This window comes from Brevundimonas sp. GCM10030266 (genome assembly GCF_042666595.1).
Taxonomy (GTDB): domain Bacteria; phylum Pseudomonadota; class Alphaproteobacteria; order Caulobacterales; family Caulobacteraceae; genus Brevundimonas.
Genome location: NZ_JBHTCY010000005.1, coordinates 55,079 through 272,752, shown reverse-complemented (window position 1 = coordinate 272,752; position 217,674 = coordinate 55,079). Strand labels below are relative to the sequence as shown.

The window sequence follows — 217,674 nt, the reverse complement described above, 5'->3', positions numbered from 1 at the left end:
GATCTTCCGGGGCCGCCCAAGCGTCCCAAGGGACAGAAGTAGCCCGGCGTCGCCGGTTCGCTGCTGAACAACATCCTCAAGGCCATGAAGGCCGATCGGCCTTCGATGGGTCAGACCGATCAGGCGCGGTCCCGGATTCGCATTACACCGGCGCTGTTCGTCTGAACCTCGAACCGGCCGGTGGCCCGGATCAGGTCTGACAGTTTTGCGTGGCCATAGGTGCGTTGGTCAAAGTCCGGATAGGCGTTGCGCAACCGATGACCGATGCCCCCGACAGCAATCCAGCCGTCGCCATCCTCATCCATGTCGGCGATGACCGCAGCGATCAGGCGCGCCGCTTCTGCCGGCTTGCGTTTGATCTGAACATCGGCGGGTTCGGACGCATTAGCCCTGTCTCCGCCCGCCTCGGTCGGCAGGGTAAGGTTCTCTGTGTAGATGAAACGGGTGCAGGCTTGCCGGAAACTCTCCGGCGTCTTCTGCTCCCCGAAGCCGTAGACATCTATGCCTTCCTCGCGAATACGAGAGGCCAGTCGGGTAAAGTCCGCGTCAGACGAGACGAGGCAAAATCCGTCGAACCGACCCGAGTGCAGCAGGTCCATGGCGTCGATCACCAGTGCGATGTCTCCGGAGTTTTTCCCCTTGGTGTTCGCGAAATTCTGTTGAGGCTGAATGGCGAACCTCGCCAGAACCTTGGTCCAGCCAGTCATCTGCGGGCTGGCGAAGTCCCCGTAGATGCGGCGGGCGGAGGCCTCCCCGAGTGCAGCGATCTCGGTGAACAGAGCTTCGGCAATCTTCGGCGATGCATTCTCCGCATCAATCAACACCGCAAGGCGCGGCGCCTTCACGTCAGTCGGCATGCGCCACTCCCGCCTTCGGCAATGAGACCAACTCTATCGTGCGCCCCCGTCGTCTCTTGCTCGTTTGCGGAAGGGAGGATGACGGAGCGACGGATGGTGTTCCAAGACTGTCGGCCACACTGGACAGGAAGCGGAGATGACGCTGGGCCGCGTGGCGCGGATCGGCGCCATGGAGCATGGTGCGACCGTCGAAGCGGTGCGCCTCATCCCTGATCCGGCTGGCCAGAACCGCCAGATGACCAGGCCCCTTGCGAGCATCCATGAGGTCAGCATGACGCCGCACCTCCGTCAGGCGGCGCTGAAGCATGGCGTCAACATCCTGACCGAGCTCGGACTTGCGGGCCATCTGTACAAAATCGTGGGCGTACAGGCGGACGAAACTCTCTTCGATCATGTGAGGGTCTTTCCCGGACTGGAGGGCAACGCGGTCTGGTGGCCGGCTACGGGCAGCGCCTTCTTTCGGGCGGTACGCGTGCGCGGCGGAGCAGTCTTCAGCGGCGCGGTGCGTTTGGCCTGTTCCGCCTGGATCAGTGGCAGAAGGTCTGAAGCCGCCATAACCTGGGAAGGCAGCCCGAACTGCAGCAGGCGCTCCGCATTCACGCGAAGTGACGACAGGTCGGCGTCGCTCATCTTGGGAAGTTTTTCAGCCAGAGACGACATCAGCACCTCCATCCGAGCTGTCGGGGCGGCGCAGACGCCACCCCTTGAGCTGGTTCAGGGCGATCTCGGCGATGACCGGTTCGCCCAGACCGGGGATGGGCAACTGCCCACTCAGCGGAGGAAGAGCCCGGATGACGTGGCCATTCTCCAGCTTCACCTGACAAGCACCGCGCGGCAGAAGGCTATCTACAATGCCCTCGACGGCGATGGTCGCGGCCCGGCGCACCAGAACAGCGTCCTCAGGCTTCCACCGTGAGTTTGCCAGCGGACCGCTTGCCGGTTCGCGGGTCTTTCTCGACCTCGAAGCCGATCTTCTGCCCTTCATTCAAGGACGAGAAGTCGGACACCTCGACTGCAGAGGCATGGACGAACACATCCTGCCCGCCGTCGTCGGGCGCGATGAATCCAAAGCCTTTGGTGGGGTTGTACCATTTAACCGTGCCGGTAGCCATTTTGAGACCTCCGTTGGCGCTGGCCGCGGGAGAAATCCCTGATCGGCCTGTCGGGTCTGAATGGGATCGGCTTTCGGACCTCGGTGCGTGTGCAAAGGGCAGCAGCGTTACGCAAAGAGATCGACGCGACTCAGGTGGGCATCCGGCAGGCATTCCGCAACCCCGGCGTCTCCGTCTTCCCGATCAATGCTGTGCGGATCGCTGTATCTATGGTCGGCCGGACGCCGGACCTCTCGCCTCAGGACGCAGCCATGGCGAAGGTGAAGCGGGTTTCGTCAGGCGTCGATGACATGGTGAGGTCCCCCCCGTGAGCCAGCGCGATCTGACGGGCGATATACAGCCCCAATCCGAGACCTTCCCTCACCTCTGAAATCACCGTGCGATTGAAGGGCTGGAAGAGACGGGGGCGAACCACGTGCGGGATCGGATCACCTCCATTGCTGACAGTCAGCTCAAACTGCTCGGCCACAACCCGTGCACTGACCCGGACCGGCTGTTCCGCGCTTCCATGCGCCAAGGCGTTGGCCAGCAGGTTCGACAGCAACTGAGCGACGCGATCTGCATCGACAAAGACCGTTTCCGGTATGGAGAAATCGACCTCGACGATCCGCTCGGGGTTGGCCGACTTCAGCTCATCCACGACCTGACGCAGGCTAGCATCCAGACGTGAATTGATCTTGCGAGCGATTGGAAGGCCTCCCCCGAGGCGGCCCCTTGCGAAGTCCAGAACATCATTGATCAACCGGTTCATCCGCGCGGTTGACCGCGCCATATCCTTGAGAACCAGACGGCTCCGCTCGTCAGCGGAATTGCGTTTGAGCAGCATGACACCTGCCTCGACCGCAGCCAACGGATTACGCAGATCATGGCCAAGCACGGCGATAAACTGATCTCGCAGCTCCGCAGTCTCGTGTGCATCCAGCAAGGCTGCTTCAGAGACGGCGAGTCGCCTGTGGCCCTCCAGCAGGCTCGCAATCAATTTGGCGAACAGTTCGAACATCCCGACGATATCCGGGCGTGACGCTGGTGCGGGGCGCGGGTCAATCGCACAGAGCGTGCCGAAAAACGCGCCATCGGCCAGTATGATCGGCACGGCGATGTAGCTCTCCAGGCCATAGAGACGCGGGGTCGGATGACCTGTCCACTGTGGGTCCGCCGACGCGTGATCGAAAGCTATGGCCCTGCGCTGCTGCCGCACCTCGTTGCAGAGCGTCGTCTTGATCGGCAGCTCACCCCCGACGCCCAGACCGAAGCCGATCTCGTCGGACACGGCGCAGGCCACCCAGCGGCTCTCGGTGACATGGGCGATGACCACATAGCCCATCCCCGATACCCGTGCGCAAACCTGAAGAATGGACTGCACGTCGGCCATGCCGCCGATGTCGAGAAAAGCTTCCGCCTGATCGGGCGACGCAGCGTCGGGCGCTGATCCGGACGGAGAAGACAAGGTCACCCTGAAACCTATCACAGCCTCTACTGTATAACGAGGTGCGCTATTCAGGTGTGCGCGCTTTTATCTAACCGCGTTCCGGTGAGCTCAGGGTCCCGCAGAGGGCGAAGCAGCCGGAGCGGGTAGGACAAGGGACAGGTTTCGTTTGCCCCTCCCGAGACACCGGTCTGAACGTCGGGCTCTCGCTCTGGCGCCGATTTCCGCTCATGGCGCGAAACTGTCTTAGGCTCCGACCCTGACTGTTTCTGACGCTATCGAGCGGGCTCAAGACGGCGCCTGCGGCCCCTGGTTAAAACCGGGCGTATTGATCACATGGGATCAACCTAGGGAGTCGACGTCATGCTGTTGCTGACAGCCGCGCTATTCATTCAGACATCAGACGTGATCGTGCGTTCTGTCGAACCAAGACCGGCCACACCTTGGGTCGAGAGTTACACCGCCAGCTGCGGGTCCCAGAGGCTGGAGATCAAACGCCCGATGCGACCGGAGGGGGCGCCGGTCGGAGTGTTTCTGAATGATCGGGCTGTTCAGGGCGAGGTCCAGCGCCTGCAGGCGGACCTCGGAGAGGTGGGAGCGGCTTATCGGCTCTCCGTTACTTGCACACAAGACGATCAGATGCTGCTACGGTGGGTTAGCGGCTCGGCCCAGGCTAGCGGGCCGGTTCGGTACAGGGGCGGCTCGGCGGCACTGGCTGACGGCCGGGCGTTCCGTGTTACGTCAGAAAGCTCCGACAGCGACGCCTTCTGGTATCGCTGAGCAGCTGTTGGCGGATCTCCGGATCGTTTCGCACTGCTCAGGAAAGGGCCGCGGGATCCTTGGCGCTGTCGGCGTCGCGTTTTTGGATACTTCCGAGGATTAAGCCGAATCCTTGAAGCTGTCGCCGGGCTCGGAAGTGGATCGAATGCGGCCGCGAAATCGCCGCCTGTCTAAGGTCCGCTATCGGGCCGATAGGCAATGACCGCCTGTGGCGCTTCGCAGACATGCTGGTGTGAATGCTGGGGATCGGACCAAAGGCCCAGACATGATCGTGTCCGAGCCTTAACGGCGGTTCAGAATGTCTGCTTGAGGGCGGGCGCGCCTAAGGTTGCGCAGGAACGGCGTCTCCTGGCGCGGCTCGCTGTGTGCTGACACTTCGCCGCTGATCAGGGGAGGAACTCCCCCCGGCGCGGGCCGGTTGGATCATCAGTTCTCATGCAGAAAGGATGATCCATGAACCGCTTTTCCGGAAAGACCGCGATCGTAACCGGCGCCGGCTCCGGCATCGGTCGAGCAACCGCCAGGCGGTTTGCCAACGAGGGTGCGAATGTCGTTGTCGCCGATCGCGATCCCGACGGATTGCGCGGGACGGTGGCGGACCTGGACGGGGACCGGGTCCTGATCCTGGAAGTGGATGTCTCGAACCAATCCGAAGTCGAGGCCATGGTGCAGGCCGCCGTGGAACGCTTCGGCGCCCTGAACGTCTTGGTCAATAACGCCGGAGTGGGCTGCGATGGGACGGTGACCGACCTGTCGTTCGACGACTATCGGAAGGTGATGTCGATCAACGTTGACGGCGTGTTCTACGGCTGCCGAGCGGCCTATCCCGAACTCAAGAAGACCAAGGGATGCATTGTGAACACCAGCTCCATCAGCGGACTGGGTGGGGATGGCGCTATGATCGGCTACAACATGTCCAAGGGGGCGGTGTCTCAGCTGACCCGCGCGCTGGCTCGCGACAGCGGACGCGACGGGATCCGGGTCAATGCGGTGGCGCCGACCCTCGTGCACACCGGACTGACCGAGGATATGGAGGACGACAAGGCTCTGATGGAGGCCTTCGCTAAGGCCATACCGCTGGGCCGCGGGGCCCAACCGGAAGAGATCGCATCCGTGATAGCCTTCCTGGCGTCCGATGACGCCAGTTTCGTCCATGGACTGGTGATGTCTGTCGATGGCGGTCTTTTCGCTTCCACCGGTCAGCCGGACTTCAAGGACTTCTAACTGCGCGGTAGTCCAACGACGGGGGCCTCGTCCCTGAAAGACAGATACAAGGAAACCCCGGCGACAGGGGCGTCGGCACCGGGGCTTCCCATTGATGGAGGCGTTGGAAACCGTCCGCGGGGCGAACCCGGGGGATCCTGTTCGGTTCCCGTTCTTTAACTCGCCGGTAAGTCGCCGTTTCGGTACTGGTCTGGGCTATCGCGATCCCGTTACCTGTCTGCTGGCGCTGGCGCTGGCGCCGGCGCCGGCTCCGGGGCTGCGATCGCTCTGCTGCTGCTCCACACCCGGACCGGAGGGGATGGGACGCTCCCCCTGGTTTGCTGTCCGCAGGAACGCCGTGGCGCCAATGCCGACATAGATGATGGCGAACAGAGCAATGATGGAAACCATCAGGACGATGATTCCCCGCCGGCTCCGGAGCACGGAAGGTTTTGAACTGCGGATGGTCATGACCATAAAACAGTCGGTGACGGATGTGGTTTCGGTCCGGGCGCCGGCGATCAGGAAGCAGCCCGCAGGATCGATCAGGCGGAACCCGGCGCCTTGGCCGGCGCTCCAGTGAGATGAGGCACAGAGAAGACCCGTCGGGCCGGGAAAACGGCTCCGCTCTCCCGGGAGGGTTTTGATGGCCCCGCGGCTCAAGGTTTTCACCTGGTCCGACGGCTTTCATTCCCATCCGGTTGCGGTCAGCTCCCGCGCCAAGGCGCTCGCGGCGTGGGAGGTGCGGCAGGACCTTTTCGGGTCCGGCCTGGCCCAGGAGATCACGTCCGGGCCGGACTTCGAGGCCGCCATGGCGTCGCCAGGCGTGGTGCTGAAACGGGGGGAGGCGATCGATGCCGGCAAAATCGATCGCTCTAAAAAGACCCGCAGGCCGACCGGCCCCACGGCGGCGCAGAAGGCGAAGGTGCGGGATCTCGAAGCCGAGCTGGAGACGCTCGATGTTGCGTTCGAGGCGGGCGCCCAAGCCCGGGCCAAGGCGCGCGAAGCCATCGACCAGGAGGAGGCTGCCGATCGCGAGGTCTACGAGCGCGACCGGCTCTCGGTGCGTAGGAAACTGACGGCGGCGCGCAGGGCGATAAAGTCCTGAGAGGGGCGCAGCGCCACTGCGTTTCCGCGTGATGCGGGACGCCCCGCCCGATGCCCCCCCGGGCCACTGGTTGGCGGCGGACATCGGGTTCTCCTGGAGAACGAGGCCTATCAGACGGGCAGGATAGCCGTGCCGAAGGCCTTCTTCAGGTTATGAGCGGCGAACTGCTGGGCCACCGCCGCGTCGGGCACCACCAGCCCCATGCCGAAGAATTCGTGCGTCGAGCCATGAAAGGTCTTGTGGCGGATATCATTGCCCGCCGCGTCCAGCTTCTCGGCCAGCTTTTCACCCTCGGTCCGCAGCGGGTCGATCTCGGCCAGGATGATCGTCGAGGACGGCAAGCCCTGCAGGTCCGCGGCGCCCACGACATTGACCATCGGGTCCGCCGTTTCAGCCTGATCGTTGAAGGTGTGCTTCACGAACCATTCGATCATCGGCTTGTTCAGGGGCTTGGCCGTCGCGTTCTCGACGTAGCTTTCAGTGTTCAGGTCATTGCCGACCAGCGGATAGACGAGCACCTGATGCAGCGGCGCCTGCAGGCCCATGTCGCGTGCGGCGATGGAGACGTTGATCGCCAGATTGCCGCCGGCGCTTTCTCCCATGACGGCGATCCTGCTTGGGTCGCCGCCGATGGCTTGCGCATTCGCCAGCGCCCAGCGCCAGGCGGCGACGGCATCTTCGTGGGCGGCGGGGAATTTGTTCTCGGGCGCCTGACGGTAGTGGACGGACAGCACCACGCAGTCGGCGAAGCGCGACACGCCGCGCGGGCCGCCGTCGTAGACGTCCAGATCGGCGATGACGAAGCCGCCGCCGTGGAAATAGACGACCAGCGGCTTCAGGTCTTCGTTGTTGAGGTCGGGGCTGTAGATGCGCGCCTGAAGCGGACCGGCGGCCCCCTCAATGGTGATCTCACGGGTCTGGATGCCCAAGGTGGGATCCTCGTCGCGGATCGTGTCCTGCAGGATCTTCTTTACAGCGTCGGTCGGCGTCGGCTGACGGCGCGCTTCTTCCGGCGACAGGGTCTCGATCGGCTTCGGCCCCAGATCGGCATGAGCGTCCAGTACTTTCTGCATCAGCATGTCCGGCTTCGCCGGGGTGGTGCGCGGCTGGTCGTCGTTTCCGAAGATCTTGTCGATGATCGACATCTGGAGGGCGTCCTTCTGGTGGGGGAGCCTTTCAAGAAGTCGGGGGACGGTAAGGTTCCGGGGCGCGATCGTTGGCCGGACGCCTCAGGCCATCGGCGGCAAGGGCAGCACGAACATACGGCTGTAGACGTGAGGACGGTCCGGCGTGGTGAAGACAACAAAGTCTTCGCCCGAGCGCGCTGCGGCCTCCCGGACCAGCGCGTTGAAGCCATCCCCCTGGCCGGGACGGGCGACCAGCATGTAGCCGTCGCCCTCGACTTCTACGTCGTGGGCTTCGGATCGCGTCAGGAGTCGGTCCAGCAGACGTCCCATTCAACAAGAGAACCACTCCCGGGGCCTAGTGCGCAACCGCTGCAGTGTCGCGGCTTCGGGAGCTGTCGGACCGGCCGTTCGTTTGACAGCCATGTCGGCCGCACCCCTGCCTGTCCCGCCTCTGGAGACGCGTTACCTGCGCGACCTCGGTCGGGCGTTCGCGGGGGCCCTTCTGTTCAGCATACCCTTGTTGATGACCATGGAGATGTGGCGCCAGGGCGTGGCGATGGACCGGGGACGCCTGCTGCTGTTCGTGAGCGCCGGCCTGCCGCTGCTTTACGGCCTGGCGACCTATGCGGGCTTTGACCGGCGGCGCGGGGCGGTCAACGACCTGCTGGACACGGGGGCGGCCCTGCTGGTCGGCGGGCTCACTGCAGGGCTGCTCCTCACACTTTTCGGAATCCTGGACTGGCGCGCCCCGCACGACGTCGTCGGCATCCTGGCGCTTCAGTCCATCCCGGCCGCCATGGGCGCCCTGCTGGCGCGGCGTCAGCTTTCGGCGGACGGCGGCGAAGGGGGAGAAGAGACGAACGCCTACGGGGGGGAGCTCTTCCTGATGGCCGCCGGCGCCCTGTTCCTGGCCCTGAACATCGCGCCGACCGAGGAGATGAGCGTGATCAGCTACAAGACCACGACCTGGCACGCCCTGGTACTGATGCTGGTTTCGATCGCCGTGCTGCATGGACTGGTGTTCAGCGCAGGCTTCGCCGGCCAGGAGGACGCTGACCATCCGCGGCGCGCCCTGCTGGATTTCACACTGCCCGGCTATGGGATCGCCCTGCTGGTCAGCCTGTTCGTGTTGTTCGTCTTCGGCCGGATCGAGGGACATTCCCTCCCGGGCGTGCTGCACACCACGGTCATACTCGGCTTCCCGGCGTCGATCGGCGCCGCCGCCGCCCGTCTGCTGGTCTAGCCATGAGCCCACGTCGCAAATCCGCCGAACCGATCCGGCCCCGGCTCCAGTGGGTGACGGGGCTGACGGGGCTGGGCCTCGTCTGCGCTGCCGCGGGTGTGCTCGCAGTCGACGCTTTCCAGCCCGACACGCCGCCGGACCTGGTCCCGCGCAGGGTCGAGGTCAGACAATCCGGCGCGAACTATGTGCTGGCGTTTGAAGTGCGCAACCGCGGCCGCGAGACCGCAGCCTCTGTCAGGGTCGAGGGAAGGACCGCGACCTCCCGGGCCGAGGCCGTCATCGACTATGTCCCCGGGATGGGAACGGCTTACGGGGCCCTGGTCTTCAACGACGATCCCCGAGGCGCGGAAATCCGGATCAGCGGCTGGTCGGCGCCCTGACGTCGGAGCGGGAAGGCCCGGTGTCCGGCTCAATCCGAGCGAACCAGTCGGCATAGGGCGTGTTGCGGGCCAGGCGGCGATTGTAGTCCGGCGCGCCGTCCGCCCACCAGACCGGACCACGTTCACCCAAGGCGACCTTGGCGGCCTGGACGCGATCCCGGGCGTCCTTTAACGGCCCGTCGCCCATGAGCGCCGCACGGACGGCCCGTCGCGCAGACATGAGTTCGGCGACGTGTCGCGCCCTCTCGGCTTCGGTCAGTTCCGGATTGGCGCGCCGCCAGAGCTGGCCGCGTACGACGATGTAGCGGCCATCGGGCGTGGTCAGCGGAGTCCGCGAATTCCCCGGTCCCGCGCTGGCCGGATCATTCGGCGATCTGTTCATCGAGCAGGGTGCGAGCCGCATCCACGGCAGTCTTGGGGTCGTGGTGGCACCGGTCGATGACCGCGTCGATGCGGCCCTGCTGGCTCGGTGCGACGCGTGCGGCGACCATGCCCCACTGGCCGAACAGGCGATTCCGGATCGGCTCGCGGGCGACAATCTTCAGGTCGGTGTGCCGGGGGTCTGCCGTGATCCGGGCCAGGGTGCGGTCCAGATCCTGCGCTGCCCCTTCCAGAACCTGGAAGAAGCGGCCCCGACTGACCAGGAGGACGCCGGTGAGATTGTCCCGCCGGTTATTGCGATCCGACACGGACAGGATTTCGGCGAGCGTCACCAGCGCCAGATCCGGCCTTCTGGCGTGGCTGCAATAGGCGATGCGTTCAAGCTGGAGGCTCATCGGATGGATCCGGTCGTCCGGGGACGGAATGGAGGAAAGGAGGGGCGGCTGACTCAAATCAGGCCGGTCCGGACGACAGTCCCGGCAGGCCCAGCATGAGAGCGGCGTCTTGCTCAACGGCCGGGAAGCAGAGGAACCTGGCCGCCGTGGCGCCGCCGCGCAGACGGACGTCGAGCTGCACCTCCCGACCGGCCCGGGCGAGGCGCAGCGCCAGGTCGCGACCCGTACGCTCGGCGGCGCGACCGCTGGCGAACAGCATGGGGTTGTCGAAGGCATCTGCCGTGACCGCCCAGCCGCCATCAACGGGAGCTACGCTGAGAGCGACGGTCACCACCGGTCGCCCGCGGTCGACGCGTCGAACCGGGTCCCGGGGGTCATGCCGCCGCCTTGGGTCGGCGCGCCTGGCGACACAGTGTGGTGAGCGTTCTAGACATCGACGGACCGTCCAGGTGGCTGACGTCGGCGATGGTGTAGCCTTCCTTCTCCAGCGCTCGGGAAATGTCCCATCGCGCGCGATAAAGGCCGGTCCGGGCGAGCTCCAGGGCGCGCTCCACGACATGGGGGCGTTGACCCGATCGGGCGCCGGTTGCCGGGCTGGATGTCATGGCGAAGCTCCCTCTTTCGCCGCACAACTCCTCACCGGAAGCGATTGTTCCTGTGTCGGAATTCGACATGGAGAGTGAACGGCAAAAGGATCTGTGTCCGCGTCAGATGACGTCCTGAACCAATCCCTTGGCCTTCGCCTCCTGCGCCTCGATGTACCAGTTCTCGGGCGCCCGCCGCAGAACCTCTTCCATGTCGATCTCGGATCCACGGACGAGGTTCTCGAACCCCTCGTTCTGAATGGCGATGGAATGCTCCAGCTCGTGCAGGACCGCCCGCACAGAGGCGACGCAGGTGGTCAGCGGTCCGGCCACGTGGAGCATCTTGTCCATCTTCCGCTCGTGGATCATGACCCGCGTTCCCCGGGTGAGATATCGGTTGGGGATGGCGAAGAAGCTCATGAAGGTGGCCCCGGCGGAGTAGATGGCCGCCTTGCCCAGGAAGACGAAACGTCGGGCGGGGTTGAGGTCCGAATGGAACCTGATGTCTTCGCCCATCATCCGGGCCACCTCAGGATCGCCGCCAAGGGTCGAGAGCTCCACCACCACGAGGCCTGTCGCCGGCGCCTGATCCAGCTGCGCGCGGAAACGGTCGTACATGTCATAGTCGACCACGCCGGCCAGCTGGATGCGCGGAGCGTCGAATGCCTTGGGCTCGAGCGGGCCGTTCAGGGCGGTCGGCTCGGGCTCGGCCTGGGACAGGGGCGGCGTGGTCACGACTGAATCTCGTAGCCCTGGGTTTCGGCCCAGGTACGGGCCGCGTCGGCGCTGAAGAACGGACGCAGGGGATTGCGAAGAACCTGGTCGCCGTCGTGCAATTCGCACTCGAACCAGCGGATGATGCGCTGGTCGGACGTACGGCGGGCGACCGGAATGAGGATGGCGTAGCGAGACATGGGAGCGGCAAACCCGTGTCGGGGCGAAGTGTTCCGGCCTCTCAGGGGTCAGCTCTCCGGGGTCACGTCACGCACCTCCAGGACGGTGTGCTGTCGGCCCTGCTCATCCTCCAGCACGACCTTCAGCAGGCCGTCCATCCAGAACCGGTCCTCCCGGGAGGCGAGGCTCTGGGCCAGGGTTCTCAAGGCTGCGCGCCGGGCGCTGTCGAGATCGGGGAAGTCCTCCCCGTCCTCATCACGGACCGAGTCGCCGTCGAGCAAGTGGATGAAATATCTGGCCATGTCGCCGAAAACACGGGCCGCGCTCACCGGTTCCGGGGCAGGATCTGAAGGTCGCAGGCCAGGTCGTGGAGCTGTGCGTAGCAGCCGCAGGCCCGGCGAATGAGCGCAGGGCGGTCCAGGATTTCAAACCGCGACCGGGTGTGGCGAAGGATCCGGCCTTTCTTGAGATCGCCGAAAGCCTCGACCATTGATGTCCGCTGCACGCCCAGGGCCTCGGCGATCTGCTCCTGGGTCATCTCGAAGCTGGACACGCCGGTCAGGTCGCTGGTCGTCAGCAGCCAGCGCGCAGCCCGCTGCGGCACCCGATGGAGGATGTTGCAGAGCGCCAGCTGGTTCGCCTGGGCCTGATAGAAATGCGTCAGGACGAGCAGGCGATGGCGCACCCCCGGCCGGCGATCCGCGAGAGCGCGCAACTCTTCGGCCGCACCGACAAGTGCGGACCCGCCCACGGTGCAGTTCACCTGCCAGCTGCTCGGCGTGCGGGCCATGACCGGCGCCAGGCCTGACAGTCCCTCCTTGCCGATGACGGCCGTCTCAAGGTGCTCGCCGTCCGGGGTGAGGGTGACGTTGGCGAGCTGGGCGGTGACCGGGAAATGGACCAGATCGACGACGCGATCCCGCTCGATCAGCACCTCGCCCGACCGCAGACTGACGGGGCGCAGGATTCCGATCAGGGCGTCACGATCACCCGGCGCCAGGCGGTCGAGGAAGTAGTTGTCCGGCACAGTCCCTCCGTAGCTATGCTGACCCTAGCCGCGAAGGCCATCGGCGTATGTCCGGCGTCCGACTTAGTGGGGCCGATTGCGTCGGAATCCGACAGAGGAACGGGTTTTCGCGCCTCCGGTTTCGGGGGCGGAAGGAGACCCCAATGGCCGATAAAACACTCGACAACCTGTTCTACGACACGCTCCGCGACATCTATTATGCGGAACGGAAAATCCTGAAGTCGCTGCCGAAAATGGCGCGGGCGGCTCAATTGCCCGAGCTCAAGGCGGCGTTCGAGAAGCACCGGGAAGAGACCGAAGGGCAGGTCGAGCGCCTGCAGGAGGTCTTTGAAATCATCGGCAAGGCCGCTCGCGGCAAAACCTGTGATGCGATCGATGGGATTCTCGCCGAGGGCGATGAGATCGCCGAGGAGTACAAGGGAACGTCCGCCCTCGACGCCGGCCTCATCTCGGCGGCGCAAGCGGTGGAGCATTACGAAATCACCCGTTATGGCACCCTGAAGCGCTGGGCGGGTCTGTTGGGCTTCGACCGCGCCGTCGCCCTGCTGGACGAGACCCTGAAGGAAGAGTCCGCTACCGACGAGGCGCTGACGGCGCTGGCTGACAGCGTCGCGAATGCGAACGCGCAGGGCGCTGACGCCGCCTGATGCGGGACGGGTCCGGTCGTCGGCCGGCCCCGTCCTTCCGCCTACGACCCGGAAGCGAGCCGCTCACGGGGCAGCTCTCCTGAAACCCGCGCGGCCGGTCGGGCGAAGCCGATCCAGTGGTCTGCCGTGGCCAGAAGCGCGAGCCGTCGGACGGCGTCCGTCTCGGTCACGACCTCGGCGATGAGGGCGCGGACTTCTTCACGAACGGATTGAAGCAGGGGCGTTTGCGACATGGCGACCGATAGTCTTCGGGCTCGCCGAAGGTTGCTCCGCCCCGGCGAAAATTGTTCGCTCAGCGATCAAGCGTGTGGCGCTCGTCGCCTCTGAGGTCTGACAGGATCAGCCTGACGATGCCGGGATCACTGTGGAAGACTAGGGCGCTGAGCCGGATGGCGTCCGCCAGATCGACCGCAGGCAAGGGGTCAGTGACCTGTCGGCCGTCGGCGTCAGTCAGGAACAGGCGGTACACGCCCCCGACTGCCATGAACTGCGTCGGCTGTCCGTCGGCTTGCGGTCATTGAAGGTCAGGCACTGTGCGCAGAGACGGGAGACGCTGGCCTCAGGGGCGGAAGAGGATGGTTCGGGCGAATTGGATGTCCTGCGGACCCGGCGCGACGGAGGCGTCCTGCACCAGGGCGATCGCCGCTTCCCCGAACCCGGGATCCGGGTAGGTCTCGCCTGGCGCCTTGCAGTTCTCGAACCGACCGCTGGCCCGCGCGTACACTCCAGGGTCACCGTCACCCTCGACAGAATCGGCTCCTGGACCCGGCCCCGCGCGATCGGCGGTTAGGGCCGGTTGATCCGGCGGCGCACCTGTCGGGCCGGCCCGGGACCGTTCCTTCAGGGCGATGGATGGACCGCACTGCAACCCTGCCGGTGTGCTGGATGGCGGGCGCGGACGCGATCGCTTACACGGTGCCACATGGCTTATCGTCTGGCTCTCTTCGACTTCGATGGCGTCCTCGCCGACAGCGCAGGCTGGTTCAGCGCACAGCTGCCCGACCTGGCGTCGCGTCATGGCTTTGTCGCGCCGGACGCCAAGGGGCTGGAACGGCTTCGACGGCTGCCGTCACGACAGATCCTCAAGGAATTTAAGGTCTCGCCCCTGCGTCTGCCGGCGATCGCTGCCGACCTGAGGCGGAGGATGGCTGCGGACGCCGCCTCCATCCGCCTCTTCGCCGGCGTGCCCGATCTGATGTCGGACCTGCGGGACGCGGGCGTCCGGCTGGCCGTGGTGAGCTCCAACAGCGAGGCCAATGTGCGGGCCGTTCTGGGCGCGCAGGCTGGCCTGATCTCGGCCTATAGCTGTGGCGCGGCCCTGTTCGGCAAGTCCACGCGGTTCCGCCATCTGCTGGGACGCTACGAACTGGATGCGGATCAGGCCTGTGTGGTGGGGGACGAGGTGCGCGACATTGAGGCCGCTCACAAGGCCGGACTGCCGGCAGCGGCAGTGGGGTGGGGCTATGGGGCGCCAGAGGCGCTGGCCGCCGCCGTACCGGATTTTCTGGCGCGGTCCCCTGAAGAGCTGCGACAGTTCCTGACGCGGTGAGGCCAGGCGTTTTCCAAAAACGAACACGAGCTGCCGGGAGTCGGAAACCGACAGTCCGGACCGACGGACAGGCGTAAGGACCGTTCGCATCGAAGATCAGTCCACCGCTTGCGAAGCCAGGCGGGCGGCAGGCTATTCAACGGAGGGCCGGATGGCGTTTTTTGTTTTCCTGGAGACCGATATCCTGGAGCCGCCCAGAAGGGAGCCTCTGGGCGCGGAGACCCGTGAGGACGCGTTGGAAGAGGCGGCGGCCGTGCTGGCGCTGCGCCCACACGCCCTGAAGGCCCACGTCTTCGAAGACGCGACGGCGGTTGGAACGGTGCACCGTCCATAACCGCACGCATAGAGGTCGCGAACCGGGACACGCCATCGCCGGTCGAAAACCTGAACGCGCCGCGAGGATGATCTCCCGGCGGCCGGTCGGGATCAAAGCGCCCGGGGCAGCCGGACCGTGAAGGTGCTGCCCTGTCCCGGGCCGTCGCTTCGCACTGTGATGTCACCCTTGTGCAGCTGGACCAACTGACGGACCAGCGCCAGGCCGATGCCGAGCCCCTCGGCCGAGCGTCCGTCGGGTCCGGGGGCCTGGGTGTAGAGGTCGAAGATACCGGCCTGCAGTTCGAGGGGAATACCGACCCCGTTGTCCGAGACCTCAAAGACGACGGTGTCGGCCTCCAGCCGCGTGGCCAGGCGCAGGGCGCCTTCGGGCGGGGTGTATTTGGCGGCGTTGGTGAGCAGGTTGCTGAGAATCTGGGAGACGCGGGTGAAGTCGGCCATGATCCAGGCGGCTTCAGCCGGGCCCTCCACCTCCAGGCTGTGGCGACCCGCCGTCACCTTGGGTCGGCTGGTTTCGACGGCCGAGTCCAGCACGGCCTGGACCGACACCCGCTCGAGCCGCAGGTTGATCTTGCCCTGATCAATCCGGGTGACGTCCAGCAGGTCCTCGATCAGACGGGAGAGGTGATGAACCTGGGTGGTCATGCGGGCGCGGACCACCATGGCGGCATCGGCCCTGGCTTCGCGCTCCAGCAGCTGGAGCCCCGCCTGCAACGCCATCAGGGGGTTGCGCAGCTCATGCCCCAGAACAGCCAGAAACTCGTTCTTGCGTCGGTCCGCAGCGGTCAGGGCGGCGGCGTGGGCGTCCAGCGCGTCACGCTGGCGCACCACCTCGCGGCGGTAGTCGTAGAGATCGATGAAGACCTCGGCCTTGCTGCGCAGGACATCCGGCTCGATCGGCTTCTGGATGAAGTCCACGGCCCCGGCTTCGTAGCCCCGGAAGCGGCGCTGCCGGTCCGCGCTGCCCGCGGTGACGAAGATGATCGGGATATGACGGGTGCGGGTATTGCCGCGCATGAATTCGGCCAGCTGGAAGCCGTCCATCCCCGGCATCTGCACGTCGAGCAGGGCGAGGGCCACGTCGGTGTTGAGCAGGATCTCCAGCGCCTCGTCGCCTGACAGGGCCTTGAGCACCTCCACCCCTTCGCGGCGCAGCAGGGCCTCGAGGGCGAGCAGGTTCTCCTCCAGGTCGTCGACGATCAGGACGGCTGCGGGAGTCGGGGCGGGGAACGAGGCAGGGGTCATCCGGCGCTCCAGTCGGCGAGGCGGGCGGTCAGGGCGTCGAGCGAGAAGGCCTGCGCGGTCGGGCAGGCGGCCAGGGCCGCTTCCGGCATGGCTGGGGCGGCGGCCTGATCCGGGTCCTGGACCAGGGCGAGGCCGCCGGCGCGCGCCACCGCGGCCAGGCCGGCGGCGCCGTCATCATTGGCGCCGGTCAGGATCACACCGGCCAGGCCGGCGCCCCAGGCGTCGGCGGCGCTTTCGAACAGGACATCGATGGACGGGCGGGAGTAGTGGACGGCCTCGTCGGAGGACAGGGCCAGGTCGCCGCTCTGCTCGACCAGCAGGTGATAGTCGGGCGGCGCGAAATAGACCGTACCCGGCAGGGCCGGCTCCTTGTCCTCCGCCTCCTTGATGCGCAGGCCGCAGCGCGCCTGCAGCAGGGGCACCAGCATATTGTCCCGGTCGGGCGGGACATGGACCGCCACCAGGATCGGCGGGCTGTCCACGGACAGGGTCGGCAGGAGGGCGAGCAGGGCCTCGACGGCGCCGGCGGAGGCGCCGATGACGATGGCCGAGCGGGGCCGGTGGGGGGGCGGGGCAGGGGCGGGGGCGTCGGTCATGCGGCCTGCTTCCGGTAGATCTTCTCGTCGCCGACGAATTCGGTGAAGGCGCGGGCGTGGCTGGAGAAGCGCAGGCTTTCGCGCGAACCCAGACCGAGGAAGCCGTTGCGGGGCAGGGTGTCGTGGAAGAGGCCGATGGCCCGGTCCTGCAGCTCGCGATCGAAATAGATCATCACATTGCGGCAGGAGACCAGCTGCATCTCGGCGAAGACGGCGTCGGTCACCAGGCTGTGGTCGGAGAAGACCACCCGTTCGCGCAGGCTCTTGTCGAACACCGCCCGTCCGTAGTCGGCCGTGTAGTAATCCGACAACGAGGAGCGCCCGCCGGACTTCTGGTGGTTCTCGGTGAAACGCCGGATGCGGTCCATGGCGTAGACGCCCGCCTCGGCCGCGCGCAGCGCCTCGGGATTGATGTCCGTGGCGTAGAAGAGGGTGCGTTCGTACAGGCCCTCCTCCTTGAACAATATGGCGAGCGAGTAGACTTCCTCGCCATGGCTGCAGCCCGCCACCCAGACCTTCAGTGACGGCCAGGTGCGCAGGTGGGGGATGACCTTCTCCCGCAGGGCGCGGAAATAGCCCGGATCTCTGAACATCTCGCTGACCTGGACGGTCAGATAGCCGAGCATCCGCGACAGCATGCCGGGCTCGTGCAGCAGGGCGGCCTGCATGGCCGAGAAGCTGGCGAAACCCATCTGGTCGCGGGCCTGGGTCAGGCGGCGCTTGATCGACGCCCTGGCGTAATGCCGGAAGTCGAAATGATAGCGCTGATAGAGCGCTTCCAGCAGCAGCTGGATTTCCAGGTCCTCCAGGCTTTCCGGCATGGCTCAGCGAGACATCCAGACGCGGACGAGGGACAGCAGCTTGTCCACGTCCAGCGGCTTGGCCATGTAGTCGTTGGCGCCGGCCGCGAGGCAGCGCTCCTGGTCGTCCGGCATGGCCTTGGCGGTGAGCATGAGGATCGGCAGCTTGCCGAAACGGCTGTCCTCCCGGATCCGGCGCGTGGCCGTCAGGCCGTCCATCACGGGCATCATCACGTCCATCAGCACCAGGTCGATCTCTTGCGAAGGGTCGGATGCGGCCGCCTCGAGCCGGTCGAGCGCCTCCTGTCCGTTGCGCGCGATGTCCACCAAAGCGCCCTTGGGCTCCAGAACGTTCGTCAGGGAATAGACGTTGCGCACATCGTCCTCGACGATGAGAATTCTCCGACCCTCCAGAACCGCGTCGCGGTTGCGGGCCTTGCGGATCATGCTCTGCTGCTCGGGCGGCAGGTCCGAGACGACCTGGTGGAGGAAGAGTGAGACCTCGTCCAGCAGCCGCTCCGGCGACTTGGCGCCCTTGATGATGATGGAGCTGGAATAGCGGCGCAGCTGCTGCTCCAGCTCCGCCGAGAGGTCCTGCCCGGTATAGACGATGACGGGCGGATAGGCGTGCTCATGGTCCCGGCTGAGGGTCTCCAGCAGGCCTGTGCCCGAGGCATCCGGCAGGCTCAGGTCAAGGACCATGCAGTCGAAGGTCTGTTCCGCGAGGGCGGCCAGACATTCGGCGGCGGATCCGACGCCGACGGTCTCGACCTGATCGGAGGCGAGCAGGGCCTGGACCGCCTCGCGCTGGACCTGATCGTCCTCGACCACCAGGACCCGACGCACTGTGCGCTCAAGGGTCTTCTCGAGGCCCGACAGCACCTCGGAGAGGTCTTCGCGCTTGACCGGCTTGAGGGTGTAGCCGCGCGCGCCGAGCGCCAGGGCCGTCTGGCTGTGGTCTTCCGCCGAGACGATATGGATCGGGATGTGGCGGGTTTTGTCGTCGCGCTTGAGGCTGTCCAGGACGGTCAGGCCGGACTGGTCCGGCAGGCCAATGTCCAGGACGATGGCGCTGGGCGAATGGCGGCGCGCCAGGACCAGGGCATCCTCGGCGGTCCCGGCGACCAGGCACTGGAAGCCCAGTTCGCGCGACAGGTCGCGCACGATACCGGCGAACCGGTCGTCGTCCTCGATCACCAGGAGCAGCCGGCGCGAGCCGGTCAGGGCGTTGCGGTCGTCCTCGATGGCGCGCGGCATGGGGGCAGCGCGTGCGGTCGTCTTGGGGGCGCCGGCGGCCTTGGGCGTGCGGGTGGCGCGGGCCTGCGGCGCGGGAGCCGGCGCCTGGGCCGCGGGCGCATAGGTCTGCGGCAGGCTCAGGGTGAAGGTGGATCCTTCGCCGGGCGCGCTGCGCAGGGCGATTGATCCGCCAAGCAGGCGCGCCAGCTCGCGCGAGATCGACAGGCCGAGGCCCGTGCCGCCGAAGCGCCGGCTGATCCCGCCGTCGGCCTGCTGGAAGGCCTCGAACACGCCGGCCTGCTGGTCCGGCGATATGCCGATGCCGGTGTCCTCCACTGCAAATCGGACCGAGTCGCCGTCGGCCGTGATCGCCAGGCGCACGGAGCCGGCCTCGGTGAATTTGCAGGCGTTCGACAGGAGGTTCTTGAGGATCTGCTCCAGCCGCTGCCGGTCGGTCTCGAGGATGTCCGGGACATCGGCGTCGATGCTGATCGCCAGGTCGAGGCCGCGTTCCTCCGCCACCGGTCGGAAGAGCTGATCCAGGTCCGTGGCGACGCGCTGCAGGGACACGCCCTCGGGGCGCACCTGGATGTGGCCGGCCTCGATCTTCGACAGGTCGAGGATGTCATTGATCAGGGTCAGCAGGTCGTTGCCGGAGGACTGGATGGTGTTGGCGTAGCGGACCTGCTCCTCGCTGAGGTTGCCGTCGGCGTTGTCGCCCAGCAGCTTCGAGAGAATGAGAAGGGAGTTGAGCGGCGTGCGCAGCTCGTGGGACATATTGGCCAGGAAGTCCGACTTGTACTGGCTGGCCTGCTCGAGCTGGTCGGCGCGGGCATTGAGTTCGGCGCTGGCGCGTTCCAGGTCGTCCTTCTGGGTCTCCAGGGTCTGGGCCTGTTCCTCCAGCTGGCTGTTGGTCTGCTCCAGCTCGACCTGCTGCTGTTCCAGCCGGGCCTGGGACTCCTTCAGGGCGCGGCTCTGTTCCTCCAGCTCCTCGTTGGAAACGCGCAACTCCTCGCTCTGGACCTGAAGCTCTTCGGCCTGGCGCTGGGTCTCCTCCAGCGCGTTCTGCAGGTCCGACCGGTAGCGGGCGGAGCGCAGGGCCACGCCGATGGCGTCCTCCGCCTCGGTCAGCAGTTGCAGCACCAGCGCGTCGGGCTCGTGCAGGAAGCCCAGTTCGATGACGCCGTTGACCACGCCTTCCGCGCGCGTCGGGGCGATGACCAGGTGGCGGGGCGCGCCTTCGCCCAGGGCCGAGCCAATGGTCAGGAAGTCCTCCGGCACGTCATGCAGCAGGGTCGGGCGACCGTCGGCGGCGACCTGGCCGAGCAGGCCTTCGCGCAGGCGGAACTCGGTGGGGATGCGCGCGCCTGTTGGCGCGCCGAGCAGGGCGGCGCGTCGGAAATGACCGGCCTCGCCCTTGAACAGGGCTGCGGCCTGGGCGCCGACATAGCGGGACAGCCAGGCGAGGACGGCGGCGGACAGCTCTTCGATGGTGAGGTCGCCGCCCATGGCCTCGGTCAGGCCCACCTTGCCGGTCTGCAGCCAGTCCTCGCGTGTGCGGGCCCGTGCGCTGCGGCGGATCAGCAGGAAGACCGCGATCGTCAGGACGCCGCCGAACAGGGCGGAAAGGAGGCCGCTGACCAGGGCGGTGCGGTAGGCGGTCTCCATGTCGACCAGCCATTGCTGGCGCTGGCGCAGGACTTCCGCGCGGATGGCCGCGATCTGGTCGCGGATGGCGTCCATGTCCGTCTTGCCCTGATCGGTCAGGATGATGGCGCGCGCGGCGTCGAGGCCCTCGGCGCGGCGCACCGCGACGATGCGGGCCAGTTCGCCCATCTTGGAATCGAGATGGCGCTTGAGGGGATTGATGGCGCTGCGTTGACGCGGATTGTCGGCGGTCAGTGAAACCAGGGTCTCGAAGCGGTCCGTGACGAGGGGCTGGGCCCGTTCATAGGGGGCGAGATAGCGGGCGTCGCCGGTGAGGACGTAGCCGCGCTGGCCGGTCTCCGCATCCTGGACGGCGCTGAGCAGTTCGTCGGCGGTCACCATCACCGTATGGGTCTGGATGACCCGCTGGTTCGTGGTCCGCAGGTCGGAGACATTGGCGTAGGCGATGAAGCCGCTGACGACGAAGAAGAGCAGGACAGCCGCGAGGCCCGCCGCGGTCCAGAGCTCTAGGCGTGACGGGCGGACAAGGCTGCGGGTCTTGCTCGAGAACATGCGGACTCATCGTGTGGTTGAGGAGGGGACCTGCGTAGCTTCCGGGGGCGATTAAGCAAGGTCTGATTGTGTCGCGCCGTCGAGGCGCCGCCTCAGGCGCCGGGGCGGGACGACGTGTCGTTCGCGCGGGTCAACAGGAAGAAGAAGGGGGCGGGCATGTCCCGGTAGTCCATCAGGCCCAGGACCCGCATCGCGTCAACGGACCGGAAATGGTCGATCACAGGGAGGTCGTCGTAGATCATCGCCGCCGAGGATAGGCCGCCCCGGTCCACGGACCGCAGGCGCGCCCGCGGGGATCTGGTCGCCAGCAGGGGCAGGATGGCCTGGACGAGCCTCCGGACCGCCGGTCGCCGGGCGAACGCCGGCGGATGCAGGGCCAGGGCGGACGGCAAAAGACCCGGATCCACCGCGTGCAGGACACCCCGGCGTTCGAAGAGCAGCGGATCGACGCGATCAACATCGTGGAACCGCTTGCCCCACCAGCCGAGAGGGCCGAGCACGTCGTCGAACGGATGGCGGGTGGGGAGGGCCTCGCCCTTCCAGGCGCCCAGGAGATCCTGCGGCATGACCGGGGGCAGGCGGTCGAAGAGCGCCTCGGCGTCCAGGGGCGGGAGCCCGTCGCGCCGCCAGGCGGCGATCCGGGCGTCAGGGGCGTCGGTGACCATGGGCGTCGAACGTCGCGGTCGATGGATCGATCCGCCGAAGAAGACCGCGGGGTTCAGGGCAGGCCACCGGACGGGCGTCCTTCGGTGAAGGGAACCGGCTCGGGCGCGTTCGGTTGGTCCCGTATTACGGAGATGACCATGACCGACGCCAATTCACCCGATCCGACCCCGACTGATGACGACACCGCATGGCCGGACACAACCGAGCCGCGGAAGGACAATGAGCCGTCCGACGTCGACCGGATCATCGAGGAAAACACCTCGGTCAACGGGATCGACCCTGACGCCAGTTGAGCGACCGCGCCGATCGAAACCCGGCCGGGAACGGCGGACCGGTCGCGGCGTTCGTCTCGCATGAGCCGGATGAACCTGCACCCCGTCGAACGCGCCTTCGAGATCGCCAGGGCGGGCGCCTGCCGCAGCCGCAGCGAGATCGCCCGTGCGATGGAGCGCGAAGGCTACACCATGGCCGACGTCAACCAGCTCGAGGGCACGTCGCTGACCCGGCAGCTGAACGACCTGTGCAAGCAGGCGAGGGTGCAGTCGCAACACAACGTCGACGGCCCCCGTCAAGCCTTGGCGCATTGATCCAGACGGCGCGGCCGGAACACCGGCGAGACACGCCGTCAGGCGACCTCGACCGCAGGTTTCGGGGAAGCGTCTTGAGGGCGCGGCGGCGGGTCCGGGCAGGGAGCCGCTGCAATCTTTCAGAAGCGGTTGGCCAACGCGCGCCTGCGTTTTTCAAGCGCGGTGACGGCAGGGACGCCCCTTGCGGCTATGAGCGGCGGCCCAAGGGAAAGGGCCGCCGCCTTTCGTTCGGCGATGTGCAACCGCGAACAGGCTTGGCGGTTAGCCTGGCATGACCCGTCCTACCCAAAATCGGCTAGACCGCGAGACCTGGGGTATCGTCCTGCTTGCGGGCCTCGCCCTGGTCGTCGCAGCGCTTCTGATCTTCGCTGTCCTGCAGCCTGGCCGGACCGCGGCCGACGAGAAGGCGTCGGCCGAGGCGGTGCAGCAGATGGACCGCGCCCAGGCCCGTGACACGGCTGCGCGCCGGGAGGCGGAAAAGAGCCGGCGCTCCGAGTTCGACTAGGCCCGGTGCGAAGGGATCGTTCGGCAGGCGGGGCGTCCCTTGTCGGGCCTTACCCGGCCGGCCGCCGGCGGCTTCTCCGGTGAATGTGCAGCTTCAACCGGCGCTGCTGATGTTCTGGAAGCGCGGCCGCGCCCCCCGTCGCGCCGTCGCGAGTCCGGCGTTGGCGTCGACAGGGCAGCTGTTGTCACCGGCAGGGCTTGCCGCCACCATGGGCCGTCGACTTCCGCCGAGAACCGCCCATGCCCAAGATCGCGCCTGCCGATCAGACCGAACTGCTGACCGATCCCCCGAGCACCGAGCCCGCGACCCACACCGTCCTGTCGACCCTGCGGGAGCGAATTCTGACCGGGCAGATCGCGCCGGGCGCCCGGTTGCGCGCCGAGGCCCTTGCGACGGAGATGAGTGTTTCGCGCACGCCGATCCGCAGCGCCCTGGCGGTGCTTTCGGCGGAAGGGGTCGTCCAGTACAGCGTCAACCGTGGCTATATGGTCCGGTCGGTCACCATCGGCGACATTCTCGCATCGATCGAGGTGCGCGCGGCCCTGGAAGGCACCGCGGCGCGACTGTCCGTCGAGTACGGCTGGGAACCGTCACAACTGGATCTCCTGACCGAATGCATCACGAAAGGGCGCGCCATCGTGGAGCGCGGGGTCTGGTCGGCCGAGATCGAGGCCGAGTGGTATGAACTCAACTGGATCATCCATCGCGCCATCAACATCGCGGCGCGCAACCCCGTGCTGCGCAACGCCATGCGGATGACCATCCTGGCGCCCGTGACCGGGGACGTCATCCGAACCTCCCCGGTGGTGGCCGCCCAGGTCCCCCAGCGACTCCGGCAGATGCCGTCAGCGCCCCCGGAGCATATCCGGCGCTCACAGGATGATCATGAGGCGATCCTGGCGGCGATACGGGCCGATGATCCGGACGCGGCCGAGCGCCTCATGACCGCCCACGTCATGGCGACCAAGGTCAGGGTCCATGCCCTGGCGACGCTTCGCTGAACGGGTGGTTGGTCCGCGCATCCAATGTTGCGTGACTTTGCATCCAATCTGTTGACGTCTCGTATCCAGTCTGAATAACCTCCCTGAACTGACCGGTCTGACCGGCGGATAAAAACACGACCCAGGGAGGGCGACATGGACTTCAACAGCCGCAAGGCGCTGGCGACCGGTGTCGCCATGGCGGCCCTGATGGGCGCGGGCTCGGTGTGGGCGCAGACCGCGCCGCCGTCGCAGGAGGCCGGGACGGCGCTGCTTGACGAGGTCATCGTGACCGCGCAGCGGCGCAACCAGCGTCTTCAGGACGTGCCTGTCACCGTCACGGCGTTCGGCGCCGAGGAGCTGGAGCAGGCGCGCATCAAGGATGTCGACGATGTGGCGACGCGAACGCCCGGCCTGCAGTTCGACGCCTTCCCGGCCTCGCAGCCGCGCATCGCCATCCGCGGAATCGGATCGACCGACCGTGGCGCGGCGGGCGACCCCAGCGCGGCCGTCTTCCTGGACGAAATCTATCTCGGCCGTCCGGGGATGGTGGCCTTCGACGCCTTCGACATCGAGCGCATCGAGGTGCTGAAGGGCCCCCAGGGCACGCTCTATGGCCGCAACGTCGTGGGCGGCGCGATCAATGTGGTGACCCAGCGCCCGGACCTGGACGCGCTCGGCGTCTCGACCGAGACGACCGTGGGCAACTATGGCCGGCTGGAAGGCGCGGCGGTTCTGAACGCGCCCTTCGCCGACGGCCGGGCGGCCGTGCGGGCCAGCGGCAGCTGGCGCACCCACGACGGCTACACCGACAACAGCTTCACGGGCGGCGCTGTCGACGACCAGGACACGCTCAGCGGACGGCTCCAGATCGCCGCCGAACCGTCTGACACCGTGCGTCTGTCCCTGACCCTGGACGGCACCCGGGACCGGGCCGCCGGCCCCGCCAACCGGGTGCTCGACCTGGACGAGAGCGATCCGCTGTCGGCGTTCTGGACCCCCAACCGTGACCGCGACAGCTTCGCCGGGTCCACCGACGGCTACCAGAACCGCGACACCTGGGGCCTGCGGGGCGAAGCCGAAATCGACCTGTCGTTCGCCACCCTGACCTATCTCGGCGGCTACCGGAACCTGGACTACAGCACCGCCTATGATTTCGACGGCGGCAATCCGGCGACCAACTTCATCCAGATCTCCGGCGGCAATGACGAGCAGACGGACGCCTCCAGCCACGAGCTGAGGCTGTCGTCCCTGCCGGGCAGCGCGATCCAGTGGGTGGCCGGCGTCTACAACTACAACAGCGACGTTCACCGCCTCGACACCCTGATCCTCGATCTGGGCGGGGAGGGGACGGAGACCTACACCCAGGACGCCGAGCTGAGGAGCTATGCGGTGTTCGGCGATGTCACCGTGCCGATCGGTGATCGCTTCTCGCTGATCGGGGGGCTGCGCTATTCGCAGGATGAGAAGGACTACCGGATCTCCAATACCGCCGGGGACTCCGTGTTCCGGGGCGATGAGCTGTTCGACGTCTCGGCCTCGGCCAGCTTCGACGCCCTGACCTGGCGGGTCGGCGCCGACTACGAACTGGCCGACAATCATCTGCTGTATGTGATGGTGTCGCGGGGCTTCAAGAGCGGCGGCTTCCAGGACCTGCCGGGCACCGCCGAGGAGGCGGCGGATCCGTTCGAGCCCGAATACGCGACCCAGTACGAGATCGGCCAGAAGAGCGTCTTCCTGGGCGGGCGTCTGACCTGGAACAACACCCTCTACACGATCGACTACACGGACCTCCAGACCCGCCGGACCCTGCCGAACGGGGCCGTGGTCACCGATAACGCGGGCGCGGCGACGATCAACGGCTATGAGACCTATCTGAGCTGGCGGCCGTTCGGCGGCGCGCGGATCGTCGCCGGCTATGGCTATACGGACGCGACCTTCGACGACTATTTCGTTGATGACACGACCAACTATGCGGGCAACCGGATTGCGCGGGCGCCGAAGCACAAGCTGGTGCTGTCCCCGTCCTATGACTGGGACCTGGCGGACGGCGCGACGATCCGCGCGGCGGTCGACTACCGCTACGAAAGCCTGATCTACGAGGACAACTCCAACACCGGGCCCGAGCGGCGCGAGCCCACGAACATCTATGACGCCCGGGTCATCTACACGCCGGCCTCCGACCGCTGGTCCGTGTCGCTGTGGGGCAAGAACCTCTCGGACGAGGTCACCCGGTCCTTCCAGGGCGCCTTCCTGGGCGCGAATTTCGGCGCCTATGCCCCGCCGCGCACCTATGGTCTCTCCGTCAACTGGAGCCTCTGACGACGCCGGTTCCTCGTCTCTCCCGGCGAGGGCCTGATTTCCTGAGCCTCTCGGCCTGCCGGTTCGCCGGCGGGCCGCCTTTTTGAAAGCCGCGCCGTGACCCTAACCGCCCTTCAGAATCCGGCCTTGCTGGGCGCGGGGATGATCCTGACCTTCATGGTCCTGATCATGGCCCGGCGGCTTTCGGCGATCACCGCCCTGATCCTGGTTCCGGTGATCTTCGGCCTCCTGGCCGGCGCGGGGGCCGGGCTCGGCGAGATGATGGTCGGGGGGGTGACGGCGCTGACGCCCACGGCGTTGATGCTGGCCTTCGCCGTCCTGTATTTCGGGATCATGATCGACGCCGGCCTGTTCGATCCCCTGGTGCGGTTCGTGCTGCGGACGGTGGGGGACGACCCGGTGCGCGTCACCATCGGCACGGCGCTTCTGGCCACCATCGTGTCGCTGGACGGGGACGGCGCGACCACGGCCCTTGTCACCATCTCGGCCATGCTGCCGGTCTATCGCCGCCTGGGCCTCAACCCGCTGATCCTGGCGCTTCTGCTGGGGCTGGCCACCTCCGTGACCAATCTCATTCCCTGGGGCGGCCCGACGGCGCGCGCGGCGACCGCGCTCGGCATTGACCCGGCGCTGCTGTTCCTGCCGATGATGCCGACAATGCTGGCGGGCACGGCCTTCGCCGTGTTCGTCGCCTGGCGCATGGGCCTGTCCGAGCGCAAGCGGCTGGGCGCGCTGACGCTGCAGCCCCTGCCGCTGGGCCCCGCGCCCGAGACGGAGGTGATGGCCGAAGACGGCGATCCCGAGCCGCACGCGGACGTGCGTCGCCCGAAGCTGTTCTTCTTCAACCTGGCGCTCACCCTCGGCCTGATGGCGGGCCTGCTGCTCGGCCTGGCGCCCTTGCCCGTGATGATGATGAGCGCCTTCGCCATCGCCATGATCGTCAACTACCCGAGCCTGAAGTCCCAGCGGCAGCGGATCGCCGCGCATGCGGAGAATGTCGTGAACATCGTGCTGCTGATCTTCGCCGCCGGCGCCTTCACCGGCATCCTGCAGGGGACCGGCATGGTGGAGGCCATGGCGGCTGCGCTGGTTTCGGCGATCCCGCCGCAACTGGGGCCCTATTTTGCGCCGATCACCGCCCTGGTCAGCATGCCCCTGACCTTCTTCATGTCCAATGACGCCTTCTACTTCGGCATCCTGCCGGTGCTGGCCGAGACGGCCGGCCACTACGGCGTGCCGCCCGAGGCGATCGCGCGGGCGTCCCTGACCGCCTTGCCGGTGCATGCCATGAGCCCGCTGATCGCGGCCATCTACCTGGTGTGCGGCCTGCTTAAGGTCGACGTGGGCGCGGCCCAGCGCTTTTCGCTCAAATGGGCCGTCATGGCCTGCCTGGTCCTGATCGCGGCGGGGCTGGCGTCAGCCGCCTTCCCGTTCAGGGTCGGTTGATCGGCCCCGATGACGACCGAGGCGGACGCGGGGGCGCCGGCGCCCCGGCCCGGACCGCGAGCCTGGGCCGGGGTCTGGACCTGGGCGGGTCTGGTCGCGGTGTCCATGGCCCTGGTCCTGGTGCTGCAGGCGGTCCGCGCGCCGGCCGCCCTGCTGCTGGGACCGATGGCGGCCGGCGTGGCCTTCGGCCTGAAAGGCGCCGTGATCCGCCCCTCGCCGCTGGCGTTCGGCGCGGCCCAGGCCCTTGTCGGCTGCCTGATCGCCGGGTCGGCGACGGCGGGGTTCTGGAGCGGGGTTCTGGCCCACCTTCCCGTCTATGTCGCGCTCGCCGCCTCGACCCTGGCGGTCACCCTGGCCTTTGGCTGGGTGATGGCGACCCGGGGCTGGCTGCCGGGAACGACGGCGATCTGGGGACTGGCCCCCGGGGCCTCCACCGCCATGGTCCTGATGTCCGAGGCGTTCGGCGGCGACCGGCGGCTGGTCGCCATGATGCAATATCTTCGCCTGCTCCTAGTGGCGCTCCTGGCCATGGGACTGGCCCAGCTGAAGGGCGCGACGCCCGGTCATCCGCCGACGGCCTGGCTCGCACTCGGCGACCCCGCCGCCGTCGCGCTCACCCTGGCCTTCGCCGGCATCACAGGCTGGGTGGGCAAGGCGTCACGCCTGCCGGCCGGGATCTTCCTCGCGCCAATGCTGGCGGGCTCGGCTCTGCAGGCCCTGGGCGTGCTCAGTCTCGAGTTGCCGGTGCTGGTCGCGGCGTTCGCCTACGCCATGATCGGATGGAGCATCGGACTGGGCTTCACCCGCGACGCCCTGGCCTACAGCGCCCGACTACTGCCGCGGATCCTGGCGACCCTCGCGGCGCTGCTCGCCTGCTGCGGGGGACTGGCGATCGTGGTCAAGCTGGCGACCGGCGTCGACTGGCTCACCGCCTGGCTCGCCACCAGTCCGGGCGGAACCGACACCATCCTGATCATCGCCACCGCAACGCCGGTCGACCTGCCCTTCATCCTCGGCGGGCAACTCGTGCGTTTCCTGATGGTTCTCGCGATCGGCCCCCTGCTGGCGCGCAAGCTTGCGCAGCGGCTGTCCCCCGATCAAACCCGGTCGCCGGTGGCCGCTGACCTTCCCCGAAACCCGATCCGCCGAAAACGCCCATGACCGCTGAAATCGCTCCTGCCGCTCCGCTCGCCACCCTGACGGACATCCAGACGCTGGAGCGCGCCGGCTGGCCCTCCGACCTGCCGACCTCCACCTATGGCCTGCTCCAGGCCTCCGCCCTGCGTTTCGGCGACCAGCCCGCCGTCTCCTTCTTTCTGGAAGCCGCCAGCCATCGCCGGCTGACCACCCTGGGGTATCGGGATCTGTTGCGGGAGGTGACCCGGGCGGCGAACCTGTTCCACCGCGTTGGGATCGGGCCGACGGAGGTGGTGGCCCTGGTCCTGCCCAATCTGATCGAGACCCATCTCTGCCTGTGGGGCGGCGAGGCGGCCGGCGTGGTCTTTCCGATCAATCCCCTGATGGAGGCCGAGGCGATCGCTGATCTCCTGAGGGAGTCCGGGGCCGTGGCGGTCGTGACCCTGGCTCCGTTCCCGGGGGCCGACCTCTACGACAAGGTGGCCGCCGCGGTGGCGTCCGCGCCGCGTGTCAGGACCGTCGCCCTGGTGGATCTTGCGCCCCATGTGAAGGGCCCGAAACGCTGGGCCGCCCGTCTGGTCCAGGCCGGGATGAAGCGGCGATCCGCGCGCCTGCGGCCCGGGGTGGACGTCGTGGATTTCGGCCGGGCGCTCAAGCGGGCGGCGGGCGACCGCCTCGAGAGCGGGCGGACCATCGGCGCGCATGACACGGCCTCGATCTTCGGCACCGGCGGTACGACCGGCGCGCCCAAGCTGGCGCGCCGCACCCACGCCAATGAGGTCGCCAACGCCTGGATGGCGTCACGCATGATCGTCTCGGGCCTGGGGCCGGGCGCGACCTTCTTCGCCGGCCTGCCGCTGTTCCACGTCAACGGCGCCATGGTGACGGGCCTGTCCGCCTTCCTGCTCGGGACCCATGTTCTGATCGGAACCCCGCAGGGGTTCCGCGGCGCCGGCGTCATCGACCGCTTCTGGGAGATGGCCGCCCATCATGGCGTCACCGCCTTCAGCGGGGTGCCCACACTGTTCTCCGCCCTGCTGCAGAGGCCCGTGGCCGGGCACGACCTCAGCCGCCTCGCCTTCGGAATCTGCGGCGCCGCCCCGATGTCGCCGGAGCTGCTGGATCAGTTCCAGCGCACGACCGGGGTGAAGGTGCTGGAGGGTTATGGGCTGACGGAAGCGACCTGCGTGGTGTCCGTGCACGCCCTGGCCGGAATCCAGAAGATCGGCTCCGTCGGCCTTCCCCTGCCGTTCCAGGCGGTCCGGATCGGTGAATCGGACGGCGAGGGGGTGATCCGGCGGCTGGCGGACCCCGGCCAGGTCGGCGCGGTCCTGCTGCGCGGCCCCGACGTCTTCCAGGGCTATACGGATGTCCGGCATGAGCACGGCCTGTGGGTGGAGATCGGCGGCGAACGCTGGCTCGACACGGGCGATCTGGGCCTGATCGACGCGGACGGCTTCCTCTGGCTCAAGGGGCGGACGAAGGATCTGATCATCCGCGGCGGCCACAATATTGATCCCGCCATGATCGAGGACGCCTTCTACAGCCATCCCGCCGTGGAGCTCGCCGCGGCCATCGGCCGGCCCGATCCGCACGCCGGCGAGGTTCCGGTCGTCTACATTCAGCTGAAGCCGGGCGCGACCGTCGATCCGGATGAACTGGCGACCCACGCCGGCGGGCGCATCAGCGAACGGGCGGCGCGGCCGAAGGCGGTGCATCTGATCGAAACCATGCCGTTGACCGCCGTCGGCAAGGTGCACAAGCCGACCCTGCGCCGGCTTGACGAGGAAGACCTCCAGGCGGCGAATGGCCCGGTCGGCTGAGGGGCGTCCGGGCGCGCCGGGGTCAGTCGCGGAAACCCGGGTCGATCCGGTCGAGCTTGCGCAGCAGGGGGGGCCAGGCGACCCGTTCGGCGATCATCTTCGACTGGGGAGAGCGGGCCTGGGCCCTGACGGTCTCGATCGCCTCGGCGGACGGATCGTTCAGGGCGGCGCGGCCCGCCGCCAGCATCAGCACCTGGGCCTCGCAGGCGCGCTCGAGGAAATACATGCGAACGAAGGCCTCCGCGACGCTCGAGCCGACGGTCAGTGTGCCGTGGTTGCGCAGGATCAGGGCGTTCCGGTCGCCGAGATCGGCGACGATCCGCTCACGCTCGTCCAGCGCGTCGGCGATGCCCTCGTGGTCGTGATAGGCGATGTCGTGATGGGCGATCATGGCCGTCTGGGTGTGGGGCAGCAGGCCCTCCTTCATCGCCGACACGGCCTGACCGTGCGGCGTGTGCAGATGGATGACCGCCTGGGCGTCCTCGCGCGCCGCGTGGATCGCGGAGTGGATGACGAAGCCCGCCCGGTTCACGGCGCCCGGACCGTCGCCGACCTTGGCGCCGTCCAGATCGATCTTGACCAGGCTGGAGGCGGTGATCTCCTCGAACATCAGGGTGTAGTCATTGATCAGGAAGTGGTGTTCCGGCCCGGGCACGCGCGCCGACAGGTGGGTGAAGATCAGGTCGTCCCAGCCGTGAAGCGCGACCAGCCGGTAGGCCGCCGCCAGATCGACCCGCGCCGCCCACTCCTCGGGCGACACCTGGTCGCGCAGGTGGGGGGCGGTCTTCAGAAGCGCAGTCATCGTCGGTTCTCCCTGGGTCAGGCGCGCAGGGTAGCGAGGGCGGTGACCGGGATTGTCGCTGAGGCGACAATCGCCGAGGGTGCGGCGCGATGACCCCGAGCCCGCCCTGGATCGCCCTGATGCTGAAGGATCCGTGGTTCGGGGCGATCCCGGAGCCGCGCCGGGCCGCCCTGCTCGGGGCCGCGACGGTGGCGACCCGGCCGGATGGCGCGCGGGTCTATGCGACGGGCGACCCGCCGAACGGCCTGTGGGGCGTGATCGAGGGGCGGGTGCGGCTGCTGGACTATCCGGTCGCGGGGGCGGAAATCCTGGTGCAGAGCCTGGGGCCAGGCGCCTGGTTCGGGGAGTTGTCGACGCTGGACGCCGGCCCGAGGCCGCAGGACGCCGTCGCCTCCGGGCGCACGACCCTGCTGCACATCCCCGATGCGGCCTATCGGCGCCTCGCCGAGACCCTGCCCGCCCTCCATCACGATCTGGCGCTGCTCGCCTGCGCCCATCAGCGCGCCGCCCTAGCCTTCATCGGCCAACGGGTTGTGCAGGCGCTGCCGGCCCGGGTCGCGGCGGCCTTGCTGGGCGCGGCGCAGGATGTCGGGCGCGAACCCCTGGCCATTCGCCAGGCGGAACTGGCCCTGATCGTGGGGGTCAGTCGCCAGACCCTGAACCGAACGCTCAGGGCGTTCGAGCAGGCGGGCGTCATCCGAACCGGCTACGCGCGGATCGAGGTCCTGGACCCGGATCGGCTGAGGCGTCTGGCCGGCGCTGACGCCGCCTAGCGGATCGCGGCCGCGATCGCCCTGCCGCAGTCCACGGTGCCGAGCGGGCCGCCCAGATCGCGGGTTCGCAGGCTCTGGTCCGCCAGGACCTGTTCGATCGCGGCCACGATGGCGGCGGCCGCCTCGTGTTCGCCGAGATGGTCCAGCATCAGGGCGGCGGACCAGATCTGCCCGACCGGGTTGGCGACGCCCTGGCCGGCGATGTCCGGCGCCGAACCGTGCACCGGCTCGAACAGGGACGGGAAGGTCCGTTCGGGGTTGATGTTGCCCGCCGGCGCGATGCCGATGGTGCCGGTGCAGGCGGGGCCCAGGTCCGACAGGATGTCGCCGAACAGGTTGGAGGCCACCACCACGTCGAACCAGTCCGGGTGCTGCACGAAATGGGCGGTCAGGATGTCGATGTGGTATTTGTCCCAGCGCACCTCGGGGTAGGACGGCGCCATCGCCTCCACCCGCTCGTCCCAGTAGGGCATGGTGATGGAGATGCCGTTCGACTTGGTCGCCGAGGTCAGGTGCTTTTTCTCGCGCCTCCGGGCCAGGTCGAAGGCGTATCTGAGGATGCGATCAACCCCCGTCCGGGTCATCACGGTTTCCTGCATGACGATTTCGCGGTCGGTGCCGGGGAACATCTTGCCGCCGATGGACGAGTATTCGCCCTCGGTGTTCTCACGCACGACATAGAAGTCGATGTCGCCGGGCTTTCGGCCGGCCAGGGGGCTGGGGACGCCCGGCATCAGCTTGACGGGGCGCAGGTTCACATACTGGTCGAACTCGCGCCGGAACTGGATCAGCGAGCCCCACAGGCTGATGTGGTCCGGCACGCTGTCGGGCCAGCCCACGGCGCCGAAGAAGATGGCGTCATGGCCGCCGATCTGCGCCTTCCAGTCGTCCGGCATCATCTGGCCGTGGGCGAGGTAGTAGTCGCAGGAGGCGAAGCCGAACTCGTCGAAGGCCAGGGTGAAGCCGTAGCGGGCGGCGGCGGCCTCCAGCGCCCGCAGCCCCTCAGGCACGACTTCCTTGCCGATGCCGTCGCCCGGGATGACCGCGATGCGGTAGTGACGATCCTGGGTCATGTCGGCTCCGTGGGCGAGGCGGGCGGTCCCTCAATAAGGATCGCCCTGAAGTCGTTGACGTTGGTGCCTGTCGGTCCTGTGACGACCAGGCCTCCAACGCTGTCGAAGAAGCTCCAGGCGTCGGTCCGGGCCAGGGCCTGCTGCGGGGCCAGCGCCAGCGCCCGCGCCCGGTTTAGCACGTCGGGGCCGATCCGGGCCCCGGCGTTGTCCTCGGATCCATCGACGCCGTCGGTGTCGGCCGCCAGGGCGTGGACCCCGGGCTCGCCCCCGAGCGCGAGCGCCAGGGCCAGGAGGAACTGGGTGTTGCGCCCGCCGCGCCCGGCCCCCCGCACGCTGACGGTGGTCTCGCCGCCGGACAGGATCACGCACGGCGGCTGGACAGGGCCTTCCCCGGCGAGGATGCGCCGGACCAGCGTCGCGTGATCGACCGCGACCGCCTCGGCGGCGCCCTCGACGTCGCCGCCCAGCACGACGGGGGCGTAGCCATGCACCCGCGCGACCACCGCCGCGGCGGCCAGGGCCTGGTCCGCCGTCGCGATCAGCCGCAGGTCCGGCGGATGGGCCGGGTCCGGTCCGGGCGTCTCCGACCGGGGATCCGCCAGCCAGGTCTGGACGCTTTCCGGCGCGTCGAGGGCATGCCGGGCCAGGATCTCCAGCGCCTCCGCGCGGGTGGTCGCGTCGGGAAGCGTCGGGCCGGAGGCCAGAACCGAGGGATCGTCGCCGGGGACATCCGAGATGGCCAGGGTGACCAGCCGCGCGGGTCGGGCCAGTTCGGCCAGACGCCCGCCTTTGACCGCCGAGATATGTTTGCGCACGGTGTTGATCTCGGAAATCGTCGCTCCGCTGCGCAGGAGGGTGCGCGTCACCGCCTGCTTGTCCGCCAGGGTGATCCCCGGGGCCGGCGCGCACATCAGGGCGGAGCCTCCGCCGGACAGGAGGCAGATGACCAGGTCATCGGCGGTCAGGTCGTGGAGCTGTCCGACCAGCGCCCTCGTGGCCGCCACCCCGGCGGCGTCGGCCACCGGATGCGCGGCTTCCAGCACCGTGATGCGGGACGGCGAGGAATGCGGCCCATGGGGAACGATGACCAGGCCGGACAGGGGGGCCGTCCAGTGCGCCTCGAGCGCACAGGCCATTTCCGCGGCCGCCTTGCCGGCGCCCACGACCACGGTGCGGCCCGCGGGCGGGGATGGAAGGCGTGACGGCAGGACGAAGCGCGGCATGGCGGCGGCGACGGCGACATCGAACAGATGCCTGAGAAGCCCTTGCGGCGAAAGATCTGCGCCCGGATCGGGCTTCATGATCCGACCGCGCCGCGCCCATCGGCGACCACGCAGGCCGCGGGCGGGGCGCCGCCGTCCAGGACGGCGACCACGCTCATCGCCGCGACCCTGTTGGTCCGGTCGAGGCCTTCGCGGGACGAGGCCGCGGCGTGGGGCGTCGCGACGACGTTGGGCAGCGCCAGCAGCGCCTGGCTGACCGGACGAAACCCGGGATCGCCTTCGCTGATGAAGGTGTCCAAGCCGGCGCCGGCCAGCCGTCCGGCCTTCAGGGCCTCCAGCAGGGCCTGGTCATCCACCAGCCCCCCCCGGGCCGCATTGATCAGAAAGGCCGAGGGTTTCATCCGGGCGAGTGCGGCGGCGTCGATCAGGAAACGGGTGTCGGCGGTCAGCGGCGCGTGCAAGGTCACATAGTCGGAACGGGCGAGCAGGTCGTCGAGGCCAGCAGGCGTCATCCGGCCCTCGGTGTCCTCCACGTCGAAGGCGGGGCTGTGCACAAGGATCTCCGCTTCGAACCCCTGCAGGCGTTGCGCGACGCTGCGGCCGATCCGGCCCAGGCCGATGATGCCGACAGTCTTGCGATAGAGGTCGGAGCCTATGAGGATCGACCAGTCGTCGGCAAGCATCCGGTCCTGGCTTTCACGGAACCGGCGGCCGAGCGCCAGCATCATCGCGATGACATGATCCGCCACGGACGCATCATTTCCCCCGGCCGCGATACAGGCCACCCGGCCCAGATCCCGCACCGCCTGGAGGTCGATCCGCTCATAGCCGACGCCCCTGCGCGAGATCACCTGCAGGCGGGGCAGGGCGGTGAGCAGTTCCCGGGTGACGCGGGCATGGCCGACGATCCAGCCGTCGGCGCCGGCCAGCAGCGTCTCGAGCTCGGGCAGCGTCAGGTCGCCGTCGCCGCGGCCTTCGGGCAGCGTCGCGATGACGACCTCGCAACCGTTCTGCTCAAGGCAGGCGATCGAGGCGGGGTCGAAAAAGCGCTGGGTGACGACGACGCGGCGAGGGGCGGTCATTCCGGGCTCCGGAAAGGCGGCGGGGAGAGAAGGAGCCGGCGCCGGGTCCACGGACCGGGGCCCGGGTCGGGTCAGTCGAGCGCGATGTCCAGCAGGCGAACGAACTGCTGTCCGGCGTGCATGTCGCGTTCGACCTCGCCGCCCTGCGCCGAGGTGCGCGGGTAGGAGATCTTGACGACGTTAAGGTCCGGCACCGCGAACCGCTTCACCAGCGCCGGGTCCGCGCCGAACAGGCGATGGATGGTGTCGGCGCCCAGGGCCGGGGACGCGTGATAGCGCGCGAAGGCCTCCGCATCCCTGAAGAACAGGTCGAAGGTGACCCAGTAGGGCCCTGCGTTCTTGGACCGGACGTGGTGGCAGACCTCGTTGAGCGTGGGCATCAGGCCGCCTCCTCCTGGCGCAGGTCGATCCACGCCGTCCGGACCAGCTCCATCGGATCGTCGGTCTGGACGACATGGTTGAGCTTGAACTCATAGACCGGGCCGCGATCGATGTCGGCGGGCGTGAAGGCGAAGCCGTAACTCGGCAGTTCCTTGTCCATCGCGACGGGGAAGTGGAAGAAGTAGGGGTTGCAGGCCTTGGCGATCTGGGACGCCATCTCCTGGCTGTGCGCCGTCGCCACGAACAGGACGCCCAGCTCGCGCGGCCTGGGCGTATCCGCCGCCGGGCGGTCGCCGGAGACCGCATTCCAGCCGTACATGCGCAGCGAGATGTGGAAGTCTCCCGCGGCGTCGCCGATCGTGCTGCGGACGCGCTGATACAGGGCCGCCAGCATGCGATCATGGAAGGCGTCGACGTCGGCCAGGACGTCCGGGTCCTGGATGCCGATCAGCATGATGGTCTGGTAACGGCCCGCGGCGGCGCCCTCGAGCTTCATCGTGTAGGGTTGCGGCTCCCAGGCGGACCCGGTGACCCGGACGGTGCGGTCGTCGAGCGGCGCGTAGCGGGCGCCGGCCACGTCGAGGATCCCGCCCGGTTCAGTCAGGCGGAAGGGGTCGCTGTTTTCGTAGAGCATGTGGGCCGAGACGCTCTCCACGTCGCAGCGATTGGAGAGGGTGAGGGGCTCGACTTCAAAGCCGTCATCGTCGATCGAGATCAGGACGCCGGACCCGCGGTCGCGATAGACGGTGCATTGGGCGCCGCATTCCGAGACCTTGCCGGCGTGCCATGAGGCCCCCAGGGGCGCGCCATGCAGAAGCGCGAAGCTGGCGATGACGGCCGTGTCGGTGGTGCGGCCGCCGAGAATGAGGTCCGCGCCTGCGGCGAGCGCTGCCATATAGGGCTCGGGGCCCATCGCGGCGACAATGTGGTCGCAGGCATCGATGGTCTCGTCCTCAAGGGGGCCGAGCGGGGCGAGGGGATGGATGCGGCCCGCCGCGTTCCTGGCCTTGAGCTCGGCCTTGTCCTGCTCGGAGTAGAGCAGGGCGATCCTGGGGCGGATGCCCAGTTCACGCGCCACTTCCAGGGCGATGTCCCGGGTCCAGTCGACGTTCAGGTCCCCCCCGGCCTGGCCGCTCGTGCCGATGATCACGGGAATGCCGGCTTCGGCGCCGGCCTTCATGAGGATGGTCAGGTCGCGTTTGACCGAACCCCTGTTGTTCTTGGAAATGCCGAGCGCAAGATAGGCCGCCCCGCTGTCGGTCGAACCCGCGTCAGTGGCGATGGCCTGGGCGCCGCGGGAAATCCCGTAGCGGACTTCCTCTTCCAGGGCGCCGGCGCCGAGCGACCCCGTCGGCACGAGAATCCTGATGGGGCCTGTCGTCATGTCCCGGGGTCTCCATCCATGGGGGCGCGTTCCGACGGCGCCCTCCGTTCAACCCTCTATAGGGTCGATGAATGCAATGGGTCAACAGATTGGATGCAAAATGACCCATGGCGGATCTGAGCCATTCCGGGGAGGCGCGGGCCACAGTGGCAGTCGAGGCGGAGGGGCGTCGACCGGCTGTCGAACGCTCATGGCCGACTATGGCGTCGGCGTGAGCAATGCGTGGAAGACGGCCGCTGCTGGAGGCCGCCCGCCCCAGAGGGGGAGGAGGGCGAGCGGCCGGAGGAGAACATTTGGGGCAAACGTCGCCTCCGGAACAATGACGCCGCCGCAATGGCATGCTCCCAACCGGAAACGAACAAATGACCGAATTCGATACCAGAGCGTCGAGCTGGCCGGTTGGCTGACGCCTCCGATGGCGTCCGGCAACGAAGCGACCGCAAAACTGAAAACTGGAAAGGGTCGCGGTGTGCCCACGGGCCTGCCCCGCAGCCCCGTCTATGCCAGTTTTAGGCCGGTGGCGAATGTCTCCGCCTGGGTTGGCGACATAGCCCTGGCTGTCGCTGTCGTTCGAGCCGGTTCGTTCTGGTCTGGGGCAACCGTGCGCCGTGGTTGGCGACGACTGCTGCGGCGTCCCTGCGGGTGAAGGTTTGACAGGCCCCGGTCGCGAGGTGTCACACTCGCAGGCCGCCGTGGACTCAGACCCACCGGGCGGGGAGCGTTTCATGAAGAGCTTCGTCGCGGTCCTGCGTGGCCCGGATCACATCTTTGAATTCGCCAATGCGGCGCATCGCGAAAGCTTCGGCGACCGGGGCATCATTGGCCGGGCCCGGGCGGACGTGTTCGCGGAACTCAACAGCCAAGGGTTCGCCGAGGCGCCGGACCGGGCCTTCCGGACGGGACAGACGGTCTTCCTGCGGGACAAATCGGCCCGGTTCGACATCAACCCCGAGGGAAAGCCCGCCCAGCGACGCCTGGATATCTCCTATGAACCGATGCGCAACGCCGCCGGCGAGGTCACGGGCCTCTATGTGCAGGGCCGGGACGTCACGGAGATCAGCGGCCATCCGCTGGAGGCGAGGGTGGTGGTCGGGGGACTGGAGACGCTGAGCGACGGAGAACTCCTAACCCTGCTCCTCTATCATGGCACCCTCGATGCGGATTCCGAGGACCGGGCGACGCAACTGCTTCAGCGGTTTGGCAGCCTGGGCGGCGTGCTGGCGGCGTCGATCCCCAGCCTCAACCAGATCGTCCCGAGCGGGCAGTCGAGCGCCTCGCGCAGCGTCCCGTCATCGGTGGCCATCCACCTGAAGATCGCCCGGGAAATCGGGCGACGGATCCTGTTTAAGAAGGTCGCATCCCGCCCGCTGCTGTCCGACTCGCGTCTGCTCAGGACGTATCTGAAGGCCCTGCTGGGCACGGAGCCCCGCGAGCGTTTCGTGGTTCTCTTCCTGGACGCCTCACAGCGTCTGATCGCCTGTGAAACGCTGGGGGAGGGGACGCTGACCCATGCGCCGGTCTACAGCCGGGAGGTCGTCCGGCGCGCGCTGGAGCTGTCCGCCGCGTCCCTGATCCTCGTGCACAACCATCCGTCGGGGGAAACTCGCCCGTCCGACGAGGACATCGCCACAACCGCCCAGATCGAGCGGGCGGCGGCGATCCTCGACATCAGGGTTCTCGATCACCTGATCGTGGCCGGAGACACCATCGTCAGTCTTGCCGAGGAGGAGCTGCTGTTTCCGCCGCGTCGGTTCGGGGCACGGCGGCGTCACTGAGGTCGGCGTCTTCCCCGGGCGCCGGGCGGCTCAGGAAGTCGCGCATCAGGTCAACGACGAGCTTTTGTCGCTGGAGAGACAGCCGGCGCGTCAGGCCGGCGATCTCGACGGTGGCGCGGGTCGTCGGAAACCGGCCGGGCGGATCCAGCGGCGCGCCCTCGCCGTCCGTGTCCAGGCCCTCGAAGAAGTAACCAATCTCGACCTTGAAGACGGCGGCGATGGCCCAAAGGCGGGAGGCCGCGATGCGGTTGGCGCCCTTCTCGTACTTCTGGATCTGCTGGAAGGTCAGGCCCAGGGCCTGGCCGAGTTCGCCCTGACTGTATCCCAGTTCGACCCGCTTCGCCTGCACGCGCCGGCCGACGTGCCGGTCCACGGGATGCGCGTCTGCGTCCTGGTCACCTCTGGGCATCGAATTCCTTCCGGACGAAAGCCCTTTTTACCGACTCGGGCCGGGGCAGGCGCATTCCACGTTCCGGCAATGCTAGACCCGCAGTGCGGAATTAGCGACGGTCGACGGGCGCGCCGTGTGAAGGGCCCATGGCCCGGTCGCCGGGTTTGTTGGGCCGGCGGTGGGATGCGCCGCCCGCGCGGTGCGCTGCACGGGCCCGCTCCGTCGTTCTCCAGGTGCGGGGGCGATCCCGGATGGGGCGCGGTCCGTTGTCGACACAGTGCGGACGCGCGCCCCGGCGCCCACAGCGTCAGAGGCTGTCGCGAAAGAAGCGCGCGACCTCCCGATTGAACGCCCGGTGAAACGCCGCGCGATCAAACCCGGGCCGTGACTGGCACAGCAGGGGGATCGCCGCCGCCAGCGCCTCCGAGCACGGCGGCAGGAAGTCGAAATGCCCGGCGCTGGCCACCCGGTGATACTCCGGGGGGCGTCCCAGGCGATCGCGGATCGGTTCGACGTTGAAGGGGGCGGGAAGCACCTCGTCCGCATCGGCCTGCCAGAGCTGCACCGGGACGGTCACCCGGGCGAGGCTGCCGGTCGTGAAGGCCAGGCCCAGCCCGGGCGCGGCGATGACGGCGGCCTTGATGCGGGGATCGTGGCCGACGGGCGTCCAGGTCGACAGGTCGAGGGGGGATCGCCGGATCAGCCGGCAGGCGAAAACGTCCGGCTCGGCCTCGCAATGGTCCTGGATCAGGGCGGGGTCGCTGACGCCGCCGATCAGGGCCGTGACGGTGAAGCCGCCCGCCGAGAAGCCGAAGGCGCCGATGCGGGTCGGGTCGACCGCGACCGGCCCGGACCAGAGGGTCGTCATGTGGTCGATCAGGAGGCGGATGTGTCGCGGCCGGCCCGACAGCTGGGTCTGGCGGCTGTCGTCCCGCCAGTTGTCGCCGGGATGGGTGACGGCGGCGACCACGAACCCGGCCGCCGCCAGGGCCTCGGCAGTGTCGTGATGGCCCGCGGCATGGCCGCCGTTGCCATGAGAGATCACGATCAACGGACGCGGACCCGCGAAGGCGGCGGCTTCAGGAAGCCAGACGGTGGTTTCGATGTCGCCTCCGGCCGGGTCGGCGAGGCGAAAGGTCTGGTCGGCCGGCCGGGCCTGGGCGGCGTCGGGAGCAGCGGCGAGCGCCAGGGCGGCGAGCGCGGCGAGCGGGGCGGTGAGGGCGCGAAGGAGAAACATCGGATCGTCCTGGAGGGGCGGGAAGACACCGTCGTCGGGATGTCGAGCCGTCGACGCCAGCGCCGTTTCGTGAATGGGCGAACGGGTTCGCCGGCCGGCCACTGGCCCCATCGCTTTCCACGGCTGTATCGTTTCGCCGGAAGGGGATTCGATGACCGAGACGCCGGGCATGACGAGGGTGTGGGCGATCGAGCTGGCGGCCTGCCTGGCGACGGGCGTCCTGCTCGGCGCGATCGGCCCGTTCGGCAGTTTCCTGAACGACGGTCTGATCGTCCGGGTCGCCTACTGGGTGATCGTCTTCCTGTCCTGCGGCCTGGTCCTGGGACTGACGATCCGGATCCTCGCCGGGCGGGCGCGACGCGCGGGCGTGCCGGTCTGGGCGTGGGGGCCGGTCGTGGCGCTGCTGACGGCCGTGCCGCTGGGGGGCTTCACCAGGGGAGTGGCGACGGCCTTCTGGCCGGGGATCGGCGATCGGGTCGGCCCGGTCGAGTGGTATGGCCAGACCCTTGTGATCGGCATCGTCTATTTCGCGCTTCACATCGCGATCGCACGCTGGGTTCGCGGTCGCGGGGCGGCGGCCGACCGCGCCGCGCCCGGCGATCCCCCCATCCTGCGCCATCTGCCGCCGCGGCTGGGCAAGGATCTGCTGTGCCTCTCCATGGAGGATCACTACGTCCGCCTGCACACCGTCAGCGGTTCGGTCCTCGTGCTGATGCCGCTGAGCCAGGCGGTGGAAGAGCTGGGCGGGATGGAGGGCCTGCAGGTCCACCGATCCTGGTGGGTCGCGCGCCACGCCGTGACCGGCGTGGCCGAGGACGGGCGCAATCTTCGACTTCGGCTCAAGGGCGGACTGGAAGCCCCGGTGTCCCGGGCCAATGTCGCCCGCCTGCGCCAGGCGGGGTGGCTTGGGTAAACCTGATCAGAGCCTCCCTCGACGGTTCTGCGATCCGGCCCCTGAAGCTAAGTCCCGGGTTTGGCGCTGAACCCAAGGTCTCTCCCGTCGTTGGCGTCCCATGCGGATCGCCACCTTCAACATCAACGGCGTCAATACGCGTCTACACAACCTGCTGGCCTGGCTGGAGGAGGCGCGGCCCGACGTCGCCTGCCTGCAGGAGCTCAAGGCGACCGACACCCGGTTCCCGTCCGCCGCGATCCGAGAGGCCGGCTATGAGGCGGTCTGGAAGGGCGAGCATCGCTGGAACGGGGTCGCCATCCTCTCGCGGGTGGGAGAGCCCGTGGTCACCCGTCGCGCCCTGCCGGGCGGACAGCGGGACGGCCAGAGCCGCTATCTCGAGGCGGCGGTGAACGGCGTGCTGATCGCCTGCCTCTACCTGCCCAACGGGAATCCCAGGCCGGGGCCGAAGTTCGACTACAAGCTGGCGTGGTTCGAGCGGCTGATCGCCCATGCGGGCGAACTGCTGGAGACCGGCGCGCCCGTCGTTCTCGCCGGCGACTACAACGTCGTCCCGACAGAGGCGGACATCTACAACAGCCGCTCGTGGAAGACGGACGCCCTGCTGCAGCCGGAGAGCCGCGCCGCCTTCGCCCGCCTGCTGGAGCAGGGCTGGGTCGACGGGTTGCGCGAGCGCTACCCTGAAGACCCGCCGCCCTGGACCTTCTGGCAGTATTTTCGGCAGGCCTGGGCGCGGGACGCCGGCCTGCGCATCGACCATCTGTTGGTCAGTCCGTCGCTGGCCGGGCGCCTGATCGACGCCGGTGTCGATCGCGACATTCGAGGCCGTCCCGGGGCCAGCGATCACGCGCCGACCTGGATCGAACTCTCATGAGCCGCAAGATCTTCACCGTCGGCTACGAAGCCGTCACGCTCGCAAACGTCCTCGGCCGCCTCAAGGCCGCCGGCGTCAGGACGGTGGTCGATGTCCGCGCGGTGGCGGCGTCCCGGCGCGCGGGCTTTTCCAAGACGCTCCTGTCCAGCAGCCTTGAAGGCGAGGGGATCGCCTATGTCCATCTCCGGGACCTGGGGACCCCCAAGGCGGGTCGGGAGGCGGCGCGCAGGGGGCGGGTCGAAGAGATGCGGGCGATCTTCGTCGCCCATATGCAGGAGCCTGCCGCCCGTCTTCAGTTCGAACACCTCAAGGCCCTGGCCGCCGCTGCGCCCGCGGCGCTGCTCTGCTATGAGGCTGACGCCTGCGGCTGTCATCGCGCGGTTCTTGCGGAGCGGCTGGCCGCAGAAGCCGACTTCGAGGTCGTGGACCTTTAACCCGCTTCCGCCGGATCGGCGGGGCCCGCGCCGGCCTTGAGCATCAGGAGGCGGCTGCGCAGTTCGCGCGCGGTCGCGGCGTCTTCCTCGGCGGCGGCGATCGGCGCGATGGCCTCGGGGTCCAGGGGATCGACATCCGACAGGGCGACCTCCGCGGCCGGCGTCAGCGGCGGGATGTCGTGTTCGGCGCCGGGGATCGGCTGGATATCGGACATGGGGGATGCTCCTTGTCCCCTCCAACACGCGTTCCGGGCGCCCGTTCCGCCATTGAGAATGCGCAGCCTGGGGGCGGCGGGACAGCTCCGCTGTCGACCGGTCGTGTGTCCGGTCGACGCTCCAGGTGTGTCGCCTGTCGCAAGGTCGTCTGTGTCTGAAACCGGACGGAACAGGCGCGAACCGGAACGCTTCCTTCCCGACACTTCAGGAGCAGGCCCCATGAAAGCGTTGTGCTGGCACGGCAAGGAAACCATCCGCTGCGAGGAGGTCCCGGACCCGGAGATCAAGGATGGCCGCGACGCCATCATTCGCGTGACCAGCTGCGCCATCTGCGGGTCGGACCTGCACCTGTACGGCGGCTTTGTCCCCGGCATGAAGCACGGCGACGTCATGGGCCATGAAACCATGGGCGAGGTCGTCGCGGTCGGCCGGGAGAACACCAAACTCAAGGTCGGGGACCGCGTGGTGGTGCCCTTCACCATCAGCTGCGGCGAATGCGAGTTCTGCCGTCGCAGCCTGTTCAGCCTGTGCGAGGTCTCCAATCCGGCGGGCGCGGAGCAGGCGAAGATGGTGGGCTACCAGACCGCCGGCCTGTTCGGCTACACCCACACCTATGGCGGCTTCCCCGGCGGCCAGGCCGAATACCTCCGCGTGCCGTTCGCCGACGTCGGGCCGATCAAGGTTCCGGAGGGGCTGAGCGACGACCAGGTCCTGTTCCTGTCCGACATCTTTCCGACCGGATGGATGGCGGCGGAGAACGCGGACATCCAGCCGGGCCACACCGTTCTCGTGTTCGGCTGCGGGCCCGTGGGACAGTTCGCGATCCGCAGCGCCTTCATGATGGGCGCCGAGCGGGTGATCGCGGTGGATCAGGTGGCCGAGCGGCTTCAGATGGCGCGCGACGGCGGCGCCGAGACCATCGACTTCTCCGCCGTCGAGGGTGAACTTCAGGATCAGATCCTGGCCATGACCCGCGGGCGCGGGCCGGATTCGGTGATCGAGGCCGTCGGGCTGGAGAGCCACGGCTCCGGCAGCCTGATCGAGAAGGTCCAGGAGACGGTCGCCGGCAAGATGGAGCGCGCCTACGCGTTCAACCAGGCCATCATCGCCTGCCGTCCCGGCGGCACAATCAGTCTTCCCGGCGTCTTCGTCGGCGGCGTGCCGGTCATGATGGGCGCCTTCGTCGGCAAGGGGCTGACGCTCAAGACCGGCCAGACGCACGTCCAGCGCTATCTCGAGCCCCTGATGCGCAAGATCGAGAACGGCGAGATCGATCCCAGCTTCCTGATCACGCACAAGATCCGGCTCGAGGATGGACCGGACATGTACCGCACCTTCCAGGAGAAGAAGGACGGTTGCGTGAAGATCGTCATCAATCCCTGAGCTCGGCTGAGCGCCACCCGCGAAGCCGGGCGCGCGCAAGGCGGGGCGGAGCCTGGCGACCGGATGCCTGGGGCGTCCGGCCGTCCCAGTGCTGGACGCGGGTGCGTCCGCGCCGGCCCCGGTCATTGCCCGGTCCGGATTGCGGAACACCAGCAAGGGCGGGAACGCCGGGCCCCCTTTTCGCCGCCCGCAGCGGGCCTGATGCCGCACGTCCCGAAACGCTTCAGTCGGGACATGCGACTGAACAGCCGCCTGGCAGGGTGGCGACCCGCCTGACCTTCAGGCCACGATGTCGTCCGAGAGGATGTCCCGCGCCTTCACCCCGATCACGCCGCCGCCGGCCAGGAGAGTGCCCCGGATCCGATCCCGGTCCCCGCTGTCGAGATCGGTTCCATCGAGCACGTCTGCGAGACCGGGAGAGGTCGAGGCGCTCAGGGCATTGAGGGCTTTATGGGCGATCCAGCCCGACAGCTGCACCGCTCCGATATCCGCCAGGGTCGCCTCATACAGGTCGGCGGGTTTCTCGGCCGGCGGCCAGAGTGCGTCGGCGTCCGGGGGCGCCTGCCACAGGGAACCGACGTCTTCGGACTTCATTCCCACCTCTCGCAGCGAGACAAGCGCGGCAGCGGCGTCCTTGCGGTCGGTGTGGTGGTCAAACTGGAACTTCGCCAAGCCGGTCTCCTTTTCCGTTCAGGTCCTGAACGATCAAGGCCCTTGCCCGACCGTGGGGCGGATCGACGCGGCCATTTGACGACTGGGATCATACGGTCGGGTTGGGGTAGGGCTGGCCGCGCCTCAGGAAAGGATTCCACTCAAGCATGACCACCGGGTTGTTGCTGGTTCTTCTGGTCGCCCTGCCGTTCGCCGGGGCCCTCATCGCCGCCGGCCTGCCGCGGCATGCGAGAACCGCTGCGGCCGTGCTGTCCTGGACGGTGGCCTTCATCAATGTCGTCGGCCTGGCCCTGCTGTGGCCCCGATTCCAGGACGGCGAAATCCTTCGCCTCGACATTCCCTGGATCCCGTCGCTGGGGCTGGATCTGGTGCTGCGGCTCGACGGGGTGTCATGGCTGTTCAGCGCCCTGGTGATGGGCATCGGCGCGCTCGTGGTGCTGTACGCCCGCTACTACATGTCGCCCAAGGATCCGGTGCCCCGGTTCTTCTCCTTCCTGCTGGCCTTCATGGGGGCGATGCAGGGGCTGGTGCTGTCCGGCAACCTGATCCAGCTGGTCGTCTTCTGGGAGCTGACCAGCCTCTTCTCCTTCCTGCTGATCGGATACTGGAACCAGAATCCGCTGGCGCGGGAAGGGGCGCGGATGGCCCTGACCGTTACCGCGACGGGCGGCCTCGGCCTGCTGATCGGCATGGTGCTGCTGGGCCAGATCGCCGGCAGCTACGACCTGCAGGCGGTGCTCGCGGCGAAGGACGCGATCCTCGCCGATCCGCGCCACACGCTCGCGCTGGGCTTCATCCTGGTCGGGGCCATGACCAAGAGCGCCCAGTTCCCCTTCCACTTCTGGCTGCCGCGCGCGATGGCCGCGCCGACGCCGGTCAGCGCCTATCTGCACTCGGCGACCCTGGTGAAGGCCGGCGTCTTCGTCCTGATCCAGATCTGGCCGATCTTCGCCGGAACCCCGATGTGGCTGGCCCTTGTGGGCGGTGCAGGGCTGCTGACGCTGCTGATCGGCGCCTGGAGCGCCATCTTCCAGCACGACCTGAAAGGCCTGCTGGCCTATTCGACCATCAGCCATCTGGGCCTGATCGTCCTGCTGCTGGGACTGGGCACGGAGCTGGGCGCGATCGCGGCCCTGTTCCACCTCGTCAACCACGCCACCTTCAAGGCGTCGCTGTTCATGGCGGCGGGGATCATCGACCACGAAGCCGGGTCGCGCGACATGCGCAAGCTCAGCGGCCTGATCCGGTTCATGCCGGTCACGGCGGTGCTGGCCATCGTGGCCGCCGCCGCCATGGCCGGGGTGCCGCTTCTGAACGGCTTCCTGTCCAAGGAGATGTTCCTGGCCGAGGCCGTGGCCGGGGCGGGGCGCCATCCGCTGGCGGCGGCCCTGCCCATCCTCGCCACCCTCGCGAGCGCCTTCAGCGTCCTGTATTCCCTGCGCTTCATCCACGCGACCTTCTTCGGTCCGGCGCCGACAGCGCTGGACCGCGTCCCCCACGAGCCGCCGCCCTGGATGCGCCGGCCGGTCGAGATCCTCGTGATACTCTGCCTGGTGGTGGGCATACTGCCGGCCCTCACGGTCGGGCCCTTCCTGCGCAGTGCGGCGGTCTCGGTAATGGGGCCGGACCTGCCGCACTACAGCCTGAAGATCTGGCACGGCTTCAACCTGCCCCTGCTGCTCAGCGTGCTGGCGCTGGCGACCGGGGTCGGCCTCTATGTGGTCTTCGGGCGGCGGATCAATGTGAACACGACCGGCGGACCGCTGGGCGTTCGCTGGCTGAACGGCGGCTATCTTTTCGAGAAGGCCATGACCGGCGTCTTCCGCCTGGCCGAGGCGGCCCAGACGATCTTCGGCGCACGCGGCGTGCAGCAGCAGCTGCGGGCCATCATCCTGTTCGCCCTGGTCATGGCGGTCATCGCCGCGGTCGGGGGCGGCGGCTTCGCCCTGGCCAGGCCGGCCCTGGGCGCGCCCGCCCTGCCGGAGATCGCCTTCGCCCTCCTGTGGCTGGTCGGCGGCGCCTGCGCGGTGGCGGCGGCCTGGCAGGCGAAATACCATCGCCTGGCGGCGGTGGTGCTCATGGGGGGAGCGGGGCTGGCCAGCTGTCTCTCCTTCCTCTGGCTGTCCGCGCCGGACCTCGCCATCACCCAGTTGCTGGTCGAGATCGTCACCACGGTCCTGCTGCTGCTGGGCCTGCGCTGGCTGCCGAAGCGACTGGAGTCCATCCGCGTCCCGGCGCATCTGGAGCGCCGCTCTCGCCTGCGCCGCCGGGTCGACCTGATCATCGCAGCGGCCGTCGGTCTGGGCCTGTCCGTGTCGGCCTGGGCGGTGATGACCCGGCCCGCGCTCGTCGATGGCGTGTCGCAATACTACGTTGAACAGGCCTACAGCCTGGCGGGCGGCCGCAACCTCGTGAACGTCATCCTGGTAGACTTCCGGGCCTTCGACACCTTCGGCGAGATCACCGTGCTGGGCATCGTCGGCCTGACGGTCTTCGTCCTGCTGCGCCGGTTCCGGCCGCATGAGGACACCCTCCCGCAACCCGCCCAGAAGCGGGTGCAGGCCGCGGTTGATCGCCGTCGCGAGAACCGGGGAGAGGGGGACACCCTCAGGGAGACAATGCTGGTCCCCCAGGTCGTCATGCGCTGGATGTTCCCGTTCGTCATCCTGCTGGCCGTGCACCTGTTCCTGCGCGGCCATGACCTCCCGGGCGGCGGCTTCGCGGCGGGCATCGCCCTGTCGGTGGCCTTCGTGCTGCAATACATGGCCTCCGGCGCGCGCTGGGTGGAAGACCGGCTCGAGATCCGCCCGGCGGTATGGATCGGGTCGGGGCTGCTGATCGCCATCCTGGCGGGCGCCGGTGCGTGGGCGTTCGGGCGGCCCTTCCTGACCTCCGCCTTCCAGTACGCCGACCTGCCGGTGCTGGGCCGGGTCCCGATCGCCAGCGCGGTGGTCTTCGACCTCGGCGTCGTCATCCTCGTCGTCGGCGCCACGGTGATGATGCTGGTCGCCCTGGCGCACCAGTCGCTCCGCAAGGCCCGGCAGACAGGCGAGCCGAAAGTGGAGGAGCCGTCATGATCGAAATCGTCCTGTCGCTCGCCATCGGCGTCCTGGGCGCCTCCGGCGTCTGGCTGCTGCTGCGTCCCCGGACCTTCCAGGTGATCATGGGGCTCTGCCTGCTGTCCTATGCGGTCAACATCTTCATCTTCGCCATGGGTCGCCTGAGGGTGGCCGCGCCACCCGTGACCGCGTCCGGCCTGGAGACCCCCGCCCTGTACGATGATCCGACCCCGCAGGCGCTGGTGCTGACCGCCATCGTCATCAGCTTCGCCCTGACCGCCCTGTTCCTGGTGGTGGTCCTGGCCGCGCGCGGCGCGACCGGCAGCGACCATGTCGACGGCAGGGAGCCGGACGCATGACCGACTGGCTGGAGCATCTGATCATCGGGCCGATCGTTCTGCCGTTGCTGGCGGCGGCCGGCATGCTGCTGCTCGACGAGCGCCGCCGGATCGTGAAAGGGATCATCAGCCTGACCACCATGGCGGCCGTCCTCGCCATGACCGTGGTGCTGATCCACGAGAGCGCCACCGGGGCGCCCGATGGCGGGGATGTGGCGCGGGTCTACCGCCTCGGCGACTGGGCGGCGCCCTATGGCATTGTCCTGGTCGCGGACCGACTGTCGACGCTGATGCTGGCGCTGACCAGCGTGCTGGGGCTTTGCGCCCTGACCTTCTCGCTGGCGCGCTGGGACAGGGCCGGGCCGCGTTTCCACGCCCTGTTCCTGCTGCTGGTCATGGGCGTCAACGGCGCCCTGCTGACCGGCGACCTGTTCAACCTGTTCGTCTTCTTCGAGATCATGCTGGCGGCCTCGTACGGGCTGGTCCTGCACGGCTCGGGGGAGACGCGCATCCGCATCGGCCTCGGCTATATCGCGGTCAACCTGACGGCCTCTCTGCTGTTCCTGGTCGGGGTGGCGCTGATCTATGGCCTGACCGGTACGCTGAACATGGCGGACCTGGCAGTGCGTGTTCCCGACATCGCGGCCGACGATCGCGGCCTGTTCCATGTCGGCGCCGCAGTGCTGGCGGTGGCCTTCCTGACCAAGTCGGCGGCCTGGCCGCTGGGCTTCTGGCTGGCGCCCACCTATTCGGCGGCCAGCGCGCCGGCGGCGGCGATGCTCGCCATCCTGTCCAAGGTCGGGGTCTATGTGATCCTGAGGCTCAGCGCCCTCGTCTTTTCGGCCGATGCGGGGGACTCGGCGGGGTTCGGGCTCGAGGTGCTTCTCGGCGCCGGCCTGGCCACGCTGGTGTTCGGGCTCTCCGGCATGCTGGCGTCGCGGGATCTGGCGCGGGCGGCCGCCTTCGCCGTGATGGTCTCTTCCGGAACCCTGCTGGCGATTGTCGGTGGTGGCGGGGCGGCAAGCCTCGGCGCGGCCCTCTACTATCTGGTCGGCTCGACCCTGGCCTGCGCCGCCCTCTTCCTCGTGGCCGAAATCCTCGAGCGGGGACGCGATCCTGGCGGGGATGCGAACAAGGCCGTCTTCGACGACGAATATCGTGATCCCTTCGAGGACACCGAGCGCAACGAGCCCGGTCTGGTCATTCCGGCGGCGGTCGCGGCGCTGGGCGGGGCGACCATCTTCTGCGCGCTGATGATTGCGGGTCTGCCGCCTCTGGCGGGCTTCATCGGAAAGGTCGGGATGATGGCGCCCCTGGTCGCCACGGACAGCGCCGCCGGCTGGACCATCGTGGGCCTGCTCGCCGTCTCCAGCCTCGCCGCGGTGATCAGCCTGACACGACTGGGCGTCGGAGCCATCTGGACGCGCGATGAGACGGCGCCGCCGCTGGTGGTGGGGGCGGCCGAGTTCGTCGGGCTCGCCGGCCTGCTGGGGGGCTGTATCCTGCTGTCGATCTTCGCCGAGCCTGTGCTGGTCTACGCCAGCCGGACGGCGATCTGGCTGGCGGAGCCGTCCGCCTACATCGGCGCCGTGCTGACGGGGGAGGGGCGATGAAGATCCTGCTGCCGCACCCCCTGCTGTCGGCGGGGCTGTTCCTCGCCTCCCTCCTGTTGAGCGCCAGTCTCGCGCCGCCCTCCCTTGCGCTAGCGGCGGTGATGGCGCTGGCCGCTCCGCAGGTGATGCGCGCGATGCGGATTGATCCGGTGCGTGTGCGCTCGCCGCGGGCCATCGTGACCCTGGCTGGACGGGTCGTCGTCGACGTGCTGCGCTCGAACCTCGCCGTGGCCCAGATCCTGGTCGGTCGTCGCGCTGACCGCGTGTCGGGTTTCATCCATATCCCTCTGGACCTGAAGGACCGCTACGGCCTCGCCGTGCTGGCCATCGTCATCACCAGCACGCCGGGCACCCTGTGGGTCGAGTATGATCGCGCGCGTGGACGGCTCCTGATGCATGTCCTCGATCTGGTGGACGAGGAGACCTGGGTGCGGATCATCAAGGATCGCTATGAGCGGCTGCTGATGGAGATCTTCGAATGAGCGCGCGCATCCTCGACCTCGGACTGACGGCCGCGCTGATCCTGCTGGCGCTGGCGATGGCCTTCGCCGCCTATCGCATCATACGCGGTCCGCGCGCCCAGGACCGGGTTCTGGGCATGGATACCCTGTATCTGAACGGCATGCTGATCACTGTCGTCTTCGGCATTCGCACGGGCAGCGACCTGTATTTCGAGGCGGCGCTGATCATCGGCATGCTGGGCTTCGCCGCCACCGTGGCCCTGGCCAAATTCCTGATGCGCGGGGAGGTGATCGAATGATCCTGTCGGATGTCCCGGACGGGGCGGCGATCACCGTCTCCGTGCTGGTCGTTGTGGGCGCCGCGCTGTCGCTCGTGGGCGCCATGGGCCTGATCCGGCTGGGCTCCTTCTACGAACGGGTTCACGCCCCGACCCTCGGCGCGACTCTGGGCATGGCGCTGATCCTGTTGGCGTCCTGGCTGTATTTCGGATCAGCCCATGGACGGTGGCTTCCGCGTGAGTTGCTGATCGGGGTGTTCCTGACGGTGACGACCCCGGTCACGCTGATCCTGCTCGCCCGGGCCGCCCTGTTCCGCGATCGGACCGAGACGCAGGATCCCGATGAGAAGGTCGTAAACCTTGGAGCCGGCGGTCGCCCCTGATGGGCGCGGGGCTGGTTACGGCGATTTGCTGACTGGATGCGGCACGGTTCGAGGCTCGCGCTGCCGGCCGGCGCCGCTCGCTTGTGGCGTATGGCAGACATGGTGCTGTGAATACGGGGACCTGATTTAGGGGCCCCGGTCTTCTCGTTCGTCTCTCCATGCCGCCGTCCGCGGCGATCCAAGGAGAGACCATGCCTGTCACGAGTAGCGTTGCCGTTTCTACAAAGCGTCCCCGTGGGCGTCCGCCCATCCCGATCGTCGATCATCCCGAACCGCTGTGGGAGGTCGAGCACCATCCACTGGATTTCCATGGCGCTCTGGACCTTCAGATGCGCCGCCATGGGGAGCCGGCCCACCGGCTTCACAGGGCGATCAAGGCCGGTGGCGGCCTGACGGATCGCAAGACGATCTTCGACTGGCGGCGGGGTGTCAAAACACCCCAGACCCCGGCCAGCTTGAAGGTCGTCGACATGATCGAGGCGCGCTACCGCCTGCCGGCCCGCTATCTGAGGTCCCGCCTGGCCCAGCCGAAGGCGACCGCAGGCCTGGCGCCGCGGGGCGTCGAACCGGCTGAAGCGCGGCGGCTGGCCTGGCATCTGCCTGATGACTTCAAGCGACGGTCGCCGCGAGAGCGCGCGGAAATCCTGTCCTGGGTCCGGACCAACATCCTGTCCGGCGGCACGGCCTACAGCCAGTACCACTCCGAGGTCTCGAAACACCGGTTCTCCCTCCGCTTCGATGACGAGGTCCTGCCCCAGAGGAAGGGGCGAGGGCGAAAGGGTTGCGTCGAGCTTGTCGCGCCGCCTGCACTGCAGCGGGAGATGACTGCGTTGATCCGCTTCAAGTCCTCGACCCTGACAGAGATCGGCTATCAGCGCTCCGGGGTCTGGGGGGAGGAGACCGCTGCCCAGCGTGGAGAGCATCTCTCCCTGCTGTTCGGGTCACTCGCCGCGCCGGAGACGGGGGAGGTGAGGGGGCTCGGGGCGCCGATCAAGGATCTGTCTTTCGCCCATCTCGTTTTTCCGGCCGTCTGGGACTGGTACGTTCAATGGCGAGAGCGCCGGCGCGGCTTCTTCACGGGATGGGAAGCCGAGATGCTGCTGCTTGCAGCAGCGCTCACGCGGGACAAGACCGGCTGGCGTCGTCAAAGTCCTCATCTGGCGGAGCGTCTCGTTCCGATCGTGGGACTGGTCGGCTCCGCGGATATCGAGGCCGCCAGACTCGACTGGGACGAGGCTTGCGAGCGGATGAAGGAGCACGCTCTGCAGCGCGCCCGGGAGATCAGCCGCGTCGCCCGCATCCACCGCGACCCTTTCGAGCCGCTGCTGCCGATTCTGGAGGCGGCCAGCCCTGTGGGCGAGTACCGCAAGATCACCGATGAAATCCTGAAGCGCATGCCGGATGCCCGGCGATACCCTCGCGCCGCGGCCGAAAGCGTTCGCTCGTTGCTGATGATCCGCCTCGGGCTGCACCTGGGCCTGAGACAGAAGAATCTGCGTCAGATGCTCGTTTGCCCCAGGGATCAGGCGCCCCGCACCGAGCGGGAACTGGAACGGCTGAAGTGTGGTGAGCTGCGATGGAGCGAGAGGGATGGCGGTTGGGAGGTCTTCGTACCCTGCGCCGCATTCAAGAACGCTGGTTCAGCCTACTTCTCCAGGCGTCCGTTCCGGCTGGTGCTTCCGGACCTCGGCGACCTCTACCGCTGGCTGGAGGCCTATATCGAGGTCCACCGGCCAATCCTGCTGGCAGGTGCTTCGGACCCGGGGACGGTCTTCGTGAAGGCCCGGAAGAGGACGTCTACCGACGCCGCCTACAATCAGAACACCTTCTACGAGGCGTGGCGTCTGATCATCCAACGCTACGGGATACGAAATCCGTACACCGGCCGTGGAGCAATCGCGGGTCTGTTGCCCCATGGTCCGCACAGCGTCCGGGACGTGCTCGCCACTCACGTCCTGAAGACAACCGGGTCCTACGAGCAGGCGAGCTACGCCATTCAGGACACGCCAGCGACGGTCCAGGCTCATTACGGGCGCTTCCTCCCCCAGGATAAGGCGGCGCTCGCTGCGGCCGTCCTGAATAAGGTCTGGGCGTAGCGTTTCAACTTCGGGCGACGGCGGGAAGCATTCCTGCCGTCGTTGCCTGCGCTGCCGCTAATGGCTGAGATCGGGGTTTTACAATGGCTATTTAAGTCATTGTTTTTGTTGGGGCTGATTTGCCGGGTTTTACACCCTAAGTGTCGGTTTCCTCATCGGCAGTTTCAGATTTTGGTACCGTCATTCTAGGTTCGAGTCCTAGTTCCCCAGCCATCCGCCTTTCTTCCCAATATCAAAGCTTTATGGCTGCGGCCGGCGCCGGGTGCGTGGGTTCTCCGGGCATTTCGCACGGGTTTTACGTCTGCGAGGTTGCTGGAGGTCGCGATCAAGGCGTTATTCCGCCGCGACTCGGCGGGCGGCTGTGCGCCGCGGTCAGTGGCCGATCAAAGTGGGTAGCGCCTGCCAGACGATGGCGATCAGGGATACGCCTGAGCCGAGCGCTGCCATCTGGTCCGGGAACCCAGGCCCTCTGCGATTCAGGCGTCGAACGGACGCCCAGACCAGCCCGGCGGCCATCAGCGCACACAGGCCGCTGAAGGCCAGCGCGGCCATGCGCCAGGCCGGATCATCCGCTGTCGCCACGACGTCGGCGACGCTGGAGATCAGATAGACGCCGATGAAATGGACGCCCCAAACCGTCAGCCCGCCCAGCATCCAGGCCCAGGTCTTCATGGAGCACCCGGGAAGAGGCTGGTGAGAGCGGCTGAGAATGCTCCCTGACCGGCGGAATAGGTGATGAACAGGGCGATCAGCTGGAAGGTCGAGGGACGGCGCGCCTCGACGTGGCCGAACAGCAGCCGCAGCACCGCATAGAGGGCCATCAGGGCGACGATGCCCATGAAGAAGCCGTGCCAGGACAGCAGGGCGAAGACCGTCGCGCCCTGACCCGTGGCCGAGGCCTTCAGCCCGGCGTCGATCCAGCCGGTCAGATCGGTCCACCAGGCGGCGCCGAGCGCGGCGGCGGCCAGCAGCATCAGCAGGGTGGCGATCACCGGGCTGCGGCGCCTGTCCAGCGCCAGCGCCTTGCATGCCAGCCAAGCCAGACCCGCGCCGACGACATTGCCGGTCAGCGTCAGCATCAGGCCGGTCATCGGCGGAGGGGCGATCCAGTCCTGCGGGTTTCGGCTCCACAGGAAGACGTAGCTGAAGCCGGCCAGCAGGGCGATCATGCCCGCCACGATCAGGGTGATGACCATGGCCCACCAGCCATGGCTGGACGGGCCGCTCATATAGGTCGGCACCCGCACGCCGCCGCCGATATCGACCGTGTCGGCGATGCGCGGTCGATCGAGCATCCAGCACCAGTGCATGATGCACCAGACAGCGAGCACTCCACTGATGGCCGAGGCGACGTAGGCCTGCACGGTCAGCAGGAGGAACAGGCCCGCCGTGAAGATCGCCGCCCAGACATGCCAGGGCGAAGGTGACGGCATCCGCTGCAGGTACTGCGGCTCGGCGTTCAGCGTCGAGGTGACGATGGTCTCGCGCTCGCCGGTGGGGGCGTTGGGCAGGAAGTAGCGGCCCGCCTCGACGTCGCGGGCGAGGTTCTTCTGTTCCCACAGTGGATAGAGGCTTTTGACGACCGGCACCGAGCGGACCGAGTAGAGGCCGGTCGGCAGCCATTCCAGACCCGGTCCGTCGTGGATGTTGCCCGCATCACGATCGCCGAAGGGGCGGAAGTTGCGCGCCATGTCGATGATCCAGAGCAGAACGCCGAGGGCGGTGATCGCCGTGCCGATGCTGGATATCAGGTTGGGCAGCTCCAGCCCGCGTCCGGGCAGGTAGGTGAAGACCCGGCGCGGCATGGCCATCAGGCCGCTGAGGTGCATGGGCAGGAAGGTCACGTGCATGCCCGTGAACATCAGCCAGAACACCCATTTGCCCATCCGCTCGCTGAGCGGGCGGGTCGAGGACATGGGCAGCCAGTAGTAGATGGCGGCGAAGAAGGGGAAGACCATCCCGCCGATCAGCACATAGTGCAGGTGGGCGACGATGAAGTAGCTGTCGTGCGCCTGCCAGTCGAAGGGGACCATGGCCACCATCACCCCGGTCAGGCCGCCCATGACGAAGGTCACGATGGCGCCGGTGACAAACAGGCCGGAGGTGGTGAAGCGCATCTTCCCCGCCGCGATGGTGGCGATCCAGGCGAAGACCTGCACCCCCGCCGGCACCGACACCGCCATAGACGCCGCCGAGAAATAGCTGGTCGAGATCGTCGGCATGCCGGTGGTGAACATGTGGTGGGCCCACACGCCGAAGCTGATGAAGCCGGTGGCCAGCATGGCCAGGACGACGGCGTTGTGGCCGACCAGCGGGGTCCGCGCGATGGCCGGGATCATGGTCGACATGGCCCCGGCGGCGGGCAGGAAGATGATGTAGACCTCGGGGTGGCCGAAGAACCAGAACAGGTGCTGCCACAGCATCGGGTCGCCGCCCTTGAGCGGATCGAAGAAGGGCCAGCCGAAGACCCGTTCCAGCTCCATCAGGGTGGTGGCGAGGATCACCGACGGGAAGGCGATGATGATCATCCCGGCGAAGATCAGCATGGCCCAGGCGAAGATCGGCAGCTTGTCCAGCGTCATGCCCGGCGCGCGGTTTCGCAGCACGCCGACGATGATCTCGATGGCGCCGGCGATGGCGGAAATCTCGATGAAGCCGATGCCCAGCAGCCAGAAGTCGGCATTGATGCCGGGCGAGAAGGCCGTGGAGCTGAGCGGGGGGTACATGAACCAGCCGCCGTTCGGCGCCAGGCCGAAGAAGAGGGAGCAGAAGAAGGCCAGCCCGCCGATCAGATAGGCCCAGAAGGCGTAGGCGCTGAGACGGGGGAAGGGCAGGTCGCGCGCCCCCAGCATCTGGGGCAGCAACAGCACCGCCAGGGCCTCGACGGCCGGGACGGCGAACAGGAACATCATCATCGTGCCGTGCACGGTGAAGATCTGGTTGTAGGTCTCGGCCGGGAGAATGCCCGCCATGGGCACGGCCAGCTGGGTCCGCATCAGGACCGCGAGAATGCCTGCCAGCACGAAGAAGAGCATGGCTGCGCCGACGTAATAGACGCCGACGAAATTGTTGTTGATGGCGGTGATCCACTGCCAGCCCTTCGGGCGGCACCAGATGCGCTCCAGCTCTTCCAGCTCGCCGTCAGGCCGCCGTCCCGTTGTCGGGAAGCGCTCGTAAAGGGCGGTGTCGAACCCCGTTTCCTTCTCGAACTGGCGGCTCACTTCAGGCTCTCGAGCCAGCCGGAGACCTCGCGCAGTTCTTCGCCGCTCATGACCGGATAGGCGGGCATGCGGTTGCCGGGCTTGATCGACTGGCTGTCCGAAATCCAGCCCGCCATCGTGCCCTGGTTGTTGGGCAGAATGCCGGCGCCGAGGGTGCGGCGTGACCCGACGTGGCTGAGGTCCGGTCCGGCCTGACCATTGAAGGCCGTGCCCGCCACGCTGTGGCAGGCGCCGCAGCCAGCGCGGGCGAAGACCTGCGAACCGGCGGTCGGTTGCAGGGCGGCGGGGGAGGGCGCGGACTGGCGGGCTCGCCACGCCTCATAAGCCGCCGGCTCGTGGGCGACCACCACAAAGCCCATCAGGGCGTGCGGGCCGCCGCAGTATTCGGCGCACTGGCCGCCATAGGCGCCGGGTGCATCGGCCTGGATGCGGATCAGATTGCGGCGGCCGGGGATCATATCGACCTTTCCGGACAGACGCGGGACCCAGAAGCTGTGAATGACGTCGGCGGAGTCCAGCTCGATCACCACGGGGCGGCCCGTGGGGATGTGCAATTCGTTGGCGTCCTGGAAGGCCTCGCGTCCCTCGCCGTCCAGATAGGCGACGCGCCACCACCACATCTCGCCGGTGACGCGGACCCGCATCTCGCCGGGACCGGGTTCCTGGGTCAGATGGCTGGTCAAGGCCAGGCCGTAGATGAGCAGGGCGGTCAGGACGACCACGGGGAAGGCGAAGCCGCCGATCCACACCAGCTTGCGTCCGCCCAGCCGATCCCGCCAGCGCCGGGGTCCGAACAGGGCGATGGCGAGGGCGACCACCACGATCAGCAACACTGATCCGGCCATGGCGAACAGCACCCAGGACAGGGTGTTCAGCGGCTCGGCGAACGGTCCCGCCGGGTCCAGCGCAGGCGGCGGCCAGGCTGCGGTTCCGTCGGCTGCGGTTCTAGTCATGGAGCGTGTACAGGTAGGCGGCCACGTCGCGGGCCTCGGCGTCGGTCAGGGGCATGGCGGGCATGGCGGTGGCGGGCGCCATCGACGGCGCGTCCTTGAGGAAGGGGATCAGCCGGTCCGGCCGGTTCGGGAACTGTCCGGCGATCATCGGACTGTCGGCGAAGCCCTGAAGCGACGGACCCGCCAGCCCCCTGGGCCAGGCGACGCCGGGCGTGTCGTGGCAGGCGGCGCAGCCGACGCGCTCAATCACCTCGAGCCCCCGGCTGGCGTCCGCGCCCATGATGGTGCGCGGCGGGTCCGACTTGTCCGCACAGGCGCACAGCATCGCGGCCAGGGCGATCACGCCCCACCTCACGCCGGACCCTGAAAGTCGGAAATCGTCATCGCGCCCCTTCGCCGTTGCCGATCAAACCCGCCCCCATGGTCAAGGTTCCCCGGAAAGCGGAACCGTGGCGGTCGGGCGGTGTTGGCTGGATGTGCGTATCCTGCCCCTGCCCCTGCCCCTGCTTCTGCTGCTGCCGCTCGCGGCCTGCGCGCCTCCGTCGAACGAGACGGGGGCGGCGTTCACGCGGACGGGCGAGATCATCGCCATGGGCGGCGGGGAGGGCGGTCCGGCCAACGCCTGTTTCAGCTGTCACGGTCTGGACGGCGCCGGGGACGGGGTCAGCGTGCCGCGACTGGCCGGTCTGGACGCCGGCTACCTGCAGAAGCAGATGGAGGACTACGCCAAGGACGTCCGGCAGGACGTGGTGATGCGGGAAGTGGCGCGGTGGCTGGATGACGGCGACCGCCGGGCGGTGGCGCAGTTCTACGCCGACATGCCGGCGCCCCTGCCGCGCGGTCCGGCGGGAGCGGCTCCGGCGATCTATCTGCGGGGAGATCCTTCCCGCGGCGTTCCGTCCTGCGCCTCCTGCCACGGAGCTGACGGTCTGGGCGTGGGCTTCGGCAATCCGGCGATCGCGGGCCAGCCTGCGGGCTATACGATCGACCAGCTGCATCGCTGGCAGGAACGGAAGCGTCGCAACGACCCGCGCGGGGTCATGACGGACGCCGTCAAGAACCTCACCGACGCCGAGATAGCCCAAATCGCCGCCTGGCTAGAGCGCGCACCCGCTGCTCCACCGCCCGATACCGCCGTTGCCAGCGCGTCCGCCGCCGCTTCGGCTGTGGCACGACCGGAAGCATCCCGTGGAGTACGTCGTCCCGATCGATGATCTGGTGTTTGAGCGCCGCGCCGATGTGCAGGGGGATCAGCAGCAGCAGTGTGACGACCAGCCCCCAGTGCATCCACTCCGTCACGGCCTCGACCCGCCAGCGGGTGACATTGTCCAGATCCTGGAACGGCATCAGGGGCCAGGCCGTGAGGCCGAGCAGAGTGAGGCTTTGCTCGCGCTCGGTGGCCGAGACCATGGCCCAGCCGGTCAGCGGCAGGCCGAACAGGCAGGTGTAGAACAGGTAGTGGGTGACGGTGGCGGCGTTGCTTTCCCATCCCGGCTTGTCGGCGTCATTGATCGGACCGGGCGCCAGCAGCCGCCAGGCGCCCCGACCCATGGCGAGCACCAGCATCAGCACCCCGATGGCGTAATGCAGGCTGTGCGCCGCGACCTTGTCGCCGCCGACCGGAAGCTGGCCCATCCACCAGCCCCAGAACAGCTGGAAGCTGACCAGCGCGGCCATGGTCCAGTGGAAGACGATGGCGACCGGCGAGAAACGGCCTTCGTCGTGGTGCCCGGCGGCCCACTCCAGCACATTGGCGATCAGCCGGTCGATCACGCGGTCGGATCCACGCGAACGACCGGACGGTCCGGCCCGATCCAGCGGCCGAGGATGATCAGGGCCGCGGCCAGATAGAGGGCCGCCGCCGGAGCCCACATGATCAGGCCTGCCGCCTGCTGATCCTCCAGCGGGGTCAGTCCCCAGGCCATGGTCGTCAGCAGATGCGGCGCATACAGGGCGTCGTCGGCGAAGGTCAGCAGGGCGCCGAGCAGGCCCATGGCCACCATGGCGACCAGCAGATGGCCGACCGCCGAGGGCGCCGAGGCGCGCCGCACGCCGATCCAGAACCAGACAGCGGAGCCCAGCAGGCTGGCCTGCATCAGCCAGTAGACGGCGTCGCTGGACAGGGCCGCTTCGTAGGCGGCGGGGGCGTGCCAGGCCCAAAAGACCAGCGCCTGAACGGCTGTCGCCAGGGTCAGCGACCCGGCCCGCCTGATCGAAACGGTCCAGGCGAGAAGGGGGGCGGCGACCGCGACCAGAAGGACGTGGTGGACGGTGCGGGCGGAGAAGAGCGCCGAACTGATGGCGCACAGGGGCGAGACGAAGATCACGACCAGCACCGCCGTCGCGGCCAGACCGAGCATGCGCGGCGTTCCCCGCATTCGCCAGAACACCAGCGCCGCCATGCCGACGAGCCCTGCCAGCAGAAGGGGATCGAGGTTCCAGCGCCAGTCGCCGGGCGCCGGCGCCGGACCGCAGTACGGCAGCCAGGTCAGGGCGTCGGGCGTCATGCGACAGGCTCGGTCGTCAGGCGGGTGATGGCGCGTCCCCTTGGCAGCTTCACCGTGAGAAGGGATCGGCGGGCCGGGTGGTTCCCCGAATTGCGGCAACGAAACGGCGTCCGACGGGTTGGCTACGGCACAGGCTGAACAGGAAATCACGACGCATGTCCCAGACAGGACCGGCCGCGCGGCCGCTACAGACCACCCGATCCATCCTTCTCGGCTTCCCGGCGGCCCTGTTTGCCGGCGGGCTGATCAGCGACATCGCCTATCTGCGGACCGAGGTGATCCAGTGGACCAATTTCTCCGCCTGGCTGATCGCGGGCGCGGAGGTGTTCGCAGGGGTTCTGCTGGCGTGGTCGGCGATCAGCCTGATCGTGCAGTGGCGGTCGCCGGAGCGGACCTCCGCCCTGCTGCTGGTCGGCCTGCTCGCCGCCGCCTTCGTCATCGGCTTCCTGAACTCGCTTCAGCACAGCCGGGACGGCTGGAGCTCGGTGGGGACGCCGGGGCTGGTGATGTCCATCGCCTGCACCTTGCTGGCCCTCGCCGCCGCCTGGATCGGAACCGCCCAGGCCATCCGGGAGGGAGCCCGATGATGCGCCGCCTGCTCGCCACCTCCGCCCTGACGCTCGCCGTCGCCGTAACAGCCTGTGGGCGTCCCGCCGAGAACCTGAACCAGACCGGGCCGAACCCGGAACTGCCGGACCGGAACGAGACCCTGATCCCGCCGATGAAGATCGCCTCGCCGACCGGCTGGGACGGCGCGCTTCCGACCGTGCCGCAGGGCTTCCGTATCACGGCGATGGCTACGGACCTCAAGATCCCGCGCCAGATGCTCGTGCTGCCCAATGGCGACATCCTCGTCGCCGAGGGCTCCGGCGGAAATGCGCCCAAGCTGCGGCCCAAGGATGTGATCGCCGGGGTCATCAAGGCCGGCGGCAGGTCGTCGGTGAAGGGCGGCAACCGGATCACCCTGCTGCGCGACGCGAACGGCGACGGCACGCCCGAGGTGCGGACAGTCTTCATCGAGAACCTGGACGCCCCCTACGGCCTCGCCTTCGTGGACGGCAATCTCTACGTCGCCAACCAGGACGCCCTGCTGCGCTTCCCCTATCAGGAGGGGCAGACCCGGATCACCGCGCCGGGCGAAGTTCTGACCCGCCTGCCGGCCGAGGTGAACCACCACTGGACCAAGTCGCTGACCGCCAGCGCCGATGGGACCAAGCTCTATGTGGGCATCGGCTCCAACAGCAATGTCGGCGAGCGCGGCATGTCCGTGGAAGAGGAGCGGGCGGTGGTCTGGGAGATCGACCGCCTGACCGGCGCGCGCCGGACGATCGCCACCGGTATCCGCAATCCGACCGCCCTGGCCATCGAGCCGACCTCCAGCCAGCTGTGGGCCGTGGTCAATGAGCGGGACGAACTCGGACCGGAACTGGTGCCTGACTATCTGACCTCGGTGCGGGACGGCGCCTTCTACGGCTGGCCCTACAGCTATTGGGGCAAGACTGTCGATCCGCGCATCCGCCCGGCGCGTCCCGATCTGGTCGAACGCGCCATCGCGCCCGACTATGCGCTTGGCTCACACGTCGCCGCTCTGGGCCTCAGCTTCGCCACGGAGGGTGGGTTCGGCGGACGGTTCAGCCAGGGCGCCTTCATCGGCGAGCACGGCAGCTGGAACCGCCAGGACCTGTCGGGTTACAAGGTCAGCTGGGTCGCTTTCAGCAATGGCCGCCCGGTCGGCCAGCCGGTCGATTTCGTCACCGGCTTCCTCGCTGACGGCAAGGCGCGCGGCCGCCCGGTTGGGGTCACCTTCGACCCGCAACGCCGCATCCTGTTGATCGCCGACGACCTGTCCAACACCGTCTGGCGGGTCGCGCCCGCCGGCTGACGAACGTCTGGAGAGCCTACTTCTGCCGTGGGCTCTCCAGCCCTTCGAAGGTTGTCACCAGTTCCCCGGCCCGGCGCGCCTTGAGCGCCCGCGCCAGCTGCTCGGCGGCGATCCGCACCTCGGCCTGCATGTCGGTGTCGCGGTCCAGCGCCTCGTGGCTGGTCGCATAGGGCTCCCAGTAGCCGATGTAGCGGTCGATCTCCGCATCCGGCCCTGCGGGCGTGAACTTCATGAACTTCAGCCAGTCCGACACCGACCGGCGCACATTCTCCGCGCCCTCGACATCCCCGTGCACAACCACGGAGAAGACCCGGCCCTGCAGGTGGCGCGGATAGGCCCAGCCCTTCAACTCCTCGGCCTTGGCCAGCTTGGCGTCCTTGCCCTGTGTCAGGGTCGGATCAGGATTGCCGCCGTCCGCGCAGACCAGCCGGTCCATCATCAGCTTCATCGGACTGGACACCTGATACCAATTCACGGGGGTGACGACGAAGACGCCGTGCGCCTCCACCCACATGGGGTAGATGTCGTTCATCCAGTCGTGGACCTGCCCCAGCGAATAGTTGGGATAGCAACTGCACGGCCAGTGGCAGAGCGCCGCCGCCGTCGAGAAGCAGGCCTTGCAGGGATGGATGTCTCGTCCGTACTCGCTGGCCAGCCGGGACAGGTCCAGCACCCTGGTCTCGATCCCCGCCTTCTCCAGCACGCGCTGGGCGGACGACACCAGCCGGAAGCTCTTGGACATCTCCCCCTGACAGGTGTGCTCCGAGCGCGAGGACCCGTTGATCAGCAGCACCCGCAGCGGGCCTTTCCCGTCCTCGAACCGGACCTGCGCTTCGTCGATCATGGCCCTGGCGTTGATCCAGTCCTCGGACAGGTCGTAGTCCGGATCGGCGTAGCCATTGCCCGCCTTGCGGGTCACCGGCGACTTGCGGCCGTCGCGATAGGCCTCCCAGGCGATGGCGGCGAGCTTGTCCAGCGCGTCCCGCATCGGGGTGAAGGCCGGGTCCCGGAACTGGCTCAGGTAGCGCTCGGTGAAGTCCGGCTTCGTCAGCTTCGGAGACGGCATGCCCTTGCGCGGATCGGGCGCCGCGCCGGTGGTTTTCGACTTGGCCACCTCAGGCGATCCCGGCGCCGCCGGTGACCCCATAGACCTCGCCGGTGGTGAAGCTGGCGGCGGAAGAGGCGAGCAGGACATAGACGGGCGAAATCTCGATGGGCTGGCCGGGACGCCCGAAGGCGCTCTGCTCGCCGAAGTTTTTGACCTTCTCCATCGGCTGGCCGCCGGAGGGCTGCAGGACAGTCCAGAAGGGACCCGGCGCGACCGCATTGGCGCGGACGCCCTTCTCGATCAGCTGTTTGGCCAGCGCCTTGGTGTAGGCGACGATCCCTGCCTTGGTGGTGGCGTAGTCCAGCAGGATGGCCGAGGGCTCATAGGCCTGAATGGAGGCGGTGGTGATCACCGCCGCGCCCGGCTCAAGATGCGGTGTGGCCGCCTGGACGATCCAGTGCAGGGCGTAGAGGTTGGTCTTCATCGTGCGGTCGAAGTCTTCGGTGGTGACCTCGTCCACGGTTTCCCGGAACTGCTGGCTGGCGGCGTTGACCACCAGAGTGTCCAGACCGCCGAAGGCGGAGACCGTCCGCTCCACCAGTTCACGGCACCACTGCTCGTCCGTGATGTCGCCGGGCAGGGCCAGCGCCTTGCGGCCGGCCTTCTCGATCAGGGCGATCACCTCGGCGGCGTCCGCCTCCTCGGACGGCAGATAGGAAATGGCGACATCCGCCCCTTCACGCGCATAGGCGATGGCCACGGCCCGACCGATGCCGGAGTCGCCTCCGGTGATCAGGGCGCGCCGCCCCTCCAGCTTGCCCGAGCCGACATAGCTCTCCTCGCCATGGTCCGGCTTGGGCTCCATCTTCCGCACCAGACCGGGGGCGGACTGGGGCTGCTCGGGGAAGGGGGGCTTGGGGTACTGTTCGCGGGGGTCTTGCAGGGCGGGGCGGTCGGTCATGTCGTTCGCTCATGTTTGGGGGCACCGTGACAACCTGAGCCGTCCGCAGGCGTTCCGCGTCCTCACCGAAACCGCCACTTCATCACCAGCACCAGACTGGCCATGACCAGGGCGCAGCCGTTGGCGACGATCAGCGGCCACGCCTTGATCAGGACGCCGTAGGCCACCCACAGCACGAAGCAGCTGACGGTCAGGGAATAGGTCTTCAGCGACACCGCCGACGCGTCCTTCTCCCGCCAGATCTTGACCGCCTGCGGCGCAAAGCTGGAAATCGAGCAGAGGGCGGCGAGCGTCCCGATGATGTTGGCGGCGAGCGTGGCGGACATGCCGTCGAAACCGCAGCGGGAGGGCGTCGTTCCGCCGCTGGCTGGACGTCGACCGGATAAACGAAACCCCGGTTCGGGGGGGCGACCGAACCGGGGCTTCCATCAGGAGTGAGCGTAAGGGGCGCTCGCCCGACCAACCGGCGTATGCGCCGCCGGTTCCATGATGCTCAGTCGTCGTGTCGGCCCTCGGCGAACTCTTCGACCATCTTCGCGCAGAAGGCGGGCAGATCGTCCGGATTGCGCGAGGTGACCAGGCCATTGTCGACCACCACCTCCTCATCGACCCAATCGGCGCCGGCGTTGGTCAGGTCCGTCCGGAGCGAGGGCCAGGACGTCATGCGGCGCCCCTTGACCACGCCCGCGTCGATCAGGGTCCAGGGTCCATGGCAGATGGCGGCGATCGGCTTGGACGCCTTCGCGATGGCGCTGATGAAGGCGATAGCCTCATCTTCCAGACGAAGGGCGTCCGGATTGATGACCCCGCCCGGCAGAAGCAGGCCGTGATATGCGGCGGGGTCGGCCTCCGAAAGGGCGCGATCCACCGGGGTCCGGTCACCCTTGTCGTGGTGGTTGAAGCCCTGGATTTCACCGGATTTGGGCGACACGATCTCGACCGTGGCGCCGGCGGCCTTCAGGGCCTCGACGGGCTTGGTCAGTTCGACCTGTTCGTACCCGTCGGTGGCGAGCACGGCGATGGTTTTGCCTGAGAGAGATGCGGACATGGATGTCTCCTTGAAGTGGGGAGGAACCGGTTCGGACGGGTCTGGTTGACGGGCGAGTGTCGGAGCCCCGGCGAGAACGGAGGAACAGGTGATGGGCGAGAAGCAGAGCGAGGGCCGCCGGAAGAACGGGGCCATGCCGGCAGGTCGGCCGGACCAGACGACCTCCGACCGCGACGTGGAGAAGGTCGGCGAACAGTCACGCCAAGCCGCGGGACCGGATGGCCCGGACGCGACCGAAGTCGGGGAAACCTTCAAGCGACAGCCCCGCTGAAGCGACGCGCCGGAGCGATCCTGTCAGGATGGCTCCGGCGCGTCGCCCGGCTCAACGCGCCGCGTCGGCGTTGGTCTCGTCCAACTGGTCGACCATCTGGCTGTGACTGCGAACGACCGGCAGGGTCTCGGCCACCCAGGCCTTGAGCGCGTCATTGTCGCCCATACGGCCATAGTTCTCGAGCAGCATGGTGGTCTCGTTGTGGGCGGCCTCCTGCTGCTGCAGATAGACGCGGTCAAAGTCCTGGTCGCTGGCGCCGCGAAGGTTGTCGATCAGGCCCTGATGGCGTTGATCCAGCGCGGTCGGCACGGTGATGTTGGCCGCCGCCGCGATGGGCTTCAGGGCGTCGCCGGCCTTGGTGTGATCCGCGACCATGCTTTCGCCCAAGGCCTTGATGCGGGGATTGGTCGAGCGCTGGGCGGCGATCCGGCCCGCCTCGACCTCATACATGCCGCCGATGGCGGCGTTGCTGACGAAGGACGCAGCCGTCAGGGCGCCCGCTGGCCCGGCGACCGTGCCGACCGCGCCGGCTGCGGCGTCCTGGGTGGTGTTCACCGCCTGGTTCTGCTGATCCGGAGCGCCGCCGTTCTCCTGCTGACAGGCAGAGATAGTGAGGGCGAACGCGCCGGCGGAGAGAAGAAGTATGCGTTTCATCGAAACCTCCCTTGTAGGCTTTCGCAATCGGTGGGGTCGGGAGGGGTTCCTTTGCGGCGCCAGATGAACCCGGGCGACCGGGGGGCGTTTTCCGGACCCGCACCGCTGGAAATGCGAAATGTCCGATTACACCCTCTACTACTGGTCAGCGCCGTTCCGGGGCGAGTTTGTCCGGGCCGTTCTGGCCTTTGCCGGGAGAGACTGGGTCGAGGCCGGAGACGAGCGGATTTCGGCCCTGATGGAGGGGCCGGTGACGGCGATGCCCGCGCCCTTCATGGGACCGCCGGTGCTGGTCGATGAGGGCGCCGGTTTCGCGGTCTCCCAGATGCCGGCCATCCTTCTGTATCTGGGGGAAAGTCTGGACCTGCTGCCGTCCACGCCCGAGGGGAGGGCGCTGTCGATCAAGGTGGTCAATGACGCCAACGACGTCATTGATGAGCTGACGCTGGATGGCGGGCGGCAGATGTGGACGCCGAAGCGCTGGGCCGAGTTCGAGCCGCGCCTCCGCAAATGGATGTCCCTGTGGGAAGAGACCGGTCGCCGTCACGGGCTGAAGAAGGGATCCGGCCACCTGCTTGGCGGTGATCAGCCGGGCATCGCCGACATCGTCACCGCGACCCTGTGGACCACGATCAGCGATCGTTTCCCGTCCCTGGAAGCCCTGCTCCGTGATGAGGCACCGCTGACCGCCGCCCTGTCCCGGCGTGTCGCCGCCCTCCCGCCGCTCGCCGCCCAGGCCGCCAGATCGAGAGAGGCCTACGGCGAGACCTGGAGCGGGGGGCGGATCGAGGCATCCCTGCGAAGGGTGTTGGCCCAAGGGTAAGCCTGGTCTCGCGGCCAAGATCTGACCAGAACTTCTGTCGACCGGACTGCTGATGCGGTCAGACGTCAGCCCAGCGTCCGCACCTTCACCGCCCCTGCACGACGGCGCGGCGTGACAGCTGTGTGCTGTCCCATCTGCTGGAAGGTCAGGTCCACCAGACCGTCGCCGACCTGAAGACCGGTGACGTTCAGACGATCGATCCCGGCGGGCAGCACCGGGTCATCGATCTCGACCACACCTTCCAGGGCGTCGATGTTCACGCCCAGCGCGGACTGAAGCATCAGGAAAACCGAGCCCGCCGCCCAGGCCTGCGGCAGGCAAGCGACCGGATAGGCGATCGGCGGTTCGCCGGTCATCCGCTCGAAGCCGCAGAACAGCTCCGGCAGACGCATCTGGAAATGGCTGGCGGCGGCGTAGATTTCGTTCAGGAGCAGGGCGACCGCGCGGCGTTCGCCGTACTTCGCCATGCCTGCCGCCGCCATGGCGGTGTCGTGTGGCCAGACCGAGCCGTCGTGATAGCTCATCGGATTGAAGCGGGCCTGCCCGGTCGCCAGCGTCCGCACGCCCCAGCCGGATCGAAACTCCGCCGACAGCATCCGCTTCGTCACCTTCAGCGCCCGGTCTCGCGAAGGCAGGCCGGTGAACAGCAGGTGGCCCGCGTTGGAGCCGATGGCGCGGCATTGCTCGCCGTCGCCGTCCAGGGCGATCGCGTAGAAGCCCTCGTCCTCCATCCAGAAGCGATCCTCTACGAGGGCGCGGGTCGCCTCGGCGCGCGATGTCCACTCGGCCTGGCGATCATCGCCCAGCACAACCGCCAGATCGGCCATCGCCCGCCAGGCGGCGAAGGCGTAGCCCTGAACTTCCAGCAGGGCGACGGGGCCCTTGGGGAAGCGGCCGTCGGCGTGGAAGATGGAGTCCTCCGAGTCCTTCCAGCCCTGATTGGACAGGCCGGTGTCGGCGCCGCGCTGATAGCTGATCAGGCCGTCCTTCCGGATGTCGCCGTAGTCGGTCATCCAGCGGGTGGCCGCGATCAGATTGGGCCACAACTCGCGGATCAGGGCGAAGTCGCCGGTGCGTCGGGCGTAGGCGCCCGCCAGCGCCACGAACAGGCAGGTGGTGTCGACGCCGCCATAATAGAGGCCGAACGGCACCTCGCCGAGCGCGCTCATCTCGCCGCCGCGCGTCTCGTGCATGATCTTGCCGGGCGCGCTGTCCTGGAAGGCCGAGACCTCCGTCGCCTGTCGCTTGGCCAGATAGGTCAGGACGCCCCGGGCCAGCGACGGATCGAGCCACAGCATCTGCCAGGCGGTGATGATCCCGTCCCGCCCGAAGGGGGTCGAGAACCAGGGCACGCCCGCATAGGGATAGGGACCAGTCGGCAGGTCGGTGGTCAGCAGGGCCACGTCGGCCCGGCTCTGATCCAGCCAGTCGTTGAAGCGGGGGCTGCGCGGTCCCCTCAGTGAGGCGCCCCTGCGACGGCGGCGACGCATCGACAGCCGCGCCTCGATGGCGTTCAGCCGGAAGCGGGCTTCGTCCGGCTGCTCGCAGCGGTCCGGCCCGCACTCGATATAGAGGTCCACCCGCTTGCCCTTGGGCAGGCTGAACATGAAATCGGCCTTGGATCCGGTCAGCCTCGCCGGCGGCTCGGAGAAGGACAGGCAGGCATTGCGCTGGACCTCGTCCAGACCGGTGTAGCCGAAGCCGACACGGCGACCGTCGGTGGTCGGCGGGGCGATTGTTCCGTGCTTGAGACGAGGCGTCCCACGCACCTGGAAGATGTCGGCGAAGTCGGCGGCGAACTCGAACGACAGCGGCAGCAGGACGTCCTCGACGCCGTGATTGACCATCCGGACCCGCTCGAACATTCGTCGGTCGCGAATGAAGCGCCGCCGCTCGATATGCAGCACACCCGCCGGGGCGGAGCGACCGCCCATCGGGGGCAGGGGGCGGTTGGTCGTGTGGCAGATGAAGAAGACATTGTCCTGACTGACGCCGGAGCTGAGCCGCGACGGGCGGGCGCCGCCCACGGTCATGACGAAGCGCGACAGCAGCCGGGTGTCATGGTCGAACAGACCGTCGGCCCCGCCCTTCAGGTCGCCCCAGTGGTCGGCGACACAGAAGGTGTCGGCGTCCTTCAGCGCCATCAGCTGCTCGAGGCCGTCCACCTCGCCGCTGTCAGCCGCGGTCGTCTGCACCGAATAGGCGTCGTCCATGAGGCTCCTCGACGGCGGTTCAGGTCAGTCCTGAGCCTTCCTCCCGAATGCGGACGCTGATGGTCCGCTTGGTACGGTAATGGACGAACCCGGCGCGGGTTCAGGCCGTGGCCGCGAAACTGCGTTCCTCGTCCAGCGGGCGCAGCGGCGTCACTACATCGGCCAGCGGCGCCTCGGCGAACGGGCGGCGGGCCAGCAGGTCGCCGTAGACGTCGAGATAGCGCCGGGCCATGGCGGTGGCCGAGAAGCGCAGTTCGAACCGGGCGCGGATGGCGTCGCGATCCAGCAGGTGGGCGCGGCCCGCGGCGGCGACGGCCTGTTCCATGGTCTCGACAAGGAAACCGGTCTCGCCGTCCTCGATCACCTCCGGTGTCGAGCCGCAGCGGAAGGCGACCACCGGCGTGCCGCAGGCCATGGCCTCGATCATCACCAGCCCGAAAGGCTCGGGCCAGTCGATGGGGAAGAGCAGGGCCTCGGCGCCGCCCAGGAAGGCGGACTTCTGATGGTCGCCGATCTCGCCGACGAACTCGACCAGCGGATTGTGCTCGACCATGGGACGGATCACCGTCTCCCAGTAGGCCTTGTCCGCGGCGTCGACCTTGGCGGCGATCTTCAGCGGCTTGTTGAGCATCGTGGCGATCTCGATCGCCCGATCCGGCCGCTTCTCGGGCGAGATGCGACCGAGGAAGGCGAGGTAGCCTTCCGATTTCGGGCTGTACGCATAAAGGTCGGACGGCATGCCGTGATGCACCGTCGCCTTCCAGGCGGCGAAGGGCAGGGGGCGGCGCTGGTCATCCGAAATCGACACCAGCCCGAACTGCGGCCAGCGGTCGTAGACGCCGGGCAGGTCCTTCAGGTCCAGGCGCCCGTGCAGGGTGGTCAGGGTCCTGTCCGCGAACCGCTCGAAGAACGGGAAGTGGATCATGTCGGTGTGGAAATGGATGACGTCGAAGTCGTCGGCGCGCTTCAGGACCTCCGACAACATGACCATGTGGGCGGCGAGGTCGGACTTGAGCGGAGCCGGATCGAGGCGGATTGCCTGATCCCGCACGGGGATCAGCCGCGCCCGGGTCTCGGCCTCGGCCGAGGCGAACAAGGTGACGTCGTGACCCAGATCCACAAGGGCGTCGGTCAGATGCGCCACCACCCTTTCGGTGCCTCCGTACAGGCGGGGCGGAACGGCCTCATACAGAGGGGTGACCTGCGCGATCTTCATGGCGATGAGCTCCCGACGCCCGCACCCGCGTGACGTCCGAATCGCCCAACCTTCTCGCAAGTGCGAAGTTCCGTGAGTGGTGTTATTTTACCGGGGATCAAACGGTTAGGCTGAATATCATGTCGGACACCCGACTTTGAGCTGTGTGCGGGTGCGGTTTGATTTGGTTGGGATCAGCAGCCGGATTTGGCGGATCATGGCTTGGCTGGCCGTTTGAAATCGAGCGTTCTGCGGGCGGCGACCATGAATGTCGTGTTTTGGATAGGCGCCCAATGTCCGCTTCTGGCGCTTCGCGGAACAGGAAGCTGATATCGTTCTTGGAGAGACGTGCCGATCCGGGGATGTCCCAAGAAGCGCCAACCCGCCAGCTTCCCGGGGCATGTCTTACCGATGATCCCAATGGCTGAGATCGAGGTTTTACAGGGGTTGTATAACTCATTGTTTTTGTTGAGTTCGGAGCGGTCGGGCTTTACGCCCTAAGTGTCGGTTTACTCGTCGGAAATCTCAGATTTTGGTACCGTCATTCTAGGTTCGAGTCCTGGTTCCCCAGCCATCCGCTCCCACGACAACTGAACGCTTTCAGAGCCGTCCTGATCGAGCGGTCTTCCTGCTGTCGCGCGCTGTCCCCACGCTGCCGCTTTCGCCCTGCCTCCCGCATTCCGGCCTTCGACCAAAGTCGCTCTGACGTTCGGCGAGTCCCGGTGTCACCCTGCCTGCAATGATCGCCGTCTGAAGGCGTCACAACGGTCGATAACGACCCTGCTGGGAGGCAAATGCATGACTGACACCACCATCGGTACGCCAGGTCAGGGAGGGGTGGGGGAGCCGGAACACGAAGTCGATCGCAACGACAAGCTCGTGATCCTGGCGTCCTCGGTCGGCACCGTGATTGAATGGTACGACTTCTATCTGTACGGCTCCCTGGCCGCGATCATCACCGTCCAGTTCTTCTCGGGCGTGAACGAGACGACCGGCTATATCTTCGCCCTGATGGCCTTCGCCGCCGGCTTCGCCGTGCGTCCGTTCGGCGCCATCGTCTTCGGGCGTCTGGGCGATCTGTGGGGTCGCAAGAACACCTTCCTCGTCACCATGCTGCTGATGGGTCTGTCGACCTTCGTCGTCGGTTTGCTGCCGCCCTATGCGGTCATCGGCATCGCCGCGCCGATCATTCTGGTGCTGATGCGCCTGATCCAGGGCCTGGCCCTTGGCGGGGAGTACGGCGGCGCCGCCACCTACGTCGCCGAGCACGCCCCCAAGGGCAAGCGCGGCTTCTACACCTCCTTCATCCAGATCACGGCCACCGCCGGTCTGGTGCTCAGCCTGATCGTCATCCTGGGCGTGCGCTTCGCCGTCGGCGAGGAAGCCTTCGCCGAGTGGGGCTGGCGCATTCCGTTCCTGGTCTCGATCCTGCTGCTGGGCGTGTCCCTGTGGATCCGCCTGAAGCTGGCCGAGAGCCCGTCGTTCAAGCGCATGAAGGCCGAAGGCAAGGGCTCCAAGACCCCGCTGAAGGACTCGTTCGGCAAGTGGCCGAACCTGAAGCTGGTGCTGATCGCCCTGCTGGGCCTCACCGCCGGTCAGGCCGTCATCTGGTACACCGGCCAGTTCTACGCCCTGTTCTTCCTGGAGCGGGTGCTGAAGGTCGACGCCTCGCTGGTCTACATCATGCTGACCATCGCGCTGCTGGCCGCCTCGCCCTTCTTCATCTTCTGGGGCTGGCTGTCGGACAAGGTGGGTCGCAAGCCGATCATCCTGGCCGGCTGCCTGATCGCGGCGGTCACCTACTTCCCGCTGTTCAACGCCCTGACCGAGGCCGCCAACCCCCGTCTGGCCGCCGCCGCCGCCTCGGCGCCGATCACGGTCTATGCGGATCCGGCCGACTGTAACGTCCAGTTCGACCCGGTGGGCAAGACGGTGTTCAACCACTCCTGTGACCTGGCCAAATCCTATCTGGCCAAGGCCGGCGTGACCTACACCAACGTCGACGCTCCGGCCGGCACGGTGGCAGAGGTTCGCATCGGTGACCAGATCGTGGTTCCGAGCTTCCGCGGCGAGGAAATGTCGTCGGCCGAGTTCGGCGCCGCCAAGAAGACCTGGGACGCCAGCCTGGGTGAGGCTCTGACCACCGCTGGCTATCCGGCCAAGGCCGACAGCGCCCTGGTCAACAAGCCGATGGTCGTGCTGATCCTGTTCATCCTCGGCTTCTATGTGACCATGGTCTACGGCCCGATCGCCGCCGCCCTGGTCGAGATGTTCCCGACCAACATCCGCTACACCTCGATGTCGCTGCCCTATCACATCGGCAACGGCTGGTTCGGCGGCTTCCTGCCCACGACGGCCTTCGCCATCGTGGCGGCGACCGGGAATATCTACTCCGGCCTCTGGTATCCGATCATCGTCGCGCTCGGCACCGTCGTTCTGGGCTTCCTGTTGGTCAAGGAAGGCAAGGATGTCGATCTGAACGCCTGACGAAACCCTCTCCCCGAGCCGAAGGGCGGGTCGATCTCCGGATCGGCCCGCCTTTCTCTTGGCGGAAACGCCGGAAGACCGTCTAGATAACCGTGATGTACGCCCTCATCATCCTGACGCTGGTCGCCGCCTATATGGCGGTGCTGTTCGCCATCGCCTGGCGGGGCGAGCAGCGTGGACCGGCGACACCCGGACGACGGTTCGGGCCATGGGCCTACGCCCTGTCGCTGGCCATCTACTGCACATCCTGGACCTACTACGGCGCGGTCGGCACCGCCGCCCGGAACGGCTGGGAATATCTGCCCATCTATCTGGGGCCGGTGATCGGCATCGTGGTGCTGTTCCCGATCTGGAGGCGGATCACCGCCGCCGCCCGGCGTGAGAACATCGGCTCCATCGCAGACTTCATTTCCTCGCGCTATGGTAAGAGCCAGACCCTCGGCGCCCTGGTCGCCTGTGTCGCCATCGTCGGGTCGGTGCCCTACATCGCCCTGCAGCTGAAATCGCTGTCGATGGCGTGGCAACTGCTGACCGAGGGCACCGCCGTCGCGGGATCGGAGCAACTGACTGTCAGCGTGATCGCGGTGGTGCTGGCGGGCTTCACCATCCTGTTCGGCGCGCGTCGTCCCGACCTGACCGAGCACAACAGGGGGCTGATCCAGGCCATCGCCCTGGAGTCCGTCGTCAAGCTGGCGGCCCTGGTCGCGGTGGCGATCTTCGCGGCCGTGCTGCTGTTCGGTTCGCCCGATCCCGGAGCGGCCGTGGCGGCCCTGGGCGGGCTGGGCGCGCCGCCGGTGATCGACAGCCGGTTCGTCGCCATCGCCCTGCTGGCGACCCTGGCCATCTTCTGCCTGCCGCGCCAGTTCCACGTCGGCTTCGTCGAGGCCGCCGAGCCGGGTCACATCCGGCGCGCCCGCTGGGTATTTCCGATCTATCTGGTGATCACCTCCGTGGCCGTCATCCCGCTGCTGGCGGCCGGGGGGCTGTTCACGACCATCGCCGACCCGGACTTGTTCGTTCTGGCCCTGCCGTTCCAGCAGGACGCCCGCATCCTGACGGCGGTGGTGTTCGTCGGCGGCTTCTCGGCGGCGACCGCCATGGTGATCGTCGAGACCGTCGCCCTGTCGGCCATGGCGTCCAACAGCCTGATCCTGCCGCTGCTGGCCCGTGATCGCTGGCGGGCGCGCGAGGATGCGTCGGACATGGCCGGCGCCATCCTGCAGGTTCGCCGCATCGTCATCTGCGTCATCCTGTTCCTGGCCTGGCTTTATTTCCAGGCGACCGACCGCTCCAGCGGCCTGGCGTCCATCGGCCTGACCTCTTTCGCCGCCCTGGCCCAGCTGGCGCCCGCCCTGTTTGGCGCGGTGCTCTGGCGGGGCGGGCATGCCAAGGGGGCCATCGCCGGGATCACCGTCGGGTCGGCGGTCTGGCTGGTGCTGCTGGCCATGCCGCAGATCGCATCGGCGCTCGGGGCGGCGGAGACGAACCTGCTGCAGTTGCAGGATCCCCTGCCGCTGGGCGTCTTCCTGAGCCTCGGCGCCAACGTCGTCTGCTATGTGCTGGTGTCGCGCGCGGCCCAGCCCCGGCTGATTGATCGGGTGCAGGCCCGGGCCTTCGTGGACCGGATCAGCCCGGATTGGCGCGAGCGGAGCACCGCGCCATCGGGGGCGTCCGTCGGAGACCTGAAGACCCTCGTCGCCCGCTTCGTCGGGGACGCCGGGGCGGAGCGCGCCTTCGCCGCCTTCGGGCGGGAGACGGGACGATCGCTTAAGGACGCCGACCCCGCCGACGCCGGTCTGGCCCGGACCGCCGAACGGATGCTGGCCGGGGCGGTCGGCGCCTCCTCGGCCCGCCGGGTCATCTCCGCCGCTCTGGCGGGGGGAGGGCGGGCGCCCGAGGATGTGGTGCGGATGCTCGATGAGGCGTCCCAGGCGGTCCAGTTCAACCGCGAACTGCTGCAGGCCACGCTGGACAACATCGACCAGGGCGTCAGCGTGGTGGACGAGGATCTGCGCCTGATCGCCTGGAACGCCCGCTATATCGAGCTGTTCGACCTGCCCTCCGGCTTCGTCCACGTCGGTCAGCCCATCGCCGCCGTCTATCGTCTGAACGCCGAACGGGGCGAGGTCGATGAGGCGGACATGGCGACCTGGGTGGAGCGCCGGCTCGACGCCCTGCGCCGCCGCGCGCCACACGACCACGAGCGCGTCCAGCCCAATGGACGGATTCTGAAGTCGACCGGAGCGGCCATGTCCGGCGGCGGCTATGTGACCTCCTACACCGACATCACCGAACTGCGGCGGGCGGCGCAGGCGCTGGAGGAGGCCAATGAACAGCTCGAGGCCCGCGTCGCGGATCGCACCGAACGGCTGAACGAGGCGCGCCAGACGGCGGAGGACGCGGTGGCCTCCAAGACCCGGTTCCTGGCCGCGGCCAGCCATGACCTGCTGCAGCCCCTGCACGCGGCCCGCCTGTTCATCGCCGCCCTGAAGGACGAGGGCGGGGACGGCGCGGCGCGCGATCTGGCCGAGAACGCCGACCGGTCGATCGAGAGCGCCCACGGCCTGCTGAAGGCCCTGCTGAACCTGTCACGGCTTGAGACGGGCGGCGTCAGCCCCGCCGTCGGCCCGCTGTCAATCGAGGCCCTGTTCGCGGATCTGAGGCGGGAGTTCACGCCTCTGGCCGCCGCCAAGGGGCTGACATTGCGGATCGTCCCGTCGCGGCTGTGGGTCGCGTCGGATCGCGATCTGCTGCGCTCGCTGCTGCAGAACCTGATCGGCAATGCGATCCGCTATACCGACGACGGCGGGGTTCTGATCGGCGTGCGCCGGGCCGGCGACGGCCGCCTCAGGCTGGAGGTCCATGACACCGGACGCGGCATCGCGCCGGATCAGCAGGAGGCGGTCTTCGCCGAATTCACCCGCCTGCCGGGGCGGGGCGGGGATGAGGCCGGGGTCGGGCTGGGACTGGCCATCGTGCGCCGCGTCGCCAGCCTGCTGGAGCATCCGCTGACGCTGCGGTCAGAGGTCGGGCGCGGGTCGGTCTTCACGGTCTCGGCGCCGGTGGCGGCGCCCGTCGCCAGCCGCCCGGCGCCGGTTCGCCAGGCCCCGGGCGCGACGATGCCGCTGGCGGGGTTGCGGGTGCTCTGTGTGGACAATGAGCCGGCGATCCTTGAAGGCCTGGCCGCCCTGCTCAAGCGATGGGGCGCCACGCCGGTGACCGCGCCGGACGCCTCGACGGCGCTTGATCTGGCCGGAACCTCGGCTTTCGATGCGGCGCTCGTCGACCTGCACCTCGGCCATGGCCGCGACGGTCTGTCGGTCATCCAGGCGCTGCGCGGCCTGGGGCTGGAGCAGATCGCCCTGATCACCGCCGACGCCGAGGAGGATCTGCCGGACCGCGCCGCCGCGGCGGGCGCGGTGCTGCTGTCCAAGCCGGTCAAGCCCGCCGCGTTGAAGGCCTTCCTGTCGAGCCGCCGCCGTCAGGCCTGAGTTCGGTCAGGCGTCCAGCGACAGGGTCTGGGCGGCGATCACGGCCTGGGTGCGGTTGTGGACGCCCAGCTTGCGGAACACGCTGGTCAGATGGGCCTTGATGGTCGCTTCGGTCACGCCGAGGTCGAAGGCGATCTGCTTGTTCAGCCGGCCCTGCTGCAGGCCGATCAGGATCTTGAGCTGCGACGGCGTCAGGCTGGCGATGCGCGATTCCATCGGCTCCTCCTCATCCGCGTCGATGACGGGAGGCGACCAGCCGTCGCCGGCCAGGATGGCGGTCAGCGCCTCGACCATTTCATTGAGCGTCGCCGACTTGGGAATGAAGCCCGCCGCCCCGAAGGCCAGCGCTCGGCGAATGGTCGCGCCATCCTCGCTGGCCGAGACGACGGCGACCGGCACCGCGGGAAAGTCGCTGCGGATCTCCGCCAGACCGGCGAATCCCTCGCTGTCCGAGAGCTTGAGGTCCAGAAGGAGCAGATCGACGGGGCCGCCGTTCAGGGCGTCGCGGGCGCCGGACAGGCTGGCCGTTTCGTGCAGGCTGGCCTCGGGCGCCGCGCGAGTCAGGGCCGAACCAAGGGCGGCCCGGAACAAGGGGTGGTCGTCGGCGATGACGATGCGATCCAAATGACGCTCTCCCAAGGCTCGGCCGCGGTCTGACGCCACGTGTCCATGTGCCACTCTGCCACCCCTAGACTTTGGTCGAAAGTAGACCAATGGCTAATGGCCCCCAAGGGAGGGCGGCCGGAAGGTGGAGTTCAGGAGGCTCGCAAAAGATGAGCCCGGGAGGACGCCATGACCCTGAAACCCGCACTGCTCGCCGGCTGCGCGGCTCTGGCCCTGTTTTCTGCGCCCGAGCTCGCCAACGCCCAGTCCCAGGATACCGCCGCGCTGGAGGCGCGCATCGCCCAGCTGGAAGCCCAGCTCAATGAACTGAAGACCGCCGTCCAGGCCTCACGCGCCGAACAGGCGGTCCAGCAGCAGGCGGTGGCGCAGGACATCCAGCGCATTGAACAGCGTGCGGCGGCCGCGCCCCCCGCGCCGGCTCCGGCCGCCCCCTCGGACGGCTTCCGCATCGGCAATAATACGCTGCGGTTCGGCGGCTTCGTGAAGGCCGACTACATCGTGTCCGACTACAGCGGCGGCGATCCCGCCAATGGTGACGCGTTGCGCGACTTCTACCTGCCCGGATCGATCCCGGTCGGCGGCGCGGACGAAGGTCCGGCGGCGGACTTCAACGCCCGCCAGACCCGCTTCTGGCTGACGACCGAAAGTCTGATCGGCGGTCGCAAGGTCGGCGGCCGGATCGAGATGGACTTCCAGGTCCTGCCGGGAACGGGCGACCAGCGCACCACCAGCCCCTCCAACCTCGCCCTGCGCCGCGCCTTCGTCACCGTCGACAACTGGCTGTTCGGTCAGGAGTGGACGAACTTCCAGAACCTCAGCGTCCTGCCCGACACCGCCGACTATATCGGGGCCAGTGAGGGCACGGTCTTCGCCCGTCAGGTGCAGGTCCGCTACACGCGCGGTCCGTTCTCGATCTCGATCGAGAACCCCGAAACGACCGTGACGCCCTTCGCCGGCGGAGCGCGGATCATCGCCGACGACAGCAGCCTGCCAGACGTCACCGCCCGTTACACCCTGACCCGTCCGTGGGGCGAGGCCTCGGTGGCCGGGATCGTGCGGCAGCTGGCCTATGAGACGACCGGGCTTGGCGCGATCGATTCCACTGCTACAGGCTGGGGCGTCTCTGCTGCGGCCAAGATCAAGGTCGGCGAGACCAACGACCTTCGCCTGATGCTGTCGGGCGGGGAGGGGATCGGCCGCTACATCGGCCTGAACTTCTCCAACGACGCCGTGCTGACCGCCTCCGGTGATCTGGAGACCATCGGCGTGCTGGCCGGGTTCGCCAGCTATCGGCATGTCTGGTCGCCGCAGTGGCGTTCGAACCTGACGTACTCGGCGCAGAGCGTCGATAACGACACGGCCCTGACCGGCCTGCTGGCCAACCGGTCCGCGCACAGCCTCCGGGCCAACCTGATCTGGACCCCGGTCCCCGCCTTTGACGTCGGCGCCGAGTTCATGTTCGGTGAGCGTGAGCTGGAATCCGGCGCGTCAGGGGACCTCAACCGTCTTCAGGTGTTTGCGAAATATGGCTTCTAGCGTTTTGAAGGCGTCCGTCTTGACTGATCCCGACCTGTATCCCGTCCCGTCCGAATGGGCGCAGCGCGCGCGCATGACCGCGCAGGGCTATGACGCCGCCCGTGTCGCGGCGCGCGAAACGCCGGAGGCCTTCTGGGCCGAGCAGGCGCGGCGGATCGACTGGATGACGGCGCCGACCGAGATCAAGGACGTGTCGTTCGACAAGGCCGACTTCCGCATCCGCTGGTTCGCCGACGGGGTGCTGAACGTCGCCTGGAACTGCCTGGACCGGCATCTGGAGACGCGCGGCGACGAGACCGCCATCATCTGGGAAGGCGACGAGCCGACCGTCTCGGGCAAGCTGACCTATCGCGAACTGCACGCCGAGGTCTGCCGCATGGCCAATGTCCTGAAGGACATGGGCGTGGTGAAGGGCGACCGGGTGACCCTGTATCTGCCGATGATCCCGGCGGCGGCGGTGGCGATGCTGGCCTGCGCCCGCATCGGGGCGGTGCATTCGGTCGTCTTCGGCGGCTTCTCGCCCGACAGTCTGGCGGGGCGGATCGAGGACTGCGGCTCCAGGGTGGTGATCACCACGGACGAGGGCGTGCGCGGCGGCAAGCGCATTCCGCTGAAGGCCAATGTCGACGCGGCGCTGCAGAAGGCGCCTGTCGAGAAGGTGCTGGTGATCACCCACACCGGCGCCGATGTGCCGATGATCGAAGGCCGCGACGTCCGCTATGAGGAGGCGAAGGCCACCGTCAGCGCCGACTGTCCGTGCGAGCCGATGAACGCCGAGGACCCGCTGTTCATCCTCTACACATCGGGCTCGACGGGTAAGCCGAAGGGGGTGCTGCACACCACGGGCGGCTATCTGTTCTGGGCGTCATGGACGCATGAGCTGGTGTTCGACTACCGCCCCGGCGAGGTCTTCTGGTGCACCGCCGACGTGGGCTGGGTCACGGGCCACAGCTATTGTGTCTATGGCCCGCTGGCCAACGGCGCGACGACCCTGATGTTCGAGGGTGTGCCCAACTATCCGGACCACAGCCGCTTCTGGCAGGTGGTGGACAAGCATCAGGTGGAGATCTTCTACACCGCCCCGACGGCGCTTCGGGCCCTGATGCGCGAGGGCGACGGGCCGGTGAAGGCGACCAGCCGCAAGTCGCTGCGCCTGCTGGGCTCGGTCGGCGAGCCGATCAATCCGGAGGCCTGGCGCTGGTATCATGAAGTCGTCGGCGAGGGCCGCTGCCCGATCGTGGACACCTGGTGGCAGACCGAGACCGGCGGGGTGCTGGTCTCGCCCCTGCCGGGCGCGACCGACCTGAAGCCCGGTTCGGCGACAAAACCGCTCCCCGGTGTCGAGCTGCAGATCGTCGACGCCGAGGGCGGTGTGCTGGGCGGCGCGACCGAGGGCAACCTTGTGATCACCGACAGCTGGCCGGGCCAGATGCGCACCGTCTACGGCGACCACCAGCGCTTCTTCGACACCTATTTCTCGACCTATCCGGGCAAGTATTTCACGGGCGACGGCTGCCGCCGGGATGAGGACGGCTATTACTGGATCACCGGCCGGGTCGATGACGTGATCAACGTCTCGGGTCACCGGATGGGCACCGCCGAGGTGGAGAGCGCCCTGGTCCTGCACGACGATGTGGCCGAGGCCGCCGTCGTCGGCTTCCCGCACGACATCAAGGGGCAGGGCATCTACGCCTATGTGACGCTGAACAAGGGCGTGGAGCCGACCGATGCGCTGAAGACCGCCCTGGTCGCCCAGGTCCGGCACGAGATCGGCCCCATCGCCGCGCCGGACGTGATCCAGTGGGCGCCCGGCCTGCCCAAGACCCGCTCCGGCAAGATCATGCGCCGCATTCTGCGCAAGATCGCCGAGAACGAGATCGGGGCCCTTGGCGACACCTCCACCCTGGCCGACCCCTCCGTCGTCGAGGATCTGGTGAGGAACAGGGCCGGCGGGTGAGGGACGGGCTCAGGCGTTCGCGCCGCCGTCGGCGGTAAGGACCGAGCCTGTGATCACGCTCGCCGCCGGGCTGGCGAGGAAGACGACCGCATTGGCGACCTCGGCGGGGTCGCCGAAGCGGCCCAGGGCCGTCAGGCTGCGCTGAGCCTCCGCGAAGTCCCCGTTCGCCGGGTTGGCTTCCGTGTCCGTCGAGCCGGGGTGCACCAGATTGACGGTGACGCCCTGCGGACCGAGCTCGCGCGCCAGCCCGCGGGTCAGCGACAGCAACGCCGACTTGGACATGGCGTAGGCGGTTACGCCCGGGAAGGGCACACGGTCGCCCAGCCCCGAGCCGATGAAGATGATCCGCCCCCCGGACGGCAGGTGCGGGATGACGGCCTTCGACAGGAGCACGGGGGCCCGGACGTTGACGTCCATCATGGCCTGCCACGCGTCGGGGTCGATATCCGCGATCAGGCCGCTCAGGCCGACGGCGGCGCTGTTGACGACGATGTCGATCCCGCCAAGGGCGCTGACGGCCTCGGCCACCGCGCGTTCGATGGCCTTCGGATCGGCGCTGTCGGCCTGAACGGCGACCGCCTTGCGGCCCAGGGCCTCGATCTGCGACTTCACGCCTTCGGCCCGTCCGGCGGCGTTGGCGTAGGTGAAGGCGACATCGGCGCCGTTTCCGGCCAGGGCCAGGGCGATCGCCGCCCCGATCCCGCGTGAGCCGCCCGTGACGAGGGCGCGTTTTCCGTTCAGATCAATCATGGATCACCTGTTGTCCGTGGATGGGCGCCCGGGGTTGGCGGCGCCGGAGCGGATAAGGTTGTTCCGGACGCGCTCGTCGAGGTCCGGTTCGGGCGCCGCCGCGTCCCGGCTGGTGGAACGCCCGGGGCGGGGACAAGGCGGATCCGATGAGGCTAGTCTGGCTGACCGGGCCGAGCGCGGGCTCCTGCGGTCAGGGCGGCGCACGGTGCGGCCCATCCGATCCCTTCAAGCCGGAGCTGCCATGTCTGAATCCGAGATCCGCAACAATCCCGACCAGAACCGCTACGAACTGACGATCGACGGTGAGGTCGCGGTCGTGACCTACAACCTGTCGCCGCCGAACCTGATGATCACCGAGACCCTGGTGCCGCAGGCGCTGGAAGGGCGGGGGATCGCCAGCCGGCTGGCCCAGTATGTGATCGCCGATGCGAAGGCGCGGGCGCTTCTTCTGCTGCCGGTCTGCCCGTTCTTCTCGGCCTATCTGAAGAAGCATCCGGAGCATGCGGAGGCCGTGCACCCGACCTATCGGGGCATTCTCGGAATCTGATCCGCGTCAGGGTCCGTGGTCGGCGAGGGCGGCGAGCGCGTCGCGGTCGTTCCAGTATCTGATCAGCAGGTCGGTCAGGACGCGGATCTTGCGCACCGGATGCTGACCCGGCGCGCGCAGGACATAGGCCCCGGCGGCGGGCGGCGGATAGTCCGGCAGCAGGGCGACCAGACGCCCGGCGGCGATATGCTCGTCGATGAAGTCGTCGGGCAGGCGGGCCAGACCCAGACCGGCGCAGGCCGCGGACGCCAATGCCTGCCCGTTGTCGGCCTTGAACCGCCCCTGCGGGCGCACGGTCACCATCCGGTCGCCGTCCATGAACTGCCAGGGCTCATTGGCCTGCAGCAGGGCCTCGTGGCCCACGACATCCTCGGGCGTCTTCGGCGCGCCATGCAGTCGGATGTAGGCCGGACTGGCGACCAGCTTGCCGGACAGCGGTCCGATCCGGCGCGCAACCAGATTGGAGTCCGGCAGGTAGCCGATCCGGATCGCGCAGTCGTAGCCCTCGGCCACCAGATCGACGAAGCGGTCCGTGTAGCAGGCCTGGATGCTGAGCTGCGGATGCAGGCGGGCCATCTCGTTCAGGACGGGGGCGATGTGGGTCGGGCCGAAGGTCAGGGGCACGGAGATGCGAAGGCGCCCGCGCAACTCGCCTTCGGGCAGGATGGTCTCCTTGGCCACATCGACCTCGGTGGCGATCCGGAACGCGAAATCCCGGAAGGCTTCCCCGGCCTCGGTCAGGACGGCGCCGCGCGTGGAGCGGGCCAGAAGCTGGATGCCAAGTTCGGCCTCGAGCCGGAACAGGCGACGGCTGACGATGGATTTGGCGACGCCCAGCCTCCGCGCCGCAGGGGAGACGCCGCCGGCGTCCGCCACTTCCACAAAGGTCCGAAGCTCCTCGATATCCATGCTGGCGTTCCCCACTGAGCAACACGGCGTCGCAGGTCGAGGCCATACCGTATTGAAAAACGGAATGCCAATCTGACCGGCCTTCGTGCGGCCCGCCCCACAGGGTCGCGCTCCCCCCAAAGGACAGGACACCCGCCATGACACTCCGCAACGGTCTCGATTCGCTGCTTCGTCCGGAAGACTCGGTCCTGGTCCTGATCGACCACCAGCCCTACCAGCTGGCCAATCTGAACAGCCACGACCCGCAGGCTGTGGTGAACAATTCGACCGGTCTGGCGAAGCTGGCCAAGGCGTTCAAGGTGCCGACGATCCTGACCAGCGTGATCGCGGCGCGGGGCGGCAGAATCTTCCCCCAGATCACCGACGTCTTCCCCGACCAGGAGGTGATCGACCGCACCTTCATCAACACCTGGGAAGATCAGGCCGTGGTCGACGCGGTGAAGGCGACGGGCCGCAAGCAGCTGATCATCGCCGGTCTCTGGACCGAGATCTGCGTCGCCATGCCGGTGATCCACGCCCTCGGCGACGGATGGGACGTGACCGTCATTACGGACGCCTCGGGCGGGGTGTCGGTCGAGGCGCATGAGGTCGCCATCCAGCGGATGATCGCCGCCGGGGCCAATATGATGACCTGGACGGCCCTGATGGGAGAGTGGCAGCGCGACTGGGCCCGCACCGACACCGCCGCCCTGCTGTCCGAGATCGCCATGGCCCATGCGGGCGGCAGCGGCATCGCGGGCTTCTGGGAGCAGCAGTTGCTCGACACTCCCGTCGGCGCGGTGGGCGGCGGGGCGCACTGAGTTTCAGATGACGGCGGCCTCTGGCGCGGCGTCGGTCCCACGAAAGCTGGGCTTCGACGCATGACGAGGTCTGTCGGCCCCGGCCTGCGCGGACCGGGGCCGCGTTCGTTTTACAATCCTAGCGAGGATCCTATGGACATCGGCATCGACAGTTTCGCAGCCATCCTGCCTGACCCCGCGACCGGCCTGATCCCGTCGCCGACCGAGCGCATGGCCGCGCTTCTGGAAGAGATCGAGGTCGCGGACCGGGTCGGGCTGGATGTCTTCGGCATCGGCGAGCATCACCGCGCCGAGTTTCTCGATTCCGCGCCGGCGATCATCCTGGCCGCGGCGGCGGCGCGCACGGAACGCATCCGTCTGACCAGTGCGGTGACGGTGCTGAGCGCGGCCGATCCGGTCCGGGTCTTTCAGGAGTTCGCGACGCTCGACCTGATCTCGAAGGGGCGGGCGGAACTGGTGGTCGGGCGGGGCTCGTTCGGCGAAGCCTTCCCGCTATTCGGGCTCGACACCCGCGCCTATGACGATCTGTTCGCCGAAAAACTCGACCTGTTGCTGACGCTGCGGGAGACGATTAACCCGTCCTGGGAGGGGCGTCATCGTCCGGCGCTGACGGGGCAGGGGGTCTATCCGCGCCCGCACCAGGCGCGTCTGCCGGTCTGGCTGGGTGTCGGCGGCACGCCGGAGTCGTTCGGTCGGGCGGGCCTGCTGGGCCTGCCGCTGATGGTGGCGATCATCGGCGGCACGTTCGAGCGGTTTGCGCCGCTGGTGAACCTCTACCGTGAAGCGGGCCGGCTGGCGGGCCATGATCCGGCGTCGTTGAAGGTGGGCGTCCACGCCATCGGCTTCGTCGGCGAGACTGATGCGGCGGCCCGGGACGCCTTCTTCCCCGGCTGGAAGCATCTCAACGGCACGGTGGGCCGCGAACGGGGGTGGTCGCCGCCCAGCCGCGAGCAGTTCGACGCCATGGCGGACCCGGACGGCGCCTTCCTGATCGGCAGCCCTGAAGCCGTCGCCGCCAAGGTGCTGCGGGCGGACGAGGTGTTCGGCGGCCTGTCCCGCATCACCTTCCAGATGAGCACGGCCTCGCTGGAAACCGCCGCCATGAAGCGCTCGATCGAACTGCTGGGGACCGATGTCGCCCCGGTCGTCCGCGCCGCCCGCCCCTCCGCCTGACACGACAGAAGGACAAGAGCCATGATTGAAGCCATCATCGATCAGCGTCGCCGCAGCCTCGGGGGGATCCTCGAGGTCGGGCGCGTGCTGCCGGCCGCGAAACAATTGATGGTCGGTCCCTTCATCTTCTTCGACCACATCGGGCCGATCAACATTCCTGTCGGCATTGATCGCAGCGCCGACACCCGCGCCCATCCGCATATCGGCCTGTCGACCGTCACCTATCTGTTCTCCGGCGAGATGATGCACCGGGACAGCCTCGGTTATGCGCTGCCGGTCCGCCCGCAGGAGGTCAACTGGATGACCGCCGGCAGCGGCATCACCCACAGTGAGCGGCTGGAGAAGGGACGGGCGGTCGGGGATCGGCTGCATGGCATCCAGGCCTGGGTCGCCCTGCCCAACGAGTTCGAGGAAACCGCGCCGGCCTTTACCCACTACGAGAGCGAGGACATGCCGTTCTGGGATGAGGTCGGGGTGCGCGGCCATCTGATCGCCGGCAGCGCCTACGGCCTGACGTCGAAGACGCAGACCCATTCGCCGCTGTTCTACGCCCACCTTGAGGTTCAGGCCGGGGCGACGGCGGAGATTCCGGGCGGCCACGGTGAGCGGGCGATCTATGTGGCGACCGGCGCGGTCGAACTGGGCGGCCAGAGGCTCGGCGTCGGCCAGATGGCGGTCCTCAACGCCCAGGCCTCGTCGCTCAAGGCGATCGAGCCCTCGACGGTGATGGTGCTGGGCGGAGAGCCGGTCGGCGAGCGCTATCTGCTGTGGAATTTCGTGTCCTCGTCGCCGGAGCGGCTTCGGGCGGCGGCGGAAGACTGGAAGGCGGGCCGCATGAAGCTGCCCGACGCGGACGATCAGGAGTTCACGCCCTTCCCCGAGACGGCGCGCATCACCCCTCCGGTGGCGGCATGAGTGGAGATCACGATCCCGACCACGGCGTCGTCCGGGTGCACGGGAAGCCGAACCTGCTGCTGGGCAAGGCCCGCGCCCATATCGGCGAGACCCCGTATGAGGTGACGATCCGGGTCGGGAAGCACGTCATCACCGCGGACGAACCCGAGGCGCTGGGCGGCAAGGACGCGGGGCCGGCGCCCTTCGGCCTGCTGGTTGCGGCGCTGGGCGCCTGCACCTCGGCGACGCTGAAGATGTATGCCGAAAGGAAGGGGTGGCCGCTCAAGGCGCTGGACGTCGATCTGCGGTTCCTGCGGTCCCATCCCGAGGGTGTCCAGAGCATCGAGCGGATCCTGACGGTGGAGGGGCTTGATGAGGCGCAGGCGGCCAGGCTGGCGGATGTCGCCGAGCGCACGCCGGTGACCCTCGCCATCAAGGCGGGCGTCACGATCGACACCCGCCTGTCCGGGAGCGAGACCTGATGGCCGCCATCCGCGCCCATGCGACCGCCGCCGAGACCGGCGAAAGCGCCTATGCCGTCCGCCTGACGCTGGGCGCGCACGAGATCACCGGAGACGAGGCGGTCGAGGTCGGCGGCGGCGGCCTTGGCCCGGCGCCGTTCGAGATGCTGGCCGGCGCCTTGGCGGAATGCACGGCCATGACCATGCGCTGGTATGCCCGCCAACAGAATCTTCCGGTCGAAAGCATCGCCGTGTCAGTGGATTACTCGAAGAAGCTGCTGGCCGGCGCGAGCGCGCCTGTCGATGTGTTCGAAAAGACCATCGCCATCCGGGGCGCGGAGCTGACCGACGAGCAACGCACCCGCCTGCTCAACGTCGCCGCCAAATGCCCGGTGCAGCGCACGCTCGAGGGCGCGCCGACCATCACCACCCTGGTCGGACCCTTGCCGGAACAGCCGACCGTCTGATCCCGCGCGCCCGGGCCAGGATCGACCCTATCCCCTGAACTGAGAGACGAACGAATGGCGGATGCAAGCCTCGCGGAGACAATCGGCCCGGCGGTCGTGCTGATGGGGGCGGCGGTCCTGGCCGTGCCGCTGTTCCGACGACTGGGGCTCGGGTCCGTGCTGGGCTATTTCGCCGCCGGGGTGCTGGTGGGCCCCTCGGTCCTGCGGCTGTTCACCGACGCCCAGTCGATCCTGCACTTCTCCGAGCTCGGGGTGGTGATGTTCCTGTTCGTCATCGGGCTGGAGCTCAGGCCGCAGAAGCTCTGGGCCATGCGCGGCCAGATCTTCGGTCTGGGTCTGGTTCAGGTGTTCGCCGCCACCGCCGCGATCACGGCGGCGGCCATGCTGCTGTTCGGCCTGTCCGGGCCGGTGGCCTTCATCGCCGGGGCGGGCTTCGTCCTGTCGTCGACCGCCGTGATCATGTCCGTGCTGCAGGATCGGGGCGAGATCGCCTCTCCCGAAGGCCAGAAGTCCGTCGCCATCCTGTTGTTCGAAGACCTGATGATCGTTCCGCTGCTGGCGATCGTGGCCTTCATGTCGCCGCTGGCCGGCGGGCAGGGCGGGGTGATGGAGCTGCTGATCGCCGTCGGCGCGCTGGCGCTTCTTCTGGTGGTCTCCCGCTGGGGGCTGAACCCCTTCTTCAGTTTGCTGGCGAAGACGCGGACCCGGGAGGTCGGCACGGCGGGCGCCCTGCTGGTGGTGCTGGGCGCGGCCCTGCTGATGGACGCTGCGGGGCTGTCCATGGCCATGGGGGCCTTCCTGGCCGGGGTGATGCTGTCCAGCTCCAGCTATCGCCACCAGATCGAAAGCGACATCGAGCCGTTCCGTGGCCTGCTGATGGGGCTGTTCTTCCTCGCGGTCGGCATGTCGCTGGACCTCAGCGTGGTCGCGGCCGAGTGGCGACTGCTGCTGGCGCTTCTGGCGGCCTTCACCGTCGCCAAGGGGGTGGTGGTCTATGGCGTGGCCCGGCTGTTCGGGGCGGGCAATCATCAGGCCCTGCACCGGACGTCCATGTTCCTGCAGGGCGGCGAGTTCGCCTTCGTGCTCTACACGGCGGCGACGACCGGAGGGATCATTGATGCGCGAGAGAACGCGCTGTTCTCGACCGTCATCATCCTGTCGATGGCCATGACGCCGCTGCTGATGATCGCCGCGGATCGTCTGTTGCGGGCGGAGGCCTCGATGGAGGGCGTCGAGGCGGCGCGTGACCTGCGGGGCAGGGTGCTGATGATCGGCTTCGGCCGCTTCGGTCAGATCGCGTCCCAGATGCTGCTGTCGCGCGGTGTCAGCCTGTCGGTCATCGACAGCAATCCGGACCGGATCCGGGACGCCGGACGCTATGGCTTCAAGGTCTTCTTCGGGGACGGCACGCGGCTGGACATCCTCGGTCACTCGGGCGCCGGACAGGCGGATGCGATCATGGTCTGCGTGGATGATCGCAAGGCCGCGTCACAGATCGCCGAACTGGTCCGTCATGCCTTCCCGCAGGCGAAGCTGCTGGTCAGGGCCTGGGATCGGGGCCACGCCGTCGAACTGATCCGGGCCGGGGTCGACTATGAAATCCGCGAGACGGTCGAGTCCGCCTACCGGATGGGCGAGGCGGGCCTGCGCGAACTGGGCCATGCCGAGATCGATATCGAGGACGCCGTGGAGGACATCCACCGGCGCGATGCGGAGCGTCTCGCCGAACAGGTCCAGGGGGACGACATGTCCGGCATGGACCGGCTTCACGTCGAGCCCGTCCCGGAGCCGCTGACGCGACCCCGGCGTCCTGGATAAACAGAAACGCCCCCGCCTGATCAAGGCGGGGGCGTGCGGGGCTCAGGACTGGATGAAGGCCAGAAGGTCGGCGTTGACGACCTCCGGATGGGTTGCGAACAGTCCGTGGGACAGGCCTGGATAGGTCTTCAGCGTCCCGTTCGGCAGCAGCTTGATGGCTTTTCGGGCGGACGCGTCGATCGGCACGACCTGGTCGTCCTCGCCGTGCAGCAGCAGGACCGGCTGTGAAACCGCCTTCAGGTCTTCGGTAAAGTCAGTCTCCGAGAAGGCCGCGACACAGTCGTAGTGGGCCTTGGCGCCGCCCGCCATGCCCTGCCGCCACCAGTTGCGGATCAGGCCCTCGCTGATCTCGGCGCCGTCGCGGTTGAAGCCGTAGAAGGGGCCAGACGGCACATCGAGGAAGAACTGGGCGCGGTTCTTCTGCAGAGCCTCCCGGAAGCCGTCGAACACCGACATCGGCAGACCCTCGGGATTGGCGTCGGTGGCAAGCATGATCGGCGGCACCGCGCCGATCAGCACGGCCTTCGCGACCCGGCCGGGCTTGCTGCGCGCGACGTAGCGGATCACCTCGCCGCCGCCGGTCGAGTGTCCGATGTGGACGGCGTTCTTCAGGTCCAGCGCCTCGGCCAGTTCCGCGACGTCGGCGGCGTAGGTGTCCATCTCATTGCCGGTGTCGGTCTGATCCGACCGGCCGTGGCCCCGGCGGTCATGGGCCACGACGCGATACCCCTTGTCCAGGAAGAAGAGCATCTGGTTGTCCCAGTCGTCCGAACTGAGCGGCCAGCCGTGGTGGAAGACGATCGGCTGCGCATCCTTCGGTCCCCAGTCCTTGTAGAAGATCCGGGTCTCGTCCTTCAGTGTCAGATAGGCCATGCGGGGTCCTTTCAGGGGCAGGTGGCGGGGGGAAACAGGGGGGCGTCGGGTCGGTTGCTTCCGCTGGTTCAGGGTTCCAGCAGGACGATGCGCTGGCGGGGAAAGTCCCAGACGGTCTTGAACTGATGAAGCAGGCCGTAGCCGACCGTCAGGTGATCGGCCTCCGTGATCCCGATGGACCCGGACGCCGGCGAGGGCTCGATGTCGATCGGCAACGCCGGGATCGGCGGCAGGACGTGACCCCCGATGGTGAGGCCCTGAAGATCGAAGGCGCCGGGCTCCGTCGCGGACGGCGTCAGGTGGCCCTCGCGCAGCAGCCGGTCCCTGCCGGCCTCGGTCATGTGAAAGCCTCCGTACTGGCCGGTATCCCAGCTCACGAGGATGGGCAGGTCGCCGATCTGGCCCGTCATCAGAGGAACATTGGGCAGCCGCCGGGTCTCGAAGGCCAGTTCCGCCACCAGCCGTTCACCGGCGAGGTAGTCGTCGCCGTCGGCGTGGAAGGTCGCCTGAAGGGTCTTGTAGTCGACTTCCAGCGCGTGGGTTGCGAAGGCCTCGTAGCCGAACCAGCCGATGAAGTCGGGCGCGATGCCTTCCAGCAGCCGCGCATCCTGGGCGACGACGTCCGTGACCCGGGGATAGGTCAGGCCGCCGACGCGCACATCGCGAACCTCCGGCGCCAGCCGCACCTCGAAGGTCTGACCACTGCCGAAGAAGCCGGTCCCGATCTTCCGACCTTCCGGCACGGGCACGCGATGGTCGTTGATGATGAGCGCGCCCTGATAGCCGGTGTCCAGCATCAGCTTGCCGGGAACACCGGCGATGGAGCCTTCGATGAACGGGTATTCCCGGACCATCACGATTGGAAGGATCACCGTCTCGTCAGCCAGGCGAACTTCCGGCGCGCGGTCGGCGATGGGCGGGACCGGTGTGTCGGGATCAGCCAGCGCGGGCGTGGCGAGGCTGGCGAGCAACGCCAGTCCGAATGCGGCGCGGGACAGGGCGGGGAAGGCATGTCGCATGGAGAGCTCCCGGACGGGACTGTGAGCGCCCTGGCCCGGGCAGTCACCGCGAAACTGTGGAACCGAGGTGCCAATCGTTGTCCGGTCGGACTAGCTTTGCCGCGCGCAACGCCGTGTCGCCCGAAACGGAACAGGCGCGACCGGACGGTTGGGATATGGTCCTGTCCTCGCACGCACGCACGAACGGAGCCCGCATGGAAACCATTGGCCGCGATCTGGAGGAGATGCAGCGGACGCCGCTGACGGAGGCCCATGTCGAGGCCATGCGGGCCGTCGGTCGTATCGTTGACTACGGGGCAGGCGACTTCCTGGCGCAGCCGGGGGATCTGGTGGATCGCTTCGTCTATCTGCTCGATGGCGAGATCGAGGTCGTGGACCCCTTCTCCGACGCACGGGCGACGACCTCGACGCTCGGGCCGACCCAGTTCATGGGCGAGATTTCCTTCCTGTACGGCGGGACCTGGTCAATGCCGATGCGCGCCGTCGCGCCCGTTCGCGTGCTGGAGGTCCCGCGCGCGGACATGCTGCGGCTCATGTCCGAAATCCCGGAGATGTCGGACATCATCATCACCGTGCTGGCGGCCCGTCGGCGCAAGCAGCTCGAGACCCGGTTCAGCCCGCTGGTGCTGATCGGCGAGGATGAAGATCGGGATGTGCGGCGGATTGCGGCGTTCGCCGGGCGCAACCGGTTGCCTTACGCCTCCTATCCGACGGGCAGCGCCGAGGCGCTCGAGGTGGCCCAGAGCTGCTCCATCTCGGCCGGCACCCCTGCCGTGATCTTCGGCCGCGGGCAGGTGGTGCAGGACCCGACGCCCGAGAAGGTCGCTCGGCTGATGGGGGTGAACTACGATCTGGACGACGACACGCCGTTCGACGTGCTGATCGTCGGCGCCGGTCCGGCGGGGGTCGCCGCGGCGGTCTATGCGGGTGCGGAAGGGCTCGGCGCCCTGCTGGTCGAGGACACGGCGATCGGCGGTCAGGCAGGGACCTCCAGTCGGATCGAGAACTACATGGGCTTCCCGACGGGGATCTCGGGCGCCGACCTGATCTGGCGGGGCGAGGTGCAGGCGATGAAGTTCGGGGCGCGGTTCATGATGCCGCGTCGCGTGGTCTCGCTGGAGCGGATGGAGAACGGGCGCTTCTGCGCCGTGTTCGACAACGGCCATCGCATCTCGGCGGGCGCCGTCGTGGTCGCGACCGGGGTCCAGTACAAGCGTCTGCCGATCGATCGGCTGGCGGATTATGAGGGCGCGGGGGTCTATTACGCGGCGACGGAGAACGAGGCCCGCTACTGCCGGGAGACGGCGGCGATCGTCATCGGCGGCGGCAACTCGGCCGGGCAGGCGGCCATGTATCTGAGCCGGTCGGCCAGTCGGGTCCACCTGATCGTGCGGGGGCGTTCGCTGGCAGCGTCCATGTCCAGCTATCTGTCCAGCCGGCTTGAGGCCGATCCCCGCATCACCATCGAGTACGAGTCCGAGATTGTGGGGGTGGGCGGGGATGACAAGCTGTCCACCGTCACCGTCCGCAATCGCGCCGACGGGTCGGAGCGGGAGCTGGAGACCTGCGCCCTGTTCGTCATGGTGGGCGCAGAGCCCAACACCGGCTGGCTTTCCGGTCTGGTCTCGCTCGACGACAAGGGCTTCGTCCTGACCGGCGACGCCGCCTCCGCCGCCTCGCCCTATGCCACCTCGGAGCCGGGCATCTTCGCGGTGGGCGATGTCCGGGCCGGATCGGTCAAGCGCGTCGCCTCCGCGGTGGGCGAGGGCTCGGTGGTGATCTCCCGTGTGTGGAGCCACCTCAACGATTGACGGGGGCTGGCCCGTCAGTGCGCCAGCGCGGCTTCCAGCGGCAGACGGATGCGGACGCCGACACCGGCTTCCGGAGCCGTCTCGATGGTCATGGAACCGCCGAGGTGCTCGACCAGTCCCTGCACGAGGGACAGGCCTTCGCCCGGCTCGATCCCGTCCGCGCCAATCCCGGAATCGCGCACGACCAGGCTGACCCCACCCACCGCGCGAGAGAAGGCGACGGCGATGGAGCCGCGGCGGTCGCCCGGGAAGGCGTGACGGCAGGCGTTGGAGATCAGCTCATGGGTGATGATCGCCATCGGCAGCAGATGACTGTCGGGCAAAAGGGTGGCTTGGCCGCGCACATCGATCCGGACAGCGCGTCCTTCACAGGCCCGGGTCCAGAAGGCGGCGACGTCATCCAGATAACCGGCGAAATCCAGCGGTCCGTCGCCGGTCATGCGGCGGCTGATCAGCTCCATCGCGGCGGTGACGTCGCTGAGCCAGGTCAGGTGCCGCACGCTTTCGGGGTCGTTCACACTGCGCAGGCGAATCCCCACCAGCGTCTGGAGGAGTTGATATCCACCCAGCAGACGCTTCTGCAGCTCGACAATCCGGTCTTCCGCCGTCGCGGCCATCGTTCCCCCGACGATTGAAAAATGTCGGGAATTCCTACTCCACACTGAACCAAATAGCCAATGGCGCGTTTGCTTGTCCGCTGGCGGACACAACAGTGTAAATGCGTCTGGTTAGCGTTGGGGGAAGTGGCTTGTCCGAACTGCCTGACCTTCGGGTCATGATCGTCGAAGACCAGGCCTTGCTGGCCATGGAGCTGGAGCTCGTGCTGGGCGAATCCGGTTGCGATGTCGTGGGCTGCGCCATGGACAAGGCCGGCGCCTTCGCCATCGCCGAACGCGAGCGGCCGGACCTGGCCCTGATCGACGTCAACCTGCTGGACGGCATGACCGGCCCGCAGATCGCCCAGCGAATCGTCAGCGAGTACGGCACAGCCGTCGTCTTCCTGACCGCCAACCCCGAACAGATCCCCGAGGGCTTCGCCGGCGCCCTGGGCGCGGTGTCCAAGCCGTTCGACGAGCAGACCATTCGCGCCGTGGTCGGCTTCGCCCGCCAGTTCATCCTGCACCGGACTGTCGGAGATCCGCCGCGCCGGTTCCGGCTGGCGCCCTGGCTGACCACGCCGCCGGAAGACATCGCGCCGCACTGAGGATGAGCGCGGTCCTCTCCCTCCCCGGGACGGGGAGGGAGAACCGACGCCCGCTACTGCACCTTCAGCCGCATGAAGAGCATGCCGCCGTCGGGATCGCCGCCGTAGAGGGGCTCCAGCGCGCCGGGGACCTGATTGACGCTGTAGAGGGCGCCCAGGCCGAAGCGGAGGTTGTCGGACAGCCGCCAGTCATGAACCGCCCCGACCGAGGCCTTGGCCACCGTATAGAGGTCGCCATGGCCCCCGCCGACGGCGGGAACCAGCTCGTCGGTCTCGATCCGCTCGGCGCGGGCGAAGACGGTCCAGCGGTCGTCGGGGCTGATCGCGCCCTCCAGCAGCCAGCCGTCCTTGCTCTCGTCGTGGTCGTTGATCTTGCGGCCCCAGGCGAGGGTCGTGGACCACCAGCCCTCGGCGCCGAGGCGACGGGTCTGGATGGCGCTGACCGAGAGCTTGCGGTCGTTCTCGTCCGGCTCCAGCTGCTCCGGCCCCGTGACGTCGGCGTACGAGGCCTGCAGGGACCAGTTTGCGGTCGGGTTCCAGCTCGCGCGGACGGCCCAGCTGTCGAACTCGGGCGGGTCGAAGTCGTAGCGGTTCTGGTCCGGTTCGCGGCCGGTGAAGGACGAAGCTTCCAGCTTCAACCGGTCGTGGGCCCAGCCGAGGGTGGCGACGCCGAAGACGATGTGGGTCGAGTCCAGCCAGTGGTGGGTGATCGGCGCCTCGGGGCTGTCCATGGCGCTCATGCGGTGCATGAAGGCGGGCGGGCCGAAGGCGGGCTCGCCCGGATAGCCGATGTAGGCGAAGACCGTGTCCTTGTCGGTCAGGGGCTTGGCGTAGCTGGCCGACAGCTCCATCACCAGCTCGTGCGGGTGCTGGCGATCGACCAGGGGCGTGACGCCGTCGGCTGTCTCACCCGCCGCGAGCAGAAGGGGGAAGCCTTCCTTGCCCATGAAGGGGTCCGGGCTGAGCATGGCGCGCAGGTTCAGGGTCGAGCCGTCGGCGAAGTCGCGGCGGGCCGAGCCCATGATCATGCCGCTGACGAAGGTCTTGTCGTCGCCGCGCGGACCGTTCTGCCAGTCGTAGGTCAGGTTCAGCTGGGCGTGGGCCATGAAGGTCCAGTCGCCTGAACTCCAGTGGACCCCGCCATGGTTCGAGGCGTCAGGCTGCCAGCTGGTGCCGGAGGCTTCGCGGGTCATGGGCCAGGGACCGAGGGTTCCGGCCATGACGTGCGCGGAAGGGGCCATGCCGGACATGTCATGACCGGCGTGGGGGGCGGCCGCGGGCGGTTGCTGCGGCTGGGGAGCGGGGTGGTGGTCGTGCTGCTGGGCCGCCGCCGGGAGGGCGAGCGCGAGCAGGGATGCGCCGGCGAGGGGCGCGAGAATGCGGGCCATGAGTGGCTCCTTAGATGCGTGTCTGATCCAGCGCCGGGCGAACCGGCGCACGAGAGGCTCGGATCAGGCGCGTGGAGGGCCGTGCTCGGGGGCGGGGGCGTGGCCGTTCAGCACGGCGACCGGCAAGGCGCGCAGGTCAGGCCGGGCGCCGACGGCGGCGGCCTGGATCGGCGCGGGCAGGGGGGCGGTCACGCACATGACGCAGCAGGCCATGACCTTGATCGCCTTGGTCGGCGTCTGGGCCGGGGCGTCGCCATGGTGCATCTGGCCCGACATCTCATGGCAGGGCGGAGCCGCGGGGCCGGAGGCCGAGGCGGGCAGGGCGCCGAGCAGCAGCACCGCCAGGGCGCCGCACAGCATCAGCACTGTCCGCAGGATCACCATGCGGCAGACCTAGTTGCTTCAGACCATGTCCGCAACGGCGTCACAGCCGCAGGCCCTCGCTCCCGGGCGGGCGACCGTCCGGGGTCAGGTCCAGCTGCATCAGGACGACGTCGATCCAGCGTTCGAACTTCCAGCCCGTCTCGCGCCAGACCCCCGCCTCGCGGAAGCCGGTGGCCTTGTGCAGGGCGATGGAGCCGGCGTTGGCGCTGTCACCGATGACGCCGATCAGGTGGCGCAGGCCCATGGCGCGGGCGCGGGCGATCAGGGCTTCCATCAGCAGCCGGCCGATGCCCCGGCCCCTCGCCTCGGGCGCCAGATAGACGGACAGCTCGACACAGTAGCGATAGGCGGGCCGCAGGCGGAACGGCGCCAGATAGGCATAGCCGACGACGACCCCGTCCACCTCGGCGGTCAGCCAGGGCAGGTCCAGCCCCCGCACCGCCGCGACCCGCGAGGCCATTTCCGCGGCGTCTGGCGGATCGAGCTCGAAGGTCGCCGTGCCGTGCAGCACCTCGTCCGCATAGATGGCGGTGATGACGGGCAGGTCGGCGTCGACCGTCTCGCGGATGATCGGCGCCGTCATGGGATCAGGCCTGCTCCCAGCCCTTCCGGATCGACCAGATGGCGAAGGCGTAGACCACGGCGATGTCCTTCAGATAGTCGAACCGGCCCGACGAGCTGAAGTGGCCTGCGGTCATGTTGATCTTCAGCAGGACCGGCTTGCCCGAGGTGGTGGCCGGACGCAGCTTGGCGACCCACTTCTCCGGCTCCCAGTAGGTGACGCGGGGGTCGGACAGGCCGCCGGTGGCCAGCACGGCCGGATAGGCCTTGGGCTCGACCTGATCGTAGGGGCTGTAGCTCATCATGTAGTCGTAGGCGGCCGGGTCGGTGATCGGATCGCCCCACTCGGGCCACTCGCCCGGCGTCAGCGGCAGGCTGGTGTCCGACATGGTGTTGATGACGTCCACGAAGGGCACATCGCCGATGACCCCGGCCCAGAGGTCCGGACGCATGTTGTTGATCGCGCCCATCAGGAGGCCGCCGGCGGAACCGCCGTGGGTGACGATGTTGCCGGCGCGGGCGTAGTTCCGCTCGATCAGGTGCTCGGCGGCGGCGATGAAGTCGGTGAAGGTGTTCTTCTTGGTCATCCGGCGCGCGGCCAGGAACCAGCCCCAGCCCTTGTCCGAGCCGCCCCGGATGTGGGCGATGGCGTAGATGAAGCCGCGATCGACCAGCGACAGGCGATTGGTGTTGAAGCCCGCGCCCATGGGAATGCCGTAGGAGCCGTAGCCGTACAGCAGGACCGGGGCCGAGCCGTCCACCGGCGTCGACTTGCGACGCAGGATGGTGATGGGCACGAGCGCGCCGTCCGAGGCCGGGGCGTTCAGCCGCTCGACCACATAGTCGTCGATGTTGTGGCCGGACGGCACCTCCTGCGTCTTGCGCAGGGTCCGCTCGCGCGTCTCCATGTTGTAGTCGAAGGTCTGGCTGGGCGTGGACGGCGAGTTGTAGCCGTACCGGGTCATGGGGCTGTCGTACTCATAGGTGCCCTGCAGCCCCAGCACATAGGCCGGCTCGTCCACGGCGATGGCGTGTTCCTCGCCCGCGCGGGTGCGGATGACGATCCGGGTGTTGGCGTCATAGCGCTCGACCCGCGCCAGATGGCCGGCGTAGGGGACGATCGACTCGATCAGGCGGCCTTCGGTGAAGGGCACCAGATCGGTCCAGTTGGCGCGGCCCGGAGCCTCGGTCGGGGCGGTGACGATCTTGAAGTCCACAGCCCCATCGGCATCCGTGCGGATGACCCAGCGGTCCCCCCAGTGATCGGCGTCATAGCGGACGGCTTCGCGGCGCGGTTCGATGACGACCGGGGTCGCCTCGGGCTGGTCGGCGGGGACGTAGCGGGCCTCGGACTGTTCGCCGTTGGCCGAGGTGATCAGGATGAACCTGTCGTCGGCGGTGGCGCCCAGACCCATGTACATGCCGTCGTCCGGCTCCTCGTAAACGGTGGTGATATCGCCGCCGCGCACCAGGCGCTTCAGGATCTTGTCCGAGCGGCCGTTGTCGTCGCGGTTGATCCAGAAGATCCACTGGCCGTCCGCCGAGAAGACGAAGCCGCCCATGGCGCTTTCAATCGTCTCGCCGAGGAAGGCGTCGCTGGCGATGTCCTTGACGTAGATGCGGTAGACTTCCGAGCCCTGGGCGTCCTCTGCATAGGCGAACAGCGTATGGTCGCGGCTGTGTTGGGTGTCGCCGACGGAGGAGTAGGCCTTGCCCTCGGCCAGCTTGTTGGCGTCCAGCAGGACGACTTCGCCGGTGGTCTGGCCCTTGGGACGGCGGCAGTAGAGGGGGTGCTGCTGGCCGGCTTCGAAGCGGCCGTAATATTCCCACGGGCCATCGGGCAGGGGGACGGAGCTGTCGTCCTCCTTGATGCGGCCCTTCATCTCCTCGAACAGCTCGAGCTGGAGCGGCTCGGTCGAGCGCATCATGGCCTCGCGATAGGCGTTCTCGGCGTCCAGATGCTCCTTCACGTCGGCCTTGATGATCGACGGATCGCGCAGGACCTGCTGCCAGTTGTCGTCCTTCATCCACTGATAGTCGTCGGTCCGGGTGCGGCCGAGCTGCTCGATGGTGACGGGGATCTTCTTGGCGACAGGGGGAACGGGCGCGTTGGACATCGAGGCTCCGGCAGGGGTCTTGGTCTTGGCCATGGCGGGGAGGGCGGACGCCGCCAGAGCGGCGGCGGAGGTGGCGATCAGGTCGCGGCGATTCATGAGGGGCTCCCCGTTGGACGGCGGACCTTGGGCGTGGTCGCGGGGGGCGTCAACGGCTTCCCCGCCGCTATCGTCATCCCGGACAAGCGCTCGCGTAGCGGGCGCGCGATCCGGGACCCAGCGGCGCCGCGACGGCGGCGAAACACCGGTGCTCCCGACACCTTCGCGCTCACGCGCGCCGCTGGGTCCCGGGGTTCGCTTCGCGCCCCCGGGATGACGATAGCAGTGGAGATGAGGGTGAAACCGTAGCTTCACCATCGTCGGAGCCGTTCGCGGAAGGTGCGGCGGCGGTTGGTTCCCGGGGCGGCGGGCGGCGGCGCGGCGTCGCACGTATTTTCCGACCCGCCGGAAAAAATCGGGTGCGAACAGTGCGGATGGGGCCGGCACAGGCTGTCGTCGAAGACCCATTTCCCCGCCTTGCCGGCCTCGATGCGGGCGGCGAAACGCAGGGCGCGCAGGCATTTGACGATCACGCGATGGAAAGAGCGGACGCGGCGGGTGTCGCCCTGACGACGGGCGAGGGCATGCTGCGCTCGGGCGAAGCGATGCTTGTCCCGGAGGTCGGCGCACTGGCTGTGGAAGCGGGCGGCGAGGTCCATCAGGACAGGATCGCATGCCGGTGCGTCAGATTTGGACGTATGGGCGTCGATCTGTCCTCTCCATTCGCTTGAGGGCGAATGGAGAGGTGACGGGGGCGGGAACTCAGCCCACCAGCACGTCCACGCTCATCCGTTCCAGCAGCGCGCCGCCCTGACCCACCGCGGCGAGGCGGCTGGAGACGTGGCCGAGGACGTTGGCGGCGTAGACCTCATAAAGGGCCAGCTTGCCGTTGAGCCAGACGGGGTCGCCGTTTCCGGCGTCCAGTTCGGCCTTGGCCCAGAGGGCGCCCTTGGCCAGCATCCAGCCGCCGGTGACGTCGCCCAGCAGCTTCAGATAGGCGTCGGCGGCGGCCAGGACATCGGCGGCGCGGGCCGGATCGGCCTTGGCGTCCAGCAGCCAGAGGGTGGCGTCCTCGACCGCCTCGACGGCGTTGGCGAAACGCTCGACCGGCTTGCCGGCGTAGAGCCGGGGCAGGTCAGCCAGGGTCGCCTTGAAGTCGGCGATCAGGGCCTTGGCCGAGGCGCCGCCGTCCTGCGACAGCTTGCGGCCGACCAGGTCCATGGCCTGGATGCCGTTGGTGCCTTCGTAGATCGGGGCGATGCGGGCGTCGCGGTAGTACTGGGCCGCGCCGGTCTCCTCGATGAAGCCCATGCCGCCGTGGACCTGAACGCCCTGCGAGGCGACCTCGCAGCCGACATCGGTGGACCAGGCCTTGGCGATGGGGGTGAACAGGTCCTCGCGGCCCTTCCACTGGCGGCGCTCGTCCTCCGTGGCGGCGTGGCGGGCCAGGTCGGCGGCGACGCCGGTCGACAGGCAGATGGCGCGGGCGGCGGCGATCTTGGCCTTCATCACCGACAGGGTGCGGCGGACGTCCGGGTGATCGACGATCGGGCTGTTGGCCACGCCGGTCCAGACGCTGCGGCCCTGCTTGCGCTCCTGGGCGTAGGCGAGGGCGTGCTGGTAGGCGCGCTCGGCGATGCCGACGCCCTCGACGCCGACGGCGAGGCGGGCGGCGTTCATCATGACGAACATGTGGGCGAGGCCCTGATTGGGCTGGCCGACCAGTTCGGCGGTCGCGTCCTCATAGGCCATGACGCAGGTGGGCGAGCCGTGGATGCCCAGCTTGTGCTCGACGCTGACCGGATAGAAGCTGTTGCGCTCGCCCAGCGAGCCGTCGGCGTTGACGTGGTATTTCGACGCCAGGAACAGGCTGATGCCCTTGGGCCCGGCGGGGGCGTCGGGCAGGCGGGCGAGGACCAGATGGACGATGTTGTCCGTCGCGTCGTGGTCGCCCCAGGTGATGAAGATCTTCTGGCCGGTGACCTTGTAGGTCCCGTCGCCGTTCGGCACGGCGGTGGCGGTCAGGGCGCCGAGGTCCGAGCCCGCGCCCGGCTCGGTCAGGACCATGGCGCCAGTCCATTCGCCGGAGACCAGTTTGGTGAGGTAGGTCTCCTTCTGGCTGTCGGTGCCGACGGCCTCCAGCGCCTCGATGGCGGCGAGCGACAGCATGGGGCAGAGGCCGAAGGCCATGTTGGCCGCGTGGACGGTTTCATAGGCCGCCAGCTCCAGCGCCTTGGGCAGCTGCTGGCCGCCCGAGTGGGCCTGGGCCGTCAGGCCGGTCCAGCCGCCGGCGGCGAACTGGCGATAGGCGTCCGAGAAGCCGGGGGCGGGGGTGACATTGCCGTCCTTGCAGACCGAGCCCTTCTGGTCGCCGACGCGGTTCAGGGGGGCGAGCACCTCTTCCGAGAACTGGCCCGCGGCCTCCAGCACGGCGCCCATCAGGTCGGCGTCATAGTCGGGGAAGGCGCCGGTGGCGGCGACCTGATCAATGCCGGCGACGGCTTGCAGGGCGAAGGCGAGATCGCGGATCGGGGCGCGGTAGGTCATCGGAAGTCCGGGCTGGCGTACGATACGGAGGTCATGGCCCCGGCGACCGCCTCTCTGCAAGGGGCGCGACGGAACGGGGTGAGTCTGGACCTGTGCCGCGACGGAAGGGAAGAGGGCGTCGTGACGCTGCGGGGGTTGCGCACCGCGTGTCCGGAGGCGCACATGACCGGCGACTTCAGTATGAGGGCTTCAGACGCGTGGACGGGTCGGACGGCATGACGGAACGGGATCACGGCGCCGAGGAGGCCGCCGCCCGGGCGCTGGCGGACGGTCGGCTGATCCTGCTGCCGACCGAGACCGTCTATGGGCTGGGGGCGGATGCGTCGAACGCCAAGGCGGTCGCGGCCATCTTCGAGGCCAAGGGAAGGCCGCGCTTCAACCCGTTGATTTCACACGTTGCGGATGCCGCGGGCGCCGAGCGGATCGCCCTGTTCGACGACAATGCGCGCAAGCTGGCCGAGGCCTTCTGGCCCGGGCCGCTGACGATTGTCGCGCCGGTGCGGGACCGCGAGGCGGTTTGTGATCTGGCGCGGGCCGGGCTGGACAGCGTGGCCGTGCGCGTGCCGGGCCATGCGCGGGCGCGCGAGGTGCTGGACCTGTTCGGCGGGGCCGTGGTGGCGCCCTCGGCCAACCGCTCGGGCCGGCCCAGCCCGACCACCTTCCAGGACGCCATGGACGAGACCGGCTTCGCCGCCGCCGAGGGCGTGGACGGCGGGCCCTGCGCCGTCGGGGTGGAGAGCACGGTGGTCTCGGTGCTGGACGGCAAGGTCAGCCTGCTGCGCCCCGGCTCGGTTACCCGCGAGGAGCTGGAGGCCGTGGTCGGTCCGCTCGACACGGGCGGGGAGGGGCACCGATCGCCCGGCCGCCTGACCCTGCACTACGCCCCGGATGCGCCGGTGCGGATCAATGTGACGACCCTGCACCGGGGCGAACTGCTGCTGGGCTTCGGGCCGGGGGTGGGGGATCCGCGCTGGAGCCTGAGCCCGACCGGCGACCTGCGCGAGGCGGCGGCCAACCTGTTCCGCCGGCTGAGGGAAGCGGACCGCGAGAAGCCTGCGGGCATCGCCGTGTCGCCGATCCCGAAGACAGGGCTGGGCGAGGCGATCAACGACCGGCTGAGCCGGGCGGCGGGGCATATCGGTTAGAGGAACCGCGCCTTCACATCCACGCTGGACCGCTCGCCGACCGCGTTGAAACACTCCGCCAGCCACGCCTCCGCCGCTTCCCGGCCATAGCCCTTCAGCCGGTTGAGGAACGTCCACTCCGTATCGAACTTGGAGCCCAGCGACAGCGCCCCCAGCCAGCGGTCACTTTCGATGGCGTGCATGCGGATGGCCTGGACGCGGTGGCGTTCGCCGGGCTGGAGCTGGCCCTCGGCGATCAGGGACTGGAGCAGGGCGAAGGCGCGCAGTTCCGAGACCAGAGGGGCGTTGAAGACGATCTCGTTCAGGCGGTCCATGATCTCGCCGGCCGCATGGGGCGTCTCCTCGCGGACGAAGGGGTTGAGCGGCAGGATCAGGATGTCGTCGGGCGTGTCCGGATGGATCAGGGGCCACAGGGCCGGATTGGCCAGATAGCCGCCGTCCCAGTAGGGCTCGCCGTCGATCTCGACCGCCTGGAACAGGTGCGGCAGGCAGGAGGAGGCCAGCAGGACGTCCGGCGTGATCTCGGGTGTGCGGAAGACATGGGCGCGGCCCTGCTTCACCGCCGTGGCCGAGACGAAGAAGCGGATGTCAGAGCTGCGGACGGCGTCGAAGTCGACGGCGTTGTCGAGGACGCGCTTGAGCGGGTTCAGGTTGAAGGGATTGAACTGGTAGGGGCTCATCGACAGGGCGAGGTTCTCGCCCGTGCGCCACAGGCCGGTGTCCTTGAGCCAGCCGGGCGTCAGGGCCTGGCTCCAGATGGCGCTGTCGCCGAAGACGTTGCGGCCGCCGGACTGGTTCACCTCGCGCCAGAGCTTGTCGAGTTGCGCGCGGGCGGCGTCCGGGCCGCCGGCCTCCAGCCCGCTGATCAGGGCGGCGCCGTTCATGGCCCCAGCCGAGGCGGCGGTGACGGCGCGGACGTCGAGTCGGCCGTCCTCGAGCAAACGGTCGAGCACACCCCACTGGAAGGCGCCGTGGGCGCCGCCGCCCTGCAGGGCGAGGGAGATGGTCGGGCGGGAGGAGGGCTTGCGTGCGGTCAGGGGCCGGCCTCCCTTCAGGCCTATTGGGCGGTCCAGCCGCCGTCGATGGAGAAGCTGGCCCCGTTGGCCGAGGCGCCGAGGTCGCTGACCAGATAGAGGAACATCCCCGCCAGCTGGTCGGTGGTGACGAATTTCTTGGTCGGCTGGGAGCCGAGGATGACGTCCTTCAGCACCTGCTCCTTCGACATGCCGCGCGTGCGGGCCTGATCGTCGATCTGCTTGGAGACGATCGGCGTCTCGACGAAGCCGGGGCAGATGGCGTTGCAGGTGATGTTGTCCTGCGCCAGCTCCAGGGCGACGGTCTTGGTGAAGCCGATGACGCCGTGCTTGGCGGCGACATAGGCCGACTTGAACGGGCTGGCGACCAGACCGTGGGCCGAGGCGATGTTGACGATCCGGCCGCGACCCTGCGCCTTCATGATCGGGATCGCCGCCCGCGTCGCATAGAAGGTCGACGACAGGTTGATGGCGATGATCTGCTCCCACTTGTCGGCGGGGAATTTCTCGACGGCCTCGACGTGCTGGATGCCGGCGTTGTTGACCAGGATATCGACGCGGCCGAGCTCGTGTTTCGCGTAGGCCACCATGTCGGCGACTTCCTCGCCCCGGGTCATGTTGGCGGCGTGATAGCGGACGCGGACGCCGCAGCTGGCTTCCATCTCGGCGCGGGTGCGCTCGATCTCGGCCGGGTCGCCCAGACCGTTGATGACCACATCGCCGCCGCGGCTGGCCACGGCCTTCGCCAGCGCCAGCCCGATGCCCGAGGTGGAGCCGGAGATGACCGCCACCTGGCCCTTCAGGTCGCCGATATCGCGGAACGGCGCGCTCTCGCCGGAGGAGGCTTCACCGCGCTTGGGCCACTGGAACATTTCGTTTCCCCGTTGGAGGTCTTTGCGACTCTACCGCCGGTCATACGCCATGACGAGCGGTCCGCTCAAGAATTTCCCGATCTGGTGAATATCCAGTCGGTCTCGGTCGAGGCGGCGGCGTCGAAGCGGTAGCCGTCGCGGTCGAAGCCCTTGAGGTCTTCGGCCGTTTCGATCCGCTGGTCCACGGCGTAGCGGGCCATGGTCCCGCGGGCGCGCTTGGCGTGGAAGGAGATGATCCGGCGCTCGCCGTCCTTCTCCTCGTAGAAATGGGGGGTGACGACCGGCAGCTTCAGCGCCTTGGCGTCCACGGCGCCGAAATATTCCTGGCTGGCCAGGTTCACCAGCGTCTGATCCGGCTGGCCCTCGGCGTCGGCGTTCAGGCACAGGGAGATGCGGTTGCCCCAGAAGTCGTACAGGCTCGACCCGCGACGGGTCTTCAGCCGCGTGCCCATCTCCAGACGATAGGGCTGGATGCGGTCCAGCGGGCGCAGCAGGCCATAGAGGCCGGACAGGATGCGGATGTGCGACTGGGCATAGTCGAGACCCGCCACATCGAGGGTGCGGGCCTGCAGGCCCTCATAGACGTCTCCGGCGAAGGCGAAGGCGGCCTGCACCCCGTCCAGCGAGGCGGGCTGGAAGGCCTGGAACCGCTCGCGGTTCAGCCGGGCCAGATCGTCCGAAATGCTCATCAGGCTGCGCAGCTCGGCCACGGTGCGGGCGCGGGCGGTCTTGGACAGGGAGGCCGTGTCCTCGCGGAAGCGGCGCTCGGAAGCGGGCAGGGCGGGGTCGGCTTCGGTGAAGTCCAGCCGCTTGGCCGGTGAGAGGACGATCAACATGGCGCCCTGTTAGGCTCGTTCGGTGACGATTTGAACCGGACCCGGGGTCGCGGGCCGATCAACTCTTTCAGCTTCGCTGGGCGTAAAGGGTCGAAAGCACCTGCGGCAGCCGCTCGGGCAGGTCCTCGGCGATCAGGCCCGGACCGAACAGGCGGGCGGCCTCGGCGTGCATCCAGACGGCGGCGCGGGCGGCGTCGAAACTGTCCATCCGCTGGGCGATCAGGCCGCCGATCATCCCGGCCAGCACATCGCCGCTGCCCGCCGTCGCCAGCCAGGGCACGCCGTTGTCGTTGTGGGCCAGTCGGCCGTCCGGGGCGGCGATCAGGGTTTCGGCCCCCTTCAGCACCACCACGGCCCCGGCGCGGCGCGCGGCCTCCATGGCGGCGAGCTCGCGGCCCAGCTCCAGCAGGCCGGGAAAGAGGCGCTTGAACTCCCCTTCGTGCGGGGTCAGCACGTCGTCGCGGTCCAGCAGGCCGAACAGCTCCTCCGGCCAGTCCTTGAAGACGGTCAGGCCGTCGGCGTCGATGACCAGCGCCGCGCCGGTCTCGGCCAGGGCGCGGACATTGGCCGCGGTGGCGTCATTCACCCCGGCGGCGGGGCCGATGACGATGGCGTCCTTCTCCCGGGCCGCGGCGGCCAGGGCCTCGTCCGTGGTGAAGGGGGTGACCATGACGGCCTCGATGGCCGAGGCGATGACCGGGACCGCATCGGGCGGGCAGAGGATTCGCACCACGCCCGCGCCGATCCGCAGTCCGGCCCGCGCCGCCAGCCGCGCGGCGCCCGTCTGGCTGGCCTTGCCGGACACGACTCCCAGCCGTCCCCGCGCGTGCTTGTGGGTGTCCACATCGGGCCAGGGCAGGGCTTTGCGCCAGTCCTCGTGGAGGTCGGGCGGGGTCGGGGCGTTCACTTCGCGTCTTCTCCGTTCACGGATGGCGTCTGCGATCGAAAAGGGCTTGCCTTATTGTGCAATGCAATGTCCCTTTGGTGCCCGAGCGCGAGGCATTCAAGAGCCCGCCCGGGAACGTCGATGAAAAAGATTGAAGCCGTCATCAAGCCCTTCAAGCTGGATGAAGTGAAAGAGGCCCTGCAGGACGCGGGCGTCCAGGGCATGACCGTGCTCGAGGCCAAGGGCTATGGCCGCCAGAAGGGCCATTCGGAGCTGTATCGCGGCGCCGAATACGTCATCGACTTCCTGCCCAAGATCAAGATCGAGGTGGTGGTCTCCGACGACCTGGCCCCCTCGGTGATCGAGGCCATCCAGACCGCCGCCCGCACCGGCAAGATCGGCGACGGCAAGATTTTCGTGTCTGACGTCCTGGACGTCATTCGCATCCGAACCGGTGAAACGGGCGCGCAAGCGGTCTGATCACCCCAGCTACCGGTCGGCCCTTCCGGGCCGGTCGTGACGATCCTCCCTATAAGAAACAGGACTCTCGAAGAATGAGCGACGCCGGCAAGATCCTTAAGGACATCAAGGAGAAAGACGTCCGCTACGTCGATCTTCGTTTCACCGACACGCGCGGCAAGCTGCAGCACGTCACCTTCGACATCGACATGGTCGACGAGGAGTTCCTCGAGGAAGGCACGATGTTCGACGGTTCGTCGATCGCCGGCTGGAAGGCCATCAACGAGTCCGACATGCTGCTGAAGCCGGACCTGAAGACCGCCTACATCGATCCCTTCTACCAGCAGACGACCCTGTTCCTGTTCTGCGACGTGCTGAACCCGGACACCGGCGAATCCTACAACCGCGACAGCCGCTCGATGGCCAAGAAGGCCCTGGCCTATGTCCAGTCGGCCGGCGTGGGCGACACCGTCTATTTCGGCCCGGAAGCCGAGTTCTTCATCTTCGACGACGTGCGCTGGTCCACCCAGCCGCACGACACCGGCTACACCTATGACTCGACCGAACTGCCGGCCAACACGGGCGCCGAATATTCGGAAGGCAACATGGGCCACCGCCCGGGGCCGAAGGGCGGCTACTTCCCGGTGAACCCGGTCGACTCGGGCCAGGACCTGCGCGGTGAAATGCTGTCGGTCATGAAGGACCTGGGCCTCGACCCCGAGAAGCACCACCACGAGGTGGCGCCGGCGCAGCACGAGCTGGGCCTGAAATTCTCGGACCTGCTGACCATGGCCGACCGCCTGCAGCTCTACAAATACGTGATCCACAACGTCGCCGCCGCCTACGGCAAGACCGCGACCTTCATGGCCAAGCCGATGTTCGGCGACAACGGCTCGGGCATGCACGTCCACATGTCGATCTGGAAGGACGGCAAGCCCCAGTTCGCCGGCGACAAGTACGCCGGCCTGTCGCAGGAATGCCTGTGGTACATCGGCGGCATCATCAAGCACGCCAAGGCCATCAACGCCTTCTCGAACTCGACGACCAACTCCTACAAGCGTCTGGTCCCGGGCTATGAAGCGCCGGTCAAGCTGGCCTATTCGTCGCGCAACCGCTCGGCCTCGATCCGCATCCCCTTCGTCAACTCGCCGAAGGCCAAGCGCATCGAAGCCCGTTTCCCGGATCCGATGGGCAACCCCTATCTGACCTTCGTGGCCCTGCTGATGGCGGGCCTGGACGGCATCGAGAACCGGATCGACCCGGGCGCGGCCGCCGACAAGAACCTGTACGACCTGCCGCCGGAAGAGCGTGGCAACATCCCCGAAGTCTGCGGCTCGCTGAAGGAAGCCCTGGACAGCCTGGACGCCGACCGCGCCTTCCTGAAGAAGGGCGGCGTCATGGATGACGACTTCATCGACAGCTACATCGAGCTGAAGTCGGAAGAAGTCGCGCGGCTGCAACTGCACCCGCACCCGGTCGAATTCGACATGTACTACAGCTGCTGATCGACAGCGGGGGCTGACGATCGGGGCGCCGGACGGGAGACCGTCCGGCGCCCTTTTCGTTGGCCAGTGCAGGGGTCAGTGCAGGCTGAAGTTCAGGGGCTCCCAGCGGGGCGGGGGCTGGAGGGCGGCGGGGAAGGCCAGCCGCAGGTCGCAGCCGGTCGGGCCGCGGCTGACCTTCAGGGTTCCGCCCAGCTGTTCGGTCATGGCCTCGATCAGGGCCATGTCGCGGGGCGCGGGGATGCCGGCGGCGCCCGAGGCGATCAGGGACAGGACGCGGCCGTTCTCCCGGGCCTCCAGCAGGACCAGCAGGCGCGGCTGGGGCTCGCAGGCGGTGAGGGTGGTCAGATACTCCAGCAGCACCAGGCCCAGCGCCGTGGCCTGTTCGACCGGCACCGCGACCCCGGAGGCGCCGAAGACCACCCGGTCCGCGTCCAGTCCGCCACGCCGGGCCACGACGTCCGCAAGACGGCGGCCGAAGGCCTCGAACTCGACGGTTCGCGTCTCGTCGCCGGTGAAGGCGCGGTGGGTGCGGGAGATCAGCAGGGTGCGGGAGGCGGCGTTGTTCAGCACCTGGGCGGCCATCGGATCCTCTTCGCCATAGGCCCGCATCTGCAGGATGGCCGAGATCAGCTGCAGATGGTCGGTGGTGCGCTGGGCGTGTTCGCGAAACAGCTCGGCCTGACCGGTGGCGAGGGCCTCGACGCGGGCATGGCTGGCGGCCAGGTCGCTGAACCGCTCGCGGATGCTGGACAGGACATGCACCAGCAGGATCGAGGAGATCAGGAAGAAGGCCAGCGACAGCAGGGCGCGGCCGTCGTCGAGGAAGCTGAGCGGGGTCGGGCCGAAGGCGCAGACCATGGCGGCGGACAGGGCGGTGGCCAGAAGGGCCGGCCGTCCGCCCAGCCAGTAGGCCGACAGGATCACCGCCGGATAGAAGAGCAGGAAGCCGTAGCCGTTGGCGAGGATGGGGGCGAACAGCAACCTCAGCCCCAGCGAGGCCAGCACAAGCCCGACGGCGCCCCAGTAGCTGGCGCCGGGCAGGGCGCGCAGGCGGGCGAGGAGCGGGATCGCTTCAGCAGGGGCGGAGGAGCCGGGCATGGTCATTCCGGTATCACGTACGGCGACGCTCGTCCCGTCGTTCGCAAACCGGTGATCAGGCGGTCAGCCCCTCGGCGTCGTCGGCCTTCTTGCGGCGCAGCTCGATGATGCGGACGCACCAGATCGAGATTTCGTAGAGCAGCACCAGGGGCACGGCGAGCATGATCTGGCTGATGGGATCCGGCGGGGTGACGACGGCGGCGACCACCACCACGGCCACGATGGCGTAGCGACGGAACTCGGACATCATCTTCGAGGAGATGATGCCGGCCATGCCCAGCAGGGTGGTGACGACCGGCAGCTGGAAGCACAGGCCGAAGGCCAGCATCAGCGAGGTGACCAGGCTGAGGTATTCGGAAATCTTGGTGTTCAGCTCGACGGTGATGCCTTCGGCCGCGATCTGCTGGCTCAGCGAGAACCACATCACGAAGGGCAGCATGACGAAATAGACCAGCGCCGCGCCGACGAGGAACAGGACGGGCGCCACGAACAGGAAGGGCAGGAAGGCGCCCTTCTCGTTGCGATACAGGCCCGGAGCGACGAAGCGGTACATCTGGTAGGCCAGGATCGGGAAGGCCAGGGCGATCGCGCCGAAGCCGGCGACCTTCATCTTGGTGAAGAGCTGCTCAAGCGGGGCAGTCGCCTGCAGGGCCACATTGGCGGTGGCCCCCTGAGGCAGCGGATGCAGGCCGGCAGTGACGGCGATCAGTTCCAGCGGATTGGCGCCATGCGCGCCCGAGGCCTGGGCGATGGAGTGCATCGCATAGGCGGCCTGGAAAGGCTTGATCAGCCAGATCTGGATGTCGGCGGCGAAGTAGAAGCAGACGAAGAAGGCCAGGACGAAGGCGACCACGCACCAGACGAGCCGGCTGCGCAGCTCGATCAGGTGATCCATCAGGGGCGCGCGCGACGCCTCGATCTCGGCGTCGTCCTGTTCGGTCGGGCTCACAGGTCGACAGCCTTCTTGCGGGTGGTCTTCGGCTTGGTCGCGGCGGGCGCCTTGGGCGCGGCCGTCTTCGCCGGGGCGGACTTGGCGGCCGGCGTCTTCTTCGCCGGCGCCTTGCGGGGCTTCGGCGCGGGCGCGGCCTCGGGCTCGGCCTCAAGCGGCTCCATGACCGGAGCGGCGTCGGGCCATTCCTCGGGGCCGGTCAGGGCAGGGGCAGGCGAAGCGGCGGTGGGCGAGGCGGCGTTCAGCGGACGGTTCAGGTCGTCGCTGATGCTCCTGAAGGTAGCCTCGGCCTCGGCGCCGAGGGGCATCATCCGGTTCTGGCCGTTGCGCAGGGCCTCGACCTCCTTGCGCAGGTCGTCCAGCTCGGACTGGCGCGCCATCTCATCGAAGCTGTGGCGGAACTCGTTGGCCATGTTGCGCGCGCGGGCGACCAGCTTGCCCAGCTTGTTCAGCATGGCGGGCAGCCGTTCGGGCCCCACGACGAGCAGGGCCACGATGGCGATTACAACGTATTCCATGCCCCCGATGCCGGGGCCCAGGCCACCCATCCGTCAGTCTCTCCGGCGCGAAGGCGCGATTACGACTTCAGGTCTTCTTTTTCCGCGTCGGTGCGCGGCAGGGCGCCGGCGCGCTCGTCCTTCGGCTTGTTCTCGTCGGTGTCCTTCAGGCCGTCACGGAAGGCCTTCACGCCTTTCGCGGCGTCGCCCATCAGGCCCGACAGCTTGCCGCGGCCGCCGAACAGCAGAAGGACGACGAGGCCGACGATGACCCAATGCCAGATGCCCATAGCGCCCACGGGAAACTCTCCTCAGACGGATCGATGCGCGACCCGGTTCATATATTCACGCCGCATATAGGCGGTTCGGTGGCGGGACGCCAAGGGAACCTGTTACAGCGCGCGAATGAGTCACGTCATCATCCACACCGACGGCGCCTGCAAGGGCAATCCCGGCCCCGGCGGCTGGGGCGCTATCCTGCAGGCCGGCGAGGGCCGCGAGAAGGAGCTGTGGGGCGGCGAACCGCTGACCACCAACAACCGGATGGAGCTGATGGGGGCGATCATGGCGCTGGAGGCCCTGAACCGGCCCTGCCGCGTCGATCTGCACACCGACAGCAAATATGTGATGCAGGGCATCACCGAATGGATTCGCGGCTGGAAGGCGCGCGGCTGGAAGACCGCCGACAAGAAGCCGGTCAAGAACGACGACCTGTGGAAGCGGCTGGACGCGGCCCGGTCACGGCATGAGGTCAAATGGCACTGGGTCAAGGGCCACGCCGGGCATGCGCTGAACGAGCGGGCCGACGGGCTGGCGAATCGCGGCTGCGCCGAGGCCATGGGCCAGCGCTGAGATTTCAGCGCTCTTTTCTGGCGATCCGGGACGGGGCTTCCTAGGTCCGTAACTTCTGCAGTTACGGAGTTAGTCTCATGCCCTTCCAGAATCAGGTCGTTCTCATCACCGGCGCGGCCGGGGGGATCGGCATCGCGGCGGCGCGAAAGTTCGCGGCAGAGGGCGCGCGGCTGGCGCTGGTCGATTTGTCGCTGGACGCGCTGACGAAGGCGGCGGCGGACCTGCCGGGCGAGCCCCTGCTGCTGGCGGCGGATGTGTCGGATGAGGCCTCGGTCGAGAAGATGGTCGCCGATACGGTGGCCCGGTTCGGTCGGATCGACATCTTCCTGAACAACGCCGGGATCAACGGCGCCTTCGCTCCGATCACCGAACAGACGGTCGAGAACTGGACCAGGGTCCTGAACGTCAACGTCATCGGCGCCTTCCTGGGCCTGAAGCATGTGATGAAGGTGATGATCGGCCAGAAGTCGGGGGCCATCGTGAACACCGCCTCGAACGGCGGCCTGATCGGGGCGCCGGGCATGAGCGCCTATGCCTCGTCCAAGCATGCGGTGCTGGGGCTGAACAAGTCGGCGGCGCTGGAAGGCGCGGCCCATGGCATCCGCGTCAATGCGGTCGCGCCGTCGGGCGTCGATACGGCGATGGTGCATGACATCGCGAAGAACGCCTCGCCCGACGACGTCGCGGCGGCCGAGGAGAAGTTCAAGGCCAGCGTGCCGCTGAACCGCTACGCCACGGCGGACGAGATCGCGGACCTGATGCTGTTCCTGAGCTCGGACAAGGCCAGCTTCATCACCGGCGCCTACTACCGCATCGACGGCGGGCAGGGGGCGACCTCGGCCTGATCGGCCGAGGAGGTCAGGGGACGGGCCGGTAGTCGAAGCCGCCCGTCTCGACCCATTCGCCGTTGATCAGGTGCTGGCTGCGGATGCGGTAGACGCCGTCGGTCAGGGTGGTTTGCGCCCGGACCTGCTCGATGCCGTCCAGGCCGTGGACCTGCTGCTCGAAGGCGAACTGGCCGGGGCCGTGCACCGTGATGGTCCCGGTCGTGTGGAAGCCGCCGTTGGTGGCGTAGAAGCTGACCAGCCGGCCGCTGTCGCGGTCGAAGGTGATCAGGGTGTCGCCGGTGTAGGCGCCGCCGTTGACCGAATGGACGCTGCGGATGGCGCGTCCGCCGGCGGTGCGCTCGAAGGTGATCTCGTCGATGACGGCGGGGTCGGTGATCGAGGCGCCCCGCCAGGCCTTGCCCAGCAGGGGATCGAAGGCGGCCAGCGCCGAGTCGGCGGCGGCCACATGGGCCGCGGCCGGCGGCGGCTCCTGCGGCGCGACCGCCGGAGCCGTCCACACCCACAGGGCCGCCAGGGCGCCGATCATGACGCCCGGACCTTCAGAAGCGCGCCGTCGATGCTCTCGACGATGACGCTTTCACCGGCCGGGGGCGCGGCGCCCTCGATCTCGGCGGACCATTCGGCGCCCGAGACGAAGACCCGGCCGCGGCCGTCGACGAAGGCCTGGACCACCTGCGCCCGCTGACCGACCAGACGGCCCTCGCGGGCGTTGATGTCGGGGAAGTCGGACGGGTTCACCTTCTGGATCAGGCGGCGCGACAGCAGGGTGGAGGCGCCGGTCAGGACGCCGAACAGGGCCACCTCGCCCCAGAAGCCGAGCGGCAGGCCGATGGCGGTCAGCACCGCCACCACGCCGGCGGCCACGGCGGGCCACAGCAGCCATTCCGTCGAGAAGGCCGCCTCGACCGCCAGCAGGATCACGCCCAGCGCCAGCCAGATCCAGAACGGCTGGGCCCCATGGAACTCGATCAGGGCGTCCATGGATCAGGTCCTCGGAACGGAGGGGCGGGGCGGGCGCGGGGCAGCCGGAGGCGCCGGCGGACGCGGCGGGACCGGGGCGGAGGTCTGCTGATCCTGCGCCAGTCCGACCAGCTGGCCGATGCCGGCGATGGTGCCGACCAGGGCGCCCATTTCCGACGGCACGATGACCGTCTTCTGCTGCGGGCTGCGGGCCAGCTCGGCGAAGGCCTCGACGTACTTCTGGGCGACGAAATAGTTGATCGCGTTCACGTCGCCGCGGGCGATGGCCTCGGACACCATGGCGGTGGCGCGGGCCTCGGCCTCGGCTTCGCGTTCGCGGGCCTCGGCGTCGCGGAAGGCGGCTTCCTTGCGGCCCTCGGCCTCCAGGATGGCCGACTGCTTGGCGCCCTCGGCGCGGGCGATGGCGGCCTGCTTCTCGCCGTCCGCCTCGGTGATGACGGCGCGACGCTCGCGCTCGGCCTTCATCTGGCGGGCCATGGCGTTGGTGATGTCGGCCGGGGGCGACAGGTCCTTGATCTCGATGCGGTTGGCCTTGACGCCCCACGGCTCGGTGGCCGCGTCGATGACGTGCAGCAGGCGGGTGTTGATGGCGTCCCGCTGGGACAGCACCTCGTCCAGCTCCATTGAGCCGACGACGGTCCGCAGGTTGGTCATGCAGAGCTGGGCGATGGCGTAGGGCAGGTCGTCCACGCGATAGGCGGCGCGTGCGGCGTCCATGACCTGGATGAAGACGATGCCGTCCACCTTCACCATGGCGTTGTCCTTGGTGATGACCTCCTGGGTCGGGACGTCCAGCACCTGCTCCATCATGTTCATGCGGCGGCCGATGCGCTCGACGAACGGGGTCAGGATGCTGATGCCGGGGGACAGGGTGCGGGTGTATTTGCCGAAGCGTTCGACCGTGAATTCACGGCCTTGCGGCACGATCTTCACCACGCTGAACAACAGGACGAAGCCCAGGACGACCAGGGCCACGAAGAAAAGTACGGAAAAGTCCATCAAAGCCTCCCAATTCCCGTCAGGGTATCAGGCCGGGGGGCGGACGCCACCGAAACCGGACCGGCGTTAGATGACATCCCTGTAATCTTCGCCGTTCAGCGGCGTCCGGCGGCGGCCAGTGCGATGATCCGCCGCGTCTCGGACCAGTCGATCAGGGCCTCGACCTGATCCAGCGGCACGAAGCGGGCCTCCAGCGCATCGTCGCCCGCCACGGGCTTGCCGGAGACCCATTCGGCGGCGTAGTCGATCAGAACATAGTGGCGGTCGGCCTCGGGGAAGATGCCGTCCACCACATCCAGCAGGCCGGTGATCCGGGCGGTGACGCCGGTCTCCTCCATCAGTTCGCGCAAGGCCGCGTCGATGGCCTTCTCACCGGGTTCGATGCGGCCGCCCGGCAGGCTCCATTCGCCCATGCGCGGCGGCTTGCCGCGACGGATCAGCAGGACAGTCTCATCGCGGAGGCAGACGACGCCGACGGCGGGGACGGGGAGGGCGGACATGGGGGCAGGTATCCCGGATTTCCGCCCCCGGCGCCATCGGTCCGCGCCGCCGTCCTCAAGCGGGATGGCTCACCCCACCGTGAACGTTGGCGGCGGCAGGGTCAGGGTGGCGTCGGCGACCGGCTGCTCGCTGAAGAAGCGAACCAGCAGGGGCTGCACCTCCGGATGGGCCTCGAAGACGTTGTGGCCGGCGTTCTCGACCAGCACCTGTGACTTGTTCCGGAACCGCGCGATGACCTCGGCCTGTTCTTCCAGCGGGGTCCGGCCGTCGAGGGAGCCGGCCACGAGCAGGGCCGGGGTGTCGATGTCGATCGAGGCGCGGAAGTCCGGGCCCAGATCGAGGCCGGGGATGGCGCCCAGCAGATGCGGCATGGGGAAGTTGAAGGCGTCGCCCAGCACGGCGGTCTTCCGTTCTTCCTCAACCAGCGCCAGTCGTTCCGGCGAGATGCCCGAGGCGATGTCCATGGCCGAGGACATGGCGGAGATGCTGAACAGGCCGGAGGGATGCGGCATCATCGGCGCCAGCGCCTCCGTCAGGCCTGCGTCGAGCGCCAGATAGAGGCGCGGCAACATGGACAGGGAGGGCGGGTTGGCGACCATGCCGCCCGCCAGAAGCTGGAGCCCGAAGCCGCCGAGCCGGATCTCCGTCGCGCCGCCCGGGCCGGTCACGGTCATCGGGACCGGATCGGCCTCCAGCTGGTCGTGCACCCGGCGCATCAGGGCGGGCAGGTTCGGGATGGCCGCGCGGGCGACCGGGTCATTGTCCAGCAGTCGGTCCACGCGGTTCAGGAAGGCGTCGATGTGGGCGGGACGTTTCACCGTCTGGTCCTGCCCCTCCAGGCTGGCGAGGGCGACGCGGCCGATGGAATGCGGATGCCGCTTCAGGACCGAGAGGGCGAGGTGGGTGCCGTAGCTGATGCCCCACAGATTGACCTTGTCGACGCCCAGATGGCGACGCAGGTCCTCGATGTCGTCGGCGTTCTGTTCGGTGGTGTAGCCGGTCATGGCCACCCCGGCGCGGGTCCAGTCCACCCAGGCCTTCTGCATCTCGTCGCGGTACCAGCCGGTCATGCCGTCGCGGGTCAGGGCGGGCCAGGGGCCGGTCCATTCGGGGCGTTCAGGAATATGGTTCGACAAGCCGACGCCGCGCTGGTCCAGCGCGATCACGTCGGCGACCTCGCGCAGGGCCATGAAGATCGGGAAGCGGGGCCCCATGGCCGTTCGCACGCCGGAGCCGCCCGGGCCTCCCGCCAGATAGACGATGGGCGGTCCGGGGTTGGGCGAGGTCGAGGGAAAGCGGACGTAGCCGATGCGGATGCGGCGCGAGCCGGGGAGGTTGCGATCCTCCGGGACCTCGAAGAAGCCGCGCTCGGCGTCGGTCTCCTGACCGTTACCGGCGACGAAGCGGAAGGGGCCGGTCTCCGGCTGTGTTTGTGCGCGGGCGTTCCAGGGCAGGGCGAGGGCAGGGGCGGCGATACCGGCGGCGGCGAGCAGGGAACGACGGTTCAGGGCTGTGTGGGTCATGCCCCTGTTGAAGACCGGACCCGCGCCGGTTTGGAGCGCGTTTCGGCGAACGGTCGTCCTGCATCGGTGAACGGCGGCGCTTTCCGGTGAACGGCGCGCTAGGGTGCGCTTCATGTGGCGACTGCTTGTTTTCGTGATCCTTCTGACGGCCGTTCCGACCGCCCTGCGTGCGCAGGAGGGCTGGGAGTCTTGTCGCGCCGCATCGGGTGCGACGGCGACGGCGCTGACCGATTGCCGCCCGGTCGAGGGCGTGATCGATCCGCAGGGGCGGGAGCTGTGGCTGCGGTCCACAGTTCAGCGGCCGACCGGGCATGAGCCGCAGGCCCTGTACGTCGTCGGCGTGGCGTCGTCCGAGGTCTGGCTGAACGGCCGTCGACTGGGCGCCAACGGTCAGCCGGGCGCCTCGGCGTCCGAGGAGATCGCCGGACGCTATGAGGCGGCCTTTCCGATCCCCGACAGCCTGTGGCGAGAGGCGGACAACGAGGTCGTGGTTCGCATGTCCTCCTTCCATGGGCAGGTCCGGCTGGATGGGCCTGTCGCGGGGCTGCTGGTCGCGCCCTGGCCCTGGCCATCGCGCGCGCCCCTGCTGGCCCTGGCCTTCGTCGCGGCGGGAAGCCTGTTCGCCGCCGCCTTCGGGTTCGGCGTCATCCATGGTCTGCGTCGGACAAGCTCCAGCCTGATGCTGGGCGGTCTGGCCGCCGTGGCCGGGCTGCAGGCGGTTCTGGAAAGCCTGCGTGCGCTGGTTCCCTATGCCTACCCCGTCCACGGCTGGCGGCTGGTGGGGATATGGGTGCTGGCGGCGGTGTTCTCGATCCTGCTGGTCTCGTGGGCGGTGTCGCGCTTCTGGCCGCAGGCGCGGCGCCCGGTCGTCGCTGTCGCCGGAGTGGCGGTGTTGGCCACGGTTCTTGCCGAAGGCTTTGACGCCAAGACCGTGCTGGCCCTTGTGGCCGGACTGGCCATTTCGGTCGTCGTCGCGGGCGTCGCCGTCTGGCGTCAGCGTCCAGGCGCGCGGCTGACGCTGGCCTATCTGGGACTGTTTCTGGCGGTCGCGCTGGTCTTCCCGGCCTGGCTGACCGACCTGTCCTACTTCCTGTTCGCCGCCGGCTTCCTGCTGCCACTGTTGATGATCGAAGTGGTGCGGCTGGGGCGCGAGGATCAGGGGCGGGAGGCGGCGCTGACCCGGGCAGCGGCCCGCCCGAACTGCCTGACGGTGGCCTCCGCGCGCGGCGTGGAGCGGGCGCCGCTGGCGGACATCATCGCCATCGTCGGGGCGGACGATTACGTCGAACTGCGTCTGACCGGCGGGCGGCGTCTGCTGCATGCGGCGCGGCTGGATCGTCTGGAGGCGGAGCTGCCGGCGAATTTCCTGCGGGTCCACCGCTCGGTGATCGCCAATCTTGATCAGGTGCGCGGCTTTGAACGCGACGGCGCGCGCACCCGGTTGCTGATGCTGGAGGGAGACGATCTGCCCATCAGCCGGAACCGTATGGGGGCTGTGCGGGAGGCGTTGGAAGACGTTGCGCCGTCCCAGGCGCCGGAATGACGGTCCTGCGGGGCCGGTTTCAACTGGCGCTCCCCTTCAAGCCTTGCCACAACAGGCCATGACCTCCCCGTCGCCTGAAGCTCTCGCCGCCCTGAAGGCCGCCGCCGGTACTGGCGGCTGGACCGATGATCCGTCCGATATCGCGCCGTGGCTGACGGAGTGGCGGAACCGGTGGAAGGGGAATACGCCTCTGATGCTGACGCCGCGCTCGACGGAGGAGGTGGCGCGGCTTGTGACGATCTGCGCCGAGCATCGGGTGGCCATCGTGCCGCAGGGCGGGGACACCGGGCTGGTCGGCGGGCAGATCCCGTTCGGCGAGGTGTTGTTGTCGACGCGCAAGCTCAGGGCAGTGCGCGATGTGACGCCGCTGGACGACGCCATGACGGTCGAGGCGGGGGTTACCCTGCTGGAGGCGCAGCAGGCGGCGGAGGCGGCTGGGCGCCGTTTCCCGCTCAGCCTCGCGGCCGAGGGGACGGCGACCATCGGCGGCGTCATCTCGACCAATGCGGGCGGCACCCAGGTAGTGCGCTACGGCATGATGCGCGATCTGGTGCTGGGCCTCGAGGCGGTGATGCCGAACGGGGAGATCTTCCACGGGCTGAAGCGGCTGCGGAAGGACAACACCGGCTATGACCTGAAGCAACTGCTGATCGGGGCCGAGGGGACGCTGGGCGTCGTCACGGCGGCGACGCTGAAGCTGTTCCCGATCATGCGCTCGCGGGCGACGGCGGTGGTGGGGCTGGAGAGCGCCCATGCGGCCATCGAACTTCTGGCCCGGGCCAAGGCCGAGACCGGCGGGGGCGTCGAGGCGTTCGAGCTGATGAAGCGGATCGGGGTCGAGTTCGCCCTGAAGCACATCCCCGACACCCGCGAGCCGCTGGAAACGACCCCGCCCTGGTATGTGCTGATCGAACTGGCCTCGGGCGAGCCGGGCGCGGCGGATGCGGCGCTGGAACGGCTGCTGGGCGACGCCTTCGAGGGCGGGCTGATCATCGACGCCGCCATCGCCCAGAACGACGCCCAGCGCGCCGCCTTCTGGAAGGTGCGCGAGGAGCAGTCGGCGGCCCAGAAGCCCGAGGGCGGCGGCTGGAAGCATGACGTCTCCGTGCCCGTCTCGCGCATCGCCGACTTTCTCGACGAGGCCTCCGCGGCGGTCGAGAAGTTCGAGCCGGGCGCACGGATCAGCGCCTTCGGCCACGTCGGCGACGGCAACATGCACTACGACATCCTGTGCCCGCCGGGCGTGGATCACGCCGCCTTCATCGGGCGCTGGATGCAGGGCTCGGAGGTCGTTCACGACGTGGTCGCCCGCTACAACGGCTCCATCTCGGCCGAGCACGGGCTGGGGCGGCTGAAGACCGAGGAGGCGCGGCGCTACAAGACCCCGCTGGAGGTCGCGACCATGCAGGCCGTGCGTTCGGCCATCGACCCGCTGCGGATCATGAACCCGGCGGTCCTGTTCTAGGGTCGGATTGCCGCAGGGCTCCGGACCCGGACAAAACCGTCGCAAACTCCCGCTAGGTCCGGCGCTTCAGGATCGAGTCGGGGAAACTCTCATGAAGCTTTCGGTCGCCGCCCTCGCGGGCGCCCTGCTGTTCACCGCCGCGCCGTCGATGGCCCAGGTCGTCGCGCCGCCGGATCCTGAGGTCGCGCCGCCGCCGAAGCATGCGCCGAACGGTCGCTGGGCCGCGCGGGGCTGGGCCGACCGGATCGTGCTGACGCCGGGCGCCGACGCCGCGCGCGGGGCCGCCGTGGCCTGGCGCACGGACGTCCGTCAGACGACCGCCGAGGCCCAGATCGCCATCGAGATCGACGGCCCGCTGCTGGGCTTCACCGCCCGCACGGTCAGCGGGACGACCGCCTCCATCGCCAATGAGAACGGCGAGGCCCGCTATCATCAGGTCCGCTTCGAGGGGCTGAGCCCGGCGACCCGCTATGTCTATCGCGTCCGCGCCGCCGACGGCTGGAGCGAGTGGCTGCCGTTCCAGACCGCCGCCGAGGGCTTCCAGCCGTTCCGCTTCATCTATCTGGGCGACACCCAGAATGACATTCTGGAGATCGGCTCGCGGGTCATCCGCTCGGCCCTGCGCGAGGCCGGTCCGGCGGCGCTGGTCGTCCACGCGGGCGATCTTGTCGCCCAGCGCGAGACCAAGGTGCACGACGACGAGTGGGGCGAGTGGACCGAGGCGGGCGGCCGCGCCTTCGCCATGGCCCCGCAGATCCCGGCCTCGGGCAACCACGAGTACGTTGACCACATCCTGGCCGACGGCACCGAGTCGCGGGTGCTGGGCCCGCACTGGCCGCTGCAGTTCGCCCTGCCGACCAACGGCGCCCCGGGCGTCGAGCAGACCAGCTATTTCGTCGACTATCAGGGGGTCCGTTTCATCGTGCTGGACGGCACGGCGGCGCTGGATCTGGGCGGGCTGGAGAGCCAGACCCGCTGGCTGGACCAGACGCTGGCGTCCAGCACGGCGCGCTGGAACATCGCCCTGTTCCACCAGCCGCTCTACACCTGCGCCCGGCCCGAGGACACCGAGGAGCTGAAGGCGGCCTGGAAGCCGATCTTCGACGCCCGCCGGATCGATCTGGTGCTGCAGGGCCATGACCACTGCTATGGCCGGGTGTCCGATCCGGCAGGGGCGGAGGCCTCGCGCGCCAACACCGAGGCGGGCCGTCCGCAGGGGCCGGTCTATGTGGTCTCGGTCACCGGCTCGAAGATGTATGGCCTGAATGACCGCGCCGACAGCCAGCCGGTTCGCGCCGCCGAGAACACCGAGCTGTACCAGTTGATCGACGTGGAGGCTGACCGCCTGTCGTTCCGGGCCTTCACCGCCACCGGCCGCCTGTACGACGCCTTTACCCTGACGCGCGGCGCCGATGGGCTGAACCGGCTGACCGAGTCGGAAGAGACCCTGCTGGCCGCCCGCCGCTGCGACGGCGCGGCGGGACCGGACGACCGGCCCTGCACGGCCGAGATCAAGGACTGACCGGGGAGGGGCGGGGCCGCAGGGCTCCGCCCTTTTCGGATGACGCCGGTTCGATCACGGCTGTGGATATGAGAACAAAGAAAGAACATTTAACCTTGTGACTCACCAGCCGATCCGGTTAGCGTCGGGGGTCGGGAGGAATCATGGCCGAATCTCAAATGGATGTGTCGCGCGGACGGATGGTCGTGCGTTGCCTGTCGCCGGGTTGCGTGCATGTGGCCCTGCTGGACGCCCGCACCCTGTTCGGTGTGACGACCCGGGACTGGCCCGCCGCCGGGACATCGGGGCGGTTCCGATGCGTCTGCGGCGGGCGCGAGAGCCGGATCAGCTATGCGGGCGAGAGTGCGCCGGTCGAGGCCCGCGAGACCCCGGACGCCATCCACCTCTGGGGCTGAGGCCCGCTTCCGCTTGCCCCTGCGTCACGCCCGGCCTATCGCTGCGGCCTTGATTCACGGCTTCGGAGCCCATCCATGACCCTCGCCCTCCTGTTCCCCGGCCAAGGCAGCCAGTCGGTCGGCATGGGCGCGGCGCTGGCCGACGCCTTCGCCTCGGCGCGCGACGTCTTCAACGAGGTGGACGAGGCGCTGGGCCAGAAGCTGTCTGTGCTGATGCGCGAAGGCCCCGAGGACCAGCTGACCCTGACCGAGAACGCCCAGCCGGCCCTGATGGCCGTCTCGGCCGCGGCCGCCCGCGTGCTGAAGGTCGAGTTCGGCGTCGGGGTGGACCGCGCCGCCTTCGTGGCCGGTCACTCGCTGGGCGAATACTCGGCCCTGTGCGCCGCCGGTTCGATCTCGCTGGCCGACACCGCCCGCCTGCTGAAGCTGCGCGGTCAGGCCATGCAGCGCGCCGTGCCGGTGGGGCAGGGCGCCATGGCCTCGCTGATCGGCCCGAAGACCGATCTGGCGCTGGCGGAAGAGGCGGCGAAGGCCGGTTCGGAAGTCGGCGTCTGCGTGGTCGCCAATGACAACAACGCCGGCAACATCGTCATCTCGGGCGAGAAGGCCGCCGTGGACCGCGCCATCGAGAAGGCCAAGGAGCTGGGCGCGCGGGCGATCCCGCTGAACGTCTCGGCGCCCTTCCACTGTCCGCTGATGCAGCCCGCCGCCGATGAGATGGCCGCCGCCCTGGCGACCGCGACCATCGTCGCCCCGATCGTGCCGGTGGTCGCCAACGTTCTGGCCCGCCCGGAGAGCGATCCGGAAGTCATCCGCCGCCTGCTGGTCGAACAGGTCACCGGCCGCGTCCGCTGGCGCGAGTCGATGGAGTGGATGGCGACCGAAGGCGGCGTGACCCGCTTCGCCGAGATCGGTTCGGGCAAGGTGCTGACCGGCATGGCCAAGCGCATCGCGCCGGACGCCGAGAGCCTGTCGCTGAACACGCCCGAGGAGCTGGAAGCCTTCGCCAAGTCGCTGTGACGAAGGCGACCGCGCTCTTCTGGCTGACCGTCGCCGGCTGGGTCGCGCTGGCGATCCCGCCGGTGTTCTACGCCGGGGTGTCGCTGGTCCTGTCCGTGCGCGGCGGTTTCGATCTGATGGGCGGACTGACGGCGCTGGCCATGCTGGCCGCCGTCGGCGCCGGCGCCTACCGCTACTGGCGCCGCGACGCGCGCGAGGCGTGGATCCTGCTGGGGCTGTCGTGGGCGCCGCTGATGCTGACGCTGATGTGGGGCGTGTTCGGGAAGGCCTAGCCGGCCCGGGTGATCCCCAGATCGGCGTCCAGCGCCGGGCGCAGCTCGGTCAGGATGTCGACCGAGCGATAGGGCATGGCCTGGATCATCAGGGTGGCGGCGAAGCCCTTTTCCGGGTCGATCCAGCCTTGCGTGCCCGCCGCGCCGCTCCAGCCGAACTCGCCCTGACGGCGGTGGCCGGGACGGGCCAGCCAGCCGCCGAAGCCGTAGCCGCCACCCTCTGCGGTGATGTCGGCGGGCAGGATGTCGGTGTGGATCATCCGGGCGGTCTCGGGCTTCATCACCCGCACCCGGCCGGCGCGACCGTCGCTCAGCAGCATGGACAGGAAGTCCAGGTAGTCGCGGGTGGAGGAGATCAGCCCGCCGCCGCCCGAATAGAGGGTGACCGGGACGGAATAGTCCTCCGCCGACAGGCCCGGCATGACCGAGGGCGGGTTCCGACCGTCGCGCCCGAAGGCATAGACCTGCATCAGGCGCTCGGCGTCGCCGTCGCGCAGCCGCCAGACGGTGTCGCGCATGCCGACCGGATTGAGGATGCGGCGCTGGACGAAGTCGGGGAAGGCCACACCCGAGACGCGCTGGATGACCAGGCCCAGAACGTCGAGCGACAGGCTGTAGTGATAGGCGGAGCCCGGCTCGGCGATCAGGGGCAGTTCGCCCAGCTTTCGAACCAGCTCGTCGAGATCCCGGACCTGATTGCTGTCGCCCGCCGGCATGCCCGGCGTCAGGCCCGCCTCGCGATAGGCGCGCGGGATCGGGCCGTCCCCGGCGATGGAGTAGCTGAGCCCGCTGGTGTGGGTCAGCAGGTGGCGGATGGTCATGGTGTTGCGCGCCGCCCGGCCTGCCAGCCCGCGCTCGGGATTGGTGGCGACCTTCAGGCCGGCGAACTCGGGCACGATGTCGGCCACCGGGGTGTCGAGCGTCAGACGGCCGTCCTCGATCAGCAGGGCCGCGGCGGCGCCGGTGATCAGCTTGGTCATGGAGAAGATGCGGAACAGGCTGTCGGGGCCGACCCGGTTGAAGACGTTGAAGTCCAGCGTCCCGGCCTGAAGGAAGACTTTCTGCCCGTCCGGCGTGCGGACGCCCAGGGTGACGCCGGGAATGCGCCGGTCGGTGACGAAGCGGTTCAGCACCGTCTGGGACAGGGGCAGGCGGTCCAGACCGCGAATCGTCGGGGCCGATCCACCGCCGCCGAAGGGCAGTCCGACGGTCCCGCACCCGCTCAGACCAAGGGCTCCCGCGCCCAGAAGCAGGGTGCGGCGGCCGGTGGTGAGGCGGTTTCGGTCCATCGGGCGTTCCTTCTGGAGATATGACGCGGGCTCGGTTAGACCCCTCCCACGAAATGGCGGAGCTATCAAAATGTTCAACCTGACTGGCAAGACGGCCCTGGTGACCGGCGCGACCGGCGGCATCGGCGGCGCGGTGGCCCGCGCCCTGCATGCGCAAGGCGCGACGGTGGTGCTGTCCGGCACCCGCGAGGCGGTGCTGCAGGATCTGGCGAAGGAACTGGGCGAACGGGCGTTCGCCGCCGCCGCCAACCTGTCCGACGCGGACTCGGTCGACGGCCTGATCGGTCGCGCCGAGGAGGCCGCCGGTTCGCCGCTGGATATCCTGGTCGCCAACGCGGGCATCACCAAGGACGGTCTGCTGATGCGGATGAAGGACGAGGACTTCGAGCAGGTCATCAAGGTCAACCTCGAGAGCTACTTCCGCCTGTCGCGCGCCGCGATGAAGGGGATGATGAAGCGCCGCTCGGGCCGCATCATCGGCGTGACCTCGGTGGTCGGCGTCACCGGCAACCCCGGCCAGACCAACTATTCGGCGTCCAAGGCGGGCATGATCGGCTTCTCCAAGTCGCTGGCCCAGGAAGTCGGTTCGCGCGGCATCACCGTGAACTGCATCGCCCCGGGCTTCATCGCCTCGCCGATGACCGACGTGCTGAACGACGCCCAGCGCGAGACCATCCTGCGGAACATCCCGGCCGGCCGTCTGGGCACCGGCGACGAGATCGCGGCGGCGGCGGTCTATCTGTCGTCGGATGAAGCGGCTTACGTGACGGGCCAGACCCTGCACGTGAACGGCGGCATGGCGATGATCTGAGGGTGGGGAGGGTTTACCCCTCCACCATGCTTCGCATGGTCCCCCTCCCCAGCTTCGCTGGAGAGGTGAGGGGGCGGTTCACCTCTCCACGCAGTGGGGAGGTGGCGCGTCGCGTCTTCGCGACGTGACGGAGGGGTCAGCCAGCCGTTCGCGAACCACGCGGGCGATGAAGGCCAGGACGCCGTCGAGTTCGTTCTTCACGTCGTCCGCCGCGATGCGGATGACCCGGACGCCTTGAGACGCCAGCCAGCGTGTCCGCCTAAGGTCGTGCTCCGCCCGGTCAGGATCGTCATGAACGCGTCCGTCCACCTCCACCGCCATTCGGGCGGCGGCGCAGTAGAAGTCGAGGATGTAGGGGCCGAAGGGATGCTGGCGCCGGAACTTGAAGCCGTGAAGCCTGTGCGCCCGGACGCGAACCCATAGCCGCGCTTCGGGCGGTGACAGGGGGCGACGGAGCCTGCGGGCGCGCTCGTGCGTGAGGGGCGGCGTCATGCGCGGAAAAGTTCATGACCGGTTGGCGCGCGCAACCAACCAGAACGGGTGAAACCCCTCCGTCTCTCCGGCTTCGCCGTCGAGCCACCTCCCCACTGCGTGGAGAGGTGAGAACCCCTCCGTCACGCTGCGTAAACGCAGCGCGCCACCTCCCCACTGCGTGGAGAGGTGAACTGTCGCCGTCACCTCTCCACCGAAGGTGGGGAGGGGGACCATGCGAAGCCCTTTGGGCGAAGCATGGTGGAGGGGGTTACTTCAGGCTCGCCGCGAACCTTTGAATCCGCGTGCAGGCCTCTTCCAGCACGGCTTCGCTCGTCGCGTAGCTGATGCGGAAATAGGGCGACAGGCCGAAGGCCTCGCCCTGCACGACCGCCACGCCCTCCGCGTTCAGCAGCTCGGCGGCGAAGGTCGAGTCGCCGTCGATGACCACGCCCCCCTCGGTCGTCTTGCCGATCAGGCCGGCGATGGACGGATAGACGTAGAAGGCGCCTTCCGGGGTGGCGCAGGTCACGCCAGCCGTCTGGTTCAGCATCGAGACGACGAGGTCGCGGCGCTTCTCGAAGGCGACGCGGCGCTCGGCCATGAAGTCCTGCGGGCCGTTCAGGGCCTCGACGGCGGCCCACTGGCTGATGCTGGTCGGGTTGGAGGTGGTCTGGCTGGCCACCTTGCGCATCAGGTCGATCAGGGGCTTGGGGCCGCCCGCATAGCCGATGCGCCAGCCGGTCATGGCATAGGCCTTGGAGACGCCGTTCACCGTCAGGGTGCGGTCGTAGAGGTCCGGCGCGACCTGGGCGATGGTCGTGTACTCGAAATCGCCGTAGACCAGATGCTCATACATGTCGTCGGTCAGCACCCAGACCTGCGGGTGGCGACGCAGGACGTCGGCGAGGCCCTCCAGCTCGGCGCGGGTGTAGGCGGCGCCGGTCGGGTTGGACGGGCTGTTGAGGATCAGCCACCTGGTCTTCGGCGTGATGGCCGCTTCCAGCACCTCGGGGCGCAGCTTGAAGCCGTCCTTCTCCTCGCCGATCACGGTGACCGGCTCGCCGCCGGCCAGCAGGACCATGTCCGGGTAGGACACCCAGTAGGGGGCGGGCACGATGACCTCGTCGCCGGGGTTCAGGGTGGCGACGAAGGCGTTGAAGATGACCGGCTTGCCGCCCGGGGCGACGTGGATCTGGGCCGTCGAATAGTCGAGGCCGTTCTCGCGCTTGAACTTGGCCGAGATCGCGGCCTTCAGCTGCGGCATGCCGTCGGCGTCGGTGTATTTGGTCTCGCCGCGCGTGATGGCGTCGATGGCGGCCTGCTTGATGTTGTCCGGGGTGTCGAAGTCCGGCTCGCCGGCGCCCAGGCCGATCACGTCGCGACCCTCGGCTTTCAGCTGTCGGGCCTGGGCGGTCACCGCGAGGGTGGCCGACGGCTTGACGCGGGCGAGGGCGGCGGATTGCAGGCTGGACATGGCGACTCCCGGGAAGGCGGGCCTTCATTACGCAGTTGCGAAGGGGGGATCAAATGGCGTCGTGTAACGCCGCGTGACGGTCTCAGCCGACCGGCCAGATCAGCGCCACCCGCAGCCCGCCCGACGGCGCCTCGGACAGGGCCAGACGTCCGCCCGACGCCTCGATGTGATCGGCGGCGATGGCGAGGCCCAGCCCGTGCCGGTCAGCGCGTTCGTCCAGCCGAAGGCCGCGCTGGAGCACCCGCTCACGGTCGGCGACGGAGATGCCGGGCCCGTCGTCGTCGAGGGTGAGACGCAGGGCGTCCTCGTCGACGGCGCCGGTGATGTCGATCCGGTTTGTGGCGAAGCGGGCGGCGTTCTCCAGCAGGGCGCCCAGCACTTCCAGCGCGGCCTCGGCGGGCAGCGGCAGACGCAGGTCGGCGGGGACGGCGTTGCGGATGGTCAGGCGCTGACCGTCCGGCGTGCGGGCGATGACGGCGATCAGCCGGTCCAGCGTCTCCGAGGCGGGGGCGCCGGAGCCTGACGTCTCGACGCCGACGCGGGCCAGTTCGCCTTCGACCGCTCCCGAGACCAGCGACAGGCTGTGATTAAGGTCGCGCGCTGTCGCCGGATCGAGGGCGCCGATCTGCAGGCGCAGGGCGGTCAGGGGCGTCTTCAGGGCGTGGGCGAGGTCACGGGCCCGGTGACGGGCGCGGTCGATGTCGGCGGCGCGGGCGTCGGCCAGATCGTTGACCGCCTGGGTCAGGGGGCGGATTTCGGCCGGATGCCGGTCCTCGCTTAGACGGGCGTCCGGCGCACGGCGCAGCGCCTCGAGCTCCCGCCGCACCCGGTCCAGCGGCGCGAGGCCCAGGCGGACCTGCACCCACGCGGCCAGCGCCAGCACCAGCCACAGGACGGCGAGGAAGACGCCGCTTTCAAAGCCGAAGGCGGCCCGGGCGGTGCTGAGGGGCGCCTCGTCGCCCGAGACGGCGATGATGATCTGCGGGCCGCCGGGATCGAGCTGGACGTCGCGGACCACGGTCAGAACCCGGGCCTCGAAGGGCCCGACGCCCTCAATCTTGCCCCAGCCGCGCTGCGGCGGCGCGGCCTCGGGCAGGGCCCCATCCCAGAGGGAGCGGGAGGCGATGGCGCCGCCGGGGGCGGTGATCCGCCAGTAGAGGCCGCTGGCCGGGCGGTCGAAACGGGGATCGAAGGGGCGGGCGGCGAGGCCGGGCTGGCCTCCCGGCGTCAGGGACAGGGCGGCGATCAGGGACAGGCCGTGCCGCTCCAACTCGGCCTGCAACTGGCGCTCGACATGGCGTTCGAACAGCAGGCCCAGCACCGCCCAGGCCAGGACCAGCGCCCCGGCGATGGCGGCGCCGGCGAAGGCCAGCAGTCGCAGGCTGAGCGAGCGCCCGCCGATCACGCCGCGCCCGCGAGGATGTAGCCGAAGCCGCGCCGGGTCTCGATCACCCCGGGGCCGACCTTGCGGCGCAGGCGGGCGACCAGGGCCTCGATGGCGTTGGCGTCCACCGCATCGACCCCGTGCAGGGATTCGGACAGTTCGCCCGCGCTCATCGGCCGTCCGCCGCCGTGTGCGAGGGCGTGGAGCAGGCGATATTCCAGCGGCGACAGGCTCAGCGCCACGCCCTTCACCCCGGCCTGCATACGCCGGGTGTCGAGGGTCAGGGGGCCGAAGGTGAGGATCGAATCCGTATGACCGGCGCTGCGACGCAACAGGGCGCGGACGCGGGCGACCAGTTCGGCGGGCTCGAACGGCTTGGCCAGATAGTCGTCGGCCCCGGCCTCGATGCCCTCGACCTTCTCGATCCAGCTGCCGCGCGCCGACAGGATGATGACGGGAAAGGCCCGCGCCTCGGCCCGCCAGCGTTTCAGCACGCTGAGGCCGTCGAGACGGGGCAGGCCGAGGTCCAGCACCACGGCGTCATAGTCCTCGTCGCCACCGCGCGCCCAGGCGTCCTCGCCGTCACGGGCCAGATCGACCACGAAGCCGGCGCCTTCCAGCGCCCGGGTGACGCCACGGGCGATCTCGCTGTCATCCTCGACCAGAAGAACGCGCATGGCTCAGTCTTCCTCGCGTTCCAGGATCGCGCCGGTGCGGGCGTCGATCTTCAGTTCGATGGACCGTCCCTCGGGGGTCAGGACGGTGATTTCATAGGTCGGGCCGTCGTCATCATCATCGTCGTCGTCGAACTCGACATCGATGACCTCGCCGGGGGTGTCCGCCTCGGTAATCGCCAGAATCCGCGCCAACGGGAGGCGACCGCCGCCCGCAGCGATGGGGGCAGGGCGATCCGGCTCGGACCGGGGGCGCGGCGTCTGAACATGCGGGGGCGGCGGCGGGGGCGGCGGCGGAGGCGGCGGGGCCTGCAGAACGGGCGTCGTCGCCGGGATGGGCGACGGCGACGCCGGAGCGGTCGGCTCGGCGGCGCGATCGCAGGCCGTCAGGGCCACCAGCAGGCCCGGCAGTATGAGGAATCGCCTTCGCATGAACGGCCCATCATGGCGCCGCTTCGCTGACATTTCCCTGACGATCGACGTGACGGGGCCGTCAGCGAGGGGCGGGCATGGTCTGATCGTCGCCGGTTCGAGGCGGCGCTGAAAGGACATCGCCATGAAACTGTTTATTCCCGTGGGCGTCGCCGCCGTCGCCGTTCTGGCCGGTTCGGCCGTCGCCGCACCGATGCTGACCTCCGCCGCCGCCCCGGCCGCCGCCCCCGCCGCTGCCGCTGTGACCACTCCGCCGCCGGCCGCCGCCGCCCAGGACCGCTTCTGGGACCACACCCGCTGGGACGACGACGATGATGACCGTCGCCGCTACGGCCCCATGCCCCGCCCGGACCGCGGCGCCCTGCGCGCCATCGGCGTGGTCAGCGTGCATGAAGTCGAACGTGACGACGGCCGTCTCGAGATCGAAGGCCGCGACGCCCGCGGTCGCGAGGTCGATGTGCTGATGGACCGCAACGGTCGCCGGGTCATCGCCCACCGCATCGACCACGATGACGATGACCGCTGGGACGATGACGACCGCTGGGATGATCGCTGGGACGACTGATCCTGAAACAGGCCGTCCGGTTCACGCCGGGCGGCCGCATCCTGTTGGAGGGACACCTTTCCGGCTTGCGGCGTTTGAGCTGACGACCTTTGCTGTCGGAGACCCATGACCCCGATCCGGACCCTTCTGCCCGAAGCCGTGCTGCGGCCCACGCCCCAGGGGCTGTGGTGCCCGGAGGGCGGGTTCTTCATCGACCCGCCGGGGCCGGTGGATCGCGCCGTCATCACCCACGGCCACGCCGACCACGCCCGCGCCGGGCATGGGGCGGTGCTGGCTACGCCGGAGACGCTGGCCATCATGGGCGAGCGCTACGGGCAGGATTTCGCCGGATCGACACAGGCGATCGCGTATGGAGAGCGGCTGACGGTCGGCGGGGTGGAGGTGTCGCTCGCCCCGGCGGGCCATGTGCTGGGCTCGGCCCAGGCGACGGTGCGGCAGGGCGGGCTGACCATCACGGCGTCCGGCGACTACAAGCGGCGGCGCGATCCGACCTGCGCGGCCTTCGAGCCCGTGCCCAGCGACGTCTTCATCACCGAGGCGACCTTCGGCCTGCCGGTCTTCCGCCACCCGCCGGACAGCCATGAGATCGGGCGGCTGTTGAAGTCGATCGTCCAGTTCCCGGAGCGGGCGCATCTGGTTGGGGCCTATGCGCTGGGCAAGGCGCAGCGGGTCATCCGGCTGCTGCGCGAGGCGGGCTATGACGAGACGATCTACGTCCACGGCGCGCTGGAGCGGCTGAACCGGCTGTATGAGCATTTCGGGGTCGATCTGGGGTCGCTGGCGCCGGCGACGGGCTCAAAGGCGGACTTCGCCGGGCGGATCGTCGTCGCGCCGCCCTCGGCCATCGCCGACCGCTGGAGCCGCCGCTTCCCCGATCCGGTGACGGCCTTCGCCTCGGGCTGGATGAGCGTTCGGGCGCGCGCCCGGCAGCGGGGCGTGGAACTTCCGCTGGTGCTGTCGGATCATGCCGACTGGGACGAGCTGACCGCCACCCTGACCGAACTGTCGCCACAGGAGACCTGGATCACCCACGGGCGGGACGACGCGCTGCGGCGCTGGGCCGAGCTGAACGGGTTGAAGGCGCGGGCGCTGCATCTGGTCGGCTATGAGGACGAGGACGACGACTGATGCGCGCCTTCGCCGCCCTGCTGGACCGGCTGTCGCTGACGGCGTCCCGGAACGCCAAGCTGAAGCTGATCCGCGACCATCTGGCCGAGGCGCCGGACCCGGATCGCGGCTGGGCGCTGGCGGCCCTGACCGGGGCGCTGTCGTTCAATGCGGCCAAGCCGGCGATGATCCGGTCGGCGGTGGAGGCGCGGGTCGATCCGGAGCTGTTCCGCCTGTCCTATGACTATGTGGGCGATCTGGCCGAGACGGCGGCCCTGATCTGGCCTGCCCGGCATGGGGCCAATCGCGAGCCGGAGCTGTCGGAGGTGATCGACGCCCTGCGCGAGGCCAAGCGCGGGGCGGTGCAGGGGCTGCTGGAGGGCTGGTTGGACGCGCTGGACGCCGACGGGCGCTGGGCCCTGCTGAAGCTGGTGACCGGCGGCCTGCGGGTCGGGGTGTCGGCGCGGCTGGCCTGGCAGGCGGCGGCGGATTTCGGCGGGGTCGAGGTGGCCGACATCCAGGAGGTCTGGCATGCCCAGAGCCCGCCCTATGCCGATCTGCTGGCCTGGCTGGACGGGAAGGCCGAACGCCCCTCTGCCGACGCGAACGGGCGGTTCCGGCCGGTCATGCTGGCCCAGCCGATCGATGAGGCCGTCGACTTCGCAAAGCTGGACCCCGCCGCCTACGCCGCCGAATGGAAGTGGGACGGCATCCGGGTGCAGGCGGTCAGCGAGGGCGGGGTGAAGCGGCTGTACAGCCGGACCGGCGAGGACGTGTCGCCCGCCTTTCCCGATGTGCTGGCGGCGCTGGACTATGAGGGGGTGATCGACGGCGAACTGCTGGTCCTGCGCGAGGGGCGGGTGGGGGCGTTCGGCGACCTGCAGCAGCGGCTGAACCGCAAGGTTGCGGACCCGAAGCTGGTCGCCAGCCACCCGGCGGGCATTCGGGCCTATGATTTGCTGGCCGCCGATGGCGAGGACTTGCGAACATTGCCGTTTGTCGAGCGGCGGGCGCGGCTGGAGCGGTTCGTGGCGGCGGCGGGCTCGGACCGGCTGGACCTGTCACCTCTGGTGCCTTTCGACAGCTGGGAGGAACTGGCGGCCATCCGCGCCGATCCGCCGGAGGGCGACCCGATGTCGGCCGAGGGGCTGATGCTCAAGCGGCTGGACAGCGTCTATGAGGCCGGGCGTCCGAAGGGGCCATGGTTCAAGTGGAAGCGGGACCCGCACCTGATCGACGCCGTGCTGATGTACGCCCAGCGCGGGCATGGCAAACGCTCCAGCTTCTATTCCGACTTCACCTTCGGCGTCTGGACCAAGGATGCGGACGGCGTCCATGCCCTGACCCCCGTGGGCAAGGCCTATTTCGGTTTCACCGACGAGGAGCTGAAGCAGTTGGACAAGTTCGTGCGGGACAACACCGTCGAGCGGTTCGGACCGGTGCGGTCGGTCAGGGCGGGGCGGGACTTCGGTCTGGTGCTTGAGATCGCCTTCGAGGGACTGCAGCGCTCGAAGCGGCACAAGTCCGGCGTCGCCATGCGCTTTCCCCGGATCAACCGCATCCGCTGGGACAAGCCCGCCGCCGAGGCCGATGAACTGGCCACGCTGGAGCGAATGCTGGATCAGGGCGCTTGAACGGGCAGGGGGTGTCCGTGCAAATGACCTGATCTGAGCCGGAACAGACCCTTGCGCCGCATCCTCGACTTCATCCTGAACATGGAGGCCCGCCGCTGGAAGGTGGTGCTGGCGACCGTGCTGCTGCTGGGCGCGACGCTGGGCCTGCTGGCGCTGGGCAAGACCCAGTTGGGGCTGGCGACCGAGGCGAAGCTGGAGGCCTGGCTGCAGGGGTATGCGGGCAGTCCGTGGGCCTTCGCGGCGACGGTGGTGCTGTTCGTGGTCTCGGCCTTCATCGGCGCGCCGCAGTTCATCCTGATCGCCGCCTGCGTGGTCGCCTTCGGCCCGAACCTGGGCTTCGCCTACAGCTGGGCCGCGACGGTGGTGTCGGCGGGCGTGACCTACTGGCTGGGCCGGGGACCGACCGCACGACTGATCGACCGGTTCGACAGCCGGACGCTGGACCGGCTCAAGCGGTTCGTGGGGCGCAACGCCTTCTACGCCAGCTTCATGATCCGCAACGTGCCCTCGGCGCCCTTCATCGTGGTCAACATGGCCTTCGGGGCGACGCGGGCGAATTTCTGGACCTATCTGGCCGGGTGTGCGCTGGGCGTCCTGCCCAAGACCGCGCTGGTGGCCTTCTTCGGCGGGGCGGTGGTGTCGGCGGTGTCGGGCGATGGCGTGTGGACCTCGCTGATCCTGGCGGCGGTGGCGGTGGTCTGGCTGGGGCTGATGCTGGCGGTGCGCGAGTTCGTGAAACGGCGCGAGAAGGCGGCGGGCGTCGCTGACGACTGACGGCGACAGGGCGCGATTCGAGCGGCCTGCGAAGTGAGAGCGGGCAGGGGCGGAGAGGCGGGCGAACGCCGTGTCGCAACGGCCCAAAGGCTCCGACTGACAGTATCGTGAACAGCCTGTCCCCGTTCCGGGACCATGCAACGTTGACGGGGCTTGTATTCGCCTCCGCACACGGGCAAACGAGCCCTCGGTCGGTAAGGCGAAGACGATCAGGAGACGGTGCGTATGGGGATGCGCGCGGTCAGGGCGTCGCCGAAACGGATCGAGTTAAAACGCACGCCCTCAAGGCCCGAACGAACGGTATCCCAGGCCCATGTTCTCCCACGTATTCGGCGCGATCTCGAACGACATCGCCATTGATCTCGGCACCGCCAACACCCTGATCTACATGAAGGGCAAGGGCATCGTCCTGAACGAGCCTTCGGTTGTGGCGCTGCGGAATGTCGGTGGACGGAAGATCGTCCACGCCGTCGGCATCGAGGCCAAGCAGATGCTGGGCCGGACCCCCGGTCACATGGAAGCCATTCGCCCGATGCGGGACGGCGTGATCGCCGACTTCGAAGTCGCCGAAGAGATGATCAAGCACTTCATCCGCAAGGTTCATAACCGCAAGGGCTTCGTGAACCCGAAGGTGATCGTGTGCGTGCCGTCGGGCGCCACCGCGGTCGAGCGCCGCGCCATCAACGATTCCTGCCTGAACGCCTCGGCGCGCCGCGTGGGCCTGATCGACGAGCCGATGGCCGCCGCGATCGGCGCCGGCCTGCCGATCCACGAGCCGACCGGCTCGATGGTCGTCGACATCGGCGGCGGCACCACCGAGGTGGCCGTGCTGTCGCTGTCGGGCATCGTCTATTCGCGTTCGGTCCGCGTCGGCGGCGACAAGATGGACGACAGCATCATCAGCTACATGCGTCGCAACCATAACCTGCTGATCGGCGAAACGACCGCCGAGCGCATCAAGAAGGACATCGGCACCGCCCGTATCCCGGCCGACGGCGAAGGTCTGTCGATCGACGTGAAGGGCCGCGACCTGATGCAGGGCGTGCCGCGCGAAGTTCGCATCTCGGAACGTCAGGCTGCTGAAGCGCTGGCCGAACCGGTCTCGCAGATCGTCGAGGCCGTGAAGGTCGCCCTGGAAGCCACCCCGCCGGAACTGGCGGCCGATATCGCCGACAAGGGTATCATGCTGACCGGCGGCGGCGCGCTGCTGCGTGGTCTGGATGTCGAGATCCGCGACCACACCGGCCTGCCGGTGTCGGTGGCCGACGATCCCCTGTCCTGCGTCGCCATCGGCTGCGGCCGCGTGCTGGAGCACCCGCGCTGGATGAAGGGCGTCCTGGACTCGGCTCTTTAAGGGCCGGTCACGGAAATGACCTCAAATCCCTGTCATGACAGGGATAGCACCGGTTCCCATCTGGTCCGGTTTTTGCGATAGGCTCGGCAGATCGGCGGGGGCGTCCCGCCGATTCCCCATTTCTGAGGAAGGCGCGCCGTGGCGTTTCGCGACGGACCGTTCGAGAACATCAAGGTGCCGCTGGTCTGGACGGCCGCGGTCGCCACCGGCGTGTGCCTGCTGGGCGCCGTCCTGCTGATTGTCAGCGACAGCCGCGCCCAAGCCTCTCCCTATCAACCGGCCCGCGCCACAGTGGAGACCGTCTCCGGTCCGGTCGGCGGCGTCTTCGCCGCCCCGGTGCGCTGGATCGGCCATGTCAGCGACTATGTCGGCGGCTATTTCTTCGCCGTGTCCGAGAACCGGCGCCTGAAGCAGGAGCTGGCCGAGCTGGAACCCTGGCGGGACCAGGCCATCGCGCTGAAGAACATCAACGCCCGCTACGAAAGCATGCTGGGCCTGCGTCCGGAGCCGGAAGTGCCGATGCGCACGGCCCGGTCGGTCTCGGATTCGCGCGGTCCCTTCTCCAACGCCCGCCTGCTGGATATCGGCGCCGGCCGGGGCGTGAAGGTCGGGAACCCCGTCATCAACGAACATGGCCTGGTCGGGCGCGTGGTCGGAACCTCGGGCAATGTCAGCCGCATGCTGCTGCTGACTGACGTGGCCAGCCGCACCCCGGTGCTGATCGACCGCACGGACGCCCGCGCCATCCTGACCGGCGACGGCTCGGGCAATCCGCGTCTGGAGTTCGTGCGCGGGGTCGGCTCGGTGCAGCCGGGCGACCGCATCCTGACCTCGGGCGACGGCGGCGGCTTCCCGCGCGGCGTGCCGATCGGCGTGGCTGCCAAGGGCATCGACGGCTCGTGGCGGGTCAAGCTGTTCAGCGACCGCGGCGCCATCGACTATGTGAAAATCCTGCTGTTCGAGGACTTCGGCCAACTGGTCGGGGGCGAGGACCTGAACGCCGCGCCGCTGGCCGCGCTGGGCACCGTGCCCCAGCCGACGGAGGCCCAGACCGCCGCGGTCCGTGATGCGCAGGCCCGTCGCGACGCGGCCGCGGAACGCGCCCGCACTCCGGCCGCCGCTCCGCCGCCGGCCGCCCCGGCGCGGGCTCCCGCGCGCACACCGGCGCCGGCGCCCGCCCAGCCTCGTCCGACGGCCGCGCCGCCCCCGGCCCAGCCCACCGCGCCTGCACCCGGAGGGACCGAATGAGACGTCCCGTTGCGGTCCGTGTCGTGGGGCCGACGCAGTGGATTGTCATTCCGGCGCTGATCACGGTCGCCGCCACCATCCTTCTGGCGACGCCGGTCAAGCTGTTCGGCCTGACCCTGCCCGAGCCCGTCATTCCCATGGTCCTCGCCTTCGCCTGGCCGCTGATCCGCCCGTCCATCATCGCGCCCGTGGTGCTGATGGCGCTGGGGCTGTTCCTTGATGTCTTCTGGTACGGCCCGCTCGGCGTGTGGGGCCTGTCCCTGCTGGGCATCTATGCGGTCGTGCTGGGCTCGCGCTCCTTCCTCGCGGGGCAGGAGACCCTGGTGCTGTTCACCTGGTTCGCCGCCTGCTGCGGCGTGGCTTTCGTGATCGTCTATCTGATCGTCGGGCTGAAGGCGGGCAATGCGCCCTCCATTCTGGCGCTGATTGGACAGGTCGTGCCGACCCTTCTGCTGTTCCCGTTCGCCGATCGCATGATCGAGCGGTTCGAGGACGGCGACGTGAGGTTCCGATGAGCTCGGAACCGTCCATCTTCTTCTCGGACCCGAACGAGCGTCAGGGCTCCTTCCTGCGCCGCACCTTCGTGCTGGGCGGTCTGACGACGCTGGGCGGGCTGGCGCTCGGGGGGCGACTGGCCCAGCTGCAGGTGTTCCAGGCGAACCAGTACGCCACCCTGGCCAGCCAGAACCAGTTCAACTTCCGTCTGGTCCCGCCGCCGCGCGGACGGGTGCTGGACCGCAACGGCGTGGTCATCGCCGGAAACCGGCCCAGCTTCCGTGTGCTGGTCGTGCGCGACGAGACCAAGGATCTGGACCAGACGCTGGACCTGCTGGGCCGCCTGCTGCCCGACACCCTGGATCGCCGCCGTTCGATCATTCGCGAGGTCAACGCCGCGCCCCGCTTCTCGCCGGTGCCGGTCAAGAGCGACCTGACCTGGGAGGAGTTCGCCCGGGTCAACCTTTACGCCAATGAGTTGTCCGGCGTGATGGTCGACATGAACGAGGCGCGTTACTACCCGTTCGGCGGGTCGTTCGCCCACGTCGTCGGCTATGTGGCCAAGCCCAATGAGCGGGACATCACGGCGATCCGCGACGCCGGCGAGAAGGTGCCGGAGATTCTGTTCAACCCGGGCTTCCGCATCGGGCGTCAGGGGGTCGAGCGCGCCTTCGATGCCGAACTGCGCGGCGAAGCCGGGGGCAACCGGGTCGAGGTGGATGCGCGCGGCCGGGTTGTCGCCGAGGATGTGGGGGGCTCCCGCCCGCCCGTCGCCGGCAAGGATGTGGTCCTGACGCTGGACGCCGATATCCAGAACCGCGCCCTTGAAGTTTTCGGCGAGGAATCCGGTTCATGCGTGGTCATGGACATCCGCACCGGCGACATCCTGTGCATGGTGTCCGCGCCGTCGTTCGATCCGAACCTGTTCGTGGGCGGGGTTCCGTCGCGGGTCTATCGGGCCTGGGCGGACTATGAACGCCGACCGCTGACCGACAAGGCGATCACTGGTGTTTTCGCGCCGGGATCGACCTTCAAGCCTGTGGTCGGGTTGGCGGCCATGAAGCGAGGTGCGGACCCGAACCGCCGTATTGTTTGCAACGGCGGCTATTATCTTGGACGCCGCTTCGCCTGCCTGGGGCGGCATGGTGCGCTGGATATGCGCGGGGCCATCAAGAACTCCTGCAACGTCTACTTCATGACGCTGGCGGTCGAGATGGGGCCGGATGCGATTGCGGAAACGGCGCGGGCGATGGGTTTCGGCCAGACCTTCGAACTCGGCGTCGGCGGTCAGAGACCGGGGCTGGTCCCCGACCGTCAGTGGCGCCGGGAAAACCCGGTGCGGGGTGACGGCAAATGGTATCCGGGGGAAACGCCAAGTTATGCGATCGGGCAGGGCGCCCTGACCGTCAACGCCCTGCAACTGGCGGTCTACACCTCGCGCTTGGCCAATGGTCAGAAGGCGGTCATGCCGCGTCTGGTCAAATCCATTGGCGGAGTCGAGCAGTCGGCGCCGCCGTTCGCTGACCTGTCGTATGAGCCGGACATGCTCAAGGTGCTGCGTGAGGGCATGGAGGCCGTGACGGATGTTGGCGGCACCGGGTTCCGGAACAGCCAGTTGGGGCTCGGCGCCGTGCGCATGGCCGGCAAGACCGGCACCGCCCAGCCGATGAACTACGGCGCCGGGTCCAGAAAGGGCGCGGGCCGTCCGTGGGCGAGCAAGGACCACAACCTGTTCATCGCCTATGCGCCGATTGACAATCCGCGCTACGCCGTCTCCGTCATCGTCCAGCACGGCGGCATGGGCGGCGGCACGGCGGGCGCGCCACGCGCCCGTGAGGTGATGCGCGTCGCCCTGCTGAAGGATCCGGAAATCCGCCAGCGCATCGAGCAGGCGGGCTTTGAAGAGGCATCGACCTATCCCGGCGAACAGCCTGACGACGCGCCGAGCCTGGAAGCGCAGGCCGGGAATGAGCCGGCCGCTCCCGCCGAATCCCCCGCCACGCCCGTCGAAACCGCGCCCCCGCCCGGGACGCCGGAACTGCCGCAATGACCGCCTCCGCCCTGACCCGTCCCGGCGAGCGCGACCGGCTGTCGACCAAGATCGCCGAGCTGGACTGGCGACTGATCGCCCTGATCTGCGTGATCGCCGGCGTCGGCGCGGCCATGCTCTATTCGATCGCCGGCGGCAGCTGGCGGCCTTGGGCGATCAACCATCTGATCCGTTTCGGCGCCCTGCTGGCGGTGATGCTGGGGCTTGCCATGGTCCACCCCAAATGGTGGTTCCGCGCGGCCTATCCGATGTACGGGCTGGTCTTGATCCTTGTACTGATGATCGAGTTTACGCCGCTGGGCTACGAGCCCGCAGGCGCGGGCGCCAAGAACTGGCTGAACCTCGGATTCACCCGCATCCAGCCCGCCGAGTTCATGAAGATTGGTCTCGTGCTGGCCCTGGCCCGCTGGTATCACAGCCATACGGCGCAGGAGGCGCGCTGGTCGTGGAAGCTGATCTTCCCGGCGGGCATGATCGGGCTGCCCTTCATCCTGATCGCCAAACAGCCCGACCTGGGCTCGGCCATGATCCTCGGGCTGACCGGGGCGGTGGTCATGTTCCTGGCGGGATTGAGCTGGCGGGTCATCGCCGCCGGCATCGCCGCCGCCGTCGCGATCATCCCGCCGTTCGTGATGTTCGGCATGCACGACTACCAGCGCAACCGGGTGCTGACCTTCCTGAACCCGGAGGCCGATCCCACGGGCACGGGCTACAACATCATCCAGTCCAAGATCGCGCTCGGCTCGGGCGGGGTGCTGGGCAAGGGCTATGGCCTGGGCAGCCAGAGCCAGCTGGAGTTCCTGCCGGAGCGGCACACCGACTTCATCTTCTCGACCGTGTCGGAGGAGTTCGGCTTCCTGGGCTCGTTCAGCCTGGTGATCTGCTATGTGGCGGTCATCCTGATCGCCCTGCGCATCGCCTCGCTGGCGCACAGCCATTTCGGCCGCATCTCGGCCGCGGGCATGACCGCCTTCTTCGCTCTGTTCGTGCTGATCAACGGCGCGATGGTGATGGGGATGGCTCCGGTCGTGGGCGTGCCCATGCCGCTTCTGTCCTACGGCGGGTCGTCGATGATGACGGTGATGATCGGCTTCGGTCTGGTGCTGTCGACCCGCGTCCATCGCTATGCGGAACTGCCCAAGGGCCACAGCCTGATCTGATCGGGGTGGCCGGGGCGCGCTCCGGCGCCTAGATTGGGCGCATGTCCGATACGCCCGCGTCTGATGCACCCGCTGTCGCCCCGGCCTCCATGTTCTCCGACTGCGGTGACAAGCCGTGTCCGGAGCCGGTCATCTCCAACGCCCCGCCCGAACAGGCCGCCGCCCTGACCGATGGCGTGCGGATGCGCGAGAACCCCGCCGAATGGGCCTTCGTCCGTTTGTCCAAGCTGATCGAGGACTATGAGAAGGGGCTCGACAAGGACGAGGAGATCGCGGCCCGCATCGTCGGCCTGCCCGGCGACGGCGTGATGCAGATCGAGGACGTCGGCTTCTGGGGGCCGGACTTCATCATGTTCCTTGGACGGAACAATGAGGGCAAGCCGGTGCGGCTGATCCAGCACTACGCCCAGATCAATGTGCTTCTGGACGCTCGCAAGAAGCCCGCCGAGCGCGAAGCCAAGCGGATCGGCTTCCAGCTGTCGGAGCTGGTGGAGAAGACCAATCCCAAGTGAGGGGAGGGAGGCAGCAGGAGGCAGGCAGCAGGCAGCAGGATTGACTGCGCCTTTCTGACAAAAATCCTGCTGCCTGCTGCCTGCTGCCTTAGAGACCTGCCGCCCAATCCGTCGCGCGGACCAGGCTGTCGACAATGCCGGGCTCGGACGAGGCGTGGCCGGCGTCGCCGATGACGTCCAGCTTCGATTCCGGCCAGGCGCGGTGCAGAGCCCAGGCGCTGGTCATCGGCGTCACGACGTCGAAGCGGCCCTGGGCGATCCAGCACGGGATGTGGCGGATGCGGTGGACGTTCTTCAGCAGCCAGCCTTCCTCGGGGAAGAAGCCGCCATTGGTGAAATACCAGTTCTCGATCCGGGCGAAGGCCACGGCGAAGTCCGGCTCGGCGAATTTGTCCGGACGGGCCGACGGGCCCTGGACGCTGACCGTGTCGCCTTCCCAGCTGGACCAGGCGATGGCGCAGCGCTCGCGCTCGGCCTTGTCGTCGCCGATCAGCCGCTTGTAGTAGGCGCCCATCAGGTCGCCGCGCTCGGCCTCCGGGATAGGGGCGATGAACTGCTCCCAGGCGTCCGGGAACAGGTGCGAGGCGCCGTCCTGATAGAACCAGTGCAGCTCCGGCTTCGTCAGCAGGAAGATGCCGCGCAGCAGCAGGGCGGTGCAGCGCTCCGGATGGGTGATGGCGTAGGCCAGCGACAGGGTCGACCCCCAGCTGCCGCCGAAGACCGCCCATTTGTCGATGCCGAGCAGCTCCCGCAGGCGCTCGATGTCCTCGATCAGGGTCCAGGTGGTGTTGTCTTCCAGCGAGGCGTTCGGACGGCTGTTGCCGCAGCCGCGCTGGTCGAACATCACGATGCGGTACTTCTTCGGATCGAAGTAGCGACGCATGCCGGGGTTCACCGCGCCGCCGGGGCCGCCGTGCAGGACGATGACGGGCAGGCCCTGCGGGTTGCCGCTTTCCTCGTACCAGACCTCATGCACGCCCTCGGTCTTCATATAGCCGGAGGCGTAGGACTCGATCTCGGGATAGAGCTCGCGGCGCGGGGCGTCGGGCGAAGGGAAGGCCATACTGTAATCCGGTCTCTCTGAAGGCCCGCGTCAGGCTTTGCTGGTGGTCCGCAATGCGGCAACGACGATCAAAAGCCAAGCCACGATCATCAGGACGCCGCCGATGGGGGTGACCGGACCGAAGGCCCGGATGCTGAGCAGGCCCAGTCCCATGAGCGAGGCGGAGAAGATCAGGCCGCCGATCGTCGCCAGCCAGCCGGCGATGACGACCAGCCGGGGCCGCGCGGGCCAAAGGGCGCAGGCCAGGCCCAGCAGGGCGTGGGTCAGCTGGTACTGGGCGCCCGTGGTCAGCAGGCTCTTGATCTGCGGTCCCGCGCCATGGGCCGCGAAGGCGCCGAGCGCCACCGCCATCGCCCCGTTCACGGCGGCGAAGGCCACCAGATTGCGATTCACTGTCATGGCGTGACGCTAGCCGACAGAAGCGTCGCCGTCTGCTATTTCGCCGATATGAAACCGGCCGCCCGCATGGGCCTGCAATATGTGCTGCTCTTCGGCGCCAGTGGCGTGAGCCTGCCCTTCGCCGGGCTATGGTTTCGCGCCCAGGGACTGAGCGGCGCGCAGATCGGGGTGATGCTGGCGGCGCCGATGCTGGGACGGCTGGTGACCGGGCCGCTGCTGGCGGTCTGGGCGGATGGCTTCCGGACCCGGCGCGCGCCGATCGCCCTGCTGGGCCTGCTGATGGCGGCGGGTTACGGCGGCGCGGGCCTTGCGGACGACCTGATGCTGCGCGGCGTGCTGTGGTTCATCGGCGCCACGGCGGCGGCGGCGCTGATTCCGCTCAGCGACGTGCTGACGCTGCGGCTGGCGGCCCGCGACGGCTTCACCTTCGCCCTGCCGCGCGGCTGCGGCTCCGTCGCCTTCGTAGCGGTCAATGTCGGCATGGGGGCGGTGCTGCTGGGCGCGCCGGTGGATGTGATCGTGGTCTGGATCACCGCCCTCGGGCTGGCCATCGCCGCGGCGGGCGCCTTCCTGCTGCCGGCCGAGCCGGTGGGTGAGGGGGCGCCGCTGCGCAAGCGGGACCGGTTCCGGGGGCTGGGCCGGCTGGTCGCCGATCCGGTGTTCATGACCGCCATCTTCGCCGTCGGGGCCGTGCAGGCGGCGCACGCCTTCCAGTACGGCTTCTCGGCCCTGCTGTGGAAGGCGCAGGGGATCAGCGAGGCCGTCACCGGCCAGCTCTGGGCCTTCGGCGTGGTGGTCGAGGTCGCCCTGATGTGGCTGTTCGAGCCGTGGCGTCGGCGGGTCGGCGTCGGTCCCTGGCTGCTGCTGGTCGTCGGTTCCGCCGCCGCCGTGCTGCGCTGGACAGTCATGGCTTTCGCCCCGCCGCTGTGGCTGCTGTGGCCGCTGCAGGCGCTGCACGCCCTGACCTTCGCCGCGACCTTCCTGGCCGGGGTGCAGTTGGTCGAGAGGCTTGCGCCGCGCGACAGCCAGACGGCGGCGCAGACCCTGAGCTCGGTGCTGTCCGCGGGCGTCCTGATCGGGCTGGCCACGCTGGCGTCCGGTCCGCTGTACGACCGGTTCGGAGCGGGCGGTTATGGCGCGATGGCGGCCCTGTCCCTGGCCGGGCTGCTGGCGACCCTCGTGCTTCGGCGAAAGCTGGCCTGATCCGCTCAGGCCGGGCGGAAGCGGGGCAGGGGCGCGAGGTGACGCGCCATGGCCTGGGCGGCGGTCTTGACGGCCTTGTGCACCGCCGCGTCGGATTCCGCTTCCGGCGCCCGCAACAGGCCCACGACGGGGGTGTCTGCGTCATCCGGCAGTCCGGTCAGGACGCGGTAGAGCAGATAGCTGCCGGCATCCTCCTCGGCGTCCGAGGTGGCGCCCGCCGCCAGTCCGGCCTCGTTCAGGGCCCGGACCATCTCTCCGACAGGCGCGGTGGCGCGGGCGACGCTGGGCGCGACACCGTCCACACGGGCGCCGTCCACGGACCGGTTCTCAGCTCGCATCTGCAACTGGAAGCGGTCAGAGGTCCGTGACCGTCCGACCAGAAGCAGGGCCCGACAGCGACGGTCGTTCAGGTGGGTGGCGAGGGTGGAGACGAGGGTCTCGGGGTCATCGGAGGGCACAGCCACGGTCCGGGCGCCGTTCGGGCTCCAGGGTTCGCCCGACAGATCCTCGACGGGATCCCAGCCGGAACCGTCGGCCTCCCACGCGCAAATCACGATCCCGGGGCGGGTATCCGTGGTCGTCTGATCAGGTTCGGCCATGGAGATGAAATGCTTCGTGACGCTTGTGTGACGAGGAGGGACGGTGTCGCCAGCGCCCCCCTACGTCAAGTTCAAAAGACCTGCCCGGCTTCGCGGACGGCGATCAGGAGAGATCGCCGATGGCGGCGTCGAGCAGCATGAAGGCGCGCCCGCCGTCCGAGGTCAGGCGACCGAGCACCGCCGGACCGTCGCCGATCGAGGCGTGGGCGGCCAGATCCCGGCTGAAGGCGCGGACATAGGCTTCGGAATCGGCCCGCAGGTCCGGATCGGTCAGGACGCGGCGCGAGACGCTGCGCACGGCCGCCGGAGCGACGCGGCGCACGATCTGGCGCGCCCGGTCCGGATCGCGATCCGTCAGGGCGTGGGCGGCTTCCTCGACGCGCGACCGCGGCAAGAGGGCGTTGGGGTCGACCCCCATGCGTCGGATGGCGGTCACCACGCGCTGGCTGAGCGCTTCCAGATTGCCTTCGCCGACCGCGGGCGCGGGCATGACCGGGGTCTCGAGATCCAGCGGGGCCTCGTCATGGCCGTCATCGACCAGATCGGCCCAGTCGAGCGGGCGGGTCGGCGCAGCCGGCGCGCCGGGCGTCGGCTCCAGCTTCAGGCGGTTACGCAGGCCGAAGCCCTTCTCTTCCTGGCGCGTAGGGCGCGGGGGCTCGCGGTCGCGGTCGCGTTCACGCTCCGGCTCCGGCGGGGGCGCAATCTCGCGGCGGCGGCCCGCGGCGCCGTCGCCCGAGACGACACCCATCAGGCGCACGGTCTCGGTGAGCATGTCGTAGTTGCGGCGCACCCGCTCCTGGAAGCCGGCGTCCAGCGCCTCGGTGTCGGCGGCGGCCTTCTGCGAGGCGGCGGCGAGGGCGGCGAGGCCCTCCTCGACGGTGTGGCGCACTTCCTCGACCCGCTTGCGGGCCTCTTCCGGCAGTCGACCGGCGCGGTCGTCCAGATCGCCGATCGCTTCGTCGATCCGCGCCAGGGCGGCGTCCATCCGCTCCACGGTGAGTTCCAGCTTCTCCAGCGCGCGGTCGCCCGACTGTTCCAGCAGGGCGCCGGATTCCGAGACGATGCGACGGGCGCTTTCCAGGCGGGTGTCGGCGGCGGCGTCGGCCTTCTGCGCGGCCTCGAACATGGCCTCGCCCAAGCGGTCGGCGCGCAGCTGGGCCTGATCGGCGGCCTCGCTGGCGGCGATGCGGGAATCCTCGGCGGTGGCCTGAAGCGCGGCGAGGGCGCGGCGGGTCTCCTCGACCAAGGCGTCGCGCGCCTCGGCGGCGAGCGCCTCGAACCGGTCCAGCGCCACCTTGGTGGCGGCGTCGAAGCCGTCGGCCTCGCGCTGGGACATCTCGACCAGCGCCTTGAACTGATCGGTGGCGGCCTCGACCAGATCCTTGACGGTCTCGGCCGTGCGGCTGGAGGTGTCGCCCAGTTCGCCGGCGGCGCTGCGGGCGGCGGACAGCTGTTCGCTCAGCTGGGCGCGCTGGCTCTCGACCTGGGCGGAGAAGTCCTCCTGATCGGTGCGCAGGGCGTAGGCGGCGGTGACGAGGGCCGCGCGCTGCTGGCCCAGGCCTTCCTCGACAGACTGGATCTGTTCAGCGACGCCGGAGCCGGCGTTCTCGAGCCGCAGGGTCTGGCGCGACAGGTCGTCGGCGGCGACGCGGGCGGCGTCCTGGGCCTCGCCGGCGGCGGCGGCCAGATCAGCGGCGCGGGCGGCCAGGGCGGCCTCGGCCTCCCGAAGCTGCGTCTGGGCCAGGTCGGAGGCGTCCACCACCATGCGGGACTGACGTTCAACCGCGTCCAGCACCCCCGTCGCCTGCTTGTCCAGCGCGGTCCCGAGGGTCTGCATCTGGTCGCGCTCGCCGCCGAGCTGTTCGGTCAGGCGGCGGGCGGTGAGGCTGGCTGTCTCGGCGGCCTCGTTCAGGCGTGCGGTTTCCTGCGCCAGCGCCTCGCGCAGCAGCGCCATGTCGTTACGGGCGCGTTCGGCGGCCAGCGACGCCTGGTCGATATCCATGCGCAGGGTCTGCAGGACCTCGCCGGTCTGCTGGGCGGCCAGGGCGGTCGGGGCGATCAGCGCCTCCGACAGATCGCGGGCCCGCTTGGTCTCGGCGGCCAAACCGGCGCCCTGACGCACGGCATGGGCCAGCATGATGGCCAGCCCGGCGGGGGCCAGCGCGATCAGCGCATAGACGGCGATCCGCAGAGGCTCCAGATCGACCGATCCCGAACCGATCTCGAACGCGGCCCAGGCGGCGACGCCGCCGATCCACAGGGCCGCGGCGACACCGGCGACCAGATAGGCGTGACGGCCCGACGGTTGCGGCGTTTCGCGGCGACGCGAGGGCAGGGCGGGGGCGGGCGGCGGCGTATAGGCGGCCGGCGGCGCCTCGGCGCTCTCAGTGAGCGCCCGGAGTTCGACCGGAGCAGGTTTGGGCGCGGGGGCCGGTTCCGGCTGGGGCGCGGGTTCGGGACGCAGGGCGGCCTCGGCCTCGGCGGCGGCGCGTTCGGCAGACTGGCGCTGTTCCTCGGCCAGACGACGACGGCGGCGTTCCGACATGGGACGCTCGGCCCGCGGCGCGGGGGCAGCGCTCTCCTCGAACGGCGTGACGACGGGCTCGCCCTCGGGCTCCGAGGTCGGTTCGGTCAGGTTAAGCGGCGGCCGTTGGCGGGGAGGCTTCATTACGCGGCGATCTCGTCTCGAACGGCGTCAGGCGGACGCCCGCTGGGGGACAGCGGAACCCTAGCGGGTCAGGACGACAGAGCAAAGGCGAGTCCGGACGATTCCGGAGGCCTTTCAACACTCGCGTGTCTTGTCCGGCGAGGCGATCATCACGGTCGAGGACGACGGGGGCGCGCAGTCGCGGACGCGGTGGATTTCCCGGTCGGGTTTGCGCGGGGCGTCAAGATCCAGGCCGAACTGCGACAGGGCCGCAGCGGCGAGCATGGCGATCAAGCCTGCGATCAAATCGATCAGCGCCTGCATCGCCGATCTCCCCTGTCCAAATGACGGACGCTGTTATGCGCCCAAATCTTTCGCGAAACAATGCGCCAGAGATGAACAAAGCGTCACCATTGACCGTTGGTGTGGCCACATGGAACGGAAGTGCGCGGCGCGTGTCTCCCGGCAGGGGATGCACACGCTCTCGTCATGCGAATCGGTCAGGCGTAGCAGTATGGAAAAGCACGACGACAGCCTGTTTTCCCCCGGCCGGAACTGCTGGCGCGTGGAGACGGCGAGCCGGTTCGCCGTGCTGATGGAGAACGCCGCCTATTTCGCCGCCCTGCGTTCGGCGCTGGATAAGGCGGAGCGGTCGGTCGTCCTGCTGGGATGGCAGTTCGATCCGCGCACCCGACTGCATCCGGACATCGCCGACCCCGGTCCGACCGACGAGATCGGCCACCTCCTGCGCATGATGGTGAAGTCGCGTCCGGAGCTGGATGTGCGATTGCTGATCTGGAAATCGCCGCTGGTCATCGCGGCGTCGCAGGGCTTCTTCCCGCATCGGGCCCAGAACTGGTTCCGCAAGCGGATGGTCGAGTTCCGGCTGGACCCGCCGCCGGCGCCAGGCGCCTGTCATCACCAGAAGGTGGTGATCATCGACGACAAGGTGGCCTTCTGCGGCGGCGGCGATGTGTCGGTTGATCGCTGGGATTGCGACGAGCATCTGGATGGCGACCCCCGGCGGTGCATGCCCTCCGGCCTCATCGCCCCGGCGCGGCACGAGGTGATGTGCGTGGTCGATGGACCGGCCGCCCGCGCGCTGGGCGATCTGGCGCGGGACCGCTGGTATCGGGCGACGGACGAGCGGACCATTGTCGAGGATGCGCCGGGCGATCCGTGGCCGGACGGGGTCGAGCCGGATATCCTCGACGCCCCGATGGCCATCGCCCGCACCGAGCCGGAGTTCGGTCAGTGGAACGAGACCCGCGAGAACGAAGCCCTGCACCTGGACGCCATCCGACGGGCGAAGAAGCTGATCTATCTGGAGAACCAGTATTTCACCTCGCCGGTGATCGCCGCGGCCCTGGCTGAACGGCTTGCGGAGTGGGACGGACCGGAGGTGGTGCTGGTCTCGACCGCCGGAAGCCCCAGCTGGTTTGACCGACTGACCATGGACACGGCGCGCTCGGAAGTCCTGTTCCGGCTGGAGCAGGCGGACCGGAACAACCGCTTCTTCGCCTTCGCGCCGCATACGGCCCAGGGGGACCGGATCATCGTCCACGCCAAGATGTCGATCTATGACGACGAGATCCTGCGGATCGGTTCGACCAATCTGAACAACCGGTCGCTGGGTTTCGATACCGAGTGCGACGTGGCTGTCGCGCCGGCCACGGAGGCCGGGCGGGCGGCGATCCGGCGCTTCCGGCACCGGACGCTGGGGCACTGGATCGGGGTGGACGCCGACGCCTTCGCCGCCAGCGAGGAACTGACGGGCTCGGTCGGGGCGGCGGTGCAGCGGTTTGACACCGGGCGAATGCAGGTCCTCGGCGCCACGCCGCCGTCGCGGGTCGAGCAGATCATCGCCGAGTTCCAGCTGGGCGATCCGACCTCGATGCGCGACGCCTTCCGGCCGTGGAAGCGGCGGGCCCTGTCGCATCGCCGGCAGCCGGTCAGGACGGCCTGATCTCGAAGTCCACGATCAGCGGCAGGTGATCCGACGCCATCCGGGCGAGGGGTGAGAAGGGGGCGGTGACCCCGGTCACCACCACCTCGGGGCTGGTGAAGCAGTGGTCGATGCGGATCGCCGGGAAGCTGGACGGGAAGGTCTTCACCGAAGGCTTCAGGCCCAGGGTGCGCTGGCAATCCGCCAGCTTGCGGGTCAGCGTCTGATAGGGGCGAGTGATCGAGGTGGCGTTGAAGTCGCCGGTCAGCAGGGTCGGGCCGGTGCAGTCCGGATGGCCCAGCCACTGCTCGCCGACCAGCGCCGCCGCCTGCAGCCGCTGCTCGCGCGGCACCAGACCCAGATGGGTGTTGAAGACGTTCAGGGTCGCATCCCCGATCTGCACCGCCGTCCAGAGCACCCCGCGCGGCTCCAGCCCCGGCACGCCCCGCACCGTCGGCAGGCCGCCGGACTTGACCAGCCGCTCGGGCAGATGGGTCAGGATGGCGTCGCCATAGAGCTCGGCTTCCACCCGCATGGCGGGGTGGAAATGGTAGCTCATCTCCAGCCGGGCGGCGATGGTGCTGGCCTGATCGACGAAGCCGGTGCGGGCGCGGCCCACATCCAGTTCCTGCAGGCAGACGATGTCCGGTTCGTACTCGGCGATCACCGCGGCGACCCGGGCGACATCCAGTTTTCGGTCCACGCCGACGCAGCGATGGACATTGTAGGTCATAAGGCGGGGCATGACATTCCGGGCTGGCCACGCGGGCGGTCAGGGCTGTGGACCCTGATTGCGACCCCAAGGGGGCGCTGCTCGCTCAGATAATAACCAGCTTGTCCTCGATCTCGTTGCGATCCCGTGACGATGGCGGAAAATGTTCGGCCAGAACGGCGCCGCACAGGCCGACGGCGGCCTCGAAGCCGGCGACAGCGTCATCGCGCTTGAGCCCCTTCGACAGGGCTTCGACCGCGTCGGCCCAGACGGTCTGGTCGACCTTCGAATGGATGCCCCTGTCGGCGATGACCTCGACCTGGTGGTCGGCCAGAGAGGCGAACAGCAGGACGCCCGTGCGCGCCTCGGTGACGTGCAGGCCGTGGGCGAGGAACTGCTGCATGGCCGCCTTGTGCACCCGCGCCCGGCGCACATTGCGGGGCGTGACCAGGCGCTGCACCACCGGGATGCAGGTCAGCAGGAAGACGATCAGGAAGGTCGCCGCCTGAATCAGCGCATAGGCGGTGACCGCCTGACCGATGGTCGCCTCGCGCGCGGCGAGGTGGGACGCCTCCCAGCCGGAGGACAGGCCGGGCACCCAGCGGGGTTCGAAGCCCAGCGGGACCAGCCCCAGCGGCAGGATGAGGGCCGCCGCCGCCGCCCAGGCCAGCGAGACGTCGCGGTAGGACGACACCTTGCGGGCCAGCACGCAGAAGATCTCGCCGGAGGTGTTCGCCTCCGCCGCCGCGATCGCCGAGGCGATGCGGCTCTGGATGTCGGGGGTTGTCGTGATCACCATCCGCCCGAAGCGCCTCCGCCGCCAAAACTCCCGCCGCCGCCGCCGAAGCCGCCGCCACCGCTCCAGCCCCCGCCGCCGCCACGACCGCCACGGCTGCTGTTGCGCAGGGCTTCGCTGGCGGCCCAGATCAGGACGGGAGCCACGCCATTGCCGCGCCGCCGTCGTCCCCGCCCGCCGATGCTGCCGATCAGGCCCAGCGCCAGGAACAGGAAGACGACCACGATCAGGATGGCCGGACCGATCGGCGCGCCCGAGCGGGGGCGCTCGGCGGTCGCCGCGCGCGCCTGCGCCTCGGCCGGATCGAGCCGAAGCTGGGCGTCGATGGCGTCCACGCCGTCGGTGACGCCACGGTCGAAGTCGCCGTCGCGCAGGGCGGGCAGGATCTCGTCGTGGATGATCAGGGCCGAGAGGGCGTCGGTCAGCACCGGCTCAAGGCCGTAGCCGACCTCGATGCGGACGCGGCGTTCGTCACGGGCGATCAGCAGCACGACGCCGTTGTTCTTTCCCGACTGCCCGATGCCCCAGGCGCGGCCCAGCTGATAGCCGTATTCCTCGATCTCGCGGCCCTGCAGATCGGGGACGGTGGCGACGACCACCTGATCCGTCGTGGTCTGCTCCAAGGCCGCGAGCTTGCTGGTCAGCGCCGCCTCGGTCGCGGGGGACAGCAGGTCGGCCTGATCGACGACCCGGCCGGTGAGAGGTGGGAAATGGGGCGCCGACTGGGCCAGGGCCGGGGCGGTCGCGAGCCACAGGGCGGCGAACGCGACCGCGAGGATCGCGGCGAGGCGCGCCATCCGCCCGTCCTGGAGGCGCGGGATCACTGGGCCGGCGCAGCCGGCGCGGGCGAAGCGGGCGGGGCCGAGCCGGGCGCCGCGGCGGGCGGCGGCGTGGCCGGGTTCAGGGCGTCAAAGTTGACGTTCGGCGCGGTCTGGGCGGCCTCGGTGGCGGTGAAGGCCTGCATCGGCCGCGAGCCGCTATGGATCGTCCCGGCCCAGATCGCGGTCGGGAAGACGCGCAGGGTCGTATTGTAGTCGCGGACGGCCTCGTTGTAGTCGCGCCGCGCCACCGCGATGCGGTTCTCGGTGCCTTCGAGCTGGGACTGGAGGGCGAGGAAATTCTGGTTCGACTGCAGCTGCGGATAGTTCTCGGTGACCATCAGCAGACGGGACAGGGCCTGCGAGAGCTCGCCCTGCGCGGCCTGGAAACGCTGGAAGGCCTGCGGGTCGTTCAGGGTCTCGGGCGTGACCTGGACGCTGGTGGCGCGGGCGCGGGCCTCGATCACCTGCGTCAGGGTCGTGCGCTCCTGCACCGCCGCGCCCTGCACGGTGGAGACAAGGTTGGGGATCAGGTCGGCCCGGCGCTGGTACTGCGACTGGACGTCCGCCCAGCGCGCCTTTGCCGCTTCTTCCTTCGTCGGGATCGCATTGATGCCGCAGCCGGTGACGGCGGGGGCGAGAACCACCACGGCGGCGACGGCCGCAAGGCGGGGCGAAATCCGGATCATCGGCGTCTCCTCAGACAGCGTTGCAAGAGACTATTGGGCCGGACCGGCTCCGGTTCAAGCGTCCAGCGACTCGGCGTCCACACCCGCGCTGCGGCAGGCGGCGGTGTAGGTGTTGGCCAGCAGGCAGGCGATGGTCATGGGGCCTACGCCGCCGGGCACCGGAGTGATGCGACCGGCCACGGCGGCGGCCTCGTCGAAGGCGACGTCGCCGACCACGCGGGTCTTGCCCTCGGCGGCCTTGACCGGGTCTTTCGAAGGCACGCGGTTGATGCCCACGTCGATGACCGTGGCGCCCGGCTTGATCCAGTCGCCGCGGACCATCTCGGGACGGCCCACGGCGGCGACCACGATGTCGGCGGTGCGGCACAGGGCGGGCAGGTCGCGGGTGCGCGAGTGGGCGATGGTGACCGTGCAGCTCTCGGCCAGCAGTAGCTGGGCCATCGGCTTGCCGACGATGTTGGAGCGGCCCACGACCACGGCGTTCAGCCCGGTCAGGTCGCCCAGCTCGGCGCGCAGTAGCATGATGCAGCCCAGCGGGGTGCAGGGGACCATGCCCGGCAAGCCGACGGCCAGACGGCCGGCGTTGACGACGTGGAAGCCGTCGACGTCCTTGTCCGGGCTGATGGCGTCGAGGACCGTGCTGCTGTCGATATGGCCGGGCAGGGGCAGCTGGACGAGAATGCCGTGGATGCCCGCGTCGGCGTTCAGGTCGGCGATCAGGCCCAGAAGCTCGGCCTGTGTCGTGGTCTCGGGCAGCCGGTGGGTGTCGGAGCGCATTCCGGCCCGCTGCGTCGTTTCGCCCTTGTTGCGGACGTAGATCTGGCTGGCGGGGTCTTCGCCGACGATGACCACGGCCAGTCCTGGCTTCACGCCATGGGCGGATTCAAGCCGCGCTGAGGCGGCGGCGACCCGCTCCACAAGCCCGGCCGCGAAGGCCTTGCCGTCAATCAGGGTCGCGCGGGCGGGTTCGGCCGTCATGGGGGTCTCGGCTCCGGTCGTCAGGAATCGTGCGGTCCGCGCGATTTACAGAGGGGCGGGTTCGGCGTCTATGATCACCTCCGACTCCACGAGGACTCCGTATGCGCCGTAAGACCATTCTCGCCGCCGTCAGCAGTCTGGCGATCGCCGCCGCCCTTGCCGGGCCTGCCTTCGCCCAGGAGCCCACGCCGCTGGCGCCCGGCGACCAGATCGAGGGCGAGATCGCGGAGGGGGATGCGACCGCGCCGGACGACGCCTACCGCTATGACAGCTTCGCCATCACCGCCGTGGCCGGTCAGAGGTTCGAGGTCGTCATGCGGTCCGAGGCCTTCGATTCGTATCTGCAGGTGCAGAAGCAGGGCGAGGACGAGAACGGCGAGCCTCTGGCCAGCGACGATGACGGACTGGGCGAAGGCCTGAACTCCCGCCTGCGCTTCACCGCGCCGACCGACGGGGTCTATGTGGTGCGCGCCCGCCCGATCTCGGGTCTGGACGGCGGCGCCTACAGCCTGAGCCTGACCGAGCGCGGACCGGCCGAACCGGAACCGGCCCCGCAGGCGATCACCCTGGGCCAGACCGTCGAGGGCGAGATCGGGGATGACTCCCCGGAGAACGACGAAGGCGTCGCCTATCAGGCCTGGACCTTCAGCGGTCGCAGCGGCGACCGGGTGTCGATCGCGCTGGATGCCGAGGACTTCGACCCGCTGGTTCGGCTGGGCCGGACCGTGAACGGGGTCTTCTCGGAGCTGGCCTACAATGACGATGGTCCGGATTCGGGCCTGAACTCCCGTCTGGTCTTCACCCTGACGGAGACCGGAGACTACGTCATCCGCGCGACGCCGCTGAGCGCCGGCGGCAAGGGCGGCTACAGCCTGACCCTGTCGGAGGGCCCGCCGCCGGTGGAGGCGAGGGACATCCGGATCGGCCAGGAGGTCCGGGGTGAGCTGACCGAGACCGACGGGCGCAGCGCCAATGGCGGCTATGCCGACGCCTACCGGTTCAGCGGCCGCGAGGGGCAGCGGGTTCGCATCGACATGACCTCGAGCGCCTTCGACACCTATATCGAGCTGTTCGACGACGAACAGACCAGTCTGGCGACGGACGACGACGGCGGGCCGGAGGGCACCAACTCGCGACTGGTCTTCACCCTGCCCAAGACCGGCTCCTACGTCATCGAGGCCCGGGCCTTCTCTCAATCCACCGGCGCCTATCGCCTGAACCTCACCGAGGTGGAGCCGGAGAAGCCGCCGCAGTCGCTGGCCTTCGGCGCGACCCTTCAGGGCGAGATCGACGAGAACGACTCCCGCGACGACGACGATCGCGGCTTCGACGCCTTCGTATTCGAGGGTCGCGAGGGCCAGCGTATCCGGGCCATCATGCGTTCGGGCGACTTCGACACCTATCTGCAGATCGGCAATGCCGAGGGCGACTTCTCGGCGCTGGCGTCGGATGACGACGGATTGGGCGAGGGGACGGATTCGCGCCTGAGCTTCACCCTGCCGAGCGACGGCCGCTATGTGCTGCGCGCCTCGCCGCTGGGCTCGGACGGGGAGGGGCTCTACTCGCTGGAGCTTCAGGACCGTGGGCCGCAGCCCCAGCCGGGCAGCCTGCTGGTCGGCTCCACCGCGCGCGGCGTGCTGACCGAGACCGACGCCACCGCCGACGACAACAGCTTCTATGACGCCTACCGCGTCACGCTGAAGGAAGACGAGAAGCTGGTGATCAAGATGGTCTCCAACGAGGTGGACAGCTTCATCATCATCGGCCGACCGACCGAGAGCGGCGGGTTCGAGGGGCTGGGTTCGGATGACGACGGCCTGTCGGACACCCACTCCAAGCTGGAGTGGACCGCGCCGGAGGACGGCACGTTCGAAATCCGCGCCGGCACCTTCCAGCAGGGCCAGACGGGCGCCTATGCCCTGATCGTCGAGAAACAGCCCTGACGGCCGGAGCGCCGCCCATGTCCGATCTTCCCCCGTCCGACATCCTCGCCCGCAAGGACCAGCATCTGGATGTGATCCTGTCCGGCAAGGCCCGGCACGGGCGGGGGACCGGGCTGGAGGCGGTGCGCTTCGTCCACGAGGCGCTGCCGGACCTCGACTACGGCAAGATCGATCTCGGGACGGACTTCCTCGGGCGACGGCTGAAGGCGCCGCTGCTGATCAGCTCCATGACCGGCGGGCCGTCGCGGGCCGAGGCGATCAACGCCCGCCTGGCCGAGGCCGCGCAATCCCTCGGCATCGCCCTGGCTGTGGGGTCACAGCGGGCGGCGCTGGAGGCGGATGAGCCGACGCCGGGGCTGGACATGAGCCTGCGCCTGAAGGCGCCGGACACGCCGATCCTGGCCAATATCGGCGCCGCCCAGCTGACCCGCGGCGTGGGCCCGGACGAGGCGCGGCGGATCGTGGACATGATCGCCGCAGACGCCCTGATCGTGCACCTGAATCCGCTGCAGGAAGCCTGCCAGCCCGAGGGCGACCGCGACTGGTGGGGCGTGGGCGCTGCGCTGGAGGCGCTGGTGCGGGCGGCGGACTTTCCGGTGGTGGTCAAGGAGACCGGAGCCGGCCTCTCGGCCGCGACGGCGAAGCGTCTGGCCGAGATGGGCGTGGCGGCGCTGGACGTGTCCGGGGCCGGCGGCTCGAACTGGGCGCTGGTCGAGGGCGAGCGGGCCGGGACGGAGGCGGATCGGGCGCATGCCGCCGCCTTCGCCGACTGGGGCCTTCCGACGGCGCAGGCGATCGCCCAGGCGCGGGCGGCTTGTCCCCGGACGCTGATCATCGGCTCGGGCGGGATCCGCGACGGCGTCGACGCGGCCAAGGCCATCCGGCTGGGCGCCGACATGGTCGGTCAGGCGGCCGGGGTGCTGCAGGCGGCGACCGTCTCGACCGAGGCGGTGGTCGAGCATTTCCAGACGGTGATCCGGCAACTGAGGACGGTCTGCTTCTGCACCGGCTCGGCCAATCTGACAGCGCTGGCGCGGGCGCCGCTGCAGGACTGAAAAGTGCACTCGAAAAAAAATGGAGTGCACATAGTGCACAAATTCGCCTGAGGCGGGGTGTGCGGGCGGTGGTTCAACCGTGATGTCAAAGACCAGAATGCAGTCTGGCATGCCGGTGCGTCGTTTTTGGACGTAGGGGCGCCGAAGGGCCTCTTGTCATCCCGGCCGGAGCGAAGCGGAGAGCCGGGACGGCGCCGGCATTCAATGCTCCGCGCCCGGACAGCCCTTCAGGGCTGAGCCGGGCGACAGGCGGACCCAGACCCAACCCTGCTCCCGGATAAGCGCTGTGCGCTTTCCGGGAGGGATTTGAAGAGAAATGCGCCGCGTCCCGGATCTCGCTGCGCTCGTCCGGGATGACAAGGGGGGCGGCTTACGCCGAATGCTGACAGCCGACCCTTATGTATTACGCGGACGGCAGCAGGTCCGCGGCGAACACGCGATACCGACCCGCGCGGACGGTGGCGGTGGCCCGCTCGATGTCCGGAGCGAAGTACTTGTCCGAGGCGTAGGGCTCGGCGGCTTCGCGGACGATGCTCCAGACCTTCTCCAGATCGGGGGAGCTGGTCAGCGGGCGGTGGAAGTCCAACCCTTGCGCGGCGGCCAGCAGTTCGATGCCGACGACGGTGGCGGTGTTCTCGGCCATGTCGAGCAGGCGGCGGGCGCCGTGGGTGGCCATGGAGACGTGGTCTTCCTGATTGGCGCTGGTCGGCACGGTGTCGATCACGCAGGGGTGGGCGACCATGCGGTTCTCGGCCACGAGGGCGGCGGCGGTGACCTGGGCGATCATGAAGCCGGAGTTCAGGCCGCTTTCCTTGACGAGGAAGGCGGGCAGTTCGCTCATCTTCGGATCGACGAGGATGGAGGTGCGGCGCTCAGAGATGTTGCCGATCTCGCACAGGGCCATGGCGATCTGATCCGCAGCATAAGCAACGGGTTCGGCATGGAAGTTGCCGCCCGAGATGACGTCGCCGTCCTCGATGAAAACCAGCGGATTGTCGGTGACGGCGTTGGCCTCGCGCACCAGCATGGCGGCGGCGTTGCGCAGGACGTCGAGGGTGGCGCCCATCACCTGCGGCTGGCAGCGCAGGGAGTAGGGGTCCTGCACCTTGGCGCAGTCATGGCGGTGGCTGTCGCGGATGGCCGAACCGTTGATCAGGGCGCGCAGGCGGGCGGCGACGTCGATCTGGCCGGGCTGGCCGCGCAGGGCGTGGATGCGCGGATCGAACGGGGCGTCCGAGCCCTTGAGCGCATCGACCGACAGGGCGCCGGCGGCGATGCCTGCGGCGAAGACGGCCTCGGCGGCGAACAGGCCCGCCAGCGCGAGCGCGGTCGAGCACTGGGTGCCGTTGAGCAGGGCCAGGCCTTCCTTGGGACCCAGCACGACGGGCTTGAGGCCGACGCGGGCGAGGGCGGCCTCGGCGGACAGGACTTCGCCGTTCTGGCGGGCCTCGCCGACGCCGATCAGGACGCAGGACATGTGGGCCAGCGGGGCCAGATCCCCCGAGGCGCCGACCGAACCCTTGGACGGGATGGACGGCAGGATGTCGGCGTTCACCAGGGCGATCAGGGCCTCCAGCGTGCCGCGACGGACGCCCGAAGCGCCCTTGGACAGGCTGGCGATCTTCAGCACCAGCAGCAGGCGGGTGACCTCGTCGGAGAGCAGCGGGCCGACGCCGCAGGCGTGGCTGAGGACGAGGTTCTTCTGAAGAGTTTCAAGATCTTCCGGCGCGATGCTGGTGTTGGCCAGCAGGCCGAAGCCGGTGTTGATGCCATAGACGGTGCGGCCCTCGGCGAGGATGGCGGCGACGACGGCGGCGCCCTGTTCGACATCGGTCCAGGCGGCATCGGTCAGGCTGACCGTGACGGGGCCTTCGATGACGGCGCGGAGCTGCGGCAGGGTGAGCGGGGCGGAGCCGATGGTGATGTGGGTCATAAGGCTTACTTCAGGCTCGGCAGATTGAGGCCATGCTCGCGGGCGGCCTGTTTGGCGATGTCATAGCCGGCGTCGGCGTGGCGCATGACGCCGGTGGCGGGGTCGTTCCAGAGGACGCGTTCGAGGCGGGCGGCGGCTTCGGGGGTGCCGTCGGCGACGATGACGACGCCCGAGTGCTGGCTGTAGCCCATGCCGACGCCGCCGCCGTGGTGCAGGGACACCCAGCTGGCGCCCGAGGCGGTGTTGAGCAGGGCGTTGAGCAGGGGCCAGTCGGAGACGGCGTCGGAGCCGTCCTGCATGGCCTCGGTCTCGCGGTTCGGGCTGGCGACGGAGCCGGAGTCGAGGTGGTCGCGGCCGATGACGATGGGGCCGCTGAGCTCGCCCGACGCGACCATCTCATTGAACATCAGGCCCGCGCGGTGGCGGGCGCCCAGACCGATCCAGCAGATGCGGGCGGGCAGGCCCTGGAAGGCGATGCGTTCGCCCGCCATGTCGAGCCAGCGGTGCAGGCCCGCGTTGTCGGGGAAGAGCTTTTTCATCGCCGCGTCGGTCTTGCGGATGTCCTCCGGATCGCCGGTCAGGGCCGCCCAGCGGAAGGGGCCCACGCCGCGGCAGAAGAGGGGGCGGATGTAGGCCGGGACGAAGCCGGGGAAGTCGAAGGCGTTGGTCACGCCCGCGTCGAAGGCGACCTGACGGATGTTGTTGCCATAGTCGGTGACCGGGATGCCCATGGCCTCGAAATCGAGCATGGCCTGGACGTGGACGGCGCAGGATTTGCGTGCGGCGGCCTCGACGGCGGCGGGGTCGGACTGGCGCTTGGCCTCCCACTCGGCGACCGTCCAGCCCATGGGCAGGTAGCCGTTGACGAGGTCGTGGGCGCTGGTCTGGTCGGTGACCAGATCGGGGCGGACGCCGCGCTTGACCAGTTCAGGTAAAACTTCAGCCGCATTGCCCAAGAGGCCGACAGAGATCGGTTTTTTGTCGATCTTCGACTGTTCGATCAGGGCCAGCGCCTCGTCCAGCGTCTCGGCCATGACGTCGAGGTAGCGGGTGCGCAGGCGCATCTCGATCCGGCTGCGCTGGCACTCGATGGCGAGGCAGGAGGCGCCCGCCATGGTGGCCGCCAGCGTCTGGGCGCCGCCCATGCCGCCGAGGCCGGCGGTCAGGATCCACTTGCCCGACCAGTCACCGCCGTAGTGCTGGCGTCCGGCCTCCATGAAGGTCTCATAGGTGCCCTGAACGATGCCCTGGGTGCCGATGTAGATCCACGAGCCGGCGGTCATCTGGCCGTACATGGCCAGGCCCTTCTTATCGAGCTCGTTGAAGTGATCCCAGGTCGCCCATTTGGGGACGAGGTTGGAGTTGGCGATCAGGACGCGCGGGGCGTCGGCATGGGTGCGGAAGACGCCGACCGGCTTGCCCGACTGGACCAGCAGGGTCTGGTCGGCCTCGAGCGCGCGAAGCTGTTCGACGATGGTGTCGAAGGCCTGCCAGTTGCGGGCCGCCTTGCCGATGCCGCCGTAGACGACGAGGTCTTCGGGGCGTTCGGCCACCTCGGGGTCGAGGTTGTTCATCATCATGCGCAGGGCGGCTTCGGCGGCCCAGGTTTTCGCGGTCATCTCGGTGCCGCGCGGGGCGCGGACGATACGGGCGTTGGAAGTCATGGTCAGGCTCGCTGGCTGATCGCGAAGTCGCGGGCGGCGGTGAGGACGTCGCGCAGAGTGCGCGTGATCGGGGCAGCGCGGGCCGCGTCGAAAGGCGTGGGCCAGGTCGCGGCGGTCATCTCCGACGGCTCATCGACATAGCCCCGGCAGGCCAGCTCCATCTGGATGGCGTGGGTTCCCTTGGCGGGTTGGCCGTAGTGCCGGGTGGTCCAGCCGCCCTTGAAGCGGCCGTTGACGACGTGACTGTCGCCCGAGGCGATGCAGGCGGCCTCGACGGCGGCGGTCAGGGCCGGATCGCAGGTGACGCCGCCGTTGTCGCCGATGTTGAACTGCGGCAGCTGGCCGTCGAACAGGCGCGGGACGTGCGAGCGGATCGAGTGGGCGTCGTAGAGGACGACCGGGCCCTTGGCCGACAGGCGCTCGATCTGGGCGGTCAGGGCGGCGTGGTAGGGATCGAAGAACTCGGTGCGGCGGGCCTCGATCTCGACCGCGTCAGGCTCCTGACCGGGCTTGTAGAGGGGCTCGCCGTCGAAGGTCTCGGTGGGGCAGAGACCCGTGGTGGTCATGCCCGGATAGAGGGACTGGCCCGAGGGATCGCGGTTCACGTCGATGACGCTGCGCGAAATGGCGGTGCGAACCGTGGTGGCGCCCAGTTCGGTGGCGAAGGCGTAGAGGCGGTCGATCCACCAGTCGGCGTCCTTGCGGGCGCGCCAGGGGTCGACCATGCGGGCCTCGACGGCCGCCGGGATGTCCGTTCCGGTGTGGGGGAAGGCGACGATCAGGGGAGCGTCGCCGGGCGTCACCGTCAGCCAGTCGCTCATGCTCGCCTCCGTCTTGTCAGTGTCTCGATTATGTATAGACATATTCGGGTCGATGGAGAGTTGTCCAGTGCCGGAAACCGCCGCCCACAGCCTGTTCTTCCGCCGCGCCCTGCTGCCGCAGGGCTGGGCCGGGAATGTGAGGATCACTGTCGCGGACGGGGCGGTCTCGGCGGTGGAGACGGACGCCGTGCAGGCGCCGGGCGAGGCCGATCTGGGCGTGGTTCTGCCGGGGCTGTCGAACGTGCACAGCCATGCCTTCCAGCGGGCCATGGCGGGGCTGACCGAGGAGCGCGGACCGAACGAGGGCGACGACTTCTGGTCCTGGCGGGCGCTGATGTACCGCTTCCTCGACCGGGGCGGGCCGGAGGAGATCGAGGCGATCACGGCCCTGGCCTTCGCCGAGATGCTGGAGGGCGGCTTCACCCGCGTCGGCGAGTTCCACTATCTGCACAATGACCCGGACGGGCGGGCCTATGCCGACCGGGGCGAGCTGGCCGGACGGATCGCGGCGGCGGCGGACGCGACCGGAATCGCCCTGACCCTGCTGCCGGTCTTCTACGCCCACGCGGGCTTCGGCGGGACGCCGCCTGCGCACGGACAGCGGCGCTTTATCAATGACATCGACGGCTTTGCGAAGTTGATGGATGAAAGCCGCAGGATCGCCTCGGCGCTGCCGGACGCCGTGGTCGGTGTGGCCCCGCACAGCCTGCGGGCGGTGACGCCGGAGGAGATCGCGGCGGTCGTGCCGATGGCCGGCGACGGGCCGGTGCATATCCATGCGGCGGAGCAGACCAAGGAGGTCGACGACTGTCTGGCCTGGTCGGGGGCGCGGCCGGTGCAGTGGCTGCTGGACAATGTCGGGCTGGACCGGCGCTGGTGCCTGATCCACGCGACCCATCTGACGGCGGACGAGACGACGCGGATGGCGAAGAGCGGCGCGGTCGCGGGCCTGTGCCCGGTGACGGAGGCCAATCTGGGCGACGGCGTCTTCCCGGCGGTGGACTTCTTCGCGCAGGGCGGGGCGTACGGGGTCGGGACCGACTCGAACGTGCTGATCGACGCGGCGGGCGAGTTGCGGGCGCTGGAATACAGCCAGCGGCTGACGCGGCGCGGGCGGGCGGTGCTGGCGGACAAGGAAGCCTCGACCGGCGGGACCCTGTACCGGCGCGCGCTGGCGGGCGGGGCGCAGGCGACGCAGGGGACAACCGGGATCGCGGTCGGGCAGGCGGCGGACTTCGTCTCGCTGGAGACGGACGATCTGGCCTATGCGGGCCGGAGCGATGACGCCCTGCTGGACAGTCTGGTGTTCGCCGGGCCGAAGCGGGCGATCCGCACGGTCTGGCGGCGGGGCCGGGTGGTGGTCGAGAACGGCCGCCATGTGGGCCGGGACGTCCTCGAGGCGCGCTATCGCCGGGCTCTGGACGCCGTGCTGGGCGGATGAGTTCGCTGCATCGCCGGATCGGCGCGGACATCGAACGGCGCATCTTGTCGGGCGAATGGCAGCCCGGCGCGCGGGTGCCGACCGAGGCCGAGCTGCAGGCTGAGTACGGCTGTGCGCGGATGACGGTGTCCAAGGCGCTGACCGACCTGTCGGCGCGGGGGCTGATCGTGCGGCGGCGCCGGGCCGGGTCGGTGGTGGCGCGGCCGCCGGTGCATTCGGCCGTGCTGGACATTCCCGACATCGCCGCCGAGATCGCGGCGCGCGGCATGGCCTATGGCTATGAGCGGCTGGAGCGGTCCGAGCGGGCGGCGACGGACGAGGAGCGCTGGCTGGGCGAGCGGGTGGTGGCGGTGGCCTGCCTGCACCGGGCCGACGGCGCGCCCTTCGCGCTGGAGCGGCGCCTGATCGGGCTGGAGGCGACGCCGGAGGCTGGAGCCGAGAGTTTCGAGACCGTGTCACCGGGCGGCTGGCTGCTGAAACGGGCGCCGTGGACCGAGGCCGAGCACCGGATCGCGGCGGTGGCGGCGGACCGGGAGACGGCCCTGCGGCTGGATCTGGCGGCGGGCGAGGCCTGCCTGAAGCTGGAGCGCCGGACCTGGGCCGACGGCCGGGGCGTGACCTGGGCGTGGCAGACCTTCCCCGGGCAGGCCTATGATCTGGTCGCCCGCTTCTCTCCCGCGCGCCCGGAGGCCCGATGAGCACTCTTCTGCTGACCGATTGCCATGTGGCGACCATGGCCCCCGCTTTCACGGGGGTGGGCGGCGCGGCCTATGGCGCGATCGAGGACGCGGCCATCCTGATCCGCGACGGCAAGATCGACTGGGTCGGGCCGAGGGCGGAGGCGCCGGAAGCGGATGTCGTGGAAGGACTGGGCGGGCGTTGGGTCACGCCGGGGCTGATCGACTGCCATACGCATCTGGTGTTCGGCGGCGACCGGTCGGGCGAGTTCGAACAGCGGCTGGGCGGGGCGACCTATGAGGAGATCGCCCGGGCGGGGGGCGGCATCGTCTCTTCGGTGAAGGCCACGCGGGCGGCGTCGGAGGAAGAACTCTATGCGAGCGCCCTGTCGCGGCTGGAGGGGCTGAAGGCCACCGGCGTGACGACGGTGGAGATCAAGTCGGGCTATGGCCTCGACCGCGACAGCGAACTGGCCATGCTGCGCGTGGCGCGGCGGATCGGACGCGAGGCAGGGGTGCGGGTCCGCACCAGCTATCTGGGCCTGCACGCGGTGCCGCCTGAACTGAAGGCGGATCGCGGCGCCTATGTCGATCTGGCCATCGACGGGATTTTGCCAGAGGCGCATGCGCAGGGGCTGGTCGACATGGTCGACGCCTATTGCGAGCCGATCGCCTTCACGACCGAAGAAGTGTCGCGCCTCTTCGAGAAGGCGAGGACGCTGGGCCTGCCGGTCAAGCTGCATGCGGATCAGCTGTCGGACGGCGGCGGGGCCGCGCTGGCGGCGAAATACAACGCCCTGTCGGCGGACCATGTGGAGCACACGACCGAGCCGGGGGTGAAGGCCATGGCCGAGGCGGGTGTGGTCGCGGTGCTGTTGCCGGGCGCCTTCCTGATGCTGCGTGAGACGACCCTGCCGCCGGTGGCCCTGTTCCGTGAGCACGGGGTTCAGATGGCGGTGGCGACGGACTGCAATCCGGGTACCTCGCCGGTGGCGTCGATGACGGCGGCGCTGAACCTGGCCTGCGTGCAGTTCCGCCTGACGCCGGAGGAGGCGCTGGCCGGGGCGACGCGGGTGGCGGCGAAGGCGCTGGGGCTGACCGATGTGGGGACCATCGCGGTCGGCAAGGCGGCGGACCTCGCGGTCTGGGACATCAGCCGGCCAGCCGAGCTTTGCTACTGGCTGGGCAAGCCCCTGCTGCACGCGCGCTATGTGGCCGGCGAGCGCGCATAGGTAGTTTGTTAACGCGAATCCCGCAACCTTCCCGACATGAAGCGGGATGCGGTCGAGATCGGTCTGGTGGTCGCCCTGGTGGCGACGACGATCCTGTTCGGCCTGGCGACCAGCCTGCAGGCCCTGAGCGTCTTCGCCTAGAGTTTCCACTCGGTGATGGCGGCGACGTCGGGGCGCGGACGCTCCAGCGGCGCCTCGGCCAGGGTTCCGATGTGGATGAAACCCGCGATCAGCTCGCCTTCACGCACCCCGAACAGCTCAACCGCCCCGGCGTCATAGCTGTACCAATCGGTGATCCAGCTGGCCGAATAGCCCAACGCATTGGCGGCGTGCTCCAGGTTCATGCAGACCGCGCCCGCGGACAGGTGCTGCTCCCAGACCGGGACCTTCTGGCTGTCGACCGGGGAGGCGATGACGAGGATGGTCAGGGGCGGGGCGGTCAGCTTGCTGAGAACCTTGCGGGCCTTGTCGGCGCCGGGCTGGGCGTCGGCGAGCGGCAGCAGCTTTTCGGCCAGATCGGCGCGGGCCTGCGGACCCAGCACCACGAAGCGCCAGGGGAAGAGCTTGCCGTGATCGGGGGTGCGGGCGCCGAGCAGGAGGATGCGCTCGATCTCCTCACGCGACGGACCGGGGCCGGTCAGGCTCTGGGCCGGGGCCGAACGACGGCGGGCGAGACGGTCCGCGAAGTCGGCGGAGGCAACAGGGAGGGGCAGGGCGGCGCCCAGATCGGTATCGGTCATGAGGTGTAGCTAGTCGTCCGCGCGCCGGGGCGCCATACCCGGAGCATGACCGACTCCCGTGACGCCTTCGACAAGGACCGCCCGACCCCGTTGTGGGACGATGGAAGCGATCGCCCGCCGCCGTGGCAGGATGCAGGGCACAGCGTCTTCTTCGAGAGCCCATGGATGAAGCTGACCCGGCACGATGCGACGGCGCCGACGGGGCACAAGGCCGACTATATGGTCATGCGGCCGCAGAACATGTCGGTGGGCGTGCTCCCCCTGCATGCGGACGGGACGGTGACGCTGGTGGGTCAGCAGCGGTTCGCCCTGATGAACTGGTCGTGGGAGATGCCCGAAGGCGGCGCGCCCTATGGCGAAGATCCTCTGGAAGGGGCGAAGCGCGAACTGGCCGAGGAGGCCGGTCTGGCCGCGGCGCAATGGACCTTGGCCTATCGGGCCGAGATGTCGAACTCGATCACCGACGAGCGGGCCATGGCCTGGCTGGCGTGGGATTTCACCGAGGTTCCGGTCGCGCCGGACGAGACGGAGATCATCCGCGTGATCCGCGTGCCGTTCGGCGATCTGCTGCGCGAGATCGGGCGCGGGTCGATCCGCGACATGTTTACCCTCGCGACAGTGCTTCGGGCCTACCATATGGCGCGAGAGGGCGAACTGCCGCCCGAACTGGCGGAGGCCATGCTGGCCAGCGTATGATCGCCTGATGGAGCCCGTGATGCCCAAGCTGGAGGTCGTCGCCGCCGAGCCGGACGCCTGGACCCTGTTGCGGTCCGCCGCCGAGGACGCCGCGCGCGCCGAGCCGTCGCTGGCCTCGCTGGTCAATGCGGTGATCCTGTCGCATGCCGACATGGCCTCGGCCCTGAGCTTCCAGATCGCGCGCAAGATGGGCGACGCCGAGCTGGGCGCCATGTCGATCCGCGAAGTCTGCCGCGACGCCTTCGAGGCGGACCCGTCGATCGTGGCGGCCGCCGAAGCCGATCTGCAGGCGGTGTCGGAGCGCGATCCGGCGATCCGCTCGCTGCTGCAGCCCTTCCTCTATTTCAAGGGCTTCCAGGCCTTGCAGGCGCACCGCGTGGCGCACTGGCTGTGGACGCAGGGGCGCGACACCCTGGCCTTCCACCTGCAAAGCCGGATGTCCGAACTGTTCCAGATCGACATCCATCCGGCGGCCCGGATGGGCGCGGGCCTGTTCCTGGACCACGGCACCGGCATCGTCATCGGCGAGACGGCGGTGGTCGGGGATGAGGTCTCCATGCTGCACGGCGTGACCCTGGGTGGCACCGGCGCGGACCGTGGCGACCGTCACCCGAAGATCGGCAAGGGCGTGCTGCTGGGCGCGGGCGCCAAGGTGCTGGGCAACATCACCGTCGGCGATTACGCCAAGGTGGCCTCGGGTTCGGTGGTGCTGAAGCCGGTTCCGGCGGGCTGCACCGTGGCGGGCGTGCCGGCGCGGCTGGTCAACTGCCCGACCGAGGCGACCCCCGCCCGGACGATGGACCATACGCTGGCCGACATCGTGTATGACTTCGTGATCTGAGAGATTGGCGCGCGCTCTTCGTCGCCCGCGCCGCCCCCTCCGTCTCTCCGGCTTCACCGTCGAGCCACCTCCCCACTGCGTGGAGAGGTGAATAGCTGTGCTCACCTCTCCACCGAAGGTGGGGAGGGGGACCGCGCGAAGCGTGGTGGAGGGGGCGGCTCCGGCGCTCGCGAGTGAGACAGGTCTTCCCCTCCCGCGCCCCTTTCTCTAGGGTCCGCGCCAATTCACGGACACCGAGGACACCCCATGAACGCCAACGACATGAAGCGCGTCGAGACGCACCTGAAGCGCACCTTCAACACCGGCGGCATCATCGTGAAGCCGCGCGGCAAGCCGGCGGATTCGGCCGAGGTCTATGTCGGCGACGAGTTCATCGGCGTGGTCTTCGAGGACGAGGATGAGGCGGGCAGCTTCATGTTCGAAATGGCGATCCTGGCGGAAGACCTGCCGGAATAAGCCGCCGAACAGCGGACACGAAAAAGGCCCCGGAGAGCGATCTCCGGGGCCTTCTTCATTTCAGACGGCGTTTACTTGGCGCCGAAGATCGCGTCGAGCAGCTTGCCGAAGAAGCCCTTCTCGGCCGGCTTGGCGGCCGGAGCGGCGGCAGGCGCAGCCGCCGGAGCAGCAGCGGCGGCCGGAGCCGGGGTCGGCGCGGGCGCCGGGGCGGCGACCGGAGCCGGAGCAGCGGCGGGCTTGGGAGCCGCAGCAGCCTTGGGCGCAGCGGCGGCCTTAGGGGCGGCAGCCGGCTTCTTGGCGGCAGCCGCCTTCGGCGCGGCCTTCACGGTCTTGGGAGCCGCAGCAGCCTTGGGCGCAGCGGCGGGCTTGGCGGCAGCCTTGGGAGCCGCAGCCTTCGGAGCTGCCTTGGCGGCAGGCTTGGCGGCGGCCTTGGGCGCAGCGGCCTTGGCCGGAGCCGAGGTCTTCACGGCCGGCTTGGCGGCGGGTTTCTTGGCCGGAGCAGCAGCCTTGGGAGCGGCGGCCTTGGCGGCGGGCTTTGCAGCGGCCGGCTTCGCGGCGCTCGACTTTGCCGCCGGTTTCGGCTTGGAAGCGGCGGTCGCCGCCTTCGGCTTGGCGGCGGTACTCGGTTTAGACGGTGCTTTGGCCATGAATTCCCCGACCCCTCGGATGATGTTGCGTTTGCTGGCGATGGAGAGCACGCCAGCGCGTCCCTCGATTCGCAATCATAGCGGTGTTTGAGAAATGTCCGAGTCCGCTGTTCAGATTATCGCGCGCGGCCCCCGCGCTGTTGCAGAAACCGCAGCCTCGGCGCTGGACGAAAACGTCCTGCTGGAAGGCGCGACCTATTCGATCCTTGAAGAAGACGAGGACAAGGGCGTCTGGCGCATCGACGCCTTCCCGACCACCGAGGAGGAGGCCGAGGGCATCGAGCAGACCCTGTCGGCGCATGACGGCCTGACCGTTATCGTCGAGAAGCTGGCCGACGCCGACTGGCTGGCCATGTCGCTGTCGGGCCTGCCGCCGGTCGAGGCCGGGCGCTTCTTCGTCTACGGCGCCCACGATCAGGGCCGGGTGCCGCTGAACCGGGTGAACCTGAAGATCGACGCGGGCGCCGCCTTCGGCACCGGCCACCACGGAACCACGGTCGGCTGCCTCATGGCCTTTGACGAACTGCTCAAGCGCGAGCGCTTCGAGCGGGTGCTGGATGTCGGCTGCGGCACGGGCGTGCTGGCCATCGCCGCCGCCAAGACCGGATCGAAGGTCGCCGTCGGCACGGACATCGACGCGCCGTCGGTGCGGATCGCCAATGAGAACGCCCACATCAACCAGGCCAATGCCCGCTTCGTCCACGCCTCGGGCCTGAACGACCGCAAGGTGCGTAGCCAGGGGCCGTACGATCTGGTCTTCGCCAACATTCTGGCGCCGCCGCTGGTGGCCCTGTCGCAGGACATCAAGGAGGCCCTGCATATCGGCGGGGTGGCCATCCTGTCAGGCTTGCTGCGGACGCAGGAGCGCCGGGTGACGGCGGCCTACCTCTCGCGCGGCTTCGTACTGGAGCGCCGCATCCACCGCGACGCCTGGAGTGCGCTGGTGCTGAGGCGGATGGGTTAACGACGGAACGGGCGATCCCGTCTGCGTGTTTCGGTCGCATAACCGGAGGATGCAGACGTGACTCACTACGATCCGAACCTCGAACCTGTAAGGCCGGGCGACACTGTCGTTCGGGAGACTGTGGTGACGCGCGGGCCCAATGAGACGGTCGAGACCGTCGTGGTGCGCGAGTCGAACGCCGGCTGGTGGGTGGCGGGCATTCTCGGCGGGCTGGTGCTGATCGCCGTGCTGTGGATCCTGTTCGCACGTGGGCCGGCGCCGGTGACCGATGACGCCCTGCTGGAAGCGCAGGCGGAGGCTGCCGCGGCCCAGGCGGACGCCGATCGCGCCGCCATCGCCGGTCAGGTGGCCGGGGCGCAGGCCAGTGTCGACATCGCCCGGGCCGACGCCGCCCGCTCGTCGGCGGAGGCGGCGCGGGCTGATGCCGAGGCGCGGGCTGCGGAAGCGAGGGCGACCGAACCGGTGGTGATCGAACGGCCGGTTCCCTCCACGCCCGCACCGGCTGTCGTGAGCCCGACGGCGCCTCAGAACTAGAACCGGTCGCCAAGGCGGTGCTATGGCTCCGCCATGCGCCAGACCTATGACGAAACCACCGATCCGTCCTTCGGGGCGAAGCACCTTCCGCGCGTGCGGGCGAAGATGGCCGAGCAGGGCCTGGACGGAATGCTGGTCCCGCACGAGGACGAGCACCAGAACGAATACCTGCCCGCCGCCAATGATCGTCTGGCCTGGGTGAGCGGCTTCACCGGCTCCGCGGGCGCGGGCGTGGTGCTGACGGACCGGGCGGCGGTCTTCGCCGACGGTCGCTACACCGTGCAGGTGCGGGCGCAGGTGGATGCGGCGCAGTTCGAGATCCTGGACCTCGTGGAAGGCGGCGTGCCCGCCTATCTGGAGCGCGCGCCCAAGGGGGCGGTGATCGGCTATGACCCGCGGCTGCATAGCCCGGATGCGCTGGCGGTGCTGAAGAAGGCGGCGGCCAAGGCCGGGGCCGAGCTGAAGCCGGTCGAGGTCAATCCGGTCGATCAGGCCTGGGGCGACGAGCGCCCGGCCCAGCCGATGGCGCCGGTCGTGCCGCATGACGACAAATACGCCGGCGAAAGCAGCGCCTCCAAGCGCGCGCGCATCGGTCAGGCTGTGGCGAAGGCAGGTGCGGACGCCACGGTGCTGACCGCGCCGTCGTCGATCGCCTGGCTGTTCAACATTCGCGGCGGAGACGTGATCCGCACGCCGCTGCCGCTGTCGCAGGCGATTGTGAAGACGGACGGGACGGCGAAGCTGTTCATGGACCCGCGCAAGGTGACCAATGAACTGCCGGGCTGGCTGGGCGACGCGGTGACGCTGGAGGCGCCAGAGGCGCTGGACGGCGCGCTGGATGCGCTGGCGGGCCAGAAGGTGCTGGTCGATCCGGGCCAGTCGTCGGCCTGGTATTTCGACCGTCTCGAGGCGACCGGAGCGACGGTGGTGCGCGGGATGGATCCCTGCACCCTGCCGCGGGCGCAGAAGAATGCAGTCGAGATCGAGGGCTCGCGTCAGGCCCACATCCGCGACGGCGCGGCCCTGAGCCGGTTCCTGCACTGGGTCGATACGACCGCGCAGGACACCCTGCCGGACGAGCGTGAGGTGGCCGAGACGCTGGAGCGGTTCCGCGAGGAGACCGGCGCGCTGAAGGACCTGAGCTTCGACACCATCGCGGGCGCGGGGCCGAACGGGGCCCTGCCGCACTACAAGCCGGTGACGCGCACGATCCGCCGTATCGAGAAGGGCAGCCTGCTGCTGGTGGACGGTGGCGGCCAGTATCTGGACGGGACCACGGACGTGACCCGGACCATGGCCGTGGGTGAGCCGAGCGCCGACCAGCGCCGCATGTTCACCCTGGTGCTGAAGGGCCATATCGCCATGGCCGTGGTGCGTTTCCCGGCCGGGACGACAGGGCATCAGCTGGACGCGATGGCGCGCTATCCGCTGTGGATGCAGGGCTTCGACTATGACCATGGCACCGGCCACGGCGTCGGCAGCTATCTTGGCGTCCACGAGGGGCCGCAGCGGATCGCCAAGGCGGTGAACAGCCAGCCGCTGCTGACCGGAATGATCCTGTCCAACGAGCCCGGCTACTATCGCGAAGGCCACTGGGGCATCCGCATCGAGACCCTGCAGGTGGTCACGGCGCCGGAAGCCATCGCGGGCGGCGAGCGGCCGATGCACGGGTTCGAGCAGCTGACGCTGGCGCCGCTGGACCGCAAGCTGATCGATGTCGATCTGCTGACCGCCGACGAGCGCGCCTATGTGGACGCCTATCACGCCGAGGTCTGGAGCAAGGTCGGGCCGCTGCTGGACGGCGAGGCCAAGGCTTGGCTGGAGACGGCCTGCGCGGCGCTTTAGCAATATCGGCGTTTGTGGTAGAAAGCTTTCTACCATGCTGAACATCAAGAACCCTGAGACCCATCGACTGGCTCGCGAACTTGCTGCGCGGCGTGGTGAGACTCTGACGACCGCCGTCACCGTCGCCTTGCGCGAGCAATTGGCGCGTGAGCCGGCCGAGCCGCACAAGGCGACTGCCGAAGAGGTTATGGCGCTGATCCGGGAAATGCGGGCGCATCTGGAGCCCTTGGGGCCGGACGAGGACCCCACGGCCTTCCTGTACGATCCGGAAACAGGACTTCCGGCGTGATCGTCGACAGTTCCGCTCTGATCGCCATCATCTTCGGCGAGCCGGAGGGCGGAGTGTTGCTGGAGCAGCTGATGTCCGGATCGCCGCGCATGTCCGCGGCGACCTATTTCGAGAGCGGCATGGTCATTGATCGCAAGGCGAAAGACGACTTTGCGGCCAAGGCTTTCGACCGGTTGCTGAATTTGGCGAGAGTGGAAGTCGTGGCCGTGACCCGCGAGCATGCTGATATTGCGCGTGTCGCCTACAGGGAATTCGGCAAGGGCAACCATCCGGCATCGCTGAACTTCGGCGACTGCCTCGCCTACGCCCTGGCCCGGCAGACCGGCGAGCCGCTGTTGTTCAAGGGCGACGACTTTGCGCGGACGGATGTCGTCCCGGCCTTGAAATAAGGCTGAACGGCGCCCATCTCCGAAGGACCGGCGGACGTTCCCGCCGGCTTTCCTCACATTGTCGGAGACGCGCAGATGAAGACGCGCAAGCTGGGTCGTTCGGGCCCTGAGGTTTCGGCCATCGGCCTGGGCTGTATGGGCATGGCGTCCTTCTACGGGACGCCCTCGGATGAGACGCAGGCGACGGCGGTGATCCACCGCGCGCTGGATCTGGGCCTGACCTTCTTCGACACCGCCGAGATGTACGGCCCTTACACCAATGAGGTGCAGGTCGGGACGGCGCTGAAGGACCGGCGTGACAAGGCCTTCGTGGCCACCAAGTTCGGCATCGGCTGGAACGCGGACCGGACGGCGCTGGCCGTGGACGGATCGCCCGCCAATGTGCGCCGCGCCATCGAGGGCAGCCTGCAGCGGCTGGGGATGGACCACGTCGATCTGTACTACCTGCACCGGGTCGATCCGAACACGCCGATCGAGGAGACGGTGGGGGCGATGGGCGAGCTGGTGAAGGAGGGCAAGGTGCGCTTCCTCGGCCTGTCGGAAGCCTCGCCGGAGACCCTGCGTCGCGGCCACGCCGAGCATCCGATCACCGCCCTGCAGACCGAGTATTCGCTGTGGAGCCGGGAGCCCGAGGACGCCCTGTTCGCCACCTGTGAGGAGCTGGGCATCGGCTTCGTGCCCTACAGCCCGCTGGGGCGCGGCTTCCTGTCGGGCGAGATCAAGTCGATCGACGATCTGGAGCCGGGCGACTTCCGCCGCACCAATCCGCGCTTCATGGGCGAGAATTTCCAGAAGAACCTCGACCTCGTCGAGGCCGTGAAGGGCATCGCCGCCGACAAGGGTGTCACCGCCGCCCAGCTGGCCCTGGCCTGGGTACTGGCGCAGGGGGAGCATCTGGTTCCGATCCCCGGCACCCGCCGCATTCCGACGCTGGAGGACAATATCGCGGCGGCGGAGGTGTTGCTGACGCCCGAAGACCTGTCGCGGATCGAGGCGGTCTTCCCGAAGGGCGCGGCGCAGGGCCATCGCTATGCGGAAGCGGCGCGGTCGTCGCTGAACCGCTGAGACAGGCGTTAAGGCAGAACAGGGCCGGGGCGGAGCAATCCGACCCGGCCTTTTTGTTTCTATTGGATGCGCGTCCAGGTCTGGGTGCGGCACAGGGGAGCGACGACGCAGCCGCGCAGGCGAAGGGTGTTGTCGCCCTGCATGGTGATGGTGCCGCGATAGGTACGGCCGTCGGCGGGGTTGTAGACGCTGCCGCCGGTCCATTCGGTCGGGCCGCCGGTGAAGCCGCGCAGCATGGGCAGGTTGCGCAGGGTGCGGGTGCGCAGATTGCGGTCCGAATTGTGCTCGTCCAGCACGCCCGGATTGGCGCGGATGGCGTTCGAGGTCACCAGGGTGCCGCACAGGGCCTGGCCACAGCGGGCGATGCGGACCTGTCCGCCGTTGGTCGAGGTCTGCCACAGGCCGGTCGGATCACCGGCGAAGGCGGGGGCGGCGAGAGCTGCTGCGGCCGTGAAGACAGCGGCGAGGAGGGCGGGACGCATTTGGGAAACTCCAGAAGGACTTAGCTACCGATCAAGGCCAGCCATTCGTCTTCCGTCAAAATCACAACGCCGTGCTTCTGGGCGTCGGCCATCTTGGAACCCGCGCCGGGGCCGGCGACGAGGTAGTCGGTCTTCTTGGATACCGAGCCGGACACCTTGGCCCCGAGGCTTTCGGCGCGGGCCTTGGCCTCGTCGCGGGTGAAGCGTTCGAGGGCGCCGGTGAAGACCACGGTCTTGCCCGCGACAGCGGTGTCGGTCTGGGGGCGTTCGGCGTCCTCGACGGTGTCGAGTTGTTCGATCAGGGCGTCGACGACGGCGCGGTTGTGCGGCTCATGGAAGAACTGGGCCAGGGCGCGGGCGGCGACGGGACCGACGCCGCTGATGCCCGCGATCTCGCCGAGCGTCATCGACGGGCCTTCCTCGCGCGCGATGGCGGCCAGACGGACGATGGCGGGCCAGTCGGGAGCGAGCAGGGCGAGGGCGCGACGGGCGGGGGCGGCGACGCCCGGGAAGGCGAGGGACAGCTTCTGGTCCAGTGGCGCCTCGGGCCAGGGATCGTCGGCGGGCGGCGTGGCGGCGGCGAGGACGGACAGGGTGCGTTCGGAGACGCCGTGTCCTTCGGCCAGCTGGGTCCATTCAGCCGAAGGGATGCCCTGCGAGGCCTCCAGACAGGCGGTGTGGAAGGCGCTCCATGAGCCGAAGTGGCGGGCCAGCAGGATGGACGTCTGCTCGCCGATGTCGCGGATGCCCAAGGCGAAGATCAGCCGGTCCAGCGCGATGACGCGGCGGGCGTTGATGCCCTCGACCAGATTGCGGACGCTGGTCTCGCCATAGCCGTCCTCGGTGCGAAGGCCGGCAAGCTTCTCCTCGTCGCGGGCGAGGCGGAATATGTCGGCGGGCTGGTGCAGCCAGCCGCGCTCATGGAAGGCGATCAGCTGTTTCTCGCCCAGACCCTCGATGTCGAAGGCGCGGCGGCCGACGAAATGCTTGAGCCGTTCGACGAGTTGGGCGTCGCAAATCAGGCCGCCGGTGCAGCGGCGGCGCACCTCGCCCTCGGGCCGCTCGGCCTCGGAGCCGCAGACGGGGCAATGGGTCGGGAAGACGTAGGGGACGGCGTCGGCCGGGCGCTTGTCCAGCACCACGCTGACGATCTGGGGGATGACATCGCCGGCGCGTTGGAGGACGACGGTGTCGCCGATGCGCACGTCCTTGCGGGCGATCTCGTCCTCATTGTGCAGGGTGGCGTTGCGGACCACGACGCCGCCGACGGTGACGGGGTGCAGACGGGCGACGGGGGTCAGGGAGCCGGTCCGGCCGACCTGGATGTCGATGCCTTCGAGCACCGTCTGCGCCTGCTGGGCCGGGAATTTGTGGGCGATGGCCCAGCGGGGCGTGCGGGCGATGAAGCCGAGGCGTTCCTGCCAGTCCAGCCGGTCGACCTTGTAGACCACGCCGTCGATGTCATAGCCGAGGCCCGCGCGGTCGGTCTGGAGACCGTCGTAGAGGGCGATCAGCCCGGCGGCGTCCTCGACCCGGGCCGAGCGCGGATTGACCTTGAAGCCCCACGAGCGGAGCGCGTCGAGCGCGTGGCTCTGGGTGTCGGCGAAGTCGGCGGACTTCTCCCCCCAGGCGTAGGCGAAGAAGCGCAGGGGCCGTTTGGCGGTGATCGTCGGGTCCTTCTGGCGCAGGGACCCGGCGGCGAAATTGCGCGGGTTGGCGTAGGTGCGCTGGCCGGCTTCCTCGGCGGCGGTGTTGAAGGCGTCAAACTCGTCGTTGGGGGCGTAGACCTCGCCGCGCACCTCGATGACGTCGGGCCAGCCGGAGCCGCTGAGGGTCTGGGGGATGTCGGCGATGGTGCGCAGGTTGGCGGTGACGTCCTCGCCGGTCTTGCCGTCGCCGCGGGTGGCGCCGCGCACCAGCTGGCCCTTCTCATAGCGCAGGCTGGCGCTGAGGCCGTCGATCTTCGGCTCGGCGACGAAGGCGATGTGCTCGTCGGCGGGCAGTTTGAGGAAGCGCCGGATACGGGCCTCGAAGTCCGTCACCTCTTCCGCCGAGAAGGCGTTGTCCAGCGACAGCATGGGCACGCCGTGGCGGACCTCGGCGAACTGGCTGGAGACCGGGCCGCCGACGACCTGCGAGGGGGACGAGGCCGTGGTCAGGTCGGGGAAGCGGTCCTCGATGTCCAGCGCGCGACGCTTGAGGGCGTCGTAGTCGGCGTCGCTGATCTCCGGCGCGTCCTCGGCGTGATAGAGGGCGTCGTGGCGGGCCAGTTCGGCGGTCAGGCGCGCCAGCTCGGCCCCTGCGGCGGCGAGATCCAGCTGATCTACGGGGGTGTCGGTCATCGGGATTCGCTCGGCCATGAAGACGGTCTGCCCAAGTCCGTCGTCGCCCGCAACGCCCACGGGCCGTCCCGGTTCAGGCCAGATGACAGCGCTGTAATCTGACGGGGCCGCCAAGGCCTGCTAGCGTGTTGGCGAAAGAGGAGATTCCATGCGCTCGATCCGCCTGCTGGCCCTGTCGTCCGTCACCGCGAGCCTGCTGCTCGCCGCCTGCGCCACCACCTCGGAGCCCGCGGCGCCGCCGGTGGCCGTGGCTCCGGCCTTCCAGGCGCAGCTGCTGGAGGATGTGCGCATCCTGTCGTCTGACGAGATGGCCGGTCGCGATACCGGCTCGCCGGGCGGGGAGATGGCCCGCAACTATATCGTCGGCCGTCTGGAAGCGCTCGGCATCGCCGCGCCGGCCATGGGCCGCCTGCAACCGTGGGAGGCGACCGGTCGCGGTCGCGCGGGGCCGACGACCTACAATGGCGTCAACATCATCGGCATGCTGCGGGGCACGCGGGTGACGGACAAGTACATCGTGGTCACCGCCCACTACGACCACGTCGGAACCCACGAAGGCCAGATCTACAACGGCGCCGACGACAACGCCTCGGGCGTGGCGACCATGCTGGCGCTGGCGGCGGACCTGAAACGCCAGGCCCCGGAGCACAACGTGATCTTCGTCGCGCTGGACGGCGAGGAGCATGGCCTGCTGGGCGCCAAGCATTTCGTCGAGGTGCCGCCGGTGCCGCTGAGCTCGATCGCCATGAACCTGAATTTCGACATGACCGCGCGGGCCGAGACCGACGGCAAGCTGTGGGTCACCGGCACCTATCAGCATCCGAACTTCCGCCCGATCCTTGAGGCCATTCCGGCGGACGGCGCGGTCGCGCTGGCCTTTGGCAAGGACACGCCGCAGGACACCGGCGCCGACAACTGGGTCGAGGCGTCCGATCACGGCGCCTTCCATCGGGCCCAGGTGCCGTTCCTGTATTTCGGCGTGAACTACCATCCCGACTATCACCGCCCGTCGGATGATTTCGAGCGCATCACTCCCTCGGTGTTCACCAGCGCGACCGCCCTGTCGATCGCCGGGTTCCGGGCGCTGGATCAGGCCCTGAACCGCTGAGGACCGCCATGCGCAAGTGGAGCCCCCTGATCGTGGTCGCGCTCGCCGGACTGGCGGTCGCATCCTGTGACAGCGGACGCGAGCCGGCGGCGCCGGCCGCGCCGGTCTTCACCAACAGCGCCTCGGGCGACCTGTCGGGCTATTATCTGCCGATTGACGAGACCCGGGTCGGCAAATGGGCGCTGGACCATGCGTTCGTCGGTCAGGCGGCCGAGTTCCAGTCCTGGCAGGGCGGGGAGCGCGCGACGACCTTCGCGCCGCTGATGCTGCAGTTCGAGGACACGACCAGTCCGATGACCCAGACGGAGATGGGGGAGGCGCGCAGCGTCACCGCCCGTGTCCTGCCGACGCTGTATGTCGTCAATGACAGTGAGGTGAGGTTCGAGGGGCGCTCGCCGGAACTGGGGCGGGTGATGTTCAGCGGGCGTCTGGATCAGGGCGCCCTGGCCACGGCGCGCCGGAACCTCGGTGACGAGGGCGCTGTGCTGACCGGCTCGCTGAAGGTCGGGGACGCCCCGGCGCAGGTCGTCCGCATGCGCTGGTGGATGGGCGACTGAGGCGGCTCAGTCGCGGCCGTCGATCACCAGCTTGAGCCCCATGGCCTCGGCCAGGGCCTTGCCGCGACGGCGGGTCTGTTCGCCCAGCAAGACGTCCGCATAACCCTCTGACGCCGTCAGCAGCAGGGCCCCGTCCTTCACCGTCGCGCGGGCGTTGACCAGCAGTTGGGGCGAGCGGCCGGACAGGTCGCAGGCCAGCCGGATGGCCAGGCCGACCGCGCGGGCGCTTTGACGCTGTTCCTCGCTGAGCAGGCGCTCGACGGTTGAGGGCTCGGGCGTGGCGGACGGGCCGCCGTAACGGGCGTTGACGGCGCAGGCCAGCCAGGCGCGCTCGGCATGGGTCTGGCCAGGAACGGGCGCGCGCAGCACCTGATCGAAGGCCAGCTCGACCCGGTGATCCGGATGCAGCCGGGCGCCCAGGTCAGCCAGTCGGGACGCCGCGTCGGCCAGCAGCGCGTCACGCTCGGGAGTGAAGGCGGGCTTCACAGCGCTGAGCAGGGGCGCGATCCAGGCGTTCAGGGCGCCGGGCAGGGTGGGGGAGATGCCCTGACGCGCGCCCAGCGCCGAGGAGCCCGCCAGCAGGGGATCGTCGGACGCGGTCGCGGCGTCGAGCGCTTCGTAAAGCAGGCCTTCGCGTACGCCCCAGGCGGACAGGACGATGGACTTCAGGCCGAGCTTGTCAATCAGCCCCTCCAGCACGAGGGCGGCGTGGGGCAGGGTCTCGGCGCGTTTTCTGGACAGGCCGGGCCATTTCTCCAGCGAGGCCTTCGACTGGCGGGCGATGAACCGGGCCGTCTCACGCGCCTCGGCGGCGGTCAGCCGGTACTGGTGGACGATATGCAGCGGGTAACCGCTGACATCCATGTGCACCTGGGCCAGCGTCCGCCACGCGCCGCCCACGGCGTAGAGGGTGTCCGCGCTGAAGTCCGCGGCGGGCTTCAGTCGCTTGGCGATGGCGGCGCGATGCCGGTCCGCATCGAAGCCTTTCGGATCGACCAGGGCGAACGGCCCCAGCGGCAGGGTGATGCCGCGCTCGACCTTGCCGGCGCCGAGACGGATCAGCTCCAGGCTGGAGCCGCCCAGGTCGGCGGCTACGCCATGGGCGTCCGGAATGCCCGCCATGACGCCGAAGGCCGCGTAGCGGGCCTCTTCCTCGCCGGAGAGGACGCGGATCTTCAGCCCGGTCTCGGCGGCGACGGTGTCGCAGAAGGACTGGCCGTCCGTCGCCTCGCGCACGGCGGCGGTGGCGGCGACGAAGGTGTGGGCGGGCTTCACCCCGTCGATGACGGCGGCGAACCGCTTCAGGGCGGTCAGGGCCTGAGCGGCGCCTTCGACCGACAGCTTGCCAGTGGCGGCGAGATCGCGGCCCAGACCGGCCAGCACCTTTTCGTTGAAGACGGTCCAGATCGCCCGGCCTTCCAGCCGGTAGAGGACCAGACGCACCGAGTTGGAGCCGATGTCGATGGCGGCGACGTCGCGGGGTTCGCCGATGGCCGAGAACAGGGCCTCGGGCATCAGCGCTTCTTCCGCTCCGGACGGTCGTAGCTGAGGTGGGCGGGCAGGGTCTTCACCTTGCGGCCGCGGCCCGAGAGGCTGGGGTTGGTCATGAAGTATTTGTGCGCCGAGAAGGGCCGTTCGGGATCGACCGGCGAGACGCGGATATAGGAACCGTCCGGGGTCAGCGTCCAGCTCTGGGCGTCATCCTTCAGGTTGGCGACCATGATCTGGTCCAGCACCTGGTCATGGACGGTGGCGTTCAGCACCGGCGTCATCAGCTCGACCCGGCGGTCCAGATTACGCGGCATCCAGTCGGCGGACGAGATGAACAGCTTCGCCTTGTCGTTCGGCAGGTCGCGGCCGTTGGCGAAGGCGACGATGCGGCTGTGCTCCAGGAAGCGGCCGACGATCGACTTGACCCGGATATTCTCGCTGAGGCCCTCGACGCCGGGGCGCAGACAGCAGACGCCGCGGATGACCAGCTCGATCCGCACGCCCCACTGGCTGGCGCGATACAGGGCGTCGATGATCTCCGGATCGACCAGGGCGTTCATCTTGGCCCAGATGGCCGCGGGCTTGCCCATGGCCGCCGCCGACATCTCCTTGGAGATCAGGTCGATCAGCGTCTTCTTCATGTTGAGCGGAGAGACGACCAGCGCCTCCAGCTCATCCGGCTGGGCGTAGCCGGTGATGTAGTTGAACACCCGCGAGGCGTCGCGGGCCAGACGCGGGTCAGAGCTGAACAGCGACAGGTCGGTGTAAACCTTGGCCGTGACCGGGTGATAGTTGCCGGTGCCGAAGTGGCAGTAGGTCTTCAGCCCGTCGCCCTCGCGGCGGACGACGACGCTGACCTTAGCGTGGGTCTTCCACTCCACGAAGCCGAAGACGACGTGGACCCCGGCGCGCTCCATGGCGCGAGCCCATTTCAGGTTCGCCTCCTCGTCGAAGCGGGCCTTCAGCTCGATCAGGGCGGTGACGTTCTTGCCGTTCTCGGCCGCCTCGATAAGGGCGGCGACGATGGGGCTGTCCTTGGAGGTCCGATACAGGGTCTGCTTGATCGCCAGCACGTTCGGATCGCGCGCAGCCTGACGCAGGAACTGGACCACCACGTCGAAGCTCTCGAACGGGTGGTGGATCAGCATGTCCTTCTCGCGGACCGCAGCGAAGATGTCGCCGCCGTTGTCGCGGACCCGCTCGGGGTAGCGGGGCTCATAGCCCTTGAACTTGAGGTCCGGATGGCCGCCCGGGATCAGTTCGGACAACTGCGCCAGCCCCAGCATGCCGTCGACCAGCACCGTGTCCTGCGGCGCGGCGTTGAGTTCATCGGTGATGAAGGTGCGCAGGTCGTCCGGCATGTCCGCCTGGATCTTGATGCGCACGACCGAGCCGAGGCGACGCTGCTTCAGCGCCTCCTCGAACTCCATGACCAGATCCTCGGCCTCTTCCTCGATCTCGATGTCCGAGTCCCGGATCAGGCGGAAGACGCCGCGCTCGAGCACGTCGCAGCCGGGGAAGAGATGGTCGATGAAGAGCATCAGCAGGCTCTCCAGCGTCACGAAGCGCTGGCGGCCCGGGGTGGAGCGGCCGTCGGTGGCCAGCGGCCAGAACCGCTTCACCTGCGTCGGCACCGGCACCAGGGCGTAGAGGGTGCGGCGGTCGGACTGGCGGCGCAGTTTCAGCGCCAGCGAGAAGCCGAGGTTGGGCAGGAAGGGGAAGGGGTGGGCCGGGTCGATCGCCATCGGCGTCAGCACGGCGAACAGCTGGTTCAGGAACTCGGGCTCCAGGCGCTCGCGCTCGGTCTTGGTGATGCGCGAGGCATCGACGACCTCGATGCCGGCGACCGACATTTCCCGCCGCAGCTTGCGCCAGCGGCGCTGCTGCTCGGTCATCAGGACGCCGGCGGCCGCGTTGACCTGCTCCAGCGCCTCGGCGGGCGTGAGGCCGTCCGGCGAAACGACGCGCACCCGTTCGCGCACCTGGCCCTTCAGGCCCGCCACGCGGGTCATGAAGAACTCGTCCAGATTGTTGGCGGAGATGGAGAGGAAGCGCAGGCGCTCCAGCAGCGGGTGGGCCGGATTGGCGGCCTCTTCCAGCACGCGACCGTTGAACGCCAGCCACGAGGTTTCGCGGTTGAAGAACCGCGTCGGCGACGCCATCAGCTCCTCGGAGAGATGAAGCTGGGGGGCGCGGGAGGACGGAACCTCTTCGCCGGTGGTGGTGTCGCGGATCGCCGTATCGCTCATGCCATGGTTCTGACGCGGCGGGCGGTTCGCTGCAACCGCTGACAGATGACAGTTTGCCGCGCGAAAACGCCGGCGACCCGAAGGCCGCCGGCGCCGCGAGGCTCAGGCCCTTACCAGGCCCAGGCGTCGTAGATCACATCGATGATGTACCCGTCGTACTCGTCGATCAGGTAGATGTGGTTGTCGACCAGCACCCAGCGCGTGCCTTCCGGCGGGAAGCCGAGGCCATAGGTGCGCCAGTCGTTCAGCTGGTAGCGCCAGAAGACCGACGGCAGGTAGCCGCCGACGTACCAGCGCTGGTTCCAGTAGGTCCGGGGGACGCTGTAGTAGCCGTACCCCGGGGCGAAATAGAAGCCGATGCGAACACCGGAGTAGCCGCGCCAGCGCCGGTCGTTGCGCCACCAGTCGCGACCGTGGTTCCGATGCCAGTCGCGACGCCACTGGTCGCCGTTGAAGCGGCGGCGGAAGTCCTCGCGGTCCCGGTCGCGATCCCGGCCCCGGTTCCAGCCGCCGTTGGGCCGGTCACGGTCGCGGTCACGATCCCATCCACCGTTCGGACGATCCCGGTCCCGATCCCTGTCCCATCCGCCGTTGGGGCGATCAGGACGGTCGGGGCGGTTCGGCGTGTCCGGGCGACCGGGACGATCCGGGCGGTCGGGACGGCTGGGCGTATCAGGGCGGTCCGGGCGTCCGGGCTGCCCCGGACGATCGGGACGCTGGGGACGGTCGGGCCTGTCCGGACGATCAGGACGCTGAGGCCGGTCAGGTCTGTCAGGCCGAGGCTGTTCAGGCCGGTCGGGGCGCTGCGGACGGTCGGGTTGATCCGGGCGCGGACGATCGGGTCGGTCGGGGCGCGGCTGCTGCGGCCGATCCGGGCGGTCGGGCCTGTCAGGGCGCGGGCTTTCCGGGCGCGGGCGCTCGGGACGAGGGCCTTCCGGACGGGGGCGCTCCGGACGGGGGCGTTCCGGCCGCGGCGACGGGGCCGGGTCCGCCCGGGACGGCCGACTGTCTTCCGAGCCGTTCTGGCGGGCGGCGCCCCGGCGGCCGGGGCCGTCCTGGGCTGCGGCGACGACCGGAGCCACCAGCGGCGCCATCAGGGCCGTGATGGTCACGGCGACCATAAGTGAGCGTTTCATTCTCGTGTTTTATCTCCGCACGCCCCTGTCAGGCGGCTTGGTCTTAACGTCGCGCTTCCTTGCTGAACGGTGACTGAACGAACAGCGTCGTCACGTTAAGCTTCGGTCATGAAAAACGCCCCGTGGCCGGAGCCGCGGGGCGTCGTTCAGAGGCGGCGATGCGCCTGGATCTAGTAGACGTCGTTCAGCACGCTGGCGATCAGGCCGCTGGCGACCGCGATCAGCAGGATGTCGCTGCCGGCGTGGACATAACGATAGCCACGCGGGGCCGGGCGAAGGCCGTAGAAATACGGGTCGCTGACGTAGTAGCCGCGATAGGCCGGCGGCAGGTAGCCGCCCCGCTGCCAGCGGTAGCCGTAATAGCGGGGCTCGACCCGGTAATAGCCGTGCCCCGGCGCATACCAGTAGCCGCTGCGGGCGCCGCGATAGTCGCGGAAGTCGCTGCGGCCGCGCCACCAGTCGCGATTGTTGCGGTCCCATCGCCGGTCGTTGCGGTAGTCGCGTCGGTCGTCCCGGCGCTCATCGCGGAAGTCGCGACGGTCATCGCGGCGGTCCTGGCGGTAGTCGCGGCGGTTGTCGTACTGGCCCTGACGCCAGTCCCGGCGATCATCGCGGCGCTCGCGACGGAAGTCCTGTCGGTCGTCACGGCGATCCTGCCGATAGTCCCGGCGGTCGTCCCGACGTTCCTGCCGGTCGCCACGGTTCTGGGCCTGGGCGGCCAGCGGGACGGCGGTGGTGGCCAGAGCCAGCCCGATGACCGCGGCCTTGGTGATGCGCTTCATTCTCGGTCTCCGTGTCGGACCGGAGGGGGCGGCCCGTTGAACAGGACGCGAAGGTCGGGTCCGGCGCATGAACTGTCGCTGAACATCTCTGTCAGCCTTGGGCGTTGCGCGGGCGCAGGCGGGCGCCCACCTCGACCGTAACCGACACAGGAGCCGTCATGACCGCCCGCCCGATCGAACTCTGGTACTGGCCCACCCCGAACGGCTGGAAGGTCTCCATCGCCCTTGAGGAGATGGGGCTGCCCTATGAGCTGAAACCGGTGAACATCGGAACGGGTGAACAGTTCGAGCCCGGCTTCCAGAAGATCAGTCCCAATGGCCGGATGCCCGCCATTGTCGATCCGGACGGGCCGGACGGGCTGCCGCTGTCGATCTTCGAGTCCGGGGCGATCCTGCAGTATCTCGGGGCCAAGTCGGGCCAGTTCTATCCGCAGGACCTGCGCGGCAAGGCCGAGGTGGACCAGTGGCTGTTCTGGCAGGTCGGCGGTCTGGGGCCGATGGCGGGGCAGACCCATCACTTCCGCCAGTATGCGCCGAGCCTGATCCGCGACCAGCGCCAGATCGCCTACGGCGTGCGCCGGTATACGGACGAGACGCACCGGCTCTATGGCGTGCTGGATCGCCGTCTGGCGGACCGCGAGTACCTGGCCGGCGCCTATTCAATCGCCGACATGGCGGCCTGGCCCTGGATCCTGCCGGAACTGCAGGGCCAGAACATTGACGAGTTCCCGAACCTGAAGGCCTGGCTGGCGCGGGTGGGCGAACGGCCGGCGGTGCAGCGGGGCAGGGCGCTGGGCGACGAACTGCGCAAGAACCTCGCGGCGTCAGGCAAGGACGCCGAGGCGGCCCGCAAGGTGCTGTTCGGCCAGCGCGCGCGGTAACCCTCTGTCAGCATTCCGGTGACGACTCGTTAGGGCCTCTGAATCAGGGATTATCGAGAGATTTCAGAGGTCTTTACGGGGCGCAGAAAGTGGCTCCGATTTCGTCGAAAAGGGCGTTGGACCCCCTTGCTGTTAACCCTGTGTTCAAACCGCGGGTATTTCACTCGGGTCACAGGGCGAGGCCAGAACGGCGTTGGGCCCCGGAGATACGATTATGAACGCGCAAGAACTGGCGCCGGAAATGATGGTCGAGGACGCGGGTCTGCCGCTGCCGACCGCGGACATGAGCGGGGACGACCTGTTCCGTCTGGGGCTGATGTATTCCACGGGCCAGAACGGTTGCCCGATGGATCGGGTCTCGGCCCACATGATCTTCAACCTCGCCGCCATGAAGGGCAGCCTCGAGGCGCGCATCTACCGCCGCGAGATGAGCGAGGAGATGGAGCGCGAGGAAATCTCGGAAGCCCAGAAGGCGGCCCGCCGCTACATCGACGCCGGCGTGGTGAAGCTCGCTGCCTGACGGCAGCTCGCTTTCTTGTTGGGGCGCGGTCGTCGGCCCTTCGGGACCTCCCGACCCGACGCGGCCTGGCGCTTCGCGCAGGATAGACGTCTGACGGTTGAGACAGTTCGCGCTCAAGCAGCGAGCGACCGCGTCGCGAGCGATAGCGCTACCTAAAAGCTCTGATACTGCCCACCCAGCGCGTACGTAAATCCGACCGGCAGGGCGTTGCGGAACTGGGTGACCCAGTTGGCCACCTCGCCGAGGGTTGAACGCGGCACATAGATAATGTCGCCACGGCGCAGGGCGATGACTTCTCCACGACGGGGTCGCAGGTCCGCCGCCCGCATCATCCGCACGCCGCCACGCCCGCGACGGATCAGGGCGACCTCGCCCTGTCTGGCGGTCGGCAGGAAGTCGCCCGCCTGGATGATGGCCTGATAGGCGTCCAGATCCCCGTTCATCTCGATCATGCCCGGGGTGCGCACCTCGCCGCCGACCCAGACGCGGATCGGACCGGCGGTCTTGAGCGTGACCTCGACCATCGGGCGACGCAGCTGGCTGGCGTAGGCGTCGGAGGCGTCGGCTTCCAGCTCAGCGATCGTGCGGTCAGCGGCCATCAGCTGGCCGACGAGGGGGAGGGAGACCCGGCCGTCCGGCCCGATCCGCTGGGTGCGGGTCAGCTCGGTCGCAGTGGGTGTGGCGATCTCGATCTCGTCGCCGGGATAGAGGACGTATTCCGGCTCGTCGTCAGACCAGTCGGCGAAGCCGATCTCGGGGAAGGACGTCCGGCCCACGCTCTCGACCCGACCCGCGCCGGCCGAGGCGGGGAGGGGCATGCGCGCCTCCTCGCCCATCAGATGACCCGCGCCGCCGCAGGCCGCCAGAGTTCCAGCTCCACTGACAAGGCCGAGCAATATCAGGCGACGGTCGATGGACATGGCGGAATCGTTCCCGAAATCGGCGTTGAAGGCACCCTGGGGGCTTATGGGTAACCCATGGTTAACGCGGGTGGGCGAAGGCTGGGGCTCAACAGTCCCGTTTGATGGAATCACTCCGTTCGCATGCGCACGACGGCCTACACGACAGTCCGGCCGCGCTACGGCATCGCTGACATTGTCGGCCTGCTGTTCCGCGAGCTTCTGCTGATGATCGTGATCTTCCTGGCCGTCTTCGCCATCGGCACGGCGGTCGTGCTGACCCTGAAGAAGAGCTACACGGCCACCTCCAGCGTCTATGCGGGCGCCGGACAGGAGTATGTCTATCAGCCGCGCGTGGGCGTGACCGATCGTACGGCCCAGCCGCTGGAAGCCTCTGCGGTGGCCCAGGCCGAAGCGCAGATCCTCGGCAGTCTCGAGGTCAAGCGCCGCGCCGTTCAGGCGCTGGGGGCGGATGTCATCCTCGGACCGAAGGCCAAGGGCACGACGACCGAGAAGGAACTGGCCGCCCTGAAGGCTCTGGATACCGGACTGGGCGTCGGCACGACTCCGGCCAGCGCCATCATCTCCGTGTCCTATTCGGCGGATGATCCAGTGCAGGCGGCGCGCGTGCTGAACGCGGTGGTCGACCAGTATCTGATCCAGCGCCGCAACGTCTTCCGTGACCGCGCCAGCCCGGCCTTCACCGCCCAGCGCGAGGCCTTCGAGACCGAACTGGCCGACGCGGACGGCGCCTATGAGACCTTCCTGCAGTCGAACGACATCGGCGACTTCGCCACGGCCAAGGCGACCCTGGCCGCGACCTACCAGACCACCTTCGCCGAGACCCTGTCGGTTCGGGCGCAGTTGAACCAGGCGACCCAGCGGCTGCGGACGCTGGAGGCGCAGCTGGCGCAGCAGCCAGCGGAAGTCGTGCTGCAGCAGGACCTGAATGTCTCGGCCCAGGACCAGATCCTGACCCTGCGCACCGAGCGGGAGAATCTGCTGGCCCGCTATACCGAGGACGCCCAGCCGGTGCGCGACATCGACCAGCGCATCGCTCAGCTCCAGGCCTATGTGGCGACCGGCACCACTGTCGGCGCCCGCGAGGTCCGCACCGGGCCCAGCACCATCTTCACCGAGATCGAGACGACCCGGATCAACGCTGCCGCCGACCGGGATGCGCTGGCGGCGCGTCTGGCCGTGCTGGAAGGACAGCTGAACACCCTGCGTCAGCGACAGGCCCATCTGACCCAGCTGGAATCGACCAACGCCACCCTGGCCGGCAACCGCGAGGTTCTGACCGCCAAGGTGCGCGAGTTCCAGCAGCGCGAGACCGAGGCCCGCGCCGACAGCGCCCTGGTCGCCGCCGGGGCCGACAATGTCACCGTCATCGCCCGCGCCGAGGCCCCGACCCGGGGCAAGAGCCTGAAGGCGCCCCTGCTGGCGGCGGTCTTCCTGTTCGCCGGCTTCACCGCCCTGTGCGTCGGCTTGCTGCGGGTCTTCACCCGCCGCGGCTTCACCACCCCCGCCTCGACCGGCCGCACGCTGGAGATGCCGGTGCTGGCCGTGGCTCCGGTGAAGGGACGGTAAGCGTTCAATGGTCGATCTGACGTCCGAAATGGCGGCCCTCTGGGCGGCGCTGGGACCGGCGCCGGGCCATCGGGGGCGCGTGATCCAGATCGCCGCCGCCAATAGCGGAGAGGGCGTCTCGACCGTCGCCCGTGAATACGCCCGTCTGGCTGCCGTGCGAGCGCGTCGTCCGGTCTGGCTGGTGGACGCCGATCTGGCCCAGCAGGGCCAGGTCGAGGCGATGGCGTCAGAGCCGGACCGCTTCGGCAAGGCCGGGAAGGCCGCCATGGCGACCCCGGACGGGTCGATCTTCTTCGCGGTGACGCCCCGGATCATGGATCGCGAGGGCAAGCCGGTGCATCCGGCGCGCCTGGTCACGGCGCGGCCCTTCCTGGGTGGCCGCCTGTGGGGCACACGGTTCGCGGGCGAGCATCTGCGCTCGGGCCAGCGGGCCGAGGTCGTGGCCGACGCCCGCTACTGGGACGCCCTGCGTCGCCATGCCGATACGGTGGTGATCGACGCCCCGGCGGCGGATCGCAGCGACACCGCCATCACCCTGGCGCCCTTCGTCGACGCGACCGTTCTGGTCGTCGCGGCCGGCAGCACCTCGGCGAATGAGCCGCTGATCCTGCGCGACGAGATCGAGGCGGTCGGCGGCAAGATCGCCGGCGTGGTGGTCAACCGCTCGACCTACAATCCGCCGGCCTTCCTGAAGCGGCTGACGGGCTAGGCCCGGTCGAGACGCGCTACCTCGGCGGCGCCGTAGAAGCGCGGTTCGAAGCCCTTCATCCAGAACAGCTTTCCGATCCCGCGCGCCGTGCGGTCGTACATCTGCGCGCGTCTGGGGCTGTTGATCACCGTCAGGGCCGCAGAGGCGGCGCCGAAGACGGCGGCCTGTCCCGCGCCAATGACCATCCAGCGAGCGACCCCCGGCCAGTTCCGCGCGGCGGCGGCGGTCTGGCTGGGGCCCTGACCATAGGCGAAGGCGCGGGTCAGGGCATAGTCCAGCGTGGCGCGATGGGTGGGGGCGAACTCCTCGACCCGGGCATCCGCCGCCCAGCCAAAGCGGCCACCGCGCGCTTCCAGAGCCGCGAACAGGATGTCGTCCTCGCCGCCGGACTGATCCGCCGCGGCGCTGAAGGGCGCGTCGCCGGGCAGGGCGTTCGCCCGCACCAGCAGGGAGTTGCCGCAGCCCCAGGGGTGGTCGATCAGGCCGGTTTCGGCCGGGCCCTCACGCCCGAAGAAGCGCTCCAGATAGGGCTTGAGCCAGTCTTTGGCCTCAGGCGCGCGGCCGGTGATCGGGCCGAAGACGGCGTCGGCGCCGGTTCGGGCCTGCGCGGCCAGCAGGGCGGCCAGCCAGCCGGTGGAGGCGGCTTCATCGTCATCAAGGAAGGCGATCAGGGGCGCATCCGTGGCGGCCAGTCCGGCGTTGCGCGCCCGGGCCACGCCGGGCGTCGGCTCGGACACATAGACCAGTGGCCAAGGGCTTTCCGGGCGCAGGGAGTCAATGGTTGAGCTTGCCGAGGCGAGGGGGTCGTTGTCGACCACGATCACCGCCGCGATCCGCTCGGTGACGCCGGTCTGGGCGAAGACCGAGCGCAGGGCGCGGGTCAGGCTGTCGGGCCGTCTCAGGGTCGGGATGATGATGGCGACATCGCCCATCACACTGCATCCGCATACAGGGCCGCGCGATACAGGCGCAGGGAGAAGGCGCGGGCCGCGACCGGCAGGGCCTCGGCGCCCGCCGCCTTGCGCATCAGGCCGCGCAGGACGGGCAGGCCGGGGATCTTCTTCAGCAGCTTCGCCGCCTTGTAGCTGGGGTAGGCTGCGACGATCTCGGGATGGCGCTCGGCCATGCGGGCGAAGTTCGGCACCGACTGCTCATATTTTCGGGCCAGCGCATCGACCGTATCGAGACCCATGTGGGTGGCGGCGTTGTCCAGGTGCACGACGCGGAAGCGGCGCGACACGCGCATGGCCCACTCCACATCCTCCCAGCCCCAGCCGGTGAAGCCGCTGTCGAAGGCCTCGGCCTCGAACACGTCGCGCCGGACCAGCAGGTTGGAGGTGTAGACGTATTTCTCGGGCTGCTTCGCCCGTTCGGTATAGGGTACGCACTCGGACTTGGCGGCCATGGCGCGGTGGACCTGGAATTTCGCGTCGGTCGGCGCCTGCAGCAGGGAGAAGCCGCCGAAGGCGACCGCCGGGTCTTCCTTCGCGACCAGTTCGGCCCAGTCGCGCAGGAAGCGGCGATGGTCGGGGCGCATGTCGCTGTCGAGGAACAGCAGGCTGCCGCCGCGCGCCGCTGAGGCGAGGCGATTGCGGCCGATGGCGCGGCCCTCATTGGCGGGCAGGGTGATCAGCCGAACGGGCAGAGCCATGGCCTTCACCTGTGCGACCAGACGCGCGGTCAGATCGGCGTCCGCGGTGCCGTCGTCCAGCAGGATGATCTCGACCGCGCCCTCGACCGAAGCGGCCTCTGCATCCAGCAACTGCAGGAGGTCCGAAGGATCGTCGCGCAGGAAGGGCGTCAGGACCGACAGGGCCGGCGTCGCAACGGCCCATGCGGCATTGTCGGTGATCTTGGCCTTGGCGGCGGTCATGCGGCGGCCTTTCCGGCGCGGCGGCGCTCCAGCAGGCGCAGGGCCACGTCACGGACCCCGGCGGCGTTGATGGTCAGGGCGACGGCGGCATAGACGATCACGCCCACGCCCGCGTCGAGGATCAGTTCCACGACCCCGCCCAGCGGCGGAACAAGCGAGACAGCGGCGGCCATGACGGCGGTGGCGACGCCGCAGCGGATCAGGTTCTCCCATGGCACCGGCAGGGGCAGGACGCGGCGGCCCAGCGCCATGGTGGCCAGCAGGCCGAGGCCGAAGCTGGCGGCGGTCGCCCAGGCGGCGCCCATGACGCCGAAACGGGGCACGAGGATCAGGTTGAGGATGACATTGGCGCCCGCCGGAATGGCCATGGCCGCCAGCAGGTGCTTGGTCTTGCGCCCGAGGGTGAAGGCTTGGCCGAAATAGTAAGCCGTCAGGCCGTAGAGCAGGGCCGACAGGGCGATCCACGGGGTGATCGAGGCGGCGGCGGCGCGCAGGTCTTCGCCGATCAGCACCTCGGACAGCGGAACGGCGACCAGCGCCACGCCCGCGGCGGCGGGCAGGCCGATCAGCAGGAAGGTCGACAGCTGTTCACGGGCCGCGAGCTTGAGCTGGTCCTTGCCTCCACGCTCCAGCGCCATGACCAGCGCCGGCTGACCGGCCGAGCCCAGCCACAGGAACAGCACGTCCAGCGTCCGGTTCGCGATCGAATAGCCCGCGTGATAGGCGCCGACCGCCGCCTCATCCATGAAGGCGGCCAGCAGGAAGCGGTCGGTGGAGGACAGCACGACCGTCAGGGCCAGCGACATGGCGATGGGGTAGCCGTACATTGCATAGCTGCGCATCCGGGCGGGTTCGAACCGACCCTCGTGCGCCTGTTTCAGTTCGCCGGGCAGGACGAAGGGCAGGGCGAGAAGCGGCGCCAGGCCGAGGCCCAGCAGGGGCGCCGCGCCACCCGCGCCCGCCAGCGCGAAGCCGACGCCGATCAGCAGGCCGCCGATGGACACGGCCATGTCGAAGCCTGCGGCCTTGCTGACTTCCCCGGCGGCGCGGAAGCGCTCCTGTCCCAGCTTCAGCAGGCAGCGGGCCGGAGCGCCGGCCAGACCGACGGCAAGAGCGATCTTGAACAGCAGGTCCGCAGGCCAAAGCCACAGGCCGATCGCCGTGACGACCAGGAAGGCGCCGCTGAGGGCGAAGGCGGTCCGGTACAGGCTGGCGAAATGGCCGCGCAGGGACACGCCGCTCTCGGCCGCCCAGAACCGCGCCATGGACGCTTCCAGCCAACTGAACACCGCCACATGGGCGAGGGTCATGACCGAGAAGGCGAGGGCGTAGCGGCCGAAGTCCTCGGGGCTGAGCAGACGGGTGAACAGGACGATGGTCAGGAAGCCAACCACGCCCTGGACGATATTGGCGGGCAGATAGCCCCAGACGCCCTTCCAGAACATCAGATCACCGGATGGCCGCGCGGTCGCCCAGCAGGACGGGCACGGTCACGGCCATGATCCACAGATCCATCCACACGCTCTGGCGCTCGACATAGTCGATGTCCAGCTGGACCCGGCGACGCACGTCCTGGGCCGTATGCAGCGGGCCGCGCGAGCCGTTGACGGCGGCCCAGCCGGTCATGCCGGGCTTGATGCGGTGGCGATGGGCGTATTCGGCGACCAGACGGGCGCTCTCGACGTGGCCGGTCTTCATGCCGATGGCGTGGGGACGGGGGCCGACCAGCGACATCTCGCCGGTGATGACGTTCAGCAGCTGGGGCAGTTCGTCCAGGCTGGTCTTGCGGATGAACTTTCCGATCTTCGTCACCCGGTCGTCGTCATGGGTGACCTGACGGCTGGCGGTGGCGTCGGCGGTCTCCTGTCGCATGGAGCGGAATTTCCAGACCACGATCTCTTCCTGATTGAAGCCGTGGCGACGCTGGCGGAAGAAGATCGGTCCGGGGCTGTCCAGACGGATGGCCAGGGCGATGACGCCCATCACCGGCGCCAGGCCGATCAGGGCGATCAGGCCGACGATCAGGTCCTGCATCCGCTTGTTGAAGGCGCGACGGTCCGGGTCCACGGCCCCCTGGACATCGGCCAGCGGCGCGGCGGCGAGGCGATCCAGCGCCGCCGCCATCTCCTGCTCGCCATTGGGCTCGACCAGCAGGGTCACCTCATTGGGCAGGGTTCCGAGGCGAACGGTCAGCTCGCGGACGCGGGCCTCGGCCTTCGGATCGATGGCCAGCACGATCCGGTCGACGTAGGGCGTCATCTTGTGGGTCAGCAGGTCATTGGCGGAGCCCAGCACCGGCACCCCCTCGATGGCCGTGGGGCTGCGGGCCAGACGGTCGTCGAAAATGCCCAGCACGTTCAGATCACGCCGCTTCAGCGCCTCGCGGATCAGGGCCTCGGCGTGGCGGGTCGCGCCGACCAGCACGATGTTCGGCGTCAGGGCGCCCGAGGCGCGCCAGCGGGCGACCATGGCGCTCCAGCCCAGATGCAGGCCCATCAGCGCGAGGAAGGTGAGCCCGGCCCAGACGCTCCACGCGGTCCACTCCGCCGCCTCCACCCGACGCAGCAGGGCGCCGCTGCCCAGGGCAACGACGGCGCCGACGATGACGATGGCCGCCACGGACAGCAGATGGGTCCGGGTGTCCTGACCGCGCGAGAATCGGTAGCGGCCCAGCGAGCGCAGCAGGGCCAGGACCGTCGCCGCGCCCAGCGCGAAGGGCGCCAGTCGCGAGACCTCGGCGTGAATCAGCGCGCCCGGCGAGGCGGCCCAGGCGCACAGCAGGGTCAGGGCGGTGACCGCCAGGACGTCGAAGGCGCGGAAATAGTGGGCGGCCAGCCGCGAGGCGTGCCGCTGTCTCGCGTTCAGCCAGACCTCGGGGCGGAACGGGCCGCGCCGCGCCGCGCCTGTCTTGGGAGCAGCCGCGCGCGCCGTCGTCGCCCGCGTGGCGGGCTTTGCGGACGGGGCGTCAGGTCTCGAAAGGCGGCTTGCGGCGTCTGTCATCAGGCCCGGGAGGAGTGTTCCGGAGCATCTTGCACAGGTGGACTGACCGGCCAGTTAACGCTCGTGTGCAGATCACCCGTTGCGCCGCCCGAAATGCTCGGCTAAGCACGCCGCCTGCCGGAGACGTGGCCGAGTGGCTGAAGGCAACGGTTTGCTAAATCGTCGTACCGGGTAACCGGTACCGAGGGTTCGAATCCCTCCGTCTCCGCCAGAAACCTTCCCTGATTTGAAGCGTATCCGGCGCCGCCGGCCCCGACGGGTCGGCGCGGTTCCGCGCATATGAAAATGTCCGCCGGCGCTGGTGCGCCCGCGGACATCCGGTCGTCTGGAAACAGGGGAGGGCGCCGCCCGCGACCGATGGCCAGGGGCGGCGTTGCCCGATCAGTCGGCGTCGTCTTCCGCCGGGGCGTTCTTGCCCTTGGGCAGGCTGCTCTGACCCAGGGTGCGGTTGAGCCACAGGGCGATCAGGGTGATGACCGCGCCGGACAGCAGATAGGCGCCCGAGGCCAGCAGGCCGCCGTGGACCGACAGCAGCAGGGCCGCCGCCGGGGCGAAGCCGGCGCCGAACAGCCAGGCCAAGTCCGAGGTCAGGGCAGAGCTGGTGTAGCGGTGCTTGGTCGCGAAGCTGCCGGCCACGGCGCCCGAGGCCTGCCCGAAGGCCAGACCCAGCAGGATGAAGCCCGAGACCATGAAGGTCACCTCACCGGCCGGGCCGGCGTCCAGAAGCTGCGGGGCGAATCCGCTGAAGGCGGCGATGGCGGCGGCGGTGCCGCCCAGCACCTTGCGGCGGCCGAAGCGGTCAGCCAGCACGCCCGAGGCCATGATGGCGAAGATCCCGGCGACGGCGCCGATCATCTCGATCATCAGGAAGCGGCTGGGCGCCTCCTCGGTGAACAGGAAGACCCACGACAGCGGGAAGACGGTCACCATGTGGAACATGGCGAAGCTGGCCAGCGGGGCGAAGGCGCCGATGACGATGCGGGGGCCTTCGGCGCGGATGGCCTGGAACACCGGGGTCGGGTTCAGGTCGCGGCTCTTGAACAGGTCCTGGAAGGTGGGGGTGACCACGATGCGCAGGCGGGCGAACAGGGCCACAACGTTGATGGCAAAGGCGCAGAAGAAGGGATAGCGCCAGCCCCAGTCGAGGAAGTCCTCGGCCGAAAGCACGCTCAGCAGATAGGCGAACAGGGCCGAGGCGACCAGCAGGCCGATCGGGGCGCCCAGCTGCGGCACCATGGCGTACCAGCCCTTGCGGTTCTCCGGCGCGCTGAGGGCCAGAAGCGAGGGCAGGCCGTCCCAGGCGCCGCCCAGGGCGACGCCCTGGCCGATGCGGAACAGGCCCAGCACAACGGCGGCCCAGATCCCCAGTTGCGCGTGGCCCGGCACGAAGGCGACCGCCACGGTCGAGGTGCCGAGCAGCAGCAGGGCCGTGGTCAGGCGGGTGGCGCGACCGAAGCGACGATCAATGGCGATGAAGAAGGCGGTCCCGAGCGGACGGGCCAGGAAGGCCAGGGCGAACAGGATGAAGGACCACAGCATCCCCTCGATCGGAGGCAGGTGCGGGAAGATCAGGCGCGGGAACACCACCACGGAGGCGATGGCGTAGACGAAGAAGTCAAAGAACTCCGACGTGCGGCCGATGATCACCCCGACGGCGATCTCGCCCGCGTCCACGCGACCGTGCAGCTGCCGGGCGTCGCGCTCCAGCGGTTCGGAATTGGGCGTTTCGGCCTTGGCGGACATGAACGAAGCGTAATCCTGTGTTTCCAGCGCGCCCCTTTCACAGTTACAAGCTTTCGAGGGGATTGGACAGATTGTCCAATGTCCACACGCCGCTTCTCTTTCTAACGAGCCGCGGCCATCGCTCCCTCGTTGGCCCCCCGCGGAGAGTTCACGGTCTTGCGCCCGATAGCGTTCATCAGTCTCTGCCTCGCCGGCCTGCTTCTGTCAGGCTGCCAGGCTGTCGTCATGGATCCCGCGGGACACGTGGCGGCGCAACAGCGCGACCTGCTGGTCGTTTCCGTCGTCCTCATGCTGCTGATCATCATCCCGGTGATGGCGCTGATCGTCTGGTTCGCGTGGAAATACCGCGCCTCGAACAAGGACGCCAAGTACGAGCCGGACTGGGATCACTCGACCCATCTGGAGCTGGTGATCTGGGCCGCGCCGCTGCTGATCATCATCTGCCTCGGCGCGGTGACCTGGACCGGCACCCACCTGCTGGACCCGTATCGTCCGCTGGACCGGATCAACCACAACCGCCCCGTCACCGCCGAGGTGCGCCCGATCGAGGTGCAGGTCGTGGCGCTCGACTGGAAATGGCTGTTCATCTACCCGGAGTACGGCGTCGCCACGGTCAATGAACTGGCCGCGCCGGTGGATCGCCCGATCCGCTTCACCCTGACGTCGTCGTCGGTGATGAACTCCTTCTACATCCCCGCCCTGGCCGGTCAGATCTACGCCATGCCGGGCATGGAATCGAAGCTGCACGCCGTCATCAACGCCCCCGGCGAGTATCGCGGCTTCTCGGCCAACTATTCCGGCGACGGCTTCTCGGGGATGAAGTTCAACTTCCACGGTCTGGACGAGGCCGGCTTCGAGGCCTGGATCAACCGCGCCCGCGGCTCGAGCCTGAAGCTGGACCGCCTGTCCTATCTGGACCTCGCCCGCCCCAGCGAACATGTCGCCCCGATGCAGTTCAGCGCCGTTGATCCCCTGCTGTGGGACGCCGTCGTCGGACGCTGCGTCGAGCCGGGCAAGATGTGCATGAGCGAGATGGAGAGCCTGAACGCCAAGGGCGGCACCGGCCTGCAGGGCATCCGCAACACCCTGCCGCCGTCGTCCGACATCTACACCCGCTCCAACTCGACCGCCCTGGGCGGCGAGGGCTCGGGTTATGTCATGCAGGTCTGCACCGTCGAGGAGGCCAATGAGGCCGCCGCCGGTCGCGCCCGCCTGGCTCGTGAATCCCTGCTGGCGCCGCCGCGCTCGCTGGAACCCCTCCGCGGCGCGGGCCTGCCCCGCCACCGCTCCAACACCACCGAGACGCCGGCCGTTCAGACCGCCGCACGGGATACTGGCTTCTGATGGCTCATCCGATTTCATCCGACCCCTCCGCCTTCGTCGAAATCTCGCCTCTGCTGGGGCGTCTGACCTGGGCCGCCATCCCGCACGATCCGATCGTGCTGGGCACCTTCGCCGTGGTCGTCCTGGGCGGCATCGGCCTGGTGGCCGCGATCACCCACTTCAAGCTGTGGGGTTACCTCTGGAAGGAGTGGTTCACCACGGTGGACCACAAGAAGATCGGGATCATGTACATGATCCTTGGCACGGTCATGCTGCTGCGCGGCTTCGCCGACGCCATCATGATGCGCCTCCAGCAGGCCATCGCCTTCGGCGGGTCCGAGGGGTATCTGAACGCCCACCACTACGACCAGATCTTCACCGCCCACGGCGTGATCATGATCTTCTTCGTGGCCATGCCCTTCATCACCGGGCTGATGAACTATGTCGTGCCGCTGCAGATCGGCGCGCGCGACGTGTCCTTCCCGTTCCTGAACAATTTCAGCTTCTGGATGACCACGGCCGGCGCCGTGATCGTCATGGCCTCGCTGTTCGTGGGTGAGTTCGCCCGCACCGGATGGCTGGCCTATCCGCCGCTGTCGGGGATCGGATACAGTCCCGGCGTCGGCGTCGACTACTACATCTGGGCCCTGCAGATCGCGGGGGTCGGGACGACCCTGTCCGGCATCAACCTGATCGCGACCATCGTGAAGATGCGCGCGCCGGGCATGGGCCTGATGAAGATGCCGATCTTCACCTGGACCAGCCTGTGCGCCAACGTCCTGATCGTCGCGTCCTTCCCGGTCCTGACGGCCTGTCTCGCCCTGCTGACGGCCGACCGCTACATCGGCACCAACTTCTTCACGACCGATCTCGGGGGCAACCCGATGATGTACGTGAACCTGATCTGGATCTGGGGTCACCCGGAGGTCTACATCCTGATCCTGCCGCTGTTCGGCGTCTTCTCGGAGGTCGCCTCGACCTTCTCGGGCAAGCGGCTGTTCGGCTACACCTCGATGGTCTACGCCACGGTCGTCATCACCGTGCTGTCCTATCTGGTCTGGCTGCACCACTTCTTCACGATGGGCTCCGGCGCCTCGGTGAACTCGTTCTTCGGGATCACCACGATGATCATCTCGATCCCGACAGGGGCGAAGATCTTCAACTGGCTCTTCACCATGTACCGCGGCCGCATCCGCTTCGAGTTGCCGATGATGTGGCTGATCGCCTTCATGCTGACCTTCGTGATCGGCGGCATGACGGGCGTCATGCTGGCGGTGCCGCCGGCTGACTTCGTGCTGCACAACAGCCTGTTCCTGGTCGCCCACTTCCACAACGTCATCATCGGAGGCGTGCTGTTCGGCCTGTTCGCCGGCATCAACTTCTGGTTCCCGAAGGCGTTCGGCTTCAAGCTCGACCGCACCTGGGGGCTCGTCAGCTTCTGGTGCTGGGTCGTCGGCTTCTGGGTCGCCTTCGCGCCGCTCTACGTGCTGGGCTTGATGGGGGTCACCCGTCGTCTGCGGACGTTCGACGATCCGTCGTACCAGATCTGGTTCGTCATCGCGGCGTTCGGCGCGGCCATCATCGCGGTCGGCATCCTGGCCTTCCTGATCCAGATCGCCGTCAGCATCCTGAAGCGCGGCAAGTTGCGCGACGAGACCGGCGACCCGTGGGACGGCCGGACCCTGGAGTGGGCCACCTCGTCGCCGCCGCCGGCCTACAACTTCGCCTTCACCCCGATCATCCGGGACGGCGATGCCTGGTACGACATGAAGCAGGCCAAGTACGAGCGGCCGACCAAGGGCTTCAAGGCGATCCACATGCCGAAATACACCGGCGCGGGGGTCATCCTGTCCGGCCTGTCCATGATCTGCGGCCTGGCGCTGATCTGGTACATCTGGTGGCTGGCGATCGTGTCCTTCGTGGCCGTCGTCGGGTACGCCATCTGGCACACCTTCAACTATGACCGGGACTACTACATCCCCGTCGAAGAGGTTCGCGCGACTGAAGACGGCCGCACGGATGCGCTGAAGGCCTTCGCGGCCAAGGCGGAGGGCTGAGCATATGGCGACTGCAGTGAAATCGAACGAACCCTTCGCCTTCCACCCGGAGGAGGAGCCGCATCACCCCGAGGGTCACAGCACCCTGCTGGGCTTCTGGCTCTACCTGATGAGCGACCTGCTCATCTTCGCCATCCTGTTCGCCACGTTCGGCGTGCTGGGCACGGCCTACGCCGCCGGTCCGGGACCGCGCGACCTGTTCGACCTGGATCTGGTCGCTGTGAACACGGCCATGCTGCTGTTCTCGTCGATCACCTACGGCTTCGCCATGCTGGCGATGTTCAAGGGGGCGAAGACCCAGACCCTGCTGTGGCTGGGGATCACCGGCCTGTTCGGCGCCGCCTTCCTCGGCATCGAGCTCTATGAGTTCGCCCACCTGATCCATCTGGGCGCCACGCCCCAGCGCAGTGCCTTCCTGTCGTCCTTCTTCGTGCTGGTCGGCACCCACGGCCTGCACGTGACCTTCGGCCTCATCTGGCTGGTGGTGCTGATGGTCCAGGTCAGCATGAAGGGCCTGATCCCGGCCAACCGCCGCCGCCTGATGTGCCTGTCGCTGTTCTGGCACTTCCTCGACCTCGTCTGGATCGGGGTGTTCAGCTTTGTCTATCTGCTCGGGATGGTGCGATGAGCGCTCACGACGACCAACACCACCATGACGACCATCATCACGATGACGGGCACGATCACGGCAGCTATCGCAGCTACCTGACCGGCTTCATCATCTCGGCGGTCCTGACCATCATTCCGTTCGGTCTGGTGATGTCGGGCGCGGTCTCGAGCGCGATCAGCATTCCGGTGATCGTCGGCTTCGCCATCGTCCAGATCGTCGTCCAGATCGTCTACTTCCTGCACCTGCATCCGAAGTCGGAGGGCGGCTGGAACCTGCTGGCCTTCCTGTTCACCCTGATCATCCTGGTGATCGTGATGTCCGGCTCGCTTTGGGTCATGCATCACCTGAACAGCAACATGATGCAGCCGCACGACATGGAAGCGATGCAGCAGTGAGGCGGGGCCTTGGCCGCTAAGCGCGTCTGGCTGGCGGGGCTCTGTCTCGTCCTGACGGTCGTCTTTCTCGGCCTCGGCGTCTGGCAGGTCCAGCGGCTGCAGTGGAAGCTGGCGCTGATCTCGCAGGTCGAGACGCGGGCCCACGCGGCCCCCGTCCCGACGCCCGCGCCCGACAATCGCGTCGGCAGCGAACAGGCCTATCAGGCCGTGCGCGCCAAGGGCGTGTTCGACCATGGCGCGGAAACGCTGGTGCAGGCGGTCACGGCCATCGGGCCGGGCTACTGGGTGGTCACGCCGCTGCGGACCGATCGCGGCTTCACGGTGCTGGTCAATCGCGGTTTCGTTTCGTCCGATCGGAGCGCGACCCGGGACTGGTCCCGGCCTGACGGCGCGCAGTCGGTCACCGGCCTGCTGCGCCTGACCGAGCCGAGGGGCGGCTTCCTGAGAGCCAATGATCCGGCGGGCGACCGCTGGCGCTCGCGCGACGTCGCGGCCATCGCGGACAGGCGCGGCGTGGAGGGGCCTGTCGCCCCGTACTTCATCGACGCAGCCGCAGGGACCGCGGGCGCCTGGCCGCGCGGCGGCCTGACGGTCATTCGCTTCACCAACCACCACCTCGTCTATGCCCTGACCTGGTTCGGGCTGGCGGGGCTGGGGATCTTCGGGGCCTGGCGGTTGCGGCGGGATCGGCTGAAGCCCTCGGACGGCGACGCCGGATGAGGGGCATCACCATCACCCGCGTGGCCCATCGGGAGGACCTGCGCCTTCTGGTGATGCTGCGCTGGATCGCTGTCGTCGGTCAGGTGATCACCATCGCCGTGGTCGACCGGCTGATGGGCATTCCGCTGCCGCTCCAGTGGATGCTGACCGTGGTGGCGGTGCTGGTCCTGTGGAACCTGCTGTCCCTGCTGCGCTGGCGAGCCGACAGGCCGGTGTCGGGGCTGGAGCTGTTCGCCGGCCTGATGCTGGATGTGCTGGCCCTGACCGCGCAGCTGTATCTCAGCGGCGGGGCGGGCAATCCGTTCGTATCGATCTTCCTGCTGCAGGTGATCCTCGGCGCGGTCCTGCTGGATGTGCGGTGGGCGGGACTTCTGGCGGTGGCGACGGCGCTGGCCTTCGTGGGGCTGGCCTTCTTCAACCGGCCGCTGGACCTGCCGAGCCTGCATGACGGCCGCTTCAGCCCGCACATGATCGGGATGTTCCTGTGTTTCGTCCTGACCGCGGGTCTGCTGCTGATCTTTCTGGGGCGGATCGCCGCCAACCAGAGGGAGCGGGACGCCAAGCTGGCCGAGCTGAAGCAGCGCGCCGCCGAGGAGGATCACGTCGTCCGCACCGGCCTGCTGACCGCCGGCGCCGCGCACGAACTGGGCACGCCGCTGGCGACCCTGTCGGTGATCGTCAATGACTGGAGCCGGCTGGACGCCTTCCGGCAGGATCCGGACACCCGCGCCGAGCTGGAGACGATGAAAACCCAGCTGGATCGCTGCAAGGCGATCGTCTCCGGGATCCTGCAATCCTCCGGCGAACTGCGCGGGGAGGGGACGGTGAAGACGACGGTGCGCGGCTTTCTGGATGACGTGGTCGAGGAATGGCGCGGCCTGCGCGCTCCGGGCCAGCTGGTCTACATCAATCGCTTCAAGCCGGATCTGGATATCGTCTCCGACGTGGCCCTGAAGCAAGTGGTGACCAATCTGCTGGACAATGCGCTGGAGGCGCCGGCCGAACAGGTCGCGATCTTCGCCTCGCGTCTGGATGACCAGCTCGAGATCGTCGTGCGGGATAATGGCCCGGGCTTTGACGCGGATGTCCTGAAGCGGTTCGGCCAGCCCTATGTCAGCACCAAGGCCAAGACCGGCGGCGGGCTGGGCCTGTTTCTGGTCGTCAACGTCGTGCGCAAGCTGGGCGGCACGGTGACCGCCGCCAACCCGGTCGAGGGCGGCGCGGTCGTGACCCTGCGCCTGCCGCTGGCCGCATTTGGAGCCGCCCTGTGAGTGACGCCCCCCGCCTGATCATCGTCGAGGACGACGCGGCCTTCGCCGAAACCCTGGCCCGTTCGTTCCGCCGTCGCGGCTATGAGGTCCAGACCTGCAACGGGCTGGTCGAGCTGGACGAGCGGCTGCAGTCGTTCGATCCGGGCTTCGCCGTCGTGGACCTGAAGGTGGTCGGCGGCTCGGGGCTGGAATGCGTGCGGCGGCTGCACGAGCGGGACGCGACGACCCGGATCGTCGTCCTGACCGGCTTCGCCAGCATCGCGACGGCGATCGAAGCGACCAAGCTGGGCGCCTGCTACTATCTGGCCAAACCGTCCAACACCGACGACATCGAGGCCGCCTTCGCGCGGGGCGAGGGCGATGTCTCCACGCCCCTGACCGTCCGCCCGACCTCGATCAAGACGCTGGAATGGGAACGGATCCACGAGACGCTCGTGGAGACCGATTTCAACATCTCCGAAACCGCCCGTCGGCTGGGCATGCACCGCCGCACCCTGGCGCGAAAGCTGGAGAAGCGCCGGATCACCTGATCGCCGGGGACGGCTCAGCGGGCGTCGTGGGCCGTGGCGAACTTCAGGAAGCGCTGGGCCGCGGGCAGGACGACCGAGGCGTGGTTCTCGTCCGGGAAGACGGTCAGGGACACATCCGGCCAGCCGGCGGCGTCGGTCGCCGCCTTCAGATCCTCGAGCGCCCCGATCATCCGCCGATCCCCGCGCGGTGAGCCGGGCTTGTCCCGCTCGAGCGCTCCGGCGGCCAGATAGAGGGCGGATGACGGGCGGGGCAGAGCGGCGACCGCGTCAAGGATCAACGCCGGATTCCACCACAGCGACGGGCTGATCGCGCCATAGGCCGAGAAGGCTCCGGGCGTTGTCGTCAGGGCGTAGAGCGTGAAATAGCCGGCCAGCGAATGGCCCAGCAGGGCGCGCCGGGCCGGATCGAGCGCGACGGTCTCACCGATCAGGGGCAGCAGCTGATCCAGCAGGAAGGTCAGCAAGGCGGAGGCGCCGCCGCTGGCGTTGCGGTTCGCCTCGTCATCGGCGACGGCCGGCCCGGGGGTGAAGTCCCGGAACCGCTGGGGCGGATGATACAGGGCGTCGCCATCGTGGCCGACGCCGATGATGACGCGCGGCGTCACGCCGGTCGCCTCCGGGCGATGGCTCAGGCGGCGCTCGGCGTCGGCGACCGACTGGAACAGGGCCCCGCCGTCCAGCACGACCAGCGAAGGCCAGCCGCCCTCCGGAGCCGCGCCCTCGGGCACGCACAGGCTGATCCGGTAGCTCTGGCCGTTGCTGTCGGCGACCAGCACGCGGCTGAGGGTCCGCGGCGCGACCAGCGGTGTCCAGGCAGAATCAGGGTGTGACGTCTTCGTCATGGCTCCGAGCGTAGCAGCGCCGGGGGGCTTGGTGTATTGCGAGACATTATCAGGATTTGAGACCCGCTTGTCCTCCCACGCTTCGCCTTCCCAAGCGCCCGACGCCGACGTCCTTCAGGCCTATCGCCGGCTGACCGCCCGACGGGGCCTGATCCTCGTGGGGTTGCTTATCGCCTGCGTGCTGGCCTTCCTGTTGGATCTGACGACGGGGCCGTCGTCGATGACGGCCGGGCAGGTGCTGCGCGGCCTGTTTGATCCCGGTTCGCTGACGCCGCCGCAGGCCGCCATCGTCTGGCAGGTGCGGCTGCCCTATGCGGTCATGGCCGTGCTGGTCGGGGCGTCCCTGTCCCTGGCGGGGGCCGAGATGCAGACGGTCCTCAACAATGCGCTGGCCAGTCCCTTCACCCTCGGAGTGTCCTCGGCGGCCTCGTTCGGCGCCGCTCTGGCGATCGTGCTCGGCTCGGGCCTTCCCTTCGTGCCGCAGGACTGGCTGATCCCGATCAACGCCTTCCTGTTCGCCTTCGGCTCGGTCCTGCTGCTGCAACTGATGTCGCGCAATCGCGGGGCGGGGGTGGAGACGGTCGTGCTGTTCGGCATCGCCCTGGTCTTCGCCTTCAATGCGCTGGTCGCCCTGCTGCAGTTCGTGGCGTCGCAGGAGGCGCTGCAGCAACTGATCTTCTGGACCATGGGCTCCCTTTCGCGGGCGACCTGGGCCAATGTCGGCGTCGCCGCCGTCGTGGTGGCGCTGGTGACGCCCTTCTCCCTGATGGCCGCGCACGGCCTGACCGCCCTGCGGCTGGGCGAGGACCGTGCGCGCAGCTTCGGCGTCGATGTCAGCCGTCTTCGCATGGCCTCCCTGCTGCGCGTCAGCATCCTGGCCGGAACCTCGGTGGCCTTCGTCGGCACCATCGGCTTCATCGGTCTGGTCGGCCCGCACATCGCCCGGCTGATGCTGGGCGAGGATCATCGCTTCCTGCTGCCGGCCAGCATGCTGACCGGAGCCCTGATCATGTCGCTGGCCTCGGCGGCGTCGAAGGCGCTGATCTCGGGCGTCATCATGCCGATCGGCGTGGTCACGGCGGTGATCGGCGTGCCGGTCTTCCTGCTGCTGATCTTCCGCAATGGAGCGCGGGCGTGACGGCGATCGCTTCCGGGGGGCTGATCGTCTCGAACCTGTCCGCGGGCTATGGCGGGCGCACTGTGCTGCGCGACCTCTCGATGCCCGTGGCGGCGCCGGGGGAGGTGGTGTCCCTGATCGGCCCCAATGCGGCGGGCAAGAGCACCCTGCTGCGCGCGCTGGCGGGCCTGCATCCGGCGACGGGCTCGGTCCAGCTGGACGGGCGTGAGCTCAATGGCCTGTCGCTGGCCGAGCGGGCGCGGTCGGTGACCTACATGCCGCAGACCCTGCCGCAGGGCGTGGCCCTGACGGTGCTGGAGACCCTGGTCAGCGCCCTGCGCGCCTCGCCGGTCCAGGGCGCCGTGTCCGAGGACGAGGCGGCGACGGCGCTGGCGGTGCTGCAACGGCTCGGACTTGAGGGGCTGGCCCTGCGCCGTCTGGATCAGCTGTCCGGCGGACAGAAGCAGCTGGCCTCGTTGGCCCAGGCCGTGGTGCGGGGGCCGCGCCTTCTGCTTCTGGACGAGCCGACCAGCGCGCTGGACCTGCGTCACCAGCTGAAGGTCATGAAGCTGGTGCGCGAACTGGCCGCCGAGCGAGGCATGACCGTCATCATGGTCCTGCACGACCTGCAGGCCGCCGCCCGCGCCTCGGATCGGGTCGTGGTCCTGTCGGAGGGCGTCGTGGCCGCCGACGGCGCGCCGGAGCAGGCGATCAGCCCGGCCATCCTGGCGCAGGTCTATCAGGTCGAGGCGCGGGTCGAGCGCTGTGCGCGCGGGACCCTGCAGGTCATGGTCGACGACGTTCTCGGCTGAGGAAAAAAGACCCGACCGACAAAGCCACCGGGCCAATCGAGCAAAGAAAAGGCCCGGCCGCCGACGCGACCGGGCCAGTCTGTGAGGCGGCCGGAAAGCGCCTCAGGGAAGCTGTCCTCAGGGACGGATGATCGTCACCGTGTCGCCCGCCGGATCGACCGGGACCGGGGTGCCTTCCGGGGCGTTGCGCGGCAGGCCGCGGGCCTTGTTGGTCACATAGACGGTGTTGTCGGCGCGATTGATGGCGATGGTCTGCGGGAAGGTGCCCGTCTGCAGATTGGCCAGAACGGCGTAGCTGTTGGTGTCGACCACGGTCACCGTGCCGGCGCGGCGGTTGGCGACATAGGCCTGGTTGACGGCGCCGTTGAAGGCGACGCTCAGGGCGCCTTCGCCGGTGGCGACGCGATGCAGGACCGTGCCGTCGGTGGCGTTCATGACGGTCAGTTCGCCGGTGCCCTGGCTGGCGACGAACAGGCGGTTGCCGGCGGCGTCATGGACGACGTTGATGGCGTTCTCGGTGCCGGTCGGCCAGCGGTGGGCGACCTCGCCCGAGGCCAGATCGATCACCACGACCTGATTGGCGGTCATGTCGGTGCTGAAGGCGCGATTGCCGGCGGTGTCGATCGCCAGACCGGTCAGCACGGCGTCCACATCGATCGTGCGCTCCAGCGTATTGCCGGCGCCGTCGATGATCCACAGACGGCTCGACAGGGTGTTGGAACCGCGACCGCCGACTTCCGAGACATAGACCTTGTTGGCGGTCTCATCGACCACGACCTGACGGACGTGGGCGTTCTGACGGTCCGAGGCGATGTTGGCGACGACGCGGCCGCTGGCCAGATCGATGGCCGTGATGACGCCGGTGCGGGTGTCGGTGCCGTACAGGGTCTGGGTGCGGCTGTTCAGCGCCAGACCGTACAGCGGGTTGGCCGAGACATCGATGGCGGCGCCCGGGGTCAGGTCGGCGCTGAAGCGGGCGATGGCGGCATTGTTGGCGCCGCGCGGGCCGACGGCGGCGACCAGCACCGAGGAGTCGGCCGGGTTGACGACCAGCTCATACACCCCGCCGGGCTCGACCTTGACCGACTTGACGACGGTCGGCGCGTCGGCGGCGGCGACGGCCGTGGCCGGCTGGTTCAGGGCCATGGCGGGGGCGGCGACAGCGGCCAGCAGGGCGGCGGCGGCGACGACGGCGGCGCGGGAGGTTTTCATCGAGGAACTCCTTGGGGTTGGAAGGTCATTTCGGGGGAGAGGGTCAGGCGGCCGACAGGTCGACCCAGTAGTCGCCGCGATAGGGCACGGCGAGGAAGCGGCTGTTGATCTCGTCCAGCGTGGCGCGCGGGTTCAGATCGGCGAACAGGTTGGGGTGGATCCACTTCGCCAGCACCTCGGTGGCGACGATGTCGATCGGTGAGTTGATCAGTTGGTGTGACAGGCCGTGGGTGCGCCCGGCGCCGACTGCGCCCAGATTGGCGATGCCCCGGCGCGAGGCCACCTTGCGCAGGCTTTCGCGGGACCGGGTCTGGTCGTACTGCGGACCGACCACGAAGCCGCCGGCCTTCTCCAGATGCGGCCCGCCGGTGGCGATGTAGACGTCCGGATTGCGGTCGATGACAAACTCGAGGTTCAGCTTGCCCGAGGCCGTGGTCAGCACCTCGGCGCCGATGTTTCGGCCGCCGACGAAGGTGATGTAATCGCCGACATTGCCCTGACCGACCGAGTTGCAGCAGTCGGGGCTGTTGCCTGCGTGGGCCTCCAGGAAGACCGTCGGCTTCTGCGCGTCCGTCAGACCCGCGACCTTGTCGGAGATGACCTTCAGCCGTTCGGCGCGGAAGGCGTTGTAGGCCGTGGCCTGTTCTTCCCGCCCGGTCAGCTTGCCCAGCAGGGTGAGCGATTTCGCCTGATTTTCGAACGGGTGGGTGAAGAAGTCGATGAAGGCGACGGTGACGCCGGCGGCCTGCAACTGCGAGACCTGCGCATCGGTCGGGCCGGAACCCAGCGACACCACGGCGACCTGCGGACCCGCGGCCAGCACCGCCTCGACGTCGAAGTCCCCCGCCGAGCTGGGGGTCTTGGGCAGGGTGGCCAGCGCCGGGGTCTTCTCGACGAAGGCCCGGTACATCTCGGGGCTGATGCGGTTCACATCGCCCGACCAGGCGGCCAGGACGCTGACCGGATCGGGATGGATCAGGGCCAGGGCGATCAGATAGCGGCCGTCGTCGATCGACAGCTTGCCGACCGGCGGGGTGATCGCCAGCGGGCGGTCGCGCAGGTCAGTCAGACCGCCGGCGGCCGTACTCTCCTGCCGATCGCACCCGGCGGCAGCCAGCAACAGGCCGGCGCCGGCGCCGACGAACATGACGCGACGGTTCATCGCCACGGCCATGTTCAGAACTCCACGTTCACGCCCAGCCAGTAGCGACGACCGTCGCCCTGCTGGTCATAGGTGGCCACGTCCAGCACCTTGTCGGTGACGTTGTAGACGCCGAACTTCAGGGCGACATTGTCCTGCACCCGCCAGTTCCCGCCGATGTCGACCAGGGTGTAGTCCGGATAGAGGCGCCCCACCTGACGCGGACCGTCGAAGATGGGGGTGCCGTTGATGCCGACGCGCAGCCCGGCATTCACTTCCTCGCCGCGATAGGTGACCGAGCCCCAGAGGTTCAGGCGTTCGTTGACCTCATAGTCCGCCCGCGCATTGGCCATATGCTCCGGCGTCCGCCCCAGCGGCTGCCCGGCATACAGCCCGCCGCGCTGTTCGGAATCGGTGAAGGTGTAGTTGGCCTTCAGCGTCAGCGCGTCCGTGGCGTCCCACGTCCCGCCCAGTTCCAGACCCTGAATTCGGGCGTCGCTGACATTGTACCAATAATACAGTTGGTAAAGCGGATCCTCGTCCCATCGCACCACCTCGGCAGGCACGTCGCAAACGCCGTTGCTGTTGACGTCGGGGCCGCAGACGCGGTCGTCGGCGATCTTGTCCGTGAAGTCGGTGCGGAAGACGGTGGCGTTCAGCGACAGGGTGGACGAGGGGCGCCAGAGGGCGTTCAGCTCATAGCTGGTGCTGGTCTCGGGCTTCAGGTCCGGATCACCGATGATGACGCCGCACAGGCCCGCGCCGTAGTTGCAGTTCGCGCCGCCGGTCTCATAGGCGTAGCCGTCCGCGACGGCCCGCACTTCCGGAGCGCGGAAGCCGGTCGAGACGCCGCCCTTCAGGGTCAGGGTGTCGGTGGGGTTCCAGACCAGATAGGCGCGCGGGCTCCAGTGGTCGCCATAGCGTTTGTGGTCGTCCCAGCGCAGGCCCAGCGTCAGGGCCAGGTCGTCGGTCAGGCTGATTTCGTCCTCGGCGAAAAGGGCTCGCTGCCAGACCTCGAAGGTCGCGGCGACGTTGTCGCGAGCGCCGGGGTTCACATCGACCAGTTCGTTCTCGATGATCTGGCCGCCGAAGACGAGGTTGTGGTCGCCCAGGGGCGTCCCGGTCAGCGGAACGTGGAACAGGGCGTCCCAGACCGTATTGGTGATCTCCGGCGCGCGGGCGCCGCGGATCAGGGTTCCGGTCGCATCGGCGGTGTAGGTCTCGCGCTGGGCGTCCTCGCGCAGGACCGACAGGGCGCTGGTGCCCCAGCTCCAGTTTCCGTTCCAGGCCAGGGACACGGCGTCACGGCTGTGCTCGTTGCGGACGCTGCGACCGGTCGGCGCGACCGTCAGGCCCGCGGTGCTGAAGCGGTCAATGCGCGCGATGTCATATTGAAGCAGAACCTCGTGGTCGGGGGTCGGCGTCCAGGCCAGACGACCGGCGAGATTGTACTCTTCCGAGCCCATCATCCCGGTGCTGCTGGGGGCGTTGAAGATGTCGTCTTCGTCCCGCTCCAGGGTGCGACCCCAGAGCTGAAGGCCCAGCTGGTCGGCGATCAGCGGACCGGCGGCGTAGAACTGGCCCTGATACCAGTCGCCACTGTCGCCGCTCTCCTGCGAAACATAGTCGGCGCCGACCGAGCCGCCCCAGCGCGCCGGAACCTTCTTGGTGATGATGTTGACCACGCCGCCCAGGGCGTCCGAGCCATAGAGCGACGACATCGGGCCGCGTACGACCTCAATCCGTTCAATGGCGCCGACCGGCGGCATGAAGTTCTGTTCCAGACCGCCGTTTCCGTTCACCCGGGCTTCGCGGGTCGACTGGCGACGACCGTCCACCAGCGTCAGGGTGTAGGCGCCGGGCAGGCCGCGGATCAGGATGTCCTGGAAGTTCGAGCCGCCGCTGACCGATACGCCCTCGACGTCACGCACGGCGTCGAACAGATCGACATAGGCCTTGTTCTCCAGCTGCTCGCCCGTGACCACGGAGATCGAAGCGGGGGCCTGCGCCACCGTCTGTGCACGGGTCGACGCCGTCACCACCACGTCGTCCAGGGCCGAAGGTTGCTGGCTCGGCGCGGTCTGCGCCATCGCCATGGCGGGCAGGGCGCTGACACCGGCGAGGAGGGTCAGGGCGAAGGGAAGACGCAGCATCAAGGGGGCCATTCGTATCAAGCGGAGCAGCGCATTTACTGCGAGTCACTCTCAAAAACAAATGCGGGGTTGTCGCAGGCGCTTCCGCGTCGCTCAGATCGCGGTCGAGGGCTCGTCGGCCGCGCGTCTCATCCACGCCCGGAATGTCGCCATGGCGGGACTATCGGGGCGGGAGTGAAGGCGGGTCAGCCAGTAGCCGCCCAACGCCACCTCGGCCTCGAATGGCCGGACAAGGCGCTCGGCCGCCAGGTCACGGGTGAACATCACCGCAGGCGCGAGGGCGACGCCCAGGCCGGACGCGGCGGCGTGAGCGGTCAGGACGGAGTTGTCGAAGACCGGTCCGCGCAGGGGCGGACAGGGGGCGCCCGCCGCCTCGAACCAGCGGGTCCATTCGTCCGCCCGATAGGAGCGCAGCAGGGTTTCGCCGATCAGGGACGCCGGATTGTGCAGGCGTGTCGCCAGCGCGGGCGCGCACAGGGGCGTGAGCGGGGCGGACATGATCGGCTCGGCGTGGGTGCCATGCCAGGCGCCGTCACCGTAGCGGATGGCCAGGTCCAGACCTTCGCCGGCCAGATCGACCCGGTTGTTGTTGGTCATGATCCGCAGGTCGATGTGCGGGTTCTCGCGATTGAAGGCCTCCAGTCGCGGCAACAACCAGCCGGCGGCGAAGGCGCCGACCACGCCGACGGTCAGCGCCTCCTGCAGCCGTCCGCCCGCATAGCGGTCAAGTGTGGCGCCGACCCGATCGAAGGCGTCGGCCAGCACGGGCACCAGAGCCTGCCCCTCGTCGGTCAGGGCCAGTCCGCGCGGCAGGCGGCGGAACAGGGTGACGCCCAGTCGGCGCTCCAGCTGGGCGACCTGATGGCTGACCGCGCCCTGGCTGACACACAGTTCGAGGGCCGCGCGGGTGAAGTTCAGGTGCCGCGCCGCGGCCTCGAAGGCGCGCAGGGCGTTCAGCGGAAGTTGGGCGCGGTCCATGGCTGAGGCATGAGATCAGTTCATGGCTTTGTCCAGATATGATGCTTTGTCGGCGGACGGATCGCCGCCCATTCTTCTTCGCGTCCCCCAACGAGGAGTGAGTGATGAGACGCGTTTCCGGTCTGCTGACCGCCGCCCTTCTGGCCCTGACCGCAGGCTGCGTCCAGGCTGAGCCGCAGCAGGACGCCCCGGCCGCACGGGCGCGGCCCGATCCGGCGCATGATCCGCTGCTGCAGCCCATTGCGTCGGAATACGCTAGCCAGTGGCTGGCGGTGGAGATCCCGACCCGCATCCATGGCAATACCTTCTCTGTGGGCTTCGGTGGCTTGACCGTCGTCCTGATCTCGACCTCTGACGGTCTGGTGCTGGTCGACGGCGCCCTGCCGCAGGCGGTGCCCGCGATCGAGGACAACATCCGCCGGCTCGGCTTCCGCATCGAGGACGTGAAATACATCCTCAGCACCGAGCCTCATTATGATCACGCAGGGGGGCTGGCCGCCCTGGCGCGAGACACCGGGGCGACCGTGGTGGCCAGTCCGGCTGCGGCGGCGGTGCTGCAGCGCGGGCGCAGCGGGGCGGATGATCCGCAGGCGGCCTGGCTGGAGGCCTTTCCGCCGGTGGAGCGGGTCCGCGCCCTGCGGGACGGCGAGGTCCTGCGGCTGGGCGATGTGGCGATCACCGCCCGCGCCACGCCGGGCCACACCCCCGGCAGCATGAGCTGGAGCTGGCGGTCCTGCGAGGGCGAGGCCTGCAAGGAGCTGGTGTTCGGCTCCAGCCTGAACCCGATCTCGGCCGACGGTTACCGGTTCACCGACCCCGCCAACCGGGCGCTTCTGGACGGCTTCCGGGCAACCTTCGCCAGCCTGCGCGCCATGCCCTGCGACATCCTGCTGACCGCCCACCCGAGCCAGTCGGGCGGCGATGAGCATATGGCGCATCTCCGGCAGGGCGTGACGCCCAATCCCTTCATCGACCCCAACGCCTGTCGGGCCTATGCCGACAAGTACGAGGCCCTCCTCGATCGCCGGCTGGAGCGGGAGCGGCAGGGGCGCGACTAGAACGAACGGTGCGGCGCGAACCAAAGGCGGGTTCGCGCCGTTCCTGCCCCGACTGTATGGAGTGACGCCATGACGTTCGATCCGGTTTCGCCTTCGCCGCGCTTTCGCGTCCAGCCCTGGATGATCGGCGCCGGCGTGGCGGTTGTGGCCGTCGGCGGCCTGGCGTTCGTGCTCCTGCGGGGTGGATCAGCGGACGGGTTCCATGGCAGCGACCAGATGCAGGTTGAGGTCGTGGCGCCGGTCGAACCCGAGATCCAGCCGGGAGCGACCATGGAGGTCGGACCTCTGGTCGACGGCTACACCCACGTCGCCCTTCCCGCGCAGGGCGGTGAGGAAGAGATCTATGTCGCCGACTATGAGACGCCCTGGGTCGAGCCGCTGCCGCCCTTGCGGGAGGTCTCCACTGTCGCCTGGCGCAGCGATGGCGGGGAAGAGGACCTCCGCCCCCGGGGCGAAGTGACCCGATCTGACGGAAGCCGTTTCGGCTTTGACCAACCGTCCCCCGATTATGCGGCCGAGCGTCGCGCGCGGCAGGAGCGGTTGGACCGGATTCAGGCTGATCAGGCCAGCCGGGGCAGGCCCGGGACGCCGGTGGCCGGACCCGATCTGGATCGCGAGTCAGCGTTCTACTGACATTCGGCAAGCAGATGGCGGGAACTTGACCCGGCGTGATCTTGGCAGCCGCCTTCCAGCGGTCTAGGTCGGAGCCTCAACCGTCCCTTAGGGAGAGACGCAAATGGTCGATCTGGCTCAAGTCACCGAACACATCCGCGGCGCCGTTGGCGACAATTCCGGTCTGGGCAAGACCGTGAAGCTCGACCTGGGCGACGCCGGCAAGATCTTCATCGACGGCGCCTCGACGCCGAACACCGTGACCAACGAGGACAAGCCCGCCGACGCCACCGTGTCGATCAGCTGGGACGACTTCATGTCCCTGTCGGAAGGCAAGCTGGACCCGATGATGGCCTTCATGCAGGGCAAGCTGAAGATCGCCGGCGACATGATGATCGCCCAGAAGCTGGCTCCGCTGCTGAAGCGCTGATCTTGAAGACGCAGAACTGATTATTGGCGGCGCGGCTCCGGAAGAGGGCCGCGCCGTTTTCGTATCGAGGAGGACGACCCATGGATTTCCGTCATAGCGACAAGGCCCTGCACTGGCAGGAGCGCGTGCAGCGCTTCATGGACGAAAAGGTGCTGCCCCGTTCGGCGGAATACTGGGCCGAGGTGAAGGCGGACCACACGGTTCAGCCCAAGGCCATGGAAGAGATGAAGGCCCAGGCGAAGGAAGCCGGCCTGTGGAACATGTTCCTGCCGGGCGATCACGGCGCGGGCCTGACCAACCTCGAATACGCCCCGCTGGCGGAGATCATGGGCCGCCATCTGTGGACGGCCGAGGTGTTCAACTGCAACGCCCCCGACACCGGCAACATGGAAGTCCTGCACATGTACGGCAGCGCCGAACAGCAGGCGCAGTGGCTGAAGCCGCTGATGAACGGCGACATCCGCTCGGCCTTCCTGATGACCGAGCCGGCCGTGGCCTCTTCCGACGCCACCAACATCGAGACCCGCATCGAGCGCGACGGCGACCACTATGTGATCAACGGCCGCAAATGGTGGTCGACCAACATGGCGCACCCGAACGTCGCCATCACCATCGTCATGGGCAAGACCGACACCGGCGCCGCCACCCACCAGCAGCAGTCGCAGGTCCTCGTTCCCACCAATACACCCGGCTTCCGCGTCGAACGGATGCTGTCGGTGTTCGGCTATGACGAGCGCCCGATCGGCCACGCCGAGGTCGTCCTCGACAACGTCCGGGTGCCGGTCTCCAACCTGATCGCCGGCGAGGGCCGCGGCTTCGAGATCGCCCAGGGCCGCCTCGGACCGGGCCGCATCCACCACTGCATGCGCACCATTGGGGCGGCGGAGCGCGCCCTGGACCTGATGGTCGAACGCCTGCTGAGCCGCACGGCCTTCAAGAAGAAGATCGCCGAGCACTCGGTCTGGGAACAGCGCGTCGCCGAGGCCCGCATCAATATCGAGATGTGCCGCCTGTCGGTGCTGAAGGCCGCCTGGATGATCGATCAGGCGGGCGCCAAGAACGCCAAATCCGAGATCGCCCAGATCAAGGTCGCTGCCCCGCGCATGGCCTTGAAGATCATCGACGACGCCATCCAGGCGTTCGGCGGCGCCGGGGTGTCGGGCGACTTCCCGCTGGCCGAGCTGTACGCAGGCGTGCGCACCCTGCGTCTGGCCGACGGTCCGGATGAAGTCCACAACCGCACCATCGCCAAGCTGGAATACGCCAGGCACGGCGGACGCTGACCCTTCCGCCCGGCTCCTGACGGGGCCATATGGCGGGAATGGCGATGAGAGGTGAACGCGGGGCCGGGCGACGGCAGGGATCGGAAGCAAAGGCGGCGCAAGCCGGGCTGACGACCCCGACCGACGGCCCGCCCACCCTGCAGGCCCTGGCCGACCTGATGCGTCTGGTCGGCCGGTCCAATGCGCCGCAACTGAAGCTGCGTCTGGCCGCGGCCATCGGCATGACCCTCGCGGGCAAGGCGTTGGGCGTCGTCGCCCCGCTGGTGCTGGGCGCGGCGGTCAACCATCTGGCGGCGGGGCAGGGCGCTGCGGTCGCCGTCGGCTGGGGCTTTGCCGCCTTCGCCGTCGGCTGGGCCATCGTCCGCCTGCTGTCGGCCATTGCGCCCAATGCGTCGGACGTGGTGTTTGCCCCCGTGCGCTCGGCGGCCCAGCGCACCGCGGCGACCGAAACCTTCGCCCATGCGCTCAGCCTGTCGCTGGACTTCCACCAGACCAAGCGTTCCGGCGCCCTGTCGCGGACGATGGATCGCGGCTCGCGCGCGGTCGATTTCCTGCTGCGCATCCTCGCCTTCAACCTGATCCCGACCGGCGTGGAGCTGGTGCTTGCCGCGGGTGTTCTGGCGAGCAAGTACGACTGGCGGTTCGGGGCCATCGCCGTGATCGTGGTGGCGGTCTACGCCATCTCGACCTTCGCCCTGTCCAACTGGCGCATCGAGCACCGGCGCGAGATGAACGCCGCCGACACCCAGGCCGCCGGCGTCTCGGTCGACGCCCTTCTGAACTATGAGACGGTCAAGTCCTTCGGCGCCGAAGCGCGGGCGGCCCGCAGCTATGACGCGGCGCTGGGCGACTACACGCGCGCGGCCCTGAAGGCGAACAGCTCTCTGGCGCTGCTGAACATCATCCAGGCCGTGATCATGAACCTCGGTCTGGGCGTCATGGCCGTGCTGGCGGGCTTCGAGGCGGCGGCGGGCCGGATGGGCCCGGGGGATGTGACCGCTGCGGTCCTGATCCTGATCTCGCTCTATGCTCCGCTGAACATCCTGGGCTTCGCCTATCGGGAAATCCGCCAGTCCTTCATCGACATGGAGGAGATGCTGAAGGTGACGCGTCAGACTCCGCAGGTGGCCGACGCCGCCGATGCGGCCCCCCTGAACCGGGCCGCCGGCGTCAATGGCGCGGCCCTGACCTTCGAGCATGTGGGCTTCCGCCATGACGCCCGGGCCAATGGGCTGGAGGATGTCAGCTTCCATGCCGCGCCGGGGACCACGACCGCCCTGGTCGGACCGTCGGGCTCCGGCAAGTCCACCATCGTCAAACTGGCCCTGCGCCTGCTCGATCCGCAGGAAGGACAGGTGCTGGTCGATGGCGTCGACGCCCGGGCGGTGACGCAGGAGAGCCTGCGCGCGGCGGTGGCCCTGGTTCCGCAGGACGTGGCCCTCTTCAATGACACCCTGCGCGCCAACATCGGCTTCGCCCGGCCGGATGCGGATGAGGCGGCGATCTGGGCGGCGGCGGAGGCGGCGGAACTGGCGGACTTCATCGGCCAGCTTCCCGACGGCATGAACACGATCGTGGGCGAGCGCGGCCTCAAGCTGTCAGGCGGCGAGCGCCAGCGGGTGGGCATTGCGCGCGCCCTGCTGGCCGACCCCTGCATCCTGATCCTCGACGAGGCGACCAGCGCCCTTGACAGCCGGACCGAGGCGGCGATCCAGAAGACCCTGCGCAAAGCGAGGACGGGACGAACGACGCTGGTGGTGGCCCACCGGCTGTCGACGATCGCCGATGCGGACCAGATTCTGGTGCTCAAGGCCGGACGGATCGTCGAGCGCGGCGCCCACCACGAACTGGTGGCGCGTCAGGGCGGCGAATACGCGGCGCTTTGGCGCAAGCAGACGCGCGGGGCGCGGGTGAAGGCCGGGCTGGAGGTCTGAGCTAGTCCGTCTGGGTCAGTTTTCGGCTGACCATCTGCTGCAGGCTGTCGCGCACCTTCTGCCGGGCCTCGGCGTCGTCGGACAGGGCGAGCAGCAACTGCATCGACTGGGCGTAGACCGGCAAGACCCGCCAATCGAACGGACGCTCGGGTGTCGCCGCGTCGATCAGGTCACACAGGCCCACTGCGGCCGCATGCAGGTCGGTCATGCCGAACGGCCCGGCGGCGTCGATGACGCCGTTGGCCGCCCGATAGGCGGCGCCCAGGGTCGCCATGGTCTGTTCCGGGTTCTCCGGCGCGGTGATCGCCGCCAGTTCCGCGATACGGTCAGCGACCTCGGCGGCGCTGCGCGGTTGCAGGGCGTCCAGATTGGCCTTGGCCTGGGACAGGGCTGTGCCGATGCTGACGCCGCCGGCCTCGTCGATGATCTTCGACAGGCGCGATTTGCGGCGGGCGTGGGTGATGACGGTCATGCGGCGCCTCCCTCGGTCTGGGCGGCGGCCTGTTCGGCGGCGTGCTTCAGCTTGCGGATGATGTCGGCGCGCCGCTCGGCGCCTGGCGGCTTGCCCTCCCGGAACCGCCGATCGGGGCCGAAATAGTCGCCGACCTCCAGGAAGGGCCGGGTGTCGCGGGCGACGAAGATGATCCGCTCCAGCAGGCTGGCGGCGCTGAAGGGCTTGGTGATGACGAAATTGGCGCTGCAGTCCCGCGCCTCGGTCACCCGTGAGCGGCGGATGTGGCTGGCGGTCATGATGACGGGCGCGAAGGCGTTGGGATCCAGTCCCGACCGGCGCAGCCAGCGGACCAGCTCATAGCCGTCCACGTCCGGCATCTCGGTGTCCACGACCAGCAGGTCGATGGGGTGATCCTTGAGGATCTCCATCGCCTCGGCCGCGCTGTGACAGGCATAGCGGGTCTTGATGCCGAACCCCAGAAGGGCGCTGGCCGTGATGTCGAGGCCGAAGGGCGAGTCGTCGACCACCATGGTGACCGCGCCGGTCAGATTGATGACCGCGCTCTCGCGCAGGCTGTCCAACCCCAAACTCATGCCCAGAACCCCACCACAGGTTGCGGCGCGAATCGAACTTCGCCGCGCCCGAAGGGTGGTCGGTTCGTGGTGATCAGAAGGTTAACGCGACCGGCTCAGCCCAGACGACCGATGGCGTAGAACCGGTCGGCGCGGGCCTTTCGCAGTTGCTCGGGCGAGAGGCCGGCCATGGAGTCCAGTTCCTCGACCAGCACGTCGCCGACGCCCTTGATCGCCGCGTCGCGGTCGGTGTGGGCGCCGCCCAGCGGCTCGCCGATGATGCGGTCCACGATCTTCAGATCGATCAGATCCGGGCCGGTGATCTTCATCGCCATGGCGGCGTCCTTGGCCCGGCTGCCGTCGCGCCACAGAATGCCCGCGGCGCCTTCCGGCGAGATGACCGAATAGATCGAGTGCTCGAGCATCAGCACGCGGCTGGCCGCGGCGATGGCGATGGCGCCGCCCGAACCGCCTTCACCGGTGATGGTAGCGATGGAGGGCACGCCCAGCGTCAGGCCGCGCTCGGTCGAGCGAGCGATGGCCTCGGCCTGTCCGCGCTCCTCGGCGCCGAGACCCGGATAGGCGCCGGCGGTGTCGACGAACGACAGGACCGGCAGGCCGTACTGCTCGGCCAGATCCATCAGACGCACCGCCTTGCGGTAGCCCTCGGGGCGAGCCATGCCGAAATTGTGGGTCAGGCGCGTCTGGGTGTCGTGGCCCTTCTCGTGGCCCATGACCACGACCGGCCGGCCGCGCAGACGGGCCAGACCGCCGAGGATCGCCTGATCGTCGCCGAACTGGCGGTCGCCCTTCAGCTCGACGAAATCGGTGAACAGGCCCTCGATGTAGTCGACGAAGTGCGGCCGCTGCGGGTGGCGCGCGACCTGCGTCTTCATCCAGGGGTCCAGACCGCCGTAGATCTTCTTGCGAAGCTGCTCGGCCTTCTTCTGGAGCCCGTCGATTTCGGAATCGAACGAGCCCGCGGTCGAGGCGAGCAGGGAGAGCTCCTCGATCTTCGCCTCCAGATCGGCGATCGGCTTTTCGAACTCGAGGTAGTGCGTGGCCATCAAGGCGTCCGGAACTGGCGCGCCCGTTGGCGCTTCGGAAGGCGGCGGAACCTAGTCAGGTCAACGCCGGGGAGCAAGCGGGGTTCAGAAGGCTTTGGGCAGACCCGCCTGTTTGAGGATGTTGTTTGCCGTGTGTCGGCTCTTCGAACGCGGGACGATAAGGGCATGGGGATGATCCGGATGCCGCCATTTCTCATGGCTTCCCTTGGCGTTTTCGATGCGTCGCCAGCCCGCAGCGTAGAGCAGGGCGGTGAGCTCAGGGTAGAAGTCCTTGGGCATGGTGTTCGCTCAACTTCGATGCCGAAGCCTTGCGTCACGACGAGCTTGAAACAATGCACCGCGACCGAGCGGGGCGAACATGGTCAGGCCGCGATGACATCGAAGCCGCCCGAGGCTTCGAAACGGATCGGCACCGGGCCGGTGATCCCGAGGTTCTCGGCCAGCAGTTCGGGGGCGAAGTGGCGGGCGAGGGACTCGAACTCGGCGAGGGTGGCGGTTTCCAGAACCAGTCCCGGGATGTTGGACTCGCTGCACCAGACGCTGGCCTCAGCGTCCCAGATCGCCTTGACGTAGAAGGACTGGGTCATGGGCGAACTATGCGCTCCTACTCGTCCCTCGCCAAGGGATGCTTCTCCTGCACCATCTTCGCCAGTCGGTCAGTGGCGACGTGGGTGTAGATCTGGGTCGTGGCGATGTCGGCGTGGCCCAGCAGGGTCTGGACGATGCGCAGGTCGGCGCCGCCCTCCAGCAGGTGGGTGGCGAAGGCGTGGCGCAGGACGTGGGGGCTGACCCGCGCCGGGTCGATCCCGGCGTCGATGGCGGCCTGATCCAGCATCTGGGCGAAGCGGCGGGGCGTCAGCGAAGCCTTGCCGACCGGGGAGGGGAAGAGCCATGGGCTGTCGGGCGCTTCGGGCTTGCGCACGGCGTCGCGGGCGGCCAGCCAGGCCTTCACCGCCTCGCGCGCCGAGGCGTTCAGCGGGGCCAGCCGCTCCTTGCCGCCCTTGCCGCGCACGATCAGCCAGGCGGGATCGCGGCGCACGGCCTCGACCTTCAGCGCCAGTAGTTCGGACACCCGCAGGCCCGAGGCGTAGGCCAGCTCGACCAGCGCCACCATTCGGACGCCCCCCGCGCCGTCGCGGGCGGCGGCGGCCTCCAGCAGGGCCTCGATCTCCTCGCGGGTCAGGACCTTGGGCAGGGATCGTCCCTGTTTGGGCGCGTCCAGACGGCGCGAGGGATCGTCCTGTCGCCAGCCTTCGCCGAGGGCGAAGCGGTAGAACTGGCGCACGGCGGCCCGGCGTCGGGACTGGGTCGCGGGCGACAGGCCGCGCGTCGCCAGACCGGCGTACCAGGCTTCCACCGCCGTATCATCCGCGCTCATCAGTCCGCCGTCCACGCCGCCTTCAGCATCGGCCAGATCGCGGGCGTAGGCGGACAGGGTGTGGGGGGAAGCGTCCCGCTCCACCGCCATCATCTCGAGGAAGGCTTCGATCTGGGGGCTGCTCATCTGGCCCCCTTCGCCACAGCGCGGGTTCGTGTACAGGTGAAGGCGACCATGACGTGCCTGCGCCCATCCTCCCCGTCGCCCTCCACCCGCCGCCCGCTGTCGCGAGGCGCGCGATGACCGATTCCGAGGCGATTCCCGTCCATCAGCGCACCATAGCGCTGGTCGGGCTGATGGGCGTGGGGAAATCGACGGTGGGCCGCCGGCTGGCCCGACGGCTGGACCTGCCCTTCGCCGATGGGGACGAGGAGATCGAATCGGCCGCGGGCATGACCGTTTCGGAGATCTTCGCGAGCATGGGCGAGGGCGAGTTTCGGGCGGGGGAGGCGCGGGTGATGCGCCGTCTGCTTGAAGGACCGCGTCTGGTGCTGGCCACCGGCGGCGGCGCCATGCTGAACCCGGACACCCGCGCCCTGATGAAGGCCCGGGCCGTCACTGTGTGGATGCGGGCCGATCTTGAGGTCATCGCCCAGCGGGTGCAGCGGCGCGATACCCGTCCGCTGCTGCGGGGCAAGGATCCGCTGGAGACCCTGAAGACGCTGGCCGAAGCCCGCTATCCCCTCTACGGCGAGGCGGATCTGACGGTCGATGTGGCCGGCGGCGCGCATGCGCAGGCGGTGGACGCCATTGTGCAGGCGCTGGAGGCCCACGGGGCGATGGAGATGAAGGCGTGACGACGACGGTTCCGGTCTCGGGCGGGGACTTCCGCCCCTATGACGTCGTCGTGGGACGCGGCCTGCTGGGCGAGCTTGGCGCGCGCATCGCGCCTCTGGCCAGGGGGCGCACGGTCGTGGTCACCGACGAGACGGTGGCCAACATCCACGGTCCGGCGGTGCTGGAGGCGCTGGAGCAGGCGGGCATTCGCGCGCGGCTGCTGGCGGTTCCGGCGGGCGAGGGCTCCAAGTCGTTCGCGGAGCTGGAGCGGGTGCTGGACCGGATGCTGGCCTTCGGGCTGGACCGCAGCGACGTAGTGGTGGCCCTGGGCGGCGGCGTGGTCGGCGATCTGGCTGGTCTGGCGGCGGCCCTCTACATGCGCGGCATCGACTTCGTTCAGGTGCCGACGACCTTGCTGGCGCAGGTGGACAGTTCGGTCGGCGGCAAGACGGCCATCGACACCCCGCGCGGCAAGAACCTGATCGGGGCCTTCCACCAGCCGCGTCTGGTGCTGGCCGACATCGATGTGCTGGGCACCCTGCCGGAGCGGCAGGTCCGGTCGGGCTGGGCCGAGGTGCTGAAGCACGGTCTGATCTGTGATGCGGCCTTCTTCGACTGGCTGGCCGGTGAGGGCGCGGCGGGGGCGAAGGGCGATCCGGCGGCCCTGCAGCGGGCCGTGGAGCGGTCGGTCGAGATCAAGAGCGCCGTGGTCGGCGAGGACGAGAAGGAGGCGGGCCGGCGGGCCCTGCTGAACCTCGGCCACACCTTCGGTCACGCCATCGAGGCCGAGCTGGGCTTTGACGAGGATGCGCTGACCCATGGCGAGGCTGTGGCGCTGGGCTGCGCCATGGCCTTCCGCTATTCGGCGGCGCAGGGGCTGTGCCCGCAGGCCGACGCGGACCGGGTCGAGGCGGTGACGGCGGCGGCGGGCCTGCCGGTGCGGCTGGCGGAAGCCGGGAGCTTCAAGGCCGAGGCCCTGATCCAGCGGATGGCGGGGGACAAGAAGGCCGAGGGCGGCCGCCTGACCCTGATCCTGGCCCGCACCATCGGCGACGCCTTCACCGACAAGAACGTGGACCGCGCGGCCCTGACCGCCTTCCTGAAAACCGAGGGCGCGGCCTAGTCCACCGCGCGGCAGGTGGTGGCGGGCAGGCCGTCGGCGGTCCAGGTGGCCATGGCGCCCTTGCCGCGCAGTTCGTAGCCGGAGGCCCGATACCAGATGCCGTCGGCCGAACGCTCCTGGAACAGGTCGACGGCCTCGCCCTCCGAGTTGCGGACGGTGGCCATCTGGCGGGGATTGTCGAAGTCGACAGTCAGGCGCTGGCTGTCATTGCAGAGATAGACGGAGCGGATGACCCGGTTGAGGGCGCGGTCCTGAACCTCGGCGCCGGTGCGGCGACGGGCGGTCTGGGCCTCCTCGGCGCGCTCGCGCACCGAATCACCGTCGGTCGGCGCCTCCGCCGGACGCTGTCCGCAGGCGGCCAGCGAGAGGACCGCGAGGGCCGGGACCAGAAGCGTCTTCATGCGGAACAAGCCTTGCCGTTACAGGAGCCGGCGCATCAACGCGCTGTGCCGGTCGCCGTTCCTTTGCGGCGGGCGCGGAAGAAGGAGCGGAGGAGGTCGCCGCCTTCCGTGGCCAGGACCCCGCCCTGAACCGTAGGTCGCCAGTGGCAGGTGGGCTGGTCGAAGAAGCGAGGGCCGTGGGCGACGGCGCCGCCCTTGGCGTCGTCCGCGCCCCAGACGACGCGGCCGATGCGGGCGTGGCTGATGGCCCCGGCGCACATGG

General features: G+C 68.7%; 220 protein-coding genes, 1 tRNA gene and 1 pseudogene (2 of these 222 only partly in view). 108 read left to right on the top strand and 114 right to left on the bottom strand.

Going from position 1 to position 217,674, the window contains the following annotated elements; genetic code table 11:
* Positions 1-42, top strand: partial view of a hypothetical protein gene (locus ACFQQC_RS16140; protein ID WP_376863550.1) — the 3' end only. The gene continues 237 nt to the left of window position 1, outside the view; 42 of the gene's 279 nt are visible here — the last part of the coding sequence; its start codon lies off the left edge, out of view; its stop codon occupies positions 40-42.
* Between the two features lie 77 nt (positions 43-119).
* Here the strand turns inward: ACFQQC_RS16140 and ACFQQC_RS16135 are convergent, their stop codons facing one another.
* Positions 120-857 (bottom strand): NYN domain-containing protein, encoded by a 738-nt coding sequence (locus tag ACFQQC_RS16135; RefSeq protein ID WP_376863549.1) that lies wholly within the window; start codon positions 855-857, stop codon positions 120-122.
* A 136-nt stretch (positions 858-993) separates the two neighbouring features.
* Here ACFQQC_RS16135 and ACFQQC_RS16130 point away from each other — a divergent pair, with 136 nt between their 5' ends.
* Positions 994-1,773, top strand: coding sequence for a hypothetical protein (locus ACFQQC_RS16130; RefSeq protein WP_376863548.1), 780 nt, complete (start codon positions 994-996; stop codon positions 1,771-1,773).
* Here the strand turns inward: ACFQQC_RS16130 and ACFQQC_RS16125 are convergent.
* Positions 1,757-1,969, bottom strand: coding sequence for a cold-shock protein (locus ACFQQC_RS16125; protein ID WP_376863546.1), 213 nt, complete (start codon positions 1,967-1,969; stop codon positions 1,757-1,759). The two genes, ACFQQC_RS16130 and ACFQQC_RS16125, sit on opposite strands and share 17 nt — an antisense overlap.
* 238 nt (positions 1,970-2,207) lie before the next feature.
* Positions 2,208-3,422 (bottom strand): ATP-binding protein, encoded by a 1,215-nt coding sequence (locus ACFQQC_RS16120; RefSeq protein ID WP_376863544.1) that lies wholly within the window; start codon positions 3,420-3,422, stop codon positions 2,208-2,210.
* Between the two features lie 1,206 nt (positions 3,423-4,628).
* On the opposite strand from ACFQQC_RS16120, the gene ACFQQC_RS16115 reads away from it, so the two are divergent.
* A complete protein-coding gene (locus tag ACFQQC_RS16115) occupies positions 4,629-5,399 on the top strand; it encodes an SDR family NAD(P)-dependent oxidoreductase (RefSeq protein ID WP_376863543.1) in 771 nt (256 codons plus the stop codon).
* Positions 5,400-5,594: 195 nt separating this feature from the next.
* Here the strand turns inward: ACFQQC_RS16115 and ACFQQC_RS16110 are convergent, their stop codons facing one another.
* On the bottom strand, positions 5,595-6,041 hold the full coding sequence (locus ACFQQC_RS16110) for a hypothetical protein (protein ID WP_376863542.1): 447 nt from the start codon (positions 6,039-6,041) through the stop codon (positions 5,595-5,597).
* Between ACFQQC_RS16110 and ACFQQC_RS16105 the strand changes: the two genes are divergently transcribed.
* The gene (locus tag ACFQQC_RS16105; protein ID WP_376863541.1) at positions 6,025-6,486 is read left to right on the top strand and encodes a hypothetical protein; all 462 of its coding nucleotides are present in this window, start codon (positions 6,025-6,027) and stop codon (positions 6,484-6,486) included. The genes ACFQQC_RS16110 and ACFQQC_RS16105 overlap by 17 nt on opposite strands.
* 110 nt (positions 6,487-6,596) lie before the next feature.
* On the opposite strand, the gene ACFQQC_RS16100 is transcribed toward ACFQQC_RS16105, so the two are convergent.
* A complete protein-coding gene (locus ACFQQC_RS16100) occupies positions 6,597-7,631 on the bottom strand; it encodes an alpha/beta hydrolase (RefSeq protein WP_376863540.1) in 1,035 nt (344 codons plus the stop codon).
* Positions 7,632-7,715: 84 nt separating this feature from the next.
* The gene (locus ACFQQC_RS16095; protein WP_376863538.1) at positions 7,716-7,943 is read right to left on the bottom strand and encodes a hypothetical protein; all 228 of its coding nucleotides are present in this window, start codon (positions 7,941-7,943) and stop codon (positions 7,716-7,718) included.
* Positions 7,944-8,034: 91 nt separating this feature from the next.
* On the opposite strand from ACFQQC_RS16095, the gene ACFQQC_RS16090 reads away from it, so the two are divergent.
* Positions 8,035-8,856, top strand: coding sequence for a TIGR02587 family membrane protein (locus ACFQQC_RS16090; protein ID WP_376863537.1), 822 nt, complete (start codon positions 8,035-8,037; stop codon positions 8,854-8,856).
* A 2-nt stretch (positions 8,857-8,858) separates the two neighbouring features.
* A complete protein-coding gene (locus ACFQQC_RS16085; protein WP_376863536.1) occupies positions 8,859-9,236 on the top strand; it encodes a hypothetical protein in 378 nt (125 codons plus the stop codon).
* Here the strand turns inward: ACFQQC_RS16085 and ACFQQC_RS16080 are convergent.
* The 8 genes from ACFQQC_RS16080 to ACFQQC_RS16045 form a co-directional block, all read right to left on the bottom strand.
* Complete coding sequence (locus ACFQQC_RS16080) at positions 9,214-9,618, bottom strand: hypothetical protein (RefSeq protein WP_376863535.1); 405 nt, start codon at positions 9,616-9,618, stop codon at positions 9,214-9,216. The genes ACFQQC_RS16085 and ACFQQC_RS16080 overlap by 23 nt on opposite strands.
* Positions 9,599-10,012 (bottom strand): BLUF domain-containing protein, encoded by a 414-nt coding sequence (locus ACFQQC_RS16075; protein WP_376863533.1) that lies wholly within the window; start codon positions 10,010-10,012, stop codon positions 9,599-9,601. Before ACFQQC_RS16075 ends, ACFQQC_RS16080 begins: the two co-directional genes overlap by 20 nt.
* Positions 10,013-10,070: 58 nt before the next feature.
* Positions 10,071-10,343, bottom strand: coding sequence for a hypothetical protein (locus ACFQQC_RS16070; RefSeq protein WP_376863532.1), 273 nt, complete (start codon positions 10,341-10,343; stop codon positions 10,071-10,073).
* Positions 10,344-10,386: 43 nt separating this feature from the next.
* Positions 10,387-10,617, bottom strand: a complete 231-nt coding sequence (locus ACFQQC_RS16065; RefSeq protein ID WP_376863531.1) for a hypothetical protein — start codon at positions 10,615-10,617, stop codon at positions 10,387-10,389.
* A gap of 102 nt (positions 10,618-10,719) precedes the next feature.
* Positions 10,720-11,331 carry a peptidase S14 gene (locus tag ACFQQC_RS16060; RefSeq protein ID WP_376863530.1) on the bottom strand — a complete coding sequence of 204 codons (612 nt, stop codon included), beginning with the start codon at positions 11,329-11,331 and terminating at the stop codon, positions 10,720-10,722.
* Positions 11,328-11,510 carry a hypothetical protein gene (locus ACFQQC_RS16055; protein ID WP_376863529.1) on the bottom strand — a complete coding sequence of 61 codons (183 nt, stop codon included), beginning with the start codon at positions 11,508-11,510 and terminating at the stop codon, positions 11,328-11,330. The genes ACFQQC_RS16060 and ACFQQC_RS16055 overlap by 4 nt, the downstream gene beginning before the upstream one ends.
* A gap of 48 nt (positions 11,511-11,558) precedes the next feature.
* Positions 11,559-11,792, bottom strand: a complete 234-nt coding sequence (locus ACFQQC_RS16050) for a DUF6894 family protein (protein ID WP_376863528.1) — start codon at positions 11,790-11,792, stop codon at positions 11,559-11,561.
* A 23-nt stretch (positions 11,793-11,815) separates the two neighbouring features.
* Entirely contained in the window at positions 11,816-12,517 is a 702-nt protein-coding gene (locus tag ACFQQC_RS16045) for a Crp/Fnr family transcriptional regulator (RefSeq protein ID WP_376863527.1), read from the bottom strand.
* A 143-nt stretch (positions 12,518-12,660) separates the two neighbouring features.
* Here ACFQQC_RS16045 and ACFQQC_RS16040 point away from each other — a divergent pair, with 143 nt between their 5' ends.
* Positions 12,661-13,164, top strand: coding sequence for a ferritin-like domain-containing protein (locus ACFQQC_RS16040; RefSeq protein ID WP_376863526.1), 504 nt, complete (start codon positions 12,661-12,663; stop codon positions 13,162-13,164).
* Between the two features lie 292 nt (positions 13,165-13,456).
* Here the strand turns inward: ACFQQC_RS16040 and ACFQQC_RS16035 are convergent, their stop codons facing one another.
* The gene (locus ACFQQC_RS16035) at positions 13,457-13,648 is read right to left on the bottom strand and encodes a hypothetical protein (RefSeq protein WP_376863525.1); all 192 of its coding nucleotides are present in this window, start codon (positions 13,646-13,648) and stop codon (positions 13,457-13,459) included.
* Between the two features lie 438 nt (positions 13,649-14,086).
* On the opposite strand from ACFQQC_RS16035, the gene ACFQQC_RS16030 reads away from it, so the two are divergent.
* Both ACFQQC_RS16030 and ACFQQC_RS16025 read left to right on the top strand, forming a co-directional pair.
* Positions 14,087-14,713, top strand: a complete 627-nt coding sequence (locus ACFQQC_RS16030) for an HAD hydrolase-like protein (RefSeq protein WP_376863524.1) — start codon at positions 14,087-14,089, stop codon at positions 14,711-14,713.
* A gap of 151 nt (positions 14,714-14,864) precedes the next feature.
* A complete protein-coding gene (locus tag ACFQQC_RS16025) occupies positions 14,865-15,047 on the top strand; it encodes a hypothetical protein (RefSeq protein WP_376863523.1) in 183 nt (60 codons plus the stop codon).
* 92 nt (positions 15,048-15,139) lie between these two features.
* Here the strand turns inward: ACFQQC_RS16025 and ACFQQC_RS16020 are convergent, their stop codons facing one another.
* From ACFQQC_RS16020 to ACFQQC_RS16000, 5 genes are all read right to left on the bottom strand, one after another.
* On the bottom strand, positions 15,140-16,291 hold the full coding sequence (locus ACFQQC_RS16020) for an ATP-binding protein (RefSeq protein ID WP_376863522.1): 1,152 nt from the start codon (positions 16,289-16,291) through the stop codon (positions 15,140-15,142).
* The gene (locus ACFQQC_RS16015; RefSeq protein ID WP_376863521.1) at positions 16,288-16,887 is read right to left on the bottom strand and encodes a chemotaxis protein CheB; all 600 of its coding nucleotides are present in this window, start codon (positions 16,885-16,887) and stop codon (positions 16,288-16,290) included. Before ACFQQC_RS16015 ends, ACFQQC_RS16020 begins: the two co-directional genes overlap by 4 nt.
* Positions 16,884-17,708 (bottom strand): CheR family methyltransferase, encoded by an 825-nt coding sequence (locus tag ACFQQC_RS16010; protein ID WP_376863519.1) that lies wholly within the window; start codon positions 17,706-17,708, stop codon positions 16,884-16,886. The genes ACFQQC_RS16015 and ACFQQC_RS16010 overlap by 4 nt, the downstream gene beginning before the upstream one ends.
* A 3-nt stretch (positions 17,709-17,711) precedes the next feature.
* The gene (locus ACFQQC_RS16005; RefSeq protein ID WP_376863518.1) at positions 17,712-21,143 is read right to left on the bottom strand and encodes a response regulator; all 3,432 of its coding nucleotides are present in this window, start codon (positions 21,141-21,143) and stop codon (positions 17,712-17,714) included.
* 92 nt (positions 21,144-21,235) lie between these two features.
* Entirely contained in the window at positions 21,236-21,808 is a 573-nt protein-coding gene (locus tag ACFQQC_RS16000) for a GXWXG domain-containing protein (RefSeq protein WP_376863517.1), read from the bottom strand.
* Positions 21,809-21,946: 138 nt separating this feature from the next.
* Here ACFQQC_RS16000 and ACFQQC_RS15995 point away from each other — a divergent pair, with 138 nt between their 5' ends.
* The 8 genes from ACFQQC_RS15995 (at position 21,947) to ACFQQC_RS15960 (ending at position 30,609) form a co-directional block, all read left to right on the top strand.
* The gene (locus tag ACFQQC_RS15995; RefSeq protein ID WP_376863516.1) at positions 21,947-22,102 is read left to right on the top strand and encodes a hypothetical protein; all 156 of its coding nucleotides are present in this window, start codon (positions 21,947-21,949) and stop codon (positions 22,100-22,102) included.
* A 60-nt stretch (positions 22,103-22,162) separates the two neighbouring features.
* Positions 22,163-22,396, top strand: a complete 234-nt coding sequence (locus tag ACFQQC_RS15990) for a hypothetical protein (RefSeq protein ID WP_376863515.1) — start codon at positions 22,163-22,165, stop codon at positions 22,394-22,396.
* 271 nt (positions 22,397-22,667) lie between these two features.
* Entirely contained in the window at positions 22,668-22,901 is a 234-nt protein-coding gene (locus ACFQQC_RS15985; RefSeq protein ID WP_376863514.1) for a hypothetical protein, read from the top strand.
* 239 nt (positions 22,902-23,140) lie between these two features.
* Positions 23,141-23,902 carry a GntR family transcriptional regulator gene (locus ACFQQC_RS15980; RefSeq protein WP_376863512.1) on the top strand — a complete coding sequence of 254 codons (762 nt, stop codon included), beginning with the start codon at positions 23,141-23,143 and terminating at the stop codon, positions 23,900-23,902.
* 135 nt (positions 23,903-24,037) lie between these two features.
* Positions 24,038-26,203 (top strand): TonB-dependent receptor, encoded by a 2,166-nt coding sequence (locus tag ACFQQC_RS15975; protein ID WP_376863511.1) that lies wholly within the window; start codon positions 24,038-24,040, stop codon positions 26,201-26,203.
* A 96-nt stretch (positions 26,204-26,299) separates the two neighbouring features.
* The gene (locus ACFQQC_RS15970) at positions 26,300-27,649 is read left to right on the top strand and encodes a CitMHS family transporter (protein ID WP_376863509.1); all 1,350 of its coding nucleotides are present in this window, start codon (positions 26,300-26,302) and stop codon (positions 27,647-27,649) included.
* Positions 27,650-27,658: 9 nt separating this feature from the next.
* Positions 27,659-28,810, top strand: coding sequence for an AbrB family transcriptional regulator (locus ACFQQC_RS15965; RefSeq protein WP_376863508.1), 1,152 nt, complete (start codon positions 27,659-27,661; stop codon positions 28,808-28,810).
* The gene (locus tag ACFQQC_RS15960; protein WP_376863507.1) at positions 28,807-30,609 is read left to right on the top strand and encodes an acyl-CoA synthetase; all 1,803 of its coding nucleotides are present in this window, start codon (positions 28,807-28,809) and stop codon (positions 30,607-30,609) included. Before ACFQQC_RS15965 ends, ACFQQC_RS15960 begins: the two co-directional genes overlap by 4 nt.
* 22 nt (positions 30,610-30,631) lie before the next feature.
* On the opposite strand, the gene ACFQQC_RS15955 is transcribed toward ACFQQC_RS15960, so the two are convergent.
* On the bottom strand, positions 30,632-31,411 hold the full coding sequence (locus ACFQQC_RS15955; protein ID WP_376863506.1) for a class II aldolase/adducin family protein: 780 nt from the start codon (positions 31,409-31,411) through the stop codon (positions 30,632-30,634).
* Positions 31,412-31,500: 89 nt separating this feature from the next.
* Here ACFQQC_RS15955 and ACFQQC_RS15950 point away from each other — a divergent pair, with 89 nt between their 5' ends.
* Positions 31,501-32,184, top strand: a complete 684-nt coding sequence (locus tag ACFQQC_RS15950; RefSeq protein WP_376863505.1) for a Crp/Fnr family transcriptional regulator — start codon at positions 31,501-31,503, stop codon at positions 32,182-32,184.
* On the opposite strand, the gene ACFQQC_RS15945 is transcribed toward ACFQQC_RS15950, so the two are convergent.
* The 5 genes from ACFQQC_RS15945 to ACFQQC_RS15925 all read right to left on the bottom strand — a co-directional run bounded on the left by ACFQQC_RS15945 (position 32,181) and on the right by ACFQQC_RS15925 (position 37,327).
* Positions 32,181-33,257 (bottom strand): tartrate dehydrogenase, encoded by a 1,077-nt coding sequence (locus tag ACFQQC_RS15945; protein ID WP_376863503.1) that lies wholly within the window; start codon positions 33,255-33,257, stop codon positions 32,181-32,183. The genes ACFQQC_RS15950 and ACFQQC_RS15945 overlap by 4 nt on opposite strands.
* Positions 33,254-34,558, bottom strand: a complete 1,305-nt coding sequence (locus ACFQQC_RS15940) for a glycerate kinase (protein WP_376863502.1) — start codon at positions 34,556-34,558, stop codon at positions 33,254-33,256. Before ACFQQC_RS15940 ends, ACFQQC_RS15945 begins: the two co-directional genes overlap by 4 nt.
* Positions 34,555-35,562 carry a phosphoglycerate dehydrogenase gene (locus ACFQQC_RS15935; protein ID WP_376863501.1) on the bottom strand — a complete coding sequence of 336 codons (1,008 nt, stop codon included), beginning with the start codon at positions 35,560-35,562 and terminating at the stop codon, positions 34,555-34,557. Before ACFQQC_RS15935 ends, ACFQQC_RS15940 begins: the two co-directional genes overlap by 4 nt.
* A 71-nt stretch (positions 35,563-35,633) precedes the next feature.
* Positions 35,634-35,942 (bottom strand): DUF4387 domain-containing protein, encoded by a 309-nt coding sequence (locus ACFQQC_RS15930; RefSeq protein ID WP_376863499.1) that lies wholly within the window; start codon positions 35,940-35,942, stop codon positions 35,634-35,636.
* Positions 35,942-37,327, bottom strand: coding sequence for an acyclic terpene utilization AtuA family protein (locus ACFQQC_RS15925; protein WP_376863498.1), 1,386 nt, complete (start codon positions 37,325-37,327; stop codon positions 35,942-35,944). The genes ACFQQC_RS15930 and ACFQQC_RS15925 overlap by 1 nt, the downstream gene beginning before the upstream one ends.
* Positions 37,328-38,052: 725 nt before the next feature.
* On the opposite strand from ACFQQC_RS15925, the gene radC reads away from it, so the two are divergent.
* Entirely contained in the window at positions 38,053-39,102 is a 1,050-nt protein-coding gene (gene radC, locus ACFQQC_RS15920; RefSeq protein ID WP_376863497.1) for a DNA repair protein RadC, read from the top strand.
* Here the strand turns inward: radC and ACFQQC_RS15915 are convergent.
* Together ACFQQC_RS15915 and ACFQQC_RS15910 are read right to left on the bottom strand one after the other, a co-directional pair.
* Entirely contained in the window at positions 39,038-39,475 is a 438-nt protein-coding gene (locus tag ACFQQC_RS15915; RefSeq protein WP_376863496.1) for a helix-turn-helix domain-containing protein, read from the bottom strand. The two genes, radC and ACFQQC_RS15915, sit on opposite strands and share 65 nt — an antisense overlap.
* Positions 39,476-39,800: 325 nt before the next feature.
* Positions 39,801-40,730 (bottom strand): alpha/beta hydrolase family protein, encoded by a 930-nt coding sequence (locus tag ACFQQC_RS15910; protein ID WP_376863495.1) that lies wholly within the window; start codon positions 40,728-40,730, stop codon positions 39,801-39,803.
* Positions 40,731-40,881: 151 nt separating this feature from the next.
* Here ACFQQC_RS15910 and ACFQQC_RS15905 point away from each other — a divergent pair, with 151 nt between their 5' ends.
* The 3 genes from ACFQQC_RS15905 (at position 40,882) to ACFQQC_RS15895 (ending at position 42,951) form a co-directional block, all read left to right on the top strand.
* Positions 40,882-41,643, top strand: a complete 762-nt coding sequence (locus tag ACFQQC_RS15905) for a LytTR family DNA-binding domain-containing protein (RefSeq protein WP_376863493.1) — start codon at positions 40,882-40,884, stop codon at positions 41,641-41,643.
* Positions 41,644-41,743: 100 nt separating this feature from the next.
* Positions 41,744-42,517: an exodeoxyribonuclease III gene (locus ACFQQC_RS15900; protein ID WP_376863492.1), complete on the top strand. Its 774-nt coding sequence runs from the start codon at positions 41,744-41,746 to the stop codon at positions 42,515-42,517.
* On the top strand, positions 42,514-42,951 hold the full coding sequence (locus ACFQQC_RS15895) for a DUF488 family protein (protein WP_376863491.1): 438 nt from the start codon (positions 42,514-42,516) through the stop codon (positions 42,949-42,951). The genes ACFQQC_RS15900 and ACFQQC_RS15895 overlap by 4 nt, the downstream gene beginning before the upstream one ends.
* Here ACFQQC_RS15895 and ACFQQC_RS15890 read toward each other — a convergent pair.
* Positions 42,948-43,166 (bottom strand): hypothetical protein, encoded by a 219-nt coding sequence (locus ACFQQC_RS15890; RefSeq protein WP_376863490.1) that lies wholly within the window; start codon positions 43,164-43,166, stop codon positions 42,948-42,950. The genes ACFQQC_RS15895 and ACFQQC_RS15890 overlap by 4 nt on opposite strands.
* A gap of 220 nt (positions 43,167-43,386) precedes the next feature.
* Between ACFQQC_RS15890 and ACFQQC_RS15885 the strand changes: the two genes are divergently transcribed.
* Complete coding sequence (locus tag ACFQQC_RS15885) at positions 43,387-44,550, top strand: zinc-dependent alcohol dehydrogenase (protein ID WP_376863489.1); 1,164 nt, start codon at positions 43,387-43,389, stop codon at positions 44,548-44,550.
* 279 nt (positions 44,551-44,829) lie between these two features.
* On the opposite strand, the gene ACFQQC_RS15880 is transcribed toward ACFQQC_RS15885, so the two are convergent.
* On the bottom strand, positions 44,830-45,222 hold the full coding sequence (locus tag ACFQQC_RS15880) for a hypothetical protein (protein ID WP_376863488.1): 393 nt from the start codon (positions 45,220-45,222) through the stop codon (positions 44,830-44,832).
* Between the two features lie 146 nt (positions 45,223-45,368).
* Between ACFQQC_RS15880 and ACFQQC_RS15875 the strand changes: the two genes are divergently transcribed.
* The 7 genes from ACFQQC_RS15875 (at position 45,369) to ACFQQC_RS15845 (ending at position 53,450) form a co-directional block, all read left to right on the top strand.
* Positions 45,369-48,299, top strand: a complete 2,931-nt coding sequence (locus ACFQQC_RS15875; protein WP_376863487.1) for a monovalent cation/H+ antiporter subunit A — start codon at positions 45,369-45,371, stop codon at positions 48,297-48,299.
* On the top strand, positions 48,296-48,640 hold the full coding sequence (locus tag ACFQQC_RS15870; protein WP_376863486.1) for a Na+/H+ antiporter subunit C: 345 nt from the start codon (positions 48,296-48,298) through the stop codon (positions 48,638-48,640). Before ACFQQC_RS15875 ends, ACFQQC_RS15870 begins: the two co-directional genes overlap by 4 nt.
* Positions 48,637-50,232 (top strand): monovalent cation/H+ antiporter subunit D, encoded by a 1,596-nt coding sequence (locus ACFQQC_RS15865; protein WP_376863485.1) that lies wholly within the window; start codon positions 48,637-48,639, stop codon positions 50,230-50,232. Before ACFQQC_RS15870 ends, ACFQQC_RS15865 begins: the two co-directional genes overlap by 4 nt.
* Entirely contained in the window at positions 50,229-50,714 is a 486-nt protein-coding gene (locus ACFQQC_RS15860; protein ID WP_376863483.1) for a Na+/H+ antiporter subunit E, read from the top strand. The genes ACFQQC_RS15865 and ACFQQC_RS15860 overlap by 4 nt, the downstream gene beginning before the upstream one ends.
* Positions 50,711-50,992 (top strand): K+/H+ antiporter subunit F, encoded by a 282-nt coding sequence (locus ACFQQC_RS15855; RefSeq protein WP_376863482.1) that lies wholly within the window; start codon positions 50,711-50,713, stop codon positions 50,990-50,992. The genes ACFQQC_RS15860 and ACFQQC_RS15855 overlap by 4 nt, the downstream gene beginning before the upstream one ends.
* Complete coding sequence (gene mnhG / locus ACFQQC_RS15850) at positions 50,989-51,354, top strand: monovalent cation/H(+) antiporter subunit G (RefSeq protein ID WP_376863481.1); 366 nt, start codon at positions 50,989-50,991, stop codon at positions 51,352-51,354. Before ACFQQC_RS15855 ends, mnhG begins: the two co-directional genes overlap by 4 nt.
* Before the next feature lie 191 nt (positions 51,355-51,545).
* Positions 51,546-53,450, top strand: coding sequence for a hypothetical protein (locus ACFQQC_RS15845; RefSeq protein ID WP_376863480.1), 1,905 nt, complete (start codon positions 51,546-51,548; stop codon positions 53,448-53,450).
* Between the two features lie 372 nt (positions 53,451-53,822).
* Here ACFQQC_RS15845 and ACFQQC_RS15840 read toward each other — a convergent pair whose 3' ends face one another.
* From ACFQQC_RS15840 to ACFQQC_RS15825, 4 genes are read right to left on the bottom strand one after another with little or no spacing between them, the layout of a single operon-like run.
* Positions 53,823-54,122, bottom strand: coding sequence for a hypothetical protein (locus tag ACFQQC_RS15840; protein ID WP_376863479.1), 300 nt, complete (start codon positions 54,120-54,122; stop codon positions 53,823-53,825).
* On the bottom strand, positions 54,119-56,671 hold the full coding sequence (locus tag ACFQQC_RS15835) for a cbb3-type cytochrome c oxidase subunit I (RefSeq protein WP_376863478.1): 2,553 nt from the start codon (positions 56,669-56,671) through the stop codon (positions 54,119-54,121). Before ACFQQC_RS15835 ends, ACFQQC_RS15840 begins: the two co-directional genes overlap by 4 nt.
* Complete coding sequence (gene coxB / locus ACFQQC_RS15830; RefSeq protein ID WP_376863477.1) at positions 56,668-57,624, bottom strand: cytochrome c oxidase subunit II; 957 nt, start codon at positions 57,622-57,624, stop codon at positions 56,668-56,670. The genes ACFQQC_RS15835 and coxB overlap by 4 nt, the downstream gene beginning before the upstream one ends.
* Complete coding sequence (locus ACFQQC_RS15825; protein ID WP_376863476.1) at positions 57,617-57,967, bottom strand: c-type cytochrome; 351 nt, start codon at positions 57,965-57,967, stop codon at positions 57,617-57,619. Before ACFQQC_RS15825 ends, coxB begins: the two co-directional genes overlap by 8 nt.
* On the opposite strand from ACFQQC_RS15825, the pseudogene ACFQQC_RS15820 reads away from it, so the two are divergent.
* Positions 57,903-58,667: pseudogene (locus ACFQQC_RS15820) on the top strand (c-type cytochrome); the annotation flags it as partial. The gene ACFQQC_RS15825 and the pseudogene ACFQQC_RS15820 sit on opposite strands and share 65 nt — an antisense overlap.
* Before the next feature lie 19 nt (positions 58,668-58,686).
* On the opposite strand, the gene ACFQQC_RS15815 reads toward ACFQQC_RS15820, so the two are convergent.
* The gene (locus tag ACFQQC_RS15815; RefSeq protein ID WP_376863475.1) at positions 58,687-59,397 is read right to left on the bottom strand and encodes a cytochrome b; all 711 of its coding nucleotides are present in this window, start codon (positions 59,395-59,397) and stop codon (positions 58,687-58,689) included.
* Positions 59,394-60,131 carry a cytochrome c oxidase assembly protein gene (locus tag ACFQQC_RS15810; protein ID WP_376863474.1) on the bottom strand — a complete coding sequence of 246 codons (738 nt, stop codon included), beginning with the start codon at positions 60,129-60,131 and terminating at the stop codon, positions 59,394-59,396. The genes ACFQQC_RS15815 and ACFQQC_RS15810 overlap by 4 nt, the downstream gene beginning before the upstream one ends.
* 155 nt (positions 60,132-60,286) lie before the next feature.
* Between ACFQQC_RS15810 and ACFQQC_RS15805 the strand changes: the two genes are divergently transcribed.
* Positions 60,287-60,718, top strand: a complete 432-nt coding sequence (locus ACFQQC_RS15805; RefSeq protein WP_376863473.1) for a DUF2231 domain-containing protein — start codon at positions 60,287-60,289, stop codon at positions 60,716-60,718.
* Positions 60,715-62,013, top strand: a complete 1,299-nt coding sequence (locus tag ACFQQC_RS15800) for a PQQ-dependent sugar dehydrogenase (protein WP_376863471.1) — start codon at positions 60,715-60,717, stop codon at positions 62,011-62,013. Before ACFQQC_RS15805 ends, ACFQQC_RS15800 begins: the two co-directional genes overlap by 4 nt.
* Positions 62,014-62,029: 16 nt before the next feature.
* Here the strand turns inward: ACFQQC_RS15800 and ACFQQC_RS15795 are convergent, their stop codons facing one another.
* The 5 genes from ACFQQC_RS15795 to ACFQQC_RS15775 form a co-directional block, all read right to left on the bottom strand.
* The gene (locus ACFQQC_RS15795) at positions 62,030-63,127 is read right to left on the bottom strand and encodes a flavodoxin family protein (protein ID WP_376863470.1); all 1,098 of its coding nucleotides are present in this window, start codon (positions 63,125-63,127) and stop codon (positions 62,030-62,032) included.
* 1 nt (position 63,128) lies between these two features.
* Positions 63,129-64,022 carry an SDR family oxidoreductase gene (locus ACFQQC_RS15790; protein ID WP_376863469.1) on the bottom strand — a complete coding sequence of 298 codons (894 nt, stop codon included), beginning with the start codon at positions 64,020-64,022 and terminating at the stop codon, positions 63,129-63,131.
* Positions 64,023-64,084: 62 nt separating this feature from the next.
* On the bottom strand, positions 64,085-64,348 hold the full coding sequence (locus ACFQQC_RS15785) for a SemiSWEET family sugar transporter (protein ID WP_376863468.1): 264 nt from the start codon (positions 64,346-64,348) through the stop codon (positions 64,085-64,087).
* Between the two features lie 167 nt (positions 64,349-64,515).
* Positions 64,516-65,070 (bottom strand): type 1 glutamine amidotransferase domain-containing protein, encoded by a 555-nt coding sequence (locus ACFQQC_RS15780; protein ID WP_376863467.1) that lies wholly within the window; start codon positions 65,068-65,070, stop codon positions 64,516-64,518.
* 322 nt (positions 65,071-65,392) lie between these two features.
* Entirely contained in the window at positions 65,393-65,995 is a 603-nt protein-coding gene (locus tag ACFQQC_RS15775; protein WP_376863466.1) for a DUF4142 domain-containing protein, read from the bottom strand.
* Positions 65,996-66,113: 118 nt separating this feature from the next.
* On the opposite strand from ACFQQC_RS15775, the gene ACFQQC_RS15770 reads away from it, so the two are divergent.
* Positions 66,114-66,818: a glutathione S-transferase gene (locus ACFQQC_RS15770; protein WP_376863464.1), complete on the top strand. Its 705-nt coding sequence runs from the start codon at positions 66,114-66,116 to the stop codon at positions 66,816-66,818.
* A 65-nt stretch (positions 66,819-66,883) separates the two neighbouring features.
* On the opposite strand, the gene ACFQQC_RS15765 is transcribed toward ACFQQC_RS15770, so the two are convergent.
* On the bottom strand, positions 66,884-69,031 hold the full coding sequence (locus tag ACFQQC_RS15765; RefSeq protein WP_376863462.1) for a glycogen debranching N-terminal domain-containing protein: 2,148 nt from the start codon (positions 69,029-69,031) through the stop codon (positions 66,884-66,886).
* A gap of 100 nt (positions 69,032-69,131) precedes the next feature.
* The gene (locus ACFQQC_RS15760; RefSeq protein ID WP_376863461.1) at positions 69,132-70,247 is read right to left on the bottom strand and encodes a glycosyltransferase family 4 protein; all 1,116 of its coding nucleotides are present in this window, start codon (positions 70,245-70,247) and stop codon (positions 69,132-69,134) included.
* A 777-nt stretch (positions 70,248-71,024) separates the two neighbouring features.
* Between ACFQQC_RS15760 and ACFQQC_RS15755 the strand changes: the two genes are divergently transcribed.
* Together ACFQQC_RS15755 and ACFQQC_RS15750 are read left to right on the top strand one after the other, a co-directional pair.
* Entirely contained in the window at positions 71,025-72,713 is a 1,689-nt protein-coding gene (locus ACFQQC_RS15755; protein ID WP_376863460.1) for an MFS transporter, read from the top strand.
* 95 nt (positions 72,714-72,808) lie between these two features.
* Positions 72,809-76,204 carry a PAS-domain containing protein gene (locus tag ACFQQC_RS15750; RefSeq protein WP_376863459.1) on the top strand — a complete coding sequence of 1,132 codons (3,396 nt, stop codon included), beginning with the start codon at positions 72,809-72,811 and terminating at the stop codon, positions 76,202-76,204.
* A gap of 6 nt (positions 76,205-76,210) precedes the next feature.
* Here the strand turns inward: ACFQQC_RS15750 and ACFQQC_RS15745 are convergent, their stop codons facing one another.
* Positions 76,211-76,828 carry a response regulator gene (locus ACFQQC_RS15745; RefSeq protein ID WP_376863458.1) on the bottom strand — a complete coding sequence of 206 codons (618 nt, stop codon included), beginning with the start codon at positions 76,826-76,828 and terminating at the stop codon, positions 76,211-76,213.
* Between the two features lie 168 nt (positions 76,829-76,996).
* On the opposite strand from ACFQQC_RS15745, the gene ACFQQC_RS15740 reads away from it, so the two are divergent.
* Both ACFQQC_RS15740 and acs read left to right on the top strand, forming a co-directional pair.
* Positions 76,997-78,364 carry a DcaP family trimeric outer membrane transporter gene (locus tag ACFQQC_RS15740; protein WP_376863457.1) on the top strand — a complete coding sequence of 456 codons (1,368 nt, stop codon included), beginning with the start codon at positions 76,997-76,999 and terminating at the stop codon, positions 78,362-78,364.
* A 73-nt stretch (positions 78,365-78,437) separates the two neighbouring features.
* Positions 78,438-80,321, top strand: coding sequence for an acetate--CoA ligase (gene acs / locus ACFQQC_RS15735; protein ID WP_376863765.1), 1,884 nt, complete (start codon positions 78,438-78,440; stop codon positions 80,319-80,321).
* Between the two features lie 9 nt (positions 80,322-80,330).
* On the opposite strand, the gene ACFQQC_RS15730 is transcribed toward acs, so the two are convergent.
* On the bottom strand, positions 80,331-81,071 hold the full coding sequence (locus ACFQQC_RS15730; protein WP_376863456.1) for an SDR family NAD(P)-dependent oxidoreductase: 741 nt from the start codon (positions 81,069-81,071) through the stop codon (positions 80,331-80,333).
* Positions 81,072-81,312: 241 nt separating this feature from the next.
* On the opposite strand from ACFQQC_RS15730, the gene ACFQQC_RS15725 reads away from it, so the two are divergent.
* Positions 81,313-81,618 carry a GNAT family N-acetyltransferase gene (locus ACFQQC_RS15725; protein ID WP_376863455.1) on the top strand — a complete coding sequence of 102 codons (306 nt, stop codon included), beginning with the start codon at positions 81,313-81,315 and terminating at the stop codon, positions 81,616-81,618.
* A gap of 6 nt (positions 81,619-81,624) precedes the next feature.
* Here ACFQQC_RS15725 and ACFQQC_RS15720 read toward each other — a convergent pair whose 3' ends face one another.
* Positions 81,625-82,527, bottom strand: a complete 903-nt coding sequence (locus ACFQQC_RS15720; RefSeq protein WP_376863454.1) for a LysR family transcriptional regulator — start codon at positions 82,525-82,527, stop codon at positions 81,625-81,627.
* A 137-nt stretch (positions 82,528-82,664) separates the two neighbouring features.
* Between ACFQQC_RS15720 and ACFQQC_RS15715 the strand changes: the two genes are divergently transcribed.
* The 6 genes from ACFQQC_RS15715 (at position 82,665) to ACFQQC_RS15690 (ending at position 88,140) form a co-directional block, all read left to right on the top strand.
* The gene (locus tag ACFQQC_RS15715; protein ID WP_376863452.1) at positions 82,665-83,327 is read left to right on the top strand and encodes a hydrolase; all 663 of its coding nucleotides are present in this window, start codon (positions 82,665-82,667) and stop codon (positions 83,325-83,327) included.
* 132 nt (positions 83,328-83,459) lie between these two features.
* Complete coding sequence (locus ACFQQC_RS15710; protein ID WP_376863451.1) at positions 83,460-84,500, top strand: Atu2307/SP_0267 family LLM class monooxygenase; 1,041 nt, start codon at positions 83,460-83,462, stop codon at positions 84,498-84,500.
* A 21-nt stretch (positions 84,501-84,521) separates the two neighbouring features.
* Positions 84,522-85,415, top strand: a complete 894-nt coding sequence (locus tag ACFQQC_RS15705; RefSeq protein ID WP_376863450.1) for a pirin family protein — start codon at positions 84,522-84,524, stop codon at positions 85,413-85,415.
* Positions 85,412-85,876: an OsmC family protein gene (locus ACFQQC_RS15700; protein WP_376863449.1), complete on the top strand. Its 465-nt coding sequence runs from the start codon at positions 85,412-85,414 to the stop codon at positions 85,874-85,876. Before ACFQQC_RS15705 ends, ACFQQC_RS15700 begins: the two co-directional genes overlap by 4 nt.
* Complete coding sequence (locus tag ACFQQC_RS15695) at positions 85,876-86,322, top strand: OsmC family protein (RefSeq protein WP_376863447.1); 447 nt, start codon at positions 85,876-85,878, stop codon at positions 86,320-86,322. Before ACFQQC_RS15700 ends, ACFQQC_RS15695 begins: the two co-directional genes overlap by 1 nt.
* A gap of 54 nt (positions 86,323-86,376) precedes the next feature.
* On the top strand, positions 86,377-88,140 hold the full coding sequence (locus tag ACFQQC_RS15690; protein ID WP_376863446.1) for a monovalent cation:proton antiporter-2 (CPA2) family protein: 1,764 nt from the start codon (positions 86,377-86,379) through the stop codon (positions 88,138-88,140).
* Between the two features lie 42 nt (positions 88,141-88,182).
* On the opposite strand, the gene ACFQQC_RS15685 is transcribed toward ACFQQC_RS15690, so the two are convergent.
* Positions 88,183-89,013 (bottom strand): alpha/beta fold hydrolase, encoded by an 831-nt coding sequence (locus tag ACFQQC_RS15685; protein ID WP_376863445.1) that lies wholly within the window; start codon positions 89,011-89,013, stop codon positions 88,183-88,185.
* A gap of 68 nt (positions 89,014-89,081) precedes the next feature.
* The gene (locus ACFQQC_RS15680) at positions 89,082-90,032 is read right to left on the bottom strand and encodes a hypothetical protein (RefSeq protein ID WP_376863444.1); all 951 of its coding nucleotides are present in this window, start codon (positions 90,030-90,032) and stop codon (positions 89,082-89,084) included.
* Positions 90,033-90,226: 194 nt separating this feature from the next.
* Here ACFQQC_RS15680 and ACFQQC_RS15675 point away from each other — a divergent pair, with 194 nt between their 5' ends.
* Positions 90,227-91,843, top strand: a complete 1,617-nt coding sequence (locus ACFQQC_RS15675) for an FAD-dependent oxidoreductase (protein ID WP_376863443.1) — start codon at positions 90,227-90,229, stop codon at positions 91,841-91,843.
* Between the two features lie 14 nt (positions 91,844-91,857).
* Here the strand turns inward: ACFQQC_RS15675 and ACFQQC_RS15670 are convergent, their stop codons facing one another.
* Positions 91,858-92,460 carry a sensor histidine kinase gene (locus tag ACFQQC_RS15670; protein WP_376863442.1) on the bottom strand — a complete coding sequence of 201 codons (603 nt, stop codon included), beginning with the start codon at positions 92,458-92,460 and terminating at the stop codon, positions 91,858-91,860.
* A 131-nt stretch (positions 92,461-92,591) separates the two neighbouring features.
* On the opposite strand from ACFQQC_RS15670, the gene ACFQQC_RS15665 reads away from it, so the two are divergent.
* Positions 92,592-93,047, top strand: coding sequence for a response regulator (locus ACFQQC_RS15665; protein WP_376863441.1), 456 nt, complete (start codon positions 92,592-92,594; stop codon positions 93,045-93,047).
* 53 nt (positions 93,048-93,100) lie between these two features.
* Here ACFQQC_RS15665 and ACFQQC_RS15660 read toward each other — a convergent pair whose 3' ends face one another.
* The 6 genes from ACFQQC_RS15660 to ACFQQC_RS15635 form a co-directional block, all read right to left on the bottom strand.
* A complete protein-coding gene (locus ACFQQC_RS15660; RefSeq protein WP_376863440.1) occupies positions 93,101-94,435 on the bottom strand; it encodes a hypothetical protein in 1,335 nt (444 codons plus the stop codon).
* 63 nt (positions 94,436-94,498) lie between these two features.
* Positions 94,499-94,819, bottom strand: coding sequence for a hypothetical protein (locus ACFQQC_RS15655; protein WP_376863439.1), 321 nt, complete (start codon positions 94,817-94,819; stop codon positions 94,499-94,501).
* A gap of 40 nt (positions 94,820-94,859) precedes the next feature.
* Positions 94,860-95,402 (bottom strand): GNAT family N-acetyltransferase, encoded by a 543-nt coding sequence (locus tag ACFQQC_RS15650; protein ID WP_376863437.1) that lies wholly within the window; start codon positions 95,400-95,402, stop codon positions 94,860-94,862.
* A gap of 4 nt (positions 95,403-95,406) precedes the next feature.
* Positions 95,407-97,593, bottom strand: a complete 2,187-nt coding sequence (locus ACFQQC_RS15645; RefSeq protein WP_376863435.1) for a S9 family peptidase — start codon at positions 97,591-97,593, stop codon at positions 95,407-95,409.
* A 251-nt stretch (positions 97,594-97,844) separates the two neighbouring features.
* Positions 97,845-98,192, bottom strand: coding sequence for a hypothetical protein (locus tag ACFQQC_RS15640; protein WP_376863434.1), 348 nt, complete (start codon positions 98,190-98,192; stop codon positions 97,845-97,847).
* A 103-nt stretch (positions 98,193-98,295) separates the two neighbouring features.
* Positions 98,296-100,080, bottom strand: coding sequence for an acyl-CoA dehydrogenase (locus tag ACFQQC_RS15635; protein ID WP_376863433.1), 1,785 nt, complete (start codon positions 100,078-100,080; stop codon positions 98,296-98,298).
* A gap of 215 nt (positions 100,081-100,295) precedes the next feature.
* Between ACFQQC_RS15635 and ACFQQC_RS15630 the strand changes: the two genes are divergently transcribed.
* Positions 100,296-101,225 carry an L-threonylcarbamoyladenylate synthase gene (locus ACFQQC_RS15630; protein ID WP_376863432.1) on the top strand — a complete coding sequence of 310 codons (930 nt, stop codon included), beginning with the start codon at positions 100,296-100,298 and terminating at the stop codon, positions 101,223-101,225.
* Here ACFQQC_RS15630 and ACFQQC_RS15625 read toward each other — a convergent pair.
* The 4 genes from ACFQQC_RS15625 to ACFQQC_RS15610 all read right to left on the bottom strand — a co-directional run bounded on the left by ACFQQC_RS15625 (position 101,222) and on the right by ACFQQC_RS15610 (position 104,874).
* Positions 101,222-102,280, bottom strand: coding sequence for a patatin-like phospholipase family protein (locus ACFQQC_RS15625; protein ID WP_376863763.1), 1,059 nt, complete (start codon positions 102,278-102,280; stop codon positions 101,222-101,224). The genes ACFQQC_RS15630 and ACFQQC_RS15625 overlap by 4 nt on opposite strands.
* A 2-nt stretch (positions 102,281-102,282) precedes the next feature.
* A complete protein-coding gene (locus ACFQQC_RS15620) occupies positions 102,283-103,131 on the bottom strand; it encodes a 3-hydroxybutyrate dehydrogenase (RefSeq protein ID WP_376863431.1) in 849 nt (282 codons plus the stop codon).
* Between the two features lie 65 nt (positions 103,132-103,196).
* A complete protein-coding gene (gene yaaA / locus ACFQQC_RS15615; protein ID WP_376863430.1) occupies positions 103,197-103,967 on the bottom strand; it encodes a peroxide stress protein YaaA in 771 nt (256 codons plus the stop codon).
* Between the two features lie 67 nt (positions 103,968-104,034).
* Complete coding sequence (locus ACFQQC_RS15610; protein WP_376863429.1) at positions 104,035-104,874, bottom strand: NAD(P)H-hydrate dehydratase; 840 nt, start codon at positions 104,872-104,874, stop codon at positions 104,035-104,037.
* Between the two features lie 120 nt (positions 104,875-104,994).
* Here ACFQQC_RS15610 and ACFQQC_RS15605 point away from each other — a divergent pair, with 120 nt between their 5' ends.
* Together ACFQQC_RS15605 and glnA are read left to right on the top strand one after the other, a co-directional pair.
* A complete protein-coding gene (locus tag ACFQQC_RS15605) occupies positions 104,995-105,333 on the top strand; it encodes a P-II family nitrogen regulator (RefSeq protein ID WP_291835915.1) in 339 nt (112 codons plus the stop codon).
* A 74-nt stretch (positions 105,334-105,407) separates the two neighbouring features.
* On the top strand, positions 105,408-106,817 hold the full coding sequence (gene glnA, locus ACFQQC_RS15600) for a type I glutamate--ammonia ligase (RefSeq protein WP_376863428.1): 1,410 nt from the start codon (positions 105,408-105,410) through the stop codon (positions 106,815-106,817).
* Positions 106,818-106,892: 75 nt separating this feature from the next.
* Here the strand turns inward: glnA and ACFQQC_RS15595 are convergent, their stop codons facing one another.
* Genes ACFQQC_RS15595 through ACFQQC_RS15580 form a run of 4 tightly spaced genes read right to left on the bottom strand, consistent with a single transcriptional unit; the run spans position 106,893 to position 109,660 of the window.
* Positions 106,893-107,921, bottom strand: coding sequence for a DUF4118 domain-containing protein (locus ACFQQC_RS15595; protein WP_376863427.1), 1,029 nt, complete (start codon positions 107,919-107,921; stop codon positions 106,893-106,895).
* A gap of 49 nt (positions 107,922-107,970) precedes the next feature.
* Positions 107,971-108,810: a twin-arginine translocase subunit TatC gene (gene tatC, locus ACFQQC_RS15590; RefSeq protein WP_376863762.1), complete on the bottom strand. Its 840-nt coding sequence runs from the start codon at positions 108,808-108,810 to the stop codon at positions 107,971-107,973.
* Positions 108,811-108,860: 50 nt separating this feature from the next.
* On the bottom strand, positions 108,861-109,382 hold the full coding sequence (gene tatB, locus ACFQQC_RS15585) for a Sec-independent protein translocase protein TatB (RefSeq protein ID WP_376863426.1): 522 nt from the start codon (positions 109,380-109,382) through the stop codon (positions 108,861-108,863).
* Between the two features lie 59 nt (positions 109,383-109,441).
* A complete protein-coding gene (locus tag ACFQQC_RS15580) occupies positions 109,442-109,660 on the bottom strand; it encodes a twin-arginine translocase TatA/TatE family subunit (protein ID WP_376863425.1) in 219 nt (72 codons plus the stop codon).
* A 106-nt stretch (positions 109,661-109,766) separates the two neighbouring features.
* Here ACFQQC_RS15580 and rnhA point away from each other — a divergent pair, with 106 nt between their 5' ends.
* The gene (rnhA, locus tag ACFQQC_RS15575; RefSeq protein WP_376863424.1) at positions 109,767-110,213 is read left to right on the top strand and encodes a ribonuclease HI; all 447 of its coding nucleotides are present in this window, start codon (positions 109,767-109,769) and stop codon (positions 110,211-110,213) included.
* 77 nt (positions 110,214-110,290) lie between these two features.
* Complete coding sequence (locus ACFQQC_RS15570) at positions 110,291-111,058, top strand: SDR family NAD(P)-dependent oxidoreductase (RefSeq protein ID WP_376863423.1); 768 nt, start codon at positions 110,291-110,293, stop codon at positions 111,056-111,058.
* Positions 111,059-111,071: 13 nt separating this feature from the next.
* Here ACFQQC_RS15570 and ACFQQC_RS15565 read toward each other — a convergent pair whose 3' ends face one another.
* From ACFQQC_RS15565 to ACFQQC_RS15545, 5 genes are all read right to left on the bottom strand, one after another.
* Positions 111,072-111,587 (bottom strand): hypothetical protein, encoded by a 516-nt coding sequence (locus ACFQQC_RS15565; protein ID WP_376863422.1) that lies wholly within the window; start codon positions 111,585-111,587, stop codon positions 111,072-111,074.
* Complete coding sequence (locus ACFQQC_RS15560) at positions 111,584-112,042, bottom strand: NfeD family protein (protein WP_376863421.1); 459 nt, start codon at positions 112,040-112,042, stop codon at positions 111,584-111,586. The genes ACFQQC_RS15565 and ACFQQC_RS15560 overlap by 4 nt, the downstream gene beginning before the upstream one ends.
* A gap of 3 nt (positions 112,043-112,045) precedes the next feature.
* Complete coding sequence (locus ACFQQC_RS15555; RefSeq protein ID WP_376863420.1) at positions 112,046-113,041, bottom strand: SPFH domain-containing protein; 996 nt, start codon at positions 113,039-113,041, stop codon at positions 112,046-112,048.
* Positions 113,042-113,136: 95 nt separating this feature from the next.
* Complete coding sequence (locus ACFQQC_RS15550; protein WP_376863419.1) at positions 113,137-113,541, bottom strand: NUDIX hydrolase; 405 nt, start codon at positions 113,539-113,541, stop codon at positions 113,137-113,139.
* Between the two features lie 69 nt (positions 113,542-113,610).
* Positions 113,611-115,065: an alpha/beta fold hydrolase gene (locus ACFQQC_RS15545; protein ID WP_376863418.1), complete on the bottom strand. Its 1,455-nt coding sequence runs from the start codon at positions 115,063-115,065 to the stop codon at positions 113,611-113,613.
* Between the two features lie 112 nt (positions 115,066-115,177).
* Between ACFQQC_RS15545 and ACFQQC_RS15540 the strand changes: the two genes are divergently transcribed.
* From ACFQQC_RS15540 to ACFQQC_RS15515, 6 genes are all read left to right on the top strand, one after another.
* On the top strand, positions 115,178-116,608 hold the full coding sequence (locus ACFQQC_RS15540; protein ID WP_376863417.1) for a LytR/AlgR family response regulator transcription factor: 1,431 nt from the start codon (positions 115,178-115,180) through the stop codon (positions 116,606-116,608).
* Between the two features lie 58 nt (positions 116,609-116,666).
* On the top strand, positions 116,667-118,073 hold the full coding sequence (locus tag ACFQQC_RS15535) for an FAD-binding oxidoreductase (RefSeq protein ID WP_376863416.1): 1,407 nt from the start codon (positions 116,667-116,669) through the stop codon (positions 118,071-118,073).
* Positions 118,074-118,164: 91 nt separating this feature from the next.
* A complete protein-coding gene (locus ACFQQC_RS15530; RefSeq protein WP_376863415.1) occupies positions 118,165-119,595 on the top strand; it encodes a fibronectin type III domain-containing protein in 1,431 nt (476 codons plus the stop codon).
* A 143-nt stretch (positions 119,596-119,738) separates the two neighbouring features.
* Positions 119,739-119,990 (top strand): hypothetical protein, encoded by a 252-nt coding sequence (locus tag ACFQQC_RS15525; protein WP_376863413.1) that lies wholly within the window; start codon positions 119,739-119,741, stop codon positions 119,988-119,990.
* A gap of 75 nt (positions 119,991-120,065) precedes the next feature.
* The gene (fabD, locus tag ACFQQC_RS15520; RefSeq protein ID WP_376863412.1) at positions 120,066-121,010 is read left to right on the top strand and encodes an ACP S-malonyltransferase; all 945 of its coding nucleotides are present in this window, start codon (positions 120,066-120,068) and stop codon (positions 121,008-121,010) included.
* Entirely contained in the window at positions 121,007-121,282 is a 276-nt protein-coding gene (locus tag ACFQQC_RS15515) for a hypothetical protein (RefSeq protein ID WP_376863411.1), read from the top strand. The genes fabD and ACFQQC_RS15515 overlap by 4 nt, the downstream gene beginning before the upstream one ends.
* Here ACFQQC_RS15515 and ACFQQC_RS15510 read toward each other — a convergent pair.
* Positions 121,279-122,571, bottom strand: coding sequence for a serine hydrolase domain-containing protein (locus tag ACFQQC_RS15510; protein ID WP_376863410.1), 1,293 nt, complete (start codon positions 122,569-122,571; stop codon positions 121,279-121,281). The two genes, ACFQQC_RS15515 and ACFQQC_RS15510, sit on opposite strands and share 4 nt — an antisense overlap.
* Positions 122,572-122,641: 70 nt before the next feature.
* Here ACFQQC_RS15510 and fabG point away from each other — a divergent pair, with 70 nt between their 5' ends.
* Positions 122,642-123,382: a 3-oxoacyl-[acyl-carrier-protein] reductase gene (gene fabG, locus ACFQQC_RS15505; RefSeq protein WP_376863408.1), complete on the top strand. Its 741-nt coding sequence runs from the start codon at positions 122,642-122,644 to the stop codon at positions 123,380-123,382.
* Between the two features lie 78 nt (positions 123,383-123,460).
* On the opposite strand, the gene ACFQQC_RS15500 is transcribed toward fabG, so the two are convergent.
* From ACFQQC_RS15500 to ACFQQC_RS15480, 5 genes are all read right to left on the bottom strand, one after another.
* A complete protein-coding gene (locus tag ACFQQC_RS15500) occupies positions 123,461-123,874 on the bottom strand; it encodes an endonuclease domain-containing protein (protein ID WP_376863407.1) in 414 nt (137 codons plus the stop codon).
* A 250-nt stretch (positions 123,875-124,124) separates the two neighbouring features.
* Complete coding sequence (locus ACFQQC_RS15495; RefSeq protein ID WP_376863405.1) at positions 124,125-125,330, bottom strand: pyridoxal phosphate-dependent aminotransferase; 1,206 nt, start codon at positions 125,328-125,330, stop codon at positions 124,125-124,127.
* Between the two features lie 82 nt (positions 125,331-125,412).
* On the bottom strand, positions 125,413-126,735 hold the full coding sequence (locus tag ACFQQC_RS15490; protein ID WP_376863404.1) for a sensor histidine kinase: 1,323 nt from the start codon (positions 126,733-126,735) through the stop codon (positions 125,413-125,415).
* Positions 126,732-127,391 carry a response regulator transcription factor gene (locus ACFQQC_RS15485; RefSeq protein ID WP_376863401.1) on the bottom strand — a complete coding sequence of 220 codons (660 nt, stop codon included), beginning with the start codon at positions 127,389-127,391 and terminating at the stop codon, positions 126,732-126,734. Before ACFQQC_RS15485 ends, ACFQQC_RS15490 begins: the two co-directional genes overlap by 4 nt.
* 3 nt (positions 127,392-127,394) lie before the next feature.
* A complete protein-coding gene (locus tag ACFQQC_RS15480; protein ID WP_376863400.1) occupies positions 127,395-127,820 on the bottom strand; it encodes a PepSY domain-containing protein in 426 nt (141 codons plus the stop codon).
* Between the two features lie 124 nt (positions 127,821-127,944).
* Here ACFQQC_RS15480 and ACFQQC_RS15475 point away from each other — a divergent pair, with 124 nt between their 5' ends.
* From ACFQQC_RS15475 to ACFQQC_RS15430, 10 genes are all read left to right on the top strand, one after another.
* Positions 127,945-128,385, top strand: coding sequence for a hypothetical protein (locus ACFQQC_RS15475; protein ID WP_376863399.1), 441 nt, complete (start codon positions 127,945-127,947; stop codon positions 128,383-128,385).
* Between the two features lie 105 nt (positions 128,386-128,490).
* Entirely contained in the window at positions 128,491-129,513 is a 1,023-nt protein-coding gene (locus ACFQQC_RS15470) for a ligase-associated DNA damage response exonuclease (RefSeq protein ID WP_376863397.1), read from the top strand.
* Positions 129,513-131,126 carry a cisplatin damage response ATP-dependent DNA ligase gene (locus ACFQQC_RS15465; RefSeq protein WP_376863395.1) on the top strand — a complete coding sequence of 538 codons (1,614 nt, stop codon included), beginning with the start codon at positions 129,513-129,515 and terminating at the stop codon, positions 131,124-131,126. The genes ACFQQC_RS15470 and ACFQQC_RS15465 overlap by 1 nt, the downstream gene beginning before the upstream one ends.
* Positions 131,127-131,177: 51 nt before the next feature.
* A complete protein-coding gene (locus ACFQQC_RS15460; protein ID WP_376863393.1) occupies positions 131,178-131,900 on the top strand; it encodes a TVP38/TMEM64 family protein in 723 nt (240 codons plus the stop codon).
* Between the two features lie 313 nt (positions 131,901-132,213).
* Positions 132,214-133,254: a rod shape-determining protein gene (locus ACFQQC_RS15455; protein ID WP_376863391.1), complete on the top strand. Its 1,041-nt coding sequence runs from the start codon at positions 132,214-132,216 to the stop codon at positions 133,252-133,254.
* 138 nt (positions 133,255-133,392) lie between these two features.
* Positions 133,393-134,502 carry a rod shape-determining protein MreC gene (gene mreC, locus ACFQQC_RS15450; RefSeq protein WP_376863389.1) on the top strand — a complete coding sequence of 370 codons (1,110 nt, stop codon included), beginning with the start codon at positions 133,393-133,395 and terminating at the stop codon, positions 134,500-134,502.
* A complete protein-coding gene (locus ACFQQC_RS15445; RefSeq protein WP_376863387.1) occupies positions 134,499-135,017 on the top strand; it encodes a hypothetical protein in 519 nt (172 codons plus the stop codon). The genes mreC and ACFQQC_RS15445 overlap by 4 nt, the downstream gene beginning before the upstream one ends.
* A complete protein-coding gene (gene mrdA, locus ACFQQC_RS15440) occupies positions 135,014-137,047 on the top strand; it encodes a penicillin-binding protein 2 (protein ID WP_376863385.1) in 2,034 nt (677 codons plus the stop codon). The genes ACFQQC_RS15445 and mrdA overlap by 4 nt, the downstream gene beginning before the upstream one ends.
* On the top strand, positions 137,044-138,207 hold the full coding sequence (gene rodA / locus ACFQQC_RS15435) for a rod shape-determining protein RodA (RefSeq protein WP_376863383.1): 1,164 nt from the start codon (positions 137,044-137,046) through the stop codon (positions 138,205-138,207). Before mrdA ends, rodA begins: the two co-directional genes overlap by 4 nt.
* Before the next feature lie 41 nt (positions 138,208-138,248).
* Positions 138,249-138,719 (top strand): DUF6173 family protein, encoded by a 471-nt coding sequence (locus ACFQQC_RS15430; RefSeq protein WP_376863382.1) that lies wholly within the window; start codon positions 138,249-138,251, stop codon positions 138,717-138,719.
* 88 nt (positions 138,720-138,807) lie between these two features.
* Here the strand turns inward: ACFQQC_RS15430 and pip are convergent, their stop codons facing one another.
* Both pip and ACFQQC_RS15420 read right to left on the bottom strand, forming a co-directional pair.
* A complete protein-coding gene (pip, locus tag ACFQQC_RS15425; RefSeq protein WP_376863380.1) occupies positions 138,808-139,782 on the bottom strand; it encodes a prolyl aminopeptidase in 975 nt (324 codons plus the stop codon).
* Between the two features lie 30 nt (positions 139,783-139,812).
* Positions 139,813-140,181, bottom strand: a complete 369-nt coding sequence (locus tag ACFQQC_RS15420) for a DUF423 domain-containing protein (protein ID WP_376863379.1) — start codon at positions 140,179-140,181, stop codon at positions 139,813-139,815.
* A 3-nt stretch (positions 140,182-140,184) separates the two neighbouring features.
* Between ACFQQC_RS15420 and ACFQQC_RS15415 the strand changes: the two genes are divergently transcribed.
* A complete protein-coding gene (locus ACFQQC_RS15415; protein WP_376863378.1) occupies positions 140,185-141,384 on the top strand; it encodes an MFS transporter in 1,200 nt (399 codons plus the stop codon).
* 5 nt (positions 141,385-141,389) lie between these two features.
* Here ACFQQC_RS15415 and ACFQQC_RS15410 read toward each other — a convergent pair whose 3' ends face one another.
* The 3 genes from ACFQQC_RS15410 to ACFQQC_RS15400 all read right to left on the bottom strand — a co-directional run bounded on the left by ACFQQC_RS15410 (position 141,390) and on the right by ACFQQC_RS15400 (position 144,954).
* Positions 141,390-141,983 carry a hypothetical protein gene (locus tag ACFQQC_RS15410; RefSeq protein WP_376863377.1) on the bottom strand — a complete coding sequence of 198 codons (594 nt, stop codon included), beginning with the start codon at positions 141,981-141,983 and terminating at the stop codon, positions 141,390-141,392.
* A 103-nt stretch (positions 141,984-142,086) separates the two neighbouring features.
* On the bottom strand, positions 142,087-144,651 hold the full coding sequence (locus tag ACFQQC_RS15405) for a tipN (RefSeq protein WP_376863376.1): 2,565 nt from the start codon (positions 144,649-144,651) through the stop codon (positions 142,087-142,089).
* A gap of 114 nt (positions 144,652-144,765) precedes the next feature.
* Positions 144,766-144,954, bottom strand: a complete 189-nt coding sequence (locus ACFQQC_RS15400) for a hypothetical protein (RefSeq protein WP_376863375.1) — start codon at positions 144,952-144,954, stop codon at positions 144,766-144,768.
* Positions 144,955-145,144: 190 nt separating this feature from the next.
* Between ACFQQC_RS15400 and ACFQQC_RS15395 the strand changes: the two genes are divergently transcribed.
* On the top strand, positions 145,145-146,596 hold the full coding sequence (locus tag ACFQQC_RS15395) for a phospholipase D-like domain-containing protein (protein ID WP_376863374.1): 1,452 nt from the start codon (positions 145,145-145,147) through the stop codon (positions 146,594-146,596).
* Here ACFQQC_RS15395 and ACFQQC_RS15390 read toward each other — a convergent pair.
* The 5 genes from ACFQQC_RS15390 to folD all read right to left on the bottom strand — a co-directional run bounded on the left by ACFQQC_RS15390 (position 146,583) and on the right by folD (position 150,568).
* Positions 146,583-147,320, bottom strand: a complete 738-nt coding sequence (locus ACFQQC_RS15390) for an endonuclease/exonuclease/phosphatase family protein (RefSeq protein WP_376863373.1) — start codon at positions 147,318-147,320, stop codon at positions 146,583-146,585. The genes ACFQQC_RS15395 and ACFQQC_RS15390 overlap by 14 nt on opposite strands.
* 73 nt (positions 147,321-147,393) lie before the next feature.
* Positions 147,394-148,086 (bottom strand): TPM domain-containing protein, encoded by a 693-nt coding sequence (locus ACFQQC_RS15385; protein ID WP_376863372.1) that lies wholly within the window; start codon positions 148,084-148,086, stop codon positions 147,394-147,396.
* A complete protein-coding gene (locus tag ACFQQC_RS15380) occupies positions 148,080-148,880 on the bottom strand; it encodes a TPM domain-containing protein (protein ID WP_376863370.1) in 801 nt (266 codons plus the stop codon). The genes ACFQQC_RS15385 and ACFQQC_RS15380 overlap by 7 nt, the downstream gene beginning before the upstream one ends.
* A gap of 23 nt (positions 148,881-148,903) precedes the next feature.
* Positions 148,904-149,590: a LemA family protein gene (locus ACFQQC_RS15375; protein WP_376863369.1), complete on the bottom strand. Its 687-nt coding sequence runs from the start codon at positions 149,588-149,590 to the stop codon at positions 148,904-148,906.
* Between the two features lie 54 nt (positions 149,591-149,644).
* Positions 149,645-150,568 (bottom strand): bifunctional methylenetetrahydrofolate dehydrogenase/methenyltetrahydrofolate cyclohydrolase FolD, encoded by a 924-nt coding sequence (gene folD, locus ACFQQC_RS15370; protein ID WP_376863368.1) that lies wholly within the window; start codon positions 150,566-150,568, stop codon positions 149,645-149,647.
* Positions 150,569-150,669: 101 nt separating this feature from the next.
* On the opposite strand from folD, the gene ACFQQC_RS15365 reads away from it, so the two are divergent.
* Both ACFQQC_RS15365 and fni read left to right on the top strand, forming a co-directional pair.
* Entirely contained in the window at positions 150,670-152,511 is a 1,842-nt protein-coding gene (locus ACFQQC_RS15365) for a PPC domain-containing protein (protein ID WP_376863367.1), read from the top strand.
* A gap of 17 nt (positions 152,512-152,528) precedes the next feature.
* Positions 152,529-153,566 carry a type 2 isopentenyl-diphosphate Delta-isomerase gene (gene fni, locus ACFQQC_RS15360; RefSeq protein ID WP_376863366.1) on the top strand — a complete coding sequence of 346 codons (1,038 nt, stop codon included), beginning with the start codon at positions 152,529-152,531 and terminating at the stop codon, positions 153,564-153,566.
* Between the two features lie 403 nt (positions 153,567-153,969).
* On the opposite strand, the gene hutH is transcribed toward fni, so the two are convergent.
* The 3 genes from hutH to hutG are packed head-to-tail and all read right to left on the bottom strand — an operon-like array spanning position 153,970 to position 157,984.
* Positions 153,970-155,499, bottom strand: coding sequence for a histidine ammonia-lyase (hutH, locus tag ACFQQC_RS15355; RefSeq protein ID WP_376863365.1), 1,530 nt, complete (start codon positions 155,497-155,499; stop codon positions 153,970-153,972).
* Between the two features lie 5 nt (positions 155,500-155,504).
* Positions 155,505-157,163 (bottom strand): urocanate hydratase, encoded by a 1,659-nt coding sequence (hutU, locus tag ACFQQC_RS15350; protein ID WP_376863364.1) that lies wholly within the window; start codon positions 157,161-157,163, stop codon positions 155,505-155,507.
* Between the two features lie 2 nt (positions 157,164-157,165).
* Positions 157,166-157,984 (bottom strand): N-formylglutamate deformylase, encoded by an 819-nt coding sequence (hutG, locus tag ACFQQC_RS15345; protein ID WP_376863363.1) that lies wholly within the window; start codon positions 157,982-157,984, stop codon positions 157,166-157,168.
* Positions 157,985-158,036: 52 nt separating this feature from the next.
* Here hutG and ACFQQC_RS15340 point away from each other — a divergent pair, with 52 nt between their 5' ends.
* From ACFQQC_RS15340 to hutI, 3 genes are read left to right on the top strand one after another with little or no spacing between them, the layout of a single operon-like run.
* A complete protein-coding gene (locus ACFQQC_RS15340) occupies positions 158,037-159,425 on the top strand; it encodes a formimidoylglutamate deiminase (protein WP_376863362.1) in 1,389 nt (462 codons plus the stop codon).
* Positions 159,422-160,123, top strand: a complete 702-nt coding sequence (gene hutC / locus ACFQQC_RS15335; RefSeq protein ID WP_376863361.1) for a histidine utilization repressor — start codon at positions 159,422-159,424, stop codon at positions 160,121-160,123. The genes ACFQQC_RS15340 and hutC overlap by 4 nt, the downstream gene beginning before the upstream one ends.
* The gene (gene hutI / locus ACFQQC_RS15330; RefSeq protein WP_376863360.1) at positions 160,120-161,334 is read left to right on the top strand and encodes an imidazolonepropionase; all 1,215 of its coding nucleotides are present in this window, start codon (positions 160,120-160,122) and stop codon (positions 161,332-161,334) included. The genes hutC and hutI overlap by 4 nt, the downstream gene beginning before the upstream one ends.
* Positions 161,335-161,471: 137 nt before the next feature.
* Here the strand turns inward: hutI and ACFQQC_RS15325 are convergent, their stop codons facing one another.
* Entirely contained in the window at positions 161,472-162,074 is a 603-nt protein-coding gene (locus tag ACFQQC_RS15325) for a nitroreductase (protein WP_376863359.1), read from the bottom strand.
* 45 nt (positions 162,075-162,119) lie between these two features.
* Between ACFQQC_RS15325 and ACFQQC_RS15320 the strand changes: the two genes are divergently transcribed.
* From ACFQQC_RS15320 to ACFQQC_RS15310, 3 genes are all read left to right on the top strand, one after another.
* Positions 162,120-162,770 (top strand): NUDIX domain-containing protein, encoded by a 651-nt coding sequence (locus tag ACFQQC_RS15320; RefSeq protein WP_376863358.1) that lies wholly within the window; start codon positions 162,120-162,122, stop codon positions 162,768-162,770.
* 19 nt (positions 162,771-162,789) lie between these two features.
* A complete protein-coding gene (gene cysE, locus ACFQQC_RS15315) occupies positions 162,790-163,611 on the top strand; it encodes a serine O-acetyltransferase (protein ID WP_376863357.1) in 822 nt (273 codons plus the stop codon).
* 246 nt (positions 163,612-163,857) lie between these two features.
* Positions 163,858-164,067 carry a DUF3126 family protein gene (locus ACFQQC_RS15310; protein ID WP_376863356.1) on the top strand — a complete coding sequence of 70 codons (210 nt, stop codon included), beginning with the start codon at positions 163,858-163,860 and terminating at the stop codon, positions 164,065-164,067.
* 71 nt (positions 164,068-164,138) lie between these two features.
* On the opposite strand, the gene ACFQQC_RS15305 is transcribed toward ACFQQC_RS15310, so the two are convergent.
* Positions 164,139-164,714 (bottom strand): hypothetical protein, encoded by a 576-nt coding sequence (locus tag ACFQQC_RS15305; protein WP_376863355.1) that lies wholly within the window; start codon positions 164,712-164,714, stop codon positions 164,139-164,141.
* 94 nt (positions 164,715-164,808) lie between these two features.
* Here ACFQQC_RS15305 and ACFQQC_RS15300 point away from each other — a divergent pair, with 94 nt between their 5' ends.
* The 6 genes from ACFQQC_RS15300 to ACFQQC_RS15275 all read left to right on the top strand — a co-directional run bounded on the left by ACFQQC_RS15300 (position 164,809) and on the right by ACFQQC_RS15275 (position 169,800).
* Entirely contained in the window at positions 164,809-165,678 is an 870-nt protein-coding gene (locus ACFQQC_RS15300) for a 50S ribosomal protein L11 methyltransferase (protein WP_376863354.1), read from the top strand.
* A 57-nt stretch (positions 165,679-165,735) separates the two neighbouring features.
* Positions 165,736-166,212, top strand: coding sequence for a hypothetical protein (locus ACFQQC_RS15295; RefSeq protein ID WP_376863353.1), 477 nt, complete (start codon positions 165,736-165,738; stop codon positions 166,210-166,212).
* Positions 166,213-166,245: 33 nt separating this feature from the next.
* Positions 166,246-168,057, top strand: a complete 1,812-nt coding sequence (locus ACFQQC_RS15290; RefSeq protein WP_376863352.1) for an aminopeptidase P family protein — start codon at positions 166,246-166,248, stop codon at positions 168,055-168,057.
* 34 nt (positions 168,058-168,091) lie between these two features.
* Positions 168,092-168,346 (top strand): type II toxin-antitoxin system VapB family antitoxin, encoded by a 255-nt coding sequence (locus tag ACFQQC_RS15285; RefSeq protein WP_376863351.1) that lies wholly within the window; start codon positions 168,092-168,094, stop codon positions 168,344-168,346.
* Entirely contained in the window at positions 168,343-168,735 is a 393-nt protein-coding gene (locus ACFQQC_RS15280; RefSeq protein ID WP_376863350.1) for a type II toxin-antitoxin system VapC family toxin, read from the top strand. The genes ACFQQC_RS15285 and ACFQQC_RS15280 overlap by 4 nt, the downstream gene beginning before the upstream one ends.
* Before the next feature lie 75 nt (positions 168,736-168,810).
* On the top strand, positions 168,811-169,800 hold the full coding sequence (locus ACFQQC_RS15275; protein WP_376863349.1) for an aldo/keto reductase: 990 nt from the start codon (positions 168,811-168,813) through the stop codon (positions 169,798-169,800).
* Between the two features lie 59 nt (positions 169,801-169,859).
* Here the strand turns inward: ACFQQC_RS15275 and ACFQQC_RS15270 are convergent, their stop codons facing one another.
* Both ACFQQC_RS15270 and ligA read right to left on the bottom strand, forming a co-directional pair.
* Positions 169,860-170,282: a DUF2147 domain-containing protein gene (locus ACFQQC_RS15270; protein WP_376863348.1), complete on the bottom strand. Its 423-nt coding sequence runs from the start codon at positions 170,280-170,282 to the stop codon at positions 169,860-169,862.
* A 20-nt stretch (positions 170,283-170,302) separates the two neighbouring features.
* Positions 170,303-172,624, bottom strand: coding sequence for an NAD-dependent DNA ligase LigA (gene ligA / locus ACFQQC_RS15265; RefSeq protein WP_376863347.1), 2,322 nt, complete (start codon positions 172,622-172,624; stop codon positions 170,303-170,305).
* 148 nt (positions 172,625-172,772) lie between these two features.
* On the opposite strand from ligA, the gene ACFQQC_RS15260 reads away from it, so the two are divergent.
* Together ACFQQC_RS15260 and ACFQQC_RS15255 are read left to right on the top strand one after the other, a co-directional pair.
* Complete coding sequence (locus tag ACFQQC_RS15260) at positions 172,773-173,732, top strand: M20/M25/M40 family metallo-hydrolase (protein WP_376863345.1); 960 nt, start codon at positions 172,773-172,775, stop codon at positions 173,730-173,732.
* Between the two features lie 8 nt (positions 173,733-173,740).
* Complete coding sequence (locus tag ACFQQC_RS15255; protein ID WP_376863344.1) at positions 173,741-174,289, top strand: hypothetical protein; 549 nt, start codon at positions 173,741-173,743, stop codon at positions 174,287-174,289.
* A 6-nt stretch (positions 174,290-174,295) separates the two neighbouring features.
* On the opposite strand, the gene ACFQQC_RS15250 is transcribed toward ACFQQC_RS15255, so the two are convergent.
* From ACFQQC_RS15250 to ACFQQC_RS15235, 4 genes are all read right to left on the bottom strand, one after another.
* Entirely contained in the window at positions 174,296-175,804 is a 1,509-nt protein-coding gene (locus ACFQQC_RS15250) for a Ppx/GppA family phosphatase (RefSeq protein ID WP_376863343.1), read from the bottom strand.
* Positions 175,804-178,029 (bottom strand): RNA degradosome polyphosphate kinase, encoded by a 2,226-nt coding sequence (locus ACFQQC_RS15245; protein WP_376863342.1) that lies wholly within the window; start codon positions 178,027-178,029, stop codon positions 175,804-175,806. Before ACFQQC_RS15245 ends, ACFQQC_RS15250 begins: the two co-directional genes overlap by 1 nt.
* A gap of 110 nt (positions 178,030-178,139) precedes the next feature.
* On the bottom strand, positions 178,140-179,165 hold the full coding sequence (locus ACFQQC_RS15240; protein WP_376863340.1) for an RcnB family protein: 1,026 nt from the start codon (positions 179,163-179,165) through the stop codon (positions 178,140-178,142).
* Between the two features lie 170 nt (positions 179,166-179,335).
* Positions 179,336-179,947: an RcnB family protein gene (locus ACFQQC_RS15235; RefSeq protein WP_376863339.1), complete on the bottom strand. Its 612-nt coding sequence runs from the start codon at positions 179,945-179,947 to the stop codon at positions 179,336-179,338.
* Positions 179,948-180,105: 158 nt separating this feature from the next.
* Here ACFQQC_RS15235 and ACFQQC_RS15230 point away from each other — a divergent pair, with 158 nt between their 5' ends.
* Both ACFQQC_RS15230 and ACFQQC_RS15225 read left to right on the top strand, forming a co-directional pair.
* On the top strand, positions 180,106-180,828 hold the full coding sequence (locus ACFQQC_RS15230) for a glutathione S-transferase N-terminal domain-containing protein (protein WP_376863338.1): 723 nt from the start codon (positions 180,106-180,108) through the stop codon (positions 180,826-180,828).
* Between the two features lie 214 nt (positions 180,829-181,042).
* On the top strand, positions 181,043-181,348 hold the full coding sequence (locus ACFQQC_RS15225; RefSeq protein WP_376863337.1) for a sel1 repeat family protein: 306 nt from the start codon (positions 181,043-181,045) through the stop codon (positions 181,346-181,348).
* A 152-nt stretch (positions 181,349-181,500) separates the two neighbouring features.
* Here the strand turns inward: ACFQQC_RS15225 and ACFQQC_RS15220 are convergent, their stop codons facing one another.
* Entirely contained in the window at positions 181,501-182,166 is a 666-nt protein-coding gene (locus ACFQQC_RS15220; protein ID WP_376863336.1) for a polysaccharide biosynthesis/export family protein, read from the bottom strand.
* Positions 182,167-182,391: 225 nt separating this feature from the next.
* On the opposite strand from ACFQQC_RS15220, the gene ACFQQC_RS15215 reads away from it, so the two are divergent.
* Positions 182,392-183,837: a GumC family protein gene (locus ACFQQC_RS15215; RefSeq protein ID WP_376863335.1), complete on the top strand. Its 1,446-nt coding sequence runs from the start codon at positions 182,392-182,394 to the stop codon at positions 183,835-183,837.
* 7 nt (positions 183,838-183,844) lie between these two features.
* Complete coding sequence (locus tag ACFQQC_RS15210) at positions 183,845-184,546, top strand: hfsB (protein ID WP_376863334.1); 702 nt, start codon at positions 183,845-183,847, stop codon at positions 184,544-184,546.
* Here the strand turns inward: ACFQQC_RS15210 and ACFQQC_RS15205 are convergent.
* From ACFQQC_RS15205 to ACFQQC_RS15190, 4 genes are read right to left on the bottom strand one after another with little or no spacing between them, the layout of a single operon-like run.
* The gene (locus ACFQQC_RS15205; RefSeq protein WP_376863333.1) at positions 184,543-185,478 is read right to left on the bottom strand and encodes a glycosyltransferase family 2 protein; all 936 of its coding nucleotides are present in this window, start codon (positions 185,476-185,478) and stop codon (positions 184,543-184,545) included. The two genes, ACFQQC_RS15210 and ACFQQC_RS15205, sit on opposite strands and share 4 nt — an antisense overlap.
* Complete coding sequence (locus ACFQQC_RS15200; protein WP_376863331.1) at positions 185,478-186,419, bottom strand: glycosyltransferase family 2 protein; 942 nt, start codon at positions 186,417-186,419, stop codon at positions 185,478-185,480. Before ACFQQC_RS15200 ends, ACFQQC_RS15205 begins: the two co-directional genes overlap by 1 nt.
* Entirely contained in the window at positions 186,416-187,864 is a 1,449-nt protein-coding gene (locus ACFQQC_RS15195) for a lipopolysaccharide biosynthesis protein (protein WP_376863330.1), read from the bottom strand. The genes ACFQQC_RS15200 and ACFQQC_RS15195 overlap by 4 nt, the downstream gene beginning before the upstream one ends.
* 4 nt (positions 187,865-187,868) lie before the next feature.
* Positions 187,869-189,419, bottom strand: coding sequence for an exopolysaccharide biosynthesis polyprenyl glycosylphosphotransferase (locus ACFQQC_RS15190; RefSeq protein ID WP_376863329.1), 1,551 nt, complete (start codon positions 189,417-189,419; stop codon positions 187,869-187,871).
* A gap of 119 nt (positions 189,420-189,538) precedes the next feature.
* Between ACFQQC_RS15190 and ACFQQC_RS15185 the strand changes: the two genes are divergently transcribed.
* Positions 189,539-189,630, top strand: a tRNA-Ser gene (locus tag ACFQQC_RS15185).
* Between the two features lie 170 nt (positions 189,631-189,800).
* On the opposite strand, the gene ACFQQC_RS15180 is transcribed toward ACFQQC_RS15185, so the two are convergent.
* Positions 189,801-191,162 (bottom strand): MFS transporter, encoded by a 1,362-nt coding sequence (locus ACFQQC_RS15180; protein WP_376863328.1) that lies wholly within the window; start codon positions 191,160-191,162, stop codon positions 189,801-189,803.
* A gap of 129 nt (positions 191,163-191,291) precedes the next feature.
* Here ACFQQC_RS15180 and cyoA point away from each other — a divergent pair, with 129 nt between their 5' ends.
* Genes cyoA through ACFQQC_RS15145 form a run of 7 tightly spaced genes read left to right on the top strand, consistent with a single transcriptional unit; the run spans position 191,292 to position 198,068 of the window.
* Positions 191,292-192,506: a ubiquinol oxidase subunit II gene (cyoA, locus tag ACFQQC_RS15175; protein ID WP_376863327.1), complete on the top strand. Its 1,215-nt coding sequence runs from the start codon at positions 191,292-191,294 to the stop codon at positions 192,504-192,506.
* On the top strand, positions 192,506-194,542 hold the full coding sequence (cyoB, locus tag ACFQQC_RS15170; RefSeq protein ID WP_376863326.1) for a cytochrome o ubiquinol oxidase subunit I: 2,037 nt from the start codon (positions 192,506-192,508) through the stop codon (positions 194,540-194,542). Before cyoA ends, cyoB begins: the two co-directional genes overlap by 1 nt.
* 4 nt (positions 194,543-194,546) lie before the next feature.
* Positions 194,547-195,170: a cytochrome o ubiquinol oxidase subunit III gene (gene cyoC / locus ACFQQC_RS15165; RefSeq protein WP_376863325.1), complete on the top strand. Its 624-nt coding sequence runs from the start codon at positions 194,547-194,549 to the stop codon at positions 195,168-195,170.
* Positions 195,167-195,547, top strand: coding sequence for a cytochrome o ubiquinol oxidase subunit IV (cyoD, locus tag ACFQQC_RS15160; protein WP_376863324.1), 381 nt, complete (start codon positions 195,167-195,169; stop codon positions 195,545-195,547). The genes cyoC and cyoD overlap by 4 nt, the downstream gene beginning before the upstream one ends.
* A 9-nt stretch (positions 195,548-195,556) precedes the next feature.
* The gene (locus ACFQQC_RS15155) at positions 195,557-196,267 is read left to right on the top strand and encodes an SURF1 family protein (protein WP_376863323.1); all 711 of its coding nucleotides are present in this window, start codon (positions 195,557-195,559) and stop codon (positions 196,265-196,267) included.
* A complete protein-coding gene (locus ACFQQC_RS15150) occupies positions 196,264-197,538 on the top strand; it encodes an ATP-binding protein (protein ID WP_376863322.1) in 1,275 nt (424 codons plus the stop codon). Before ACFQQC_RS15155 ends, ACFQQC_RS15150 begins: the two co-directional genes overlap by 4 nt.
* Positions 197,535-198,068 (top strand): response regulator transcription factor, encoded by a 534-nt coding sequence (locus ACFQQC_RS15145; protein ID WP_376863321.1) that lies wholly within the window; start codon positions 197,535-197,537, stop codon positions 198,066-198,068. Before ACFQQC_RS15150 ends, ACFQQC_RS15145 begins: the two co-directional genes overlap by 4 nt.
* A gap of 14 nt (positions 198,069-198,082) precedes the next feature.
* On the opposite strand, the gene ACFQQC_RS15140 is transcribed toward ACFQQC_RS15145, so the two are convergent.
* Positions 198,083-198,910 (bottom strand): alpha/beta hydrolase, encoded by an 828-nt coding sequence (locus tag ACFQQC_RS15140; RefSeq protein ID WP_376863320.1) that lies wholly within the window; start codon positions 198,908-198,910, stop codon positions 198,083-198,085.
* 67 nt (positions 198,911-198,977) lie between these two features.
* Here ACFQQC_RS15140 and ACFQQC_RS15135 point away from each other — a divergent pair, with 67 nt between their 5' ends.
* Positions 198,978-200,048, top strand: coding sequence for a FecCD family ABC transporter permease (locus ACFQQC_RS15135; RefSeq protein WP_376863319.1), 1,071 nt, complete (start codon positions 198,978-198,980; stop codon positions 200,046-200,048).
* A complete protein-coding gene (locus tag ACFQQC_RS15130) occupies positions 200,045-200,839 on the top strand; it encodes an ABC transporter ATP-binding protein (RefSeq protein ID WP_376863318.1) in 795 nt (264 codons plus the stop codon). The genes ACFQQC_RS15135 and ACFQQC_RS15130 overlap by 4 nt, the downstream gene beginning before the upstream one ends.
* Positions 200,840-200,956: 117 nt before the next feature.
* On the opposite strand, the gene ACFQQC_RS15125 is transcribed toward ACFQQC_RS15130, so the two are convergent.
* The 4 genes from ACFQQC_RS15125 to ACFQQC_RS15110 all read right to left on the bottom strand — a co-directional run bounded on the left by ACFQQC_RS15125 (position 200,957) and on the right by ACFQQC_RS15110 (position 206,323).
* Positions 200,957-202,051 carry a YncE family protein gene (locus ACFQQC_RS15125; protein ID WP_376863317.1) on the bottom strand — a complete coding sequence of 365 codons (1,095 nt, stop codon included), beginning with the start codon at positions 202,049-202,051 and terminating at the stop codon, positions 200,957-200,959.
* Positions 202,052-202,094: 43 nt separating this feature from the next.
* Entirely contained in the window at positions 202,095-203,225 is a 1,131-nt protein-coding gene (locus ACFQQC_RS15120; RefSeq protein ID WP_376863316.1) for an ABC transporter substrate-binding protein, read from the bottom strand.
* A 2-nt stretch (positions 203,226-203,227) separates the two neighbouring features.
* Positions 203,228-205,345 (bottom strand): TonB-dependent receptor domain-containing protein, encoded by a 2,118-nt coding sequence (locus tag ACFQQC_RS15115; RefSeq protein WP_376863315.1) that lies wholly within the window; start codon positions 205,343-205,345, stop codon positions 203,228-203,230.
* 93 nt (positions 205,346-205,438) lie between these two features.
* A complete protein-coding gene (locus ACFQQC_RS15110; protein ID WP_376863313.1) occupies positions 205,439-206,323 on the bottom strand; it encodes a LysR family transcriptional regulator in 885 nt (294 codons plus the stop codon).
* A gap of 104 nt (positions 206,324-206,427) precedes the next feature.
* On the opposite strand from ACFQQC_RS15110, the gene bla reads away from it, so the two are divergent.
* From bla to ACFQQC_RS15085, 5 genes are all read left to right on the top strand, one after another.
* Entirely contained in the window at positions 206,428-207,381 is a 954-nt protein-coding gene (gene bla / locus ACFQQC_RS15105; protein WP_376863312.1) for a subclass B3 metallo-beta-lactamase, read from the top strand.
* A gap of 69 nt (positions 207,382-207,450) precedes the next feature.
* A complete protein-coding gene (locus tag ACFQQC_RS15100) occupies positions 207,451-208,014 on the top strand; it encodes a hypothetical protein (protein WP_376863311.1) in 564 nt (187 codons plus the stop codon).
* 103 nt (positions 208,015-208,117) lie between these two features.
* Positions 208,118-208,423: an SCP2 sterol-binding domain-containing protein gene (locus tag ACFQQC_RS15095; protein ID WP_376863310.1), complete on the top strand. Its 306-nt coding sequence runs from the start codon at positions 208,118-208,120 to the stop codon at positions 208,421-208,423.
* A gap of 80 nt (positions 208,424-208,503) precedes the next feature.
* Entirely contained in the window at positions 208,504-209,706 is a 1,203-nt protein-coding gene (locus ACFQQC_RS15090; RefSeq protein WP_376863309.1) for an acyl-CoA dehydrogenase family protein, read from the top strand.
* Positions 209,707-209,750: 44 nt separating this feature from the next.
* Positions 209,751-211,640, top strand: a complete 1,890-nt coding sequence (locus ACFQQC_RS15085; protein ID WP_376863308.1) for an ABCB family ABC transporter ATP-binding protein/permease — start codon at positions 209,751-209,753, stop codon at positions 211,638-211,640.
* Between the two features lies 1 nt (position 211,641).
* On the opposite strand, the gene ACFQQC_RS15080 is transcribed toward ACFQQC_RS15085, so the two are convergent.
* From ACFQQC_RS15080 to ACFQQC_RS15055, 6 genes are all read right to left on the bottom strand, one after another.
* Positions 211,642-212,112, bottom strand: coding sequence for a chemotaxis protein CheE (locus ACFQQC_RS15080; RefSeq protein WP_376863307.1), 471 nt, complete (start codon positions 212,110-212,112; stop codon positions 211,642-211,644).
* The gene (locus ACFQQC_RS15075) at positions 212,109-212,687 is read right to left on the bottom strand and encodes a PleD family two-component system response regulator (protein ID WP_376863306.1); all 579 of its coding nucleotides are present in this window, start codon (positions 212,685-212,687) and stop codon (positions 212,109-212,111) included. The genes ACFQQC_RS15080 and ACFQQC_RS15075 overlap by 4 nt, the downstream gene beginning before the upstream one ends.
* 95 nt (positions 212,688-212,782) lie before the next feature.
* Entirely contained in the window at positions 212,783-213,733 is a 951-nt protein-coding gene (locus ACFQQC_RS15070) for an acetyl-CoA carboxylase carboxyltransferase subunit alpha (RefSeq protein WP_376863305.1), read from the bottom strand.
* An 84-nt stretch (positions 213,734-213,817) separates the two neighbouring features.
* Positions 213,818-214,012 carry a type II toxin-antitoxin system HicA family toxin gene (locus tag ACFQQC_RS15065; RefSeq protein ID WP_376863304.1) on the bottom strand — a complete coding sequence of 65 codons (195 nt, stop codon included), beginning with the start codon at positions 214,010-214,012 and terminating at the stop codon, positions 213,818-213,820.
* An 83-nt stretch (positions 214,013-214,095) separates the two neighbouring features.
* Complete coding sequence (locus tag ACFQQC_RS15060; protein WP_331047508.1) at positions 214,096-214,320, bottom strand: DUF1902 domain-containing protein; 225 nt, start codon at positions 214,318-214,320, stop codon at positions 214,096-214,098.
* A 17-nt stretch (positions 214,321-214,337) separates the two neighbouring features.
* Entirely contained in the window at positions 214,338-215,237 is a 900-nt protein-coding gene (locus tag ACFQQC_RS15055; RefSeq protein ID WP_376863303.1) for a tyrosine recombinase, read from the bottom strand.
* A gap of 113 nt (positions 215,238-215,350) precedes the next feature.
* Between ACFQQC_RS15055 and ACFQQC_RS15050 the strand changes: the two genes are divergently transcribed.
* Together ACFQQC_RS15050 and aroB are read left to right on the top strand one after the other, a co-directional pair.
* A complete protein-coding gene (locus tag ACFQQC_RS15050; protein WP_376863302.1) occupies positions 215,351-215,908 on the top strand; it encodes a shikimate kinase in 558 nt (185 codons plus the stop codon).
* Positions 215,905-217,011 carry a 3-dehydroquinate synthase gene (gene aroB, locus ACFQQC_RS15045; protein ID WP_376863301.1) on the top strand — a complete coding sequence of 369 codons (1,107 nt, stop codon included), beginning with the start codon at positions 215,905-215,907 and terminating at the stop codon, positions 217,009-217,011. The genes ACFQQC_RS15050 and aroB overlap by 4 nt, the downstream gene beginning before the upstream one ends.
* Here the strand turns inward: aroB and ACFQQC_RS15040 are convergent.
* Together ACFQQC_RS15040 and tadA are read right to left on the bottom strand one after the other, a co-directional pair.
* Positions 217,008-217,412 carry an MliC family protein gene (locus tag ACFQQC_RS15040; RefSeq protein WP_376863300.1) on the bottom strand — a complete coding sequence of 135 codons (405 nt, stop codon included), beginning with the start codon at positions 217,410-217,412 and terminating at the stop codon, positions 217,008-217,010. The two genes, aroB and ACFQQC_RS15040, sit on opposite strands and share 4 nt — an antisense overlap.
* A 35-nt stretch (positions 217,413-217,447) precedes the next feature.
* Positions 217,448-217,674: the end of a tRNA adenosine(34) deaminase TadA gene (gene tadA / locus ACFQQC_RS15035; RefSeq protein WP_376863299.1), read on the bottom strand. It continues 259 nt past the right edge of the window; the window shows 227 of its 486 coding nt (coding positions 260-486); its start codon lies off the right edge, out of view; it ends in the stop codon at positions 217,448-217,450.

Excerpts from the sequence above, each read along its gene's own strand:
- ACFQQC_RS15410 (WP_376863377.1), bottom strand. The coding sequence starts at position 141,983 with ATGGCCGAACCTGATCAGACGACCACGGATACCCGCCCCGGGATCGTG.
- ACFQQC_RS15535 (WP_376863416.1), top strand. The coding sequence starts at position 116,667 with ATGACCTCCCCGTCGCCTGAAGCTCTCGCCGCCCTGAAGGCCGCCGCC.
- hutI (WP_376863360.1), top strand. The coding sequence starts at position 160,120 with ATGAGCACTCTTCTGCTGACCGATTGCCATGTGGCGACCATGGCCCCC.
- ACFQQC_RS15290 (WP_376863352.1), top strand. The coding sequence starts at position 166,246 with ATGCGCCAGACCTATGACGAAACCACCGATCCGTCCTTCGGGGCGAAG.
- ACFQQC_RS15255 (WP_376863344.1), top strand. The coding sequence starts at position 173,741 with ATGCGCAAGTGGAGCCCCCTGATCGTGGTCGCGCTCGCCGGACTGGCG.
- ACFQQC_RS15240 (WP_376863340.1), bottom strand. The coding sequence starts at position 179,165 with ATGAAACGCTCACTTATGGTCGCCGTGACCATCACGGCCCTGATGGCG.
- fabD (WP_376863412.1), top strand. The coding sequence starts at position 120,066 with ATGACCCTCGCCCTCCTGTTCCCCGGCCAAGGCAGCCAGTCGGTCGGC.
- coxB (WP_376863477.1), bottom strand. The coding sequence starts at position 57,624 with ATGACTAGAACCGCAGCCGACGGAACCGCAGCCTGGCCGCCGCCTGCG.
- hutH (WP_376863365.1), bottom strand. The coding sequence starts at position 155,499 with ATGACCCACATCACCATCGGCTCCGCCCCGCTCACCCTGCCGCAGCTC.
- ACFQQC_RS16065 (WP_376863531.1), bottom strand. The coding sequence starts at position 10,617 with ATGACATCCAGCCCGGCAACCGGCGCCCGATCGGGTCAACGCCCCCAT.
- ACFQQC_RS15855 (WP_376863482.1), top strand. The coding sequence starts at position 50,711 with ATGAGCGCGCGCATCCTCGACCTCGGACTGACGGCCGCGCTGATCCTG.
- ACFQQC_RS15605 (WP_291835915.1), top strand. The coding sequence starts at position 104,995 with ATGAAAAAGATTGAAGCCGTCATCAAGCCCTTCAAGCTGGATGAAGTG.
- ACFQQC_RS15650 (WP_376863437.1), bottom strand. The coding sequence starts at position 95,402 with ATGACGGCGCCGATCATCCGCGAGACGGTCGACGCCGACCTGCCCGTC.
- yaaA (WP_376863430.1), bottom strand. The coding sequence starts at position 103,967 with ATGTTGATCGTCCTCTCACCGGCCAAGCGGCTGGACTTCACCGAAGCC.
- ACFQQC_RS15755 (WP_376863460.1), top strand. The coding sequence starts at position 71,025 with ATGACTGACACCACCATCGGTACGCCAGGTCAGGGAGGGGTGGGGGAG.
- rodA (WP_376863383.1), top strand. The coding sequence starts at position 137,044 with ATGACCGCCTCCGCCCTGACCCGTCCCGGCGAGCGCGACCGGCTGTCG.
- ACFQQC_RS16025 (WP_376863523.1), top strand. The coding sequence starts at position 14,865 with ATGGCGTTTTTTGTTTTCCTGGAGACCGATATCCTGGAGCCGCCCAGA.
- ACFQQC_RS15090 (WP_376863309.1), top strand. The coding sequence starts at position 208,504 with ATGGATTTCCGTCATAGCGACAAGGCCCTGCACTGGCAGGAGCGCGTG.
- ACFQQC_RS15180 (WP_376863328.1), bottom strand. The coding sequence starts at position 191,162 with ATGTCCGCCAAGGCCGAAACGCCCAATTCCGAACCGCTGGAGCGCGAC.
- ACFQQC_RS16010 (WP_376863519.1), bottom strand. The coding sequence starts at position 17,708 with ATGCCGGAAAGCCTGGAGGACCTGGAAATCCAGCTGCTGCTGGAAGCG.
- ACFQQC_RS15150 (WP_376863322.1), top strand. The coding sequence starts at position 196,264 with ATGAGGGGCATCACCATCACCCGCGTGGCCCATCGGGAGGACCTGCGC.
- ACFQQC_RS15475 (WP_376863399.1), top strand. The coding sequence starts at position 127,945 with ATGAAACTGTTTATTCCCGTGGGCGTCGCCGCCGTCGCCGTTCTGGCC.
- ACFQQC_RS15220 (WP_376863336.1), bottom strand. The coding sequence starts at position 182,166 with ATGCCCCTCCCCGCCTCGGCCGGCGCGGGTCGGGTCGAGAGCGTGGGC.
- ACFQQC_RS15215 (WP_376863335.1), top strand. The coding sequence starts at position 182,392 with ATGCGCACGACGGCCTACACGACAGTCCGGCCGCGCTACGGCATCGCT.
- ACFQQC_RS15710 (WP_376863451.1), top strand. The coding sequence starts at position 83,460 with ATGGACATCGGCATCGACAGTTTCGCAGCCATCCTGCCTGACCCCGCG.
- tatC (WP_376863762.1), bottom strand. The coding sequence starts at position 108,810 with ATGGATCACCTGATCGAGCTGCGCAGCCGGCTCGTCTGGTGCGTGGTC.
- ACFQQC_RS15110 (WP_376863313.1), bottom strand. The coding sequence starts at position 206,323 with ATGGACCGCGCCCAACTTCCGCTGAACGCCCTGCGCGCCTTCGAGGCC.
- ACFQQC_RS15595 (WP_376863427.1), bottom strand. The coding sequence starts at position 107,921 with ATGACCATGCCCGGCTCCTCCGCCCCTGCTGAAGCGATCCCGCTCCTC.
- ACFQQC_RS15930 (WP_376863499.1), bottom strand. The coding sequence starts at position 35,942 with ATGCCCACGCTCAACGAGGTCTGCCACCACGTCCGGTCCAAGAACGCA.
- ACFQQC_RS15975 (WP_376863511.1), top strand. The coding sequence starts at position 24,038 with ATGGACTTCAACAGCCGCAAGGCGCTGGCGACCGGTGTCGCCATGGCG.
- ACFQQC_RS15270 (WP_376863348.1), bottom strand. The coding sequence starts at position 170,282 with ATGCGTCCCGCCCTCCTCGCCGCTGTCTTCACGGCCGCAGCAGCTCTC.
- ACFQQC_RS16130 (WP_376863548.1), top strand. The coding sequence starts at position 994 with ATGACGCTGGGCCGCGTGGCGCGGATCGGCGCCATGGAGCATGGTGCG.
- ACFQQC_RS15430 (WP_376863382.1), top strand. The coding sequence starts at position 138,249 with ATGTCCGATACGCCCGCGTCTGATGCACCCGCTGTCGCCCCGGCCTCC.
- ACFQQC_RS15900 (WP_376863492.1), top strand. The coding sequence starts at position 41,744 with ATGCGGATCGCCACCTTCAACATCAACGGCGTCAATACGCGTCTACAC.
- ACFQQC_RS15775 (WP_376863466.1), bottom strand. The coding sequence starts at position 65,995 with ATGAAACGCATACTTCTTCTCTCCGCCGGCGCGTTCGCCCTCACTATC.
- ACFQQC_RS15860 (WP_376863483.1), top strand. The coding sequence starts at position 50,229 with ATGAAGATCCTGCTGCCGCACCCCCTGCTGTCGGCGGGGCTGTTCCTC.
- ACFQQC_RS15680 (WP_376863444.1), bottom strand. The coding sequence starts at position 90,032 with ATGCGACATGCCTTCCCCGCCCTGTCCCGCGCCGCATTCGGACTGGCG.
- ACFQQC_RS15300 (WP_376863354.1), top strand. The coding sequence starts at position 164,809 with ATGTCCGAGTCCGCTGTTCAGATTATCGCGCGCGGCCCCCGCGCTGTT.
- ACFQQC_RS15140 (WP_376863320.1), bottom strand. The coding sequence starts at position 198,910 with ATGACGAAGACGTCACACCCTGATTCTGCCTGGACACCGCTGGTCGCG.
- ACFQQC_RS15865 (WP_376863485.1), top strand. The coding sequence starts at position 48,637 with ATGACCGACTGGCTGGAGCATCTGATCATCGGGCCGATCGTTCTGCCG.
- ACFQQC_RS16090 (WP_376863537.1), top strand. The coding sequence starts at position 8,035 with ATGTCGGCCGCACCCCTGCCTGTCCCGCCTCTGGAGACGCGTTACCTG.
- ACFQQC_RS15325 (WP_376863359.1), bottom strand. The coding sequence starts at position 162,074 with ATGACCGATACCGATCTGGGCGCCGCCCTGCCCCTCCCTGTTGCCTCC.
- ACFQQC_RS15905 (WP_376863493.1), top strand. The coding sequence starts at position 40,882 with ATGACCGAGACGCCGGGCATGACGAGGGTGTGGGCGATCGAGCTGGCG.
- ACFQQC_RS15455 (WP_376863391.1), top strand. The coding sequence starts at position 132,214 with ATGTTCTCCCACGTATTCGGCGCGATCTCGAACGACATCGCCATTGAT.
- radC (WP_376863497.1), top strand. The coding sequence starts at position 38,053 with ATGAAGAGCTTCGTCGCGGTCCTGCGTGGCCCGGATCACATCTTTGAA.
- ACFQQC_RS16125 (WP_376863546.1), bottom strand. The coding sequence starts at position 1,969 with ATGGCTACCGGCACGGTTAAATGGTACAACCCCACCAAAGGCTTTGGA.
- ACFQQC_RS15955 (WP_376863506.1), bottom strand. The coding sequence starts at position 31,411 with ATGACTGCGCTTCTGAAGACCGCCCCCCACCTGCGCGACCAGGTGTCG.
- ACFQQC_RS16095 (WP_376863538.1), bottom strand. The coding sequence starts at position 7,943 with ATGGGACGTCTGCTGGACCGACTCCTGACGCGATCCGAAGCCCACGAC.
- ACFQQC_RS15800 (WP_376863471.1), top strand. The coding sequence starts at position 60,715 with ATGATGCGCCGCCTGCTCGCCACCTCCGCCCTGACGCTCGCCGTCGCC.
- ACFQQC_RS15420 (WP_376863379.1), bottom strand. The coding sequence starts at position 140,181 with ATGACAGTGAATCGCAATCTGGTGGCCTTCGCCGCCGTGAACGGGGCG.
- ACFQQC_RS15770 (WP_376863464.1), top strand. The coding sequence starts at position 66,114 with ATGTCCGATTACACCCTCTACTACTGGTCAGCGCCGTTCCGGGGCGAG.
- ACFQQC_RS15305 (WP_376863355.1), bottom strand. The coding sequence starts at position 164,714 with ATGGCCAAAGCACCGTCTAAACCGAGTACCGCCGCCAAGCCGAAGGCG.
- ACFQQC_RS15810 (WP_376863474.1), bottom strand. The coding sequence starts at position 60,131 with ATGACGCCCGACGCCCTGACCTGGCTGCCGTACTGCGGTCCGGCGCCG.
- ACFQQC_RS16135 (WP_376863549.1), bottom strand. The coding sequence starts at position 857 with ATGCCGACTGACGTGAAGGCGCCGCGCCTTGCGGTGTTGATTGATGCG.
- ACFQQC_RS15125 (WP_376863317.1), bottom strand. The coding sequence starts at position 202,051 with ATGAAAACCTCCCGCGCCGCCGTCGTCGCCGCCGCCGCCCTGCTGGCC.
- fni (WP_376863366.1), top strand. The coding sequence starts at position 152,529 with ATGTCCGATCTTCCCCCGTCCGACATCCTCGCCCGCAAGGACCAGCAT.
- ACFQQC_RS15790 (WP_376863469.1), bottom strand. The coding sequence starts at position 64,022 with ATGACCGACCGCCCCGCCCTGCAAGACCCCCGCGAACAGTACCCCAAG.
- ACFQQC_RS15555 (WP_376863420.1), bottom strand. The coding sequence starts at position 113,041 with ATGGACTTTTCCGTACTTTTCTTCGTGGCCCTGGTCGTCCTGGGCTTC.
- ACFQQC_RS15950 (WP_376863505.1), top strand. The coding sequence starts at position 31,501 with ATGACCCCGAGCCCGCCCTGGATCGCCCTGATGCTGAAGGATCCGTGG.
- ACFQQC_RS15705 (WP_376863450.1), top strand. The coding sequence starts at position 84,522 with ATGATTGAAGCCATCATCGATCAGCGTCGCCGCAGCCTCGGGGGGATC.
- ACFQQC_RS15055 (WP_376863303.1), bottom strand. The coding sequence starts at position 215,237 with ATGAGCAGCCCCCAGATCGAAGCCTTCCTCGAGATGATGGCGGTGGAG.
- ACFQQC_RS15275 (WP_376863349.1), top strand. The coding sequence starts at position 168,811 with ATGAAGACGCGCAAGCTGGGTCGTTCGGGCCCTGAGGTTTCGGCCATC.
- ACFQQC_RS16080 (WP_376863535.1), bottom strand. The coding sequence starts at position 9,618 with ATGAACAGATCGCCGAATGATCCGGCCAGCGCGGGACCGGGGAATTCG.
- ACFQQC_RS15065 (WP_376863304.1), bottom strand. The coding sequence starts at position 214,012 with ATGCCCAAGGACTTCTACCCTGAGCTCACCGCCCTGCTCTACGCTGCG.
- ACFQQC_RS15205 (WP_376863333.1), bottom strand. The coding sequence starts at position 185,478 with ATGGGCGATGTCGCCATCATCATCCCGACCCTGAGACGGCCCGACAGC.
- ACFQQC_RS15525 (WP_376863413.1), top strand. The coding sequence starts at position 119,739 with ATGGCCGAATCTCAAATGGATGTGTCGCGCGGACGGATGGTCGTGCGT.
- mnhG (WP_376863481.1), top strand. The coding sequence starts at position 50,989 with ATGATCCTGTCGGATGTCCCGGACGGGGCGGCGATCACCGTCTCCGTG.
- ACFQQC_RS15380 (WP_376863370.1), bottom strand. The coding sequence starts at position 148,880 with ATGGCGCGCCTCGCCGCGATCCTCGCGGTCGCGTTCGCCGCCCTGTGG.
- ACFQQC_RS15225 (WP_376863337.1), top strand. The coding sequence starts at position 181,043 with ATGAACGCGCAAGAACTGGCGCCGGAAATGATGGTCGAGGACGCGGGT.
- ACFQQC_RS15655 (WP_376863439.1), bottom strand. The coding sequence starts at position 94,819 with ATGGTGATCCTGCGGACAGTGCTGATGCTGTGCGGCGCCCTGGCGGTG.
- ACFQQC_RS15985 (WP_376863514.1), top strand. The coding sequence starts at position 22,668 with ATGACCCGTCCTACCCAAAATCGGCTAGACCGCGAGACCTGGGGTATC.
- ACFQQC_RS16015 (WP_376863521.1), bottom strand. The coding sequence starts at position 16,887 with ATGACCGACGCCCCCGCCCCTGCCCCGCCCCCCCACCGGCCCCGCTCG.
- pip (WP_376863380.1), bottom strand. The coding sequence starts at position 139,782 with ATGGCCTTCCCTTCGCCCGACGCCCCGCGCCGCGAGCTCTATCCCGAG.
- ACFQQC_RS15780 (WP_376863467.1), bottom strand. The coding sequence starts at position 65,070 with ATGTCCGCATCTCTCTCAGGCAAAACCATCGCCGTGCTCGCCACCGAC.
- ACFQQC_RS15670 (WP_376863442.1), bottom strand. The coding sequence starts at position 92,460 with ATGGCCGCGACGGCGGAAGACCGGATTGTCGAGCTGCAGAAGCGTCTG.
- ACFQQC_RS15875 (WP_376863487.1), top strand. The coding sequence starts at position 45,369 with ATGACCACCGGGTTGTTGCTGGTTCTTCTGGTCGCCCTGCCGTTCGCC.
- ACFQQC_RS15990 (WP_376863515.1), top strand. The coding sequence starts at position 22,163 with ATGAGCCGGATGAACCTGCACCCCGTCGAACGCGCCTTCGAGATCGCC.
- ACFQQC_RS15230 (WP_376863338.1), top strand. The coding sequence starts at position 180,106 with ATGACCGCCCGCCCGATCGAACTCTGGTACTGGCCCACCCCGAACGGC.
- cyoB (WP_376863326.1), top strand. The coding sequence starts at position 192,506 with ATGGCTCATCCGATTTCATCCGACCCCTCCGCCTTCGTCGAAATCTCG.
- rnhA (WP_376863424.1), top strand. The coding sequence starts at position 109,767 with ATGAGTCACGTCATCATCCACACCGACGGCGCCTGCAAGGGCAATCCC.
- ACFQQC_RS15965 (WP_376863508.1), top strand. The coding sequence starts at position 27,659 with ATGACGACCGAGGCGGACGCGGGGGCGCCGGCGCCCCGGCCCGGACCG.
- ACFQQC_RS15945 (WP_376863503.1), bottom strand. The coding sequence starts at position 33,257 with ATGACCCAGGATCGTCACTACCGCATCGCGGTCATCCCGGGCGACGGC.
- ACFQQC_RS15400 (WP_376863375.1), bottom strand. The coding sequence starts at position 144,954 with ATGCAGGCGCTGATCGATTTGATCGCAGGCTTGATCGCCATGCTCGCC.
- ACFQQC_RS15845 (WP_376863480.1), top strand. The coding sequence starts at position 51,546 with ATGCCTGTCACGAGTAGCGTTGCCGTTTCTACAAAGCGTCCCCGTGGG.
- ACFQQC_RS15750 (WP_376863459.1), top strand. The coding sequence starts at position 72,809 with ATGTACGCCCTCATCATCCTGACGCTGGTCGCCGCCTATATGGCGGTG.
- ACFQQC_RS15785 (WP_376863468.1), bottom strand. The coding sequence starts at position 64,348 with ATGTCCGCCACGCTCGCCGCCAACATCATCGGGACGCTCGCCGCCCTC.
- ACFQQC_RS15695 (WP_376863447.1), top strand. The coding sequence starts at position 85,876 with ATGGCCGCCATCCGCGCCCATGCGACCGCCGCCGAGACCGGCGAAAGC.
- ACFQQC_RS15385 (WP_376863372.1), bottom strand. The coding sequence starts at position 148,086 with ATGGTGATCACGACAACCCCCGACATCCAGAGCCGCATCGCCTCGGCG.
- ACFQQC_RS16050 (WP_376863528.1), bottom strand. The coding sequence starts at position 11,792 with ATGGCCAGATATTTCATCCACTTGCTCGACGGCGACTCGGTCCGTGAT.
- ACFQQC_RS15500 (WP_376863407.1), bottom strand. The coding sequence starts at position 123,874 with ATGACGCCGCCCCTCACGCACGAGCGCGCCCGCAGGCTCCGTCGCCCC.
- ACFQQC_RS15100 (WP_376863311.1), top strand. The coding sequence starts at position 207,451 with ATGACGTTCGATCCGGTTTCGCCTTCGCCGCGCTTTCGCGTCCAGCCC.
- ACFQQC_RS15250 (WP_376863343.1), bottom strand. The coding sequence starts at position 175,804 with ATGCCCGAGGCCCTGTTCTCGGCCATCGGCGAACCCCGCGACGTCGCC.
- ACFQQC_RS15200 (WP_376863331.1), bottom strand. The coding sequence starts at position 186,419 with ATGACCGCCGCCAAGGCCAAGATCACCGACAATGCCGCATGGGCCGTT.
- acs (WP_376863765.1), top strand. The coding sequence starts at position 78,438 with ATGACCGCGCAGGGCTATGACGCCGCCCGTGTCGCGGCGCGCGAAACG.
- ACFQQC_RS15085 (WP_376863308.1), top strand. The coding sequence starts at position 209,751 with ATGAGAGGTGAACGCGGGGCCGGGCGACGGCAGGGATCGGAAGCAAAG.
- ACFQQC_RS15070 (WP_376863305.1), bottom strand. The coding sequence starts at position 213,733 with ATGGCCACGCACTACCTCGAGTTCGAAAAGCCGATCGCCGATCTGGAG.
- ACFQQC_RS16075 (WP_376863533.1), bottom strand. The coding sequence starts at position 10,012 with ATGAGCCTCCAGCTTGAACGCATCGCCTATTGCAGCCACGCCAGAAGG.
- cyoD (WP_376863324.1), top strand. The coding sequence starts at position 195,167 with ATGAGCGCTCACGACGACCAACACCACCATGACGACCATCATCACGAT.
- ACFQQC_RS15910 (WP_376863495.1), bottom strand. The coding sequence starts at position 40,730 with ATGTTTCTCCTTCGCGCCCTCACCGCCCCGCTCGCCGCGCTCGCCGCC.
- folD (WP_376863368.1), bottom strand. The coding sequence starts at position 150,568 with ATGACGGCCGAACCCGCCCGCGCGACCCTGATTGACGGCAAGGCCTTC.
- ACFQQC_RS15660 (WP_376863440.1), bottom strand. The coding sequence starts at position 94,435 with ATGGCCCGCATTCTCGCGCCCCTCGCCGGCGCATCCCTGCTCGCGCTC.
- ACFQQC_RS15870 (WP_376863486.1), top strand. The coding sequence starts at position 48,296 with ATGATCGAAATCGTCCTGTCGCTCGCCATCGGCGTCCTGGGCGCCTCC.
- glnA (WP_376863428.1), top strand. The coding sequence starts at position 105,408 with ATGAGCGACGCCGGCAAGATCCTTAAGGACATCAAGGAGAAAGACGTC.
- ACFQQC_RS15190 (WP_376863329.1), bottom strand. The coding sequence starts at position 189,419 with ATGACAGACGCCGCAAGCCGCCTTTCGAGACCTGACGCCCCGTCCGCA.
- hutG (WP_376863363.1), bottom strand. The coding sequence starts at position 157,984 with ATGAGCGACTGGCTGACGGTGACGCCCGGCGACGCTCCCCTGATCGTC.
- ACFQQC_RS15405 (WP_376863376.1), bottom strand. The coding sequence starts at position 144,651 with ATGAAGCCTCCCCGCCAACGGCCGCCGCTTAACCTGACCGAACCGACC.
- ACFQQC_RS15885 (WP_376863489.1), top strand. The coding sequence starts at position 43,387 with ATGAAAGCGTTGTGCTGGCACGGCAAGGAAACCATCCGCTGCGAGGAG.
- ACFQQC_RS15445 (WP_376863387.1), top strand. The coding sequence starts at position 134,499 with ATGAGACGTCCCGTTGCGGTCCGTGTCGTGGGGCCGACGCAGTGGATT.
- ACFQQC_RS15390 (WP_376863373.1), bottom strand. The coding sequence starts at position 147,320 with ATGCCCCGCCTTATGACCTACAATGTCCATCGCTGCGTCGGCGTGGAC.
- ACFQQC_RS15485 (WP_376863401.1), bottom strand. The coding sequence starts at position 127,391 with ATGCGCGTTCTTCTGGTCGAGGATGACAGCGAGATCGCCCGTGGCGTC.
- ACFQQC_RS15540 (WP_376863417.1), top strand. The coding sequence starts at position 115,178 with ATGTGGCGACTGCTTGTTTTCGTGATCCTTCTGACGGCCGTTCCGACC.
- ACFQQC_RS15640 (WP_376863434.1), bottom strand. The coding sequence starts at position 98,192 with ATGGACCTCGCCGCCCGCTTCCACAGCCAGTGCGCCGACCTCCGGGAC.
- ACFQQC_RS15760 (WP_376863461.1), bottom strand. The coding sequence starts at position 70,247 with ATGAAGATCGCGCAGGTCACCCCTCTGTATGAGGCCGTTCCGCCCCGC.
- ACFQQC_RS15095 (WP_376863310.1), top strand. The coding sequence starts at position 208,118 with ATGGTCGATCTGGCTCAAGTCACCGAACACATCCGCGGCGCCGTTGGC.
- ACFQQC_RS16085 (WP_376863536.1), top strand. The coding sequence starts at position 8,859 with ATGAGCCCACGTCGCAAATCCGCCGAACCGATCCGGCCCCGGCTCCAG.
- ACFQQC_RS16055 (WP_376863529.1), bottom strand. The coding sequence starts at position 11,510 with ATGTCTCGCTACGCCATCCTCATTCCGGTCGCCCGCCGTACGTCCGAC.
- ACFQQC_RS15725 (WP_376863455.1), top strand. The coding sequence starts at position 81,313 with ATGTCTGAATCCGAGATCCGCAACAATCCCGACCAGAACCGCTACGAA.
- ACFQQC_RS16020 (WP_376863522.1), bottom strand. The coding sequence starts at position 16,291 with ATGACCCCTGCCTCGTTCCCCGCCCCGACTCCCGCAGCCGTCCTGATC.
- tatB (WP_376863426.1), bottom strand. The coding sequence starts at position 109,382 with ATGGAATACGTTGTAATCGCCATCGTGGCCCTGCTCGTCGTGGGGCCC.
- ACFQQC_RS16035 (WP_376863525.1), bottom strand. The coding sequence starts at position 13,648 with ATGGCAGTCGGGGGCGTGTACCGCCTGTTCCTGACTGACGCCGACGGC.
- ACFQQC_RS15495 (WP_376863405.1), bottom strand. The coding sequence starts at position 125,330 with ATGTCCAGCCTGCAATCCGCCGCCCTCGCCCGCGTCAAGCCGTCGGCC.
- ACFQQC_RS15890 (WP_376863490.1), bottom strand. The coding sequence starts at position 43,166 with ATGTCCGATATCCAGCCGATCCCCGGCGCCGAACACGACATCCCGCCG.
- fabG (WP_376863408.1), top strand. The coding sequence starts at position 122,642 with ATGTTCAACCTGACTGGCAAGACGGCCCTGGTGACCGGCGCGACCGGC.
- ACFQQC_RS15465 (WP_376863395.1), top strand. The coding sequence starts at position 129,513 with ATGCGCGCCTTCGCCGCCCTGCTGGACCGGCTGTCGCTGACGGCGTCC.
- ACFQQC_RS15365 (WP_376863367.1), top strand. The coding sequence starts at position 150,670 with ATGCGCCGTAAGACCATTCTCGCCGCCGTCAGCAGTCTGGCGATCGCC.
- ACFQQC_RS15715 (WP_376863452.1), top strand. The coding sequence starts at position 82,665 with ATGACACTCCGCAACGGTCTCGATTCGCTGCTTCGTCCGGAAGACTCG.
- ACFQQC_RS15115 (WP_376863315.1), bottom strand. The coding sequence starts at position 205,345 with ATGCTGCGTCTTCCCTTCGCCCTGACCCTCCTCGCCGGTGTCAGCGCC.
- ACFQQC_RS16000 (WP_376863517.1), bottom strand. The coding sequence starts at position 21,808 with ATGGTCACCGACGCCCCTGACGCCCGGATCGCCGCCTGGCGGCGCGAC.
- cysE (WP_376863357.1), top strand. The coding sequence starts at position 162,790 with ATGCCCAAGCTGGAGGTCGTCGCCGCCGAGCCGGACGCCTGGACCCTG.
- ACFQQC_RS15120 (WP_376863316.1), bottom strand. The coding sequence starts at position 203,225 with ATGGCCGTGGCGATGAACCGTCGCGTCATGTTCGTCGGCGCCGGCGCC.
- ACFQQC_RS15545 (WP_376863418.1), bottom strand. The coding sequence starts at position 115,065 with ATGACCCACACAGCCCTGAACCGTCGTTCCCTGCTCGCCGCCGCCGGT.
- ACFQQC_RS15480 (WP_376863400.1), bottom strand. The coding sequence starts at position 127,820 with ATGCGAAGGCGATTCCTCATACTGCCGGGCCTGCTGGTGGCCCTGACG.
- ACFQQC_RS15765 (WP_376863462.1), bottom strand. The coding sequence starts at position 69,031 with ATGGACGACGCCTATTCGGTGCAGACGACCGCGGCTGACAGCGGCGAG.
- ACFQQC_RS16005 (WP_376863518.1), bottom strand. The coding sequence starts at position 21,143 with ATGTTCTCGAGCAAGACCCGCAGCCTTGTCCGCCCGTCACGCCTAGAG.
- ligA (WP_376863347.1), bottom strand. The coding sequence starts at position 172,624 with ATGACCGACACCCCCGTAGATCAGCTGGATCTCGCCGCCGCAGGGGCC.
- ACFQQC_RS15895 (WP_376863491.1), top strand. The coding sequence starts at position 42,514 with ATGAGCCGCAAGATCTTCACCGTCGGCTACGAAGCCGTCACGCTCGCA.
- ACFQQC_RS15635 (WP_376863433.1), bottom strand. The coding sequence starts at position 100,080 with ATGACCTACCGCGCCCCGATCCGCGATCTCGCCTTCGCCCTGCAAGCC.
- ACFQQC_RS15340 (WP_376863362.1), top strand. The coding sequence starts at position 158,037 with ATGGAGAGTTGTCCAGTGCCGGAAACCGCCGCCCACAGCCTGTTCTTC.
- ACFQQC_RS15620 (WP_376863431.1), bottom strand. The coding sequence starts at position 103,131 with ATGTTCCAGTGGCCCAAGCGCGGTGAAGCCTCCTCCGGCGAGAGCGCG.
- ACFQQC_RS15630 (WP_376863432.1), top strand. The coding sequence starts at position 100,296 with ATGACGGAACGGGATCACGGCGCCGAGGAGGCCGCCGCCCGGGCGCTG.
- ACFQQC_RS15510 (WP_376863410.1), bottom strand. The coding sequence starts at position 122,571 with ATGGACCGAAACCGCCTCACCACCGGCCGCCGCACCCTGCTTCTGGGC.
- ACFQQC_RS15570 (WP_376863423.1), top strand. The coding sequence starts at position 110,291 with ATGCCCTTCCAGAATCAGGTCGTTCTCATCACCGGCGCGGCCGGGGGG.
- ACFQQC_RS15995 (WP_376863516.1), top strand. The coding sequence starts at position 21,947 with ATGACCGACGCCAATTCACCCGATCCGACCCCGACTGATGACGACACC.
- ACFQQC_RS15060 (WP_331047508.1), bottom strand. The coding sequence starts at position 214,320 with ATGACCCAGTCCTTCTACGTCAAGGCGATCTGGGACGCTGAGGCCAGC.
- ACFQQC_RS15960 (WP_376863507.1), top strand. The coding sequence starts at position 28,807 with ATGACCGCTGAAATCGCTCCTGCCGCTCCGCTCGCCACCCTGACGGAC.
- ACFQQC_RS15935 (WP_376863501.1), bottom strand. The coding sequence starts at position 35,562 with ATGACCGCCCCTCGCCGCGTCGTCGTCACCCAGCGCTTTTTCGACCCC.
- ACFQQC_RS15645 (WP_376863435.1), bottom strand. The coding sequence starts at position 97,593 with ATGAATCGCCGCGACCTGATCGCCACCTCCGCCGCCGCTCTGGCGGCG.
- ACFQQC_RS15980 (WP_376863512.1), top strand. The coding sequence starts at position 23,141 with ATGCCCAAGATCGCGCCTGCCGATCAGACCGAACTGCTGACCGATCCC.
- ACFQQC_RS15310 (WP_376863356.1), top strand. The coding sequence starts at position 163,858 with ATGAACGCCAACGACATGAAGCGCGTCGAGACGCACCTGAAGCGCACC.
- ACFQQC_RS15195 (WP_376863330.1), bottom strand. The coding sequence starts at position 187,864 with ATGTTCTGGAAGGGCGTCTGGGGCTATCTGCCCGCCAATATCGTCCAG.
- ACFQQC_RS15075 (WP_376863306.1), bottom strand. The coding sequence starts at position 212,687 with ATGAGTTTGGGGTTGGACAGCCTGCGCGAGAGCGCGGTCATCAATCTG.
- ACFQQC_RS15080 (WP_376863307.1), bottom strand. The coding sequence starts at position 212,112 with ATGACCGTCATCACCCACGCCCGCCGCAAATCGCGCCTGTCGAAGATC.
- ACFQQC_RS15530 (WP_376863415.1), top strand. The coding sequence starts at position 118,165 with ATGAAGCTTTCGGTCGCCGCCCTCGCGGGCGCCCTGCTGTTCACCGCC.
- ACFQQC_RS15805 (WP_376863473.1), top strand. The coding sequence starts at position 60,287 with ATGTCCCAGACAGGACCGGCCGCGCGGCCGCTACAGACCACCCGATCC.
- ACFQQC_RS15565 (WP_376863422.1), bottom strand. The coding sequence starts at position 111,587 with ATGATCGGCGCCCTGGCGGCCCTGTGGGTGTGGACGGCTCCGGCGGTC.
- ACFQQC_RS16100 (WP_376863540.1), bottom strand. The coding sequence starts at position 7,631 with ATGTCGATCATCGACAAGATCTTCGGAAACGACGACCAGCCGCGCACC.
- ACFQQC_RS15720 (WP_376863454.1), bottom strand. The coding sequence starts at position 82,527 with ATGGATATCGAGGAGCTTCGGACCTTTGTGGAAGTGGCGGACGCCGGC.
- ACFQQC_RS15470 (WP_376863397.1), top strand. The coding sequence starts at position 128,491 with ATGACCCCGATCCGGACCCTTCTGCCCGAAGCCGTGCTGCGGCCCACG.
- cyoC (WP_376863325.1), top strand. The coding sequence starts at position 194,547 with ATGGCGACTGCAGTGAAATCGAACGAACCCTTCGCCTTCCACCCGGAG.
- ACFQQC_RS15940 (WP_376863502.1), bottom strand. The coding sequence starts at position 34,558 with ATGAAGCCCGATCCGGGCGCAGATCTTTCGCCGCAAGGGCTTCTCAGG.
- ACFQQC_RS15395 (WP_376863374.1), top strand. The coding sequence starts at position 145,145 with ATGGAAAAGCACGACGACAGCCTGTTTTCCCCCGGCCGGAACTGCTGG.
- ACFQQC_RS15685 (WP_376863445.1), bottom strand. The coding sequence starts at position 89,013 with ATGGCCTATCTGACACTGAAGGACGAGACCCGGATCTTCTACAAGGAC.
- ACFQQC_RS15235 (WP_376863339.1), bottom strand. The coding sequence starts at position 179,947 with ATGAAGCGCATCACCAAGGCCGCGGTCATCGGGCTGGCTCTGGCCACC.
- ACFQQC_RS15040 (WP_376863300.1), bottom strand. The coding sequence starts at position 217,412 with ATGAAGACGCTTCTGGTCCCGGCCCTCGCGGTCCTCTCGCTGGCCGCC.
- ACFQQC_RS15840 (WP_376863479.1), bottom strand. The coding sequence starts at position 54,122 with ATGAAGACCTGGGCCTGGATGCTGGGCGGGCTGACGGTTTGGGGCGTC.
- ACFQQC_RS16115 (WP_376863543.1), top strand. The coding sequence starts at position 4,629 with ATGAACCGCTTTTCCGGAAAGACCGCGATCGTAACCGGCGCCGGCTCC.
- mrdA (WP_376863385.1), top strand. The coding sequence starts at position 135,014 with ATGAGCTCGGAACCGTCCATCTTCTTCTCGGACCCGAACGAGCGTCAG.
- ACFQQC_RS15560 (WP_376863421.1), bottom strand. The coding sequence starts at position 112,042 with ATGGACGCCCTGATCGAGTTCCATGGGGCCCAGCCGTTCTGGATCTGG.
- ACFQQC_RS16105 (WP_376863541.1), top strand. The coding sequence starts at position 6,025 with ATGGCCCCGCGGCTCAAGGTTTTCACCTGGTCCGACGGCTTTCATTCC.
- ACFQQC_RS15690 (WP_376863446.1), top strand. The coding sequence starts at position 86,377 with ATGGCGGATGCAAGCCTCGCGGAGACAATCGGCCCGGCGGTCGTGCTG.
- ACFQQC_RS15260 (WP_376863345.1), top strand. The coding sequence starts at position 172,773 with ATGCGCTCGATCCGCCTGCTGGCCCTGTCGTCCGTCACCGCGAGCCTG.
- ACFQQC_RS15245 (WP_376863342.1), bottom strand. The coding sequence starts at position 178,029 with ATGAGCGATACGGCGATCCGCGACACCACCACCGGCGAAGAGGTTCCG.
- ACFQQC_RS15550 (WP_376863419.1), bottom strand. The coding sequence starts at position 113,541 with ATGTCCGCCCTCCCCGTCCCCGCCGTCGGCGTCGTCTGCCTCCGCGAT.
- ACFQQC_RS15925 (WP_376863498.1), bottom strand. The coding sequence starts at position 37,327 with ATGACGACAGGCCCCATCAGGATTCTCGTGCCGACGGGGTCGCTCGGC.
- ACFQQC_RS15285 (WP_376863351.1), top strand. The coding sequence starts at position 168,092 with ATGCTGAACATCAAGAACCCTGAGACCCATCGACTGGCTCGCGAACTT.
- hutC (WP_376863361.1), top strand. The coding sequence starts at position 159,422 with ATGAGTTCGCTGCATCGCCGGATCGGCGCGGACATCGAACGGCGCATC.
- bla (WP_376863312.1), top strand. The coding sequence starts at position 206,428 with ATGAGACGCGTTTCCGGTCTGCTGACCGCCGCCCTTCTGGCCCTGACC.
- ACFQQC_RS15730 (WP_376863456.1), bottom strand. The coding sequence starts at position 81,071 with ATGATTGATCTGAACGGAAAACGCGCCCTCGTCACGGGCGGCTCACGC.
- hutU (WP_376863364.1), bottom strand. The coding sequence starts at position 157,163 with ATGACTTCCAACGCCCGTATCGTCCGCGCCCCGCGCGGCACCGAGATG.
- ACFQQC_RS15320 (WP_376863358.1), top strand. The coding sequence starts at position 162,120 with ATGACCGACTCCCGTGACGCCTTCGACAAGGACCGCCCGACCCCGTTG.
- ACFQQC_RS15740 (WP_376863457.1), top strand. The coding sequence starts at position 76,997 with ATGACCCTGAAACCCGCACTGCTCGCCGGCTGCGCGGCTCTGGCCCTG.
- ACFQQC_RS15700 (WP_376863449.1), top strand. The coding sequence starts at position 85,412 with ATGAGTGGAGATCACGATCCCGACCACGGCGTCGTCCGGGTGCACGGG.
- ACFQQC_RS15675 (WP_376863443.1), top strand. The coding sequence starts at position 90,227 with ATGGAAACCATTGGCCGCGATCTGGAGGAGATGCAGCGGACGCCGCTG.
- ACFQQC_RS16040 (WP_376863526.1), top strand. The coding sequence starts at position 12,661 with ATGGCCGATAAAACACTCGACAACCTGTTCTACGACACGCTCCGCGAC.
- ACFQQC_RS15050 (WP_376863302.1), top strand. The coding sequence starts at position 215,351 with ATGACCGATTCCGAGGCGATTCCCGTCCATCAGCGCACCATAGCGCTG.
- ACFQQC_RS16030 (WP_376863524.1), top strand. The coding sequence starts at position 14,087 with ATGGCTTATCGTCTGGCTCTCTTCGACTTCGATGGCGTCCTCGCCGAC.
- ACFQQC_RS15375 (WP_376863369.1), bottom strand. The coding sequence starts at position 149,590 with ATGATCCGGATTTCGCCCCGCCTTGCGGCCGTCGCCGCCGTGGTGGTT.
- ACFQQC_RS15210 (WP_376863334.1), top strand. The coding sequence starts at position 183,845 with ATGGTCGATCTGACGTCCGAAATGGCGGCCCTCTGGGCGGCGCTGGGA.